The sequence below is a fragment of the Bradyrhizobium sp. Ken51 genome (assembly GCF_055807435.1).
The window spans coordinates 461,170-690,322 of record NZ_JBVVPB010000001.1; the positions used below are offsets into that span (position 1 = coordinate 461,170).

The 229,153-nt window shown below is 64.2% G+C and carries 210 protein-coding genes and 1 pseudogene (1 of these 211 cut by a window edge); 82 read left to right on the plus strand and 129 right to left on the minus strand.

The features are described 5' to 3' along the window. Positions 1–284: the 3' portion of a 3-oxo-tetronate 4-phosphate decarboxylase gene (gene otnC / locus AC0L27_RS01990; protein WP_354207045.1), read on the plus strand. The gene continues 385 nt to the left of window position 1, outside the view; 284 of the gene's 669 nt are visible here — the last part of the coding sequence; its start codon lies off the left edge, out of view; the stop codon is at positions 282–284. A 159-nt stretch (positions 285–443) separates the two neighbouring features. Here the strand turns inward: otnC and AC0L27_RS01995 are convergent, their stop codons facing one another. The 6 genes from AC0L27_RS01995 to AC0L27_RS02020 form a co-directional block, all read right to left on the minus strand. Further along, positions 444–1,148: an ABC transporter ATP-binding protein gene (locus AC0L27_RS01995; RefSeq protein ID WP_007607963.1), complete on the minus strand. Its 705-nt coding sequence runs from the start codon at positions 1,146–1,148 to the stop codon at positions 444–446. After that, positions 1,132–1,863 carry an ABC transporter ATP-binding protein gene (locus AC0L27_RS02000; protein ID WP_007593737.1) on the minus strand — a complete coding sequence of 244 codons (732 nt, stop codon included), beginning with the start codon at positions 1,861–1,863 and terminating at the stop codon, positions 1,132–1,134. Before AC0L27_RS02000 ends, AC0L27_RS01995 begins: the two co-directional genes overlap by 17 nt. After that, positions 1,860–2,843, minus strand: a complete 984-nt coding sequence (locus tag AC0L27_RS02005) for a branched-chain amino acid ABC transporter permease (RefSeq protein WP_275170537.1) — start codon at positions 2,841–2,843, stop codon at positions 1,860–1,862. The genes AC0L27_RS02000 and AC0L27_RS02005 overlap by 4 nt, the downstream gene beginning before the upstream one ends. Continuing rightward, the gene (locus AC0L27_RS02010; protein WP_026233279.1) at positions 2,843–3,721 is read right to left on the minus strand and encodes a branched-chain amino acid ABC transporter permease; all 879 of its coding nucleotides are present in this window, start codon (positions 3,719–3,721) and stop codon (positions 2,843–2,845) included. The genes AC0L27_RS02005 and AC0L27_RS02010 overlap by 1 nt, the downstream gene beginning before the upstream one ends. A 162-nt stretch (positions 3,722–3,883) precedes the next feature. Then, positions 3,884–5,128: an ABC transporter substrate-binding protein gene (locus tag AC0L27_RS02015; protein WP_354056439.1), complete on the minus strand. Its 1,245-nt coding sequence runs from the start codon at positions 5,126–5,128 to the stop codon at positions 3,884–3,886. An 89-nt stretch (positions 5,129–5,217) separates the two neighbouring features. Next, complete coding sequence (locus AC0L27_RS02020) at positions 5,218–6,033, minus strand: putative hydro-lyase (protein ID WP_354207049.1); 816 nt, start codon at positions 6,031–6,033, stop codon at positions 5,218–5,220. Positions 6,034–6,152: 119 nt separating this feature from the next. Here AC0L27_RS02020 and AC0L27_RS02025 point away from each other — a divergent pair, with 119 nt between their 5' ends. From AC0L27_RS02025 to AC0L27_RS02040, 4 genes are all read left to right on the plus strand, one after another. Then, entirely contained in the window at positions 6,153–7,070 is a 918-nt protein-coding gene (locus AC0L27_RS02025) for a LysR family transcriptional regulator (RefSeq protein ID WP_473317885.1), read from the plus strand. 79 nt (positions 7,071–7,149) lie between these two features. Then, entirely contained in the window at positions 7,150–8,400 is a 1,251-nt protein-coding gene (locus AC0L27_RS02030; RefSeq protein WP_354056442.1) for a Zn-dependent hydrolase, read from the plus strand. 12 nt (positions 8,401–8,412) lie between these two features. Beyond that, the gene (locus tag AC0L27_RS02035; RefSeq protein ID WP_354207052.1) at positions 8,413–9,324 is read left to right on the plus strand and encodes an NAD(P)-dependent oxidoreductase; all 912 of its coding nucleotides are present in this window, start codon (positions 8,413–8,415) and stop codon (positions 9,322–9,324) included. A gap of 11 nt (positions 9,325–9,335) precedes the next feature. Then, positions 9,336–10,409, plus strand: coding sequence for a malate/lactate/ureidoglycolate dehydrogenase (locus AC0L27_RS02040; RefSeq protein ID WP_354254053.1), 1,074 nt, complete (start codon positions 9,336–9,338; stop codon positions 10,407–10,409). Between the two features lie 186 nt (positions 10,410–10,595). On the opposite strand, the gene AC0L27_RS02045 is transcribed toward AC0L27_RS02040, so the two are convergent. After that, a complete protein-coding gene (locus AC0L27_RS02045) occupies positions 10,596–11,669 on the minus strand; it encodes a tartrate dehydrogenase (RefSeq protein WP_354207056.1) in 1,074 nt (357 codons plus the stop codon). A 158-nt stretch (positions 11,670–11,827) separates the two neighbouring features. Between AC0L27_RS02045 and AC0L27_RS02050 the strand changes: the two genes are divergently transcribed. Then, positions 11,828–12,604 carry an SDR family oxidoreductase gene (locus tag AC0L27_RS02050; RefSeq protein ID WP_354207058.1) on the plus strand — a complete coding sequence of 259 codons (777 nt, stop codon included), beginning with the start codon at positions 11,828–11,830 and terminating at the stop codon, positions 12,602–12,604. Positions 12,605–12,720: 116 nt separating this feature from the next. Further along, positions 12,721–14,139 (plus strand): amidase, encoded by a 1,419-nt coding sequence (locus tag AC0L27_RS02055; RefSeq protein ID WP_473317886.1) that lies wholly within the window; start codon positions 12,721–12,723, stop codon positions 14,137–14,139. Between the two features lie 175 nt (positions 14,140–14,314). Here the strand turns inward: AC0L27_RS02055 and AC0L27_RS02060 are convergent, their stop codons facing one another. Further along, the gene (locus AC0L27_RS02060) at positions 14,315–15,421 is read right to left on the minus strand and encodes an amino acid ABC transporter permease (RefSeq protein ID WP_354207062.1); all 1,107 of its coding nucleotides are present in this window, start codon (positions 15,419–15,421) and stop codon (positions 14,315–14,317) included. 2 nt (positions 15,422–15,423) lie between these two features. Continuing rightward, positions 15,424–16,611, minus strand: a complete 1,188-nt coding sequence (locus AC0L27_RS02065) for an amino acid ABC transporter permease (RefSeq protein WP_354207064.1) — start codon at positions 16,609–16,611, stop codon at positions 15,424–15,426. Between the two features lie 86 nt (positions 16,612–16,697). Here AC0L27_RS02065 and AC0L27_RS02070 point away from each other — a divergent pair, with 86 nt between their 5' ends. From AC0L27_RS02070 to AC0L27_RS02085, 4 genes are all read left to right on the plus strand, one after another. Next, positions 16,698–17,570 carry a MurR/RpiR family transcriptional regulator gene (locus AC0L27_RS02070; protein ID WP_354207066.1) on the plus strand — a complete coding sequence of 291 codons (873 nt, stop codon included), beginning with the start codon at positions 16,698–16,700 and terminating at the stop codon, positions 17,568–17,570. A gap of 3 nt (positions 17,571–17,573) precedes the next feature. Beyond that, positions 17,574–18,923: an aspartate aminotransferase family protein gene (locus AC0L27_RS02075; RefSeq protein ID WP_354207068.1), complete on the plus strand. Its 1,350-nt coding sequence runs from the start codon at positions 17,574–17,576 to the stop codon at positions 18,921–18,923. A gap of 12 nt (positions 18,924–18,935) precedes the next feature. Beyond that, entirely contained in the window at positions 18,936–19,949 is a 1,014-nt protein-coding gene (locus AC0L27_RS02080; protein ID WP_354056461.1) for an amino acid ABC transporter substrate-binding protein, read from the plus strand. 63 nt (positions 19,950–20,012) lie between these two features. Beyond that, entirely contained in the window at positions 20,013–20,663 is a 651-nt protein-coding gene (locus tag AC0L27_RS02085) for an aspartate/glutamate racemase family protein (protein ID WP_354207070.1), read from the plus strand. Here the strand turns inward: AC0L27_RS02085 and AC0L27_RS02090 are convergent. After that, positions 20,660–21,307, minus strand: coding sequence for a TetR/AcrR family transcriptional regulator (locus AC0L27_RS02090; RefSeq protein WP_354056465.1), 648 nt, complete (start codon positions 21,305–21,307; stop codon positions 20,660–20,662). The genes AC0L27_RS02085 and AC0L27_RS02090 overlap by 4 nt on opposite strands. 135 nt (positions 21,308–21,442) lie before the next feature. On the opposite strand from AC0L27_RS02090, the gene AC0L27_RS02095 reads away from it, so the two are divergent. The 5 genes from AC0L27_RS02095 to AC0L27_RS02115 are packed head-to-tail and all read left to right on the plus strand — an operon-like array spanning position 21,443 to position 26,203. Beyond that, on the plus strand, positions 21,443–21,652 hold the full coding sequence (locus tag AC0L27_RS02095; RefSeq protein WP_007607931.1) for a ferredoxin: 210 nt from the start codon (positions 21,443–21,445) through the stop codon (positions 21,650–21,652). A gap of 56 nt (positions 21,653–21,708) precedes the next feature. Next, the gene (locus tag AC0L27_RS02100) at positions 21,709–22,932 is read left to right on the plus strand and encodes a cytochrome P450 (protein WP_354207073.1); all 1,224 of its coding nucleotides are present in this window, start codon (positions 21,709–21,711) and stop codon (positions 22,930–22,932) included. A 33-nt stretch (positions 22,933–22,965) separates the two neighbouring features. Further along, on the plus strand, positions 22,966–24,288 hold the full coding sequence (locus AC0L27_RS02105; RefSeq protein ID WP_354207075.1) for an MFS transporter: 1,323 nt from the start codon (positions 22,966–22,968) through the stop codon (positions 24,286–24,288). Positions 24,289–24,291: 3 nt separating this feature from the next. Beyond that, positions 24,292–24,954: a sulfite oxidase-like oxidoreductase gene (locus AC0L27_RS02110; protein WP_275170519.1), complete on the plus strand. Its 663-nt coding sequence runs from the start codon at positions 24,292–24,294 to the stop codon at positions 24,952–24,954. Positions 24,955–24,979: 25 nt separating this feature from the next. Beyond that, positions 24,980–26,203 (plus strand): bifunctional alpha/beta hydrolase/OsmC family protein, encoded by a 1,224-nt coding sequence (locus tag AC0L27_RS02115; RefSeq protein WP_275170518.1) that lies wholly within the window; start codon positions 24,980–24,982, stop codon positions 26,201–26,203. 10 nt (positions 26,204–26,213) lie between these two features. Here AC0L27_RS02115 and pdxR read toward each other — a convergent pair whose 3' ends face one another. Continuing rightward, on the minus strand, positions 26,214–27,662 hold the full coding sequence (gene pdxR, locus AC0L27_RS02120; RefSeq protein ID WP_354207078.1) for a MocR-like pyridoxine biosynthesis transcription factor PdxR: 1,449 nt from the start codon (positions 27,660–27,662) through the stop codon (positions 26,214–26,216). 82 nt (positions 27,663–27,744) lie between these two features. Here pdxR and AC0L27_RS02125 point away from each other — a divergent pair, with 82 nt between their 5' ends. After that, positions 27,745–28,659, plus strand: coding sequence for a DMT family transporter (locus tag AC0L27_RS02125; protein WP_275170516.1), 915 nt, complete (start codon positions 27,745–27,747; stop codon positions 28,657–28,659). Here the strand turns inward: AC0L27_RS02125 and AC0L27_RS02130 are convergent. The 16 genes from AC0L27_RS02130 to AC0L27_RS02205 form a co-directional block, all read right to left on the minus strand. Beyond that, positions 28,638–29,699 (minus strand): YeeE/YedE family protein, encoded by a 1,062-nt coding sequence (locus AC0L27_RS02130; RefSeq protein ID WP_354207080.1) that lies wholly within the window; start codon positions 29,697–29,699, stop codon positions 28,638–28,640. The genes AC0L27_RS02125 and AC0L27_RS02130 overlap by 22 nt on opposite strands. Further along, entirely contained in the window at positions 29,699–30,703 is a 1,005-nt protein-coding gene (locus AC0L27_RS02135) for a quinone oxidoreductase family protein (RefSeq protein ID WP_354207082.1), read from the minus strand. The genes AC0L27_RS02130 and AC0L27_RS02135 overlap by 1 nt, the downstream gene beginning before the upstream one ends. Positions 30,704–30,767: 64 nt before the next feature. Further along, the gene (gene paaK, locus AC0L27_RS02140; RefSeq protein WP_354207084.1) at positions 30,768–32,099 is read right to left on the minus strand and encodes a phenylacetate--CoA ligase PaaK; all 1,332 of its coding nucleotides are present in this window, start codon (positions 32,097–32,099) and stop codon (positions 30,768–30,770) included. 28 nt (positions 32,100–32,127) lie between these two features. Next, positions 32,128–32,577: a hydroxyphenylacetyl-CoA thioesterase PaaI gene (gene paaI, locus AC0L27_RS02145; RefSeq protein WP_354207086.1), complete on the minus strand. Its 450-nt coding sequence runs from the start codon at positions 32,575–32,577 to the stop codon at positions 32,128–32,130. A gap of 55 nt (positions 32,578–32,632) precedes the next feature. Next, the gene (gene paaE / locus AC0L27_RS02150) at positions 32,633–33,715 is read right to left on the minus strand and encodes a 1,2-phenylacetyl-CoA epoxidase subunit PaaE (protein ID WP_354207088.1); all 1,083 of its coding nucleotides are present in this window, start codon (positions 33,713–33,715) and stop codon (positions 32,633–32,635) included. 2 nt (positions 33,716–33,717) lie between these two features. Further along, entirely contained in the window at positions 33,718–34,221 is a 504-nt protein-coding gene (gene paaD, locus AC0L27_RS02155; RefSeq protein ID WP_354056486.1) for a 1,2-phenylacetyl-CoA epoxidase subunit PaaD, read from the minus strand. After that, positions 34,215–34,991, minus strand: a complete 777-nt coding sequence (gene paaC / locus AC0L27_RS02160) for a 1,2-phenylacetyl-CoA epoxidase subunit PaaC (protein WP_354207091.1) — start codon at positions 34,989–34,991, stop codon at positions 34,215–34,217. The genes paaD and paaC overlap by 7 nt, the downstream gene beginning before the upstream one ends. Continuing rightward, the gene (gene paaB / locus AC0L27_RS02165; protein WP_473317887.1) at positions 34,991–35,278 is read right to left on the minus strand and encodes a 1,2-phenylacetyl-CoA epoxidase subunit PaaB; all 288 of its coding nucleotides are present in this window, start codon (positions 35,276–35,278) and stop codon (positions 34,991–34,993) included. Before paaB ends, paaC begins: the two co-directional genes overlap by 1 nt. Before the next feature lie 10 nt (positions 35,279–35,288). Next, positions 35,289–36,281, minus strand: a complete 993-nt coding sequence (gene paaA / locus AC0L27_RS02170; RefSeq protein ID WP_354207095.1) for a 1,2-phenylacetyl-CoA epoxidase subunit PaaA — start codon at positions 36,279–36,281, stop codon at positions 35,289–35,291. A gap of 76 nt (positions 36,282–36,357) precedes the next feature. Next, the gene (paaX, locus tag AC0L27_RS02175; RefSeq protein ID WP_354207097.1) at positions 36,358–37,224 is read right to left on the minus strand and encodes a phenylacetic acid degradation operon negative regulatory protein PaaX; all 867 of its coding nucleotides are present in this window, start codon (positions 37,222–37,224) and stop codon (positions 36,358–36,360) included. A gap of 104 nt (positions 37,225–37,328) precedes the next feature. After that, a complete protein-coding gene (locus tag AC0L27_RS02180; RefSeq protein WP_354207099.1) occupies positions 37,329–38,099 on the minus strand; it encodes an alpha/beta fold hydrolase in 771 nt (256 codons plus the stop codon). 201 nt (positions 38,100–38,300) lie between these two features. Then, positions 38,301–39,587 (minus strand): DUF445 domain-containing protein, encoded by a 1,287-nt coding sequence (locus tag AC0L27_RS02185; RefSeq protein WP_354207101.1) that lies wholly within the window; start codon positions 39,585–39,587, stop codon positions 38,301–38,303. Positions 39,588–39,755: 168 nt separating this feature from the next. Next, complete coding sequence (locus AC0L27_RS02190) at positions 39,756–40,211, minus strand: phasin (protein ID WP_354207103.1); 456 nt, start codon at positions 40,209–40,211, stop codon at positions 39,756–39,758. A 203-nt stretch (positions 40,212–40,414) separates the two neighbouring features. Then, a complete protein-coding gene (locus AC0L27_RS02195) occupies positions 40,415–41,008 on the minus strand; it encodes a GNAT family N-acetyltransferase (RefSeq protein ID WP_007593821.1) in 594 nt (197 codons plus the stop codon). Continuing rightward, entirely contained in the window at positions 41,005–42,087 is a 1,083-nt protein-coding gene (locus AC0L27_RS02200; protein ID WP_354207105.1) for a PHA/PHB synthase family protein, read from the minus strand. Before AC0L27_RS02200 ends, AC0L27_RS02195 begins: the two co-directional genes overlap by 4 nt. After that, positions 42,084–42,467, minus strand: coding sequence for a hypothetical protein (locus AC0L27_RS02205; RefSeq protein ID WP_275170503.1), 384 nt, complete (start codon positions 42,465–42,467; stop codon positions 42,084–42,086). The genes AC0L27_RS02200 and AC0L27_RS02205 overlap by 4 nt, the downstream gene beginning before the upstream one ends. 171 nt (positions 42,468–42,638) lie before the next feature. Here AC0L27_RS02205 and AC0L27_RS02210 point away from each other — a divergent pair, with 171 nt between their 5' ends. Continuing rightward, positions 42,639–43,553 carry an alpha/beta fold hydrolase gene (locus tag AC0L27_RS02210; RefSeq protein ID WP_354207107.1) on the plus strand — a complete coding sequence of 305 codons (915 nt, stop codon included), beginning with the start codon at positions 42,639–42,641 and terminating at the stop codon, positions 43,551–43,553. A gap of 129 nt (positions 43,554–43,682) precedes the next feature. Beyond that, positions 43,683–44,147, plus strand: coding sequence for a nuclear transport factor 2 family protein (locus AC0L27_RS02215; protein ID WP_354207109.1), 465 nt, complete (start codon positions 43,683–43,685; stop codon positions 44,145–44,147). Positions 44,148–44,176: 29 nt separating this feature from the next. On the opposite strand, the gene AC0L27_RS02220 is transcribed toward AC0L27_RS02215, so the two are convergent. The 6 genes from AC0L27_RS02220 to AC0L27_RS02245 all read right to left on the minus strand — a co-directional run bounded on the left by AC0L27_RS02220 (position 44,177) and on the right by AC0L27_RS02245 (position 51,907). Continuing rightward, complete coding sequence (locus AC0L27_RS02220; RefSeq protein WP_354207111.1) at positions 44,177–44,851, minus strand: spermidine synthase; 675 nt, start codon at positions 44,849–44,851, stop codon at positions 44,177–44,179. 31 nt (positions 44,852–44,882) lie between these two features. Beyond that, positions 44,883–48,116, minus strand: a complete 3,234-nt coding sequence (locus AC0L27_RS02225; RefSeq protein WP_473317888.1) for a bifunctional cytochrome P450/NADPH--P450 reductase — start codon at positions 48,114–48,116, stop codon at positions 44,883–44,885. A gap of 130 nt (positions 48,117–48,246) precedes the next feature. Next, positions 48,247–49,242, minus strand: coding sequence for an alpha/beta fold hydrolase (locus AC0L27_RS02230; protein WP_354207115.1), 996 nt, complete (start codon positions 49,240–49,242; stop codon positions 48,247–48,249). A gap of 10 nt (positions 49,243–49,252) precedes the next feature. After that, positions 49,253–50,803, minus strand: a complete 1,551-nt coding sequence (locus AC0L27_RS02235; RefSeq protein WP_354056511.1) for a WS/DGAT/MGAT family O-acyltransferase — start codon at positions 50,801–50,803, stop codon at positions 49,253–49,255. Positions 50,804–50,849: 46 nt separating this feature from the next. Continuing rightward, positions 50,850–51,650, minus strand: a complete 801-nt coding sequence (locus AC0L27_RS02240) for a lipase family alpha/beta hydrolase (RefSeq protein WP_354207118.1) — start codon at positions 51,648–51,650, stop codon at positions 50,850–50,852. Next, the gene (locus AC0L27_RS02245) at positions 51,650–51,907 is read right to left on the minus strand and encodes a DUF6489 family protein (RefSeq protein ID WP_354207120.1); all 258 of its coding nucleotides are present in this window, start codon (positions 51,905–51,907) and stop codon (positions 51,650–51,652) included. Before AC0L27_RS02245 ends, AC0L27_RS02240 begins: the two co-directional genes overlap by 1 nt. Positions 51,908–52,209: 302 nt before the next feature. On the opposite strand from AC0L27_RS02245, the gene AC0L27_RS02250 reads away from it, so the two are divergent. From AC0L27_RS02250 to AC0L27_RS02305, 12 genes are all read left to right on the plus strand, one after another. Continuing rightward, complete coding sequence (locus tag AC0L27_RS02250; protein ID WP_275170496.1) at positions 52,210–53,805, plus strand: ABC transporter substrate-binding protein; 1,596 nt, start codon at positions 52,210–52,212, stop codon at positions 53,803–53,805. A 104-nt stretch (positions 53,806–53,909) separates the two neighbouring features. Then, a complete protein-coding gene (locus AC0L27_RS02255; protein WP_007607877.1) occupies positions 53,910–54,890 on the plus strand; it encodes an ABC transporter permease in 981 nt (326 codons plus the stop codon). A gap of 10 nt (positions 54,891–54,900) precedes the next feature. After that, positions 54,901–55,872 carry an ABC transporter permease gene (locus tag AC0L27_RS02260; RefSeq protein ID WP_354207123.1) on the plus strand — a complete coding sequence of 324 codons (972 nt, stop codon included), beginning with the start codon at positions 54,901–54,903 and terminating at the stop codon, positions 55,870–55,872. 43 nt (positions 55,873–55,915) lie between these two features. Next, entirely contained in the window at positions 55,916–56,902 is a 987-nt protein-coding gene (locus AC0L27_RS02265) for an ABC transporter ATP-binding protein (RefSeq protein WP_275170494.1), read from the plus strand. Further along, a complete protein-coding gene (locus AC0L27_RS02270) occupies positions 56,899–57,888 on the plus strand; it encodes an ABC transporter ATP-binding protein (RefSeq protein ID WP_354207125.1) in 990 nt (329 codons plus the stop codon). The genes AC0L27_RS02265 and AC0L27_RS02270 overlap by 4 nt, the downstream gene beginning before the upstream one ends. An 81-nt stretch (positions 57,889–57,969) precedes the next feature. Next, positions 57,970–59,775 (plus strand): gamma-glutamyltransferase family protein, encoded by a 1,806-nt coding sequence (locus tag AC0L27_RS02275; protein WP_354207127.1) that lies wholly within the window; start codon positions 57,970–57,972, stop codon positions 59,773–59,775. A gap of 9 nt (positions 59,776–59,784) precedes the next feature. Continuing rightward, positions 59,785–60,495, plus strand: coding sequence for a DUF1028 domain-containing protein (locus AC0L27_RS02280; RefSeq protein WP_275170491.1), 711 nt, complete (start codon positions 59,785–59,787; stop codon positions 60,493–60,495). After that, the gene (locus AC0L27_RS02285; protein WP_275170490.1) at positions 60,492–61,481 is read left to right on the plus strand and encodes an ABC transporter ATP-binding protein; all 990 of its coding nucleotides are present in this window, start codon (positions 60,492–60,494) and stop codon (positions 61,479–61,481) included. Before AC0L27_RS02280 ends, AC0L27_RS02285 begins: the two co-directional genes overlap by 4 nt. After that, a complete protein-coding gene (locus AC0L27_RS02290) occupies positions 61,481–62,581 on the plus strand; it encodes an ABC transporter ATP-binding protein (protein WP_275170489.1) in 1,101 nt (366 codons plus the stop codon). Before AC0L27_RS02285 ends, AC0L27_RS02290 begins: the two co-directional genes overlap by 1 nt. 23 nt (positions 62,582–62,604) lie before the next feature. Then, positions 62,605–64,128, plus strand: a complete 1,524-nt coding sequence (locus AC0L27_RS02295; protein ID WP_473317889.1) for an ABC transporter substrate-binding protein — start codon at positions 62,605–62,607, stop codon at positions 64,126–64,128. Positions 64,129–64,159: 31 nt separating this feature from the next. Next, positions 64,160–65,101, plus strand: a complete 942-nt coding sequence (locus AC0L27_RS02300; RefSeq protein WP_275170487.1) for an ABC transporter permease — start codon at positions 64,160–64,162, stop codon at positions 65,099–65,101. Positions 65,102–65,105: 4 nt separating this feature from the next. Next, positions 65,106–65,993: an ABC transporter permease gene (locus AC0L27_RS02305; RefSeq protein WP_354207133.1), complete on the plus strand. Its 888-nt coding sequence runs from the start codon at positions 65,106–65,108 to the stop codon at positions 65,991–65,993. On the opposite strand, the gene cnbZ is transcribed toward AC0L27_RS02305, so the two are convergent. The 9 genes from cnbZ to AC0L27_RS02350 form a co-directional block, all read right to left on the minus strand. Beyond that, positions 65,990–66,736, minus strand: a complete 747-nt coding sequence (gene cnbZ / locus AC0L27_RS02310) for a 2-amino-5-chloromuconate deaminase CnbZ (RefSeq protein ID WP_275170485.1) — start codon at positions 66,734–66,736, stop codon at positions 65,990–65,992. The genes AC0L27_RS02305 and cnbZ overlap by 4 nt on opposite strands. A gap of 9 nt (positions 66,737–66,745) precedes the next feature. Next, positions 66,746–67,996: an adenylate/guanylate cyclase domain-containing protein gene (locus AC0L27_RS02315; RefSeq protein WP_275170484.1), complete on the minus strand. Its 1,251-nt coding sequence runs from the start codon at positions 67,994–67,996 to the stop codon at positions 66,746–66,748. Continuing rightward, on the minus strand, positions 67,993–68,382 hold the full coding sequence (locus AC0L27_RS02320) for a response regulator (protein ID WP_275170483.1): 390 nt from the start codon (positions 68,380–68,382) through the stop codon (positions 67,993–67,995). Before AC0L27_RS02320 ends, AC0L27_RS02315 begins: the two co-directional genes overlap by 4 nt. Beyond that, positions 68,379–70,427, minus strand: coding sequence for a sensor histidine kinase (locus tag AC0L27_RS02325; RefSeq protein ID WP_354207136.1), 2,049 nt, complete (start codon positions 70,425–70,427; stop codon positions 68,379–68,381). Before AC0L27_RS02325 ends, AC0L27_RS02320 begins: the two co-directional genes overlap by 4 nt. Before the next feature lie 134 nt (positions 70,428–70,561). Beyond that, positions 70,562–73,657 (minus strand): MexW/MexI family multidrug efflux RND transporter permease subunit, encoded by a 3,096-nt coding sequence (locus AC0L27_RS02330; RefSeq protein WP_354207346.1) that lies wholly within the window; start codon positions 73,655–73,657, stop codon positions 70,562–70,564. Positions 73,658–73,733: 76 nt separating this feature from the next. After that, the gene (locus AC0L27_RS02335) at positions 73,734–74,927 is read right to left on the minus strand and encodes an efflux RND transporter periplasmic adaptor subunit (RefSeq protein ID WP_275170481.1); all 1,194 of its coding nucleotides are present in this window, start codon (positions 74,925–74,927) and stop codon (positions 73,734–73,736) included. 1 nt (position 74,928) lies between these two features. Further along, positions 74,929–75,630: a TetR/AcrR family transcriptional regulator gene (locus AC0L27_RS02340; RefSeq protein ID WP_354207348.1), complete on the minus strand. Its 702-nt coding sequence runs from the start codon at positions 75,628–75,630 to the stop codon at positions 74,929–74,931. Between the two features lie 134 nt (positions 75,631–75,764). Beyond that, positions 75,765–76,355: a thiamine pyrophosphate-dependent enzyme gene (locus AC0L27_RS02345; protein ID WP_354207139.1), complete on the minus strand. Its 591-nt coding sequence runs from the start codon at positions 76,353–76,355 to the stop codon at positions 75,765–75,767. Next, positions 76,352–76,906 (minus strand): phosphonopyruvate decarboxylase, encoded by a 555-nt coding sequence (locus AC0L27_RS02350; protein WP_354207141.1) that lies wholly within the window; start codon positions 76,904–76,906, stop codon positions 76,352–76,354. The genes AC0L27_RS02345 and AC0L27_RS02350 overlap by 4 nt, the downstream gene beginning before the upstream one ends. A gap of 107 nt (positions 76,907–77,013) precedes the next feature. Here AC0L27_RS02350 and AC0L27_RS02355 point away from each other — a divergent pair, with 107 nt between their 5' ends. Continuing rightward, positions 77,014–78,234, plus strand: a complete 1,221-nt coding sequence (locus AC0L27_RS02355) for a cytochrome P450 (RefSeq protein ID WP_275170477.1) — start codon at positions 77,014–77,016, stop codon at positions 78,232–78,234. 137 nt (positions 78,235–78,371) lie between these two features. Here the strand turns inward: AC0L27_RS02355 and AC0L27_RS02360 are convergent, their stop codons facing one another. The 9 genes from AC0L27_RS02360 to AC0L27_RS02400 form a co-directional block, all read right to left on the minus strand. Then, on the minus strand, positions 78,372–79,235 hold the full coding sequence (locus tag AC0L27_RS02360) for a sugar phosphate isomerase/epimerase family protein (protein WP_275170476.1): 864 nt from the start codon (positions 79,233–79,235) through the stop codon (positions 78,372–78,374). Then, the gene (locus AC0L27_RS02365; protein ID WP_275170475.1) at positions 79,235–80,440 is read right to left on the minus strand and encodes a dihydrodipicolinate synthase family protein; all 1,206 of its coding nucleotides are present in this window, start codon (positions 80,438–80,440) and stop codon (positions 79,235–79,237) included. The genes AC0L27_RS02360 and AC0L27_RS02365 overlap by 1 nt, the downstream gene beginning before the upstream one ends. Positions 80,441–80,575: 135 nt before the next feature. After that, entirely contained in the window at positions 80,576–81,727 is a 1,152-nt protein-coding gene (locus tag AC0L27_RS02370; protein WP_275170474.1) for a Gfo/Idh/MocA family protein, read from the minus strand. Beyond that, complete coding sequence (locus tag AC0L27_RS02375; RefSeq protein ID WP_275170689.1) at positions 81,724–83,121, minus strand: enolase-like domain-containing protein; 1,398 nt, start codon at positions 83,119–83,121, stop codon at positions 81,724–81,726. The genes AC0L27_RS02370 and AC0L27_RS02375 overlap by 4 nt, the downstream gene beginning before the upstream one ends. Before the next feature lie 130 nt (positions 83,122–83,251). Continuing rightward, positions 83,252–84,097, minus strand: a complete 846-nt coding sequence (locus tag AC0L27_RS02380) for an ABC transporter ATP-binding protein (protein WP_354207145.1) — start codon at positions 84,095–84,097, stop codon at positions 83,252–83,254. A gap of 124 nt (positions 84,098–84,221) precedes the next feature. Then, positions 84,222–85,214, minus strand: coding sequence for an ABC transporter substrate-binding protein (locus AC0L27_RS02385; RefSeq protein WP_354207147.1), 993 nt, complete (start codon positions 85,212–85,214; stop codon positions 84,222–84,224). A gap of 63 nt (positions 85,215–85,277) precedes the next feature. After that, positions 85,278–86,087 (minus strand): ABC transporter permease, encoded by an 810-nt coding sequence (locus tag AC0L27_RS02390; RefSeq protein WP_007593901.1) that lies wholly within the window; start codon positions 86,085–86,087, stop codon positions 85,278–85,280. 239 nt (positions 86,088–86,326) lie between these two features. After that, complete coding sequence (locus tag AC0L27_RS02395) at positions 86,327–87,034, minus strand: TetR/AcrR family transcriptional regulator (RefSeq protein ID WP_354207149.1); 708 nt, start codon at positions 87,032–87,034, stop codon at positions 86,327–86,329. Positions 87,035–87,238: 204 nt separating this feature from the next. After that, complete coding sequence (locus AC0L27_RS02400) at positions 87,239–88,087, minus strand: VOC family protein (protein WP_354207151.1); 849 nt, start codon at positions 88,085–88,087, stop codon at positions 87,239–87,241. A 209-nt stretch (positions 88,088–88,296) separates the two neighbouring features. Here AC0L27_RS02400 and AC0L27_RS02405 point away from each other — a divergent pair, with 209 nt between their 5' ends. Further along, positions 88,297–89,190, plus strand: coding sequence for a sugar kinase (locus AC0L27_RS02405; protein ID WP_007593904.1), 894 nt, complete (start codon positions 88,297–88,299; stop codon positions 89,188–89,190). A gap of 17 nt (positions 89,191–89,207) precedes the next feature. Then, the gene (locus tag AC0L27_RS02410) at positions 89,208–90,125 is read left to right on the plus strand and encodes a ribokinase (protein WP_354207153.1); all 918 of its coding nucleotides are present in this window, start codon (positions 89,208–89,210) and stop codon (positions 90,123–90,125) included. Here AC0L27_RS02410 and AC0L27_RS02415 read toward each other — a convergent pair whose 3' ends face one another. Further along, on the minus strand, positions 90,126–91,346 hold the full coding sequence (locus AC0L27_RS02415; RefSeq protein ID WP_354207155.1) for an NAD(P)/FAD-dependent oxidoreductase: 1,221 nt from the start codon (positions 91,344–91,346) through the stop codon (positions 90,126–90,128). 227 nt (positions 91,347–91,573) lie between these two features. On the opposite strand from AC0L27_RS02415, the gene AC0L27_RS02420 reads away from it, so the two are divergent. Next, positions 91,574–92,368, plus strand: coding sequence for an enoyl-CoA hydratase/isomerase family protein (locus tag AC0L27_RS02420; RefSeq protein WP_354207157.1), 795 nt, complete (start codon positions 91,574–91,576; stop codon positions 92,366–92,368). 17 nt (positions 92,369–92,385) lie between these two features. On the opposite strand, the gene AC0L27_RS02425 is transcribed toward AC0L27_RS02420, so the two are convergent. The 4 genes from AC0L27_RS02425 to AC0L27_RS02440 all read right to left on the minus strand — a co-directional run bounded on the left by AC0L27_RS02425 (position 92,386) and on the right by AC0L27_RS02440 (position 97,244). Continuing rightward, on the minus strand, positions 92,386–93,726 hold the full coding sequence (locus AC0L27_RS02425; RefSeq protein ID WP_354207159.1) for a TRAP transporter large permease: 1,341 nt from the start codon (positions 93,724–93,726) through the stop codon (positions 92,386–92,388). After that, entirely contained in the window at positions 93,723–94,304 is a 582-nt protein-coding gene (locus AC0L27_RS02430; RefSeq protein WP_354207161.1) for a TRAP transporter small permease, read from the minus strand. The genes AC0L27_RS02425 and AC0L27_RS02430 overlap by 4 nt, the downstream gene beginning before the upstream one ends. Before the next feature lie 151 nt (positions 94,305–94,455). Further along, entirely contained in the window at positions 94,456–95,451 is a 996-nt protein-coding gene (locus tag AC0L27_RS02435; protein ID WP_354207163.1) for a TRAP transporter substrate-binding protein, read from the minus strand. A 62-nt stretch (positions 95,452–95,513) separates the two neighbouring features. Beyond that, positions 95,514–97,244 carry an IlvD/Edd family dehydratase gene (locus tag AC0L27_RS02440; protein WP_354207165.1) on the minus strand — a complete coding sequence of 577 codons (1,731 nt, stop codon included), beginning with the start codon at positions 97,242–97,244 and terminating at the stop codon, positions 95,514–95,516. A gap of 175 nt (positions 97,245–97,419) precedes the next feature. Between AC0L27_RS02440 and AC0L27_RS02445 the strand changes: the two genes are divergently transcribed. Further along, on the plus strand, positions 97,420–98,103 hold the full coding sequence (locus AC0L27_RS02445) for a GntR family transcriptional regulator (RefSeq protein WP_354207167.1): 684 nt from the start codon (positions 97,420–97,422) through the stop codon (positions 98,101–98,103). A gap of 40 nt (positions 98,104–98,143) precedes the next feature. Here AC0L27_RS02445 and AC0L27_RS02450 read toward each other — a convergent pair whose 3' ends face one another. Together AC0L27_RS02450 and AC0L27_RS02455 are read right to left on the minus strand one after the other, a co-directional pair. Next, entirely contained in the window at positions 98,144–98,557 is a 414-nt protein-coding gene (locus AC0L27_RS02450; RefSeq protein WP_354207169.1) for a hypothetical protein, read from the minus strand. Beyond that, positions 98,554–98,859 carry a hypothetical protein gene (locus AC0L27_RS02455; RefSeq protein WP_354254038.1) on the minus strand — a complete coding sequence of 102 codons (306 nt, stop codon included), beginning with the start codon at positions 98,857–98,859 and terminating at the stop codon, positions 98,554–98,556. The genes AC0L27_RS02450 and AC0L27_RS02455 overlap by 4 nt, the downstream gene beginning before the upstream one ends. On the opposite strand from AC0L27_RS02455, the gene AC0L27_RS02460 reads away from it, so the two are divergent. Beyond that, positions 98,858–100,129, plus strand: coding sequence for an MFS transporter (locus tag AC0L27_RS02460; protein ID WP_354254036.1), 1,272 nt, complete (start codon positions 98,858–98,860; stop codon positions 100,127–100,129). The two genes, AC0L27_RS02455 and AC0L27_RS02460, sit on opposite strands and share 2 nt — an antisense overlap. A 37-nt stretch (positions 100,130–100,166) precedes the next feature. Here AC0L27_RS02460 and AC0L27_RS02465 read toward each other — a convergent pair whose 3' ends face one another. Beyond that, on the minus strand, positions 100,167–100,991 hold the full coding sequence (locus tag AC0L27_RS02465) for an NAD-dependent epimerase/dehydratase family protein (RefSeq protein WP_473317890.1): 825 nt from the start codon (positions 100,989–100,991) through the stop codon (positions 100,167–100,169). Between the two features lie 91 nt (positions 100,992–101,082). On the opposite strand from AC0L27_RS02465, the gene AC0L27_RS02470 reads away from it, so the two are divergent. Continuing rightward, a complete protein-coding gene (locus AC0L27_RS02470; protein ID WP_354207177.1) occupies positions 101,083–102,063 on the plus strand; it encodes an SMP-30/gluconolactonase/LRE family protein in 981 nt (326 codons plus the stop codon). A gap of 173 nt (positions 102,064–102,236) precedes the next feature. Here the strand turns inward: AC0L27_RS02470 and AC0L27_RS02475 are convergent, their stop codons facing one another. Beyond that, complete coding sequence (locus AC0L27_RS02475) at positions 102,237–103,667, minus strand: aldehyde dehydrogenase family protein (protein WP_018457078.1); 1,431 nt, start codon at positions 103,665–103,667, stop codon at positions 102,237–102,239. 293 nt (positions 103,668–103,960) lie between these two features. Further along, positions 103,961–106,324: a transketolase gene (locus AC0L27_RS02480; protein WP_354207180.1), complete on the minus strand. Its 2,364-nt coding sequence runs from the start codon at positions 106,322–106,324 to the stop codon at positions 103,961–103,963. A gap of 133 nt (positions 106,325–106,457) precedes the next feature. On the opposite strand from AC0L27_RS02480, the gene AC0L27_RS02485 reads away from it, so the two are divergent. Further along, positions 106,458–106,919: an Lrp/AsnC family transcriptional regulator gene (locus AC0L27_RS02485; protein ID WP_354056585.1), complete on the plus strand. Its 462-nt coding sequence runs from the start codon at positions 106,458–106,460 to the stop codon at positions 106,917–106,919. Positions 106,920–106,923: 4 nt separating this feature from the next. Here the strand turns inward: AC0L27_RS02485 and AC0L27_RS02490 are convergent, their stop codons facing one another. The 11 genes from AC0L27_RS02490 to AC0L27_RS02540 form a co-directional block, all read right to left on the minus strand. Beyond that, positions 106,924–108,003 carry a zinc-binding dehydrogenase gene (locus tag AC0L27_RS02490; protein WP_354207182.1) on the minus strand — a complete coding sequence of 360 codons (1,080 nt, stop codon included), beginning with the start codon at positions 108,001–108,003 and terminating at the stop codon, positions 106,924–106,926. 59 nt (positions 108,004–108,062) lie between these two features. Beyond that, positions 108,063–109,004, minus strand: a complete 942-nt coding sequence (locus tag AC0L27_RS02495) for a DMT family transporter (protein WP_354207184.1) — start codon at positions 109,002–109,004, stop codon at positions 108,063–108,065. 185 nt (positions 109,005–109,189) lie between these two features. Further along, entirely contained in the window at positions 109,190–110,029 is an 840-nt protein-coding gene (locus AC0L27_RS02500) for an aldo/keto reductase (protein ID WP_354207186.1), read from the minus strand. A 45-nt stretch (positions 110,030–110,074) separates the two neighbouring features. After that, a complete protein-coding gene (locus tag AC0L27_RS02505; protein WP_354207350.1) occupies positions 110,075–110,977 on the minus strand; it encodes an SMP-30/gluconolactonase/LRE family protein in 903 nt (300 codons plus the stop codon). Positions 110,978–111,274: 297 nt separating this feature from the next. Next, positions 111,275–113,980 (minus strand): nitrate reductase, encoded by a 2,706-nt coding sequence (locus AC0L27_RS02510; protein WP_354207188.1) that lies wholly within the window; start codon positions 113,978–113,980, stop codon positions 111,275–111,277. 15 nt (positions 113,981–113,995) lie between these two features. Then, positions 113,996–115,213 carry an NAD(P)/FAD-dependent oxidoreductase gene (locus tag AC0L27_RS02515; RefSeq protein WP_354207190.1) on the minus strand — a complete coding sequence of 406 codons (1,218 nt, stop codon included), beginning with the start codon at positions 115,211–115,213 and terminating at the stop codon, positions 113,996–113,998. 10 nt (positions 115,214–115,223) lie between these two features. Beyond that, complete coding sequence (locus AC0L27_RS02520; RefSeq protein ID WP_354207192.1) at positions 115,224–115,652, minus strand: globin family protein; 429 nt, start codon at positions 115,650–115,652, stop codon at positions 115,224–115,226. Between the two features lie 177 nt (positions 115,653–115,829). Continuing rightward, positions 115,830–117,209 carry an MFS transporter gene (locus AC0L27_RS02525; protein WP_354207194.1) on the minus strand — a complete coding sequence of 460 codons (1,380 nt, stop codon included), beginning with the start codon at positions 117,207–117,209 and terminating at the stop codon, positions 115,830–115,832. 339 nt (positions 117,210–117,548) lie between these two features. Beyond that, the gene (locus AC0L27_RS02530; RefSeq protein WP_007593952.1) at positions 117,549–118,343 is read right to left on the minus strand and encodes an ABC transporter ATP-binding protein; all 795 of its coding nucleotides are present in this window, start codon (positions 118,341–118,343) and stop codon (positions 117,549–117,551) included. Between the two features lie 11 nt (positions 118,344–118,354). Continuing rightward, positions 118,355–119,251 (minus strand): nitrate ABC transporter permease, encoded by an 897-nt coding sequence (gene ntrB / locus AC0L27_RS02535; RefSeq protein WP_275170447.1) that lies wholly within the window; start codon positions 119,249–119,251, stop codon positions 118,355–118,357. Positions 119,252–119,311: 60 nt separating this feature from the next. Then, on the minus strand, positions 119,312–120,631 hold the full coding sequence (locus AC0L27_RS02540; RefSeq protein WP_275170446.1) for a CmpA/NrtA family ABC transporter substrate-binding protein: 1,320 nt from the start codon (positions 120,629–120,631) through the stop codon (positions 119,312–119,314). A gap of 669 nt (positions 120,632–121,300) precedes the next feature. Here AC0L27_RS02540 and AC0L27_RS02545 point away from each other — a divergent pair. Next, the gene (locus AC0L27_RS02545; RefSeq protein ID WP_275170445.1) at positions 121,301–122,140 is read left to right on the plus strand and encodes a formate/nitrite transporter family protein; all 840 of its coding nucleotides are present in this window, start codon (positions 121,301–121,303) and stop codon (positions 122,138–122,140) included. A 55-nt stretch (positions 122,141–122,195) separates the two neighbouring features. After that, entirely contained in the window at positions 122,196–123,932 is a 1,737-nt protein-coding gene (locus AC0L27_RS02550; RefSeq protein ID WP_473317891.1) for a bifunctional protein-serine/threonine kinase/phosphatase, read from the plus strand. A 17-nt stretch (positions 123,933–123,949) separates the two neighbouring features. Here AC0L27_RS02550 and AC0L27_RS02555 read toward each other — a convergent pair whose 3' ends face one another. Both AC0L27_RS02555 and AC0L27_RS02560 read right to left on the minus strand, forming a co-directional pair. Further along, positions 123,950–124,624, minus strand: coding sequence for an NAD(P)-dependent oxidoreductase (locus tag AC0L27_RS02555; RefSeq protein WP_354207202.1), 675 nt, complete (start codon positions 124,622–124,624; stop codon positions 123,950–123,952). 41 nt (positions 124,625–124,665) lie between these two features. Continuing rightward, positions 124,666–125,535, minus strand: a complete 870-nt coding sequence (locus AC0L27_RS02560; protein ID WP_354207204.1) for an SDR family oxidoreductase — start codon at positions 125,533–125,535, stop codon at positions 124,666–124,668. A 102-nt stretch (positions 125,536–125,637) separates the two neighbouring features. On the opposite strand from AC0L27_RS02560, the gene AC0L27_RS02565 reads away from it, so the two are divergent. After that, complete coding sequence (locus AC0L27_RS02565; protein WP_473317892.1) at positions 125,638–126,531, plus strand: LysR family transcriptional regulator; 894 nt, start codon at positions 125,638–125,640, stop codon at positions 126,529–126,531. A 21-nt stretch (positions 126,532–126,552) separates the two neighbouring features. Here the strand turns inward: AC0L27_RS02565 and AC0L27_RS02570 are convergent, their stop codons facing one another. Further along, on the minus strand, positions 126,553–127,470 hold the full coding sequence (locus AC0L27_RS02570) for an intradiol ring-cleavage dioxygenase (RefSeq protein ID WP_354207352.1): 918 nt from the start codon (positions 127,468–127,470) through the stop codon (positions 126,553–126,555). A gap of 169 nt (positions 127,471–127,639) precedes the next feature. Here AC0L27_RS02570 and AC0L27_RS02575 point away from each other — a divergent pair, with 169 nt between their 5' ends. Continuing rightward, positions 127,640–128,914, plus strand: coding sequence for a serine hydrolase domain-containing protein (locus AC0L27_RS02575; protein WP_354207208.1), 1,275 nt, complete (start codon positions 127,640–127,642; stop codon positions 128,912–128,914). A 48-nt stretch (positions 128,915–128,962) separates the two neighbouring features. Here the strand turns inward: AC0L27_RS02575 and AC0L27_RS02580 are convergent, their stop codons facing one another. From AC0L27_RS02580 to AC0L27_RS02595, 4 genes are all read right to left on the minus strand, one after another. Further along, complete coding sequence (locus tag AC0L27_RS02580) at positions 128,963–130,282, minus strand: TRAP transporter large permease (protein ID WP_354207210.1); 1,320 nt, start codon at positions 130,280–130,282, stop codon at positions 128,963–128,965. Next, positions 130,279–130,794: a TRAP transporter small permease gene (locus AC0L27_RS02585; RefSeq protein WP_354056619.1), complete on the minus strand. Its 516-nt coding sequence runs from the start codon at positions 130,792–130,794 to the stop codon at positions 130,279–130,281. The genes AC0L27_RS02580 and AC0L27_RS02585 overlap by 4 nt, the downstream gene beginning before the upstream one ends. A gap of 84 nt (positions 130,795–130,878) precedes the next feature. Next, entirely contained in the window at positions 130,879–131,877 is a 999-nt protein-coding gene (locus tag AC0L27_RS02590) for a TRAP transporter substrate-binding protein (RefSeq protein WP_275170438.1), read from the minus strand. 382 nt (positions 131,878–132,259) lie between these two features. Further along, positions 132,260–132,493, minus strand: coding sequence for a hypothetical protein (locus tag AC0L27_RS02595; RefSeq protein ID WP_354207215.1), 234 nt, complete (start codon positions 132,491–132,493; stop codon positions 132,260–132,262). Positions 132,494–132,631: 138 nt separating this feature from the next. Here AC0L27_RS02595 and AC0L27_RS02600 point away from each other — a divergent pair, with 138 nt between their 5' ends. The 3 genes from AC0L27_RS02600 to AC0L27_RS02610 all read left to right on the plus strand — a co-directional run bounded on the left by AC0L27_RS02600 (position 132,632) and on the right by AC0L27_RS02610 (position 135,934). Next, complete coding sequence (locus tag AC0L27_RS02600) at positions 132,632–132,976, plus strand: DUF1236 domain-containing protein (RefSeq protein ID WP_275170436.1); 345 nt, start codon at positions 132,632–132,634, stop codon at positions 132,974–132,976. Positions 132,977–133,327: 351 nt separating this feature from the next. Next, entirely contained in the window at positions 133,328–134,785 is a 1,458-nt protein-coding gene (locus AC0L27_RS02605; RefSeq protein WP_354207354.1) for a sensor histidine kinase, read from the plus strand. 15 nt (positions 134,786–134,800) lie between these two features. Then, positions 134,801–135,934: a mandelate racemase/muconate lactonizing enzyme family protein gene (locus tag AC0L27_RS02610; RefSeq protein WP_354207217.1), complete on the plus strand. Its 1,134-nt coding sequence runs from the start codon at positions 134,801–134,803 to the stop codon at positions 135,932–135,934. A 77-nt stretch (positions 135,935–136,011) separates the two neighbouring features. On the opposite strand, the gene AC0L27_RS02615 is transcribed toward AC0L27_RS02610, so the two are convergent. The 5 genes from AC0L27_RS02615 to AC0L27_RS02635 all read right to left on the minus strand — a co-directional run bounded on the left by AC0L27_RS02615 (position 136,012) and on the right by AC0L27_RS02635 (position 139,729). Then, positions 136,012–137,562, minus strand: coding sequence for a peroxidase family protein (locus AC0L27_RS02615; protein ID WP_354056623.1), 1,551 nt, complete (start codon positions 137,560–137,562; stop codon positions 136,012–136,014). Between the two features lie 197 nt (positions 137,563–137,759). Further along, a complete protein-coding gene (locus AC0L27_RS02620) occupies positions 137,760–138,032 on the minus strand; it encodes a hypothetical protein (protein WP_354207220.1) in 273 nt (90 codons plus the stop codon). Positions 138,033–138,192: 160 nt separating this feature from the next. Then, a complete protein-coding gene (locus AC0L27_RS02625; RefSeq protein ID WP_354056625.1) occupies positions 138,193–138,924 on the minus strand; it encodes a cytochrome c biogenesis CcdA family protein in 732 nt (243 codons plus the stop codon). A gap of 206 nt (positions 138,925–139,130) precedes the next feature. Further along, positions 139,131–139,397: a hypothetical protein gene (locus AC0L27_RS02630; protein ID WP_106942703.1), complete on the minus strand. Its 267-nt coding sequence runs from the start codon at positions 139,395–139,397 to the stop codon at positions 139,131–139,133. 14 nt (positions 139,398–139,411) lie between these two features. Further along, complete coding sequence (locus AC0L27_RS02635; protein ID WP_354207223.1) at positions 139,412–139,729, minus strand: hypothetical protein; 318 nt, start codon at positions 139,727–139,729, stop codon at positions 139,412–139,414. A 203-nt stretch (positions 139,730–139,932) separates the two neighbouring features. On the opposite strand from AC0L27_RS02635, the gene AC0L27_RS02640 reads away from it, so the two are divergent. The 5 genes from AC0L27_RS02640 to AC0L27_RS02660 all read left to right on the plus strand — a co-directional run bounded on the left by AC0L27_RS02640 (position 139,933) and on the right by AC0L27_RS02660 (position 144,506). Next, positions 139,933–140,979, plus strand: coding sequence for a LysR family transcriptional regulator (locus tag AC0L27_RS02640; RefSeq protein ID WP_275170430.1), 1,047 nt, complete (start codon positions 139,933–139,935; stop codon positions 140,977–140,979). 29 nt (positions 140,980–141,008) lie between these two features. Beyond that, the gene (locus tag AC0L27_RS02645; RefSeq protein ID WP_026233304.1) at positions 141,009–141,380 is read left to right on the plus strand and encodes a helix-turn-helix domain-containing protein; all 372 of its coding nucleotides are present in this window, start codon (positions 141,009–141,011) and stop codon (positions 141,378–141,380) included. Between the two features lie 374 nt (positions 141,381–141,754). Further along, the gene (locus AC0L27_RS02650) at positions 141,755–143,104 is read left to right on the plus strand and encodes a L,D-transpeptidase family protein (protein ID WP_473317893.1); all 1,350 of its coding nucleotides are present in this window, start codon (positions 141,755–141,757) and stop codon (positions 143,102–143,104) included. A gap of 111 nt (positions 143,105–143,215) precedes the next feature. Then, a complete protein-coding gene (locus AC0L27_RS02655) occupies positions 143,216–144,037 on the plus strand; it encodes an enoyl-CoA hydratase (RefSeq protein ID WP_354056632.1) in 822 nt (273 codons plus the stop codon). 184 nt (positions 144,038–144,221) lie between these two features. Beyond that, on the plus strand, positions 144,222–144,506 hold the full coding sequence (locus tag AC0L27_RS02660) for a hypothetical protein (protein ID WP_354056634.1): 285 nt from the start codon (positions 144,222–144,224) through the stop codon (positions 144,504–144,506). A gap of 33 nt (positions 144,507–144,539) precedes the next feature. On the opposite strand, the gene AC0L27_RS02665 is transcribed toward AC0L27_RS02660, so the two are convergent. The 3 genes from AC0L27_RS02665 to AC0L27_RS02675 form a co-directional block, all read right to left on the minus strand. Further along, positions 144,540–145,619, minus strand: a complete 1,080-nt coding sequence (locus AC0L27_RS02665; protein WP_354056636.1) for an isocitrate/isopropylmalate dehydrogenase family protein — start codon at positions 145,617–145,619, stop codon at positions 144,540–144,542. 131 nt (positions 145,620–145,750) lie between these two features. Continuing rightward, positions 145,751–146,818 (minus strand): alcohol dehydrogenase, encoded by a 1,068-nt coding sequence (locus AC0L27_RS02670; protein ID WP_354056638.1) that lies wholly within the window; start codon positions 146,816–146,818, stop codon positions 145,751–145,753. 148 nt (positions 146,819–146,966) lie between these two features. Further along, positions 146,967–148,163: a CaiB/BaiF CoA transferase family protein gene (locus AC0L27_RS02675; RefSeq protein ID WP_275170424.1), complete on the minus strand. Its 1,197-nt coding sequence runs from the start codon at positions 148,161–148,163 to the stop codon at positions 146,967–146,969. Positions 148,164–148,357: 194 nt separating this feature from the next. Here AC0L27_RS02675 and glgA point away from each other — a divergent pair, with 194 nt between their 5' ends. Continuing rightward, complete coding sequence (gene glgA / locus AC0L27_RS02680) at positions 148,358–149,773, plus strand: glycogen synthase GlgA (RefSeq protein ID WP_275170423.1); 1,416 nt, start codon at positions 148,358–148,360, stop codon at positions 149,771–149,773. Positions 149,774–149,903: 130 nt separating this feature from the next. On the opposite strand, the gene AC0L27_RS02685 is transcribed toward glgA, so the two are convergent. The 3 genes from AC0L27_RS02685 to AC0L27_RS02695 form a co-directional block, all read right to left on the minus strand. Then, positions 149,904–150,854 (minus strand): oxygenase MpaB family protein, encoded by a 951-nt coding sequence (locus AC0L27_RS02685; protein ID WP_275170422.1) that lies wholly within the window; start codon positions 150,852–150,854, stop codon positions 149,904–149,906. 85 nt (positions 150,855–150,939) lie between these two features. Next, positions 150,940–152,082, minus strand: a complete 1,143-nt coding sequence (locus AC0L27_RS02690; protein WP_275170421.1) for a patatin-like phospholipase family protein — start codon at positions 152,080–152,082, stop codon at positions 150,940–150,942. Positions 152,083–152,152: 70 nt separating this feature from the next. Continuing rightward, positions 152,153–152,968: a 3-hydroxybutyrate dehydrogenase gene (locus AC0L27_RS02695; protein WP_275170680.1), complete on the minus strand. Its 816-nt coding sequence runs from the start codon at positions 152,966–152,968 to the stop codon at positions 152,153–152,155. Between the two features lie 178 nt (positions 152,969–153,146). Here AC0L27_RS02695 and AC0L27_RS02700 point away from each other — a divergent pair, with 178 nt between their 5' ends. Then, entirely contained in the window at positions 153,147–154,034 is an 888-nt protein-coding gene (locus AC0L27_RS02700; RefSeq protein ID WP_354207230.1) for a LysR family transcriptional regulator, read from the plus strand. Positions 154,035–154,057: 23 nt separating this feature from the next. On the opposite strand, the gene AC0L27_RS02705 is transcribed toward AC0L27_RS02700, so the two are convergent. Together AC0L27_RS02705 and AC0L27_RS02710 are read right to left on the minus strand one after the other, a co-directional pair. Next, on the minus strand, positions 154,058–154,774 hold the full coding sequence (locus AC0L27_RS02705; RefSeq protein ID WP_354207232.1) for a peroxiredoxin-like family protein: 717 nt from the start codon (positions 154,772–154,774) through the stop codon (positions 154,058–154,060). An 80-nt stretch (positions 154,775–154,854) separates the two neighbouring features. After that, a complete protein-coding gene (locus AC0L27_RS02710; protein ID WP_211397066.1) occupies positions 154,855–155,139 on the minus strand; it encodes a hypothetical protein in 285 nt (94 codons plus the stop codon). Between the two features lie 242 nt (positions 155,140–155,381). Between AC0L27_RS02710 and AC0L27_RS02715 the strand changes: the two genes are divergently transcribed. After that, positions 155,382–155,864, plus strand: coding sequence for a cupin domain-containing protein (locus tag AC0L27_RS02715; protein ID WP_354207234.1), 483 nt, complete (start codon positions 155,382–155,384; stop codon positions 155,862–155,864). A gap of 113 nt (positions 155,865–155,977) precedes the next feature. Further along, positions 155,978–157,180 (plus strand): MFS transporter, encoded by a 1,203-nt coding sequence (locus AC0L27_RS02720; RefSeq protein ID WP_354207236.1) that lies wholly within the window; start codon positions 155,978–155,980, stop codon positions 157,178–157,180. On the opposite strand, the gene ccoS is transcribed toward AC0L27_RS02720, so the two are convergent. The 10 genes from ccoS to AC0L27_RS02770 all read right to left on the minus strand — a co-directional run bounded on the left by ccoS (position 157,177) and on the right by AC0L27_RS02770 (position 166,670). Beyond that, positions 157,177–157,344: a cbb3-type cytochrome oxidase assembly protein CcoS gene (gene ccoS / locus AC0L27_RS02725; protein ID WP_473317894.1), complete on the minus strand. Its 168-nt coding sequence runs from the start codon at positions 157,342–157,344 to the stop codon at positions 157,177–157,179. The two genes, AC0L27_RS02720 and ccoS, sit on opposite strands and share 4 nt — an antisense overlap. Next, positions 157,344–159,536: a cation-translocating P-type ATPase gene (locus AC0L27_RS02730; RefSeq protein WP_354207238.1), complete on the minus strand. Its 2,193-nt coding sequence runs from the start codon at positions 159,534–159,536 to the stop codon at positions 157,344–157,346. The genes ccoS and AC0L27_RS02730 overlap by 1 nt, the downstream gene beginning before the upstream one ends. Positions 159,537–159,547: 11 nt before the next feature. Continuing rightward, positions 159,548–160,033: a FixH family protein gene (locus tag AC0L27_RS02735; protein WP_354207240.1), complete on the minus strand. Its 486-nt coding sequence runs from the start codon at positions 160,031–160,033 to the stop codon at positions 159,548–159,550. Between the two features lie 15 nt (positions 160,034–160,048). After that, positions 160,049–161,515, minus strand: coding sequence for a cytochrome c oxidase accessory protein CcoG (gene ccoG, locus AC0L27_RS02740; protein ID WP_354207243.1), 1,467 nt, complete (start codon positions 161,513–161,515; stop codon positions 160,049–160,051). 110 nt (positions 161,516–161,625) lie between these two features. Next, complete coding sequence (gene ccoP / locus AC0L27_RS02745) at positions 161,626–162,501, minus strand: cytochrome-c oxidase, cbb3-type subunit III (RefSeq protein WP_354207245.1); 876 nt, start codon at positions 162,499–162,501, stop codon at positions 161,626–161,628. Positions 162,502–162,507: 6 nt separating this feature from the next. Beyond that, the gene (locus AC0L27_RS02750) at positions 162,508–162,672 is read right to left on the minus strand and encodes a CcoQ/FixQ family Cbb3-type cytochrome c oxidase assembly chaperone (RefSeq protein WP_015687703.1); all 165 of its coding nucleotides are present in this window, start codon (positions 162,670–162,672) and stop codon (positions 162,508–162,510) included. Between the two features lie 13 nt (positions 162,673–162,685). After that, positions 162,686–163,420: a cytochrome-c oxidase, cbb3-type subunit II gene (gene ccoO, locus AC0L27_RS02755; protein ID WP_275170411.1), complete on the minus strand. Its 735-nt coding sequence runs from the start codon at positions 163,418–163,420 to the stop codon at positions 162,686–162,688. 10 nt (positions 163,421–163,430) lie between these two features. Further along, positions 163,431–165,080, minus strand: a complete 1,650-nt coding sequence (gene ccoN, locus AC0L27_RS02760) for a cytochrome-c oxidase, cbb3-type subunit I (protein ID WP_275170410.1) — start codon at positions 165,078–165,080, stop codon at positions 163,431–163,433. Positions 165,081–165,381: 301 nt separating this feature from the next. Next, positions 165,382–165,807, minus strand: a complete 426-nt coding sequence (locus AC0L27_RS02765; protein WP_275170409.1) for a CBS domain-containing protein — start codon at positions 165,805–165,807, stop codon at positions 165,382–165,384. Positions 165,808–165,836: 29 nt separating this feature from the next. Beyond that, entirely contained in the window at positions 165,837–166,670 is an 834-nt protein-coding gene (locus AC0L27_RS02770) for a universal stress protein (RefSeq protein ID WP_354207249.1), read from the minus strand. A 206-nt stretch (positions 166,671–166,876) separates the two neighbouring features. On the opposite strand from AC0L27_RS02770, the gene fixL reads away from it, so the two are divergent. From fixL to AC0L27_RS02790, 4 genes are all read left to right on the plus strand, one after another. Next, entirely contained in the window at positions 166,877–168,394 is a 1,518-nt protein-coding gene (gene fixL / locus AC0L27_RS02775) for a sensor protein FixL (protein ID WP_354207251.1), read from the plus strand. Between the two features lie 3 nt (positions 168,395–168,397). After that, positions 168,398–169,015, plus strand: a complete 618-nt coding sequence (gene fixJ / locus AC0L27_RS02780) for a response regulator FixJ (protein ID WP_275170406.1) — start codon at positions 168,398–168,400, stop codon at positions 169,013–169,015. Positions 169,016–169,073: 58 nt separating this feature from the next. Beyond that, positions 169,074–169,496 (plus strand): response regulator, encoded by a 423-nt coding sequence (locus AC0L27_RS02785; RefSeq protein WP_275170405.1) that lies wholly within the window; start codon positions 169,074–169,076, stop codon positions 169,494–169,496. Between the two features lie 103 nt (positions 169,497–169,599). Continuing rightward, complete coding sequence (locus AC0L27_RS02790; protein WP_275170404.1) at positions 169,600–170,298, plus strand: helix-turn-helix domain-containing protein; 699 nt, start codon at positions 169,600–169,602, stop codon at positions 170,296–170,298. A gap of 34 nt (positions 170,299–170,332) precedes the next feature. Here AC0L27_RS02790 and AC0L27_RS02795 read toward each other — a convergent pair whose 3' ends face one another. From AC0L27_RS02795 to AC0L27_RS02810, 4 genes are read right to left on the minus strand one after another with little or no spacing between them, the layout of a single operon-like run. Beyond that, the gene (locus AC0L27_RS02795; RefSeq protein WP_275170403.1) at positions 170,333–171,646 is read right to left on the minus strand and encodes an MFS transporter; all 1,314 of its coding nucleotides are present in this window, start codon (positions 171,644–171,646) and stop codon (positions 170,333–170,335) included. A 23-nt stretch (positions 171,647–171,669) separates the two neighbouring features. Further along, a complete protein-coding gene (locus AC0L27_RS02800) occupies positions 171,670–172,191 on the minus strand; it encodes a PRC-barrel domain-containing protein (protein ID WP_275170402.1) in 522 nt (173 codons plus the stop codon). A gap of 22 nt (positions 172,192–172,213) precedes the next feature. Continuing rightward, positions 172,214–174,418 carry an amylo-alpha-1,6-glucosidase gene (locus AC0L27_RS02805; protein WP_275170401.1) on the minus strand — a complete coding sequence of 735 codons (2,205 nt, stop codon included), beginning with the start codon at positions 174,416–174,418 and terminating at the stop codon, positions 172,214–172,216. A gap of 56 nt (positions 174,419–174,474) precedes the next feature. Next, positions 174,475–176,238 (minus strand): ABC transporter ATP-binding protein, encoded by a 1,764-nt coding sequence (locus AC0L27_RS02810; protein WP_354207256.1) that lies wholly within the window; start codon positions 176,236–176,238, stop codon positions 174,475–174,477. Between the two features lie 277 nt (positions 176,239–176,515). Here AC0L27_RS02810 and AC0L27_RS02815 point away from each other — a divergent pair, with 277 nt between their 5' ends. Next, positions 176,516–177,586, plus strand: a complete 1,071-nt coding sequence (locus AC0L27_RS02815) for a glycosyltransferase family 4 protein (protein WP_275170399.1) — start codon at positions 176,516–176,518, stop codon at positions 177,584–177,586. A gap of 184 nt (positions 177,587–177,770) precedes the next feature. Here the strand turns inward: AC0L27_RS02815 and AC0L27_RS02820 are convergent, their stop codons facing one another. From AC0L27_RS02820 to AC0L27_RS02840, 5 genes and pseudogenes are all read right to left on the minus strand, one after another. Beyond that, positions 177,771–179,702 (minus strand): alkyl/aryl-sulfatase, encoded by a 1,932-nt coding sequence (locus tag AC0L27_RS02820; RefSeq protein ID WP_473317895.1) that lies wholly within the window; start codon positions 179,700–179,702, stop codon positions 177,771–177,773. 123 nt (positions 179,703–179,825) lie between these two features. Continuing rightward, a complete protein-coding gene (locus AC0L27_RS02825) occupies positions 179,826–181,106 on the minus strand; it encodes a TRAP transporter large permease (RefSeq protein ID WP_342761046.1) in 1,281 nt (426 codons plus the stop codon). A gap of 222 nt (positions 181,107–181,328) precedes the next feature. Continuing rightward, a pseudogene (locus AC0L27_RS02830) lies at positions 181,329–181,886 on the minus strand (TRAP transporter small permease); the annotation flags it as partial. A gap of 67 nt (positions 181,887–181,953) precedes the next feature. After that, entirely contained in the window at positions 181,954–182,979 is a 1,026-nt protein-coding gene (locus AC0L27_RS02835) for a DctP family TRAP transporter solute-binding subunit (RefSeq protein ID WP_354207261.1), read from the minus strand. A gap of 185 nt (positions 182,980–183,164) precedes the next feature. Beyond that, entirely contained in the window at positions 183,165–183,935 is a 771-nt protein-coding gene (locus AC0L27_RS02840) for a methyltransferase domain-containing protein (protein WP_473317896.1), read from the minus strand. A 144-nt stretch (positions 183,936–184,079) separates the two neighbouring features. Between AC0L27_RS02840 and AC0L27_RS02845 the strand changes: the two genes are divergently transcribed. Beyond that, positions 184,080–184,823, plus strand: coding sequence for an SDR family NAD(P)-dependent oxidoreductase (locus AC0L27_RS02845; RefSeq protein ID WP_354207357.1), 744 nt, complete (start codon positions 184,080–184,082; stop codon positions 184,821–184,823). A gap of 111 nt (positions 184,824–184,934) precedes the next feature. Here the strand turns inward: AC0L27_RS02845 and AC0L27_RS02850 are convergent, their stop codons facing one another. From AC0L27_RS02850 to AC0L27_RS02860, 3 genes are all read right to left on the minus strand, one after another. Beyond that, positions 184,935–185,288 (minus strand): UBP-type zinc finger domain-containing protein, encoded by a 354-nt coding sequence (locus AC0L27_RS02850; protein WP_354207265.1) that lies wholly within the window; start codon positions 185,286–185,288, stop codon positions 184,935–184,937. Further along, positions 185,278–185,445, minus strand: a complete 168-nt coding sequence (locus AC0L27_RS02855) for a hypothetical protein (RefSeq protein ID WP_473317897.1) — start codon at positions 185,443–185,445, stop codon at positions 185,278–185,280. The genes AC0L27_RS02850 and AC0L27_RS02855 overlap by 11 nt, the downstream gene beginning before the upstream one ends. A 76-nt stretch (positions 185,446–185,521) precedes the next feature. Then, complete coding sequence (locus AC0L27_RS02860) at positions 185,522–186,583, minus strand: isocitrate/isopropylmalate dehydrogenase family protein (protein WP_354207267.1); 1,062 nt, start codon at positions 186,581–186,583, stop codon at positions 185,522–185,524. 169 nt (positions 186,584–186,752) lie between these two features. Here AC0L27_RS02860 and AC0L27_RS02865 point away from each other — a divergent pair, with 169 nt between their 5' ends. Continuing rightward, positions 186,753–188,141: an MFS transporter gene (locus AC0L27_RS02865; RefSeq protein ID WP_473317898.1), complete on the plus strand. Its 1,389-nt coding sequence runs from the start codon at positions 186,753–186,755 to the stop codon at positions 188,139–188,141. Between the two features lie 4 nt (positions 188,142–188,145). Here the strand turns inward: AC0L27_RS02865 and AC0L27_RS02870 are convergent, their stop codons facing one another. Then, complete coding sequence (locus tag AC0L27_RS02870; protein WP_354207271.1) at positions 188,146–189,765, minus strand: B12-binding domain-containing radical SAM protein; 1,620 nt, start codon at positions 189,763–189,765, stop codon at positions 188,146–188,148. A gap of 260 nt (positions 189,766–190,025) precedes the next feature. On the opposite strand from AC0L27_RS02870, the gene AC0L27_RS02875 reads away from it, so the two are divergent. The 10 genes from AC0L27_RS02875 to AC0L27_RS02920 all read left to right on the plus strand — a co-directional run bounded on the left by AC0L27_RS02875 (position 190,026) and on the right by AC0L27_RS02920 (position 199,176). After that, positions 190,026–190,475, plus strand: coding sequence for a (2Fe-2S)-binding protein (locus tag AC0L27_RS02875; protein WP_354207273.1), 450 nt, complete (start codon positions 190,026–190,028; stop codon positions 190,473–190,475). A gap of 11 nt (positions 190,476–190,486) precedes the next feature. Beyond that, positions 190,487–192,673 (plus strand): xanthine dehydrogenase family protein molybdopterin-binding subunit, encoded by a 2,187-nt coding sequence (locus AC0L27_RS02880; RefSeq protein ID WP_354207275.1) that lies wholly within the window; start codon positions 190,487–190,489, stop codon positions 192,671–192,673. A gap of 54 nt (positions 192,674–192,727) precedes the next feature. Further along, the gene (locus AC0L27_RS02885) at positions 192,728–193,999 is read left to right on the plus strand and encodes an FCSD flavin-binding domain-containing protein (RefSeq protein WP_473317899.1); all 1,272 of its coding nucleotides are present in this window, start codon (positions 192,728–192,730) and stop codon (positions 193,997–193,999) included. Further along, positions 193,992–194,444: a sulfur oxidation c-type cytochrome SoxX gene (gene soxX / locus AC0L27_RS02890; protein ID WP_275170387.1), complete on the plus strand. Its 453-nt coding sequence runs from the start codon at positions 193,992–193,994 to the stop codon at positions 194,442–194,444. The genes AC0L27_RS02885 and soxX overlap by 8 nt, the downstream gene beginning before the upstream one ends. Positions 194,445–194,452: 8 nt before the next feature. After that, the gene (locus AC0L27_RS02895; RefSeq protein ID WP_354207279.1) at positions 194,453–194,920 is read left to right on the plus strand and encodes a SoxY-related AACIE arm protein; all 468 of its coding nucleotides are present in this window, start codon (positions 194,453–194,455) and stop codon (positions 194,918–194,920) included. Further along, positions 194,920–195,237: a thiosulfate oxidation carrier complex protein SoxZ gene (soxZ, locus tag AC0L27_RS02900; protein ID WP_354207281.1), complete on the plus strand. Its 318-nt coding sequence runs from the start codon at positions 194,920–194,922 to the stop codon at positions 195,235–195,237. Before AC0L27_RS02895 ends, soxZ begins: the two co-directional genes overlap by 1 nt. After that, positions 195,234–196,013 carry a sulfur oxidation c-type cytochrome SoxA gene (gene soxA / locus AC0L27_RS02905; protein WP_473317900.1) on the plus strand — a complete coding sequence of 260 codons (780 nt, stop codon included), beginning with the start codon at positions 195,234–195,236 and terminating at the stop codon, positions 196,011–196,013. Before soxZ ends, soxA begins: the two co-directional genes overlap by 4 nt. A gap of 81 nt (positions 196,014–196,094) precedes the next feature. Further along, positions 196,095–197,420 (plus strand): ABC transporter substrate-binding protein, encoded by a 1,326-nt coding sequence (locus AC0L27_RS02910; protein WP_354056709.1) that lies wholly within the window; start codon positions 196,095–196,097, stop codon positions 197,418–197,420. A 5-nt stretch (positions 197,421–197,425) separates the two neighbouring features. After that, positions 197,426–198,355, plus strand: coding sequence for a carbohydrate ABC transporter permease (locus AC0L27_RS02915; protein WP_473317951.1), 930 nt, complete (start codon positions 197,426–197,428; stop codon positions 198,353–198,355). Beyond that, positions 198,352–199,176, plus strand: coding sequence for a carbohydrate ABC transporter permease (locus tag AC0L27_RS02920; RefSeq protein WP_018457162.1), 825 nt, complete (start codon positions 198,352–198,354; stop codon positions 199,174–199,176). The genes AC0L27_RS02915 and AC0L27_RS02920 overlap by 4 nt, the downstream gene beginning before the upstream one ends. Here AC0L27_RS02920 and AC0L27_RS02925 read toward each other — a convergent pair whose 3' ends face one another. From AC0L27_RS02925 to AC0L27_RS02935, 3 genes are all read right to left on the minus strand, one after another. Beyond that, complete coding sequence (locus tag AC0L27_RS02925) at positions 199,177–200,832, minus strand: regulator (RefSeq protein WP_275170381.1); 1,656 nt, start codon at positions 200,830–200,832, stop codon at positions 199,177–199,179. Positions 200,833–200,842: 10 nt separating this feature from the next. Then, a complete protein-coding gene (locus tag AC0L27_RS02930) occupies positions 200,843–201,544 on the minus strand; it encodes a cysteine hydrolase family protein (RefSeq protein ID WP_354207289.1) in 702 nt (233 codons plus the stop codon). A 393-nt stretch (positions 201,545–201,937) separates the two neighbouring features. Continuing rightward, positions 201,938–202,132 carry a hypothetical protein gene (locus tag AC0L27_RS02935; RefSeq protein ID WP_354207291.1) on the minus strand — a complete coding sequence of 65 codons (195 nt, stop codon included), beginning with the start codon at positions 202,130–202,132 and terminating at the stop codon, positions 201,938–201,940. Between the two features lie 177 nt (positions 202,133–202,309). On the opposite strand from AC0L27_RS02935, the gene AC0L27_RS02940 reads away from it, so the two are divergent. Then, positions 202,310–205,786 carry an indolepyruvate ferredoxin oxidoreductase family protein gene (locus AC0L27_RS02940; RefSeq protein WP_354254017.1) on the plus strand — a complete coding sequence of 1,159 codons (3,477 nt, stop codon included), beginning with the start codon at positions 202,310–202,312 and terminating at the stop codon, positions 205,784–205,786. Positions 205,787–205,911: 125 nt separating this feature from the next. Here the strand turns inward: AC0L27_RS02940 and AC0L27_RS02945 are convergent, their stop codons facing one another. The 4 genes from AC0L27_RS02945 to AC0L27_RS02960 form a co-directional block, all read right to left on the minus strand. Next, positions 205,912–207,636, minus strand: coding sequence for an FAD-dependent oxidoreductase (locus AC0L27_RS02945; RefSeq protein ID WP_354207295.1), 1,725 nt, complete (start codon positions 207,634–207,636; stop codon positions 205,912–205,914). A 59-nt stretch (positions 207,637–207,695) separates the two neighbouring features. Next, entirely contained in the window at positions 207,696–208,715 is a 1,020-nt protein-coding gene (locus tag AC0L27_RS02950; RefSeq protein WP_354207297.1) for a S1C family serine protease, read from the minus strand. 91 nt (positions 208,716–208,806) lie between these two features. Then, a complete protein-coding gene (locus AC0L27_RS02955; protein WP_354207299.1) occupies positions 208,807–209,256 on the minus strand; it encodes a gluconate 2-dehydrogenase subunit 3 family protein in 450 nt (149 codons plus the stop codon). Between the two features lie 7 nt (positions 209,257–209,263). After that, on the minus strand, positions 209,264–210,862 hold the full coding sequence (locus tag AC0L27_RS02960; protein ID WP_354207301.1) for a GMC family oxidoreductase: 1,599 nt from the start codon (positions 210,860–210,862) through the stop codon (positions 209,264–209,266). A gap of 196 nt (positions 210,863–211,058) precedes the next feature. Between AC0L27_RS02960 and AC0L27_RS02965 the strand changes: the two genes are divergently transcribed. Further along, entirely contained in the window at positions 211,059–211,847 is a 789-nt protein-coding gene (locus tag AC0L27_RS02965; protein WP_354056721.1) for a thermonuclease family protein, read from the plus strand. A 217-nt stretch (positions 211,848–212,064) separates the two neighbouring features. On the opposite strand, the gene cyoD is transcribed toward AC0L27_RS02965, so the two are convergent. Genes cyoD through AC0L27_RS02985 form a run of 4 tightly spaced genes read right to left on the minus strand, consistent with a single transcriptional unit; the run spans position 212,065 to position 215,915 of the window. Beyond that, the gene (cyoD, locus tag AC0L27_RS02970) at positions 212,065–212,454 is read right to left on the minus strand and encodes a cytochrome o ubiquinol oxidase subunit IV (RefSeq protein ID WP_007594086.1); all 390 of its coding nucleotides are present in this window, start codon (positions 212,452–212,454) and stop codon (positions 212,065–212,067) included. Next, complete coding sequence (locus tag AC0L27_RS02975; RefSeq protein ID WP_275170372.1) at positions 212,451–213,092, minus strand: cytochrome (ubi)quinol oxidase subunit III; 642 nt, start codon at positions 213,090–213,092, stop codon at positions 212,451–212,453. The genes cyoD and AC0L27_RS02975 overlap by 4 nt, the downstream gene beginning before the upstream one ends. Then, on the minus strand, positions 213,092–215,092 hold the full coding sequence (cyoB, locus tag AC0L27_RS02980; protein WP_473301801.1) for a cytochrome o ubiquinol oxidase subunit I: 2,001 nt from the start codon (positions 215,090–215,092) through the stop codon (positions 213,092–213,094). The genes AC0L27_RS02975 and cyoB overlap by 1 nt, the downstream gene beginning before the upstream one ends. After that, entirely contained in the window at positions 215,082–215,915 is an 834-nt protein-coding gene (locus tag AC0L27_RS02985; protein WP_354056725.1) for a cytochrome ubiquinol oxidase subunit II family protein, read from the minus strand. Before AC0L27_RS02985 ends, cyoB begins: the two co-directional genes overlap by 11 nt. 254 nt (positions 215,916–216,169) lie before the next feature. On the opposite strand from AC0L27_RS02985, the gene AC0L27_RS02990 reads away from it, so the two are divergent. Further along, positions 216,170–216,970, plus strand: a complete 801-nt coding sequence (locus AC0L27_RS02990; RefSeq protein WP_354207308.1) for an SDR family NAD(P)-dependent oxidoreductase — start codon at positions 216,170–216,172, stop codon at positions 216,968–216,970. Between the two features lie 186 nt (positions 216,971–217,156). Here AC0L27_RS02990 and AC0L27_RS02995 read toward each other — a convergent pair whose 3' ends face one another. After that, positions 217,157–218,494 carry a PQQ-dependent sugar dehydrogenase gene (locus AC0L27_RS02995; RefSeq protein ID WP_354207310.1) on the minus strand — a complete coding sequence of 446 codons (1,338 nt, stop codon included), beginning with the start codon at positions 218,492–218,494 and terminating at the stop codon, positions 217,157–217,159. Positions 218,495–218,728: 234 nt separating this feature from the next. Here AC0L27_RS02995 and AC0L27_RS03000 point away from each other — a divergent pair, with 234 nt between their 5' ends. The 3 genes from AC0L27_RS03000 (at position 218,729) to AC0L27_RS03010 (ending at position 221,277) form a co-directional block, all read left to right on the plus strand. Beyond that, entirely contained in the window at positions 218,729–219,919 is a 1,191-nt protein-coding gene (locus tag AC0L27_RS03000; protein WP_354207312.1) for a urate hydroxylase PuuD, read from the plus strand. A gap of 146 nt (positions 219,920–220,065) precedes the next feature. Continuing rightward, entirely contained in the window at positions 220,066–220,923 is an 858-nt protein-coding gene (locus tag AC0L27_RS03005) for a VOC family protein (RefSeq protein ID WP_275170367.1), read from the plus strand. Between the two features lie 78 nt (positions 220,924–221,001). Beyond that, positions 221,002–221,277 carry a hypothetical protein gene (locus AC0L27_RS03010; protein ID WP_027516602.1) on the plus strand — a complete coding sequence of 92 codons (276 nt, stop codon included), beginning with the start codon at positions 221,002–221,004 and terminating at the stop codon, positions 221,275–221,277. Here AC0L27_RS03010 and AC0L27_RS03015 read toward each other — a convergent pair. Further along, positions 221,274–222,308, minus strand: a complete 1,035-nt coding sequence (locus AC0L27_RS03015; RefSeq protein WP_354254015.1) for a L,D-transpeptidase family protein — start codon at positions 222,306–222,308, stop codon at positions 221,274–221,276. The genes AC0L27_RS03010 and AC0L27_RS03015 overlap by 4 nt on opposite strands. A 180-nt stretch (positions 222,309–222,488) precedes the next feature. Here AC0L27_RS03015 and AC0L27_RS03020 point away from each other — a divergent pair, with 180 nt between their 5' ends. After that, the gene (locus AC0L27_RS03020) at positions 222,489–223,445 is read left to right on the plus strand and encodes a lytic transglycosylase domain-containing protein (RefSeq protein ID WP_354207317.1); all 957 of its coding nucleotides are present in this window, start codon (positions 222,489–222,491) and stop codon (positions 223,443–223,445) included. Between the two features lie 95 nt (positions 223,446–223,540). On the opposite strand, the gene AC0L27_RS03025 is transcribed toward AC0L27_RS03020, so the two are convergent. Next, positions 223,541–224,785, minus strand: a complete 1,245-nt coding sequence (locus tag AC0L27_RS03025) for an MFS transporter (RefSeq protein ID WP_354207319.1) — start codon at positions 224,783–224,785, stop codon at positions 223,541–223,543. Between the two features lie 110 nt (positions 224,786–224,895). On the opposite strand from AC0L27_RS03025, the gene xylB reads away from it, so the two are divergent. The 3 genes from xylB (at position 224,896) to AC0L27_RS03040 (ending at position 229,120) form a co-directional block, all read left to right on the plus strand. Continuing rightward, positions 224,896–226,341 carry a xylulokinase gene (gene xylB / locus AC0L27_RS03030; RefSeq protein WP_354207359.1) on the plus strand — a complete coding sequence of 482 codons (1,446 nt, stop codon included), beginning with the start codon at positions 224,896–224,898 and terminating at the stop codon, positions 226,339–226,341. A gap of 210 nt (positions 226,342–226,551) precedes the next feature. Next, entirely contained in the window at positions 226,552–228,087 is a 1,536-nt protein-coding gene (locus AC0L27_RS03035; protein ID WP_354254013.1) for a sugar ABC transporter ATP-binding protein, read from the plus strand. After that, complete coding sequence (locus tag AC0L27_RS03040) at positions 228,080–229,120, plus strand: ABC transporter permease subunit (RefSeq protein ID WP_354207323.1); 1,041 nt, start codon at positions 228,080–228,082, stop codon at positions 229,118–229,120. The genes AC0L27_RS03035 and AC0L27_RS03040 overlap by 8 nt, the downstream gene beginning before the upstream one ends. Positions 229,121–229,153: the final 33 nt, after the last annotated feature.

The window sequence follows — 229,153 nt, forward strand, 5'->3', positions numbered from 1 at the left end:
GCGGCGCCACCGCGCTCGTGCCTTATTACCGTCCCGGCGATCCCGCGGTCGCCGATGCGATCAGGGGGCTGGCGGGAAAATACTCATCCGTGCTGCTCGCCAATCACGGCCCGGTCGTCGCGGGCGACACGTTGGAAGCCGCCGTGTTCGCCACCGAGGAGCTGGAGGAGACGGCGAAGCTGTATCTGTTGCTGCGCGGGACGAATCCGCGGTATTTGTCTCCGGAGCAGGTGACGGATCTGGTGAAGGTGTTCGGGGTATCGCTGCCGGAGCATGGGCACTAACCACACGTACCGCCGTCATCCTGAGGTGCGAGTGGCGCGATGCGAAGCATCGTGCCGGGAGCCTCGAAGGATGGGCTACAGGCGCTTGCGGCTCATCCTTCGAGGCGCGCGAAGGGCGCGCACCTCAGGATGACGGTAAAGATTGCTGCGGCAGTCTAGTTACAGCCCCAGATACGCCTTGCGCACGTCCGGATTGCCCTTGATCTCGCTTGCTGCGCCCTGCATCAGCACGCGGCCGGTTTGCAGGATGTAGGCGCGGTCGGCTATCTCCAGACATTCCGCCATGCGCTGCTCGACGATCAGCACGGTCATACCGGCATCGCGGATGCGCTTGACGGCCTGGAAGATTTCGTCGACCAGCTTCGGCATGATGCCCTGCGAGGGCTCGTCCAGCATCAATAGCCGCGGGCGCGTCATCAGTGCGCGGCCGATCGCGAGCATCTGCTGCTCGCCGCCGGAGAGCGTCTCGGCGCGCTGCTCAAGGCGTTCCGAGAGACGCGGAAACAGCTGGAACACGAGATCGAGCGGACTCTCGCGGTCGGCCTCGCCGCGATAGAGATAGCTGCCGAGGCGCAGATTGTCGCGCACGGAGAGGCGCGGAAACAGGCGGCGATTCTCCGGCACATAGGCGATGCCCGTGGCGGTGATATGATGCTGCGCCATGCCGTCGAGGCGCTTGCCGTCGAACGTTACCGTGCCCGAACGCGGTCGCTCGGCGCCGGCGATGGATTTCAGTAGCGTCGACTTGCCCGCGCCGTTGGCGCCGGCGACGCAGACGATCTCGCCCTTGGCGACCTCGATGCTGACCGCGGAGATCGCGACCAGGCCCTGATAGGCGGTCGTGACTTCACGCACCGACAGCATGACGATCTCCCAGATATGCGCTGATCACCTTGGGATCGCGGACGATTTCAGTGGGCTTGCCCTCGACCAGCACCTTGCCGAGGTCGAGCACGATGGCGCGATCGACCAGCGGCATCACGATCTCCATGACATGCTCGACCATCAGCACGGTGATGCCGGCATCACGCACCTTGCGCACCAGCGCCACACCGGTCTGCGCCTCCGTCGGCGTAAGACCAGTGAGGACTTCGTCGAGCAGCAGCAGCTTTGGTTCGGTCGCAAGCGCGCGCGCGACTTCGAGGCGGCGCTTTTCGGCCGGCACGAGGTCGCTCGCGAGCACGTTGGCGCGCGCGGCAAGGCCGGTGAACTCCAGCACCTCATGCGCCTTGCGGCGGGCCTCGCGCATCACGGTGTTGCGCACGAGCGCACCGACGATGACGTTGTCGATGACAGTCATGGTCTCGAAGCTCTTGACGACCTGGAAGGTGCGACCGACGCCGCGCTGGCAGCGCTCGGCGGCCGGCATGCTGGTGACATCCTCGCCGTCGAACCAGATCGAGCCTTGCGTCGGCGGCAGCACGCCGGCGATGAGATTGAACAGCGTCGACTTGCCGGCGCCGTTCGGGCCGATCAGGCCGACGATCTCGCCGCGGCCGACTGAGATCGAGACGTCGCTGTTGGCGACGAGGCCGCCGAACCGCTGCCAGACGCCGCGGGTTTCAAGCAGCGGGGTCATCGCGTCGCTCCCTTCCGCTTCGCACGAGAGAACAGACTCACCAGACCCTGCGGCAGAGCGAGCGAAATCAGCACGATCAGCGTGCCGTAGACGATCAGGTCGACGCCGCGGCCGGAGCCGCCGATATAGGAGCGCGTCAGCTCCGTCATCGGGATCAGGATGGCCGCCCCCAACACGGGCCCCCAGAGAGTGCCGATGCCGCCGAGCACGGCCGGCAACGCCATCAGCAGCGAGAACTGGAAGCCCATGACGCTTTCAGGATCGATATAGGCAAGAAACTGCGCATAGAAGGCGCCGCCGATGGCAACGAGGAAAGCGGAGACGGCAGCCGCGCCCATCTTGGAGTTGAACACGACGACGCCGAGGCTCTCGGCCGCTTCCGGATTGTCCTTCACCGCGCGCCACCAGAAGCCCCATTTGGAGTCCTCCAGCCACCAGGTGACGAACCAGGCGAGGCTGCACAGCACCAGCGCGAAATAGAAGTATGGCAGCTTGCTGCGCATGAACTGGAATTTCAGCCAGCTGTCGCCGCGCACCGGAATGGTGATTCCCATCGCGGCCCCCGCCCATTCCCAGTTCTGGAACAGCAGCAGCCCGATCTCGGCGATCACGATGGTCGCGATCACGAAGTAATGGCCGCGCAAGCGGAAGAAGGGATAGCCGAGCCCCATCGCGATCGCGGCCGCGACTGCGCCGCCGGCGAGCATGCCGAACCATGGCAGCACGCCGAACTTGGTGAACAGGAGCTCGGTGGTGTAGGCGCCGATGCCGAAATAGAGCGCATGTCCCAGCGAGATCTGCCCGCAATAGCCGGAGAGAATATTCCAGCTCTGCGACAGCGCCGCATACATCAAGGTCAGGATCAGGATATTCTGGACGTAGACGTCCTTGATGAACAGGGGAGCGAGCGCCGCCAGGGCGGTCAGCACCGCGGCGATGATGAGGTCGCGGCGGCGCCGCGTGGCGAAATCCTTGTCCATCACATCGATCCGAACAGGCCGCGCGGCCGGATGAAGACGACCAGCAGGTAGACAGCGTAAATGCCGACCGATTTCAGCGACGGCGGCAGCACCAGCGCGGTGGTGGCCTCGACGAGGCCGACGATGATCCCGCCGGCGAAAGCGCCGAACACGCTGCCGAAGCCGCCGAGCGCGACTGTGACGTAGGCGATCAGCGCAAAGGACGCGCCGACGTCGGGATAGATATAGAAGAAGCTTGCCATGATCGCTCCGGCGAGGCCGACCAGCGCGGCACCAAGCCCCCAGCCGAGCGCGAACACGCGGTTCTTGTCGATGCCGACGAGGGCCACCGCGCCGGGATCTTCACGTGTGGCCTCCAGCGCGCGACCGAAATCGGTGCGATGGATGAAGAAGTAGAGGCCGGCAAAGGCCAGGATCGAAACCAGCGCACCCATGAGCTGCGGCTCGGGCAGGAAGACGCCGGCGATCGAGATCGTCTTGCCGCCGAGCCAGGACTGCGGAACGCTGCGATAGTCGGGCGTGAAGAAGAACTGGGCGAGGCCGCGCATCACGATGGCGAGGCCGAAGGTGGAGAAGATCTGCACCATGCCGGCATTGGCCTTGGCCCGCATGGCGAAGCGTACGATCAACAAATAGACCACCGCTCCGAACACGAACAGCGCGGCGGCCACCAGCGGCGCCGACAGCAAGGGGTCGATGGCGAAGAACGTGAACAGGAAGAAGCTCACATACATCGCGATCATCAGGAACTCGCCATGGGCGAAGTTCACGACGTCCATCAGGCCGAAGATCAGCGCGAGGCCGACGGCGATCAGTCCGTAGAGCAGGCCCATGAGAAGGCCGCTCGCGAGACTTTGGATAATAGTTTGGGCTGTCACCGGTGGTCCCCTGCTCGAAATATCATCGTCTGCTCCGTCATTGCGAACGAAGCGAAGCAATCCAGAATCTCGTCGCGGAGACAGTCTGGATTGCTTCGTCGCTTCGCTCCTCGCAATGACGAGGCTCTTGCGACGATCTCGATTGCTCGCCTGCTTCGCCGCTTACTTCATCGGCCAGATCGCCTCGGCGATCGCGGCCTGCGGCGGGAAGATGGTGACGAACTTGCCGCCGACATATTGCAGGAGCACCGGGTCAGCGTCGTTGTTCTGGCCCATCTCATCGAACTTGACGCGTTTCCAGGGCATGATGGTCTGCTCGCCCGGGATGTCGGTGGCGGCCAGCGCGTCGCGGATCTTCTCGCCGTCGGTCGACTTGGCGCGGCTGATGGCGTCGGCGAGGATGATCAGGCCCATGAACTGACGCGAGGTGAGATCGTTGAAATCCTTGCCCGACCGCGTCTTGAACATATCGTTGATCTTGCCGACCATCGGGCGCTTCTGCGCGAGATCGAGCGAGAAGGTGCCGCGCGAGATCACGCCTTCGAGCTTGTCGCCGACGGCGTCGTAGAGCGCCTTCTCGGAGAAGCCGGCGTCCTGCGCCACGATCGCGTTCGGCTTGTAACCGAGCTCGCCCATGGTCTTCACCAGCAGGATGCCATCGGTGGTGTAGCTCGAGGGCATCAGCACGTCGGCGTTCGCGCTCTTGAGCTGCTGCACCTCGGCCGAGAGCGAGGGCGAGTTGGCGCGATACTTGATGTCGGAAACGATCTTGTAACCGCGCTCGCCGGCGATCTTGGCCTGGGCGTTGCCGGAATCGGTGCCGAAGATGGTGTCCTCGTGGAACAGCGACAGCGTCTCGATCTTGGTGCCCTTCTTCTTCAAGGCATCGAAGAAGTCGAACATCGCGGCCGAGTACATCTCGTCGTGCGGCGAGGCGCGGAAGTAATATTTCAGGCCGCGGCGATGCAGGCTTGGCGAGGAGTTGTCGGCGGAGACGAACGGGATCTGATAACGCTCGCAGATCTGGCTGACCGTGACGGCGACCGCGCTCTGATAGGTGCCGATGATGGCGCAGACCTTCTCCTGCGTGATCAGGCGCTCGGCTTCGGCACGGCCCTTCTGCGGATCGGCCTGATGGTCGGCGAACACGAGGCGCACTTTTGCGCCGCCGAGGCCCGGCAGGCCCTCGCCCTTGGCCAGCGGCAGGTCGAAATCCGTGGCCTTGTTGATGACCTCGAGCGCGGTCTCATACGCCTTCTGCGCGTCGACGCCCTGCTGCGCGCTGCCGCCGGAGAACGGATAGATCACGCCGATCACGACTTCCGAAGTCTGTGCGCGCGCTGCCAGCGGCACCAGCGCGGCCGTAGCGGTGGCTCCCAACAATACGTCGCGGCGAGTGATCGTCATGGCAAGGTCCTCTGTTACTGAATTTCGGCTGATCGAATGAAGCGATTGATGGATGCGGTAAAGCTCGAAGAAGCAGCAAATGCTGCCCACTAAATCACGGCCATGGTCCTGTTCTTGAGATCCGTCACCAGCATCAGGCCCGGCGAATGCGTGATCGCGAACGGCAGCTTTGCGGCGTTGATGACCGATTGCGGCGTCACGCCGCACGCCCAGAACACCGGAATCTCGTCGTCGGCGACCGGCACCGGATCGCCATAATCGGGCTTGGCGATGTCCTTGATGCCGATCAGATGCGGATGGCCGAGATGCACGGGCGCGCCATGGACAGCCGGATAGCGCGAGGTGATCTGCACCGCGCGGATCGCATCCGCCGGCTTGAACGGACGCATCGACACCACCATGGGACCGGCGAAGGGACCGGACTCGCCGCAGGCGATGTTGGTGCGATACATCGACACACGCACATTGTGCTCGATGTGGCGGATCGGCATGCCCTCGTCGAGCAGCGCCTCTTCAAACGAGAAGGAGCAGCCGAGCACGAAGGTCACGAGATCGTCGCGCCAGTATTGGGTGACGTCGGTCGGCTCGTCCACCACCTCGCCGTCGCGCCAGACGCGATAACGCGGCACGTCGGTGCGGATGTCGAGATCGGCGCCCAGCGCCGGGATGTGCGGACTGCCGACGTCGGACATGCCGATGATCGGGCACGGCTTCGGATTGAGCTGGCAGAAGCGGTGAAAGGCACCGGCATATTCGGCCGGCAGGATCGCCAGATTGCCCTGGACGAAGCCGGGGGCAACGCCGGCGGTGGAGGCGACCAGCCCCTCGCGGTAGGCGAGCCGCGCCTTGCGGCTCGGGAGCGTGTCGGGCGTTTCAGTTTGCTGCACTGCCACCAAAACAGTCATGGGATCGACCTGCCTATAAACTCGACAAAGACAAGCCAACACCACGCGTGCTATAAAGTCTAATCTTCCTTTCTAATCAATATCGATAAATTTCATTTATCGGACGGGAAATCCTTCCAATGCTGGACTTCAGATCGATCGAGACGTTTCTTTGGGTTGTGAAGCTCGGCAGCTTTCGCGGCGCCGCAGCACGCCTCAACACGACCCAGCCGGCGATCTCCCAGCGCATCGCCCAGCTCGAGCGCGAGATGGGTGTGAAGCTCCTGAATCGCGACCATCGCGTGGCCTCGCCGACACCGAGCGGCCGGCAGATGATGATCTACGCGGAGAAGCTGATCGGCCTGCGGGCCGCGATGATCGCTGAGATCGGCGATCGCTCGGCGATGCGCGGCGTGATGCGGCTCGGCGTCGCCGAAACCATCGTGCACACCTGGCTGCCGCGGCTGGTGAAGAGCATGAACGAGGTCTACCCGAACCTGTCGCTGGAGATCGAGGTCGACATCACGCCGAACCTGACCGCGCGCCTGCTCGCGCAGGAGATCGAGCTGGCGTTCGTGGTCGGGCCGCTGTCGGCCTCCGGCGTCCACAACCGCGTGCTCGCCGATTATCCGATCGGCTTTCTGGCAAGTCCTTCGCTCGGGCTCGGCAAGGGTCCAGTGACGCCGGCGGATCTCGCGCGCTTTCCGATCATCACCTTCCCGCGCAAGACCAAGCCTTACGAGGTCGTGCGCGAAGTGTTCGATCGGCCGGAGCTGCCGCCGATCCGGCTGCACGCCTCCGCCTCGCTTGCGACCGTCATCCACATGGCGGTGGAGGGCCTCGGCATCGCCGTGATCCCCGACGCCATCGTCGAGAGCGAGCTCGCAGACGGGCGGTTGCAACTGCTCGACACCGATCTCAAAATCGCGCCGCTGACATTCACCGCGAGCTGGCTCGCCTCGCCGGATGTCGTGGCGGTGGAACGGGTCGCCGAGCTTGCATGTCAGATCGCGCAGAGCAGCCTCGCAGTTGACGCGCCCGCGCCGGCGCGTCATTGAAACAGGCGCCGGATTTTCTTTCGTCATTCGGGGCGCTCGAAGAGCGAACCCGGAATGACAGCTAAGATGGACTGACCGCATGAGCCGAGCCGCCACCAATTTGCAAATCGATTCCGCCCGCCTCTGGGGCTCCATCCACGAGACCGCGCAGTTCGGCGCGACGGCCAAGGGCGGCGTGCGGCGGCTGACGCTGAGCGCAGAGGACAAGCTGGTGCGCGACTGGTTCCGCAAGGCCTGCGAGGACGCCGGCTTAGAGGTGCACACCGACGCGCTCGGCTCGCAGTTCGGCCTGCGCAAAGGACGCGACATGTCGAAGCTGCCCGTCGGTATCGGCTCGCATCTCGATACGCAGCCCACCGGCGGCAAGTATGACGGCATCCTGGGAACGCTCGGTGCGCTCGAAGTGATCCGCACGCTGAACGACGCCGGCATCGAGACCGAGGCGCCGATCTGCGTCGTCAACTGGACCAACGAAGAGGGCTCGCGCTTCGCTCCTGCGATGATGGCCTCCGCCGCTTATGTCGGCGACTTCACCACCGACGACATCCTGTCGCGCAAGGACGTCGAAGGCGTCACCGTCGGCCAGGCGCTCGATGGCATCGGCTATCGCGGCGACAAGCCGGTCGGCTTCCAGAAGCTCGGCTGTTTCGTCGAGTTGCACATCGAGCAGGGTCCGATCCTGGAAGCCGAAGGCAAGACCATCGGCGTGGTCGATTCCGGCCAGGGCGTGCTCTGGTACGACGGCAAGATTTCCGGCTTCGAGAGCCATGCCGGATCGACCCCGATGCCGCTGCGGCGCGATGCGTTGGCGACGCTGTCCGAGATCGTGCTGGCGATGGAGGCCATTGCGAAGAGGCACGGGCCGAAGGCCGTCGGCACCATCGGCGAGGCCGTGATCGCAAACCCCTCCCGCAACGTCATTCCCGGCGAGATCGCCTTCACGATGGATTGCCGCAGTGCGGATGGCGCGATCATGGATGCGCTCGATCGCGATTTGCGCACCGCTATTGGCGAGATCGCCGCGCGCCGCAAGGTCGAGGTGAAGATCGACCTGGTCTGGCGCAAGCCGCCAACGCATTTCGATCCCAAGCTGATTGCTGCCGTCGAGAACGCGGCGAAGACGCTCGGCTACTCCTCTCGCCGCATCACCTCCGGCGCCGGCCACGACGCCTGCAATCTCAACACAATCATGCCCGCCGCAATGGTGTTCGTGCCCTGCAAGGACGGCATCAGCCATAACGAGCTGGAGGACGCCACGCAGCCCGATTGCGCCGCGGGCACCAACGTCCTCATGCACACTGTGCTGGCGATCGCCGGCGTCGCATCCTGACCGGAGAGAGCCATGCGCGGAGTTTTCGTCGACGCCAATGAAGCCTTGGCCGTAATCATGGAGCGGCTGGAGCAGCCCGGCGATCCCAAAGTGCGGATCCACAGGGATCCCGACATCAAGCCCGAGCAATATCCTGAAATCCTCGACGGCGCCGAAATCGCAATCGTCGACCACACCGCGCTGCCGACCGATGTCGCGAAGAAGTGCACAGGGCTGAAGCACGTCGTGTTCCTCGGCACCGGCGCGCGCAGCTACATGAACCCGGAAGAGCTCGCCGAGCTCGGCATCTCCGTGCACCTGATCAAGGGCTATGGCGACACGGCGGTGGCGGAATGCGCGATCGCGCTGATGTGGGCTTCGGCCCGCGTCATCGCGATGATGGACCGCGAGATGCGCGGCGGAAACTGGTTGCGCGAAGACGGCATGCAGCTCACCGGCAAGACGCTCGGCCTGATCGGCTTCGGCGGCATTGCCGGGGAAGTCGCGCGCATTGCCTCGGGCAGCGGCATGAAGGTGATCGCCTGGAACCGCTCGCCGAAGAGCTATCCGGGCGTGGAATTCGTCGATCTCGATTCGGTGTTGGCGAGAGCAGACGTCGTATCGCTGCATCTCCTGCTCAACGATGGGACGCGCGGCATGATCACCCGCGAGATGATCGCGAAGATGAAGCCGGGCGTCATCCTCATCAACACCGCCCGCGCCGCCGTCATCGACGAGGCCGCCATGATCGACGGGCTGAAGTCGGGCCACATCCGCCATGCCGGCCTCGACGTCTTCAATATCGAGCCATTGCCCGGCGATCATCCGCTGACAAAACTGCCGAACGTGACGTTGTCTGCGCATTCGGCGTTCCGGACCCCGGAGGCGAGCGAAAACCTGATTGGCGCGGCGTGGGAGCACTGCCGCCGGATCGTAAAGGGATAAGAGCAACAACAATGGCCGATTATCGCACCATCAAGGCACAGCCGCTCATCGAAGCCATCAGTGCCATCGTCAAGGCCGGCGGCTCCACGGACCGCGAGGCCGAGCTCGTGTCCACCAACCTGGTCGAGGCCAACCTCAAGGGACACGACTCCCACGGCGTCGGCATGATCCCGCGCTATGTCCAGAGCGTCACCACGGGCGGCCTCGCCGTGAACCAGCACGTCAAGATCGTGCTCGATACCGGTCCGCTTCTCACGCTCGACGGCCTCACCGGCTATGGGCAGGTCATCGGCCATGAAGCGATGGAGCTGGCGGCCGAGCGCGCCAAGCGCAACGGCGTGTGTCTCGTCGGCCTCTCCAACTCGCACCACATCGGGCGCATCGGCCACTGGGCCGAGCAGTGCATCGACCACGGGCTGGTCTCGATCCACTTCGTCAACGTGATCTCGCGTCCGATCGTGGCGCCGTGGGGCGGCAGCGATGGGCGCCACGGCACCAACCCGTTCTGCGTCGGCATCCCGCGCGCGGGCAAGGACCCCATCGTGCTCGACTTCGCCACCAGCAGGATCGCGCAGGGTAAGACCCGCGTCGCCCACAACAAGGGCGTCGAGCTCGAGCCCGGCACCATCATCGACAACGAGGGCAAGCCGACCACCAACCCGCGCTACACCGTGATCCCGCCGCACGGCGCCATCCTGCCGTTCGGCGAGCACAAGGGTTCGGGGCTCGCGCTGGTGTGCGAAATCCTCGGCGGCGCGCTCTCCGGCGGACAAGTGGTCAAGGGCCCATCCGATGGCAAGTACAACGTCCTCAACGGCATGCTCTCGATCATCATCGACCCCGGCAAGCTCGGCACCGCGGAGAATCTCGCACGCGAAGTCGAGAGCTTCGTCGCATGGCACACCGGCTCACCTCCGGCCCCCGGCGTCGACAAGGTGAAGATCGCGGGTGAGCCCGAACGCGAGACGAAGAAGAAGCGGCTCGCGGAAGGCATCCCGGTCGATCCGACCACGTGGCGGGAGATCCTGGAGGCCGGGAAGAAGTTTGGGTTGGATCAGGCGGCGATCGAAAAGATCGCGGGGTAGGCCATCACAACTGCTGTCGTCCCGGACAAGCGAAGCGAAGATCCGGGACCCATAACCCCAGGGAGATGTTTTGCGAAGACTCGCGGTTACCAGCGAGTACCGCAACTCCTCCCTGGGGTAATGGGTCCCGGCTCCCGTGCGCAATTGCGCACAAGGCCGGGACGACACCGTGGTTGATCGCTTGCTCTAATCCACCATCTCCGCAACCGCCTTGCCGCATACGGTCGTGTCGGCGTTGCCGCCGAGGTCCTTGGTGCGGAGCGTGCGCTCGGCCAGCGTGCGTTCGATCGCATCGACGATCGACTTGCCGGCTTCTTTCTCGCCGAGATGCTCGAGCATCATCGCGCCGGACCAGATTGCGCCGATCGGATTGGCGATGCCCTGTCCCGCGATATCGGGCGCCGAGCCGTGCACCGGCTCGAACACCGACGGGAAATTGCCCTCGGGGTTGATGTTGCCTGACGGCGCGATGCCGATGGTGCCGGTGCAGGCCGGGCCGAGATCGGACAGGATGTCACCAAACAGATTGGAGCCGACCACGACGTCGAACCAGTCCGGATGCAGCACGAAGTTCGCGGTCAGGATGTCGATGTGGTACTTGTCCCACTTCACGCCCGGAAACTTTTTCGCCATCGCCTCCACCCGCTCGTCCCAATAGGGCATGGTGATGGAGATGCCGTTCGACTTGGTCGCCGACGTCAGGTGCTTCTTCGGCCGCGACTGCGCGAGTTCGAATGCGAACTTCAGGATGCGGTCGACGCCAATGCGGGTCATCACGGTCTGCTGCGTCACGAACTCACGGTCGGTGTCCGGGAACATGCGGCCGCCGACGGAGGAATATTCGCCTTCGGTGTTCTCGCGCACCACCCAGAAATCAATGTCGCCGGGCTTGCGGTTGGCCAGTGGCGACGGCACGCCCGGCATCAGCCGCACGGGGCGCAAATTCACATACTGATCGAACTCGCGGCGGAACTTGATCAACGAGCCCCAGAGCGAGACGTGATCCGGAATCTTGGCCGGCCAACCGACCGCACCGAAGTAGATGGCATCGTGCTTGCCGATCTTTTCCTTCCAATCGTCCGGCATCATCTGGCCGTGCTTCTCGTAATAGTCCCAGGACGAGAAGTCGAAATGATCGAAATGAAGCGACACCCCGTGCTTCTTCGCCGCGGTCTCCAGAACGCGCAGACCCTCCGGCATCACTTCCTTGCCGATGCCGTCGCCGGGAATGACCGCGATCCGGTATTGTTTCTTGCTCATCGAGAACGTCCTTGATTGGTCCGGCAGCCGCCGCCTTTTTTGACCGCACTGCAATGGACCAAACGCGGCGGTAGTGCAACGCTGCACTGCAATGTTGACCATGGCGCGGCCGACCGCCTACTGATTTCATTCCTGTTCCTCTCCTGCGAGTAACTCCCATGGATCTGCATCTGCGTGGCAAGCGCGTCCTGATCACGGGCGCGTCCAAGGGCATCGGCGCAGCCGCCGCCGAGGCCTTTGCCGAGGAAGGCTGCCATCTCCTGCTCGCCGCCCGCAACGGCGATCAGCTCAAGGCTCTGGCCGAGCGCTTGCGCTCGGCGCAGCAGATCGATGCCGCCACCAGCATCGTGGATTTGCGCAAGAGCGAGGATTTGACGCGGCTCGCCAGGGAAGCCGCCGACATCGACGTGCTCGTCAACAATGCCGGCGACATTCCCGGCGGCTCCATCGACAAGATCGACGAGGCGACCTGGCGCCACGCCTGGGAATTGAAAGTGTTCGGCTACATCAACCTCACGCGCATGATCTATGCGCAGATGAAGGCGAAGGGCGGCGGCGTTATCGTCAACGACATCGGTGCCGCCGGCGAAAAATTCGACGCCAATTACATTTGCGGCAGCGCCGGCAATGCCGCGCTGATGGCCTTCACCCGCGCGCTCGGCGGCAAGAGCCTCGCCGACAACATCCGCGTGGTCGGCATCAATCCCGGCCCCGTCGGCACCGACCGTCACGTCACCCTGCTGAAGACGCGGGCAAAGCACCAGTTCGGCGACGAGAGCCGCTACAAGGAATTCCAGAAAAGCCTGCCGCTCGGCAGGCCTGCACATGCGCGCGAGATCGGCGATCTCATGGCGTTCCTCGCGTCGGATCGCGCAGGCTATACGTCCGGCGTGATTTACACGGTGGACGGCGGCATCAGCGCAGGATGGGGTTAACTCTATCCACGTCGTTGCGAGCGCAGCGACTTGTCCGCCGAAGCTTTAGCGAAGGCGGACAAGTCGCTTCACTCCTCGCAATGACGGAGCCCAGAACAAGCACAGGAGTAAGATAGTTGTCTCAAGAGTTGATCCGAGAAACCGCTTGCGCCGTCGTCGACAAGCTGCGGTCCGGCGACGTCTCGCCGCTGGAACTGTTGGATGCGCTGGAGAAGCGCATCGGCGAAGTCGATGGCAAGGTCAACGCGCTGCCGACGCTGTGCTTCGACCGCGCGCGGGAGAGCGCAAAGGCGCTGATGCGGAAGCCGGCCGGTGCGCGCGGCTTGCTCGCGGGTCTGCCAGTGCCGATCAAGGACCTGACCGATGTTGCAGGTGTGCTGAACACGCAGGGCTCGCCGATCTTCAAGGACAATGTGCCCAAGCAGTCCGACCTCATGGTGGAGAACCTCGAAGGTAACGGCGCGGTCGTCTACGCCAAATCCAACACGCCGGAGTTCGGCGCGGGCGCTAACACGTTCAACGAGGTGTTCGGCGCGACCCTCAATCCCTGGGATACATCCAAATCCGCAGCCGGCTCCTCGGGCGGCGCGGCCGTTGCGCTCGCGACCGGCATGGCTTGGCTCGCGCAGGGCTCCGACATGGGCGGCTCATTGCGCAGTCCCGCGGCGTTCTGCGGCGTCGTCGGCATGCGGCCGAGCATCGGCCGCGTCGCGCACACGCCGAAAGCGGCCATCGACCGCAATCTCGGCGTCGTTGGCCCGATGGCCCGCAACGTCGAGGATCTCGCGCTGCTGCTGGATGCCATGAGCGGCGATTATGCCGCCGACCCGCTGTCGCTGCCGGCGCCCTTGACGTCGTTTCTCTCGGCGGCGCAATCAGGCAACAAACCGAAGCGCATCGCCTACTCGCCGGACCTCGGTATCACGCCGGTCGATCCCGAAGTCAAAGCGATCACGCGAAAGGCGGCGGAACGCTTTGCCGAAGCCGGCGCCATCGTCGAGGAGGCGCATCCGGACTGGCGCGAGGCGCATGAGTGCTTCCACGTGCTGCGCGCGTTCGACTTCGCGATCAGCAAGGCGCAGCTGCTGCGCACCAAGCGCGACCTGCTCAAGCCCGAAGTGATCTGGAACATCGAGGAAGGCCTCAAGCTCACGATCGAGCAGCTCGAACGCGCCGAGTCACAGCGGGTCGGCATGACTGCGCGTGCGGTCGAGTTCTTCAAGAGCTACGATCTGCTGCTGGTACCGACCACTATCGTGCCGCCCTTCCCGATCGAGCACCGCTATGTCGCCGAATGCGCCGGCAAGAAGTTCGAGAATTACGTCGAATGGCTCGGCATCGTCTACGCCATCACGCTCGCCTGCTGTCCCGCGTTGTCGCTGCCGTGCAGCTTCACGGCGTCGGGCCTGCCGGTCGGCCTGCAGATCGTCGGGGCTCCGCGTGCGGACGCGCAGGTGATCGCCGGCGCGAAGGTGCTGGAGGATATTCTGGGTGTGCGCGGCACGACGCCGATTGAGCCGCGGGTGAAGAATTAGGACGAGGAAGGCTCAGCGGGCTCGGTAAACTCCCTCGCCCCGCTCTTGCGGGGAGAGGGTTGGGGTGAGGGGCTGCTTCCGCGAAGACGGTGGCAATTCAACTCGCGGAGATTCCCCCTCACCCGATCGCTTCGCGATCGACCTCTCCCCGCAAGCGGGGCGAGGTGAAGAAGCATCACCTTCCGCTCGTCGCCTCCAGGCTGCGGCTGTACCGCGACATCGCGAAGCAGAAGACAAAATAAATGGCGGCGACGAAGATGTAGACTTCGACGGAGAATTGCTGCCACGCCGGATCGATGATCGCGGTCTTGGCCGTCGTCAGCAGGTCGAAGATCCCGATGATCAGGACGAGGCTGGTGTCCTTGAAGAAGGCGATGAAAGTGTTGACCAGCGGCGGGATGACGTGGCGGATCGCCTGCGGCAGGACGATCAGCCGGTTCTTGCGCCAGTAGGATAGGCCGAGCGCGTCGGCGGCCTCGTATTGGCCGCGGGGGACGGCCTGGAGGCCGCCGCGAATGACTTCGGCAAGATAAGCACCCGCGAACAGGATGATCGCGACCTGCGCGCGCAGGAGTTTGTCGATGTTGAATCCGTTCGGCATGAACAGCGGAAACATCACGCTCGCCATGAACAGCAGACTGACCAGCGGCACGCCGCGGATCAGCTCGACATAGAGCACGCTGAGCGAGCGGATCGCCGGCAGTTTTGAACGCCGGCCGAGTGCGACCAGGATGCCGAGCGGGAATCCGAACGCCAGACCAAAGGTCGCCAGGATCAGCGTCACCGGCAAGCCGCCCCAACGGTCCTGCGAGACGAACGATAAGCCGAATATGCCGCCCCACATCAGCATGCTGATCAGCGCGAGCGCTCCAATCCAGAGATAGGCCAGTTCGCGCCGCCATAGGGCGCGGCGGCTGGAGAGATAGAACAGGGCAATGAAGAGCAGCACCGCCAGCGCCGGCCGCCACTGCTCGTCGAACGGATAGGTGCCAAACAGGATGAAGCGGTATTTCTCGGGGATGATCGCCCAGCATGCACCGACGCCGCGTACCGCGCGGCAGGCGCTGGAATCATTCGCCGGAGTGAGCCAGACCGCATTGGCGATGCCCCACTGCATGAAGCTGAAGATGCCCTTTGCGAGCACTGCCAGCAATACGACCGAAAGGATGCCGTTCGGGATCGACGAGAACAGATTCGTGCGCAGCCAACGCAGCACCGGGTTGCCGATCTGCGGGCGGCGGGCCGCGCGCGGTGCTTCCGGAATGTCGGCGATCGCCGTCATGGTCAGCGCTCCACCAGCGCGATGCGCGAATTGTACCAGTTCATGAAAAAGCTGATGCCGAGGCTGATGGTGAGAAACACCGCCATGATCAAAGCAATGGCCTCGATCGCCTGCCCGGTCTGGTTCAATGTCGTGTTGGCGATCGAGACCACGTCCTGATAGCCGATCGCCACCGCGAGCGAAGAGTTCTTGGTCAGGTTGAGGTACTGGCTCGTCATCGGCGGCACGATCACGCGCAGCGCCTGCGGCAGGATGATCTGCCGCAGCATGAAGCTGCGGCGCAGTCCGAGCGCGTTGGCGGCATCCCACTGCCCACGCGGCACCGACTGGATGCCGCTGCGCACGATCTCGGCGATGAAGGCCGAGGTGTAGGTGACGAGCGCGATCAGTAACGCAAAATATTCCGGCGCGAGCGTCAGCCCACCGACGAAGTTGAAGCCGCGCAACCCAGGCCATTCGATCGTCCAGGACACGCCGAGCAACACGGACACCGCCGCAGGCAGCACAACGAGCAGCCCGAGTACAAAAGGCCAGGCCGGCCGCGGCTTGCCGTCGCGCATTTGCTGCGCGATGAGCCTCCGCCGGATGACATAGACCGCGACAAACCCGAGCACTGGCGTGCCGAGCACCCAAAGCTGCGGCGTCCCGATCGGAATCGCCGGCAAAATCAACCCGCGATTGGACAGAAACACGCCCTCGATCGGCCGCCATGCCGCGCGCGCGGCCGGCAGCGCCTGCATCAGCACGTACCAGAACAGGAGCTGGAGCAGCAGCGGGATGTCGCGGAGCGTTTCGACATACACTGCGGCGAGCCGCGACAGCAGCCAGTTGGCCGACAGCCGCGAGATGCCGATCACCGTGCCCAGGATGGTTGCAAGCACGATTCCGATCACGGCGACGCGCAGGGTGTTGGCGATGCCGACGACGAAGGCCCAGAGATATGAGTCTCTCGGATTGTAGGCGAGCAGACTGTCGGCGATGGGCATGCCGGCCTCACGGCCGAGGAAGGCAAATCCGGTCGTGATGCGGCGCGCGGAGAGATTGGTCACCGTGTTGGACCAGAGGAAGACGATGACCGCGACTGCGATCCCGACCACCACGGCCTGCCAAAACAGGCCTTTCAGCTCGCGCCGTCCGAAAGCGCCGAAGAAGCGGCGGCGCGGCGGCGGTCTCGGAGCGTCTGACGTCACAGCACAAAAATCCTTCTCGAAACGGCGATTTCCGGCGGCGTACGTCAACTGTTGCACCAAACTCTACTTCGTGCAACAAATGTTTCATGGCCGAGCCCGCGAAATCCTCGCCCCTGAGCGAACTGCGCATTGCATTGCCATCGCTTCCGATGCGGTTGCAGGAGGTTGGGCGGTTCGTCGCGGCGAACGATTACGACGCCACTACGCGTTCGATGCGCGATCTCGCAGCGGTGGCCGGCGCCGATCCCGCCGCGTTCACGCGGCTTGCCAAGGCGATCGGCTATTCGGGCTGGGATGAATTGCGCGCCGCACTGACGGAGGCGCGGCGGCCCTCGCAGATAGCGCCTTTCTCCGGCCGCGCCAGGAGCCGCCGCCACGGCCCGAACGCCGATGTCGCGCTCGTCACCGAAAAACTCGAGGCCGAGGCCGCCGGCCTTCCGCGCATCCCGGCCCAGCCAATTGCGGAGGCGGCGCGCGCGCTCCACGACGCAAAACGGATCTGGATCACCGGCTATCGGAGCTGCCGCAGCGTCGCGGAACTGCTGAACTACGAGCTCCGGCTGTTTCGTCCCGAACAGGTGCAACTCGTCGGCGCCTCCGGCCCCGACGATCTCGACCTCGGCGCGTTCCGGCCCGGCGAGGCCGTCATCGTCATCGGCTTCATGCCCTACACCCATGCGAGCGTCCGGGTTGCGCAGGCCGCTTATCGTGCCGGCGCGGCCCTGATCGCGATCGCCGATAGCCTTTCGGCCCCCATGGCTGAAGGCGCCGACCACGTGCTGCTGTTCGAGGCGGCCTCCTCGCCCGGCTTTTTCCCGAGCCTCACCGGCGCCATTGCGATCGCGCAATCGCTGGCCGCCGTGACGTTTTCGCTCGGCGGCACGGCCGCGAAGAAGCGCCTGGAGAATACCGAGGCGCGGCTGGCCGCGGCTTCAACTTACGTTTCAGAGAAAGGTTGACCCATGGCCGCTCGCACCAGCCGCGTGCTGCATCGTTCGCTGCGCGAAACGCCGCCCAAGGCGATCGGTGGCGAAGGCGTCTACCTCTTCGCCGAGGACGGGCGGCGCATCATCGACGCATCCGGCGGAGCTGCGGTCTCCTGTCTCGGCCACCAGCATCCGCGCGTGATCGCAGCGATCACGAAGCAGGCTTCGACCCTCGCTTATGCCCACACAGCCTTCTTCTCGTCCGAGCCGGCGGAGGCGCTGGCCGAGAGGCTGGTCGGCCATGAGCCCGGTGGCCTCGCCTACGCCTATTTCGTCAGCGGCGGATCAGAAGCGATTGAGGCCAGCATCAAGCTCGCGCGGCAGTTTTTCATCGAGCGCGGCGAGCCGCAGCGGCAGCACTTCATCGCGCGGCGGCAGAGCTATCACGGCAATACGCTCGGCGCGCTCGCGGCGGGCGGCAATGCCTGGCGCCGCGCGCCCTATGCGCCGCTGCTCTCCGATGCCTTCAGCCACGTGACTCCCGCCTTTGCCTATCACGAGAAGCACGAGGGCGAATCCGATGCGCAATTCGTCGCCCGGCTTGCAGCCGAGCTCGAAGCCGAGTTTCAGCGCCTCGGTCCGAGTACGGTCGCCGCGTTCCTCGCAGAGCCCGTCGTCGGCGCCACCGCAGGTGCCGTGACGGCACCGGACGGCTATTTCAGGGCGATGCGCGAGATCTGCGACCGACACGGCGCCCTGCTCATCCTCGACGAGGTCATGTGCGGCATGGGCCGCACCGGCACCACGCACGCCTGGGAGCAGGAAGGCGTGGCGCCCGACATCCAGGCGATTGCCAAGGGCCTCGGCGGCGGCTACCAGCCGATCGGCGCGATGCTCGCAAGCGGCAGGATCATCAACACAATCCGCGCAGGTTCGGGCGCCTTCCTGCACGGCCACACCTATCTGGCGCACCCTCTCGCTTGCGCTGCTGCGCTCGCGGTGCAGGACGTGATCCGCGAGGACGGCCTGCTCGACCGGGTCAAGGAGCGCGGCAAGCAGCTCGAGCAGCGGCTCACAGAGCGCTTCGGCAATCACCGCCATGTCGGCGACATCAGGGGCCGCGGCCTGTTCTGGGCGATCGAGCTCGTCGCCGATCGCGCCAGCCGGACCTCGTTCGATCCCGCGCTGAAGCTGAACCAGAAGATCAAGGCGGAGGCCTTCGCCAACGGTCTCGGCTGCTATCCCGGCGGCGGCACCGTGGACGGCATCCGCGGCGACCACGTGCTGCTGGCGCCGCCCTATATCGCTTCGCCGGACGAGATCGACCTGATCGTCGACAAGCTGGGCACCGCCGTCGACAACGTATTGCGTAGTGTCAATCACTGAGGGGAGAATAGCATGATGAGGAAAGTGGTTATCGTAGCCGGCGTGCTCGCGGCATCGACGGTGGTCGCATCGGCGGCAACGCTCGACACTGTGAAGAGTCGCGGCACGCTGATATGCGGCGTCAGCGCCGGTTTTGCCGGCTTCTCCGCGCCGGATTCGCAAGGCAACTACAAGGGTCTCGACGTCGATTATTGCCGCGCGCTCGCCGCCGGCGTGCTCGGCGATGCCAGCAAGGTGCGTTACGTCTCGCTGACCGCGCAGAACCGCTTCACCGCGCTCCAGTCCGGCGAGATCGACGTGCTCTACCGCAACTCGACGCAGACCTATCTGCGCGGTGTCACGCTGGGCCTGCGGCAGGGACCGGTCAACTTCTACGACGGCCAGGGCTTTGTCGTGAAGAAGGACCTCGGCGTGAAGGAGATTAGGGATCTCAAGGGCGCCACCGTCTGCGTCGCCCAGGGCACCACGCATGAGGTCACGCTCGGCGATTACGGCCGCGCCAACGGCATCGACTGGAAGCCGCTGGTGTTCGACCGCGTCGACACCATGTACCAGACCTTCTTCGGCGGCCGTTGCGATGCCATGACCCAGGACGCTTCCGCGCTTGCTGGCGCCGTCACGACCGCGGCGCCGAACGCGGCCGACTACGTCGTACTGCCGCAGACCATCAGCAAGGAGCCGCTCGGCCCCTTCACCCGCAATGGCGACGAGGTCTGGAGCGACATCATCACCTGGCTGCATTACGGCTTGATCGAGGCCGAAGAGCTTGGCGTCACACAGGGCAATGTCGACGAGATGGCGAAGTCGCAGACGCCCGCGATCCAGCGCCTGCTCGGTGCCTCCGGCGATCTCGGCTCGCGGCTCGGGCTCGACAATAAATGGCTGGTCACGGCCCTCAAGGCCACCGGCAATTACGGCGAGATCTACGAGCGCAATGTCGGCAAGGCGAGCCCGCTGAAGCTCGAGCGCGGCCTCAACGGCCTCTGGAGCAAGGGCGGCTTGATGTACGCCGTGCCCTTCAAGTAAACGCTTTGGGTGTCCCGGACGCGCTGCGTCCGGGACACCCGACCTTGTATCAGGTAACGTTCAATGACGACGTCTCCTCGCATCGCGCTGATCCACGCCCTCAAGCATTCCATCGCTCCGATCGAGGCTGCGTTCGCAAAGGCGTGGCCGGAAGCGCGGTTGATGAACCTGCTCGATGACAGCCTGTCGGCGGACCTGGCGCGTGACGGCAAGCTCAATGATGCCATGACCGAGCGCTTTCTTGCGCTCGGTCGCTACGCCGCGGCGACAGGCGCGAATGCGATCCTGTTCACCTGCTCGGCCTTCGGTCCCTGCATCGAGGCGGTTGCGCGCGCGCATGCGCCGATGCCGGTGCTCAAGCCGAACGAAGCCATGATTGAACGGGCGGTGACGATGGGCCGGCGCGTCGGCCTGCTCTCGACCTTCGCGCCGACGCTGGCCTCGATGCCGCCGGAGTTTCCTTCCTCTGTCCAGGTCGTGCCGAAACTTGCTGAAGGAGCGCTGGCGGCGCTCGACCGCGGCGACCGCGCTACGCATGACCGGCTGATCGTGGAAGCCTCACGCGATTTGCGCGATTGCGACGTCATCGCGCTCGCGCAGTTCAGCATCGCGGCAACTGCGCCTCTCGTGGCAGAAGCTACCGGCCGCCCTGTGGTGACCACGCCTGACAGCGCCGTCGAGAAGCTGATGAAGTTGCTGAAAGCGAAGACCTAAGCGCCGGCCTTGTTCCGGCGCCGCGCGCCCTTGATCGCCGCCGCAAGCGCTGCCTTCGTTTCGCTGACAAAATCCTCGACCAGGTCCTCGCGCGTGGCATGGGCCGCCTCGCCGGTGAATAGGCCCTGCTCGGCCAGCATCACCACGCCGTGCAGCGCCGCCCAGATCTTGAGCGCCTGCCGCTCGCGCAGGTAATCGACTGCCGGAGCTTCCAGGGCCTCGATCACGAGCGCAAACGTTTCGCGGGTCGCTTCGTGCAGCTCGCTGCCTTTCGCCGCGCACGACACCGTGCGCGAGGCGAACATCAGGCGATAGATGCCATTCCGGCGTAGTCCGAAATCCAGCGTCGCCTGCGCCAGCAGCGACAGCTTCGACCGCTTCGATGGCTTTGCCATCGCCGCACGCAGAAGCGCGCTGAGTTGCCGGAACGCCTCCGCCGTCACCGCCGCAAGCAACGCCTCGCGATCGGCGAAATGCCGGTAGGGCGCCGGCTGCGAGACGCCCAGCTGCTTCGCAAGCGCCTTGATGCTGATCGCCTCCGTCCCGCCCTGCTCGGCTTCGCGCAGCGCGGCCTTGATCAAGGCGTCGCGGAGATCGCCATGGTGGTAGGTATTCTCGGGCTTGCGGGCAAGTTGTGAACGCATGTTGCGCAGAGCCTATAAGTTTGCGCTTGACAGGGGAAGCCTGCCGCGAATGTAATAGCCTATAACTTGAACAAAAGCTCAGATGGGAGCGCGCGCCGCCTTCGGGTCGGAGCGCACACGACCGAGGGAGCCGCCATGACAGAGCGACTGAGGGTTCACGTCGATCCCGACAAATGCCAGGGACACGCGCGCTGCAAGGCGCTGGCGCCGGAGCTGTTCGAGCTCGACGAATACGGCAACGCCCACGAAGCCGGCGACGGCACGGTCCCACCCGGCCTCGAAGACAAGGCCTGGCTTGCCAAATCCAATTGTCCGGAAATCGCAATCGACGTGATCGAGGAGTAGCGCAGCCGCTGCCGCCCCGCGAGCCTTCCGCGAACAGAGCCCCAAGGGATTTCGAGATGTCCGACGTCAGCCAGCCCGCCGCCCATCCGCCCGTGACCGACTGGGTCCATGATTTCGACCACACCGATCCGCAATGGACGGAAGATCCCTTCCCGATCTGGGACGATCTGCGCGCCGCAAGCCCGGTCGTGCACACCGAGCGCTTCCTCGGTTGTTACATGCCGACGACCTATGAGGCCGTGCGCGAGATCGCCAACGACAGCGAGCATTTCTCCTCGCGTCGCATCATCGTCCGAGACGTTCGGCCGGAGATCACCAGCAGAAACTCCGCCCCGCCGATCACGTCCGATCCGCCCGTGCACAAGCCGGCCAAGCAATTGCTGCTGCCGCCGTTTACGCCGGACGCGATGAAGAAGCTGGAGCCGCGGGTGCGCGCGATCTGCAACGAGTTGATCGACGGCTTCATCACTGAAGTCCGACTGGACGCGGCAGAGCGCTACACCAAGCACATTCCGGTTCGCGCGATCGCACACATGCTCGGCATCCCCGAGACAGACAGCGATCTCTTTATCCGCTGGATCCACATGATCCTGGAACTAGGCATCAAGGACGAAAACACGCTGCTTCAGGCGGTGCAGGAGATGACCGTCTATTTCAGCGCCCATATCGAGGCGCGCAAGAACAAGCCAACCGACGACCTCATTTCCTATCTGATGAATGCCCGGGACAAGGACGGCAATCCGCTCGAGGATTCGCATGTGCTGGGCTCGCTGCGCCTGCTCCTGATTGCCGGCATCGACACCACCTGGAGCGCGATCGGCTCCTCGCTCTGGCACCTTGCCCGGACGCCCACCGACCGCGAGCGCCTGATTGCCGAGCCCGAGCTGATCCCGACCGCGGTGGAGGAACTGCTGCGCGCCTATTCGCCGGTGACGATGGCGCGCGAAGTGGTCAAGGAGACCACGGTCTCAGGCTGCCCGGTCAAGACGGGCAACATGGTGCTGCTGTCCTTCCCGGCCGCCAACCGTGACCCGAAAATGTTTCCGGATGCTGACAAGGTCGTGATTGACCGCCGCGAGAACCGCCACGCCGCCTTCGGCCTCGGCATCCACCGCTGCGTCGGCTCGAACCTTGCGCGCATGGAGATGCAGGTTGCGCTGGAGGAATGGCTGAAGCGAATTCCGGACTTCGCCCTCGATCCGGCAGGCACGGTGACCTGGTCACAGGGAACCGTCAGAGGCCCCCGCCAGTTGCCATTTTTGCTCGGAAAGGCGATGTAGACCTCTCCAAAGAGCGATACGGAGAGGCCGGACGTGACTGAGCAAATAATCCGACCGGCCTCCGACCACATTGACGTTGCCGACGCCAAGCGCCGGATCAAGGCGATCTTCATTGGCTCGATCGGCAATCTCGTCGAGTGGTACGACTTTTACGCCTACACCGCCTTTGCGCTCTATTTCGCACCCGCCTTCTTTCCCGGCAACGACCCTGTCGTCCAGCAGTTGAATGTCGCCGTCGTATTCGCGGCGACCTTCCTGATGCGGCCCCTGGGCGGCTGGCTGTTCGGCTATATCGCCGATCATTACGGGCGGCGCATCTCGCTGACGCTGTCGGTCGTCTTCATGTGCTTCGGCTCGCTGATCATCGCGTTGACGCCGACCTACGCCACGATCGGCTTCGCCGCGCCGGTGATCCTGGCGCTCGCCCGCGTCATCGAAGGCTTGAGTCTCGGCGGCGAATACGGCGCCAGCGCCACCTACCTCAGCGAGGTCGCCGACCCCAAGCACCGCGGCTTCTATTCGAGCTTCCAATACGTCACCCTGATCGGCGGCCAGCTCACCGCGATCATCGTCCTTCTGCTTCTGCAAAAGATCTTCCTCACGCCGGAGGAACTGAGAGCCTGGGGCTGGCGCATCCCGTTTGCGATCGGTGCGGCGCTCGCGATCTTTGCCGCCGTGATGCGGCGCGGCTTGCACGAGACCGAGGCCTTCGAAGAAGCCAGGAAGGTGGTGAAGCCGACCGGCTCGCTCACCAATTTGCTGCGCTATCCCCGCGAGCTGCTCCTGGTGGTCGGCCTGACCGCGGGCGGCACCGCGGCGTTCTACACCTTCACCACCTACATGCAGACCTTCGTCAAGCTTTCGGTGGGGTTGACCGAAGACCAGACCACTTTCGTGATCTTCGGCACGCTGATCTTCGCGACCATCCTGCAGCCGATCTATGGCGCCATCTCCGACAGGATCGGCCGCAAGCCGTTGCTGATCTTCTTCGGCGTCGCCGGCACGCTCGCAACCGTGCCGCTGCTGATGACGCTGAAGGAGACCAAGTCGCCTTTCATCGCGTTCATCCTGATCTGCGCCGCCTGGCTGTTCGTCGCCGGTTACACTTCGATCAACGCCGTGGTGAAGGCCGAGCTGTTCCCGACCAATGTCCGCGCCCTCGGCGTCGGCCTGCCCTATGCTATCACCGTCTCGCTGTTCGGCGGCACGGCGCCGGCGATCGCGCTCTATTTCAAGAGCATCGGGCATGAGGAGTGGTTCTACTACTATCTCGCCGGCATCATCTGCCTGTCACTGATCATCTATTCCACCATGCGCGACACCAAGCACGCCTCCGCGATGCACCGACACGAGTAGCCGATGGCCGAGGACAACGAGCCCCCCGACAGCAAGCTGACGCGCACTAAGGAAAAATGGGCGCGCGAAGGCCGCTTTTTGACCGGCAAGATCACGCGCCCGGAAGATCAGCGCCTGCCGCCCGGCCAGCATCTGACAAAAGATTGGCCGGTGCTCGATCTCGGGGTCGTGCCGCCGGTTACGCGCGAGCGCTGGCGGCTCGACGTCTACGGCGCGATCGAGAACCCCGTGTTCTGGACCTTTGCCGAGTTCGCCGCCCAGAAACAGGCGCAGTTCACCTCCGACATCCACTGCGTCACCACCTGGTCGCGTTACGACAATGAGTGGGAGGGGCTCGCGACCCGCGAGCTGCTCGCGGCCTGCCAGCCGCGCGAGGACGCGCGCTTCATCGTGCTGCACTCCCATGACGGCTACACCACCAACCTCACGCTGGACGATTTCGCCGCCGAGGATGCATTGCTCGCCCATAGCTGGTCGGGTGAGCCACTATCGGCCGAACATGGCGGCCCGGTGCGGCTGGTCGTGCCGCATCTGTATTTCTGGAAGAGCGCCAAATGGCTCCAGGCCATCGAATTCCTGACCGAGGACGCGCCGGGCTTCTGGGAAGTCCGTGGCTATCATAACCGTGGCGATCCCTGGACAGAGCAACGCTATTCGGACGACTAGGTTCAAGCAAGGACGGGGGAAGCTCATGCCGACAGAGCGCTTTCAATTCACTGGCGGAGGCGGCCATCAACTTTCGGCCGCGCTGGAGCTACCCGACGGCGAGCCCGCGGCCTTCGCACTGTTCGCGCATTGCTTCACCTGCGGCAAGGACACGCTGGCCGCCAAACGCATCTCGGTCGCGCTCGCCGCCAAGGGCATCGCAGTGCTGCGCTTCGACTTCACCGGGCTCGGCTCCAGCGAGGGGGATTTCGCCAATTCGACGTTTTCCTCCAACGTGGCCGATCTCGTGCGCGCCGCCGATCATCTGCGCAGCGTCCTCAAGGCGCCGTCGATCCTGATCGGTCACAGCCTCGGCGGCGCCGCGATCCTTGCGGCAGCAGGACAAATCCCGGAAGCCAAGGCGGTTGTGACCATTGCCGCACCATCCGATCCCGCCCACGTCACCGGCCTGTTCAAAGAGCATCTCGACGACATTCGCACGCAGGGTGAGGTCGAAGTCTCGCTTGCGGGGCGCCCGTTCCGGATCAAGCGCGAATTCCTCGACGATATCGCCGAGCAGGAGCTGATGAAGGACATCACCGCCCTGCACAAGGCGCTGTTGGTCATGCATTCGCCGGTCGACGATACCGTCGGCATCGACAATGCGACGAAGCTCTTCGTCTCCGCCCGGCATCCCAAGAGCTTCGTCTCGCTCGATCATGCCGATCATCTCCTCACCAAGCCGGCCGACGCACTCTACGCAGCCGACGTCATCGTGGCCTGGGCAAGCCGGTACATCGACACGGCAAAACCTGCGAAGGCGATGGATCTCCCCGAGGCACCGCGCCGGGTCGTGGTGCAGGAGACCCGCAAGAGCAAGTTCAACCAGGTCGTCAGCGTCGGACCGCACCGTCTGGTCGCGGACGAGCCGGTCGCCGCCGGCGGCGAGGATGCCGGCCCTGGTCCCTACGATCTCCTGCTCGCTGGCCTCGGGGCCTGTACCTCCATGACCATGCGCCTCTATGCCGACCGCAAGTCGCTGCCGCTCGATCGTGTCATCGTCTCGCTGAAACATTCGAAGATCTACGCAAAAGACTGCGCGGAGTGCGAGACGCGCGATGGCATGCTCGACCAGATCGAGCGCGACATCGCGATGGACGGCGCGCTCGATGCCGAGCAGCGCAAGAAATTGATGGAGATCGCCGACAAGTGCCCCGTGCACCGCACGCTGACGTCGGAAATCCGCATCGTGACCAAGGCCGTGGAATAGCGCGCTGGCGCTAGAAGCAGGACGCCATCGTCCGCACCGCCGCGGTGATCTCGCTCTCGCGCCAAGCCGCGAAGCCGAGCAGCAGGCCGTGATCGCGCGGCCTGCCCAGTGCCAAGCCGGACAGGGCACGCGTTTCAACGCCCGCTTCGACCAACCGCTTGACCGCCGCCTGATCGGCGCGGCCGCGCTTGAGGCGGGCGACGAGCTGGAGGCCGCCCGGGGGCACTTCGGCAGCGAGAACGTCGCCCAAATGGCGCTCCAATCCCTCCACGAGGTGATCGCGGCGGGCGTGATAGATCCGGCGCATCCGGCGCAGATGCGCCAGGAAATGCCCGTCAGCGATGAACTCGGCCAGTGCTTCCTGGATGTGGCTCGCGGCGATCAGTCCGATGTGCCGCTGTACGATCTCGAGGATGTTGACCAGTGCCGGCGGAACGACGAGATAGCCGAGGCGGATGTCCGAGGTCATGGCCTTGGAGAACGTGCCGACATAGAATACGCGGCCATGGGCATCGAGTCCCTGCAAGGCCGGCACCGGCCGGCTGTCATAGTGGAATTCGCCGTCGTAATCGTCCTCCACGATCCAGGTCTTGCCGGGCCTGCTCAGGCCAAGAAACTCCGTGCGGCGCGAGAGCGACATCAGGCGGCCGGTCGGGTGCTGGTGCGACGGCGTCATGAAGATCAATGTCGGGGCCGCCAGTCCCGGAATCCGCTGCATGCCCTGCTCGTCCAACCTCATCCCGATCACGCGCGCACCGGACGCACGGAAGGCGGCCGCGGCGCCAGGATAGCCGGGATCCTCGACCCAAACGTCGTCGCCGGGGGTGATGACGGCTGCCGCAATCAAGGTCAACGCAGCCTGCGCGCTCGGCAGAATGAGGATCTGATCCGCCGTCGCGCGCACGCCCCTGCTGGTCGCGAGATAATGCGCCAATGCCTCGCGCAGGCGCGTCCGGTTGACCGGTCCGAACTCGCGCTTGGCCGCGCGCACAGCGCTGCGGCGCAGGCAGCGCGCCCAGACCTCGTTTGGAAACTCCCTGAAATCGCCGGGCCCGGGACGCAAGGGTCTTAGTCGCGCCTGATAGGACATCGGCCAGTCGGTCTGCGTGAGGCTCGAAGCCCAGGGCGAAAGCCGCGGCTTGCCAAGGCGCATGCGAGATGCGACGGCGCCCCCCTCTGCGACGCGCTCGCCGCCGTCGACCGTGACTATCGGACGGCGGCCGTGCGACGTTTCGAGATATCCCTCGGCGGCGAGCTGCTCGAACGCATAGGTCACGGTGTTGCGCGAGACGCCGAGATCGCTCGCAAGCCGGCGGCTCGAGGGCAGCGTGCGGCCTTTGACGAGACGGCCGCTCGCGATCAAGCTGCGGAGCTGGCTCGTCAGTTGAGCCACCAGCCCCTCCTCGTCGGCTCGGTTCAGGTCGATCTGGGCGGAGATCAGGCTTTCCGGAACTGGCACCTTAATCCTTTCCGATCTGGCACTTCTTAAGGTGCCAGATAGAAGCTATCCGCAGGACCGGATTGCTTCAAGGACCTCCGAGATGAACTCTCTTTCCCCCCGCGCGGCCGTTGGCCTGTTCCTCATCGTCGTGCTGGCTTGGGGCGTGAACTGGTCGGTGACGAAGCAACTGGTGCAGTTCGTGCCGCCGCTGTGGAGCGCGACGATCCGGAGCTGGATCGCGCTGGCTGGATTGTTCGTGATCCTCGGGCTCAGCAACAATCTAGTGATCCCGGACCGGCGTGACATTCCGGTCGTCCTAAGCGTTGCACTGCTGCACATGACGCTGTTTTCGGTTCTGGTTGCTTCGGGTCTGCGCTTCCTGCCCGCAAGCAAGGGCGTCGTGCTCGGCTACACCACACCGCTCTGGGTCGCGATCGCCGCGCCCCTGCTCGGGAAGGACACTTTGACGCCGCCGAAGCTCACCGGCGCACTGCTGGGGCTGATCGGCCTGATCGTCATCCTGAACCCGGCCTCGATCGACTGGGCCAATACCAATGTCGTGCTCGGCGCCGGCATGGTTATCCTGGCCGCAATCTCCTGGGCCGGGAACATCATCTATATTCGCGCGCATCGCTGGATCGCCTCGCCGCTCCAGCTTCTGATCTGGCAGGTGCTGGTGGCGACTATCGTGCTGTCAGTGAGCGCGACCATCGCGGAGGGCCTGCCGCGGGTGGAGTGGTCGTGGAGGCTCGTCCTGCTGTTCCTGTATTCCGGGCTGATCGGGACGGTGCTGGCCTATTGGGCGATGTCGATGGTGAACAAGAGTATCTCGGCCCTGACGACCTCGCTCGGCACCACCGCAACACCGCTCGTCGGCATCGCCAGCGCCGCGATCCTGCTGGGCGAGCCGATCAACATGAGTCTTGTCGTCGCGGCGGCGCTGATCGTCACCGGGATCGGTCTCGCAACGCTCGGCGATCGCCTACTGCGTGGTCAGGCTATCGCGAAGGGCTGAACGCGCAGCATCCCGCGCAAGCCCGCCGTCGTGCCGAGCAGGATGCCGGCAAGTGCGACGAACGAGCCGAGCGCGAGCGTCGATACGCCAGTGAGCCCCTGCCCGATCGAACAGCCGAAGGCCATCACGCCGCCGATGCCCATCAGCGCGGCACCAGCCGCCGATCGCAGCATGTGGCGTGGCGATGAATAGCCTTCGAGATGGAAACGACCGGTCGCAAGCGCGGTGACCAGACTGCCAACGAAGACGCCGCCAACTGTCGCGATGCCGAAATTCAGCGTCAGGCCGGTCGAGAGCATGGCATATTGCAGGCTGTCTGCGATCGGCGCGATGAAGGTGAGCGAGGTCACTGGGACGGGGTTGAAGTCATCCGCGCCGAGATAGCCAGTGACGAGCCAGCCGCCGGCGACCAGGAGACCGACGATGACACCGGCCGCAATCTGGCCGGGCGAGCGCCGGAACGCCGGGTGCGCGAAAGCAAACAGGATCAGCACGACGACGATGACGGCAGCAGCCAGCGCGCGCGAAACCGCTTCAGCCGGCCCGAACGTCGCCAACAGCGACGGCAGCGAATTTATGTTGACCGTGGTTTGCGAGGCCTGGACCAGCGCGATGCGCGCCGGCGCGATCAGGCCTTTGAGCGTCATCTGCGCGGCGATGGCGAGCACGACCACCACGACGAAGGAGCGCAGATTGCCGCGACCGAGCAGCACCAGCGCGCGCGAACCGCAGCCGTTCGACAGCACCATGCCGTATCCGAACAGAAGCCCGCCGAGAAACAGCACCGGCACCGAAAAGGATTGTTGAAGGTAGATCGACTTGCCGAGATCGACCATGCCGTAGCCGGCGAGGAATTGGCTCGCTGCGACCGCAACCGCGATCGCCAACGCATAGGTGCGTACCAGCCGCCCGTCCCCCTTCGACAGCCAGCCGCGCATGCTGCTCATCAGGCAGAAGCCGCTGAGCAGGCCGACGGCGCCGTAAACCAGGCCAATGACGAGGCCGGCCAGGATGACGAGTTGGGTGGACGATTCCGTCATCAAGGCTTCAGGATCACGCGATCCCGCGACGAGCCGGCAACGGCGACATAGGCCTCCTTCGCGCGTTCGAGCGGATAGACGGCGTTCGCCTTGATCGGGAACGGTTTCAGGTGCCCGCTCGCGAAGCCCGGGCCGAGGTCACGCAGCACTGCGCCTGTCGCGATCGACGAGAGGCCTAGCGTGTCGATGCCGACATAGGTATGTTGCCCGCGATAGAATTCGAGGATGTTGAACTGCACGATGCGGTCGATCGCGGCGATCAGGATCTGGCGGCCGCGAAGCGCGAGCGACTTGTGCGCCGCCTGGAAATAGGGATCGCCGACCGTGTTGAAGACGATGTCGGCGCCTTTACCATCGGTCAACTCGCGCACGCGCGTGGCGACATCGGTCGCGGAAGCGTCGATCACCTCGATGGACGCGTTGGCATGGCCCTCATAAGGTTCCGCCTTGCGCACCACGCCGATGACGCGCGCGCCCTGCCAGGTCGCGATCTGCACCGCAGCTTGACCGACCTTGCCATTGACGCCGAACACGAGAACGCTCTCGCCGCTCTTCGGCACACCGGCGCGGCGAAACCCCTCCATCGCGGTGACAAAGGGCACGCCGATGCCGGCGGCCTCCTCCCAGGACACGGTCTTCGGCTTATCGACCACCGCGTCGGATTCAACGACGAGATGGCTGGCGTGAGTGCCGTCGCGACGGATGCCGAGATCGCCGGAGGAGCCGAACACCTCGCGTCCGATGGTACCGGCCGGCCCGTCGATCACGACGCCGGCGTAATCGCGACCCGGCGTGCGCGGAAACACGGCGTAGGGCATCAGCCCGGTTGCGGCCTTGACGTCGGAGGGATTGACGGCAGCGGCCCTGACCTCGATCAGAAGATCGCTAGGGCCGCGAGCGAGCGTCTGACGCTCAACCACCGGTGCAATCGCAGCCGCATTCTCGGCCTTGACATTGAGGCGCACGCAGCGCGCGTCGACGGCTTTGGGAACGGCTGTTGACATGGAAAGACCCGCGATTTCTCGCGGGCCTTGTCGCCTTTGGGGACGGTCGAGTCAATCCGTCAACTCAATCCTTCGGCCGCTTGTCGAAGAGCCGCTTGGCCTTGCCGAGCGAGCGTTCCAGCGTGGCCGGCGCAACCACGCTCACCCTGGAGCTGATGCCGATGGTGTTCTTGATGTGAGTCGATATCCGGCTCGCATGGTCGAGAAGGCCCCGGCCATCCCAACTCTCCGGCCGCGCCTCAGCAATGATGGTCAACTCGTCCATGCGTCCTTCGCGGGTCAGTTCCAGAATGAAATGGCCCCCGCACCAGTCGGTGGCGAGCAGAACCTCCTCGATCTGGGTCGGGAACAGGTTGACGCCGCGCAGGATGATCATGTCGTCTGAGCGCCCCGTCACCTTCTCCATCCGCCGCATGCCCGGCCGCGCCGTGCCCGGCAACAGGCGCGTGAGATCGCGGGTGCGATAGCGGATCACGGGAAAGGCTTCCTTGGTGAGCGAGGTAAAGACCAGTTCGCCCTTTTCCCTGTCGGGCAGCACCGCACCTGTATCGGGGTCGATCACTTCAGGATAGAAATGGTCTTCCCAGATGTGCAGTCCGTCCTTGCTCTCGATGCATTCCTGGGCGACGCCGGGGCCGATCACTTCGGAGAGGCCATAGATGTCGGTCGCGTCCATGTCGAAGGCGTCCTCGATCTCGCCGCGCATCGCATTGGTCCAGGGCTCGGCGCCGAAAATGCCGACCTTGAGCGAGCACTGGCGCGGATCGAGCTTCTGGCGCTTGAACTCGTCGAGGATCGCCAGCATGTAGCTCGGCGTCACGGTGATGATGTCGGGCTGGAAATCGTTGATGAGCTGCACCTGCCGCTCGGTCATGCCTCCTGAGATCGGCACCACCGTGCAGCCGAGCTTTTCGGCGCCATAGTGCACCCCTAACCCGCCCGTGAAGAGACCGTAGCCATAGGCATTGTGGATAATCATTCCGGTCCGTCCGCCGGCGGCGCGGATCGAGCGCGCCATCACGTCCGACCATGTGTCGATGTCGCGTTGCGTATAACCCACCACGATCGGCTTGCCCGTCGTGCCGGAGGACGCATGCACGCGCACCAGTTTTTCACGGGGCACGGCAAACATGTTGAAGGGATAGTTGTCGCGCAAATCCGTCTTCACGGTGAACGGAAATTTTGCAAGATCCGAGAGCTCTCGAAAGTCCGACGGGTGCACACCGGCCCCGTCAAAGGCCTTGCGATAATGAGCGACGTTGTCGTAGGCGTGCTTCAGCGACCAGGCCAGCCGCTGCACCTGCAGCGCTATGATCTCGTCGCGCGATGCGCGCTCGTGCGCATCCAGCTCGGCCTTATAGGTGTCGCCACCTTCCTTGAGCCTCGTCAGAGCCATCCTCGTTTCCCCGTATCATTGCTTTTCTTTATTGGTCCTGCGCCGGCAGCCAATTGCCGGAAATAACCCGCGAATGCCCGCGGAATTCGGCGATGACTGTATCGCCGGCAGTGACGCGCACGTCATAGATGCCGGAGCGGCCGCCACGCGTAACCTCCCGCGCCTTTGCGACGAGTCGATCGCCGAGCTTGCCGGGCTTGATGAAGGTGATCTGGCCCTGCGCCGCCACGACGCGGTCGTTATGCGAGTTGCACGCGAAAGCGAAGGCGGAATCGGCGAGCGTGAAGATGAAGCCGCCGTGAGCGATGCGCTGGCCGTTGACCATGTCCGGCCGTACGATCATAGCGAGCGTCGCATAGCCAGGGCCGATCTCGGCGATCTCCATGCCTAGTGCTTTGGAGGCATCGTCCTCCGCCCACATCGCATCGGCGCAGGCGCGGGCAACACCCTCGGGCGACAAGGCGGCCTTGACGTTCACGCGCTTCTCCCGTCCGATTGTTTGCACACGATGTTGTGCTGCCTGGCTCAAGCTGTCAAACGTGGTCGTAGTCGACCACGACCCGCTCCGACGATGGTTTCGCCTGACAGGTCAGGACAAAGCCGGCCTTCAGCTCCCAGGGTTCCAGCGAGTAGTTGATGTCCATCGGCGCCTCACCTTCCACCAGTTTGGCGCGGCAGGTCGAGCACATGCCGCCCTTGCAGGCGAACGGCAGATCGATTCCGGCGCGCAGTGCGGCATCGAGGATCGCCTCGTCCTCGGCGACCGGCACGTCGCGGCGCTTGCCGTCGATGATCAGCGACGCGATCGCTTTCGGCGGCGCGTCCGGCGCAACGATCTTCTTCGGCCGCGGCTTGCCACCGAATTCGGAGACAAACCGTTCGACGTGGATACGTTCTTCCGCGATGCCGAGATCTCGGCAGGTCGCCTCGATGTCCTCGCTCATGCCAGACGGACCGCAGATGAAGACGTGATCGACGCTTTCCGCCGGTACCAGCGAGCGCAGCAGCACCCTCACCTTGTCGCCGTCGAGCCGGCCGTGCAGGATCGGAATGTCCTGTTCCTCGCCGGAGATGACGTGGAAGATCGAGAGGCGGTCGATGAAACGGTCCTTGAGCTCTTCAAGCGCCTCGAGGAACATGATGTTGTCGGTCGTGCGATTGCCGTAGAACAGGAAGAAGTGGCTATCCGGTTCGCGCGCAAGCGTACCCTTGACGATCGACAGGATCGGCGTGATGCCGGAGCCCGCGGCAAAGCCGACATGGATGCGGCCGGCGCCGGCCGGCGGGATCACGCCGAAGCGTCCCGTGGGCGTCATCACGTCCAGCGCGTCGCCGCACTTCAGATCGTCCGCCGCCCAGCTCGAAAACGCGCCACCATCAACCTTCTTGACGGCGATGCGTATCTCGCCGTCGTCGGGGCCGGAGCAGATCGAATAGGAGCGGCGCACTTCCTCGCCATCGAGCATGGTGCGGAGTGTGAGGTATTGGCCGGGCGTGAAGGCGTAGTCGGTCGCTAGCTCGGTCGGGATGGCAAATGTCAGCGATATGGCGTCCGACGCCTCGCGGCGGAGGTCGTTGACGGCCAGGCGATGGAAGCGTGGTGCGGCTGCTGACATGATCAATGACACTTAAAATAATCGAAGGGTTCGCGGCAGGTCCTGCAGCGCCAGAGAGCCTTGCACGAGGTGGAGCCGAATTCGGACAACAACTCGGTATTCGCCGAGCCGCATTGCGGGCACGTAACAGCCTGCTCGCCGAACAGCGCGCGGCGTGAATTCGAAGCCTGCGGCGGCGCAATGCCGTAGGCGTGAAGCTTGCGGCGGCCCTCTTCGCTCATCCAGTCGGTGGTCCAGGCCGGCGACAGCACGGTGCGGACCTTTGGCGTGCGGAAACCTGCGCGCTCCAGCGCGACCTCGATTTCCAACGCGATCATGTTCATGGCCGGGCAGCCCGAATAGGTCGGGGTGATCGCGACCTCGACGTGATCGCCGTCGAGCACGACATCACGGAGCACGCCGAGATCGGCGATGGTCAAAACCGGGATTTCGGGATCGACCACGCTCGCCGCGGCATCCCAGGCCCGTTGGCGCAGTTCGCTATGGGGCTCCAGCACCGTCACCATGTCTGCCCCGGGAAAGTGCGCTGCATCGACTGCAGCTCGGACAGAAGATGGCCAAGATGCTCGCTGTGCCGCCCGGAACGACCGCCTTGCTGCATCCAGCCGGTCTGCGGCAACTCGAGCGTGGCTTCACTGACGACACCCGAGAGCGTCGTCAGCCAGCGACCGCGCAAGCTTCCGGGATCGACGGCGATATCGGCATGGATCAGGGGGCGCTCGCCTCCATCGACGGCAAACATCTCACCGGTGAAGGCCCAGAGATGATCGATCGCGGCCTGCGCGCGGGCGTGGCTCTCATCCGTACCATCGCCGAGCCGGATGATCCACTCCGAGGCATGGCGAAGGTGATAGGCGCTCTCCTTCTCCGACTTGGCGGCAATCGCAGCGAGCGTCGTATCGCGCGAGATCATCATGGCGCGCCAGTAGAGATCGGCGAAGGCGGAATAGAAGAACTGCCGCACCAGCGTCTGGGCAAAGTCGCCATTGGGCTGCTCGACCAGCAGCAGATTGCGGTACTGCCTGACGTCGCGCAGGTACGCGAACCTGTCCTCGTTGTTGTCCTTGCCTTCGGCTTTGGCTGCGTAGGTGTAGAGTTCGCGGGCTTGGCCGATGAGGTCGAGCGCGATGTTGGAGAGCGCCATGTCCTCTTCCAGCATTGGCGCATGTCCGCACCATTCCGACAGCCTGTGTCCAAGGATCAGTGCGTCGTCGGCGCGGCGCAATGCGTAGAGCACCAGCGGCGTCTCTGAGACCTGGATGTTCGCGGCGGGCATCACATGTGCCCCACTTCGTCTGGCACTTCGTAAAACGTCGGATGCCGGTAGATCTTCGATTCCGCCGGCTCGAACATCATGCCCTTGTCCGCGGGATCGCTTGCGGTGATCGCCGTCGACTGCACGACCCAGATCGAAAGACCCTCGCCGCGACGGGTGTAGATATCGCGGGCGGCCTGCAAGGCCATCGTGGCGTCGCTCGCATGCAGCGAGCCGACATGCTTGTGCGCGAGCCCGTTGCGGCTGCGAATGAAGACTTCCCACAGCGGCGTGTTCGGCGTGACCATCGCGATCTCCCTACTCTGCCGCTTGTGCAGTTCGACGCTGCGCGCGCTTTGCGGCATAGGCCTCGGCCGCCTCGCGTACCCAGGCGCCTTCGTCATGCGCTTTGCGGCGCGCAGCCATCCGGTCACGGTTGCACGGGCCGTTGCCGGCGAGCACCTGCTTGAACTCGGTCCAGTCGATCTCGCTGTAACGCCAGTGCCCGTCCGCATCCTGAATCATGCCGGGATCGGGAATGGTGAGGCCGAGATATTGCGCCTGCGGCACGGTGGCATCGACGAATTTCTGGCGCAGCTCGTCATTGGAGAAGCGCTTGATCTTCCATTTCGTCGAGGTGTCGCTGTGCTGGCTGGTGGCATCGGGCGGTCCGAACATCATCAGCACCGGCCACCACCACCTGTCCAAGGCATCCTGCGCCATCGCCTTCTGCTCGTCCGAGCCGCGGCACAGCGTCAGCATGATCTCATAGCCCTGGCGCTGGTGGAACGACTCCTCCTTGCAGACGCGGATCATCGCGCGCGCGTAGGGACCGTAGGAGCAGCGACACAGCGGGATCTGGTTCATGATCGCGGCGCCGTCGACCAGCCAGCCAACGGTGCCGATGTCGGCCCAGGTCAGCGTCGGGTAGTTGAAGATCGAGGAATATTTTGCCTTGCCCGCGAGCATGGCGTCGACCAGCTCTTCGCGCGAAGTGCCGAGCGTCTCGGCCGCGGCATAGAGATAAAGGCCGTGGCCGCACTCGTCCTGCACCTTGGCGAGCAGCGCGGCCTTGCGACGCAAGGACGGCGCACGCGTGATCCAGTTGCCTTCGGGCAGCATGCCGACGATTTCGGAATGAGCGTGCTGGGAAATCTGGCGGGTCAGCGTCTTGCGATAGGCCGCCGGCATCCAGTCGTTCGGCTCGATGCGCTCTTCGGCATCGATGCGCGCCTGGAAATGCGCAGCTTTGGCCGCGTCCTCAAGACCGCGATCATCGGTCTCGGTCGTGTTCAGCGCCTGGATATACATGCGCGTCCTCCCATTTTATTGAGAGAGAATATATAACAAGAATTATCTCATGCAAGATATTTCTGTAACATAATGATCAAGCCGCGAATCGCCTTTCCAGCAGCTTCCGCGCCGGCAGCAATGGCCCCTTCTCATTCGTTCCATGGCCATCAAGCCATTGTTCCGATGGAGCAAGCAGGGCGCGATAGATGTCGCCGCACAGCGCGCGGGCGGCCTTACCCGGCCAGTTCGCCGGAAGCAGGCTTTCGGGCAGCAGCGGATCGCGCAGCACCACGCGGCGGTAATGGTGGATCAGGAGGATGCGCGCCGTGAAGGCGTCGGCCTCGGACAGCTCCGTGCCGCGCGCGATCGCGGTGCGCAGCGGCTCGAAGGTCTTCATGAACTTGAGGTAGGCGTCGGCGGTGCGATCCAGCGGCCAGCTCGCACTGAGTAGCCGGCGACCGCTGTCATCCTCGGCCGAGACTTCCAGGCGGATGGCCCCCGCGGCCTCGTCCGGCACTGGCACGCCTGACGGGGCGACCCACACGCCCGGCAGCGGGCTGCCGAAGCCGGCATTGCGCAGCGCCTCGCGCGAGGCGTCGCGATCCTCGCCATTGCCGATCAGCAGCAGCTCGAAGCGGCCGGTCCAGTCGGACGGCGGCGGATCGTAGATATGGCGCGTCGCGGCCTCGAAGATCTGGCGGCCCTTGTCGGCTAAGCGGTAGAAACTATTGCGGCCGACCTTTTCGCGCGTCAGCCAGCCATCGGCGGCAAGCCGCGACATCGCGGTACGTACCACGCCGCTGTCGATGTCCAGGCTCTCGAAGAATTTCAGCAGCGTGCCGAGCCATACCGAACCGCCACGCGGCACGATGGCATCGCCGAACACGGTGATGACGATAGAGCCGGTGCGCGACGGCTCGCGCTTGAGCTGCTCGATGATGCGGGACAACGGATGCGCCATGCGCGAGGCATAGCGCGTTTGGTGCGGGCGCGACAATGGACGGGTGCGACGGTCTTCTCCCTCGCCCCGTTCTTACGAGGAGAGGGTCGGGGTGAAGAAAAGCCCTACCGATGAGGATCGGGATAGACCACGCTGCGCCAGCCGCTGCGGTCGAAGGGCCGCCACTGGCCTTCCTTCTGCGCGAGGCGGTCGGCGACGGCATAGACCGCAGCCGGGTGATGGCCCATGCCGCAATGGCTGCTCTCGATCTCGATGCTCTCGGTCTGCGCGCCCGACTTCTCCATGCAGCCCTGCCAGGCGCAGACACCGTCGGTGCGGCTGAAGATCGCCGTGGTCGGCACCGGCGGCGGGAAGGCGAGGTCGCCGCCGAACTGCGGATCGACCTCGTCGGACTTCCGCCCGCTCGCCCATTCATAGACGCGCCAGGCATTGGTCGAATGCGGATTGCCGGCGAAGGGGCTGCCGAGCGTGATCACCTGGCGCACGCGGTCGGGCATCATCTTGGCGAGCTGGCGCGCGTAGAGACCGCCGAGGCTCCAGCCGACCAGGCTGACCTTGCGGCCGTGCCCGTCGCTGAGCTCCTGAACCAGATCCACCATCGCGTTCTGCACACCCTCGCGCAGGCCATAGTTGCGGCCCTGGCGCCAGCCGCTCACCGCATAGCCCTTGCCGGACAGAAAGGTGCGCAGTGCACGCGTGGACCCGTCGGAGGCCACGAGGCCCGGCAGAACCAGCACCGGATGCCCATCGCCGCGCCGCGCAAGGCTGAGCAGCGGCAGCGCGCCGAGGAATGCGCCGAACTCGTGGATCGCGCGCCCTTCCAGGAACATCAGGGTGCGGGACGGCGAGCTCAGCGTCTGGGCAGTAGCGGTCATCAATGGTCCCCTTGGGAGATTGCTGAAAAGGCCACCGGGTTGTGTGCCGGCAAATGGGTATGGGATTCCAACACGCCGGCTTCTTGATCGTTCCGCAACGCAACATGAATCAGCTAGGCAGCGGGTTCCCGACATTCAAGCGGGTGAAACCCGAGGCCACAATAGGCCGGCGCGTTAATGCTGGCGTCCGTGACGCAAAAGTCACAACAATCGAAGCAGGAATTCTACGGAGTAAAGCGCAAGACCCGCGAGCCCGCCGATCAGCGAGCCGTTGAAGCGGATGTACTGCAGGTCGCGGCCAATGTTGATTTCGATCAGCGAAATCAGCTGCGCCATATCCCACGATTTGACCTGGTCGGAGATGAAGGTCGAAACGCCGCTCTTCTGATCCGCGACGAAACTGCGCAGCACCGCGACCAGACCCTTGTTGATCTCGCCGCGCAGCTCGGCATCGCCGGCAAGCGCTTCGCCCGCCGCAACACACATGCCGGCGAGATGATGCTGCAGCACCTGCGTCTCGCCGCTTGCACTACGTTCGATGAAGGACCGCGTGTTGGCCCAGACGGTGCGGGCGAGATCGGCAAGCTCGGGACGCGCGAGCAGATCGCGCTTCAAGCCGTCGATGCGGTCAATATAGGCCTGGTCGGTGCCGAGCCGGTCGACGAAGCTCAGCACCATGCGATCGAACTCGCCGCGGAAAGGATGTTTGGGATCGCTGCGCACTTCATTGAAGAAAGCGGTGGCGGAGGCCACGATCTTGTTCACCAGGAACTTGTCGGCGCGATAGAGCCTGAGCAAGGTCGGCAATTCCGCGCGCACCTTCTCGCGGATCATCGCCATCGTCTCGGTCTGGTTTAGCGTCTCGTGCATCACGCGCAGGAGATCGTCGAACAGGATCTGGTGCCGCCCTTCCGCGACGAAACCGCGCAACGTGCCGGCCGCGAGCGGCGCGAGGTCGATGGCCTGGAGCTGCGAGGACATGCGGCGGACGATAAAGGTCATCAGACCGGAGCTCTCGGTGGCGGAGACAGCCTCCGGCAGCAGGCGCAGCGCAAAGCGCGCGAGGTCATCGCTGCGCTTGCGATCGCGCAGCCAGTCGGCGACGAAGGAGCCGAAATCGATCTCCTTCAGCTTGGCCTCGACGGGAGCAGCCTCGAGGAAATGCACCTGGATGAATTCGCCGAGCTTGTCGGCGATACGGGCCTGGTTGCTCTGGATGATCGCGGTGTGCGGGATCGGCAGGCCGAGTGGACGCTTGAACAGCGCCACCACCGCATACCAGTCAGCGAGACCGCCGATGGTCGCGGCTTCCGCGAAGGCCGCGATGAATCCGAACACGGGATGCACGGGCAGCAGCCATTTCGCGACGACGAACAGAACAAGCGTCGAGCCCAGCACCAGCGTCGCCAGCGCTTTCACGCGGCGAAGCTCGGCTGCACGTTCGGCGTCGCCTGGGGTGTCGAAGGAGAAAGTTGCGGGTGGAGTCATGATTCACCAAGGTTACGTCATTCCGGGACGGTCCGCAGGACCGGACCCGGAATCTCGAGATTCCGGGTTCGCCCTTTGGGCGCCCCGGAATGACGACCGATGATGACGCGGCGCAAAAACAAGGCCCGCCGAAGCGGGCCTCAAATTCAGTTTCTCGTCTCAGGCAGATCAGGCGGTCTTGTTGTAGACCTTGGCGAAATTGTCCTGAGCGGACTTCGCACTGTTGGCGGCGAGCTTGCCGAAATAGTCGGTGGTCGCCTTGGCGCGCGAGACGAACGCTTCGCCGCGGGCGCGGAGCAGGCCGGACTGGATCTCGACGGCTTCGCTGAACGACTTGGCGGACGCGAGCTTGTCGATGCCCGCGAAGAACGCCTCGGCGTCCTCGTAGATCGCCTGCTGGATGTTGCGGCTGATCTTGCCGGCTTCGGTAACCGACTCGGTCACCGCGTTTTCGACGGCGGCGGTCACGCGCTCGGAGCCAGCGAACACCTCGGCAGTACGATCCTTGGCGGTGTTGGCGGACTTCTTGACGAACTCGCGGGCGGCCTCGGGAACTTCCAGGTTCTGGATGTTCTTGAACGCGTCCTTGAAGCCTTCGAAAGCGGTATTGGTTTCGGTGGTCATTGGGGTCTCTCCATCCTCATTGAGTTGAGCTATGGCTCACCCCGTCCGGTTTTGGCCCGGGGCACGGCTTATATGGCATAGTTAATTGTGCGATGCAATATTCATATTGCAGTGCGATATCACGAAACCGTGAATAGCCTTAATGAGAGGCAATCTGGCGCCTCCCTGACCATCCGGGTTCCCGGACACCCGTCCGGCGGTTCTCAGTGCTGGACGGCACCCGGCAGCCCATAGGCCTCCATCTGGGCCTGGACCTGCGCGATGTTATGACCGAGCACGACGATGTCGTGGGTCTTGCCATCGACGTCCCGGACGTGGTCGCGCAGCAGCGCCTCGGCCTTGAAGCCGAGGCTCTCGAACAGCGTGATCGCCGCCTGCTGATCGACCGTCATCTGGACCGAGAGCTTCTCGAGGCCGGCGCCGAGCGCGAGTGCGAAGGTCTCCTGTGAAAGCGTCCGTCCCACCCCCTTTCCGCGCACGTCGAGCGAAACCACCATCCGGATCTCGCCGACATGGGGCGACCAGGAGTGCGGATCGCGCACCAGCGTGCCGCAGCCGACGACCGTGCCGCCCCTGACCGCGAGCAGGCTCGTGATCGCGCCGCGCTCGATCTCCTTGACCCATGCGGAGAGCACCTTCGGCTCACTGATATTGCGCGGCAGGAATAACAGGTCGTGGGTCGGCAGGCCCTTGCCGAAGGCGAGCACCGCGGCTTCGTCCGCCGGCGACATCAGGCGGATCTCGATATCGCCCGCGTCCGTCTTGACGTGACGCGGATAGGAACGCTGCTCACTCATGTCGATCTCTTCCCCAGCCAGGAATCCAGTTTCGGCCATAGCCGCTTCACCGCATTGGCGCCGGCGACGAGCGAGACGTGACCGCCCTTCAGCATCACCTCCTCCTTTTCCTGCGATCCGATCTTGGCGATCAGGTGCTTTGCCGCCTCATACGGCACGATGTGGTCGTGTTCGGCGACCGCATGCAGGAACGGCACCTTGATGTCCTCGAGCTTCGCAGCACGGCCGCCGACCGACATGGTGTCGTTGAACAGCTTGTTGTCCCACATCAGGTCCTTGGTGATGGTGCGGAAATATTCGCCGGCCAGCGGCAGCGTGTCGGTCGCCCAGCGGTCGAACATCCGGTAGGATTTGACGAACTCGTCGTTCCAGATGTTTTCCCAGAGCTGAATCTGGCTGACGGTGCGCGAGGCCGGGCGCAGCATCTCGAACGACGACAGGATCATCTCGGGCGGCACGTTGCCGACGCTGTCGACGAGGCGATCGACGTCGAAATAGCGACGGTCGGAGAAGTTCGAGAACAGCTTCATCTCGCGAAAGTCGATCGGCGTGGTGAAGCAGATCAGATTCTTCATGGGCCCGTCTCTGTGGATCGAGCCGTAGAGCAGCGACAGCACGCCGCCGAAGCAATAGCCGATGACGGAGACGTCCTGTTCGCCGGAATCCTGCTGCACGCGGCGGATGCAGTCCGGGATGAAGTCGAGGACATAGTCCTCCATGCGGAGGCTCTTCTCCTCCGGCCGTGGCGCGCTCCAGTCGAGCATGTAGACGTCGTAGCCGCGCTTCAAGAGGAACTCGATGAAGCTCTGGCCGGGCACGAGGTCGAGAATGTAACCGCGATTGGTGGTCGCCATCACGATCAAGATCGGAATTCGATAGATCTCGTCGGACATCGGCCGATAATGGTAGAGGCTCATCGTGCCGCGCGAATGCAGCACGTCCTTAGGCGTCGAGCCCAGCGTGGGACCGGACGTCGAGAAATATTCGACGCCCTTGATGCTGCGCTGGATGGCGCGCTGCACCTCGGACTGGATGCGCTCCGGGATCCCTGCGAAATCTAATCCGGCGGGTGCATTCATGCCTGCTCTCCGCCTTCAGATGGCGGCCGCTTGGTGCGCGGCGGGCGCAATGCGGTGTCGGGGCCCTGAGAAATGCCGGAACTTGCCGCCATCTGGCTCAGCATCGATTTGATCTCACCGATCTGTCCTTCGATGGATTGTAACCGTTCCGCAAGGCCGGTGACCTGGTCCCGACTCGGCAGATTCATGGAGACCAGATATTTCTCCATGAGCTCGCCGAGCTGCTTCTGAGCACCTGCAGCAACGCCGCCGGCCCGGTTCACGGCTTGCGAAAACTCGGGCGACGACATGGCCTGGTTGGCGAAGGAGTTGAACCCCTTTTCCATCTCGCCAACCATCTTTTGCCACACGGCAATGGGGTCGTTGCTCTTGTCGGTCATCGGCGTCCTCCTGAAATCGAGAGCTTCGATGCCCTTCCCTTTTTCGCCATACCACACCGTTGCGCGGTGCCGGTCAACCGGCAAGCAGCGGGTTCGGTGTCGCGAACGCGGCTTCATTGCGAGGGGAAACCGTGCGATACAGCATCAATCAAAAGCCGAGGGAACGCACCCGTGAATGCCTATCAGCCGCCGCAAACCGTCCGCGCCAACGGCATCGACATCTGTTATGAGATTTTCGGCAACGACAATGCCGAGCCGCTGCTGCTGATCATGGGGTTGGGCGCCCAGATGATCCACTGGGATGATGCGTTCTGCGAGCAGCTCGCCGCGCACGGCTTTCGCGTCATCCGGTTCGACAATCGCGACATCGGCAAGTCGAGCCATCTCACAGGCGGCAAGCGTCTGACGCCGCTCGAGCTGTTGAAGCTCCGCTTCCTCAGGATTCCCGTGGCCGCAACCTACAAGCTGATCGACATGGCGAAAGACACTGTCGGGCTGATGGATGCGCTCGGCATCAAGTCGGCGCATCTGGTCGGGGCGTCCATGGGCGGCATGATCGCGCAGGAAGTGACGCTGTCGTTTCCCGAGCGCGTGCGCTCGCTGACCTCGATCATGTCGACGACGGGCAATCCGCGCATACCGCCGCCGACACGTGAGGCCGCCGCGATATTGATGGCGCCGCCGCCGCGCAGCAAGGAGGAGTTCATCGTCCGCTACGGCCAGACCTGGAACGTGTTGCGGGCCGGGTCCTTTCCGGAGGAAGAGGCGCTCGATCCCGGTCGGGCCGAGCGCGTGTTCGCGCGCGGGCTCAATCCGGCCGGCGTCGGCCGGCAGCTCCGCGCGGTGCTCGCCTCAGGCAGCCGCAAGGAGCGACTGCATGGCGTCAAGACGCCGACACTCGTCATCCATGGCACCGTCGATCCGCTGGTCCGTCCCGAGGGCGGCAGGGATACGGCAGAGTCAATTCCGGGCGCCAAGCTGCTGATGATCGACGGCATGGGCCATGCGCTGCCGATGCGCTTCTGGCCGGAGATCATCGGCGCCATCGCCAAGCATGCAAATGGAGCGGCAGCGCAGGCGGCCTAGACCGGCGCACAAGGTCTCCTCGCGGTGACCATGTGAGCTGCCGGTTACTCTCTTAACGCGAGCCGGTGCGAAAGCTATACAGGTCTTCCTTCAACGGGCAGGAAGAGGCTGCAGCCTCTCGGAGTTCACATGCATCACATCGTCCGGTCAGCCGCGACCGTCGCTGCTTCAGTCATCACGCTGTCCCTCGCCAGCGGCGCCGCGATGGCGGGTAGCGCGCAAGAAGAAGCCAACCGCAAAACTGTCCTTGCCTTCTACGAAAAGGGGCTCAACCAAAAGGATGCCGATGCAGCCCTCGCCTATGTCGGCGACCGTTATGTCCAGCACAATCCAAACGCGGCCGATGGTCCGGACGGTTTCCGAAAGTTCATCGGCTTCCTCCGCGAGAAATTCCCGAACTCACACAGCGAGATCAAGCGCAGCTTCGTGGATGGCGACTACGTCATCCTGCACGTTCACGCGGTTCGCGAGCCCGGCAGCAGGGGCAACGCGATCCTCGACATCTTCAAGCTGGAGAACGGCAAAGTCGTCGAACACTGGGACGTCGTTCAGGCCATCCCCGAAACTCCCGCGAACAACAACACGATGTTCTGACGGATTGAACCGGCTGCTGCACGGACGGCCTAGCTCTTCCTGGCCATCCAGATCACGTGACGCGCGCCACCGCCTCTTCCGGTGGCGCGAATGTTGACTTCGTTGACGTCGAAGCCAGCACTCCCGAGCCGCTTGGTGAAGGCCGGGTTGGGTCCCGAGGACCAGACCGCGAGCACGCCTCCCGGCCGCAGCGCCGTCTTCGCAGCCTTCAATCCGCTCGCATTGTAGAGCGCATCATTGCCCTTCCGGGTCAGCCCTTCCGGTCCGTTGTCGACGTCGAGGAGAATGGCGTCGAAGGCCGACCGCTGCGTGCGGATGATTTCGCCGACGTCGGTTTCCTGGATGCTCACCCTGACATCATCAAGGCTGTCGCCGAACACCTGCGCCATCGGGCCCCGCGCCCAGGCGACCACCGCCGGCACGAGCTCGCAGACCACGATCTTCGCCTTGCTTCCGAGCACGGTCAGCGCCGCACGCAGCGTAAAACCCATGCCCAGGCCGCCGATGAGGACGACAGGTTTTGCGACCGCCTCGATCTGCTTCGCTGCGAGCGTGGCGAGCGCAGCCTCCGAGCCCGACAGGCGGTTGTTCATCAGCTCGTTGGTGCCGAGCTTGATGGAAAACTCCTTGCCTCGCCGCATCAGGCGAAGCTCTTCATCGGAGCCGGGGATTTTGGCGGTATCGATCTTTTCCCAGGGAATCATGCAAGAGCTTTAGCATGTCCCGGCCGCCGGCCTACCCTCCCGCCCACACGTCCAGCACATACCGGTTCTTCGCGCCCATCTCCTCGATCCAGCGGGCAGCCGTGGCGGCATCGCTGCCGCTCTTCTCGCGATGGATCGCGACCAGCGCCGCCTTCACGTCGGGCTCCATCTTGCTGCCGTCGCCACAGACATAGACGATCGCGCCCCGCTCGATCAGCGGCCAGACCTTGTCCTTGTGCGCGGTGAGGACGTGCTGCACATAGGTCTTCGGGCCCTCCGCGCGCGAGAATGCCGTGAACAGCTCGGTGATGCCGCTCGCCGCCAGCGCCTTCAGCTCGTCCACGTAGAGAAAATCCTGGTCGGGATGCCGGCAGCCGAAAAACAGCATGGCCGGACCGAGCGCGGCGCCCTTCGCCTTGCGCGCGGCGCGCTCCTGGAGGAAGCCGCGGAACGGCGCCACTCCCGTGCCCGGGCCGATCATGACGATCGGCACGGATGGATCGTCCGGGAGCCGGAAGCCGGCCTTGGTCTCACGCACGGTTGCGTGGATCACGTCCCCCGCGCGCCGATTGGCGAGATAGTTCGAGCAGATACCCTTGTAGGTGCCGCGGCCGGAGGCGGCCGGTCCTTCAACCACGCTGACCGTCACGCTGCAACGAACCGGCTCGACCGACGGCGAAGACGAGATCGAATAATAACGCGGCGCCAGCAGCGAGAGCATTTCCAGATAGACGTGGAACGGCAATTCGCAGGCCGGATATTCGAGCAGCAGATCGAACACCGATTTCCGCCTGGCCAGAATCTCGCTGCGATAGCGCTCGAGTGTTTCAGGCTCCTCGCCAAGGAAGGCCAGCAGCTTCGGCTTGGTCACCGGGCAGCGGGTGTGCTCGGCCATGATCTGGATCTGCTTCCGCGTCGCCACTTGCTGGAGCTCGACGAACTCGCTGAGCAGGCGGCCGACCGATACGGCATCGCCCACGGGCAATTGCGCGCGGCGGCCTTCGGCGACCTGAAGCCTAATCTGGTCGGCCGGCAGGAAGCCGAAGCGACGGGCAACCGAATCCACCAGCGTCGGATCGTTGCGCGGAACCACGCTCAGATGATCACCGACGCGATAAGTGACATCGGACGGCAGCTGCACCTCGATGTGGCGTGTCGAACGCTCGGACGGATTGGAACCGGCCTTGTTCTGAAGCTCGTCATTGACCAGCACCTTCATTGCCACCGCCCCGCCCTGGGCAACGATGGTGTTGACGGCGGTTACCGCGACCGGCTCGATCGCGTAAAGCGGATCGTCCTCCGCGGTACGGGTGAAATTCCAGTCGATTCCGAATTCCTTGGTCGCGACCTGGGCGGCCGCCGGGAACCATTTCTGAAACTGGCCGTCGAGATCGCTGCGCGCATCGCCCTCGCCGCGCGGATAGACCGCGCGCGCACCGTGCGCCGATAACAGTTCATCGATGAAGCGCGGCACCGATTGATACGTCGCGGCCCAGTCGCTGTTGCCGCAACCGAACACAGCGTAGCGCACGTTGGCGAACGTATCCTTCGGCAGCTCGTCGCCGAGCCATTTGACAAATTGCGTCGCGTTGTCAGGCGGCGCGCCGTTATAGGAGGCGCAGATGATCAGCACGCCGCCCTCCCGCGGCAGCTTGCCGACGTAATCGTCGAGCGGCCCCAGATGCACGGCAAAGCCGTTGATTTCGGCAAGATCGGCCATCCGCGTCGCCAGCTCCTCGGCGGTGCCGAGATTGGAACCGTAAAGCACCAGCAATGGCGTATTGTGGCCGGGACGCGCGGCGGGCTGGCGCGGCGCCTTCGGCGCCGACGACACCGCTACAGGTCCGCCATAGGCACCGCGCTCGCGATCGGCGCGCGGACGGACCTTGATCTTGAAGCCTTCCGGCTTCATCGTCAGCGTTTCCTTCAGATGCATCTGGTAACGCTGGTGGTCGATCAGCTTGAAGCGCTGGAGGATCATGCCGAGTGCGAGCGCAGCCTCGTGCATGGCGAAGCCGCGGCCGATGCAGGCGCGCTGGCCGTTGCCGAACGGCTTCCAGGCATTGATCGGCCGTTTGGCTTCCGCCTCCCGGCTGAAATTCTCCGGATCGAACGCGTCCGGGTTCGGACCCCAGACCGAGGGATCGCGATGCAGCGCGGTCACCAGGATGGTGGTGAACGTGCCCTTCCTGAGTTTGTACTTGCCGCCGCCGATGGTCTCATCGTTCAGCGGCGAGATGCCATAGGCCGGCGCCGGCGGCCATAGCCGCAGCGCCTCCTTCAAGATCTGCGTGATGTAGGTGAGCTGCGTGACCTGTTGATAGGTCGGACGCACGTCGACATTGGGACCGAGGACGCGATCGACCTCGTCATAGGCTTTCTTGAGAATGTCGGGGTGCTTGAGCAGCGCATAGAGCGTGCAGGACAACAGGCCGCTGGTGGTCTCGTGGCCGGCGATCAGGAACGTATTGATCTGATAGCGGATGTTGACGTCGTCGAGCTGCTCGCCGGTCGAGCGATCGACGCCCGTCATCATCGCCGCAAGCATATCCTTCTTGTCGTCGGTCGCGTCGCCTCCCTTGCGGCGCTCCGCAATGATCTCGTCGACCATCTTGTTCATGAAGTCGACGTCTTCAGCCATGGTCTTGCGCCGCTTCTGCATCCAGAGCTGCTCGAACGGCAAGCCGCGCGTCATCATGATGGTTTCGAGCGAGCGCACCAGCGACTCGACGAAAGGATGGTAGTCGCGCCGGTAGAACGAATTGAAGCGGTAGTCGAAGCCGCACAGTCCGATTGTATCCAGCGTCAGCGCCGTCATGTCGTGGACGACGTCGATCTCGTCGTCGGCGTTGAGCCGTTCCCATTTGCCGACGAGTTGCTCGGCGATGTCGACCATGCTCGGGTGATAGGACTGCATGGCGCGGTTGCCGAAGGGCTGGAGCAGGATGTTGTGCGCCTTGCTCCAGTTTGGCTCCCTGGTATCCGCCGTGAACAGGCCGTCGCCGCCGACCGCGCGCACCCGCCGCAGCGCGCCGCGCACCGTCTTGTCGAAACGCTTCTCGTCCGACAACTCGTCGACGAGGTCGTGGCCTGAGACGACCACGATCGGCGAACCCATCATGTCGAGCCAGAAGATCGGTCCCAGCTCCTTGGCGAGCCGGGTCAGATGCTGCACCGGTGCGGCCGAATCCAGCGACAGCATGTTGCCGACCACCGGCTTGGTCGGCGGCTGCGGGATCGGATCCAGTCGATTCTTGGATGACATCGAAATGTAGTCCCCCTGCTTCAATGCCGTCATTGCGAGCGAAGCGAAGCAATCCAGAAATATGTCCGCGGAGGCAGCCTGGATTGCTTCGTCGCTTCGCTCCTCGCAATGACGAGTTCGCAATGATCAGCTAGCCAAACCGCCTTCTACGCCATTCGATCAGCTTCGCGCTGACCTCCTCCGGCTTCTCCTGCTGCGTCCAATGGCCGCTGTCCTTCACCAGATATTTCTCCAGGTCAGATACCAGCGTCTCCATGCCGTCGGCCGCCGACGGCGGCAGCACGGCATCGTTCTCGGCCATGATCATCAATGACGGCACGCGCACGTGATGGTCCAAGCCTTTCGCGCGCTCCCAATTGCGGGTGAAGTTGCGATACCAGTTGATGCCGCCGGTGAAGCCGGTTTTCGTGAACGTATCGACGAACACCTTCTTCTCGTCAGCCGACAGGATCGGTGCACGCGGATCGTGCTTTGCATCATAGGCCGCGATCATCTGCGGGAACGCCAGATTGGTCTTTGACGAGGCGCCGACACCAGCGATCGGCGGCTCCTCCGGTTTCGCCGCCGGCCGCGCCAGCGGCTTGCGCATGAACGCGTCGAACGTCTGCTCGACGCGGCTGCCGAAGATCCTGTCCGGCTCACGCGCGGGATCCTGGAATTGGACGATATACATCTGATCGCCGAAGCGTTGGCGGAACAGCGCGATCGGATCGATCGGCGCGCGGTCCCAATGCGGCGTGTTGACGCCGACCACACCGGCGACGCGCGAAGGATGCCGTAGCGGCATCTGCCAGACGACGAATCCGCCCCAGTCGTGGCCGACGAAGATCGCCTTGTCGACCCCGAGATGATCGAGTAGCCCGACCAGATCGCCGGTCAAATGCTCCATGTCGTAGTCCTCGACCGGCTCGGGCCGGTCGCTCGCGCCATAGCCGCGCTGGTCCGGCGCGATCACGCGGATGCCGGCCTCGCTCAGCGCCTTGATCTGGTGGCGCCAGGAAAATGCGAGTTCAGGCCAGCCATGGCACAGCACGATCGGCGGCTTGTCATCGGCCGGGCCGGCCTCGTAGTAGCCCATGCGTATTCCGTTCGTCTGCGCGAACTTGAGCGGCGGCATTTCAATCATCGACACATTCCTACTCCGCGGCGCCCCTGATGTCGGCCGACGGCGGCGCATAGGCCGCCTCCAGCGCGGCGAATTCTTCCGGCAGCATGTCGCACATCACCTGTACGTGCGGAATGATGTTGGCGCCCACAATGAAGCCGAAATCGAGCTGGTCGCGATAGCTCTGCACGGTGATGTTGAGCGCCTGCCCGTGCGTCGAGATCGACACCGGGAAGATGTGCAACAGCTCCGCTCCCGCGGCGTAGAGCGTCTGCCGCGGCCCCGGCACGTTGGACACCGTGATGTTCGCAGCCGGCGGCAGCACATTCGACAAATCAGAGCGGCTGTAGAGCAGCGCCATGATCTGCACGACAATCGGCGTGCCCAGCATCGAGATATTGGATATCTGCGGCATCAGTGCCCGCAGCGGATGCGACATTTCCTTGGACTTGGTCGATTGCGCGATAATGGCTTCCAGGCGTGCCTTGGGATCGTCGATGTTGGTTGCGATCGAACAGATCATGCCGAACACCTGGTTGTTGGCCTCGGTGTTGCCCTCCTCGCGCAGCGAGATCGGCACGGCAGCGGTCAACGACTTCGCCGGCAGCGTTCCGTGTTGTTGGAGGTAGCGCCGGACCACGCCGGAGGCAAGCGCCAGCACGACGTCGTTGAGCTTGCCGCCGGCCTGCTTGGCCAGCGCCTTGGATCGCGACAGCGAGATCGAGACGCCGGCGAAGCTGCGCTCGGACGAGATCGATTTGTTGAGCATGGTCGGCGGCGACACCATGCTGGCGAGGCTCTCGCGCGATTTGGGATCGGATATCTTGCCGAGCACGTCCGAGACGCTCTTGACCATGGTGGGGATGTTGCCGGCAAAGCGTACCGCACTCTCGATCTGGTACATCGCATTGTCGAACAGGATCGAACCGATGTCGCTCTTGCCGGTGCGCGGCAGTTGCAGGTTCTTCGCGGCCGCCGATGCATCGAGCGGCTGGGTGAAGAGCTGCTGGTAGGAATCGACCAGGTTCGCTGCGATGTCGCGCGGCTCCTGCCCGGGCTTCGCTCCCGCGGTCGGCGGATCGACCTTCCGCGGGATCGGCGAGATATCGTAGATCATGTTGGTCAGCGCCGCACCGGCGCCGCCATCGATGGCGGCGTGATGCATCTTCGAATAGAGTCCGATCTCGTTGTCCTTCATGCCTTCGAACACGTAGAACTCCCAGAGCGGGCGGGCTCGGTTCAAGAGCTTGGCGTGCATCCAGCCTACGATGCGTTCGAGCGTGGCGCGGTCGCGCGGCTGCGGCAGGCTGGCGCGAAAGATGTGACGGTCGATGTCGAACTGATCGTCCTCGACCCAGGAGGGATGATCGATGTCGAGCGGCGCCTTCTCCAGCCGCGCCTTGAGGATCGGCGCGATGTGCAGGCGCGAGACGATCATCGCCTTGAAATCTTCGAAGAAGTCGCCCTTGTAGTCGTCCGGCAGGCGAAAGATCGCCATGCTCCCGACATGCATCGGCATTTCCGGCGTTTCCAGATAGAGAAACGACGCGTCCAGCGACGACAGCTTTTTACCGTCAGCCATAGTTCCCTCCCGAGTATTTGACGGGCGCCTTAGGCGGCGCTTCTCGTCAGGCCGATACTGCCTGTTCCGGCGGGGCATATGCAATGGCAAACGGCCCTGCCCGGTCAAATGGCCAGAACTCCCCCTCCGGTTGCGCAAGGCGGTCTGCCACGGCCCACAGCGCTGCGGGATTCACCCCAAGCCCGATATGGCTCGCCAGGTGCACCTCGATGTTCTCGGCACGGTCGGAGGGACGCAGCAGGCAGGTCCGCCAGTTCACGATGCCGTCCGCGCGCGAATAGATCGACGTCGCCGGCACCGGAAGATCGCCGGCGATCGCCGCGCGCAGCTCGGCAAAATCCTCGACACGCTCGCCGGACATCATCTCGTAGAGCCGCGTCGCATTGGTCGCCCGCACGTCATTTGCAAAAGGGCTGCCGAGCGTGATGACGGTGCGGACCATGTCGGGTGCCTGGAGCGCGAGATCGCGCGCATAGACGCCGCCGAGACTCCATCCGACCAGGCTGACTTTGCGTCCGCTCGCAGCATGGATTTCGGCGAGACGGGCGCGCAACGAATCCCGCATCCGTCCGAACCCGCCGAAATTACGGCCCATCCGCCAGGCATGTGCCTCATAGCCGAGCTCGCTGAGATAGCGCCGCATCGGCGCCATCGAGAGGTCGCTGGCGAGGAAGCCAGGCAGCGCCAGCACCGGATGGCCATCGCCTTTGGGCGCCCGCATCAGGACCGGCGACAGCAGCAGGCTGGCGTTGAGTTCGAGCAACCCACGGGATTCGGCAAGCAGCAAAGCAAGGCCCGGCGGACGAAGCCGGCCTGGGGTCTGCGGCCCGTCCGGACCGGGCGGCATTATCTCTTCTTGTCGCCGCTGCGGGTGCCGCCGAGCCCGGCCATGGTGACGAACATGTCCTGAAACCGCTCGGCAAGCTTTGGATCGAAGGTGAACCAGCTCTGGATCAGCGATTCCGGCGAGACCTTGTCGATGTTGCTCAAGACCTGCTGCTGCAGCTTGTCCATCACCGCTGTCTGCATCGGTGCCAGATCGGGCAATCCGATGAACTGACGGGCTTCGAGGGGGGTGCAGTCGATTTCGATATTAACTTTCATGTCCCCTCCAGATGAGATTCGAGCGGCCTGCCGCAGTATCGCCGCGAGACGGTGTGCAACGCAAGCGACCTGAGGCCGGCGGCAGCCTCCGGCTTCCTCGATCGGCGGATATGGTCAATCAAAATTGCCTGCCCGCGCCCATCCATCCCTCAATGCCGGTCACCATTGCTGCACAGCGGTGCAACTTGGCGCGTTCCTTGCTGGAATGGCGCTTGCACGGGTCGAGAAGTCTGGGCAACATGGATTGGGACGCCCGCCGAACAATCAAAAATCACGGCGCGGCAGAGTTGAGAGGGTCAAGAATGTCAGTCGGTCGAACTCTGTTTGCGGCGACGCTCGCCGGTATGCTTGCGTTGACGATGTCGCCGGCGTCGAGCCAGACGCTGCGCTATGCCAACCAGGGCGACCTGAAGTCGCTTGATCCCTACTCCCTGAACGAGTCCACCACCCACGCCCATCTCGGTCACGTCTATCAGGGCCTCACCGCCCGCGACAAGGACCTCAAGATCATTCCGGCGCTGGCGGAGAGCTGGGAAACTCCGGAACCGACCCGCTGGCGCTTCCATTTGCGCAAGGGCGTAAAATTCCACAACGGCGACCCCTTCACCGCCGACGACGTGCTGTTCTCCGCCGATCGCGTTCGAAACAAAAACTCGAACATGCAGACCCGCTTGGCGCCCAACGTCAAGGTCGTCAAGGTCGACGACTACACGGTCGATTTCGTGCTGCCTTCGCCCAATCCCATCCTGCATTCGGCATGGGACGTCTGGTACATCATGGACAAGAAGTGGGCTGAGGAGAACAAGGCGGTCGAACCGACCCCGGTGTCCGCGACCTCGCCGAGCTACGCCTCACTGCACGAGAACGGTACCGGTCCCTTCATCATCGAGAGCCATCAGCCCGGCGTGAAGACCGTGTTCAAGGCCAACCCCAATTATTGGGGCAAGATGGAAGGCAACCTGAAGGAGATCATCTTCACCCCGATCGCCTCCGACGCAACCCGAGTCGCTGCGCTGCTTTCGGGCGAGGTCGATGTCATCGAGCCGGTGCCGATCCAGGACATTTCCCGCGTCGATGCGAGCCCGAATGCCCAGGTGCTGAAGGCGCCGGAGCTTCGCACCATCTTCATCGGATTCGACACGGTTCGCGACGAGTTGCTCTATTCCAACATCAAGGGCAAGAACCCGTTCAAGGACGTCAAGGTGCGGGAGGCGTTCTACAAGGCGATCGATATCGAGCTGATCAAGACGCGCGTGATGCGGGGACTGTCGACACCGTCGGCACTGATGATCGCGCCGGAGCTGTTCGCACTGTCCAAGGAGTTCACGCGTCCCAAATTCGATCCTGACGGCGCCAAGAAGCTCCTGACCGAGGCCGGCTACCCCGACGGCTTCGAGGTCACCATGGATTGCCCGAACGACCGCTACGTCAATGACGCCGCGATTTGCCAGGCTGTGGTCGGCATGCTTGCGCGCATCGGCGTCAAGATCAACCTCCTGGCACAACCCAAGGCGCAGTACTTCGCCAAGGTTCTGAAGCAGGGTGGCTACCAGACCTCTTTCTTTATGCTGGGCTGGACGCCGAGCACGATGGACTCCCACAATGTGCTGAACGACATCATGGGGTGCCGTGACGACGCGAAATCCTCGCGGGGCGAAGCCAATCTTGGCGGCTATTGCAACAAGGAATTCGACGCCATCACCGACAAGGTGCTGGTCGAAACCGACACCGCCAAACGCAATCAGCTGATCAAGCAGGCGTATGAGATCAGCATCAAGGACTGGGCCTATATTCCGCTGCACCAGCAGGCGCTGGCCTGGGGCGTATCGAAAAAGGTCAACCTGCCGCAGCGCGCCGACAATCTGGTCATGTTCCACTGGGCGACCAAGAAGGAATAGCGTCAGTCGAATACGAGGTCCCGGCAGCGTCAGGCTTCCGGGACCTTTCCTTTTCCGGCTGACAAAGACGTCGGCCGGACGCACACTCAAGGAAAGTGGAAGGCATGCTCGCTTTCACTCTTCGCCGGGCCGTTCAGGCCATCGGCGTCATGTTCGCCGTCGGCATCATCGCGTTCTCGATGTTCCGCTTCGCCGGCGACCCCATCAATCAGATCGTCTCGCTCGATACGCCGGCGGCCGAACGCGCAGCCGTGCGCAAGTCGCTGGGCCTCGATGATCCCGTGCCGGTGCAGTTCGTGCGCTATTTCGCCGATGCAGCGCAATTCAAGTTCGGCGTCTCCTATCAGTTCCGGCAGCCGGTCTCGACGCTGTTGATGGAGCGTATGCCTGCGACGCTGGAACTCGCGATCTGCGCGACCGTCTTTGCAATGGTGTCGGGCATCCTGATGGGCGTCTATTCGGCGCTCAGGCGCGACACCCTGCTCGCCAAATTATTCCAGGCGGTTTCGCTGATCGGCATCTCGCTGCCGACTTTCCTGATCGGCATCCTTCTGATCTATCTGTTCGCGGTGACGTTGGGCTGGTTGCCGTCGTTCGGCCGCGGCGAGGTCGTCAAGCTCGGCTGGTGGACCACGGGCCTGCTCACATTGTCGGGCCTGAAGGCGCTGATCATGCCCTCGATCACGCTCGGGCTGTTCCAGATGACGCTGATCATGCGGCTGGTGCGCGCGGAGATGCTGGAAGTGCTTCGGACCGATTATATCCGCTTTGCCCGCGCCCGCGGGCTGACGACCCGTGCCATCCACTTCGGGCACGCGCTGAAGAACACGCTGATTCCCGTGATCACGGTGGCGGGCCTGCAGTTTGGCTCGGTTATTGCATTTTCGATCATCACCGAAACTGTGTTCCAATGGCCCGGCATGGGACTTCTGTTCGTGCAGGCCGTGCAAAACGTCGATATCCCGATTATGGCCGCCTACCTGCTGATGGTCTCGCTGATTTTCGTCACCATCAATCTGGTGGTGGACATTCTCTACACCGTCGTCGATCCGCGCCTGCGCGCGACCGTCGGCCGCGCCACATAAGGCAGCCTGCATGTCCGAAGTGGTCGCCTCCAATCCCGACAAGCCGAGCACGCTGCCGACGCATGCCGCCCGTAGCTGGTTCAGCCGCGCACTCGACAGCGACATCTTGTATTCGTTTCGCCGATCCAAGCTGACCATGGTGGCGGCAGCCATTACCGTGCTGTTCTTCCTGCTCGCGATCTTTGCCTCCGCGCTCGCGGTCCAGGACCCGTTCGATCCGGCTCAGCTCCAACTGATGAATTCCCGGATTTCACCGCTCTGGACCGCCGAGGGGCAGAGCCCGTTCCTGCTCGGCACCGACGAGCAGGGCCGCGACGTGTTCTCCGCCATTCTCTACGGGTTGCGGATCTCGCTCGCGGTCGGTGTGGCCGGCGTGATCTTCGCCGGCGCGCTCGGCATCGCGCTTGGCCTGATCGCCGGCTATTTCGGCGGCGCGGTGGACGGCGTGATCATGCGGATCGCCGACGTGCAACTCACTTTCCCCGCCATCCTGATCGCGCTGCTGGTCAACGGCATCGCGAAATCCATCCTCGGCAACCGGCTGGATGCAACCAGCATGCTGGTCGTGCTGGTGATCTCGATCGGCCTGAGTTTCTGGGTGGGGTATGCGCGGACGGTACGCGGCTCCGTGATGGTCGAGAAGAACAAGGATTACGTGGCTGCCGCGCAACTGATCGGCCTTCCCGCCCCAAAGATCATGTTCCGCCATGTGCTGCCAAACACGATGGGCCCGATCCTGGTCATCGCCACGATCAACCTCGCGCTCGCCATCATCACCGAGGCGACGCTGTCCTTCCTCGGCGTCGGCCTGCCCGACACAATGCCCTCGCTCGGCACGTTGATCCGCATCGGCAACAACTACCTGTTCGCGGGCGAATGGTGGATCGTGGCCTTCCCTGGTATCGCGCTCGCCAGTTTGATCCTGTCGATCAACCTGCTCGGCGACTGGCTGCGCGACGCGCTCAACCCGAAGCTCCGATGAGCAGAACTTCGATGACCAAAATTTCGACGAGAGCGTCTCGCTCATGACCGACCCCATTCTCTCCGTGCGTAATCTTCAGGTCGAATTCGCCTCCCGTCGCGGCACGCTGCGCGCAATCGACGGCGTCTCCTTCGACATCGCCAAGGGCGAGGTCCTCGGCGTGGTCGGCGAATCCGGCGCCGGCAAGTCGGTCACGGGTCTGGCCGTGATCGGCCTGATCGATCCGCCCGGCCGCATCGCCGGCGGCGAGATTCGTCTTGCGGGCCTTCGCATCGACAATTTACCGCCGGAGGAGATGCGTCGTATCCGGGGAAAACGGATCGGCATGATCTTCCAGGATCCGCTCACCTCGCTCAATCCGCTCTATCGCGTCGGCGACCAGCTCATCGAGACGATCAGAACCCATCTGAACCTGTCCGAGACCGCCGCCCGGCGCCGCGCCATCGATCTGCTCGCCGAGGTCGGCATTCCCGCGCCCGAAAAGCGCATCGACGGCTATCCGCACGAATTCTCCGGTGGCATGCGCCAGCGCGTGGTCATTGCGCTCGCGATTTGCGCCGAACCCGAGCTGATCATCGCGGACGAGCCGACCACCGCGCTCGACGTCTCCGTACAGGCGCAGATCATCTCGCTCATCAAGCGACTCGGACGCGACCACGGCACCGCCGTGATGCTGGTGACGCACGACATGGGCGTCATCGCGGAGGCGTCCGATCGTGTCGCGGTGATGTATGCCGGCCGCGTCGCCGAGATCGGTCCAGTGCAGGACGTCGTCAGGAACCCGCTGCACCCCTATGCCAAGGGCTTGATGGGCGCCATCCCGACCCTTGCCGGCGACGACAAGCGTCTGGTGCAGATCCCCGGCTCCATGCCGCGCCTGTCGGCGATCCCGCGTGGCTGTTCGTTCAATCCGCGCTGCGCGTTCGCATTCGATCGGTGCCGCGTGGAGAGACCGGAGCCGCTGCCGCGCGGCACGCAATCCGTCGCCTGCCACCTCTATGACAGCGTGCCGGCGGAGAGCGCGGCATGAGCGCTTCCTTCGTCCAGGCCACAAATCTGCGGCGCGTCTTCGACGTCTCGAAACCCTGGCTCAACCGCGTTCTCGAGGGCGGCCATCTCGAATACCTCAAAGCTGTCGACGGCGTCACCTTCGACATCAGGAAGGGCGAGACCTTCGCGCTGGTCGGCGAGTCCGGCTCGGGCAAGACCACGGTGGCGCGGATGGTCGTCGGCCTGCTGCCGCCGAGCTCCGGCGACGTGCTGATCGACGGCGTCTCGATGACCGACCCACGGCAGGCACCGGCACGCCGAAAGCTCCGCCGCCGCATCCAGATGATCTTTCAGGATCCCTATGCGAGCCTGAACCCACGCTTCCGGGTCGACGCCATCATCTCCGAGCCGATCCGTGCTTTCGACCTGATCGAGGGCGAGCGCGACATCCAGGCGCGCGTCGGAGAGCTTCTCACCCTGGTCGGCCTGCATCCCGACGACAGGTTGAAATTTCCGCACGAATTCTCGGGCGGCCAGCGTCAGCGCATCGCGATCGCGCGCGCGCTCGCCTCCGACGCAGAGTTCATCGTTTGCGACGAGCCAACCTCCGCGCTCGACGTCTCCGTGCAGGCGCAGATCCTGAACCTGATGCGCGACCTCCAGGACAAGTTCGGCCTGACCTACATGTTCATCAGCCACAACCTTGCCGTGGTCCGCCACATGGCGAGCCGCGTCGGCGTGATGTATCTCGGCCGCATCGTCGAGATCGCGGAAGGACGCGAGCTGTTTGCCCGGCCGCGCATGCCCTACACCAAGATGCTGCTCGGCGCCGTGCCCGATCTTGCCATGAGCGGCCGCCAGCGCATTCCGGTCAAGGGCGAGATCCCGAACCCGATCAATCCGCCGCCCGGGTGCGCCTTCAATCCGCGCTGCCCGCTGGCATTCGATCTCTGCCGCAAGGAAGCACCTGAATTGATCGACGGCGTCGCCTGCCACGCAGTCAACACCGCGCCGGTACCGGCGTGACGCGCGCGTGCCATGCAGCCTGCGCATTTGGCGGCGGCCTGGCCCTGTGATCAATTGCGCGCGCCGCAAATGAGGTAGTCCATGGCCAGCATCGTCAATCCCGATCCCTTCACGACACGCCCCGAGATCGAGGGCACCTTCGGGGTCGTCGCGACCACGCACTGGATCGCGACCGCTATCGGCATGGCTATCCTGGAAAAGGGCGGCAACGCTTTTGACGCCGGCGTCGCCACCGCTTTCACGCTCCAGGTGGTCGAGCCGCATCTGAACGGCCCCGGCGGCGACGTTCCGATCATCGTGCACGACGTGAAGCGCGGCCGCACCGAGGTGATCTGCGGCCAAGGTCCCGCCCCGGCCCGCGCCACCATCGCGCATTACAAGAACGAAGGCCTCGACATGGTGCCTGGCACCGGCCTGCTCGCGGCCTGCGTCCCCGGCACCTTCGAGTCCTGGATGATGCTGCTGCGTGACTACGGCACGATGCGCGTGCGCGACGTGCTGGAGCCCGCGATCTCCTATGCGCGCGACGGCTATCCGCTGGTCGAGCGCGCCTGCGCCACGATCCAAACCGTCGAGCAATTATTCCGCAAGCACTGGCCGACGTCAGCCGCCGTCTATCTCCCGAACGGCGAAGTGCCAAAACCCGGCACGCTCTTCACCAACAAGACACTTGCAGCGACCTACGCACGAATCCTGGGCGAGGCCGAAAGCGGCGGCGGCGGTCGCGACGCCGAGATCGAGCGCGCACGCAAGGCCTGGTCGCAGGGCTTCGTTGCGGAAGCCATCGACAAATTCTGCCGGACGCAGGAGGTGATGGACGTCAGCGGTTCGCCGCATCGCGGTGTGCTGTCGGCCGATGACATGGCGCGCTGGCAGCCGACGGTCGAGGCCCCGCTCACCTACGATTATGGCCGCTACACTGTCTGCAAGGCAGGGGTCTGGAGCCAGGGACCGGTGACGCTGCAGCAGCTCGCGCTGCTGAAGGGTTTTGCGCTCGATGGGCTCGACCCGACCGGGCCGGAATTCATCCATCTCCAGATCGAATGCGCCAAGCTCGCCTTCGCCGACCGCGAAAAATTCTACGGCGACCCTGAGTTCAGCGAGATCCCGATCGGAACGCTGCTGTCGGATGCCTACAACAACGAGCGCCGCAAGCTCGTCACCGACAAGGCTTCGCTCGATCTCCGGCCTGGTGCGGTCGAGGGCTTCGGCGGCGTCGTCAAGTTGCGCCGCGCCGAAGGCCAACGCGAGGCCGTCGGCGCGCTCGGCGCCGGCGAACCAACCGTGGGGCGCTTCGGCGAGGTGCGCGGCGACACCGTGCATTTCGACATCATCGACAAGGCTGGCAACATGGTGTCGTCGACGCCGTCGGGAGGCTGGCTGCAATCCTCACCTGTCATTCCCGAGCTGGGTTTCTGCCTCGGCAGCCGCGCACAAATGTTCGATTTGGAGGAGAATCAACCGAGCTCGCTCGCGCCGGGCAAGCGGCCGCGCACCACGCTGTCCCCAACCATGGCATTGCGCGACGGCGAGCCTTATCTCGCCTGGGGCTCGCCCGGCGGCGACCAGCAGGATCAATGGATCACGCAGTTTTTCCTGCGGCACGTCCATTGCAACCTCAATCTCCAGGAGGCGATTGACGCCCCGGCCTGGCACTCCGAGCATTTCCCGATCTCGTTCTGGCCTCGAACCGCGCGCCCCGGCGTGCTCGTGGTCGAGAACCGTGTGCCGAAAGCGACGATCGACAATCTTCGCGAACGCGGACATATCGTCGAGGTCGGACCGGACTGGTCGGAAGGCCGCCTCACCGCGGCCTCGCGCGTCGGACCGCGCCGCCGCGCCGCCGCCAATCCGCGCGGCATGCAGGGCTACGCCGCAGGGCGCTAAAGGCAACACATGACCTGGTCGATCATCGCGCGCGATTCCGCTACCGGCCAGTTCGGCATCGCTGTTGCCACGCGCTTCTTCGCCGTCGGCGCGCGTGTCCCCTACATTGCGGCGGGCCTTGGTGCTATTGCGACGCAGGCCTTCGTCAACCCCTATTACGGCATCGACGGCCTCAAGCTGCTGCGTGAGGGTCTCAACGCCCACGACGTGCTTGCCGCCCTGCTCGCGACCGACGATGGCCGCGAGAGCCGCCAGATCCACATCATGGACGCCAGCGGCGCGATTGCCGCGCATACCGGGCGCGACTGCGTCGATTGGTGCGGGCACATTGCGGGCAGCGGCTTCTCGATCGCGGGCAACATGCTCGCGGGCGCCGATGTGCTCGACGAGACCACAAAAACCTATATCGCCAATGACAGCCTGCCCTTCCCACGCCGCCTGCTCGTCGCGATGCGCGGGGGCGAAGCCGCCGGCGGCGACAAGCGCGGCAAGCAGTCCGCCGCGCTCCTGATCCACGGCGAGGAGGAATGGCCGGCGCTGGACATCCGCGCCGACGATCATCCCGATCCGCTCGGCGAGCTCGAGCGGCTCGAACGCGTCAGCCAGGAGCTCTGGGTCCACTTCCGCGCCTCCATGCCGACGCGGCAGAACCCGGCCGGCAACACCGATCGCAGCGTCATCGACGCCAGCATTGCCGCAGCGCGCGCAAAACGATCATGAACCCGAGCCCCCTCATCGAGATCAGCGAACTGCGTATTCGTTTTCACGGCGACGACGGCCGCATCACCCACGCGGTCGACGGCGTCGATCTCAGCGTCGCCAATGGCGCGACGCTCGGCCTCGTCGGCGAATCCGGCTGCGGCAAGAGCGTGACGTCGCTGGCGATCATGGGCCTGCTGCCGAAACAGAGCGCGGAAATCTCCGGCGCGATCCGCTTCGACGGTTTCGACCTGCTCAAGACGTCGGACCAGACGCTGCGCGACCTCCGCGGCAACCGGCTCGCGATGATCTTTCAGGAGCCGATGACCTCGCTCAATCCGAGCTTCACCATCGGCGATCAGATCGTCGAGACGATTCTGCGCCACCGCGGCGGCTCGCGCAGGAGTGCGCGCGAGCGGACGATCGATCTGCTGCGTCGCGTCCACATCCCCTCGCCCGAGCGGCGGATCGACGAATATCCGCACAAGCTCTCCGGCGGCATGCGCCAGCGCGTCATGATCGCGATGGCGCTCGCCTGCGACCCGCGGCTGCTGATCGCGGACGAGCCGACCACCGCGCTCGATGTCACCCTTCAGGCCCAGATCCTGGAGCTGATGCGCGAGTTGAAGGCGGCGAGCGGCGCGGCCATCATCCTGATCACCCACGATCTCGGTGTCGTCGCCGAAGTCTGCGACGAGGTCGCGGTGATGTATGCTGGCGAGATCGTCGAGCGCGCGGCGGTGGACGAGCTGTTCTCGGCGCCGCAGCATCCCTACACCGTCGGCCTGCTCGGCTCGATCCCGCGGCTCGACCATCGCGCCGAACAGCTTGCCACGATCGAGGGCATGGTCCCGAACATGGCGCAGCCGCCCGCGGGATGCCGCTTCGCCGCACGCTGCCCTTTCGTGCTGGACGCCTGCACCAAGGCGCCGCCGCCGCTGGTCGAAGTCAGTCCCGGCCACCTCTCGCGCTGCATCCGCGCGCCGCTCGAACGTCTGGTGTCGTGATGGCGCTCCTCGAGGTCGATGGCCTGGTCAAGCATTTCGTCGCCGAGCGTTCGCTGTTCGGCCGGGCGCTGGCGCATGTCAAAGCCGTCGATGGCGTTTCCTTCTCGCTCGATGCCGGCAAGACGCTGGCGCTGGTCGGCGAATCCGGTTGCGGCAAATCCACCGTCAGCCGCCTCGTGCTGCGGCTGATCGAGCCGGATGCAGGCACGATCCGTTTCGAAGGCCGCGATCTGCTCGCCTTCGACGCCGGCGCGCTGCGCGCCTTTCGCCGCGAGGCCCAGATCATCTTTCAGGATCCCTACGCCTCGCTCAATCCGCGCATGACCGTCGGCCAGATCCTGACCGAGCCGCTGGCGCTGCACAATCTGGTGCCGCCCGCCCGACGGCGCGAACGCGTCGAGGAGATTCTGCGGCTGGTCGGGCTGGAGCCGCGGCTGGCGCGGCGTTACCCGCACGAGTTCTCCGGCGGCCAGCGTCAGCGCATCGCCATCGCCCGCGCCCTCGCGGTCGAGCCGAAACTGATCATCTGCGATGAGCCGGTCTCGGCGCTCGACGTCTCGATCCGCTCGCAGATCCTCAATCTGCTGCGCGAGCTCCAGCACCGGCTTGGGCTGGCCTACATTTTCGTCTCGCACGACCTCGCGGTGGTCAAGCACATCGCCGACCACGTGGCGGTGATGAATCTCGGCCAGATCGTCGAAACGGCGGCCGCGGACGCACTGTTCGCCGCGCCCCGCCATCCCTATAGCCGGGCGCTGTTGTCGGCGATCCCCGTGCCTAAACCGCGGGCAAAGCGCAGCCGGATTGTGCTGCAGGGAGAGATTCCCAGCGCGCTCAATCCGCCGCCGGGATGCCGCTTCCACACCCGCTGCCCCTACGTCGTCGACCGTTGCCGCAGCGAAATGCCTCAGCTCGTGCGGGATGGCATCGGACATGCAACGGCATGCCACCGAACGTCGGAACTGCCGTCGTCCGAGGCAATCGTCCCGACGGACGGCGGCTTCTCCCCGGTTCTCGAAAAATTGGTCGCCGCCTTCAGCGGCGGCCCGGAAGCAGTCCGCGGCAGCGGGGTTAGTTCATTGGGAACGAACCCGGCATAGCCGTAAAACAGAGGTTGAGAGCGATGAGTCCTATGCGTTTGGCACTCCTGGCGTCGGCATTGCTGACGTCGCTCATAGGCGCGGCCCAAGCCCAGGCCCAGGCCCAGACCACGCTTCGCATCGGCATCGCCGAGGATCCTGACATCCTCGATCCCAGCATCGGCCGCACCTATGTCGGCCGCATCGTGTTCTCCGCCTTCTGCGACAAGCTGTTCGACATCGACGAGAAGCTCAACATCGTGCCGCAGCTCGCGCTGTCTCATGAGACCTCGGCCGACGGCAAGGAGATGACGGTCAAGCTGCGGCCCAACGTGAAATTCCACGATGGCGAGCCGCTCGACGCGGAAGCGGCAAAGTTCTCGATCGAGCGTCACATGACGCTGCCGGGTTCGTTCCGCAAGTCCGAGCTTGCCAGCGTCGACCACGTCGAGGTCGTCGATCCCCTGACCATCAAGCTGGTACTCAAGACGCCTTACTCCCCGCTGATCGCCCAGCTGACCGACCGTTCCGGCATGATGGTGTCGCCGAAGGCCGCCAAGGAGGCCGGCGACAAGTTCGGCCTGCATCCGGTCTGCGCCGGTCCCTACAAATTCGTCGAGCGCGTGCAGCAGGACCGCATGGTGTTCGAGAGATTCGCCGACTACTGGAACAAGGACAACATCCATATCGACCGCGTCGTGTTCCTGCCGATCGTGGACGCCACGGTGCGCCTCGCCAACCTGAAGTCCGGTGGGCTCGATCTGATCGAGCGCGTGCTCGCCACCGACATCAAGGACGTGCGCGCGGATTCGCGGCTCGTGCTGTCGACGGCACCGGAGCTCGGCTATCTCGGCCTCACGGTCAATATTGGCAACGACAAGAGCAAGGGGCCGCTGAGCCAATCGGCGAAGGTCCGCCAGGCGCTCGATCTGTCGATCGATCGCGAGGCCCTCAACCAGGTCGTCTTCAACGGCGAGTTCACGCCGGGCAATCAATGGGTCAGCCCCACCCATCCCTACTACCAGAAAGCGTTTCCGGTTCGTGGCCGCGACATCGCGAAGGCCAAGGCGCTTCTGAAGGAAGCCGGCGTCACTTCGCCAGTGACAGTCGACTACATGATTCCCAAAGGCGCGGAGAATGAAGCCGTTGCCCAAGTCGTCCAGTCGATGGCCGCGGAAGCGGGCTTCGATATCAAGATCCGCGCGGTCGAATTCGCGACCACCTTCAAGCAGGCCCAGGCCGGCGAGTTCCAGATCTTCCAGATTAACTGGAGCGGCCGCATCGACCCAGACGGCAACTCCTATATCTTCATGCGCAGCAAGGCACCGCAGAACGATGGCGTCTATTCGAATCCGGAGACCGATAAGCTGCTGGAAGAAGGAAGGCTGACCGCCAATGTCGCGGAGCGCAAAGCGATCTACGAAAAGATGGCCAAGATCCTGCTCGACGATTTGCCGATCATCTACGTCTACCACCGCACGCTTCTGATTGCGCACACGACCAAGCTCCAGGGTTATAGGCAGATGCCCGACGGGCTGGTGCGCGTGGTCGGGCTGAAGTTCAAGTGAGCACGGCGTCGCCTGACATGCGGCCGGCGCCATGCTGAATTTCCTCGCCCGCCGCATTGCGCAGATCGTGCCGACACTTTTCTTCGTGTCGGTGCTGATCTTCTCGCTGCAGCAATTGTTGCCGGGCGATCCGGCCCTGGTGATGGCCGGCGAGGAGCGCGATCCCGCCGTGATCGAGCAGATCCGCCAGCAATACCGGCTCGATCAGCCGATCCCCGTGCAGTACGTCTACTGGCTCAAGGGAGTCCTGACCGGCAATTTCGGAGAGTCGCTGCGCAACAAGATGCCGGTGCGCGAGCTGATCGCGCAGAAGCTGCCGGTGACGCTCCAGCTCGGCTCGATGGCAATGTTGATCGCGCTCCTGATTGGCATTCCCGCCGGCATCGTCTCCGCCGTGAAAAAGGGCACCGTCTGGGACTATGGCGCCAATTTATTCGCGCTGTGGGGCATCTCGACGCCGAATTTCTGGCTCGGCATCATGCTCATCTTCCTGTTCTCGATCGAACTCGGCTGGCTGCCGGCGTCCGGTTACGTACCGCTGACCGAGAACTGGCGTGCGAGCCTCGCCGCCACCATCATGCCGGCCTTCGTGCTCGGCAACGCGATTTCCGCGGTCCTGATGCGGCACACCCGGAGCGCCATGCTCCAGGTGCTGGAAAGCGACTACGTCCGCACCGCACGCGCCAAGGGATTGTCCGAACGCTCGGTCATCCTCAAGCACGCCATGCGCAACGCACTCACGCCGATCATCACGCTCGGCGCGCTCGAGCTCGGCACGCTGTTGTCGGGGGCGGTTCTGACCGAGCAGATCTTCTCCATTCCCGGCTTCGGCAAACTGATCGTGGATGCCGTGTTCAACCGCGACTACGCGGTGGTACAGGGCGTCGTGCTGGTGACGGCGACGGTCTACATCGCGCTGAACCTGGTTGCCGATGTCGCCTACATCCTCGTCAATCCGCGGCTGCGGGGCTAGACTCATGACCGATGCCGCCCTGCCCGCCGCTCCCATCGCGCAAGCTGACGAGCTGGACAGCCCGGCGCGGCGCGCCCGGCGGCGCCTGTTCAAACGCAAGGCCGCAGTGTTCGGACTTGTCATGATCACGTTGTTCGTCGGCCTTGCGCTGCTCGCGCCCCTCGTCGTGCCCTACGATCCCGTCGCGACGAGCTGGAGCCTGGTTCGGAAGCCGCCCACTGCGGCGCACTGGTTCGGCACCGACGAGCTCGGTCGCGACATTCTGAGCCGCGTCGTCTACGGCGCGCGTGCGTCGCTATTCGCGGGCCTCATCTCGGTCGCGATTGCGCTAGGCGTCGGTGTTCCGCTTGGCCTGCTTGCCGGCTATCGCGGCGGCTTCGTCGATGCGCTGATCAGCCGGATGACCGACGCGATGCTGGCCTGCCCATTCCTGATCCTGGCGATCGCGCTCGCCGCATTCCTCGGTCCGAGCCTCGGCAACGCCATGATCGCGATCGGCATCTCGGCAACCCCGATCTTCATCCGCCTGACCCGCGGCCAGGTGTTGAACGTCAAGGCCGAGGACTATGTCGAGGCGGCGCGCGCACTCGGCAATCCGCCGTGGCGGATCGCGTTCTCACACATCCTGCCGAACATCCTGCCGGCGCTGCTGGTGCAGGCGACGCTGTCGATTGCGGCCGCCATCATCGCCGAAGCTGCGCTGTCCTTCCTTGGCCTGGGCCAGCAGCCGCCGGCGCCATCCTGGGGCAGCATGCTCAACGCAGCGCAGCGCTTCCTGACCCAGGCGCCCTGGATGGCGCTCTGGCCGGGCCTTGCGATCTTCCTCGTGGTGCTGTCGCTGAACCTGCTCGGCGACGGCCTGCGCGACGCGCTCGATCCGCGCCAGCGCTAGATCACGAACTCGCGCATCACGCGGCGGCAATCCATCTCGTATTCGAGATCGACCACCGGCGGCCGGGCATAGTGCCAGGTCAGGCCGGACCGTAACGCCCCGCGGCGGACCAGCTCGTCGACCAGTGCGTGGTGGAAGTCGTGCACGGAATACGCCTGCACGCCGGTCGTGTCCTTCCAGCCGAAGCCGAAGGCCGTCATCCTGTTTTCCATCTGCGATGTCGTCGTATAGCGCACCTTCTCGCGAAGGCCTTCCGGGCTGAGGTCGCGGTAGCGCACGGTGCGCTCGACATAGGTCCCACTGCCCTCGCGCGCCTCGGCGCCGCCGGCGATCACGAAGCTCGGCATCTTCGAGCCTGTCGGCCGCGTGAAGGAGAACGCATAGAACGACGGCTCGGCCGGCGGGTCGATCTCTGGACAGACATTGCTGCGCGCCACCGGATTGGTAGTGCCATCGAAGATGTCCCATTCGGACAGCGTCTTCACATAGTGCAGGTTGAACGCGCGAAAGCCTTCCTCGCTGAAGGCCGCGGGCGAGCGCAGCTCGCAGGCGCAGAACGCCGTCAGCGGCCGTCCCGCCTCCTGAATATACTTCGCGGCAAGCGCAAACCCTTCCGCGAGCGGCACCAGGCGGTCGAAGCGGACGCGCTCGATCTCGTAGCCGTCATCCGCGGCCGCACCGGCCGAATACTGGAATACGGACGGAATGAAGCGGTAATTGCCGGCGGAGAATTCACCAATCATATCGGATTCCTATTCCAGTTGCATGCGAATGCCCTTGGCGCCATTGAGCAGGCGCTTCAGGTGAAAGCCGGCCAGCGTATCGTCGGCATGCATGCCGACCAGCGCGGCGAAGGCCGGCATGGCCGCGGCATCACCGGCCGCCATCTTGGCAAAAGCCTCGGAATACAGCGCCGTTTCCGGCGCAGCGAATTGGGCCGGCGTCAGCGGCTCGAACGCGCGCAACGGTTCGCTGCGTCCACGCAGCATCAGCTCCCCGACGGAACGACCCCGAAATTTCTCAGCCGCCTCGGCGATGCCGGCACTGACGCAAATCCGCGTGCCCAGATGCTTGTTCGCGGTTTCCAGTCGCGCCGCGATGTTGATGGAGTCGCCATACGCGGTGTAGTCGAAAAACCGGTTGCCGCCGAAATTTCCGACCAGCGCCGGCCCGGCGTGAATGCCGATGCGGGTGGTACCGAAATTCACGCCTCTCACCTTCCAGCGCGCGGAAAAATCCTCCGCCCAAGCGTCGAGATCGTGCGCACAGGCGACCGCGCGCGTCGCATAGTCCGGCTGATCCCCGGGCGCGTTGAAGAGCACCTGGATTGCATCGCCGATGATCTTGGCAACCGTCCCCTCATGCGCGAAGACGATCTCTGTCATCCCGCCGACATACTCGTTGAGAAGCGCGCCCAGCGTCTCCGGCGGCGCACTCTCGACCAGCGAGGTAAAGCCGGTAATATCAGTGAAAATGGTCGCGATATCGCGCCACTGTACTTCGATCCCCCTGCCTTCGCTCCCTGCCGCGAGACGCTTGGCGAGCTCGGGCGAGAAATGACGCGAGAGCGCGGCGTGAGCGCGCTCGGCTTCCGCCTGGCGGCCTCGCACCTCTCGCAGCATTTCGATGTGGCGGATAGTCTTCTGGATCGTCATCTCCAGGTCGGCGAAATCGATTGGTTTGGTCAGGAAGTCGAACGCACCGCGGTTCATTGCAGTGCGGATATTGCTCATGTCGCCATAGGCCGACACGATGATGGTGGACTTCTTGTCTTCGGCTTCCTGGAGCTTCGCCAGCAGCGACAACCCGTCCATCCTGGGCATGTTGATGTCGGAAACTACCATGTCGACATGCGGGTTCTGCTCGAGCGATTGCAGCGCTTCGAGGCCGTCGCGCGCGAACATGATCGTTACCGACCCATCGCGAATCTGCCTACGGAATTTTTGCAGGACCAACGCCTCGAGATCCGGCTCGTCGTCGACGAAGAGGATGGTCGCGGTCATGCGGCTTGCTCGAGCCTCGTGTCGATTTCCTGCCGCAGCAGCGCGAAATCGATCGGCTTGGTCAGAAGCCCGACTGCGCCACGCTCGATCGCCTTCCGACGCGTCTCGGCATCTCCATAGGCGGTGATCATGATGACGGGAACGTCAGGATGCGCATCACGTACCTTCGGCAGCATGTCGAGCCCGCTCATGCCGGGCATGTTGATGTCGGACAGAATCAGGATCAACGAGGGATCGCGAACCTCGGCGGCGAGCTTCAGCGCATCGGGCGCGGACGGCGCGAATTCCATCTGGAAGCGGCCGGTGCGCAAATCGCGCCGGAACTGCTGCCGGAACAGCGCCTCGACGTCGGGCTCGTCATCGACGACCAGAATGTAAACGTTCAAGTCTTGCCTCCGGAAGTGTCGCCCGCCGCCATCATGCGCGGCAGGGTGATGATGAATTCGGTGAACACACCGGGCTCGGTGTTCACGTCGATGGTGCCGCCGTGCTGATTCACCACGATGTCATGGCTCATGGAAAGGCCGAGCCCGGTGCCCTCGCCGGCCGGCTTGGTGGTGAAGAAGGGATTGAACATCTTCTCCCTCACCTCCGACGGGATCCCGGTGCCGTTGTCGCGAATACGGATCTCGAGCTTGTCGCCGAGAGTTTTGGTTGCCGCGCGCAACGTGGGCTCGAAGGCGTCTGCGGCGCTCTCCTTGCGCTTGACGGTGGCGTAGAAGCCGTTCGAGATCAGATTGAGGAAGACGCGCGTGATTTCCTGCGGATAAACATCGACCATGCCCGCCGCGGGGTCGAAGCCGCGCTCGATCGTGACGTTGAAGCCGGGCCTTTCGACACGTGCGCCGTGATAGGCGAGATTAAGGCTCTCCTCCAGGATCGCGTTGATATCGCTGAGGCGATGCTCGCCGGAGCCCTCGCGCGAATGCAGCAGCATGTTCCTGACGATGGAATCGGCGCGTTTGCCGTGCTGCACCACCTTTTCGAGGTTGCTCCTGAGCATGCCGGTCAGCTCGTCGACCTCTTCCTTTGTCTTGCCGTCGAGCGAGGCCCCTTGCAGGGCCTCGTTGAGCTCGTCGATCAGCTCCGTCGACACCGCCGAGAAATTGTTGACGAAATTGAGCGGGTTCTTGATCTCGTGCGCGATTCCCGCCGTGAGCTGGCCGAGGGACGCGAGCTTCTCGGTCTGGATCAGGCGGTCCTGCGCGGTGCGAAGATCGTCGAGGGATTGCCGGAGTTCTGCGGTCCGCTGCTCCACCTTGTTCTCGAGGTCTGCATACGATTCCTGCAGGCGCTCGCCCATGTGGTTGAACTGGTCTGCGAGACCCTCGAGCTCGTCACCGGTTCTGATCGAGATGCGCTGGGAGAAATCGCCGCTGCCGATGCGCTCGGCGCCGCTCCGCAGCGCCTGGATCGGCCCGACCATGCGGCGCGCGAGGAATATCCCGGCAAGCACCGCGAAGATCGACGCCGCGAGCAGCACGAATGCAAGCCGTTCCAACGCAGCATAGAGCGCCGCATAGGCCTCCTCGACCGGGAGCTCGACGAACATGGTCCAGTGCAGCGGCGCGATGGGGGCCGACGCGGTCAGCACCTTCTGTCCCTGGAGATTGCGCGCTTCGGAAAGCGCGTCGAGCGTGGCGCTGCCTCCGGCAAGCGCGGCGCGCACCTGGGTGAGACCAGACATGTCGGTGTTGCGCAGGACCAGGCTGATATCGGGGTGCGCGATCAGGCGTCCCTCCGGACCGACCACGTAGGCGTGTCCGTGCTCGCCGACCTTGATCTGGGATACCACGTCCCAGATCAGCTTGAGATTGACCTCCGCGATACTGACGCCGGCATCCTTGCGCGACCCCGCCTGCGCCAGGGTCATGTACGGCTCGGACTCCCTGCGGAAATAAACCGGCCCGTAAAAAACCTTGTGCGCGACCGCCTCGGTGAACTTCGGATCGTCCGACAGGTCGATGCCGCTGTCGATCGCGTCCATGGCGAGCCGCGAGACCCGCAGCCGCTCCCTGCCGGTCGCATCGACCTGGGCGAGCTCGGTGACCGCAGGGACTTGGCGCAGCAGCCGCAGCGCATCGAACCGGCGCTGCTCGATCGAGCCCGCCGACCACGGCAGCTGCGTGGTCCAGCCGAGCTGGCTCTCGATCTCCTTGACGAACTGACCGATCTTGGCCGCGGCCGCCTCCGCCTGTTCATGCTGAACCCGGATCAGAGCGGACTTGTGCTCCCGATAATAGAAGAAGACCTCGAACAGCCCGTTCGCCAGCAGCGCGATCGCGACGACAGCCACGAACAGCGCGACATATTTGGTGAAGAGCCGGCTCTTGATCCCCTGCCCTGGCGTCGTGCCGGACGCGACGACAACCGGCGCCGCGCTTGGCAGCGTCCTGGCTTGCGGGGTGTCGGGGTGGAGGGAAAGGCTCATCCCGCCGAACCTAGCAAGAAGACCGGACCTTGTCTCTCGCGAGCGGGGAAAGGCCTAGCCGACGCGCCGGAGGCAATAGAAAAGGGCGGCAGCGGATTGGCCGCTGCCGCCCTCGGGTTCCTTGATTTGCGGCCTCAGGTCGGCCGGAGCGCCTTGGAGCCGAGGTCCAGATCGTTGACCTGCTTGTTCCGCTCGGAATCGGCCGCCGCGCGATGGTCGGTCGCCAGCACCACATAGACCGCCGGCAGCACGAACAGCGTGAACAACGTGCCGATCGACATTCCGGCGACGACCACCAGACCGATCGAGAAGCGGCTGGCCGCGCCTGCGCCGGTCGCGGTCAGGAGCGGGATCAGGCCCGTCACCATCGCTGCCGTGGTCATCAGGATCGGTCTCAGACGAATGCGAGCCGACATTTCGATGGCGGAGCGGCGATCGAGCCGCTCGTTGATCTGGAGCTCGTTGGCGAACTCCACCATCAGGATGCCGTGCTTGGTGATCAGGCCCACCAAGGTCAGCAGACCGACCTGAGTGTAGATGTTCATGGTCGCCACGCCGAAGAATAGCGGGATCAGCGCGCCAACGATCGCCATTGGCACCGAGATCATGATCACCAGCGGATCGCGCAAGCTCTCGAACTGCGCCGCCAGCACCAGGAAGATGATGATCAACGCGAAGCCGAAGGTGATCGCGAGCTGGTTGCCTTCCTGCACATATTGCCTGCTGTCAGCCAGATAATCATGGCTGAAACCTTGCGGCAGGTTTTTGGCCTCGCTCTCGAGGAAGTCGACCGCCGCACCGACGGTCACGCCGGGCATCGGCACCGCCGAGAAGGTCGCCGAATTGAGCTGATTGTAATGTGTCAGCGAATTCGGCTCGGTCTTGGTCTCGATCGACACCACCGTCGAGAGCGGAAGCTGCTGGCCGGTGTTGGTGGTCACATAGTAGCCGGCAAGCGATTCCGGCGAGAGCCGCTGGCCGCGCGGCACCTGCGGGATGACCTGATAGGATCGGCCCTCGAGGTTGAAGCGGTTGATGTAGTTGCCGCCGAGCAGCACCGCCAGCGAGCTGCCGAGGTTCTGCATGCTAATGCCGAGATCCTGCGCCTTGGTGCGGTTGATCGTCACCTTCACGTTGGGCTGGTTGTAGGCGAGATCGCTGTCGGAAACGATGAACATTCCGCTCTTGCGGGCCGCAGCCTTCAGCTTCTCCATCTGCTCATAGACAGTCTGGAAACTGGCGGTGGAGTTGATCACCATCTGCACCGGGAGGCCGCCCGGGCCGCCCGGCAGCGGCGGCAGGTTGAACGCGAACGCCTGCACGCCCTCGATCTTGGAAAGCTCGGCCTGCACCAGCGACTTCAGCTGGATCGACGAGCGCTTGCGCTCCTCCCACGGCTTCAGCAGCATGCCGGCGATACCGCCCTGCGGGCCGTTGATGCCGTTCAGCACGAAGCGCAGATCGGTCTCGGGGAATTTCTGGAATTCCTTGTCGAGCTTCTCGCCGTAAAAGTCGACGTAGTCGATGTTGGCGTATTTCGGCGCCTTGGTCACCGCGAACACGATGCCCTGGTCTTCCTCAGGCGCCAGCTCCTTCGACGTGTGCATGTAGAGGAAGCCGACGAGCCCGAGGATGGTCACCGCAAACAGGCCGGTGATGGCCTTGTAGTCGAGCGAGCGGTCGAGCCTGCGCCCGTACCACCGCGTTAGCGCGCCAAACACCTTGTTGACCAGCTTGGCGAAGCGCCCTTCTTCTGTGTTCTTCAGCAGCACCGAGCACATCATCGGCGACAGCGTCAGCGCGATCACGCCGGACACGATCACCGAGCCCGCAAGCGTGAAGGCGAATTCGCGGAACAGCGAGCCGGTCAGGCCGCCGAGGAAACCGATCGGCGCGTACACGGCCGCGAGCGTGATGGTCATCGAGACGACGGGACCCACGATTTCGCGCGCGCCTTCCAGCGACGCCTGGACCGGCGTTTTCCCTTCCTCCAGATGACGATGGATGTTTTCCACCACGACGATGGCGTCGTCGACCACGAGGCCGATCGCGAGCACCATCGCGAGCAGGGTCAAGAGGTTGAAGCTGAAGCCCAGCGCCAGCATCAGCGTGCAGACGCCGATCATCGACAGCGGGATGGTGACGACGGGAACGATGACCGAACGGAACGACGCCAGGAACAGGAAGATCACCACGATCACGATGATCACGGCTTCACCCAGCGTCTTCTCGACCTCGTCGATCGAGGATTGGATGAACTTGGTCGAATCGTAGGCGACCTTCATCTTCATCGACGGCGGCAGATTGCGCTCCAACTCGGGGAACAGCGCCCGCACGCCCTTGACCAGCGTCAGCGGGTTGCCCTGCGGCGTTGCCTGCACACCGATGAAGATGGCGTGCTCTCCGTTGAAGGCGACGCTCGCGTCCGTGCTCTGGGCCGCAAGCTCGACGGTGGCGATGTCCTCCATGCGCACGAAGCCGCCGTCCTTGGCCTTGACGATCATCTTCTTGAACTGGTTGACGTCGGTCAGGCCGGTATTCGTCGAGACGTTCGAGACGATGAGATAGCCCTTGGTCTGCCCCGCCGCGGACTGGAAGTTGTTGGCGGTGATCGCGGTCGCGACATCCGCAGGCGACACGTTGCGGCCCGCCATCTTCAGGGGATCAAGCCACAGCCGCATCGCAAAGGTCTGGCCGCCGAGAATGTCGGCGGAGGCCACGCCATCGACGGTCGACAGCACCGGTTGCACAACGCGCGTCAGATAGTCTGAGATCGCCGAGCCCGACAGCTCTTCGGACGAGAATCCGAGATACATCACGGCCGTGGTCTGGCCCGTGGTCTTGGTGACGATCGGGTCGTTGGATTCCTTCGGGATCAAATATTTGACCGAGTTCGTCTTGGCCAGAACCTCGGTCAGCGCCTGGTTCGGATCGAAATTCAGCTTGATGTAGACCTGGATCGTCGAAGTGCCGAGCACCGAGGACGAGGTGATGTAATCGACGCCTTCGGCGGAAGCGACCGCCTGCTCGATCGGAGTAGTGATGAAGCCCTGGATCAGGTCCGCGGACGCGCCCGGATAGACGGTCGTGATGTTGATGACCGTGTTCGACAGCTTCGGATATTGCCGGATCGGCAGCGTCGTCGCCGCGCGCAGGCCGATCAGCAGGATCAGCAGGCTGACGACGACCGACAGGACCGGGCGTTTGATGAAAATATCAGTAAAGCGCATCGCGGCGATCTCGATTTCTTTGACTTGCAAAGCGCATGACCCGGCCGTGCCGGATCATGCTGCAACGTGTACGATGTCAGTAGCGCGGCGGCTGCGCCGGGATCTGCGGAGCCGGGTCGGTCGAAATCGACACCGCCGCGCCCGATTGCAGCTTGAGCTGGCCGACGGCGACGACCTTGTCGCCGGGCTTCACGCCCTTGACGATTTCGACGCGGCCTTCGACCCGGTTGCCGGTCTGCACGAAAGTGCGCACCGCGCTCAGGCTGGTCTTGCCGTCAGCTTCCTTCTTCTCGGTGATCACGAACACCGAGTCGCCGTACAGCGTGTAGTCGACCGCCGTCTCCGGCACGGTGACCACGGCCGGCTTGTCCGGCAGCACCACCGTAGTGGTCACGAACATGCCGGGCTTCAGGATCTTCTCCGGATTGGAGATGGTCGCCTGCACGCGGATGTTGCGAGTGTCGGCCGAGATCTGCGGCTCGATCGTGGTGATCTTGGCGTCGAAGGTGCGGCCGGGATAGGCGTCGACCTTCAGCCGGACTGGCTGACCGACCTTGAGATTGCCCGAGTCCTTTTCCGTCACCGTGAAGTTGGCCCACAGCTCCGACAGATCCGTCAGCGAGACGATGGCCGTGCCGGCGGTCAAATACTGGCCGACCTCGACCTTGCGGACGCCAAGATCGCCGGAGAACGGCGCGCGGACCAGCTTCTGCGAGATCAACGCTTCGGTCTTGGCGATACCCGCCAGCGCCTGATCGTACGCGGCCTGCGCGGTGTCGACGGTTGCCTGCGGGCCGAACTGGCGCGACGCCAGTTGCTTGGCGCGGTCGAGCGACAGCTGTGCGACGGTGGACTGCGCCTTGTAATTGGCAAGGTCGCCCTGCTCCGGTGCATCGAACATCTGCACCAGCGGCGTGCCGGCCTCGACATGCGTACCCGGCTCGAACTTGATCTCGGTGACGCGGCCGTTGACGTCGGCGCTGACGTCGACCTGGTGCACGGCGGACAGCCCGCCGACGGCGGTCAACAGATTCGGCACCACCTCGGACTTCGCCTCGGCGGCGCTGACCGCAACCGGCGGCGGTTTGTTGTTGGCGAAGAACTGCTTGATCATCTGGCCGCGGAAAAAATTGAACCAGACGAGGCCACCGACGAGCACGGCCAGAAGCGTGCCGACGATGATGAACCAGAGCACCGGCCGGACCGGACGCTTGGGAGCCTTGTTATCGATCGGTTCGCCCGAAATCTTGTGTTCGGTGACGATGTTCATGTCATGCACTCTCTGCAATCGCCGTCTTGTCCGCACACGCGGCCTGATCGCGGCCTAAATGCGAAGCAATTGCGGCGTCGTTAAGTCCGATACCCCTCAGGAGAAACTCACAGAGCTGCCGCTCGAGGTCGTTCGCCTTGCCGTAAGCGAGACACGGCGTGGCCGGCAGCCTGGTCAGCGCAGCCGTCATCACAGTGTGATGCGCAAACCAGAACAGGTTGAGCGGTTCGCCGCTGTATGGCCGCGCGTCCCTCGCGGCAACCGCACGCTCGAGCGAGGCGACGAACGCCGCCCCGATCAGCGTCTCGATCTTGGCATATAGCAAACGCGCGAATTCGCCATCGTCCAAATGGCTCGTGGCCATCAATCGCAGCCGCTGGGCCTCTTCCTGGTCGGGCCCGTCGGCGATGTGCATGAAATGCCCGACCATGCCGCGGATCACTTCGACCAACGTAGCAGTCGACGGCTCACGTTCGAGCAGCTCCATGAGCGCCGGGTCCGCCTCGCATTCGTCGCTGAGAATTTCGGCGTAAAGCGCGGCCTTGGACGGAAAATGCTTGAACAGCAGCGCTTCGGAAATGGCAGCGGCGGCCGCCACGCTCTTGGTCGTGGTGCCGGTATAGCCGTGTCGGGCAAAGCAACGCTTTGCGGCGCCGAGGATCAATTGACGCCTCAGGTCGCTCGTCATACGCAATGAGCTCATGCTAGTGAGTAAGCACTCACCCACGCAAAAGTCAAGCACTATGCTGCATCGCAACCTGAGTGCGTTGTAATTCCAGTGGAAATTGACCTCGCTCACACGGTCCCCGTGCAGGACGGGAGCGCCGGAAGGTCCGCCTAGATCGGCTGGAAGCCGAGGTCGCCGCGAAGCCGGTTGAGAATGTAAGTCCCATCCCGGCTCGGCAAAACCCGCTCCAGATTGGCGCTGTCGATCTTCACATTGGCAAAGCGCGGCCCGGCGGTGATGTCGTGGACGGCTTTGGCGAAGGCCTCGACCTCGGCCATGGTCGTCACAGACCGGCTGTCCCCGATGCCGCAGGCCTTGGCGACGCCGACGAGGTCGGCGGCCGCGGCCGTGTGGCTGGTCTGGCCGCCGGTCTCGCCATAGGCCTCGTTGTCGAGCACCGCGATCGAGAGGTTGGACGGCTTCTGGAGGCCGATGGTGGCAAGGCTGCCCAGGCCCATCAGCATCTCGCCGTCGCCGGTGATGACCAGCACCGGCAATTTCGGCTGCGCCAGGGCAAGCCCGAGGCCGATCATCGCCGCCCCGCCCATGCCGCCCCAGAGGTAGAAATTGCGCGCATGGTCGCCGGCCGCGCACATGTCGTTGGTGGAGGCGCCGAGGCCGCCGATCGCAACCAAATCCTTGCGGTCCGCGAGAAGCGTGGTCACCACCTGACGCCGGTCGAGGAGATTGGCTTTGCTCATTTGGTGAAAACCTTGGCGCCGATCAGGCGCTGCGACAGCAGGACGGCGGTGGGCGTGAGCGCGTTATAGGCCTGCGCGGCCGCCGCCTCGAGCACGGCCGGCACCTCGGCTGCGGTCGAAGCCCGCAGCACCTTGACGCCCGAGAGCTCGAATACGCCCTGCGTGGTCGACCCCATCGGCACCTGCCACGGATTGAACTCGCCCCACTCGCCACGCATCGTCACCAGCGTGAGGAAGGGAAAGCGCAGGATCGGGATCAGCGACAGCATGTTGATGCAATTGCCGACCCCGCTCGACTGCATCAACAGCGCGCCACGCTGGCCACCCGTCCAGGCGCCGGCGAGAAGCGCCACGCCCTCTTCCTCCGTCGTCAGCGGGATGCCGCGCATCATGGACGAGACCAGCACGCGCTGGATCAGCCTCGAATGGCCGGCGTCGGGCACGTAGGGCACCTGACGGACGTCGAAGCGTTGCAAGGTCGCGAAAATATCGTCGGGCCAATGAGTGCTGGACTCGGCGGCCGTGTCGGCAGCGTCAGCGCGGGCGTGCATTTTCCTGTCCGGTCGGCTTGCAAATCACGATTCGACTGTAGACGGTGAACCGAGCCGCTCAAAAGAGCGAATACAGCATATCGGACTCAACCGGCGAGTATGGCGGCATGAACGCAAGTGCGAACGAACTGGCGGCCAGTTTCGATCTGGAGAAGCTGACGCCGGAATTCTACGACGATCCCTACCCGACCTATCGTGCACTGCGGGAGAACGAGCCGCTCAAGCGCCTGCGCAACGGCACCGTGTTCCTGACCCGCTATGACGATCTCGTCACGACCTACAAGAACACAAAATCGTTCAGCTCGGACAAGAAGCGCGAGTTCGCGCCGAAATACGGCGACACCCCGCTCTACGAGCACCACACCACGAGCCTCGTCTTCAACGACCCGCCGGCCCATACGCGCGTGCGGCGCCTGATCATGGGCGCGCTGTCGCCGCGCGCGATCGCGGGGATGGAGCCTGATATCATCAAGCTCGTCGACGGCCTGCTCGACGCCATCGCCGCCAAAGGTGATTGCGAGCTGATCGAGGACTTCGCCGCATCGATCCCCATCGAGGTGATCGGCAATCTGCTCGACGTGCCCCATGACGAGCGCGCGCCGCTGCGCGACTGGTCGCTCGCAATCCTCGGTGCCCTCGAACCGGTGGTGTCGCCTGAAGTCGCCGCCCGCGGCAACAGGGCCGTGACGGATTTTCTCGCCTATCTCGAAACGCTGGTCGCACGCCGACGAGCGAAGCCCGGCAACCCCGAACGCGACGTGCTGACGCGCCTGATCCAGGGCGAGGACAACGGCGAGCGGCTGACCGAGAAGGAGCTGCTGCACAACTGCATCTTCCTGCTCAATGCCGGCCACGAGACCACCACCAACCTGATCGGCAACGGCCTCGTAGCGCTCGACCGGAATCCGGATCAGAAGCGGCGGCTGATCGACCACCCCGAGCTGATCAAGACTGCGGTCGAAGAGATGCTGCGCTACGAGAGCTCGAACCAGCTCGGCAACCGCATGACCACGGAGCGGGTCGAACTCGGCGGCGTCATGCTCGATGCCGGCACGTCGATCACGCTGTGCATCGGCGCTGCCAACCGCGATCCCGCGCAGTTTCCGGACCCCGAGAGATTCGACATCGCGCGCACGCCGAACCGGCATCTCGCCTTCGCCACCGGCGCGCATCAATGCGCCGGCATGGCGCTGGCGCGGCTGGAAGGCGCCATCGCGGTCTCACGCTTCTTGGCGCGCTTCCCGAACTATGCCGTAAGCGGACGCCCGGTGCGGGGCGGACGGGTGCGGTTCCGCGGCTTTCTGAGCGTGCCTTGCGCGATCGGCTGAGGCCTCACAACAAAAAAACGCGAAAACAACCCCATGCACAGTAGAAGGTTACCGGCGCGGCATGCCCCGGTGATCCCGCGTAACCATTTGACGTCTCAGGCCATCGGCGCCGCTGCGCGCAACAAATTCCGGAAGGCCTAAACCACCGTCTTGTGCCGCGCGATGCAGGTTTGCAGCACCTCATCCATCGGTTTGCTCCACCAGTCGTTGGAGAAGATTTCGATCTCCGAATAGCCGGCAAAGCCCTGCGCCTCGACCGCTGCACGCACGGATTTGATATCGATCACGCCATCGCCCATCATGCCGCGGTCGTTGAGAATGTCCTTGGTCGGCACCAGCCAGTCGCATACATGGAAGGCGAGCAGGCGATCCTGCCCGGCGCGCGCGATCTGCCCCATCAGCTCCGGATCCCACCAGATGTGATAGACGTCGAGCGCGACGCCGAGCATGCCGCTGCGATCACGATCGAGCCGGTCGCAGATGTCGAGCGCCTGCTTCGCCGTGTTGACGCAGGCACGGTCCGCCGCATAGGCCGGATGCAGCGGCTCGATCGCCAGCGGCAGCTTGGCCTGTTTGGCATAATCGAGCATATCAGCGAGCGCTTCCTCGACCTGCGTCCGCGCGCCCGCGATGTCCTTCGACGCTTCGCTGCCCGGCCGCGAATATTGCGGCAAGCCGCCGACGACGAGCACAATGCAGGGTGCCCCCAGCGCCTTGGCTTCGTCCACACAGCGCCGGTTGTCGTCACGCACCTCGCCCCGCCGCGATGCATCCGACGTGAACATGCCGCCGCGGCAGTAGCCCGATAGATCGAGGCCGGCCTCGCGCACCGCGCGGGCGGCGCGGTCGAGGCCGACGGCTGCGACCTGGTCGCGCCAGGGGTCGATGGCACGGATGCCGTGCCTGGCACAGGCGTCGATGATTTCGACGAGGTCACCCCGCTTGCGGATCGTCGCCGTGTTCAGCGACAGCCAGCGATGATCGGACGAGAAATCACGCATCAGGATTCGATTCCGTGCGTTGAGAGCACCGCCTTCATCCGCCGCGTCGCCAACTCCGGATTGGCGAGCAGCCCGGCCTTGTCGGCCAGCCGGAACAGCTCGGCCAGATGCAGCATCGAGCGCGTGCTCTCCTGCCCGCCGACCATGGTGAAATGGTCCTGGTGGCCGTTGAGATAGGCCATGAACACAACGCCGGTCTTATAGAACCGCGTGGGCGCCTTGAAGATGTGCCGCGACAGCGGCACCGTCGGCCCCAGTACGTCGTGGAAGCCGGCTTCGTCACCCGCTGCCAGCCGCGATAAGGCGTAGGACGCCGCCGGCGCGATCGCATCGAAGATGCCGAGCAGCGCGTGCGAAAAGCCCTGTTCGTCGCCGGCGATCAGCTCCGCATAATTAAAATCGTCGCCGGTGTACATCTTGATACGCTTGTCGAGCCGCCTGCGCATGTCGATCTCGCGTTGCTTGTCCAGCAGCGAAACCTTGACACCGTCGACCTTGGCGGCGTTGCCGTTGATGATGGCGACCGCAATATCCATCGCCTTGTCGAGATCGCTGGTGCCCCAATATCCCGTCAGCGCCGGATCGAACATGTCGCCAAGCCAGTGGATGATCACGGGCTCGCGAACCTGCGACAGCACGCGGTCATAGACCTTTGCGTAATCGTCGGCGTTGCGGCCCAGCTTCGCCAACGCGCGCGACGCCATCAAAATGATGCGGCCACCGACCTTCTCGACCGCCGATATCTGCTCCTCATAGGCGCGGATCACGTCGTCGAGATTCCTGGCGTCCTCGACCGCGAGATGGTCCGTGCCTGCTCCGGAAAACACCAGCGCGTTGCGTCGCTTGGCCGCGTCGACCGAGCGCGTGATCAGCTCCAGCGAGGTCGGCCAGTCCAGCCCCATGCCGCGCTGCGCGGTGTCCATGGCTTCGGCGACACCGAGGCCGAGATCCCAGACGTGCTCGCGGAAGGCGATGGTCTTGTCCCAGTCGACGGCAGCGGACAGCCACGGGTCGTTGTCGGCGAAGGGATCGGTCACGGTGTGAACGGCCGAGAACGCGATGCGGTTCAGCGGGCCCTCGAGCTTTGCAGGAAAGGTGCGCGATGCAGCAAGCCGGTAGGTCTCGATCGAACGATCGGCCTTCGGCAGCTTGAGCGACAGAGACGACGTTGATGGGACGGGCTTGGGCTGGACGGGCTTGTTCATGATTTCAGACCTCTTCCCGTCATTGCGAGGAGCGAAGCGACGAAGCAATCCAGACTCTCGCCGCGGAGGCATTCTGGATTGCTTCGCTTCGCTCGCAATGACGGCTCAATAACATCGACACTTATCCAATAGACCTCAGACCTTGATCGGGGCGACGTCGATCCAGCGCCGCTCCTTCCAGCTCTTCAGCGCGCATTCGGCGAGCTGCACGCCCTTGACGCCTTCGAGCAGCGTGAACTTGTAGGGCGCATCCTCGTAGACGTGGCGGATGAACATCTCCCACTGCTCTTTGAAGCCGTTGTCGTAGCTGACGTTGTCTGGCAGCTTCTGCCAGTCGCCGTAGAAATCGTGCAGCCGCTTCTCGTCGGGATTCCACACCGGCCGGGGCGTCGCCTGCCGCGCCTGGATCATGCAGTCGGAAAGGCCTGCGACGGCCGAGCCGAGCGTGCCGTCGACCTGGAAGGTGACGAGATCGTCGCGATAGACGCGCGTCACCCAGGACATGTTGATGTGGGCGATGGCGCCGCCCTTGAGCTGGAACGTCGCATAGGCGGAGTCGTCGGCGGTCGCCTTGTACTTCTTGCCCTGCTCGTCGAAACGCTCGGGAATGTCGGTGTTGCCGATGCAGCTCACGCTCTCGACCTCGCCAAAGAGATTGTCGAGCACGTAGCGCCAGTGGCAAACCATGTCGAGAATGATGCCGCCGCCGTCCTCGTCGCGGTAATTCCATGACGGCCGCTGCGCCTCCTGCCAGCCGCCCTCGAACACCCAATAGCCGAACTCGCCGCGCACCGAGAGAATGCGGCCGAAGAAGCCGGAGTCGCGCAGGAAGGCAATCTTCTTCAGGCCGGGCAGGAACAGCTTGTCCTGCACCGTGCCGTGCTTGACGCCCTTGGAATTGGCGAGCTTGACGACCTCGAGCGCCTCCTCGAAATTGGTCGCGATCGGCTTCTCGCAATAGACGTGCTTGCCGGCATTGATCGCCTGGGTCAGCAGCCCGGGGCGCGCCTGCGTCGTCGCTGCGTCGAAGAACATGGTGTCGTTCTTGTCGGCGAGCGCGGCGTCTAGATCGGTGGTCCAGCGCGTGATGTTGTAGCGCTTGGCGAGCCCCTCCACCTTCTCGGCGCTGCGGCCGACCAGGATCGGATCGGGCATCACGCGGTCGCCGTTCTTCAAGCGGACGCCGCCCTGCTCCCGGATCGCGACGATCGAGCGGATCAGATGCTGGTTGAGGCCCATGCGGCCGGTGACGCCGTTCATGATGAGGCCGAGGCGTTGGGTGGTCATGCCGATTGCTCCTGAAGTGATTTTGGCTGTTCGAGCGAGCGCAGCGCCGACCAGTCCGGATGGACCGACGTCGCAAAGCCCGTTGTGTGAAGCGATCCCGTCAGGAGATCGCCGTTGTGAATGTTGAGGCGGACGCCCTGCCCGGCATCGGCATAGAGATCGGGGTGCGCGGCCGCGAACGCCTGGGCCTCCGCGGCGGGCGTGTCACCGAAGCCATCGACATAATGGTGGCCGTTGCGCTCGGCATGAGTGATGCCGATGAAGGCGCCGAGCGCGAGATCCTGCTGCACGGCAAGCCCGGCCTGGCAGGTCAGGTCCTCGCCGGTGACGAAGAACTTCTCGCCGCCCGCGCTCCATTTCGCCGCGCGCGTCGCGTTGACGATGGATTTGTAAAGCCCTTTGCAGGATTTCGAGGAGATGCCGTGATAGCCGAGCGCGCGTGCCGCGGGAAACGCGTCGTAGGAATCGTCGGCTTCGTCGATTATGAAGCCGCGCGCCGCGAGCGAGCCGAGCGGCGACTGCCTCGTGACATCGCGCGGCATCGGCTGCTCGACATAGAGCAGCCTGGATGAAATCGACCGCAGCGCGGGGTCATGGTCGAGCCGGTCCATCAGTTCCTGCAACGCCGCGAGATCGGCATATTGCTCGTTGGCATCGAGCGTCACCTCGTAGTCATGCTCCAGCGCATCGAGTTCCTTGCCAATGCGCGCCAGCCGCGCTGCATCGGCGACGGGATCACCCGACAGCTTCAGCTTGAAATATCTTGCACCGGAGTTCTCGTGGGCATCTGCAACTCCGCCCTCGCCCTCAACGGTGTCGTGGAGGCCGACGGTATGCCTGACGGCAACACGCGACAGCGGCTTCCGGCCGGATAGAAAAATCGTGAGATCGGTTTCCTTCAGGTCGGGCGAAAGCCGCGCATCGATGCCGGCGATGTTGCCGGCCATGCCGTCGAAAAAATTGGTCTCGGCGGCGCGGAGCAGCGCGTCGAGGATCGCCTTGTCGATTTCCGCGGGGCCGTAAGTCGCGGCAAGCGCCGGAATGTTCTTTTTCGCACAAGTTGCGACCTGGGCGCCGATGCAGGAGGCATGCAGATCGAATGCCCTCAAAAATCCGGTTCGCGCAAGATAAAGCCCCCGTGCGATCTCCAGCGAGCGGCGCAAATCATCGACGGTCTGGACCGGCGAAAGCTCCGGCCGCTTGTCGAACCATTTTGGCACCAGCAGCTCGGCGCTGGCGCCGACCGCCGATCCCCTGCCCTCGACCTCGATCTCGACCCGCACGTAGAGCTGCGGCGTCGCGTTGATCGTGATCGCGCCGAAGCGGAACGGCCGCGCGAAATGCACGGGTCGTTCGAAGAAGGTGATGTCTCGCAACTTCAGGCGCACCGGCATGGTCCTAGGACGGTCGTCATGCCCGGGCTTGTCCCGGGCATGCACGTTCTCTCTCGCGCGGGGCAAGGCGTGGATGGCCGGGACAAGCCCGGCCATGACGCTCCGGAATTCAGAGCTGATCCCATCGTCCCTAATCCAGCGCCCCTTGGGAAAAGAAATGCTTGCGGATGCGCTGCACCAGCTCGGTGAAAACAGGATCGGCCATCACGTCGAGCGAACGGGGGCGCGGCAGCGGCACGTCGTAGATCGCGGCGACCGCGCCGGGCCGCTCGGTCATGACCAGCACGCGGTCGGCGAGGAACACGGCCTCGGGGATCGAATGCGTGATCAGCAGAACCGTCTTCCGGGTTTCGCGCTGGATCCGCATCAGCTCGACATTCATGCGCTCGCGCGTCAGCGCATCGAGCGCGCCGAACGGCTCGTCCATCAGCATGATCCGGGGATCATGCACCAGGGCGCGGCAGATCGAGGCGCGCTGCTGCATGCCGCCGGAGAGCTGCCAGGGCAGCTTCTTCTCGAATCCTTCGAGCCCGACCATCTTCAACAGCGCCTTGGCACGGTCGAGATATGTCTGGCGCGGCAGCCGCTTCATGTCGATCGGCAGCATCACGTTGGACAGGATGTTACGCCACGGCAGCAGCAGCGCGTTCTGGAACACGATGCCGACATTGCCGTGCGGCGCCGTCACCTTCTCGCCCTCGACCAGGATCTCGCCCGTCGTCGGCGGCAGCAGTCCCGAGATCAGCTTGAGCAGCGTGGACTTGCCGCAGCCGGATGGGCCGACCACGACGAAGAACTCGCCGTCGTTGATATGGAAGTCGAGCGGCCGCAATGACGGCACATCGCCGTCGCGCGTCCGATAGGTCTTCGACACGCCGGACAGTTTGATGCCCGACGCATCGCCGGCAGCCCGGTCGCTCACCAGTCTCAGATGCGCGGCCGGTTGGCCGGGAGGTATCGCTTCTGCTGCTTTCATTGTATCAAGTCCGCTCGACGATACGAACCGTCATTCCGGGGCGCTCGAAGGGCGAACCCGGAATCTCGAGATTCCGGGTCTGGTCCTTCGGACCATCCCGGAATGACGGCATTATGTGCTGCTTTCACGAACCGCTCTTCGGCAGATAGTCATTGGTATAGAACGCCTTCGGGTTCTCCTTGGCCTTGGCATCGAGCCCGCCATACTCGACCATCAGATTGACGGAGTCCGTCATGTTCTGGTCGGTGACCTGGAACGGCCGCTTGGTCTTGGTCTCCGCGGTGCGGTAGAGCGGAATGGTCAGCTCAAAACCCTGAGTCAGCGTATCGATCTTGCCGCCCTTCGGGTTGGCATCGAGGATCGATTGCGCCGCCGCCTTCGGCTCCTTCTCGGCGGCCTCGACCGCCTTGGTCGTCGCCGACATGAAGCGGCGGACGAGGTCGGCATTGGCTTTCACATAATCAGTGTTGGCGATGATGCCGGAGGAAACCATGTTGATGCCGTAGTCGGCGAACTTGATCGGGTAGACGTCCTTGCCGGTGGCGTCCTTGATCTTCATCGATTGGTCCATGACGTAGCCGAGCAAGAGATCGGCCTGGCCGTTGATGACCGCGTTGAGCTTGGTCTGGCCATCGCCGGCAACGGTCTGGAAGTCGCTCTCCTTGAGACCGGTCTTCTTCAGGAACAGCGGCCAGATCTGCGTCATGGAATCGGCCGGCGTGATCGCGACCGTCTTGCCCTTGATATCCTCGGGCTTCCTGATGTTCTTGTCGGCAAAACCCATCGCGGACATCGGGCTGGTCTGGAGCAGCACGCCGGTCGCAACCACCGGCGCGCCCTTGATCGCGGCGCGCATCATGGTGGGCACGTCGACATAGCCGAAATCGGCGGTCTTGGCGGCGACGGCCTGCGTGGTCGCGGCCGAACCGCGGCCTTCCTGGATCTCGAGGTCGATGCCTTCGGCGGCGTAGATGCCCTTGGCCTTGCCGTAATAGAACGGCGCGTGCTCGCCATAGACGTACCAGTTCAGCATCAGCACGACCTTATCGGCCGCTTGCGCCGGCATGGCCGCGAACACCATCAGCGCCGCCGAGACAGCTCCTATCCATCGCTTCATCATCACTCTCCCTTGTCGTTGTTGCGTCGGCCGTTTGGCGGCCGTTCGTTGCTTTGGTTGTTGTTAAGAGGCGAAAATCACGTCCTCGCGCTGGCTGACATGCCAGGGAATGACCAGCTTCTCGATGCGGTCCACAATCCAGAACAGGATGACGCCGAGCAGCGCGAGGATCACGAGCGCCGCGAACATCGTCGGCAGGTCGAAGGTTCCGATCGAGCGTTGCATCACATAACCGATGCCGGAATTGGAGCCGACGAACTCGCCGACGACGGCGCCGACCACGGCGAGCGTCACCGACACTTTGAGGCCCGAGAAGATCGCCGGCAGCGCATGCGGCAGGTTCACCGCGCAAAACACCTGGAAGCGGCTGCCCTGCATGGCGCGGGCGAGATCGACCATATCTGGATCGACCGACTTGAAGCCCTGCACCGCGGAGACCACCACCGGAAAGAAGCCGAGCAGAAACGCCGAGATCACCTTGGGAATGATGCCGAAGCCGAACCACACCACGAACAGCGGCGCGATCGCAATCTTCGGCACGGATTGCGAGAACACCAGCAGCGGATAGACGTAGCTCTCTACTGTCTTGGAGCCCGCGATCAGCATCGCGATGGGGATACCAAAAAGCGCCGAGAGCGCGAAGCCGCAGACGGTCGCATAGGTCGTCGGCCAGGACTGGCGCAGCAGTTCCGGCCAATCGGTACGCAGCACCGCAATGACATCGCCCGGCGACGGGATCTGGTAGGCGGGAATCTTGAACAGCCGGATCGCGAGATCCCAGGCCACGACGATGAACACCAGGAACAAAAACGGCCGGATCCAGGCCGCGTTCAGCATCTTGGACACCGCACTCTGCGGCTTCAGCTCAGCCACGTCTCACTCCCGGTCGACTTGTTCGTTCCCGAGAAATTAACCTGTTGGGTAAATACTGTCCAGCGGTTTTCCTGCGACGTTTTGTGCGGGGGTTCCGCAAAAAGTCGTGTCGTCCCGGCGAAGGCCGGGACCTATACCCGCAGCGCGAAATTGGCGAACGCTGGTTGGCGGGACTGGCACCGCGCACTATCGATAGATAACGCGGTATGGGTCCCGGCCTTCGCCGGGACGACGATGGACTACGCCGTCTGCGCCACCACGGCGCGCGACTTCGGCGCCTTTGTCGCATCTAGCAACGCTGCGGAGCGCCCCGTCAGCGCTGCCAGCACGAGGCCGACCATGTGGTCCAGCCGCTCGTCCTTGGCGTCCTTGGCCAGCAAATCGCGACCGAAGATCACGCTCAAGGTTGCCGAATTCGAGAGATAGAAGAAGCAGAGTCCCGCGATCGAGATGTAGAGCTGGACAGGGTCGACCGCGACCTTGAAGTCGCCGCCGGACACACCGCGCCGCACCACGGTGCCGATCATCTCGACGAAGGGCGAGTGCATCGACTTGACCTTGGTCGATTTCTTCAGGTGCTTTGCGCGCGCGAGGTTCTCGGTCTGGAGCAGCGACAGGAATTCGGGATTGCGCAGGAAATAATTCCAGGTGAACTCGATCAGGCGCCTGATCGCTTCGGGCGGCTCGAGATGCTCGAGATCAAGCCCGCGCTCCTCGCTGCGGATCTTGTCGTAGGCGCCTTCGAGCACCGCGAGATAGAGCTCATCCTTGTTGCCGACGTGATAATACAGCATCCGCTTGTTGGCGCCGGCGTTGGCCGCAATCCGGTCGACGCGCGCGCCGGCAAGCCCATGGGCAGAGAATTCCTGCTTGGCGGCTTCGAGAATGCGCAGCCGCATCCCCTCGGGATCGCGCTGCCATTTCAGAGTTCGCTTTGCCTTCGCCAAACCGGTTGCTCGCTGGGTGATGTCAGGACGGATGTAACACGCGCGCGGCCCGCCGCATAGTTTCGTCATTGCGAGCCAACGGGTCCGCGCAGAGCGCGGCCCGATGACAGGCTCCGCGAAGCAATCCAGACTGCCACCACGGAGACAGTCTGGATTGCTTTCGTCGCAAGAGCTCCTCGCAATGACGCTGGGAGAGACTGAACTTCACTCCACCGGCTTCGGCGAACGCTCCAGCAGGACCGTCTGGATGCCGCAGGTGCCGTTCCTGACCGTCATGATCCGCGTGCCCGGCTTGCGGCCGTTGCGGACTTCACTGACGTCGAGGCCGGCGGCGATCAGACGCGCACGCGTAGCGTCGATGTCGGTCACCCGCCAGCTCAGGCCCCAGAGGCGGTCATGCAGGGAATCGCCGCCCGCGACGGGGCGGCGCACCACCTCAACGACGAGATCGCCGCAGCGGAAGAACATCAGCTGGCCCCAATCCTGGTGCGAGCGGTCGAGCGCCAGATCGAGCCCAAGCCGCGCACCATAGAGCGCAGCGGCGCGATCGGAATCCTCGGTGGTGATCACGACGTGATCGAGTGCATCGATCGGCCCGATATCGGTCGCCGGCGAGAGCGGACGCTCATCAGCCAGTTCGAGGAAGAACATGCGCACGCCGCGCGTGAGCTCCGTCGCGGCGCGCGTCCGCTTCCAGTGCAGGATCGCGCCGCTCTCCGCGTCGCTGCTTTCGACCTCCGCAACCGGATCCGGCTTGAGCGCCACCCGCTCCAGCCGCCGGTGTATCCTGCTCATGTCCGCGACACGAAAGCACAGGCTGGCGAGCACGCCTTCCTGGTCGCCGAGCAGCGCGCGCATGCGGTCGGCGGTCACGCTGAAGCCGTTCGGCGCCATCAATTCGATCGTCATGTTCGCAAGAGTGAACAGCACCCGGTCGGCGCCCTCGCCCGAGTTCTGCCAGGCCGGCGCGCGCCCGAGCAGCGTCTGATAGGCCGCCCTGGCCGCACCGATATCCCTGACCAGTGCGACGACGTGATCGAGGCCGGTGATCATGTTTCCCCCTGTTGATGGCCCGGAACCGTGGACCGAGAGACGGCGTTTGTCCGGACTTGGCATTGCCCGGTGATGGTCGTATTCCGGCCGCATGCCGACCTCAAGCGCTTCGAGCGGCGGTTTTGCGAATAATTTCAGCGGTCCCTCGGCGGAACCGGTGTTACAGTAAGCGCGCCGGCCGGGACCACAAAGCGCATCACGGACAAGCAATGCAGGCTCTCTTCATCGGACAGACCTATATCGACGTCGTCTTCATCACCGACCACATGCCGACCGGCGACGAGAAGCACGTGGCCTCCGACTACGCGGTTTCCTTTGGCGGCAATGCGGTGACCGCGGCGTTCTGCTGCGCCAAGCTCGGCATCGTGCCCGATCTCATCGCCACCGCGGCCAATGACTGGCTCGGCCGCATGTTCATGGACATGTGCGCGAAATACGCGATCTCGCTGCATGGACGGAAGGTCAACCAGTCCTCGCTGTCCTTCATCATGCCGAAGGACGGCAAGCGCGCCATCGTCCGCTGCCGCGACGACGACCACATCCATCCGTTCCCGATGCTCAATCTCGGCGGCTGTCGCGCGCTGCATGTCGACGGCCATCAACCCGATGCCGCGATCCACTACGCGAAAGTCTGCCGCGAGGCCGGCATCCTGACCTCGCTCGACGGTGGCGGCCTTCGCACCAACACGCATGAGCTATTGGAATTCATCGACGTCGCCATCGTTGCCGAGCGCCTGTGCGAGCAGATGGATCTGACGCCGGAGAAGATGCTGGATTACCTCAAGAGCCGCGGCTGCAAGATCGGCGGCATCACCATGGGCGAGAAGGGCCTGCTCTGGTACGACGAGACCGGAACGGTGCAGGTGATGCCGGCGATGCCGATCCCACGCGAGCGCGTGATCGACACCAATGGCGCAGGCGACGTCTTCCACGGCGCCTATGTCTATTCCTATCTTGCCCATCCCGGCAAAAGCTGGCGCGAGCATTTCGATTTTGCTCGCGCGGCCTCGACCTTCAAGATCCAGCGTCTTGGCAACGAAGCCGGCCTGCCGACGCTTGTCGACATCGCCAAGGTCAGGCACGAGTTCGAGGTCAGGGTCTAGCGTTCGCAGGGGTTATGATGGGGCGCGTCTACGTCGCCGGCAGCATCAACATGGATGTGGTGGCGACAGCCGATCGCCATCCGAAGATCGGCGAGACCGTTGCCGGCAAGCAGGTGCTGTATTTCCCGGGCGGCAAGGGCGCCAACCAGGCGGTGGCGGCGTCGCGACTTGGCGCAAGGACCACGCTGATCGGCCGGCTCGGCAAGGATTCGTTCGGCGGTGAGTTGAGGACGTTCCTCGGCGCGCAAGGCATCGCGCTAGATTTTGTCGGTGAGACGGCCGAGGCGCACACCGGCACGGCCATCATCACGGTGGCGGAGGCCGACAACACCATCGTCGTCATTCCCGGCAGCAATGCGCTCGTCGGCGTCGACGATATCGCGGCCGTCCCGCTGGCAAAGGGCGATGTCGCGGTCAGCCAATTCGAGATCCCGCTGCCGACGATCGCCGCGTTCTTCCGGCGGGCTCGCGACACCGGCGCCACGACGCTGCTCAATCCGGCCCCGGCACAAAACATGTCGAGCGAATTGCTCGCGCTGGTCGACATCCTCGTGCTGAACGAGACCGAGCTCGGCGTCCTCGCCGGCGTGGAGTTGTCCGACAGTGACGCGGCTGCCCGGATCCTCGACGTCGCGCGAAACCTTCAGATGCGCGAGGACCAGACCATCTGCGTGACCATTGGCAAGCGCGGCGTGCTCGCGCTCGCTGGACGCGAGGAGATTGCGGTGTCCGGCCGCGTGGTGAAGGCGCTCGACACCACAGGCGCAGGCGATTGTTTTGTGGGAGCGCTCGCGGCGCAACTCGCCGACGGCGTCGACTTGCGCGCCGCACTCGCCTTCGCCAATGCCGCCGCCTCGATCTCCGTGCAGCGCATGGGCGCAGGGCCGTCGATGCCGATGGCCGCGGAAGTCGGCGCCGTCCTCAATGCCGGCTGATCACGCCAGCGCGCCCTTCAGGTCAAAACTTTCATCGGCGGCCTGCTCCGGAGTGATCGAGCGATCCACGCCGAACAGGCGGCGGCCGAACATGTGGTCGCCGGCACGGTTGACGGATTCGATGCCGAGCAGATTGTCGCCCTTGTAGCAGAACGCCGAGAACGCCTTCTTGGCGGGATCGCCGCGCAGCACGACACGGTCGTAGCCGGTGGTGAGGCCCGCGATCTGGAGCTTGTCGTCGCCCTGGTCGCTCCAGAACCAGGGATGGCTGTCATAGGCCTTACGGTCGCCGGTCAGCCGCGCCGCGAGGCAGCGCGCGTGATCGGTGGCATTCTGCACCGATTCCAGCCGCTGCGATCCGCCGAAGCGCGGGCTGTTGAACAGCGCGCAATCGCCGATCGCCGAGATATGGGGATCGGCCGTCGCGAGATATTCGTCGACGATGATACCGGCCGCGACCGGCAGCCCCGCCTCCGCCGCAAGCTCGATGTTCGGCAGCACGCCGACGCCGACCACGACGAGATCGGCCGGCAGATGCCTTCCGTCGCTCAGGGAGACGCCGGTGACCTTGCCGTCCTCCGCCTCGATGGACGTTGCCTGCACGCCGAGGTGAATGCGGATGCCGGCCTCGCGATGCCGCGCCTGAAAATACTCCGAGACCTCCGCCGTCACCGCGCGCGCCATCACGCGCGGGGCGAGTTCGAGCACGTCGACCTCGAGGCCCTTGATGCGCGCGGTGGACGCGAATTCGAGGCCGATGAAGCCGGCGCCGATCACCACCACCCGCGTCTTCGACGGGATGATCTTTCGCAGCGCCTCGCTCTCGTCGAGGATCCGCAAATACTTCACGTCGGAAAGGTTCGCGTTGGGCAGATCGAGCAGCCGGTTGCGCGCGCCGGTCGCCAGCACGAGGTGGCCGTAGGGCAGCGTCCTGCCCGAGGCGAGCAGCACCTTGCGCCCCGCGCGGTCGATCGACACGGCGCGGCCCGCGACCAGCTCGATGGTCTGGTCCTGGTAGAATTTCTCCGGCCGGAACATCAGGCTCTCCGGCCCGGACGAGCCCTTGATGTAGGCCTTGGACAGCGGCGGCCGCTGATAGGGCAGATGCGCCTCGTCATTGATCAGGCAGATGGGAGCGGAAAAGCCTGCCTGGCGCAGCGATGCCGCGACCTGGTAGCCGCCATGGCCGGCACCGACAATGACCACCGGACCATCCGTCATCGGACAGCCCATTTCCGCAAGACACGAGCGTCACCCATGTCGTCCCCTCTCGCGCTGATTTTGGCTTGCTTGCTCAGGAGGAGCCGGCGCTCGTGTCCGTCCCTTTGGCGAAGGCGGGCCCATTTGAGCCTATCGTTCCGGCTTGCGCAAGGGCGGCTGGCGGGGATTGTCACCCCTCACCTTCTGCGATTTAGTCGCACGAACGACCTCATGCCGGGGATTTTCCAATGACCGCTCCCGTCTCCCAGCCCGACGATCCCGCTTTGCTGCGGATCGACGGCCCGATCGCGACCATCACGCTGAACCGCCCCGCCGCGTTCAATTCGATCAATCTGGCGATTGCACAAAAGCTCGAACAGCTCGCGGCATACATCGAGGGTGCCGACGACGTCAGGGTCATGGTCCTCGAAGGCGAAGGCCGCGCCTTCTCAGCAGGCGGCGATCTGCAGACGATCGGTGCGGCGGCTGAGGCCAATACGGTGACGCCCGTCGTCAGCGAGCTGTTGAAGCACTATCATGCCTTCATCGAGATCATCCGGCGCATGCCGAAGATCTCGCTGTCCAGCGTGCACGGCTCGGCGGCCGGCGCCGGCATGGGCCTCGCCTTCGTCACTGACCTCTGCATCGCTGCGGAGGATGCCAAATTCACGCCGGCGTATGCCAAGATCGGGGTGTCCCCGGATGGCGGATCTACCGTCGGCATCGTCAACACGGTCGGCTCCCGCCGCGCGCTCCAGATTTTCCTGGCTGAGGACAATTTCACCGCGCAGCAGGCCCATGAATGGGGCTTGGTTGCGAAGATCGTTCCCGCGGCCGAGCTGAAGGCGGCAACGCGAACCCTCGCCGAGCGGCTGGCGCAGAACCCGCCCGCCGCGATCGCGGGCACCAAATCGCTGGTCTACCAGGCCGCCACGACGCCGGTGAAGCAGCAGCTTGACGCGGAGGAGCACAAGATCATCATGGCGATGAACACGGAGGAGTTTCGCACCGCCGTCAAGAAATTCACCAGCAAGGGCAAGTAGCGTTCCCTCCAGCAGGCTTACTGCGGACAGATGTACCCCGTGCCCGCGGGCGACTTGAAGCAGCCGACCGATTCGGGGAGCACTTGCCGCGGCAGCCACAGCACCACGCTCGGGAAGTAGATCGCAAACGCGATCGTCCCGAGGAACACCAGATAGATCGGCAACGCGGCGCGTAGCGCCTTTGCGAAACTGACGCCGACGAATTTCGAGGCCATCAGCAGCACCAGCCCGTAAGGCGGCGTGATCAGGCCGAAGGCCAGCGTTGCGATCAGCACCACGCCCATATGCACGGCGTTGATGTCACCGGCTTCCGTCAGCGTGTTGACCAGCGGCATGAAGATGATGATGGTCGGCACCGGCTCGATGAAATCGCCGACGATCGTGAACAGCAGCACCATCAACAGCATGATCAGATGCGGATCGTTGCCGGCGAGCGACGTGATGACTTCGGCGATGTAGCTCGCACCGCGCAAATAGGCGAGCATCCAGCCGAACGCATTGGCGGCGCCGATCGTGATCAACGGCAGCGAGAAGATCAGGCCCGCGAGGCAGAAATCGTATGGGATCTTGCTGATGTGCCCGCGGTTGAGCGCGGGAATCACGACGACGACGATCCAGACCACGGCCACGACACCGGCTTCCGTCGGCGTGAACCAGCCGGTCAGAATGCCTCCTAACAGGATCACAGGAATCATCAGCGGTAGCGCCGCATCGCCGGCCGCAAACACCACCTGCCGCAGCGGGGCGCGCGGCTTGCGCAGGCCGGACGGGCCGAAGAAATAGCAGTAGATCATCAATCCGAAGCCGATCATCAGGCCCGGCACGACGCCTGCCATGAACAGGCCGGCGATCGAGACGTTGCCGACGGCGCCATAGACCACAGCGGTGATGCTCGGCGGCACCAGCGCCGCAATCGTCGAGGCGGATGCGATGATGGCGGCGATGAAGGCGGGCTCGTAGCCCTCGCGCTTCATCGGGCCGCCCAGCGCGCGGCTCATCACCGCGACATCGGCAGTGGTCGAACCCGACATTTCCGAGAAGAACATGCTGAAGACGACCACGACCTGCGACAGGCCACCTCTGATGTGGCCAACGAGGGACACCGAGAGATTGGCTATTCGAACCACCACATTGGCCGAGCTCATGAGCTCGCCGACTAGCAGGAAGAACGGGATCGCCAGCAGTGCCTCGGAATCGACGCCGTCAAACACCTTCTGGATGATTGCGGCGAGCGAGACGTCCGACAGCAGCGCGCCGATGAAGACGCCGGCCAATAGCGAGAACGGCACGGGCACGCCGAGATAGCCGAAAGAGAGGAAGCAGACCGTCATCAAGGCCAGAACAATGGGTGCGCTCACGGCTGCGCCCTCATCTGTACGTCGGTGATGACAGGAGCCCCATCGTCCTCCTCCGGCGGCTCGGGATGGTCAAAGCCGTTGCGCAGACCGTTGACGAGCTGCTCGATGGTGAAAAGACCGACCAGCACGCCCGACAGCGGAATGATCGCGTAGAGCGAGGCGATCGGCGTGCCCGACGGCAGGCGAAAACTGCCGAAGCCGCGAAGATAGTTCTGATAGCCGTACCAGATCAGGCAGAAGGCGACGCCGAGCACCACGATCCGGATGATGATCTCGACGATCAGACGCGGCGTGCCGTGCATCGCCTCGGAGATCGCGGTGAGATAGAGATGGTCGTTGCGCCGGGTCGCAGCCGCCGTCCCGACGAAGATGGCGTAGACGAACAACGTCGAGGTCACTTCCTGGAGCCACAACCAGGGATGGCCGATGGTGCGGGTGACGATGTCGGCGGTCACCGACAGCGAGAAGCCGAAGCAGAGCACGCCGCAGAGGATCATCAGCGCAAGCTCGAGCCAGTCAAGCCCGCGCCATTTGAGGTGACGTTGGCGCTGCACCAGCAGTTTGTCGGCGATGGTCATTAATGTCGTCCCGGCGAAGGCCGGGACCCATAGCCCCAGCTGCGTGTGGTCAAAGCAAGCTGGCGGCTATCCTGCCCCAAGCTTCGCCGCGGCGTATGGGTCCCGGCTTTCGCCGGGACGACTCGTGGAGGCACGGACATTGCCGGGGGGCCTAATTAATCGAGCGGATCAAATCCTTGATCTTCTCGGCGTGCGGGCCGAGCTCCTTGGCGAGCTTGTCGAGATAGGGATCGGCGATCGCCGTGAAGGTCTTCTTGTCGACGTTGTCGACGATCTTCACGCCCATCTTCTTCAGCTTCTCTGCCGCGGTGCGTTCGAGGTCGAAGGCCTTCTGCGGCTCCTTGGAGCTGACTTCGTTCCCCGCCGCCTGCACCCAGCCTTTCTGCTCGGCCGACAGGCTCTGCCAGAGCTTGTCGGAGATGAACACCAGCGCGTTGTTGGCCTCGTGCTCGGTGATGTTCAGGACCGGCGCGACCTCGTAGTGCTTGTTGACGAGGTAGACGTTGATGCTGTTCTCGGCGACGTCGACGACGCCGGTCTGCAAGCTCGTGTAGACGCTGCCGAACGGCATGTGCACGGTCTGGGCGCCGTAGGCCGGGAACATGGTGTCCTCGGTCGCGGTCGCCTGCACCCTGATCTTCAGGCCCTTGATGTCGCCGACATTGTGGATCTCCTTCTTGGAGTACATGTGGCGCACGCCCTGCGAGCCGGTCGCGATCACATGCAGGCCCTGCGTGGTCTCGTCGATCATGGTCTTGAGCGCCTCGAACACTTTTGGATCGGCCAGACCCTTGACCACGTGGTTCTCGTCGCGGAACAGGAAGTGCAACGACATCACGCCTGCTTGCGGCGAAATCGTCGCGGTGTTCGCCGAGGAGATGATCGCAAATTCGACGTCGCCCGCTTTCACGAGCTGGAGCACCTGCGGCTCCTGCCCGAGCTGCGCGCCCGGATACTGGTCGATGATCATGGTGCCTTTGCTCAATTCCTTGAGCTTTTCGGCAAAGAGGTCGCCCGCGATGGAATAGCCGGTGTTGCGCGGCTGGTCGTAGGCGAAGCGATAATGCTTCACCTCCTGCGCCGATGCGCCCGTGACGAACAGGATCGCGGCCGTTGCCGCCAGCCCAAGCATGGATCGTGCAATCATCGGTTCCCCCTGTTTTAACGCCCGCCGCTTGTGCGGTCTGGGCTACGCTTCCGGGTGGTTGGTCACCCTCTCTCAGTTTTCTGCTCAGTCTTCTTCCCAGTCCGCTGCATGAAATCGAAATCGCAGCCCTCGTCGGCCTGCATGATGGTCTCGTTGAACAGCCAGGCGTAGCCGCGCCGCGCCTCGTCGGGAGCGGCTGCCGGCTTCAATGAGGTATGGCGCCGTTCCAGCTCGGCCGCATCGACGAGAAGCTCGATGCTGCGCTTGGCGACGTCGAGCCGGATCATGTCGCCGTTCTTCACCAGCGCCAGCGGCCCGCCGACGGCGGATTCCGGCGTAATGTGCAGCACGATGGTGCCGAACGCGGTGCCGCTCATGCGCGCATCGGAAATGCGCACCATGTCCTTGGTACCGCCACGTGCGAGCTTCTTCGGGATCGGCAGATAGCCCGCCTCGGGCATGCCCGGCGCGCCCTTGGGGCCGGCATTGCGCAGCACCAGCACATCGTCGGCGGTGACGTCGAGATCGGGATCGTCAACCCGGAGCGTCATGTCCTCGACGGATTCGAACACCACCGCACGGCCCGTGTGTTGCAGCAGCTTTGGGCTCGCGGCGGATTGCTTGATGACCGCGCCGCGCGGAGCGAGGTTACCGTGCAGGACGGCGAGGCCGCCTTCCTTCTTGATCGGATTGTCGCGCGGGCGGATCGCGTCCTGGCCGGGCACGTCTTCCGCATTCGCGACGACATCGCGCAGGCTCTCGCCCGTGATCGTCTTCGCATCGAGATCGATGAGATCGCCCAGCTGCGCCAGCAGTTTCGGCACGCCGCCAGCGTGATGGAAATGCTCCATGTAATGCTCGCCCGACGGTTTGAGATCGATCAGCACCGGCACCTCGCGGCCGATCTGGTCGAACACCCCGAGGTCGAGCCGGTGCGGCGAGCGATGTGCCATCGCGCTCAGATGGATCAGCCCGTTGGTCGAGCCGCCGATCGCCTGGAGCACGACCTGCGCGTTCTTGAAAGATGCAGGCGTCAGCAATTCGCTCGGCTTCGGACCCTTGGTCTTGGCCATCTCGGCGGCCACCCGGCCGCTCGCCTCGGCAAGCCGAAAGCGCTCCGCATGCGGCGCGGGAATCGTCGCGCTCATCGGCAGAGACAGGCCCATGGCCTCGATCATGCAGGCCATGGTCGAGGCCGTGCCCATCACCATGCAGGTGCCGACCGACGGCGCGAGACGGCCGTTGACCGCCTCGATCTCGGCATCGTCCATTTCGCCCGCGCGATACTTGCCCCAGAGACGGCGGCAATCGGTGCAGGCGCCCAGCACCTCGCCCTTGTGATGACCAACCACCATGGGGCCAACGGGAATGACCACCGTCGGCAGGTCGGCGCTGATCGCGGCCATCACCTGCGCCGGCAGTGTCTTGTCGCAGCCGCCGATCACGATCACCGAATCCATCGGCTGCGCGCGGATCATTTCCTCGGTATCCATCGCCATCAGATTGCGCAGATACATCGAGGTCGGATGCGCAAAGCTCTCCGCGATCGAGATCGTCGGGAACACGAACGGCATCGCGCCCGACAGCATCACGCCGCGCTTGGCGGCCTCGATGATCTGCGGGACGTTGCCGTGGCAAGGATTGTAGTCGCTGTAGGTGTTGGTGATGCCGACGATCGGGCGCTCCAGCGCGTCATCGGAATAGCCCATGGCCTTGATGAACGCCTTGCGCAGGAACAGCGAGAAGCCGGCATCGCCATAGCTCGTCAGCCCTTTGCGCAACCCACTCGTCATCACACCACTCCCATCACCGGGTCATTGTCGTACATCCTGCCCCTTGATTGTCAATAAGGCAGACGCCAAACCTGCCATTTTCCGGACCGCCATACTAGTAAATGACCAGATTATTGACAATCCGAGCCTTCCCTGCTCCACAGGATGGACCGGGCAAGCGCCGGGAGGCGAGGGCATGTCCGACACTCACATCGCAGACGCCATGACGGTCCGGCGCGACGATCCGGACGACATCGTCGCGCGGCTCGAGGAGGACATCATCTTCGGCCGCCTCGCGCCCGGCGCGCGCCTGACCGAGGACGCGCTGATGTCGGCTTACGGCACCTCGCGGCACTTCGTGCGCCAGGCGCTGGTGGATGCGGAGCGCCGCGGCATCGTCCGCCGCGAGAAGAATGTCGGCGCTACCGTGCGGTTCTATTCGGCCGAAGAGGTCCGGCAGATCTACGAGGTCCGGGAGATGCTGACCCGGCAGGCGGCGCTGATGATCCCCCTGCCCGCACAGCAAGGTCTGATCGACGAGCTCTCCGCATTGCAACGGCAATATTGCGCGAGAGCGGATTTGCAGGACCTGCGCGGCATTCACGAAGCCAACGACGCCTTCCACCTCGCGCTGTTCTCGGCGTGCGGCAATCCCTATCTGGTGCGCTCGCTCCAGGACTACATGAACCTCACGCTGCCGATGCGCGCCAAGAACCTCGCCGACCGAGACGGCCTCGCGCAATCACGGCGCCAGCACGAGTTGATGATCGAGCTGTTGAAGGGCCGCGACAGCTGGGCGCTGGCCCAGCTCTGCGTCGATCATATGCAGTTCAGCAAGAAGGATTATCTGGCAAGGATCGCCGGCGAGGCTGAGCGCTAGCGCTCTTGTCCATCCGCCCGTGGCAGGTCAAAACGGGCGCTCAATATCGTCTCAGCAGGCCGCGCTCCACGCTGGTATCGCCATAGGCAGCGCAGGCGCCTTTCGGGTCTCTGATCAGGTCCGCCCGGACACGCCTGAACGCTTTGACGGCCGCGTCGGACACCTCGAGGCGGAATTTGCCGGGATCGGAGGTCTCGCCATCGCGGGCCTTGATGGCCGCCGCATAGGCGTCGATCATCGCCATCGCGGCATCCGTGCTGCCGAGAAGTCGGGCGCCGAGCTGGACACTGCCCGCACCATTGACCTCGTAGCCGACGCATCGTTGTTCGAGCACCGCGGACGCGGTGACAAGCTGGTCGAGAAACGTCGCCTCGGCGTCGCTGAGCATCGCGGCTCGCGCCGGGGCCGACATGATCAACGCGAGCAGTACGACGGCTGGCAATTTGATTTTCATTGTCCTGACTCGCGCTGCCGCAATCGAACCGTAATCGAGGCACCGGTTGCTGAAATGCGATCGCGCAGATCGAGAACCAAATGCCGAAGGCAAGGTTGACCTAGATCAATGGGCAGGGCGGCCAAGCCAAAGCTCAGCCCTTGCATGCGCTCGTTCTCAGTGAACCGAGGCACCGCGTCGAGATTGCCATCAAAACCTTTTGTCAACCCATCGAAATAGCGCGCCGTCGGAAATAGATAGGACCGGCGCCCAGCGGCGAATCGCACGTTCTTCCCCGTATTCCCTCCCGACTGAAATGCCATGACCGAACAAACCCTGACCGAGCCGATCGTGGAGACGCAGGAGCTATCCCGCGGCTTCTCGCGCTACCAGGCGATCCTCGTTGCGTTGCTGGCGCTGGTCCAGTTCACGATCATCATCGATTTCATGATCATGTCGCCGCTCGGCGCCATCATGATGCCGGCGCTCGATATATCGGCCGCTCAGTTCGGCGTGGCAGTCTCGGCCTATGCGTTCAGCGCGGGAATTTCCGGCATCCTGGCGGCCGGCTTTGCTGACCGGTTCGATCGCAAGCGGCTGCTGTTGTTCTTCTATGCCGGCTTTATCCTTGGCACGGCGCTGTGCGCGATCGCGCCCAACTATCATCTGTTGCTGCTGGGGCGGATCGTGACCGGCCTGTTCGGCGGCGTGATCGGCTCGGTCGTGCTCGCCATCGTGACCGATCTGTTTACGCTGCAATTGCGCGGCCGCGTCATGGGTTTCGTGCAAACCGCCTTCGCCGCAAGCCAGGTGCTGGGCATCCCGGCCGGTCTTTTCCTCGCCAACCAGTGGAACTGGCACGTCGCGTTCGGCGCACTGGTCGGCCTGTCGGTGATCGGGATGGTCGCCGTGATGTTCCTGATGAAGCCGGTGAACGGCCATCTCGGGCTGAAGCAGGATAGAAATCCGTTCCGGCATCTGATCGCGACGGTCTCGCAGCCGCGCTATTGGATGGCGTTTTCGGTAACGACCCTGCTGGCGACCGGCGGCTACATGCTGATGCCGTTCGGCAGCGCCTACACCGTGCACAATCTCGGCATCGACATCGTGCATCTGCCGACGATCTATCTCGTCTCCGGCCTGTTCAGCATTGTCATCGGACCATTGGTGGGACGCGCGAGCGATGCCTTCGGCAAATACCCCACCTTCGTCTTCGGCAGCGCGATGTCCATCGTCACGGTGCTGATCTACACCCATCTCGGCGAGGTGAGCCTGACGGTCGCGATCCTGGTCAACGTCCTGATGTTCGTCGGCATCTTCTCCCGCATGATTCCGTCGCAGGCGCTGATTTCCGCAATCCCCGAGCCGGCGCAACGCGGCTCCTTCAGCGCGGTCGGCGCGTCGCTGCAACAGCTCTCCGGCGGGCTCGGCTCCGTACTCGCCGCCGCGCTCATTGCGCAAGAGGCCGACGGTACGCTCCGGCATTTCGACCGGCTGGGATACGTCGTCGTGACGACGGCGGTGATTTCCCTGATCCTGATGTATTTCGTGCAGCGGCCCATCGCGGCCCAGGCCGGCAAACGCGTGGTCTAGGGCGTCGACCCCGACGCCCTAGATTTGCGAATACGCCTTACCGCTTGGTCCAATCGATGATGCGACTTGTGTCGCCGTCGAACTCGTTGCTGCAGAACGCGCCGCCCTGATAGTAATCGCCGACCGGATCGGGCTTCAGCTTGGCCTGCTCCGCCATCGCATGCGCCACGTGGTCCTCGGAGCGCCCCGTCGGGCGGTAGCCGAACTCGTAGGCGCGGTGGTTGTCCCACCAGGCGCGCTCGTTCAGGGACACGCCGTAGAACACCTCGAAATGAATGTCGGGATGCTCGAGCCCGATCTGGCAGAGCTGCACCAGGTCTTCCGGCTTCAGCCAGATCGAGATGCGGCGAAGGTCCAGCGGCACGTCGCCGAAATTGCCAATACGAAGGCAAGTCACCTTCAGGCCATGCTTGTCGGCATAGACCGCGCCGACCGCTTCGCCGAACACCTTGCTGACGCCATAGCGGCCGTCGGGGCGCGGGGTCACGTCGGTGCCGATCTTGTGGTGGCGCGGATAGAATCCGACGGCATGGTTCGAGGAGGCGAACACCACGCGCTTGACGCCCTTGCGATACGCCGCCTCGAACAGATTGTAGCCGCCGATGATGTTGGCCTGGAGGATGTCGTCCCAGGGGCCTTCGACCGAATAGCCGCCGAAATGGATGATGCCGTCGACGCCCTCGCAGATCGCCTCGCACTGCGCCAAGTCAGAGAGGTCCGCCGCCTTGAATTGCTCGTTGGGGCCGAGATCGGCCGGCGGGCGGATGTCGCTGAGCAGCAGGTCCGGATAGATCGGCGGCAACAGTTGTCGCAAACGCGTTCCAATCCCGCCCGAAGCTCCCGTCATCAAAATGCGCGGCATGTCTGTCCTCGTATGTAGCGACCGATTTGCGGCCGTAGATATCTGATGCTAGCAGACTTGGACAGAGGGAACGCAACAACGAGAATTGCACATGAACGATGCATCGTCCCAGAACCAAGGATCGCAGCAAGGCTGGCGGCCGGCGACCTATTACCCCGATCCAGCGATCCGCGCCCTCGACCCCCGCTTCGAAAAATACTGGCTGAAACTCTCGGCGGTGGAGCGGCTGACGACCGGCCTGCGCTGGGCCGAGGGTCCAGTGTGGTTCGGCGATGGTCGTTACCTCTTGTGCAGCGACATCCCCAACCAGCGCATTGTCAAATGGGAAGAGGAGACCGGCGCCGTCAGTGTGTTCCGCAAACCCTCCAATTTCGCCAACGGCAACACCAGGGATCGCCAGGGCCGGCTCGTCACCTGCGAGCACGGCGGGCGCCGCGTGACCCGCACCGAATATGACGGCAGCATCACCGTGCTGATGGACTCGTTCGGCGGCAAGCAGCTCAACTCGCCGAACGACGTCGTGGTGAAGTCCGACGGCGCGGTCTGGTTCACCGATCCCACCTTCGGCCTGCTCGGCAATTACGAGGGCTACAAGGCCGAGCCCGAGATCGAGCCGAACGTCTTCAGGCTCGATCCCGCGACCGGCAAGGCGACCATCGTTGCCGAAGGCGTGCTCGGGCCGAACGGGCTGTGCTTCTCGCCGGACGAGAAAGTCCTCTACGTCGTGGAATCACGCGGCGTGCCGAACCGCAAGATCCTCGCCTATGACGTCTCGGCGGATGGCACCACGATCTCGAACAAGCGCGTCCACATCGACGCGGGTCCGGGCACGCCTGATGGCATGCGCTGCGACATCGACGGCAATCTCTGGTGCGGCTGGGGCATGGGCGATCCCGAGCTCGACGGCGTGGTGGTGTTCGCGCCCGACGGCGTCATGATCGGCCGCATCGCGCTGCCCGAGCGCTGCGCCAACCTCTGCTTCGGCGGCGTCAAGCGCAACCGCCTGTTCATGGCGGCGAGCCAGTCGATCTACGCGCTGTATGTGAACACGCAGGGCGCGGTGGGGGGATAGTTCTTCCTCCGTCACGTCTCTCGTCATTGCGAGCGAAGCGAAGCAATCCAGAATCTTTCCGCGGAGGCAGCCTGGATTGTTTCGTCGCTACGCTCCTCGCAATGACGAAAGATAGAACAAAAACGCCGGAGCGGTTTCCCGCTCCGGCGTCATGTTTACCAAGGCGCTAAAACCTACGCCGCGTTGAAGCCCGCAACCGCCTTCACTTCGAGGAAATCCTCGAGGCCGTACTTGCCCCACTCGCGGCCGTTGCCGGACTGCTTGTAGCCGCCGAACGGCGCAGAGCGGTCGTTGGGCACGCCCTGCAGATTGACGTTGCCGGCGCGGATCTGACGACCGACGCGCTTGGCGTCCTCGACGGACGCACCGGTGACGTAGCCGGCAAGCCCATAGGGCGTGTCGTTGGCGATGTGCACGGCCTCGGCTTCGTCCTTGGCGCCGATGATGGTCAGCACCGGTCCGAAGATCTCTTCACGCGCAATCGTCATGTCGGGGGTGACGTCGGCGAAGATGGTCGGGCGGACATAGAAGCCCTTGTTGACGCCCTCGGGCAGGCCCGGGCCGCCGGACACGAGCGTTGCGCCCTCGTCGATGCCCTTCTTGATCAGGCCCTGGATCTTGTCCCACTGACCGCGGTTGACGACCGGACCGATGGTGGTGCCTTCGGCACGCGGATCGCCCGCCTTGGTCTTGTCGGCGACGGCCTTCGCGATCGCGGCGACTTCCTTCATCTTCGAAGCCGGCACGATCATGCGCGAGGGCGCGTTGCAGGACTGGCCGGAGTTGTTGAACATGTGCATCACGCCGCCGGTCACCGCCTTCGTGAGGTCGGCGCCTTCGAGGATGACGTTCGGCGACTTGCCACCGAGCTCCTGGCTGACGCGCTTCACGGTCGGTGCCGCACGCTTGGCCACGTCGATACCGGCGCGGGTCGAGCCGGTGAACGAGATCATGTCGATGTCGGGATGCTCGCTCATGGCAGCGCCGACCTCGGGGCCGAGACCGTTGACGAGGTTGAACACGCCCTTCGGCACGCCGGCTTCATGGAGGATTTCCGCGAAGATCAGCGCCGAGGTCGGGGTGAACTCCGACGGCTTCAGGATCATGGTGCAGCCGGCGGCGAGCGCGGGCGCGACCTTGCAGGCGATCTGGTTGAGCGGCCAGTTCCAGGGCGTGATCATGCCGACCACGCCGACCGGCTCACGCAGCACCATGGCGGTGCCGACCGGTTCCTCGAAATGATAGTTCTTGAGTACGTCGAGCGTGGTCATGAGGTGGCCAAGGCCGGCGCCGGCCTGCAGCTTTTCGGCCATCGGCAGCGGCGCACCCATTTCGTCGGAGACGGCGGCACCGATCTCCTTGAGACGGCCCTTGTAGATCTCGATGACCTTCGTGAGCAGCGCGACGCGCTCGTCACGGCTGGTCTGGGAGAACGTCACGAACGCGCGCTTGGCAGCGGCAACGGCTTTGTCAACGTCGGCCTTGGAGCCCAGCGCAACCTCATACATCGCCTCTTCCGTCGCCGGATTGACCACGGCGGTGGACTTCTTGACGGCGGGATCGACCCAGGCGCCGTCGATGTAGAATTGCATGCGATTGACCATAGTGAACCTCTTCTTGGGGGCTTGGGGGGCGTTTCGGCAGGCATCCTTGCACGAAAGCGCCGGCAATTGAACCCGCCATATGCGGGGCCAGCGTTGCGGCGGACGGAGGTTATATGAGCCGATGGCGGGAGCGAGGCAAGGTGGCCATGGACGTCGTCCTGGCGAAAGCCAGGACCCATTACCACAGGGGCCAATTAGTTTGCTCTGGCGTCTGCCGCCTGCAACAACTGCCGCGGCGTATGGGTCCTGGCCCCCCGTGCGCAATTGCGCTAGGCCAGGACGACGACAGAGAACTACACCGCCATCTTCCGATGCAGCACCGGCGCGCCGGTGGTGAGGCTTTCGGCCGCATCGATGATGGCGTTGGCGTCGATGCCGTGGTGGCGGTAGAGGTCGGCGATCGTGCCGGTCTGGCCGAACTGCTCGACGCCGAGCGCCTCGACGCGATGGCCGCGGACGCTGCCGAGCCAGCCGAGCGCCGCCGGATGGCCGTCGATCACGGTCACGATGCCGCAGTCGCGCGGCAGCGGCGCGAGCAGTTTTTCGATGTGGCTGAGATGCTGCACGCCGCGCCGATCACGGCGCAATTTCCGTGCGGCGGTCCATCCCGCATGCAGACGATCTGCGGACGTGATCGCGAGCAGGCCGATGTCGCGCCGGCTCTCGCCGATGAAGCCGGTCGCCTCGATCGCTTCCGGCGCAACGGCGCCGGTATAGGCGATGACGGCTTCGGCATTGGGGCCCGGCTTGCGCAGCCAATAGGCGCCGTCGGTGATACCCTGTGCGAGCTCCGGCGTCATGATCCGCTGCGCCTGCTCGATGCTGCGCGTCGAGAGCCGCAGATAGACCGAGCCGCCCTCGCCCGGATCGCGCTGCATGTGGTTGAAGCCCCAACCCATGATCACGGCGAGTTCGTCGACGAAGGCCGGCTCGAACGAGGCGAGGCCGTCCTGCGCCATGCCGATCAAAGGCGTTGCGATCGACTGATGCGCGCCGCCTTCGGGCGCGAGCGTGATGCCCGATGGCGTCGCCGCCACCATGAAGCGGGCATCCTGGTAACAGGCGTAGTTCAGCGCATCGAGACCGCGTTCGATGAAGGGATCGTACAACGTGCCGACCGGCAGCAGCCGCTCGCCGTTGATCTGGTGCGACAGGCCCAGCGCCGAGAGCATGATGAAGAGGTTCATCTCGGCGATGCCGAGCTCGAGATGCTGGCCCTTGGGCGAGAAGTCCCAGTTGAAGGTGGACGGAATTTTCTCGCTGCGGAATAAGTCCGCCTTCTCGCCGCGCGCAAACAGGCCGCGCCGGTTCACCCACGGACCGAGATTGGTCGAGACGGTGACGTCAGGCGATGTTGTCACGATGCGTCTGGCGAGCTCGCTGTCACCGCGCGCGATCTCGTTCAGCACCAGCCCAAAACCCTGCTGGGTCGACATCTGCGGCGCCGGCTTGAAGGCGAGCTGCGACGGCACCTCGATCACAGGCGCGGTGAGCCGACGGCCGTCCTGGTTGAACGGCACGCTCGCGAGGAAGGCGTCGAGCTCGGCGGCACCTTGCGCAAGGCCCTCGTATCTGTCCCATTCGTGTCCGGGCCGGATGTTCTGGCTGTCGCGATATTTCTCCATCTGCGCGACCGTCATCAGGCCGGCGTGGTTGTCCTTGTGGCCCTGGAACGGCAGGCCGACGCCCTTGATGGTGTAGGCGATGAAGCAGACTGGGCGATCGTGATCGATGGATTCGAAGGCGTCCAGCATGCTCGCCATGTCATGGCCGCCGAGGTTCGACATCAGCGCGAGCAACTCCTCGTCGCTGCGCTTGTCGATCAGCTTGGTGATCGGTCCCTGATCGCCGATCTCATCATGGAGATGTTTTCGGAACGCCGCGCCGCCCTGGAAACACAATGCGGCGTAGAGCGCGTTCGGGCAATTGTCGATCCAGCGCTTCAACGCCTCGCCGCCAGCTTCCGCAAAGGCCTCGCGCATCAGGCGGCCGTACTTCACGATCACCACGTCCCAGCCGAAATTGCGGAACACGGTCTCGAACTTTTCCCAGAGACCTTCGCGGACGACGGCATCGAGCGACTGCCTGTTGTAGTCGACGACCCACCAGGTGTTGCGCAGGCCGTGCTTCCAGCCTTCCGCCAGCGCCTCGAAGATGTTGCCCTCGTCCATCTCGGCGTCGCCGACCAGCGCAATCATGCGCCCCTCGCGGCGTTCCTTCATCCAGCCATGCGCCTTGACGTAGTCCTGCACCAGCGAGGCGAACAGCGTCTGCGCGACGCCGAGGCCGACCGAGCCGGTGGAGAAATCGACGTCGTCGACGTCCTTGGTGCGCGAGGGATAGGACTGCGCGCCCTTGAAGCCACGAAAATTCTCCAGCTTCTCGCGGCTCTGCCGGCCGAACAGATACTGGATGGCGTGGAACACCGGGCTCGCATGCGGCTTCACCGCGACGCGATCTTCGGGTTTCAGGACGTGGAAATACAGCGCCGACATGATGGTGGCGAGCGAGGCCGACGAGGCCTGATGTCCGCCGACCTTGAGGCCGTCCGCATTCGCGCGGACGTGGTTGGCGTGATGGATGGTCCATGACGACAGCCACAGCGCCTTGCGGGCGAGCGCGGTCAATGTGTCGAGGCGGGCGGTATCGACGGGCATGGCAATGCTCCCGGAAAACAGGTGCCCGATGATACCCCTGCGGGAAGCGCCAAACTTCTCAATTTTTCGCGCAATACCGACCAATATTGGGATACCTTACCAATCAGCTGCCAAAAACGACAGGTTCATCCTAATGCCCGATCTCGACGCCATCGACCGAAAAATCCTCGCTCTGCTCCAGACCGACAGCCGGCTGACCATGCAGGAACTCGCCGACAAGGTCGGGCTGTCGGTGTCGCCGTGCCATCGCCGGGTCAAACTGCTCGAGGAACGCGGCGTCATCTCGCGCTACATCGCGACCGTCGATCAGAAGGCGCTGGGGCTGCATGTCAGCGTCTTCATCTCGATCAAGCTGGCGCGGCAGAAGGAGGAGGATCTCAACCGCTTCGCGCGCGCGATCTCGAAATGGGAGGAGGTGCTGGAATGCTATCTGATGACGGGCAACCGCGACTATCTCTTGCGCGTCGTCGCGGCCGACCTCGCTTCCTACGAGACTTTCTTGAAGACCAAGCTGACCCGGCTCGACGGCATCGCCTCGATCGAATCAAGCTTTGCGCTCAGCCAGGTGAAATATTCGATCGCGCTGCCGGTGTAAGGCATCACCGCCACGGCTGCACGATGATCTTGGTGTGGACTTCAGGATTGGCGAGATCGGCGAAAGCCTTTGCGACGCCGTCGATGCCGACTTCCGCCGTCACCATCGCCGCGGCATCCACCTGCCCTTCCGCGATCAGGCGCAATGAGGCTGCGAATTCGTCCGGCGTATAGCCGAGCACATACTGGACATTGAGCTCCTTCATGATGCCGAGCATGGGCTCGCTCTTGTCAGTCTCCATGCAGACGCCGACCACGACGATCCTGGCATCGCGCGGCGCGCCTTCGAACACCTGCTGCAAAAGACCAGGTACGCCGACGCATTCGAAGATGATCGCGGGCTTCAGCGCGGGCAGCATCGCCTGCAACGGCGGCCGCGCCGCCTTCTCCGCATCCGACATCTGCGCATGCTCGGCCCAGGTCGCATAGGGCTGCGACACCCTTGGATCCACGACGATATCGGCGCCGAGTTTTGCCGCAAGCGCGCGCCGCGCCGGTGAATAGTCGGCCGCGACGATCGGATGCAGGCCTTTGAGCTTCAGCGCCGCAATCACCGCGAGCCCGACCGGGCCGCAGCCGATCACGAGCGGCACCTCGCCGCCTCGGATGTTGGCCTTGGCGACCGCATGAACGCCGACCGCGAGCGGTTCGGTGAGCGCGGCATGCTCCGGCGCGAGACCGTTGGGCACCTCGAGCAGCAGCGCTTCGCTCAGCAGCATCGCCTCGGCATAGCCGCCGACATTGTCGTTGGAATAGCCGATGCCCTCGATGCCTTGCGGCGTCACCAGGGCCGGCAGCGAGCAGACGCGCGTGCCCGGCTTGAGCTTGCGCGCAGTCCCCGGGCCGAAGTCGACGATCTCGCAGCAGAACTCGTGGCCGAACACGACGTCGCGGGTCAGGTCCATCGGCTTGCGCCCGGTCTTCCGCGCCATCTCCACCATGCGATGGGCGTGCTGGCGCGCGTGCAGGTCAGAACCGCAGATGCCGCAGGCGAGCGTCTTGACCAGAACCTGGCCGGGGCCGGGCTTTGGCTCGGCCATCCGTTCGACGACAATCTCACCGTTCCTGAAAATCGCAGCGCGCATCCGGCTCCTCCCGTCTTGTTAGAGCCGTTGATAGCACGAAGCGGACGCGCGAACTTGCGTCAGGGGTTCGGGGAGCGCTCTTCCATGATCAGGAGCTGGGCGCGGCGGATGCGCTCGCGATGGGCGATGTAGAGGCCGCTTGCGACGATGAAGGCCGCGCCGGTGACGGTCCAGACATCAGGCACTTCGCCGAACAGGAAGAAGCCCAAAATGCTGACCCACAGCAATTGCGTATACGAGAACGGCGCCAGCACCGAGGCATCGCCGTAGCGATAGGCCAGCACGATGATCCACTGGCCGACGGTGGAGGCGACGCCGATCACGATGCCGAGCCCGATCGCGGTCCAGGTCGGCGTGACCCAGATGAACGGTACCATCAGAGAAAGGATCGCAACGCCTGTCAGCGCCGAATAGGCCATCGTGGTGAGGACAGCTTCACGCCCGCTCATCATGCGCGTCAGGATCAGTGCCGCAGCCCAGCAGAACGCCGAGACGATCGGGAAGAACGCGGCGGCGTGAAACGCGCTGGAGCCCGGGCGCAGGATGATCAGCACGCCCGTCAGGCCGATCGCGGTCGCGATCCAGCGGCGCATGCCGACCTTCTCGCTCAGGAAGACGATCGAGAGCGCGGTGACGAACAGCGGCGAGACGAAGCCGGTCGCGGACGCTTCCGCGATCGGCAGGAAACTCAGGCCGGTGATGAAGAACAGCGAAGAGCCGAGCAATGCCGCGCCGCGCATCAGCTGCAGGCCGAGACGCTCGGTGCGCATGGCATGAAGCGGCGAGCCTGGCAGCATCACCGGCGTGAACATCAGCGCGAACGTCACGAAGCGGATCCAGGTGATCTCGATCGACGGCAGGCTCGACGACAGATATTTCGCGGTGACATCGGAGCAACCGAGAAAGATCGTCGACAGCAGCACCAGCGCGATGCCCTTGAATGGATGATCGACGCGCGCCGGCGCGCGGCGCGCCTGCGGCTGCTTTTCGGGCATGGACATGGGAATACTGTCGAGCCTTGCGGCTGCGGCGGGCGGCGGGGTCACGGCTGGAACCTAGGAATGCGAATCGGGAATGATCGTAAAAAACGATAATTGCGCCGCTTTCACAACTTCCGAAAACAGGATGCCGATATGCGCTCACGTCCGCGCGCGTCAAGACTCCATTAATAATAGGCGTTTGTGCACTACAGCATGGGCAGTCCGCGCGGCTTCGGACCGCGCGGAAACGCCGCATCGAGCGCCGCGACCTCGTCTTTCGTCAGGACGAGATCGCCGGCCGCGGCATTTTCGCCGGCATGTTCCGCGGACGACGCCTTCGGAATCGTGAACACCGTAGTCGCACGGGTGAGGAAGCTCAGCGCGACCTGACGCGGCGTCGCGCGACGCGCCTCAGCGATGCGCGCCAGCACCGCGCCGCCCTTGCTGTTGCTCGCGGGGAAATCGTCGTGGCCGAACGGCGAATAGGCGACCACGGCGACACCATGCTGTTCGCACCACGGGATCACCGCGTGCTCGATCGCGCGTTCCTTCAGATGATAGAGCACCTGATTGCAGGCGATGCGGCCTTCGCCGGCGGCGTCGAGCATCTCGTCGAGATCGTCGGCGTCGAAATTGGAGACGCCCCAGGATTTGATCTTGCCGGCCTTCACCAGTTCCTCGAACGCGGCGACGGTGTCCTCCAGCGGATACGAGCCGCGCCAGTGAAGCAGATAGCAATCGAGCCGATCAGTCTTCAGCCGCTTCAGCGAGCGCTCACAGGCGGTGATGGTTCCGCGGCGCGAGGCGTTGCTCGGCAGCACCTTTGACACGAGGAACACCTCGTCGCGTCGGCCCGCGATCGCATCGGCGATGACGAGCTCGGCATCGCCATACATCTCGGCGGTGTCGATGTGGGTCATGCCGAGATCGAGCCCGCGCTGCAGCGCCGTGACCGCGCGCTTGCGGTCGCCATGGTCGAGATACCAGGTGCCCTGCCCGATGACGGAGACGCTATCGCCCGTTTTGCCGAAAGGTTTCGTGTTCATGTTTGCTCCGATACCGCTCGTTCGCTCAGGCAACCGCCATCGAGCTCAAGAGTTCAATACGCCGATGTCAGCGACCAATACGCTACCGGTTGCAGACTCCGTGATGTAGAGCCGATCTTTGTCCGCGCCTCCAATTGCGACATTGGTGCAATTCGGCCCTGCACACGACTTGACCCGCGCAACCAATTCGCCGTTGGGCGCGAACACGAAGACATGGCCGAGCGAGGCGTGACCGACGAACAGCCGGCCCTTGGCATCCATGGTCATGCCATCCGGGCCGCTGGTGCCGAACAGCGAGCAGAAGCGGCCGACCTTCGACACGCTGCCGTCCTTCATGAACGGCAACCGCCACACCGCGTTGTCGCGCGTCATCGCGACGAACAGCACGGTCTCGGTTGGATCGAGCACCAGACCATTCGGGCTGATACCGGTGTTAACAAGGCAATCGAGCCGGCCGCTTTGCGTCAGGCGATAGACGCGGCCGCTGGGGTCATGCAGCCCGGTCTGCCCCTGGTCGGTGAAATAGATGTCGCCGTTGGAAGCGAGATGCAAATCGTTGCAGCCGCGGAATGATTCCGAATTGCGCGCCGTCAGCACCGGCGCCATGCGCCCTGCCTTGGCGTCGAACTCCATGATGCCGTGCCTGTAGTCGGCGACCAGGATACGGCCGTCGGCCGCGATCTTCAGTCCGTTCGGCCAGCCCTCATATTCAATCGCCAGCGACCACTCGCCATCAGGCGCGATGCGGAAGATGCGGCCGAAGGGAATGTCGACGATGTAGAGATTGCCATCCCTGTCAAACGACGGCCCCTCGATGAAGGAGTCCGTCGGCACACCCGGCCGGTTGGCATCGGCCCAATCCGTCCGCTCGCCCTTGCGGCGGAATTTGTCGGGCATGACGGAGAAGAGCCTGGTTTCGATCAGGCGCGGCGGCGTTTCCAGGTACATCATTGTTGTTTTTGTCGTTGTTGATGGGAGAGCGCGGCACCATAGGGCACAATGGGACGTGCGTCGATTGGGCCGAGGCATAGCGCCCCGGCCTCGCTGTCATTCCCCGCGACCCGGCTACGCCAAGGCTTCGCCGGGTTGAGGTCCAGGGGCGCCGAAGCTTTAGCGTAGGCGTCAAGCGGGGAATCCAGTACGCCGTGGCCTCTCCGCTGGATCACAGGCGTCTCGGCGTACTGGATCGCCCGGTCAAGCCGGGCGATGACGCGGAGTATGCGGCGACGACCGAGAAAGTCGCGCCTACCCCGCCGCGCCAGCGAGCTTGGCCTGCTTTGCCGGTGCCACCTCCGTCGTCGCGATCAGGCGCTTCAGCTCGGGGATGCAGGAGCCGCAATTGGTGCCGGCCTTAAGCTTTGCGCCGATCTCGGCGGCTGTGCGCGCGCCTGCGGCGATGGTGTCGCAGATGGTGCCGCGGCCGACGCCGAAGCAGGCGCAGACGACAGGCCCGGTCGAGGCGGCGCCTTCGCTCGATTTGCCGGACAACAGCATGCGCCGCTGCTCGTCGGTGACATGGTCGGCCACGAACAGGCTCTTCACCACCTCCCAGTCGCCGGCATCATGCGCGGGGCCGACGAACAGACAGGTCTCGATGCGATCGCCATCAAACGATGCCGCGCGGTAGACGCCGCCGCCGAAGTCGCGATAGTCGGCGACGTCCTCGCCCGCAATGCCACCGAGCCAAGCCGGCCAGCGCGACAGGTCCGCATTGTCGGCGAAGAGATAGCCGAAGCCGCCGGCAACAGTGACGCGGGTCCACATCAGGTTCGGCGGCAGCTCCAGCTGCTTGCGCGACAACGCAAAGCCGCGGAAGACGTATTCATAAGGCGAAATCGCCGCCGGTGTCGCCTTGGACTCCGGCTGCCCCGAGAACGGATCGGTGAACGGTGCGACCAGCGCCCCGACGCGACCGTGCGAGGCGTTCATCGCACTCCAGTGGATCGGCGCGAACAGCGTGCCGCGCTGCTGGCGCTCACTGACGACGACCTTGAGGGTGCACTGGCCGTAGTCGGTGGTGATGCGGGCATAGCCGTCATGGACGATGTTGTATTTGTTGGCGTCATCGGGATGAATCTCGACGAACGGCTCAGGCAGATGTGCGCCGAGCCGCTGGCTGAGGCCCGTGCGCGTCATGGTGTGCCACTGGTCGCGGATCCGCCCGGTGTTGAGCCGCAGCGGCCGCGATGGTCCGATCTCGCCACGCAGCGCCGGCACTTCCGGCGCGACGAAGCGGCCCTTGCCGTCGTTGGTGAAGAAGCCGCCGGCCGCGAAGAAGCGCTCCCCGGGCGCCCCGCCTTCACGTGCGGGCCACTGCACGGGCTTCAGGGCGTCGAAGGCGTCGTCGGAGAGCGAGGTCAGCGCGCCGATATCGAAGTCGCGGCTACCATCGTTCTCGAACGCCGAGAGCGCGGCGTGCTCGCGGAAGATGTCGGCGGCGGATTTGTAGCCAAAACTGTCGCCGAAGCCGAGGCGGTTTGCGGTTTCGCTCAGGATCCACCAGTCCGGCCGCGCCTCGCCGGGCGCCGGCAGGAACGAGCGCTGGCGCGAGATGCGGCGCTCGGAATTGGTCACGGTGCCCGACTTCTCGCCCCAGGCGAGCGCGGGCAGCAGCACGTGCGGACCGGCATCGACGGTGTCGTTGGAGAGCACGTTCTCGGAGACCACGAACAGCTCGAGCTTCTTCAGCGCCTCGCGCACGAAATCCGCGTCGGGCAGCGACACTGCGGGGTTGGTGCCCATCACCCACAGCGCCTTGACCTCGCCGCGGTTGATGGCTTCGAACAGCTGCACCGCCTTCAACCCTTCATGGGTGGCGATGCGCGGCGCCTTCCAGAACCGCCGCACGCGATCGATGTCCGGCGGCGTGAAGTTCATGTGTGCGGCGAGCTGGTTGGCGAGGCCGCCGACCTCGCGGCCGCCCATCGCGTTGGGCTGGCCGGTGAGCGAGAACGGCGAGGCGCCGGGCTTGCCGATGCGGCCCGTGGCGAGATGGCAGTTCAGGATCGCATTGACCTTGTCGGTGCCCTGCGCCGACTGATTGACACCTTGCGAGTACAGCGTGACGACGCGGGGCGTGTCACGGAACATCTTGAAGAAGGTGGCAACGTCCTGCTCGGAAAGGCCCGTGGCGAGTGCGGTCGCGGTGACGCCGCCGGCGATGCTGCGTGCGCGCGCCAGCGCGTCGTCAAAGCCCGACGTGTTTTGCGCGATGTAGTCCTGATCCAAAGCACCATTGTCGGCAAGGTAAACGAACAGGCCGGAGAACAGCGCCGTGTCGGTGCCGGGCTTGAGGCCCAGGAACAGATCGACGTCGGTCGCGGTGTCGGTGCGGCGCGGATCGATCACGATCATGCGGGCGCCGCGCTCCCCACGGTTCTTCAACATGCGCTGGAACAGCACGGGATGGCACCAGGCGGCATTCGAGCCGACGAACACCAGAAGATCGGCCTGGTCGAGATCCTCGTAGCAACCGGGCACGGTGTCGGCGCCGAAGGCGCGGCGGTGACCGGCGACCGAGGACGACATGCAAAGCCGCGAATTGGTGTCGACGTTCGCCGTCCCGACAAAGCCCTTCATCAGCTTGTTGGCGACGTAGTAGTCCTCGGTCAGGAGCTGGCCGGAGAGATAGAATGCGACCGCGTCGGCGCCGTCGCGCGCGACGATGTGCTGCATGCGGTGGGCGACGTGATCGAGCGCATCGCTCCAGGCGACTCGTTCGAGCACGCCCTTGCAGCGGATCATCGGATAGAGCAGCCGGCTTTCCAGCCCGACGGTCTCGCCCAGCGCCGAGCCCTTGGAGCACAGCCGGCCGAAATTGGCTGGATGATCGGGATCGCCCGCGATCGCCGCGCCGCCCTTGCCGTCTGGCGTCGCCAGCACGCCGCAGCCGACGCCGCAATACGGACAGGTCGTCTTGGTGGCGCGGAGCGTGGGATCGATCGCCGTCATATCAAGCCGCCTCTATCAAGCCGCTTTGGAGGGACGCGCGAGTGCGCGGCCGAACATCATGTCGGCGCGGATGGCCGCCACCTTTTCGCGGTTGCGGATCAGCTCGAGATACCAGAGCGCATCGACGGTATCGCCAATCAGCAGGGCGCCTGTGAGCCGGCCCTCGGCGATGACGAGTTTCTTGTAGGTGCCGCACCTGCGGTCTGACAGCACGAGGCTCTCGCTGCCCTCCCCGCCCATGAAGTCGCCGGCGGAGAATACGCTGACTCCCGACACCTTCAGATTGGTCGAGACCACGCTGCCCTGATAGGCCGCGGGACGGCCGGAGAGATGCCGCGCCAGCACGCGCGCCTGTTCGTAGGCAGGCTCGACGAGGCCGTAGCAGGTGCCGCGATGCTCGGCGCATTCGCCGAGCGCGTAGATATCGGGTGACGCCGTCTGCATCTCGTCGTTGACGACGATGCCGCGGTTGACTGCGATGCCGGCGTCCTTTGCGAGCGCGATGTTGGGCCTGATGCCGGCGGCGAAGATCACCGCATCGGCCTCGATGCGGCTGCCATCGGCAAGCTCGACCGCTTCGACATGGTCCTCGCCGAGGATGCGGGCTGTGGATGCATTGAGCAGGATGCGAATGCCCTTGCGCTCGACCAGCGTCTTGAGCAGGTCGGCGGCCGGCGCATCGAGCTGGCGCTCCATCAGCCGGTCCATCAGGTGCAGCAGCGTCACGGGCGCTCCGGCCTTGGCGAGGCCGTACGCCGCTTCGAGACCAAGCAGACCACCGCCGACCACGACGACGCGCTTCCTGGCGGCCGCAAGCGTCAGCAGCAGATCGACGTCGCGGGTGTCGCGGAAGGTGTGCACGCCGACGAGATCGGCGCCCGGTACGTTGAGCCGCAGCGGCGTCGAGCCGACGGCGAGCACGAGCTTGGAATATTCCATGCTCTCTTCGCCTTCGATCTTGAGCTCGCGTCGGCCGGTGTCGATCTCGCTGACGCGATAGCCGTAGCGCACAGTGACGCCGCGATGGCGCCACCAGTCCGCGGGCCGGAGCTCGATCTCGTGCGAGCCGGTCTCGCCGGCCAGCACCGAGGAGAGCAGAACGCGGTTGTAAGCGAGCCGCGGCTCTTCGCCGATCACAGCGACCGCGTAGCGGCCGAGCGCGGTCTTGGCGAGCTCGTCGACCAGACGCGCGGCCGCCATACCGTTTCCGACGATGACCAGCGGTTCACTCACAACGCATCTCCTATTCGGCAGCCTGCGGCTGTGCGCCGTAGGCCTCGGAAATCATGTAGCCGGACAACACGCCGTAGGCGTCGGTCCAGGCGGTCGCGAGTTCGGGCGTCCAGGCCTCGCCGAGCCCCTTCTCCAGGGTCCACAGCAAGGTCGCGCCGACCACGGGGTAGTGCTCGGCCTTGGCGCCGTAGCCGACGTGACGCTTCGCAAGCGCCGAGGCCGCGGGAAGAATCGAGTCCAGGTTCGATAGGCCGCCGACGACGGCGGCGAGCATGCCCATCAGCTTCTTGCGCTGCTCGGTCATGTCCTCGGGAAACATCGCGCGCACGGATGGCGCCACCTCGAACAGGCGATCGTAGAACAGCACCGCGGCCTGCGCGGAAATCGGCGCGATCTTGGCAAAGCTCTGCTGGACGAGGGTGATCTGTTCTGGCGTCATGATGTTCTCCTGCCTGTTGGGTTTGCCTTGGTGCGCGCCATTGCGAACCAGGTTCATTGTCAAACTGTCGGGCAATGCTTCTCCCCGCGTACGGGGAGAAGCGAGATTCGTACCAAGTCTCTATCCTTTGAGCATGATCTTGCCGGAAAACCGCTGCACACTTTTCCGGATCATGCTCTACACCCTTGCTCCGGCGAGGCTTGACGCGCCTTCGCCCTGCGGGCTGCGACGCAGATAGAACCACCAGGTCAGCGCGAGGCAGGAGGCGTAGAAGCCGAGATAGATCGCGAGCGCGAGCTGCGGCCCGCCGGTCAGCGCGATCGACTTGCCAAAGCCGGTCGGGATCAGATAGCCGCCGACGGCGCCGACCGCGCCGATGAAGCCAACCGCAGCACCGCTCTCGATGCTCGCCGTCTTCAAGGCGACCGCGCGCTCCGCATCGCCCTTGCCGCGCACCCTGAAGAGGTTCTGCTCGCGGAAGATCGAGGGAATCATGCGGTAGGTCGAGCCGTTGCCGATGCCCGTCGTCACGAACAGGACCAGGAACATCGACAGGAAGCCGATGAAATCCTTGTGCCCGACGAAGTAGAGCACGCCGACCGTCGCCCCTGCCATCACGATGAAATTCCAGAACGTGATGACCGAGCCGCCGATCCTGTCGGCAAGCCAGCCACCGAGCGGCCGCGACAGCGAACCGACCAGCGGTCCCAGGAACGCGATCGCAATCGTGACTTGCGGGAACTGGGTCTTGATCAACAGCGGAAATGCAGCCGAGTAGCCGATGAAGGAGCCGAACGTGCCGATATAGAGATACGCCATGATCCACGTGTGCTTGCGCTTGACCACGGCGAGCTGGTTCTTGATCGACGACTTGGCCGTGGTCAGGTTGTTCATGAAGAACACTGCGCCGAACACCGCGATCGCGATCGGCAGCACCCACATCAGGCCGGCGTTTTGCAGGAAAACATCGTCAACAGGAGTTGCCTGGAACAGGTTGATGACGGCGAGCGTCATCAGGATCGGGGTCAACAGCTGCACGCTGGAGACGCCGATATTGCCGCCGGCCGCATTCAGTCCGAGCGCCCACCCCTTCATCCGGTCGGGGAAGAAGAACGAAATATTGGTCATGCTGGAAGCAAAATTTCCACCGCCGAGACCGGCGGTCGAGGCAATCAGCAGCATCAGCCAGAACGGCGTGTCCGGCTGGCCGACGAAATAGGCGAGCGAGAGCGTCGGAATGAACAGGATCGCCGCACTGAAGATGGTCCAGTTGCGACCGCCGAAGGTCGTCACCGCGAAGGTATAGGGAAAGCGCATCAACGCGCCGATCAGCCCGGGCACCGCGACGAGCTGGAACAGCTGGTCGGTGGTGTAGTGGAAGCCCGCCTGCGGCAGCTTGGTGGTAACGATGCTCCAGATCAGCCAGACCGAGAAGCCGATATGTTCGGCCACGATCGACCAGATCAGGTTGCGTCGCGCGATAGTCTTGCCAGTCGCATTCCAGAACGCCTCATCTTCGGGGCGCCAGTCTGAAATCCAAGTCCGACTCTTGGTCATTGCAGAATCCCTTCCAGGCTCACCGCTGCGTCGTTGCAGGCTCAGCCTCCGGCCACGGAGGCGCGCTCCGAGGCTTCACCCCCGGTGGCGAGTTACGATGCTGATTGATGATGTTGAGGGACGTCGTCGTTGGCGTCGCGATTGGTGTTTCAATTTCCGTGCCAACTGCGCGCATTCCGGAAACGCAGGAAATTCAGAAGCTTGTTCGAAGTGCTCCGAATCTTCGCAGGACTATTTCGCACGCAAATTTTGCGATTCGCTCAATCCCTGTGCGCCGCACAAGGATTGAGCTTGATGATTCAAAATTAGGCGTTGCGTTAGCGCCTGTCGGTGACGCGTTTACGCGGCTTCGACGAAGCGATGACGCTCGTAGAGGAATTCGAGCACGCGCTGCCGGCACTTCAGATAAGTGGTGTTGGTCGCGAGCTCGAGCCGCTTGCGAGGACGCGCCAGCGGCACCTCCAGCACCTCGCCGATGCGCGCGCTCGGTCCGTTCGTCATCATGACGATGCGGTCGGACAACAGCACCGCCTCGTCGACGTCATGGGTGATCATCAAAATGGTGTTGCCGAGCTTCTGATGCAGCGCCATCACCGAATCCTGCAAATGCGCGCGGGTCAGTGCGTCGAGCGCGCCGAACGGCTCGTCGAGCAGCAACACTTTCGGCTCCATGGCAAGCGCGCGGGCAATGCCGACGCGCTGCTTCATGCCGCCGGAGATTTCCGAAGGCCGCTTGTCCTTGGCATGGGCCATCTGCACGAGGTTGAGATTGTGCATGACCCAGGCGTCGCGTTCGGCGCGCTTCTTGGTTTTGGCAAAGACCTTGTCGACGCCGAGCCGGACGTTCTCGTACACGGTCAGCCACGGCAGCAGACTGTGGTTCTGGAACACCACCGCGCGGTCGGGTCCCGGCGAGTTCACCTCGCGGTTCTCCAGCAGCACGCCGCCGGTGGTGGCGTTGGTCAGGCCTGCGATGATGTTGAGCAGGGTCGACTTGCCGCAACCAGAATGGCCGATGATCGAGACGTATTCGCCCTTCTCGATGGTGAGATTGATATCCTTCAGCACCTCCGTGGAGGCTGCGCCGCGGGTAAAGATCTTGTCGATGTGGTCGAGCTTCAGATAAGCGGTCATGTGCTTCCCCTTCAGTTCAGCGCGGTGCCGCGGGTGACGATCTTGCCGGCGCCCGCGATCAGGCGGTCGAGCACGAAGCCGATGATGCCGACATAAAACAGTGCCAGGATGATCTCGCTGATATGCGAGGAATTCCAGGCGTCCCAGATGAAGAATCCGATGCCGACCCCGCCGATCAGCATTTCCGCGGCGACGATCGCGAGCCAGGACAGGCCGATGCCGATGCGAAGCCCCGTGAAGATGTAGGGCGCGGCGGCCGGGATCATGATCTTGGCGAAGAATTCGAGCGGGTTGAGCTGCACCACCGCGGCGACGTTGCGATAGTCCTGCGGGATGTTGCGGACGCCGACCGCGGTGTTGATGATGATCGGCCAGATCGAAGTGATGAAGATGACGAAGATCGCCGAGGGCTGGCCGTCGCGGAACGCGGCGAGCGACAGCGGCAGCCAGGCCAGCGGCGGGATCGTGCGCAAGACCTGGAACAGCGGATCGAGCCCGCGCATCGCCCAGACCGATTGTCCGACCAGGACGCCAAGCGCGATGCCGGCAATCGCCGAGAGCGAATAGCCGAAGGCGACGCGCTGGAGGCTGGCGGAGAGGTGCCAGAACAGCCCCTTGTCGATGCCGCCATGATCGAAGAACGGATCGAGGATCAGCTCCTTGGTATCTTTGAACACCTTCGACGGCGGCGGCAGTGCCGAGCCGGCGCGGCGGCAGACCAGCTCCCAGACCAGAAGCAAGAGCGCGATCACGACCAGCGGCGGGATGACGCGCACGGCGGTCTCCCGCGCCATCCGCGCGTAAGTCTCCGAACGCGGCGGCCGCTTCGGTGTCATCGCGACGACCGGCGCGGCAGCGCTCGCGGGCTTCGCGGTCTCAACCTCGATCTTCGTGGCGGGCATGTTCATCGCAATATCTCTCCGGCTGCAAAAGGCGATGCGGCCGCCCGGAGGCGGCCGCTAGCTCCATCAGACTTCGACGCGCTTGATCGCGAGCGACTTCAGATAGGCAGCCGGATTTTCCGGATCGAACACCTTGCCGTCGAAGAACGTCTCCTTGCCGCGCGAGGTGGAGGTCGGGATCTCCGCGCTTGCGATGCCGAGCGTCTTGGCCGCGTCGCGCCACATGTCTTCGCGGTTGACCTTGGCAATCAGCGCCTTGGTGTCGAAATTCGCCTCGTACTTGCCCCAGCGAATGTCTTCGGTGAGGAACCAGAGGTCGTGGCTCTGGAAGGGATAAGAGGCGAAGTCGCGCCAGTACTTCATGATGTGCGGCGAATTCTCGACCACCTTGCCGGGAAGGCCGTAGTCGAACTTGCCGGCGGTGCGGTCGAGCACGTCTTCGACAGGGCAGTTCATCCACTGCCGCTTGCCCATGATGGCGGCAAGCTCGGCCTTGTTCTCGGCCTTGTCGGACCACTGCTGCGCTTCCATCACCGCCATCAGCAGCGCCTTCGCGGCCTTCGGATATTTATCGACGAAGGCGGCGCGCATGCCGAAGGATTTTTCCGGGTGCTTGTTCCAGAGCTCGCCGGTCGTGATCGCGGTGTAGCCGATGTTCTGGTGGATCAGCTGCAGGTTCCAGGGCTCGCCGACGCAGAAGCAGTCCATCGTGCCGACCTTCATGTTGGCCACCATCTGCGCCGGCGGCACCACGATGGTCTCGATGTCCTTGTCCGGATCGATGCCGCCGGCGGCAAGCCAATAGCGGATCCAGAGGTCATGCGTGCCGCCGGGGAAGGTCATCGCGGCCTTCACGGCCTTGCCCGAGGCCTTCTTCTTCTCCAGCGCCGCCTTGAAGGGCGTCGCGTCCACACCGAGCTTCAGGTCGGCATATTCACTGGCAACGGAGATGCACTGGCTGTCGAGATTGAGCCGCGCCAGGATGTACATCGGCGTCGGCTGGTTGTTCTGCGTCACCTTGCCGGCCGAGATCAGATACGGCATCGGGGTCAGGATATGCGCGCCGTCGATGCCGTTGCCTTCGGAGCCGAGCACGAGATTGTCGCGCGTGGTGCCCCAGGAGGCCTGCTTCTGCACGTCGGTGTCAGGCATGCCGTATTTGGCGAACAGGCCCTTGTCCTTGGCGACGAACAAGGGGCCGGCATCGCTTAGCGCGATGAAGCCGAGCTTGGCGCCCTTGACCTCGGGGCCTGCGTCCTGCGCGAAGGCGCCGGCGGGGAAATTCAGTTTTACGGCGGCCAGGAGTGCGGCGGTCGAGCCAGCGGCCTTCAACAATTGACGGCGGCTAAGGCCAGTGTCCGACGGCCGGCGGGTGCGCTTGGTCATAGGCGGTATCGTCCTTTGCGTCGTTGCAGAATGATTGTGTCAGTGCACACGAGCAGCCCGTCCGTCCGGCGACGCCTGAAGCAGCGCATGCGAACGCGCGACGGGGAGACCCCCGTCTGGTGGCGTCGGCAATTCGGATGAGAAGTCTCGCGGGACGGCTTCAATGGCGTCGACCTGGAACTATTCAAGCTTCGTGCCAAGCGCCGCAGCGCAGAAAACAACCCAACATCAGTGTGTTAGTAGCGATGCGCCAGTCTGTCGCAGGCCTATTCCGCTCGCGAAATTTGCGGCTTGCCCAACAATTGTGCGACGCACAATAGTTGGGCAGCAGCTCAAGGAAAAGGCCGCACCACGCGCAAAAGCCGGGTCAGCCAAAGCTCTATCAGGTTGATATTGCTTGCATTTCACGAGTCCAACACGCGGCACGCAACTTGCATTCCGGTTTGGGTCAACGAAGACTGCGGCTTGCCGCACTTATGCAGGCGCTGGCGGCTGCATCCCGGAAGCTCAACTGCTTCGCGGCCCTCCTCGACTCGGTCGTCGTGACGCAATCCCAAGGCTTCCAAATCTTCCCCGGCCCACGCGCGGCACACAGCCCGCACGGCCAATAACTTTCAGCGGCGCACTCAGGGCGTCTCGATCTCTCTTACGGAGCAAAAGGAATCATCGATGTCGTATCTCGCGCCTTCGGAATTCGTCACCAAGATGGTGGATGCGGGCGAGTCCAAAGTCTTCATGTCCACCCGGGATACCATCATCCGGGCCTATATGGCCGGCGCTATCCTGGCGCTGGCGGCATGGTTCGCCGTCACGATCAACGTGAACACGGGGCAGCCGCTGGTCGGCGCGCTGCTGTTCCCGGTCGGCTTCGTCATGCTGTATCTGCTGGGCTTCGACCTCCTGACCGGCGTGTTCGTGCTCTCCCCGCTCGCCCTGATCGACAAGCGCCCCGGCGTCACCTTCGGCGGCGTGCTGCGCAACTGGGGCCTCGTATTCGTCGGCAACTTTGCCGGCGCCTTCACCGTGGCCTTCATGATGGCCTTCGTCACGACCTTCGGCTTCACGCAAGATCCCGACAAGGTCGGTGCAGCCATCGGCAATATCGGCGAAGGCCGAACGCTGGGCTACGCCGCGCATGGCGCCGCCGGCATGGCGACGCTGTTCCTGCGCGGAATGCTCTGCAACTGGATGGTTTCGACCGGCGTCGTCGGCGCCATGATCTCGACCTCGGTCCCCGGCAAGGTCATCGCGATGTGGATGCCGATCCTGGTGTTCTTCTACATGGTGTTCGAGCATTCCGTCGTGAACATGTTCCTGTTCCCCTCCGGCCTGATGCTGCACGCGAAGTTCTCGATCATGGACTATTTGATCTGGAACGAGATCCCGACCGTGCTCGGCAACCTCGTCGGCGGCCTCGCCTTCACCGGCATGACCCTCTACGCCACGCACGTCATGACCAAGCCGAAGCGCCAGGCCGGCAAGGCCACGTCGCCCCGCGTCGCGGCCTGATACGTCTCGACAGGAGAGCCTCGCCCGATCAGGGTGAGGCTCCCCTTTGCCGGTGATGACGATGACCCGCGGACTTCAGATCTCGGTCGGCCAGCATTCCGACAAGGGTCGCAAGCCCATCAACCAGGATTTTCACGGCGTCCTCGTTCCGGACGAGCCGATGCTCAGCCTGAAGGGCATAGCGGCGGTCCTCGCGGACGGCATCTCCAGCAGCACGGTGAGCCAGATCGCCAGCGAGTCGGCGGTCAAGAGCTTCCTGATGGACTATTACTGCACCTCGGAATCCTGGACAGTGAAGACCTCCGCCCGCCGCGTGCTGGATGCGACCAATTCCTGGCTGCACGCGCAGACGCGCAAGAGCCAATATGCCTACGACCGCGACAAGGGTTATGTCTGCACGCTGAGCGCCATGGTCATCAAGGCGACCACCGCGCACATCTTCCACGTCGGCGACTGTCGCGTCTATCGCGTGGCGGGCAAGGCGCTCGAGCAGCTGACCGACGATCACCGGATCATCGTGTCCTCGGAGCAGACCTATCTCGGCCGTGCGCTCGGCATCAATCCGCAGCTCGAGATCGACTACCAGAGTTTCGAGATCGAGACTGGCGACACTTTCCTGCTGGCGACCGACGGCGCCTATGAATTCGTCGATCCGCGCTTCATCACGAACGCGCTCAGCGAGCATGCAGCCGAGCTCGACGGGGCGGCGAAGGCGATCGTCGAGGAAGCCTACCAGCGCGGCAGCGACGACAACATCACGGTCCAGATTCTCCGCATCGATGCGGTGCCGCAGCGCGAGCCGGCCGGCATCTTCAACCAGACCTCCCAGCTGCCGCTTCCCCAACTGCCGGAGCCGCGGGCCATCTTCGACGGCTACAGGATCGTCCGCGAAATCCACGCCAGCAGCCGCAGTCACATCTATCTTGCCGTCGACGCGGTGACCGAGGAGCCGGTCGCGCTGAAGCTGCCGTCGATCGATTTGCGCGACAATGCCGCCTATCTGAAGCGCTTCCTGATGGAAGAGTGGATCGCGCGCCGGATCGACAGCCCGCATGTGCTCAAACCGCTGTCACAGTCGAAACGGCGCAGCTACGTCTACGTCGCGACCGAATTCGTTGAAGGTCAGACCTTGCGGCAGTGGATGACGGACAATCCGCGCCCCGATCTCGAAACCGTCCGCGGACTGGTCGAGCAGATTGCCGCCGGCCTGCGCGCCTTCCACCGCATGGAAATGCTGCATCAGGACCTCAGGCCCGACAACATCCTGATCGACAAGACCGGCACCGCAAAGATCATCGACTTCGGATCGGTCAAGGTGGCGGGCGTCGCGGAGGCCGCCCCGCAGGACGAGACCGGCGAAATTCTGGGAACGGTCCAGTACACGGCGCCGGAATATTTTCTTGGGCAAGGCGGCACGCCGCGCTCCGACATGTTTTCACTGGCCGTGATCTGCTACCAGATGCTGACGGGAAAGCTTCCCTATGGCACCCAAATCGCCAGGATCCGGCGCAACGCAGACGTGCGGAGGCTCAAATATCGCCCGGCCGACGACGACAGCAACGTGCCTGCCTGGGTCGACGGCGCGCTCAGACGTGCGCTCCATCCGGATCCCTACAAGCGGCACGAGGATCTGTCTGAATTCGTCTTCGAGCTTCGCACGCCCAATCCGGCCTATCTCGACACGCGGATCACGCCGCTCTTGGAGCGCAGCCCGCTGATGTTCTGGAAATTGACCACGGCGGCGCTCGCCTGCGTCGTCGTGGTCCTGCTTGCGATGTTGCACGCGCGCTGATCAAGGCCACGCAAGGGTCACCACGTGATGAGCGGAGACTGACGCAGCCAGGTATCGGCGCGCACCTGATCGAGCACGAATGTCGCAACGTCTCCGCGCGCAATGCTGCCGCCATGGAAGCCCGAAAGATCTGTCAGCGCCCGGACCGAGCCGCGGCCGGGCTTGTTGTTCAGGATCGAGGGGCGAACCAGGACCCAGTCCAGCCCGCTGTCTCTGACGATCGCTTCCTGCCGGCTCTTGTCGGCGTACACCTTCTTCAGGAGAAGCGGAAAGATCACATTGTCGGCGACAAAGCCGCCATGCCCGGCACTGTCGCCGGCGCCCATTCCCGTGATGCAAACCAGCCGCGAGACCTGCTCGGCCTTCATCGCGCTCACGAGCGCGCGCGTCGCGGTCGAGAGAAGCGTCACCTCGCGGAACGGGCTTACCGGCGTACCCAGCGCACTGACCACGGCATCACGGCCTTTGAGGGCTTCGCGCAGGGCTCTTTCATCGCGGGCGTCTCCGACGATGAGCTTCGCCCCCGTGATGTCACTCGCCTTGCCGGCGGACCGGACCAGCACGGTGACGTCGTAGCCTCGCGCCACCGCCTGGTTGACGATCAGGCGACCGGTGGCACCGGTCGCTCCAAGCACCAATATCTTCGTTGCGCCTTCCGGATCCGCCGGAGAAGTGGCGGTTGAAGAGATCATGATAGCATTCCTCGTTGTCGTGATGGGGACGTGCCGTGCCGTCAGGCAGAGGCCGCGATCTCGGAGACGAAGTCGCGATAGGAGCGCAGCGGGCGGCCCAGCAGCGCGGTCAGCCGCTCGACGTCGCCGGCCTCGGGGACCATTCCCTCGGTGAGGAAGCGCTCGCTCATCAGCCGCATGTCGTAAGCCATCCAGCTTGGCATGAACTGCCTGAGGTTCTTCTCGAAGCCGGCGGTATCGTCACCGGGATAGGCGATCGTACGGCCCAGCACCTCCGACCAGACGGCGGCGGCTTTCGCACCGGTCAGCATATCAGGACCGACGAGATTGATGCGCGTGAGCGGAAGCGGTGTTGCGGCGTGCTCACGACGGATGAGCTCGAGGGCCGCGAACTCGCCGATGTCGCGCGCATCGATCATGGCGAGCCCCTTGCTCCCGATCGGCATCGGATAGATGCCGTATCCGGTCACCACGTCCTTGATCGTAACATCGTTGTTCATGAAGTACGCCGGGCGCAGGATGGTGGCGTTGAAGCCCATCTGCTCGATCATCCTCTCGACGCCGAACTTGCCGGCAAAGTGCGGGACGTTGACGTAACGATCGCTGTGAATCACCGAGAGGTAGACGACCCGCCCGACGCCGGCGTCGCGGGCCAGGTTGAGCGCGATCAGCGCTTGCGTGAATTCATCCGGCACCACCGCGTTGAGCAGGAACAGGGTCGAGACGCCCTTGAACGCGCTGCGGAGCGAGTCGACGTCGAGCAGGTCGCCCTGCACGACGGTGACGCCTGCCGGGAGGTTTGCCTTGGCAGGATCGCGGGCGAGAGCGCGGACATCGGCACCGCGCTTGACGAGCTGTTCGACGACTTGGCGGCCGATGGTGCCGGTTGCGCCGGTAACGAGGATGGTCATGGGGATCACTCCGGGTTGGGTCAGAAGACATCGGGGAAATTAGTGATCCACAAACGAACCGATAGTCGCTATATCTGGACAGACCGTCTCAGTGGTGGAACGATGGACCTGCTCGCACTCACCGACTTCAATCTCGTCGCCCGGCACGGCGGGTTCGGACGGGCCGCACGGGCCGCCGGACGGCCGAAAGCCACCCTGTCCCGGCGGGTCGCGGAGCTGGAAGCTGCCCTCGACCTGCGCCTGTTCGAACGGGGCGCGCGCACCCTGAAACTCACGCAGGAAGGACGCGCCCTTTATGAGCGGACGGGGGCCTTGCTCACCGAACTCGACGAGACGGCAACAGCGATCGCGTCGGGTGGGGACAGGCCGCGGGGGCGCTTGCGGATCAGCGCGCCTTTGCTGTTCTCGCAGACTGCAATGGGAAACCTCGCGGCGGGGTTCGCGCTGAGATATCCGGAGATCCGTCTTGAGGTCACGACGGAAGATCGCTCCGTCGACATGGTGGAGGAAGGGTATGATCTGGTGATCCGGGTCAATCCCGATCCGGATGACAGCCTGGTCGGACGAATCTTTCTGCGCGATCGGCTGGTGGTCGTGGCGAGCCCGGACCTGAAACGACCGCGGGGCAATCTCGCTGTGCCGACAGTCATGCGCGGACCGGGCGACCGGAAAACAAGCTGGGACGTGACGGTGCCAGGCGGACAATCGCGCATCGCGATTGATCCGGTCCTTCGCCTGGCATCGCTCATCATGGTGCGCGACGCTGTCCGGGCCGGCGTCGGCGCCGCGCGCCTTCCGGTGTCACTGGTCAGTCACGACCTCGCTGCCGGCACGCTGGTGCTTTGGGGCGACATCGAGGGACCGGAGATCGCGTTGTGGACACTCTATCCTTCACGCCGGCTCCTAAGCGCGCGTGTATCCGCCTTCCTCGACTTCATGAAGGAAGCCTTTCCAACGGGGGCACCTGACGAACTGGCGGCCTTTATCGGGCGCTGAAGTACACCCGTCCGCGATCTTTCAGGCCGGCTCCGCCGCCTTCACTCCGAGCGGTTTCGGCGCCATGCCGCCGCCGGGCTTGAGGTGGAATTCGTAGGTCATCAGGTGCCACTGCCCGTTCGCCTTGGTGCCGTCGGGCATCTCCGGGTCGCTGCGCGGTTCGACCTTGGCGACGAGGTCGTCCTTGACGCCGAACACGACGTCGGAATCCAGATATTTGTCCCCGTCCATGAAGACGTGGGTGATCAGCGGCTCGTAGCCCTTGGCATTGACCAGGAAGTGCACATGCGCCGGGCGCATCGGGTGGCGGTTGGTCTGCACGATCATCTCGCCGACTGGACCGTCGGTCGGGATCGGGTAGCTGCACGGCAAGATGGTGCGGAAGAAGAAGCGGCCATCGCTATCGGTGATGAAGCGCGCCCGTGCCGAGGCGCCGACCTCGTCATAGTTCGGCTTCTGCGAGTCGTAGAAGCCGTCATCGTCGGCATGCCAGACGTCGACGGGGACATTCGCGAGCGGCTTGCCCTTGAGATCGGTGACACGGCTCTGCACGAACATCCGTTCGCCGGTTTGATTGTTCGGTGAGATGTCGGTGCCATGCGCCGTCACCTTGTGCTCGCCGACATAGAACGGCCCGAGCACGGTGGTCTGGGTGGCGCCCTCGCGCTCGCGATGGTTGACCGCGTCGACCAGCATGGAAACGCCGAGCACGTCGGAGAGGAGGATGAATTCCTGGCGGGTGTCCGTGCATTTCTGGCCGGTGCGGGTCAGGAAATCGACGGCGTATTCCCACTCCTCGAAGGTGAGGCCGGTCTTGCTCACGTAATCGTGCAGCGATTTCACCAATTCCTGGAGCAGGAATTTCGCGCGCGGGTCGGGTGTCCGGTCAAAGCTCCGAACGACGGCTTCGGTGAGTTCGGTCTCGTTGAACTGGGTCATGGTGCATTTGCCTGCGTTTTTCATTCGCCCGTCGGGGATCTTTTGGGCTGCTTGGAGGCGTTCCAAGGTGAAGCCTACACCAAACAGCCGGCCGGCGTTAAGCGCGACCGGCTTGGAATGAGACCGCCATTTCGGCTATCAACGTCGGACAAAACGCCCGGAGGAACTGATGCTCGCCCCCACCCCCGCCTCGCCCGAATCCCTCGGCATGTCCAAGGCCGCGCTCGACCGCGTCGATGCGCATCTGAAGAGCCGGTACATCGATGCCGGTCGCTTCCCGGGCACGCATCTCCTGGTCTATCGCCGTGGCAAGATCGCCCACAGCTCGGTGCAGGGTTTTGCCGACGTTGAGCGCAAGCTGCCCGTCAAGGACGACACGATCTATCGCATCTATTCCATGACCAAGCCGCTCACCAGCGTCGCCTTCATGATGCTGGTCGAGCAAGGCCTCGTCGCGATCGATGAGCCGGTCGCCAAGTACATTCCGGAATGGAAGGATCTCGGCGTGTTCGTCGCCGGCACCGCGCCGGCCTTCCTGACCCGTCCGCCCTCGCGGCCGATGCTGATCGTCGACCTCCTGCGCCACACCTCCGGCCTCACCTATGGCTTCCAGCAACGCTCGAACGTCGATGCCGCCTACCGCGCTGAAAAGATCGGCGAGGTCGAGAAATCAGGCACGCTGCAGACCATGATCGAGAGCCTCGCGAAAATCCCGCTGGAGTTCTCGCCGGGCGAGGCCTGGAACTACTCGGTTTCGACCGACGTGCTCGGCTACCTCATTGGCAAGATCTCCGGCATCCCCTTCGAGCAGTTCCTGAAGCAACGCATCCTCGATCCACTCGGCATGTCCGACACTGATTTCCACGTTCCGGCTTCCAAGGCCCACCGCTTCGCCGCCTGTTACTCGGCCGACCCGGGTGGCGGCATGACCTTCCATGCCGGCCAGCGGCGCGAGGGACTGACATTGCAGGACGACCCCACGACGAGCTCGTTCCTGTCGCCGCCGTCCTTGATCTCGGGAGGCGGCGGGCTGTGCTCGACGATGGCCGACTATCTCACCTTCTGCCGTGCGCTTCTCAACGGCGGCGAGCTCGGCGGCGTCAGGTTGATCGGGCCGAAGACGCTGGCGCTGATGACGACCAACCACATTCCGGGCGGCCGCTCTCTCCCCGAGGTGTCGCGCTCGCTGTTCTCCGAAGCGACCTATAACGGCATCGGCTTCGGCCTCGGCTTCGCCGTGACCATGCGCCCGGCCGAAACACTGGTCGCCGGCAGCCCCGGTGAATACAACTGGGGCGGCGCGGCCACGACGTCGTTCTGGATCGATCCGGCCGAGGAGTTGGTCACCATCTTCATGACGCAGGTGCTGCCATCCAGCGCCTACCCGCTTCGGCGCGAGCTGCGCAGCATGGTCTACGCCGCGATCACCGAGAGCAATCTCTAGGCAAATGCACTGATCCCGCGGCGTCAGAGCCGCGGGATCACCCCCCGCTCATTTCAACATCTCCGGCACGATCAGACGCGGCAGGAACAGCGACACGCTTGGCCAGACGATGACGGCCGCCAGCACAAGCAGCATCGGAATCAGCATGATTACCGTGTCCTTCAGGGCATAGCGCAGCCGTACCCCGGCGATCGAACAGGCGATCATCAGACATAAGCCATAGGGTGGGGTCACCAGCCCGAAGGCGAGCGATATGATGGAAATGATCGCGAACTGGACGGGATGGAGGTCTACGGACCTGGCGAGCGGCTCCAGCACAGTGCCGACGATGATGATCGCCGGAATGGCGTCGAGGAAGCAGCCCACCACCAGAAAGCAGAGCGCGATGAAGAAGCCCGCCCCGATCGCGCCCATGCCCCAGGTCGAGACGTTGGCCAGCAGTTCCTGCGGAATCTTGTAGTAGGCCAGCAGCCAGCCGAACGCGCTTGCGGTGCCCACGCAGAACAGCGCGACCCCGGCCAGACGCCCGGTGTCGAGCAACGCCTTGTAGAGTTCGCGCGCGCCGGTTTCACGGTAGAAGAACGTCGACAGCGCCACGGAATAAAGCACCGCAACGCAGGCGGATTCGGTCGCCGTGAACCATCCGAGCAGAATGCCGCCGACGATGATGAACGGCGTCATCAGCGCCGGTATCGACCGCCAGATGGCGCAGCGCATCTCGGCCCAGCTTGCTTTCGGATAGGTCGGATAACCGCGACGCGTCGCGTAGACATGCACGGTCGCCATCTGTGCGCCCGCGATCAGCAGACCCGGCACGATGCCGGCCAGGTACATCGCGGCGATCGAGGTCGAGATCAGCCCGCCCCAGACGATCATCAGGATCGAGGGCGGGATGATGACGGCGAGCACGGCCGAGACGGCGGTGATGGCGATCGAGAACGAGAGGTCGTAGCCCTCCTTGGTCTGGGCATCGATGAAGATCTTGGACTGGCTCGCCGCGTCCGCGGTGGAGGAGCCGGAGATGCCGGCAAAGAACACCGACAGCACGACGTTGATCTGCGCCAGCGACCCCGGCCAGTGCCCGACCATCGAGCGGGACAGCGCGACCAGCCGGTCGGTGATGCCGCCGATGCTCATCAAATTGGCGGTGAGCAGGAAGAACGGCACCGCCAGCAGGATGAATGAATTATAGGCGTTGAAGGTTTCCTGCGCGAGCGTCATCAGTGACAGATGCGGCTCGATCAGCAGGATCGGCACGCAGGCAAGGCCGAGCGCGAAGGCGACCGGCACGCGTATGATGAGCAGGCCAACGAAAGTACCGAACAGGACCATCGCGGCCTGTCCGGCAGAAAGTATATTGCCGCTCATTGATTTGCCCCAACCAGAATCCGCATCTCGTCGATAATCTGTTCACCGGCGAACACGATCCAGGTCACGCCGGCAACCGGCCAGGCGACGTGGATCATCCAAAGCGGCAGATCGGCCAGCTCCGACGTTCTGTTCCAGGCAAAGCGGGTGAACTCGAGTCCGGCGGATACGAACACCAGCGCCAGCGCCAGCACGCCGAGTCGCGCAAGAATCCGCACCATGGCCTCGCTTCGGCGTGACAGGTTAGGCCAGACGTCGACTTCAAAATGCTGCGACTCTCTGATGCCGACCATGGCACCGATCATGATTGTCCAGATGAACATGAACCGCGCCATCTCCTCGGTCCAGATGTAGGACGGAATCAATGGCGTGTAGCGCGAGATGATCTGCAACGTGACCGGAATGACCAGAATGCCGACAGAGGCGGCGAGCAGAATTTCCAGCAGTTTTGCATAGGCCGCCGTTGCTCGGCGCCATGGCGACGGGTTCGGTGGCATCGATATTTCGGTCATTACGACTCCGGGGGATCACGATCACGCAATGGGGCAAGCCGTCCGGCTTGCCCCGACGTCCTGTCACGTGGGCGGCGACAGTTCTCAGACGACGTTGATCTTCTCGAAAATGCCTTCCGCGCCGATTTCCTTGGCGTAGGTGGCCATCACGGGATCGGCGAGCTTCTTCATGGCGTCCCGCTCTTCGAAAGGAACGCGCTTGAGCTTGCCGGCCTTCTCGAGCGTGTCGAGCTTGACGACCTCTTCGCTCGACTCCAGTTGCCGGCCGTAGTCGCCGGCCTCCTTGCCGGCCTTCATGATCGCGTCCTGCAACTCCTTCGGCAGGGTCTTCAATGTTTTCACCGAGAAGCAGATCGGCCGGATCGACACGGCGTGCTGGGTCAGGTTGAGATGCGGGGCCACTTCGTAGAACTTCATCGCCTCGACGCCTGCCGCCTCGTTCTCGCCGGCCGATATCACGCCGTTCTGGATCGCGTTGTAGATCTCGTTATAAGCGATCACCGTCGGGCTCATGCCCACGGCGGCAAAGGTCTTCGACCAGATCGGCGCGCCTTGTACGCGCACCTTGAGGCTCTTGAGGTCGGCGAGGTTCTTGAGCGGCTTGTTGGCGAAAATGTTGCGGATGCCACCGCCGGAATAGCCGATCAGAACGACCTCGGCCTTGGCCGCGACTTCGTCGGCGATCGGCGCCAGGATATTGGCTTCGACGACCTTGTTCATGTGTTCGATGCCCTTGAACACGAAGGGCGCATCGATGAACGGGGCCGCCTTGGCGAAGGTTGACATGTGAGCCGGCGAGACGATGCCGTAATCGACGGCTTTGCCCTGCGACATGTACTCGAAATACTGCTTTTCGAGGCCCAGCGAGGAATTCCTGTGCAGCGTGAAGTTGACGGGCTTGCCGTAGTACTTCTTGACCAGCTCTTCGAACCGGAGCAGTGCCCGGTTGAAGGCGTGGTCGTCGTTGAACTGGACCGCGCCGTTCAGCGTGATCGGCGACTGCGCCCGGATGATCGACGGCATGCCAATCGCAGCCGCCGCAGTGGTCGCGCCAATCCCAGCGAGAAATGATCTTCGCTTCATCGTCTCCCCTCCTTTTGATGCTCCGGCCCTGTCGCCGGGCCGTGAGCGCAGCCGGTATGCAGCTTGCGAGTGGGAAGCGTATGAAAAACGTCGGCGCGACGGAAGTCATTTCGTGTGCGCGGGAGGTCCTCTTCGTCGCAGGGCCACCACTTTCGCGAACTGTTGCACTGCAACTTGCGTCCAGCCGATGCCTTGGCAGGCTGAGGGGCGGCCTCCTGCACTCGTAGCAGGCAGACGGCTTGCGGACCTGTGCGCTGCACGCGCAGACCCGCTCGCCTTCCAGTGCGCTTTAATGCAAATGGCCAATCAGATAGATGCCGCCGCCGATCACCAGAACGGCCGGCACGGCCCAGAGAATCAGAACTGGCATTTGTCATCCTCCTCAGTTGGACGTGCAGACCTTGACGGTCTTCATGCCGCTTTCAGCTTCGGTGCGCGACTTGTAGATCGTGCCTGACGGGCTGACGACGGTCATGGACGTGTCCGTCGGCTTCTTGTCGACGATCGTGCACTTCTTGGTCTTGACGTCCTGCACGACGTAGAACTCGTCGGCCGCGAACGCCGGCAGGGATATAGCAGCAAGCATCAGTGCTGCAGTGGCAATTTTTAGCTTCATCTGTAGTCCTCCTCCAGAGCCCGAGCCGTTTCGCCCGGTCATCTACAAACGGGAAAAGCCGGCAATTAGTTCCAGGGGCCGGGAACGCCGTCCGCGATGAGGGGTTGTTGCGGCGCATCTTCAAACGAGGAGAACGAGATGAAGAAGTTGTTCCTGCTTTCCGCCGCGGCGGCTCTGATTTCGACCGGTGCCTTCGCGCAATCCACCGTCGTGACGACGACCGGGACCGGCCATGCGGCGGCCGTTCAGATCGAGCCGCAGTACCGAACCAAGATCAAATCCTACGTCACCGAGCACCGTATCCGTCCGGTGACGACGAAGGAAAAGATCGTTGTCGGTGCGGCGGTGCCGAGCGACGTCGAGCTCGAGGCCGTTCCGGCCGACTGGGGCCCGTCCCTCACGAAATATCGCTACGTCTACTCCGGCGAACGCGTGATGCTCGTCGATCCCGGCTCGCGCACCGTCGTTCAGGAAATTGATTGATCCAGGTGTTGGGGCGGCTGCCGTGGAGGCGGCCGCCCTCTCTGGGAGTTGAAGTTATGAAATCGCATCGCGAGGCCCGGATCGCCGGGCTCAGCCTGGCGGCCGTCTACGCCATGTGTCTACTACTGACCGCAGTCAGCATGAGCTGAGGCGCAGGCATCCCAACTGCGCTGTAAGTGTCGCCTCTAGACGGTTCGTCCAGCTGCGCAAAAAAATATGGCGCAGCGCAAATCCCGCCCCTATGGTCTCCCAAAATCATAAATCCGGCGCTCGCCTGCGCTGGAACCGGGACGCCTGCGTTTGTCAAAGCTCACTTTGCCGGTCCGGCTCGCTCTTCTGGTCACGGGAACGATGTTGCCGCTGATCGTCTTCGCGGTCGGTATTGCCGTCTACAATTACAAGCAGGACCGCAACGACGCGACCCGCCGCGTGCTGGAGAACGTGCGCAGCATGCGCCTCGTGCTGGACTCCGAGGTGCAGCGGATGACCGGCGGCCTGCAGGTGCTTGCGCTGACGAATTCGCTGCGCAATGACGACTTCCAGAATTTCCGCCGCATCGCGCTCGGCTTCGTCGATCAGTACGGCAAGGGCGGCCTCGTGTTGATTTCCGATCGCAAGGGCCGGCTGTTGTTTTCCTCCGCGACCGAGGACACCGCGAGCCTGCCGCCACGCGGTCATCTCGAGGTCATCGAGAAGGTGTTTGCGACCAGATCGCCGCAATATTCCGACCTGTTCACCGGCGCGATCAACGGCCGGCAGGTTCTTACGGTCGAGGTTCCGGTGCTCCGCGACGGCGAAGTGATCTACGACCTCTGCTTCAGCCCGCCCGTCAGCATCTTTCAGGACCTGGTCGAGAAGCAACGGCCCGACCGGGATTGGACGGTTTCCCTGCTCGACACCAAGGCCTTCGTATTCGCGCGCACGCCAAATCCGACGGAGACGTTCGGCAAACGGGCTACGGGCACACTGTATGAGAGTATGTTGCGCACGCCGGAAGCCGCACTCTCGACGGTTTCGCTCGACGGTGTTGCGTTGTCCACCGTCTATACGAGGTCACGGCTGACCGGCTGGACCATCGTGGCCGGCGTCGCCGAGAGCTCGCTGATCGCGCCGCTCTGGCGCAACATCGCGATCACCAGCCTGATCGGCGGCATCCTGCTGCTGACCGGCCTGACCTTCGCGGTCAGGATGGCAACCACGATCGCGCGCGGCGAGATGCTGCACAATCTCCTGATCGACGAGCTCAACCATCGCGTCAAGAACACGCTCGCCTTGATGCAGGCGATCGCAGTGCAGACTTTCCGCAGTGCCAGCCGGGACGAGCGGACGAAATTCGAGGGTCGGCTGGGCGCGCTGGCCGAAGCGCACAATTTGCTGAGCCAGGAGAAATGGGCGGGCTCCGAGCTGCGGGAGGTGATCACCCGCGCGCTACAGCCGTTCCTGCTAAACAATCCAGAGCGCATCCGCATGGCAGGCCCCGCGGTGCCGCTGTCGCCGCGGCTCGCCGTGGTGCTGTCGATGATCGTGCACGAGATCGCCACCAATGCCGCGAAATACGGTGCGCTGTCCAACGAGACCGGCCGGGTGACGCTGGAGTGGGAGGTCCTTGCTGAGGCGCCAAAGCCGCGGCTGCGCCTGATCTGGACCGAGATCGGCGGACCGCCGGTGACGGCGCCGGTGCAGCGCGGCTTCGGCTCACGCCTGATCGAGCGCAGCGCTCGCGACCAGCTCGGCGGCGAGGCAACGGTCGACTTTCTGCCCCGCGGCGTGGTCTGCACGGTGATTTGCACGCTGGACGAGGCGCGGTGAACGGAGACATCGGCGATGAAGATTGCAAGCATTCGCACGCACATCCTCGAAGCAAAGCTGTCGCAGCCCTTTGCCTATTCGCGCGCCTGGTACGACACACGCACCGCGATGCTCGTCGAGATCGAGACCGATAACGGCCTTGTCGGCTGGGGCGAATGCTATGGGCCTGCCCGCATCACGGCGGCGGTGGTGCAAAGTGTCGCGCCGTGGCTGATCGGCGAGGATCCGTTGCGCACGGACGTACTGTGGCAGATGGTCTACGCGCGCTTGCGCGATCACGGCCAGAAGGGCGTCGTGATCCAGGGGATGAGCGGTATCGACATCGCGCTCTGGGACATCAAGGGCAAGCATTTTGGCGTACCCGTGCATCAGCTTCTTGGCGGCGCCGCGCGCAAGCAGGTTGCGGCCTATGCAACCGGTCTCTACCGGCGCAGGTCAGGCGATCCGCTCGAATATCTGCCGGAAGAAGCGGCGGGTTATGCCGCCGAGGGATTCCGCGCCGTGAAGCTGAAAGTCGGCTTCGGAATCGTCGAGGATGCCGCAGTCACCCGCGCGGTGCGCGAAGCGATCGGCCCCGATGTCGCGCTGATGGTCGATGCGAACCACGCCTATGACGCGGTCGCGGCGATCCGGCTCGGCCGCCTGATCGAGCGCCATGACATCGGATGGTTCGAGGAGCCGGTGCCGCCTGAGGACATAGCGGGCTATCGCGCGGTGAAATCCGCTCTCACGATTCCGGTCGCTGGCGGCGAATGCGAATTCACGCGCTTCGGCTTCCGCGAGCTGTTCGTCTCGCACGCGCTTGACATCGCCCAGCCCGACACCTGCGCGGCAGGTGGTTTGAGCGAATGCAAGAAGATTGCCGACATGAGCGAGGCGTTCGGCATCCGCTACAATCCGCACGTCTGGGGCACCGGCATCGCGATCGCCGCCTCGCTCCAGCTTCTCGCCGTGCTGCCCTCGCACACGCCGACTTCGCTGTCACCGCTCGAGCCGATGCTGGAATTCGACCGCACCGAACATCCGATCCGGCAGGCGATTTTAAAGGAGCCGATCGAGCACGCGAAGGGCATCGTGCGAGTCCCGGACGGCCCGGGACTTGGCATCGAGATCGATCGCGGGGCGTTTGCGCGATTTGCGGCGAATTAACGCATGGACTTGCCTCGCCGGCGCCGAACTGGGCCGCCTCGCGGCCCAGTTCGTGTGTCCGCCGGATCGCCAAACCTCTAGACGGTCGAGATGCCGTCGATCGGGCTGATATCCCCGACAAAGCGCAGCAGGTCGGCCATCGTGAATTCGCCCGGCACTTTTGATGGAAGTGTTGGCTTCCAGCTCTTGCCCTTGAGCCAAAGGTACGATTGACGATCGCCATGGACGAGGCCGACAAAAACCTCGGCAAGAAGCGTCGCTCCAACCGGTCCGAGCCTTTCGCCGCCGCCCCGCTGCTCCGCCTCCTTGAGGATGTAGTACCAGAGCGGGGTGTGTTCGTGCAGACCATGCGTCTTCGCTACCGCACCGTCGGTCCCCTTCGAGATTTCGGCCGGCGTCAGAGGATTTTTGATTTTCATGGCCTTGGCGATGTCCTGCCCGGACGGCAATCCCAACAGCACCCCGCGCTTGAGATTTCGGAACGGCAGGCTGCTGCCGTCACCAGGCAAGGTGTGGAGTTGCGGCACGACAAAGGGGTCGATCTTGCGAGACGGATTGAATGCAACACCTGGCGGATTGGACGGCAGAATCTCGTGGAAGCGGCGCCAGTCAATAATCCAGTTGCTTGAGAGCACCGGAAGCGGGAGCGGCGGTTGAATCGGATTGGGCGCGAGATCTCCGATGATTCCTCCCGAAAGCCCTGTAAACTTGAACAGCAGATCGAGCGTCGCAGGAACGACGCCGCCAGGCGTGAAGATTCTGTTGTGGCTATAGACCTCGCGGACCATGCTGTGGCCGAGACGGTAGACCGCGGCGGAAAACTCAACAGGCATGTAGGGTGTCTTCTTGAAGCGGTAGAAGCGCCGTCCCTGCTCGAGGATCTTCGCCACCATGCCTTTTTCGGTGATCCGCTCCACAAAATCGTGCAAGACCATCCATTGATAGTGCCAGGTGACCATCCGGCGCGCTTCTTCGAAGATCTCGCCCTGCGGCTTGCCTGACGCAGCGAGCTGATCGCAGACCTTGTTGTGAAACTTCAGCATCGCAAGGTGAGTTTGCGCAACCAGCAGATTCTCGTCATTGCGATGGTCGCCGATCAGGGCAAACCCTTCGGGACTGCGCGGAAGGTCGTTACGATGATCTCCCGTGATGTTACCGGCACCGACGTTGACGGTTTTGCCGATCAGCAGCTTGGGACCCGGGCTCTTGCCATTGTCGCTCGCCGAATTGCGCGCGTACAAATGGCGACTTCCGTCCGGTCCCAGACCGTAGACGCTGTCGAGATCGAGCGCCGGTGTACGAAAATTCTCGACGGCCGTTGGATCGGCCTCCTTGTCGCCAAAGGAGGTCAGATCCAGTGTGATGTCATGATCGATGAATTGCCCGAGATAGGTAAAGCCGGCAGGTACGTTGGCACTGTTTCCCGTGGGATCGCCTGGGGTGGGATCCTTCATCGCATCGGCGAGTGCATGGAGCGGACCGTCGTCGACGGCCAGCGGTTCGAGAGTCGGAAACATCCGACCAAACATGCCCGGATCTTCGTGTCCGGAAAGCGTATCCAGAAATTGCCGCGTCGGGTGACGTCCGGCTTTGCCATGACCGGGTTGAACGTTGACTTCGGTTCCCATCGATTGCTCCTGCGCAAAATGCTGTGAGGAAGAGGGGCGCCGGGATTGTCGATTGGTCAAAAATTCTCGTTTCAGTATACGCTTTTGAAATTTGCCCCTCTGGGTGCAGTAGAATGAAATATTACCTCAGATTGCATCCGAAGTGTGTCCTTGCGGGCGAGGCGTTTTGCCCCACCCGGACCCGCTCAGTTGATCGCCTAGCGCTTCGCGGCGAACCGCGCCCAGATCTCGGCGTCGGTGTAAAAGTCGACGCCGCCATCCAGATCTCTCACGAGCCACTCGCCGAGATAGACAATTTGAGCGCCGCTGCGCCGCTCGTGCCGGAGCTCGAACTTTCCTTCGTCATCCCTTTGGAGCGAGCAGGTTGACTGGACCCAATTCGGCCACTCCGGCAACGGTTGACCTACAAATTGCCAGGCAACCAAAGCGACGTTGTTCGACAAGGATTCTAAGAGCAGTGTCTTGGTCACGAGATCTCCACGATGCGGTTTCCGCTCCTCCAACGTCTCGGGATGGAAAAGGTTTGATTTCGTTGGGCTCCGCAGTGCGAGCATGGCCGGAGGTCCTCAACGGTTCCTTTCAGGTTTCATCCGTGAAAACCCGGTCTCCCGCTGGTGCGTCCGCTGCGCCCTAACCGAACGTCTGCAACGCCGGAAACGTCTCCAGCAGCCAGATGCTCACATTCGAGACCGCGCCGGTGAGAAATCCAATGCCGGTGATCACCATCAGGACGCCCATGGCGCGCTCGACATTGACGAGATGGCCCTTCATGCGCGCGAACAGGGTGGAAAACTGCTCGATCATCAGGGCGGCGATCAGGAAGGGAATGCCGAGGCCGGCCGAATAGACCGCGAGCAGGCCGGCGCCCTTGGCCACCGTCGCTTCGGCCGCGGCGACCGAGAGGATCGCGGCGAGGATCGGGCCGATGCAGGGCGTCCAGCCGAAGGCGAAGGCGAGCCCCATCACATAAGCGCCCCAGAGGCCGACGGGCTTGGGCGCGGTCAAGCGTCCCTCGCGCATCAACAGACCGATTCGCGTCAGGCCCAGGAAGTGCAGGCCCATGACGATGATGACGATGCCGGCGAGGATCGAGAGTTCGGCCGACCAGGCGCGGATCAGCCCGCCGATCAGCGAGGCGCTGGCGCCGAGCGCCACGAACACCGTGGAGAAGCCGAGCACGAACAGGAGCGCCGACATCATGATCGCGCGTTTGGAGACTGATGCGGGCTCGTCGCTTTCGACATGCTCGATCGTCGCGCCCGTCAAATAGATCAGGTAGGGCGGGACCAGCGGCAGGACGCAAGGGGAGAGGAAGCTGACGAGGCCGGCAATCAGCGCCGCCGGGATCGAAACATTTTGCATGATGCAGTCGGAGCCATCTCAGGCGCCGATGCGGCGCGCGGGGAATGCGCGCGGCCCGGAGCCGAACCGGCTCTGGTGTAGCCGATGCGAGCGAATGCGCAACTGAGGCGCTCAAAACCAGGGCTCCTCCCGATGCCGTCTGTGATCACAGATGCGGCATCGGGACACGCACAAATCTCGCCAAAAAGCGAGGCTCGGCGGCGCGGCTACTTCACCACGCGGAGCAGCGGACGCCGGGGCTGGTCCTGCGTCTGCTTGGAGGGGGGCTGCGGTTCGCTGGTCGCGCTCCGCAACATTTCGTCGCACAGTGCCTTGAGATCGGCACTGTCAATTCCTTTGAGTTTCATCCGCACGTCCAGGATGACAATGGACAGCAGCTCGGCCGACTCGCGGCTGTTGCTCTCGTTGAGCACCCGGCGGCACTCTTCGAGCGTTTCCAGCACCGACTGCAATTGTTCGTCTGAATGCGACACGGGCGTTCTTTCCGCTAATTCGGCCTGTGAGACGTGGTTGTGACGACCTCTTTGGCCCCCATGGAGCGTCGAGGATAACACGAGGCCACTGCGCCCCCGAACATGATTTCAGTGTGTTTCTGCCTTGAAACCGCGGTTCCGGCGCGTGCCGCTTCGCCCCGCCGGCCGTCGTCGAAGCGCTCAGTCGTCGAACGCTCGATCGTAAAACACTCGGTGGTAAAACGCTCGGTGGTAAAACGCTTGGCGTACTGCAATTGATCCATCTCGGAAGGCGGCACCGGCTCGCGCGCAAGGACGTTCATTGCGGACAGCGCCGACGATCCCGCAGCCATGTCACGGCTCACAACGGAACTCACGCCACACCCCTCATGCGGGCGATGGTTTGCCCGATTTCCAACCCTTGTTCCCAGTCCTGGCAGCACCAGAATACCACTGCGGCGCAGTAAGGATGACGTTCAAAACTCGTCGTTCCCCAACCCGCCGTGGTTGTGGTTTGCCCAAGATTCTGCCAGTTTAGCGACCCGAAGGGACTTGTATGCACTCCTTGGCGGAAAGGGGCGTTCCACTGGAGGAACGCCCAAAGACAAACATCAGCGGCCTGTCGGACTGGGATGCGGCGCGCATTTTCCTGGAAGTCGTCCGATGCGGAAGTTTCCGCTCGGCGGCCGAGCGCCTGTCGCTGTCGATCAACGCCGTCCGCCGCCGGATCGATGATTTCGAACGCCAGACCGGCACCACCCTGTTCACCCGCGACGTCCACGGCACCCGTCTGACCGACGAAGGCGCGCTGGTGGTCTCCGCCGTCGAGAAAATGGAGGCGGCTGCCTTCGACGTGCTGCGCACCAGCGATTCGACAGCGAACGCCCTGTCCGGCGAAGTCCGCGTCGCAGTCACCGAGGGACTTGGCACATTCTGGCTCGCCCCGCGACTGGTCGAATTCCAGCAGGCCTATCCGAAGATCCTGGTCGACCTGCACTGCGCGATGCGCTCGGCCGACGTCTCCCGCCACGAGGCCGACGTCGCCATTCACCTGTCGCGGCCTTCCGCGCTCGACGTCAAGCTGGTGCGGCTCGGCCGCATGCATCTGATGTTCTGGGCCTCTGAGAAATACATTTCAAAACATGGCGCGCCGCGCTCGGCGATGGAGTTGATCAAGCACCGCCTGGTGCTGCAGTTCGCCGACCAGCTCGACGCCAAGCAAACTTTCGAGAGCTTCTTCCCCGGCGTTCCGGAGCGTGACCTTCTGGTCATGAAGACCAACGTCTCGAGCGCCAATTACTGGGCGGTCGCGAATGGCGCCGGAATCGGCGTATTCCCGAGCTACGCCGTTGCGCTTGGCGGGAAGTTGATTCCACTGGAGATCGAGCTGAACAGATCGCTGGATATCTGGTTGTCCTACCACCCTGGTAGCGGCCGGATTCCGCGCGTGCGGCACATGATTGACTGGCTGATCGAAGCCTTCAATCCGGCGCGTTTCCCGTGGTTTAAGGAAGAGTTCGTGCACCCGCATGAATTCAAGGACGAGTATATGGGCGAACCCCTGACCCAGCTCTTCGGGGGGTTTTCAACCGAAGACCGATGAGAAAAAAGATGAAGACAGCGGCGAAGAGAATGAAGCAGCGCAGTGCCGGCAAGCCGGACATTGAGCTGGGCAAGCGGATCCGTCTGCGGCGCGTCGAGATGAAGGTCTCGCAGGCCGAGCTCGGCGAGAAGCTCGGCGTCAGCTTCCAGCAGGTCCAGAAGTACGAGAAGGGCGTCAATCGCGTCGGCGCAGCCCGGCTTCAGCAGATCGCCACCGCCCTCGATGTGCCCGTGACCTTCTTCTATGACGGCGACAACAAGGCGCGCGAAGTCGAGAGCCTGCTCTTCCTGGACTCGGCCTTCAGCCTCCGCCTGCTGCGCGCCTATAGCAAGATCAAGGACCAGACGGTGCAGCGTCAGCTCGTCTCGCTGATGGAATCGATCGCAGCGAACGAAGCCTGAGCCGATCGGCGCCCGCGCCTTTCCGCCCGATGTTCAATCCGCCGCGTCACGGGGCGCGGCTGGATTGGACGAGACCCGGACGAGATCTATCCGGCCCGCGTGCTTGCGCGGACTTCTCGGGGCGGCATGACCGCCCCTTTTTGTTGACCATTTTTCCCGCCGTCGCCCGCAGTTTGCGCGAACCCATTCCGGCCCTGTCGCGACCCAATCCAGAGACCGCCGCCCGGCGTCCGGAGCTCGCGATGCGCCGTGCTTAAGGGAGCCGCAACCGGGAGGCGCTAGCCTCCCGCCGATTTCTCGAATCAGCGCGACGACCGGGAATTGCCGATGCGAGCCCCCGTCCGGGCCTCGTTCTCATGGGAAAGATGGGACACATGTCGAAACGCCATGCGATGATCATTGCCGTCGGCATGCTTGCGAGCGCCTCCGCGCTTGCTCAGACCGAGACCATTGGACAGGCCGGGCCCAAGCCGGCGACTGCGGCTGGCACGGTGCCGGCCACCGCCAATCCGGCCCACGCAGCCGCACCGAAAACTGCAGCGCCGGCGTCCGCTTCGACGGCAGAGAGCCGCTCGGCCGCCGCGCTCGCGCTGACGCACGAGCCGACCTATGACGAGGGCTCCGCCCAGCGCATCAAGGATACGGCGCTGAGCTATTCTGATCTCGCCGTGCGCGGCGGCTGGCCGGCGATCCCGGCAGACGCCAAATTCGCGCCCGGCGCCCAGGGCACCAATGACGATCTCCTGCGCAAGCGGCTGATCGTCTCCGGCGATCTTGCCGCCGACAAGGCGAGCGGCGCCTTCGACCAGGATCTCGCCGACGCCGTGAAACGCTTCCAGGCCCGCCACGGCCTCGCGCCGACCGGAACGATGACGCCCCGCACGATCGCGGCGATGAACGTGCCGGTGCAGAAGCGCATCCGACAGCTGGAGGCTTCGCTGCAGCGGCTCGAGAACATGAATTTCGGCTTCGGCCAGCGCTATGTCGTCGTCAACATCCCCGCCGCCTTCGCCGAAGCGATCGAGAACGACGTCGTGGTGAGGCGCTATCGCGTGATCGTCGGCAAGACCGAAAAGCCCTCGCCGACGCTGACGACCCAGATCAGCAGCGTCGTTCTCAATCCGACCTGGACGGTGCCCGCCTCGATCGCCAAGACCGAGATCTCCGCGCATATGCGTAAGGACCCCACCTATCTGTCGCGCATGCACATGGAGGTGCTCGACGCCCACGACAATCCGATCGACCCAAATTCGGTCGACTGGTCGGGCACGCATACGCCGAATTTCACCGTGCGCCAGCACAACGGCACGTTCAACGCGCTCGGCGCGGTCAAGATCGACATGCCGAATTCCTATTCGGTCTACATGCACGACACCAACCAGCGCAATCTGTTCAGCGACGATTACCGCTTCGATTCTCATGGCTGCTCGCGCGTCGATAATGTGCGCGATCTCGCCGCCTGGCTCTTGAAGGACCAGCCGAAATGGAGCCGCGCCGCGATCGACGCGGGCATCGCCAGCGGCCAGCATCTCGAGGTCGCTATGGCGAAGAAAGTGCCGGTGGCCTGGATCTACCTCACGGCGTGGATGACCAAAGACCAGACCGTCCAGTTCCGCAACGACGTCTATCACCAGGACGAGCAGCTGCTGGAGGACACCGCCGAAGAGGCGGCATTCTTCAGCAGTGCCGGCAGCCATCCGTTAACGGCGCACATGACGAGATAGACCGCGCCATGCAATCGCGGCACAGGCGGCTGCAAAGCCACCTCCGTTGCCGCGGTTGACCCTGGCCTCGCCCCGGCCGAACATTGCGCCTCGCCAACGAAAGCGAGCGCGATGTCCGACATATCAAGCACGACCGAAATTCCCTACGCCGACGGCAAGATCCTCAAGCACACAGCCGGTGGCGTCGGCGTGATCACCTTTAACAATCCCGACAAGCGCAATGCGATGTCGCTGGAGATGTGGGAGGGATTTGGCGAGGCGTTGACAGCCTTGCGCGACGACGCTGCCGTGCGGGTCGTGATCCTGCGCGGCGCCGGCGGCAAGGCCTTCGTGTCGGGCGCCGACATCAGCCAGTTCGAGAAGACGCGCCACAACGCAGCTGCCTCCGAGGAATACGCAAAACGCAGCGCCGCCCAGCGCGCGCTGCTTGCCGATTATCCCAAGCCGACGATCGCCTGTATCCAGGGTTTCTGTCTCGGCGGCGGCATGCAGGTGGCAATGCTCGCCGACATCCGCATCGCCTCCCATGGAAGCCAGTTCGGCATTCCCGCGGCGAAACTCGGCATCGCCTACGGTTATGATGGATTGAAGCACCTGGTGTCGCTGGTCGGACCGTCCTGGGCCCGGCTCCTGATGTACACGGGCATGCGCATCGATTCCACCGAAGCGCTGCGCATCGGGCTGGTCGAGCGGGTGGTTCCGGAGGATCAGCTCTGGGGTGAGACCATGGCGATCGCCGAGACGATCTCGCAAAATGCGCCGCTCGCGATCAAGGCCGCCAAGCTCACCATCGCGCAGGTGCTGAAGGACGAAAGCGCGCGCGACATGGAGGCGATCAGGGCGGTCGGCAACGCCTGCATGGACAGTGGCGATTTTCGCGAGGGCCGGCAGGCCTTCATGCAGAAGCGCAAGCCGCAGTTCCAGGGACGGTGACTCCGTCGCGAGCAAAATGAAACAATCCAGAGTGCCTTTGCCTGCTTCGTCGCTTGGCTCGTCGCGATGACGGCAGGCAACGTGAACATGCATTCAGGAAGATTAAATTCCCACGCCCCTGCAACACCATAGCAACCAGCTGATTTGCTGGAAGTTCTCTCGCCATCAAACGAGGGAGATTGCGATGAAACTGAAATTTGCTGTTCTCGGGCTGGCTGCCCTGGGCGGCGCAGCGCTCGCGTCAGGACAGGCACTCGCGGCGATGCCGAACGGCATTCCGCAGGCCGACCGTATCGCGAGCGGCCCGGCAGCCGAAGTCGATCAGGTTCGTTGGGTGTGTAACCCGTGGGGCCGCTGCTTCTGGCGTCCGAACTATTATGGGGCCTACGGCTATTACGGCGGCCCGCGACGCTTCTACGGTCCACGTCCGTGGGGCTGGGGCGGTCACCGCCACTGGCGTCGCTGGTGAATTGCGAGGGGCCGGGAGGCCCCTCTTCCTTGACTATAGCGCCTCGAGCACCGCCTTCGTGATGTCGGCGGTGCCGTTGCTGCCGCCGAACTCCATCGGCTTGAGGCCGCCGGCGTAGACCTTGTCCACGGCGCGCTCAATTTGCTCGCCGGCCTCAGCGGCGCCTTCGACGCCGTGCTTGTCGGCGAGCCAGTCCAGCATCATTGCAGCCGACAGGATCATCCCGGTGGGATTGGCCTTGCCCTGCCCCATGATGTCGGGCGCGGTGCCGTGGCACGGCTGGAACACGGCATATTTGTCCCCGATGTCGGCCGACGGCGCCATGCCGAGGCCGCCGATCAGGCTCGCGGTGATGTCGGAGACGATGTCGCCGAACATGTTCTCCATCACCATCACGTCGAAGTCCCAGGGGCGCTTCACCAGCATCGCCGAGCAGGCATCGACATAGAGCCGGTCGGTCTTCACCTCCGGATGACGCTTGGCGATCTCGTCGAAAATACCGCGGAAGAACGCAAAGGCCTTGAACACGTTCGCCTTGTCGACGCAAGCCAGCATCCCCGGCTTGCCGCGCGCCTTGCGCCGCTCGGCGAGGCGAAACGAGAACTCGAACAGGCGCTCGGACGTCTTGCGCGTGATCACCATGGTTTCGCGCGCGTCCTCGTGGGTGACGACGCCCTTGCCCATCGAGGCGAACAGGCCCTCGGTGGACTCCCTGATCACGACGAGATCGATTCCACGCTGGTCGGCGCCGACGATCGGGCTCGGCACGCCCGGAATGAGCCGCGCCGGGCGCACACCGGCATAGAGATCGAAGATGAAGCGCAGCTCGATCTGCGGCGCGATCTCAGTGTTATCAGGATAGCGCACCGACGGCAGGCCGCATGCGCCGAGCAGGATCGCGTCCGCCTCCTCGCACAGCTTGATCGTGGTATCGGGCATCGATTTGCCGGTGGCGAGATAGTTGGTGGCGCCCGCCGGCGCCTCGGTGAGGCGGAAGCTCAGGCCGGATTTCGTCTCGATCTTGCGCAAGACTTCGATGGCCGGCGCCATGACTTCGGGACCGATGCCGTCACCGGCGAGCACGGCAATGTGGAAGGCGTTATTTGCGGACATGGAAAGCCTCAGGAGGAGCGAGCTAAGTCGTCATTGCGAGCGAAGCGAAGCAATCCAGAACTGCATCTGCGGAGACAATCTGGATTGCTTCGTCGCTTCGCTCCTCGCAATGACGGAGGATGGAGCGTTGGTTACGGCGTCAGCACCGTGCGGCCAACCACCGCGCCCTGCTGCAACTGCACCAGCGCGTCGTTGGCCTTGGCGAGCGGCTGCCGCGTCACGGGGATCGGCGCTATGTTCTTCGCTCGCACGAGGTCGAGCAGTTCCTGCGTCTCGCGTAGATTGCCGACGTAGCTGCCCTGGATCGTCACCGCCTTGATCGGAATCAGCGGCAGCGCCCAGGTCGCTCCGCCGCCGAACAGGCCGACGATGACGAGCTTGCCGCCCTTGGTCAGACAGTCGAAGCCGAGTTGCGTGGTGGCGGCGTTGCCGACGAGATCAAGCACGGCGCGGATGGGACCACCGGCTTTCTTGGCAAGCTGCTCCAGCGCGTCGGGCGCCTTGGGATCGACGGTCGCGAGCGCGCCGGCTTGCTCCGCAGCTTCGCGTTTCTTCGTGTCGATATCGATCATGATCGCGCCCTTGCCACCCATCGCCTTCAGCAGCGACAGTGCCATCAGGCCGAGTCCGCCGGCGCCGAACATCACGATCGGCGTGTCGAAGTGCTGCTCGAGCTTCTTCAGCGCGCTGTAGGTCGTGACGCCCGAGCAGGCGTAGGGCGCAGCCGACGCGGGATCGAGGCCTCTAAGATTGAGCAGATAGCGCGGATGCGGCACCAGCATGTGGTCGGAATAGCCACCGTCGCAATAGACACCGAGCGAGCGTGGCGTCAGGCACATATTCTCATCGCCGGCGAGGCAGGTCGCGCATTTGCCGCAACCGATCCAGGGATAGACCAGCCCGACATCGCCGATCTTCACATCGCCCTGGTCCGACGACTTCACGTCCGGGCCGAAGGCAAGGACCTCGCCGACGGTCTCGTGCCCCATGGTCAGCGGCAGGTTGATGCCGCGGTCCTTCAGCGACAGCGGCTTGCGACCGTGGCCGAGATCGTAGCCGCCTTCCCAGATGTGGAGGTCGCTGTGGCAGACGCCGGCGGCCTTGACCTTGATGAGCACCTGCGTGCCGGACGGCTGCGGCGTCGCTTCGTCGAACTCCTGCAGCGGTGCCTTGAAATCGGCGACCTTGAAACTTTTCATCGGTGTCCTCCCGGATACTTTTCTTATCGCCGCCACCATCGCATGGGCGGCAGAACGAGACAAACTCGGACCTGTCTAGTTTAGGCCGACGGATGATGGCAAGCCGACCACACGCAAAGCCGCATTGCTTGCTGCACGAAGCTGTCCGTCAGCTTTGCGCGGCTGTTTTGCCTGACGGAATTGGTCCATCGTCGGGGAGCCCGATCTCCGCGCGCAGCCGGTCCGTGTGCTCGCCAAGCACGGCCATCGTCTTGCCCGGTGCCGTGTCGGCACCGGTCATCCGGAACGGCAGATTGAGGACCTGGAACGAGCCGCCTCCGTCTTCTACAGACGAGAGCGCCTCACGATGCGCGAGTTGCGGATCGGCCAGCGCCTCGGACACGGTGCGGTAGGCCGAAGCCGGCACGCCCGCCGCACCTAGCGCGACAAGACAGGCCTCGGTCGAGAGCTGCCGCGACCAGGCCTCGACACCGTCCATCAAGTCGGCCCAATGGTCGCGACGCGCGGCGTAGGTGGCGAAGCGCGGATCGGAGATCCATTCGGGGCGGCCGATCACCCCCATCAGTCCCTGAAACGTCTTCTCGCTGGCAACCGTGATCATGACATAACCGCTCGCGGTCTCAGTCGGCCCAAACATCGGGCGCGGCGGCGGCTTCACGGTGAACTGCGAGTTCTGCAACTCGATCACCGTCAGCGTCAGCATCGATTCGAGCATGGAAACGTCGATGTGCTGGCCGAGCCCGGTGACCGTTCGCTGGTAGAGCGCCGACGCGATCGCGCCGAACCCGTAGGTGCCGGTGACGACGTCGGCATGGTAGATGCCGCAATAATCCGGGCGGCTGCGGCCGGGCTGGTAGGCGAGATGCGCCATGTCGTAGCCGGAGGCTGCATGGATCACCGGCGCATAGGCCGGCAGTTCGGCCGACGGGCCGCTCTGGCCGTAGCCGGAGATCGAGCAGTAGATCAGCTTCGGGTTGATGGCGCGCATTCTGTCGTAGTCGAGCCGCAGCCGGTGCATCACGCCGGGGCGGAAGTTCTCGACCAGGATGTCGGCGGTCGCGGCCAGCCGGCGGACCGCCTCCTTGCCGTCCTCGGACTTGAGGTCGAGCACGACGCTCTTCTTGCCGACATTGAGCTGGCCGAACACGGTGCTGCAGCCCTTGCGCAGCGGCGGCCGGGTCCGCATCGTCTCGCCGCCGTCGGTCTCGATCTTGATGACCTCGGCGCCCATGTCGGCGAGCATGCGCGCACAGTGGGGGCCGGCGATGGTGGTCGAAAAATCCAGGACCCTGAGGCCGGCAAAGGCCTTTGTCGTCGTCCCCTCATGCTTATCTGATAGCTGCATGCCTGCTTGCGCCCTCGGGTCACTAGGAACTTATCGAAGTTCTCTGTTGTTGGTGCGCCGACCCTAGAGCGCGGCGCCTGAGTAGGAAAGTCTTTACCGAAGAGACACGTCTCACGGGCGGGCTTGGGAAATCCGGGGCAACTGGACCCGTTCTTGCATAGCAGCAATCGGGCTCCGGCAGAGGGCAGCAGTTCTTGAGGGTCTTGTTCGTTACAACGGAGATGGACGACTTTGTCCGCGTTGGCGGACTCGGAGCCGTTTCCGCTGCACTCCCCCGAGCCCTTCGTCCCTTCGCCGACATCCGGGTCATGCTGCCCGGCTATCGCGACATCATCGAACAACTCACGCATATTCAGATCGTTGGCCGCTGTCCGGCGTTCGCGGAGATGCCGGCCTGCTCGCTCGGCCGCGCCGCGACCAAGGACGGCCTGCCGGTCTATGTGCTGCTGTGCTCGCAACTTTACGACCGGCCCGGCAACCCCTATGGCGACGAGTCCGGGCGCGACTGGCCCGACAACGACATCCGTTTCGCGCGCTTTGCCTCGGCCGCCGCTGAGCTCGCGATGGGCACGCTGGACAAGGATTGGGCAGCAGACCTGATCCATGCCAATGACTGGCAGGCTTCGCTCGTGCCGGCCTACCTCGCCTGGCGCGGCTCCAAGCTGCCGTCGATCCTGACCATTCACAACCTCGCCTATCAGGGCCTCTTCCCGAAGGACTCGCTGCGGCGGATCGGCGCACCGGAGAGCTCCTTCCACATCGACGGCGTCGAGTTCTACGACCAGCTCTCCTTTCTCAAGGCCGGACTGGTCTACGCCTCGCATCTCACCACAGTCAGCGGCACCTATGCGCGGGAGATCACCACGGATGAATTCGGCTGCGGGCTCGAAGGCCTGCTTCGAGTCCGCTCCGACGCGGCCGAGCTCACCGGCATCCTCAACGGCATCGACGAGAGCTGGGACCCCCGCTCCTGCGCTCAGCTTGCCCAGCAGTTCGGCGCCGGCGACTGGATCGGCAAGAAGGCCAACGCGGACTATGTTCGCAAGCAGTTCGGGCTTGCGGTGTCGCGCGGCCCGATGTTCGGCATCGTCGCCCGGCTGGTGCACCAGAAGGGTATCGACCTCGTGCTGGCGGCAGCCGACGAGATCGTCGATGCCGGCGGGCAGATCGTGGTCACCGGCTCCGGCGAGCCGGCGCTCGAACAGGCGCTGATCGACGCGCATCGCCGACGCCCTGACGCGATCGGGGTCGTGATCGGCTTCAACGACGCCCAGGCGCGCCGCATCTTCGCCGGCAGCGACTTCACATTGATGCCGTCGCGCTTCGAGCCCTGCGGGCTCAGCCAGATGTACGCCCAGCGCTTCGGCTCGCTGCCGATCGGCCATCAGACCGGCGGCCTCGCCGAGACCATTACCGACGGCGAAACCGGCTTCCTGTTCTCAAAACCTTCGCACGAATCCTTCCTCGGGGGCGTCCGCCGCGCGTTCTCCGCCTTCATGGCGCAGGACCAGCTCGACACCATGCGTCGCAGTGCGATGGGACGCTCGTTCTCCTGGAGCATCCCGGCCGGCAGCTACAACGCACTGTACCGGAAGTTGGCGGCGGTGTGAGAAGCGGGGTGTTTCCTCGTCATTGCGAGCGTAGCGAAGCAATCCAGACTGTTTCCATGGCAGCAGCCTGGATTGCTTCGTCGCAAGGGCTCCTCGCAATGACAGTGGTTTGTGGCAGCCGCGGAGGACTTCACCCCTTCCCGCGCTGATCCATTTGCGACCGTCCGATCCAGACTCTGTTGAGGCACCGTGTCATCCAGTCCGGCTGCGGCTCGCCGCGCAACCGCGCTTGCGCTTCCTGGTAGGGACCGACATAGCGCAACCGGTCTGGCAATTTGGGGTAGACGCGCCGTATCCATCGGAGCGCATTTTCGGCTGCCCTCTCATCGCGCTCATCAAGTTCGAACCGAAACCCAACACGCAGGCGTTCCGGCAGCAGGCTTGCCGTGAGCGCGCGATACCAGCGCGGCGGACGCAACCACGGGCGCGCGCCACCAAAGATCTGCGCGGCGATCTCGCGCGCGGCCGGGCTGGCGGTCAGCGTGTCTGACTGCGCCATCGCCGCCGTATAGGCCGCAAAGTCAGCCCAGTCCGCCGCCAGATCATCGCCGGTCAATCCGAACAACGCGCCGAACGTCCGACTCTCGGTCCAATAGCGTTCGCGATTCTCCGCCGAGAGCGGCGGCAAAACCAGATCATGCGCCATCAGCGCGGTCTCGACCAGCGTGGCATGAACCCAGCGCAGCGACGGGATGTCGTTGGCACAGTAGCGCGAGCCTGCCGCGAACGGACCGACAGTCTCCGGCATCTCGCCGACGATCATGCTGTGGCGCCGGTGCAATTGCCGCGACGACAACAGCGCGCGGTCAAGCGAGCCGAACACCATGGCAAAGACAATATCGAAGGTGCGATGGAAGCGGCCAATCGGATCAGCCAAGGTTTTCGAATGCTCGGCGATGGCGGCGGCGACCCAGGGATGCGCGAGTTGAAGGAGCAGCGCCCGCCCCGCGCCGAGGAAGATCACGGCCTCGCGGTCGATCTGCCAGGTCACCGTATCAGGACCGAACACGCCGGCAACCGGTCCCGCCATATCAGCACGGACGTGATCAAGCGCCAGTTCCAGATCGCTTCCCGACACCACTTACATGGCCTTTCAGCTGCGGACGAAGATCGACGATCCGCAAGGCCTGTGGCATTTCGATGATGGCGGACGATCGCTTGCGGCCCTACTCCGCCGCCATCGGCATCTCGTCCATATGCTCGTGCAGCACCACGCCGGCAAGCGGATCGAATTCGCCGATCCACGGTTTTCGCGCGAGCACCGACCTCGTGTGGGCATAGCCGGCATGCCAGCGCCGCGTGATCCCCGACGGGCTGAAGTCGATATCCTTGGTGTGGGTCTCGCGATCGAGTTGCGGCGCCAGCAGCCGCACGACATGCATACGGGTCGGACAGCCGTAGCTCATCAGCTCCCTCACCGCGGCATCGCCGCGCTCGCTCTCAGGCAGGCGTTCCGCAAGCTGGTTGATGACATGGCGCAGGCGATGGGCCTGCTGCTGGCGTTCGATCTGGCTCGCGATCCGACTCGAATACATCACATCCTTGTGCCGGTTCAGCACCTCCGCCATCGTGGTCGGCTCGGCGCCGACGGGATTCCACAGATGCACGGAGAAGATCAGCGAATTCTTGCGCGGATTGTCGTCGAACACCGCTTCCGTCGGCGTATTCGAGAGGATGCCTCCGTCCCAATAGAGTTCGCCATCGATCCGCACTGCCGGGAATGCCGGGGGCAATGCGCCCGAAGCCATGACATGCTTCACCGTCAGCTCACCGTCGCGGCTGTCGAAATAGCGCATCTGGCTGGTGCCGACATGCGCCGCACCCACCGTCAGCCGCGGCGCGCAGCGATTGGCCAGATCGAAATCGACCAGCTCGCGCAGCGTCTCCTCTAGAGGCCCAGTGGAATAGAATCCGGCGTGATCGGCGCCGAGCGGATAGGAATCGCCGGCATGCGCCAGCGGATTGGGCCGGAAGAACCCTGGAATGCCGTGGGTCACGGCCGACCAATAGGCAAGCTTCTCGTTGAAGCCGGGAAATGAGGTGGGCCACTCCCAGACCGGCTTCTGTTCCATCCGCTTCCAGAACTCCCTCAAGCGCGCGAGCCGGTGCTCCGGCGCATTACCCGCAATAAGACTGGCATTGATGGCACCGATCGAGGTGCCGATGATCCAGTCCGGCTCGATGCCGGCCTCGTGCAGCGCCTGGTAGACGCCCGCCTGGTAGGAGCCTAACGCACCGCCGCCTTGAAGCACGAGGACGACCTGCCCGGGCAGGTCCTTGCGCTGAATGTTATTCTGCGTGCCGTTCATGGTTCGCTCCTGATCAGCCTGCACTGCTCCGAGATTCGCTGCCGGCCGCGACTTGTTACGCCGGCTCATGTTAATGCGCGGTCCAGCCGCCGTCGACCGGCAGCGCGACGCCGGTGATCGAAACCGCCGCGTCAGTCGAGAGGAATACCGCGAGCGCGCCGAGCTCCTCGACCGTGGCAAAGCGCTTGTTGGGCTGTTGGGCCAGCAGCACGTCGCGGATCACCTGGTCGCGCGAGATTCCGTGCGCCTTGGCCTGCCCATCGATCTGCGCCTCGACCAGGGGCGTATAGACGTAGCCGGGACAGATCGCGTTGCAGGTAATGCCCTCTTCTGCCGTCTCCAGCGCGGTCACCTTGGTGAGCCCGACGATGCCGTGCTTGGCGGCGACGTAGGCCGCCTTGAACGGCGAGCCGACGAGACCATGAGCGGAAGCAATGTTGATAATCCGGCCGAACCCGTTCTGTCGCATTGCGGGCAGCGCGAGCCGCGTGGTGTGGAAGGCCGACGACAGATTGATCGCGAGGATCTGGTCCCATTTCTCGACCGGAAACTGCTCCAGCGGCGCAACGTGCTGGATACCGGCATTATTGATCAAGATATCCAGGCGGCCGGCCTGCGCAACCGTCGCCGCGATCATCTCGGCGATCGAATTCGGCCTGGTCATGTCGGCCGGCGAAAATCTTGCTTTGACGCCGAACTCCGCCGCGATCTGCTCGGGCGTCCTGTCGAGCTCGGCCGCCACACCAAGGCCGTTCAGCACGATGTCGGCGCCGGCCGCGGCAAGTGCCCGCGCGATACCGAGGCCGATGCCACTGGTTGAGCCCGTGACCAGCGCAACCTTGCCCGCGAGCGCCCGGGCGGCGGACGTCTGCGGCTTGACGGACATATTCACTGGCAAAATCCTCCGACATGACGACTGGTGTTGAGCCGACTGTGAAGCATCGCCCGGTTTGACGGAAATGCCCGTTGGCTTCCGAAACCATGCCCGTGCGCTATTGCGGCCGGGATGTCATTCTCCGCCCCGATCGGCTAGCCTCCGACCGGTCTTGCTGGAGAGCCGATCCATGGAAATGCATCAGGTCCGCTATTTCCTCGCGGTGGCGCAACTCTTGAACTTCACGCGTGCCGCCGAGGACTGCAACGTGACCCAGCCTTCGCTGACGCGCGCGATCAAGCAGCTCGAGGCCGAGCTCGGCGGCGATCTGTTTCGCCGCGAACGACCCGCAGCGCAATTGACCGAGCTTGGCCAGCGCATGCATCCGCTGCTGAAGCAGTGTTTTGATGCGGCCACCGGCGCACGCTCGCTGGCCTCCTCTTTCCGCAGCGGCGAGATCGGCGCGCTTCGCGTCGCGCTGACGCATTCGATTGATCTTTCGCTCCTCATCCCGCATCTCAACCAGATCAAACGGCAGTTCAACCGGCTCGAATTCCGCTTCCTGCGCGGCTCGAGTCGTGAAGTGGCCGACTTGCTGAAGAAGGGCGAGGCCGAGCTCGGGATTGCCGCCGACATCGACGAGGCCTGGGAGCGGCTCGATGTCTGGCCGCTGTTCACCGAGAACTTCGAGCTCGTGGTCAGCGACGGACACCGCCTCGCCGGCCGCAGCAGCATCGAACTGGACGATTTGCGCGCAGAGCAGCTGTTGAGCCGGACGTTTTGCGAGCATTCCCGCCGCATCTCCGCGAGCCTGCGCGAGCACGGCATCGCCGTCGAACAGGGTCACGAAATTTCGAACGAGCGCGACCTGATAGAGCTGGTCGAGGCCGACATCGGCGTCGCCATGGTGCCGCACACCTCGCCCGTTCCGGAGACGCTGACGCGCGCTGCGGTCGCCGGGCTGGACGCCCGTCGCACCGTCAGCCTCTACGGGGTGGCCGGCCGACAGCGCACGGCAGTGGCCAATGCCGTGATGCGCATGCTGCGCGGTGCGGATTGGCGGGAGATTGCAGGCTAGCAGCGACGCTCGCTGCCAGCCCTTTAGGCCTCCCTGCTCGCGCCTTCCAATGCTTCAAGCAGATCATCGATCTCCATTCGCTTGCGGAAGTCCGGATCGACGAAGCGGGCTTTCACGAGACCGTCGCGACCAACGACGAACACGGCCGGGATCGGCAGCATCCAGCCATCATTGCCGTGGAATTTCGCCATGTCCTGGTAGGACAACAGGCTCTGGATCTCGGCACCGAGCCAGATCGCGAGATTGAGCGACAGCGCATAGCCGTTGTCGAGGTCGGTCAGGATCGGAAATGGCGCATCAGCTTCCGCTTTGAGCTGCTGGGTGTATTCCTGCGTCTCCGGCATGACCGCGACGATGCGCGCGCCCATGGACTCGATGCGATCCAGCGCTTGGACCACCGCACGGACATTGAGCCGACAATAAGGGCACCAATGGCCGCGGAAAAACATCACGGCGACCGGCCCGCTCTCGATCAGTGAGGACAGCGCAACGAGACGCCCGCTCTCGTCCGGCAACATGAACGGCGGCATCGCCTCGCCCGGACGCGGCGCGGTCTCGCCGCCGCCGCTTCCATTCAATCTCGTCACCAGATGATCGACGGCCTCGCCATAGGCCGGGAACACGTCGCGGCTGGCGTCGGCATAGGCGCGGAGCTGCTCGTTCAGCGTGCCATCCATGTCACGGCAGCGCTGGAAGGCGAGTTTGAGCCGCTCGGCATCGGCCGGCGAGAGAGAGGTCATCTTGCGCTCCAGCGTTCAGAGGACGAATATTAGGTGCCCGATCCGGCCGCCCGCAAGGGGCGGCCGTCATGCGCGCGCGATCAGTTCACGTAGAAATTGCCGGTCGGATCCAGCCGCCCCGAGGTGGAATAAAGCGATCCGTTGTCCATGAAGAAGACGGTGTTGTCGGGGACCTTCTTGGCGCTCTTCATCATGGCCTCGTGGTTCTTCTCGGCCGGGGCCATGGCCATTGCCGACATCTTGCCGGGTCCGCCATACATGTAGGCCATACCGGCCTTGAAGTCCCATGTCGCCTCCGAGAAAGCCGATGTGGCGATGACCGCGAACGCGGCCGTGGCAATCAAGGTCTTGGACAATTTCGTCATGAGATGCTCCTCCGGATTGACGTGAACGCCCGCCAATTGGGCGCCCTGCCATCGAACGCCAATCGCGCGGGAAGCGGAAATGCCGATCCCCAATCGGTTCGATAGCGAGCGCGTATCGGGGCCGATAGCGCCGGTCTATCGCAGCGAGAGCGAAAGAGCATTTCAGAACGAGCGCCCTCTCGACGAAAGTCCCGACATAGCCGGCGACCGTTGCGGTTGCGGCCAACACAGGAGACGTCCCGATGTTCAAGCATCACACATTGTCGCGCGCGGTCTGGCCCGGCCTTGCCATCCTCGGCGTATTGACATTCTCGGCACAGCCAGTCTTCGCCGGCGAATGCCCGGCCGACAAGGTCAAGCCAAACGCGCACCAGATGGTCGATTACAAGCCGGTCGGCGTCACCGACGTCACGCTCGGCGCCATCGACCTCGGCAAGCAGCCGGCACACATTGAAGGCCGCGAGCTGCGCTTCCGCAAGCTCACCATCGAGCCCGGCGGCGTCGTGCCCTGGCACAGCCATGACGACCGCCCTGCTTTGATCTTCGTGCAGCAAGGCGAGATCGTCGAACACGCTTCCAACTGTGTCGATCCGATCGTGCACAAGGCCGGCGACATCCGCCCGGAAGTATCCGGCACCTCGCATTGGTGGAAGAACCTCGGCAAGGAAACGGTCATCCTCTACGTCGGCGACGTCCGCAAGGATCCGCACGACCACAACATGTGACCACAACATGTAACGGGCGCCCCGGCCTCAGCCTGATCGTTGCCGATGTGGCACCCGGATCTTCATGCCGCCGGCATGCCGGGTGCCACATCTTTCACAGGAGACGCGACGCCATGACCGATCTTTCCGCGCCCATCAAGCCGAGCGCGATGGCAACGGATGAGCATTCCGCGCGACCCATACTCCGCACGCTCGTCATTGGATTGATCGCATTCCTGACCGTCGTCGATCTCTTCGCGACACAGGCAATCCTGCCCTCGCTGACCCGCCACTACGGCGTCACCCCGGCCGCGATGAGCCTGGCCGTCAACGCCAGCACGTTCGGTATGGCGGTCGCAGGCCTCGTTGTCGGCTTTCTCAGCCCGCACATCGACAGGCGAACCGGCATCCTGCTCAGCCTGACCCTGCTCGCGATTCCGACGAGCCTGCTGGCGACTGCGCCCAATCTTGCCGTCTTCACCGGCCTGCGGGTAGCACAGGGCCTCTGCATGGCATCCGCCTTCGCGTTGACATTGGCTCATCTCGGCGAACAATGCAGCGCAATGGATTCCGGCGGCGCCTTTGCCGCCTACATCACGGGAAACGTCGCCAGCAATCTCGTCGGCCGGCTGATCTCGGCCGCGATCGCCGATAGCCTTGGCCTGGCATGGAATTTCTACTTCTTCGCGGCGCTCAATCTGGCCGGCGCCGCACTGGTCTATTTCACCATTGCGCGCGTACAGCCGATGCGGGCAACGACGCCGACGGCATCGGCGTTTGCCGCGACGATCGCGCAGTGGCGGGATCCACGGCTGCGAGCCGCCTATGGCATCGGCTTCTGCATCCTGTTCGCATTCATCGGTACCTTCACATTCGTCAATTTCGTTCTGGTTCGACCACCGCTGTCGCTGGGCATGATGGACCTCGGCCTCGTTTACTTCGTCTTCCTGCCGTCGGTGGTCACGACGCTGCTGGCGGGCAGAGTGGCATCACGCCTCGGAACGCGTCCGACGATCTGGGGCTCGCTCGCCATCGCCGGGATCGGCCTGCCGTTGATGCTGGTCGCACACCTGGGCGCGGTCCTCGCCGGGATGGTTCTGGTCGGCATCGGCACCTTTTGCGCGCAAGCCGCTGCGACAGGATTCGTAGGACAGGCTGCGGCTGAAAACCGCGGCATCGCCAGCGGCACCTATCTCGCCTGCTATTTCTGTGGCGGGCTCATCGGCACGGCCGTCCTCGGCCGACTGTTCGACGCGTTTGGCTGGGATGCCTGCGTGGCCGGGGTAGGCGTGGCGCTTGCGGTCGCGGCCCTGCTGACGCTCGCCTTGAGGCGCTAGCGCTTGGCCGGCGCCTCCTGCGGCGGCTCGTCTTCGGCGATGGCGCGCCAGGCGGCGCCGTCGAGATCGTCGTACTGGCCGCTTCGAAGCGACCAGAGGAAGGCGGCGAGACCGGCGAGACCGAGCATCAGCGCCAGCGGCACCAGGATGACCAGGATTTCCATCACACGATCTCCCGCGAGGCGCCGCGCGCACGCAGCGAGTTCAGCATCACCAGGATCGACGATCCGCTCATGGCGGCAGCCGCGATCAGGGGTGTCACGACGCCGCTGATCGCGACCGGCACCGCGAGGACATTGTAGCCGATCGCGAGCCAGAGATTTTGCCGCATCAAGCGCAGCGCCTTGCGTGAAGCGTCGATGGCGGCGACGACCGGGGCCAGCGGCCGGCCGAGGAAGACGAGATCGGCGGTCGCCTGGCTCAGATGCGCGGCCGAGATCGGCGACATCGAGACGTGGGCCGCCGCCAGCGACGGCGCATCGTTCATGCCGTCGCCGACCATCAGGACCTTCATGCCCCGCTGCTTCAAGACCTCGATTCGCGCGATCTTGTCGGCCGGCGTCACCCCGGCCCGCCATTCGGAGATGCTCAGCGCATGGGCCGCGGCGATCACCGCCGGTTCACGGTCGCCGGAGAGAATCTCGATGCCGATATTGCGCGCCTTGAGCGCCGCGATCACAGCCTGCGCATCGGGACGGAGGCCCTGGCGCACAGATAGGATGAATCTTTCGCTGCCCTTGCTGAAAGCCACGACGGAAGCTTCGGGATCGAGATTTGTCACGTCGGAAACCAGCGTCTCGGCGCCGCAGAAGGACGGACGGCCGAGGCGAATCTCGATGCCATCGACCACAGCGCGCACCCCCTGGCCGGACTCCTCGATCGCGCCGACGATCGGCGATCTGGCGTCGGAGGCCTGCGCGACCGCGGCGGCGACCGGATGATGGCTCGACAGCGCGAGCCGCCCGGCAAGCTCGAAGACATCAGCGGGGATATCGGCCGCATTCATCACTTCGAGATCGGGCAGCGTCAGCGTGCCGGTCTTGTCGAAGATCACGTGGTCGGCTTCTGCGAGACGCTCTATGGCATCGCCGGAGTTCAGCAGGACACCCGCCTTGAACATCGCGCCCGAGGCCACCGTCTGCACCGTCGGGATGGCGAGTCCGAGCGCGCAGGGACAGGTGATGATCAGCACCGCGACGCCGGTCACGATCGCATCATGCCAGCCGGCGCCCGCAATGACCCAGCCGAGGATAGTGATGAGCGCGGTGGCATGCACCACGGGCGCATAGAGTCGCGAGGCGCGGTCTGCGAGCCGCATGTAGCGCGAGCGCGCTTGCAGCGCATTGTCGAGCAGCCGCGTGATCTCGGCGAGCAGCGTCGCCTCGGAGGCCGCCGAGACCCGCACCCGCAGGCTGCCTGAGATGTTCATCGATCCCGCATAGACCGGCGTGCCCTGCTCGGCCGTGACATAGAGCGTCTCGCCGGTGATCAGGCTCTGGTCGATTTCGGAACGGCCCTCGATCACGGTGCCGTCGACCGCGCAGCGCTCGCCGGGTCGCAGCAGCACGATGTCGCCGGGATAGATCGCGGCCACCGGCACTTGAGATATCTCGCCAGGCCCGACGAACTTGGCCGCGGTCTCCGCCTTGAGCGCGGCGAGATTGCCCGCGACCGCGCGGGTCCGCCGCCGCATGTTCTGGTCGAGAAAGCGGCCGACCAGGAGGAAAGTGAGCAGCATGATCGCCGCGTCGAAATAGGCGTGCTCGGCGTGGTTGATGGTCTCGACCACGGACATGCCCAGCGCCAGCGTCACGCCGATCGAGATCGGCACGTCCATATTGGTGGTCCTGGCCGACAGCGCGCGCCAGGCCGAGCGGAAGAACGGCTGGCCGGCATAGGCCGCCGCCGGCAGCGCGATCAGCGCCGACAGCCAGTGGAAGAAATCGCGCTGCTCCGGCAGCATGTCCGAGACGTTGCCGGACCACACCGGGATCGACAGCATCATCACGTTCATGGTGGCGAATGCGGCGATGCCGAGGCAGCGCAGCAGGAAGCGCGATTCGGCGACCTCGGTCGCTTCCGCGCTCTCGGTCTCGTAAGGATAGGCCCTGTAGCCGAGCTCTTCGAGGCGATCGATGAAGCGGGCCGGATCGAGCGTGCCCGCCTTCCATTCCAGCGCAACGCGCCGGTCGGTGAGGTTCACGCGGGCCAGCGTGACGTCGGGAATCGCGGATAGCCCGCGCTCGATCTTGGCCATGCAGCCGGCACAGTGAACGCCCTCGACCGCGAGATCGATGTGCTGGACGCCCTCGCCCGCAGTCCGGACGTAATGCGAAAAGTCCCGCGAGACGTGCATGGCAAAATCCTTCAGTTCAGGATCACGCGGTTGCGCGACATGAACACGCGCGTTCCCCGCGCCTCGCCCTCGATCACCAGATCCCACTGGCCCGGCGCGACCGATGCGGCATTGCCGCGATAGAGGCCGATGCCGGCTTCCGAGAGCTCGACGGCGAGATCGGCGCGCTTGTCGGTCGGCCGCTCCAGGCGGCCGCCGAATTTCAGCCCGGCGATCGGCTGTCCGCTCGCGTCGCGCGCCTCGACCTGAAGCACGGCGGCGCCATCGGCGCGGCGCTCGACATGGGCGTTGACCTTCCATTTTCGCGCGGTCTGGTCCTGGGCCGCCGATATCTCGCGGTCATAGGTGAGGCCCGCGGCATAGGGGCTGTCGACGTCCGTGCCCGGCAGCGTCGCGATCGCGAGCTTCATCATGGTCACGTTGACGCCGATCACGACGCCGAAGAAGGCGACCAGCATCAGAAACACTTTGGTTCCGGTCAGCGGCTTGGTTGCCATGGCGAACTCCTGATCCTAGGGCGCGACGAAATTGTCGATGGCGCTGGCGACTTCGCCGAGGCCGATATCGGTGACGTGAAAGCGAACCGGGATCGACTTTTCCGGATTGCCCTCCACCGGCGCGGTCACGAGCACCCGCAGCTCGCTGGTGGAGTCGCGCGGAACCACGATCATCGGCCGGTCCTGCGTCACTGAATCGATCCCAATGACATGGATCGTAGCATTGACCGGACCGTTAGCGTCGATCGCAATGACGCGGTCGTAACCGCTCTTGTTGAGCAGCCGCACCGTGTAGGCGTTGCGGATCGAGCCGTCGCTGAGCCTGACCGCGACCGGGTTGCGGTCGTGCAGCACGTTGACGTCGAGCAGGCTGCGGGTCGCGAGCGTATAGATCATGATGCCGCCGACCGCCGCGATGATCGCGCTGTAGGCGACGGTGCGGGCCCGGACGATGCGGTAGATCGGCGCCTTGCCTTCCTGGCGGCGCTGGATGTTGACGTCGTTGTCATAGCCGATCAGCCGCTTCGGCCGGCCGATCTTCGTCATCACGTTGTCGCAAGCGTCGATGCAGAGCCCGCACTGGATGCATTCGAGCTGCGGTCCATTGCGGATGTCGATGCCGGTCGGACACACGGCGACGCATTGATAGCAGTCGACGCAATCGCCGACTTGCTCGCCGAGCGCGCGCAGCTCGGCCGCCTTCTTCACCGACGTACGCTTCTCGCCGCGATCGTAACGATAGGTGACGTTGAGCGCCCATTCGTCGGTGAGCGCGGCCTGGATCCGCGGCCACGGGCACATATAGGTGCAGACCTGCTCGCGCATGAAGCCCGCGAGCACGTAAGTCGTCGCGGTGAGGATGCCGATCCAAATATAGGCGATCATCGGCGCCTGGAAGGTGACGAGTTCCCTAACCAGCGTCGGTGCGTCGTTGAAATAGAGCACCCAGGCGCCGCCGGTCCACCATCCGATCAGGAGCCAGATCGAATGCTTGAGCACGATCTCGGAGATGCGCTCCAGCTTCATCGGGTCGGACGATTTGTCCTTCTTCATCCGCTCGCGCCGGTCGCCCTCGATCAGACGCTCGACCGCATAGAACAGGTCGGTCCACACTGTCTGCGGACAGAGATAGCCGCACCAGATGCGGCCGCCGACCGAGTTCATCAGGAATAGCGCCACCGCGGCGACGATCAGCAGGCCGGTGAAGTAGTAGACCTCCTGCGGCCACAGCTCGATGAAGAAGAAATAGAAGCGGCTGTTGGGAAGATCGATCAGCACCGCCTGGTTGGGGGCACCGAGGCCGCGGTTCCAGCGCACGAACGGCAGGAAGTAGTAAACGCCGAGGCAGAACGCCATCAGGCCCCATTTGATCCGGCGGAAGGTGCCGGAGATGCTCTGGGGATAGACTTTCTTCTGGGCCACATAGAGCGGCCCGTTGTCATCGTCTAATGGGATGGCTTTTGGGTTCACGGGCCTGTTCATCGCCTGCAGCTTTTCAAGAGGTGCGATTGAACCTAAACCCGACGCCGCCGCGTCAGTTGATCCAGCGCAAGCGGGGGCACTTTTGTTCGCCCCCGTTTGCTGCCGGTTGGCTATTTTCCGCCGCCCAGCGAGTGGACGTAAACTGCCATCGCCTTGATGGTGGCGGGATCGAGCCGTCCCTCCCAGGCCGGCATCACGCCAGCGCGGCCCTGGCTGATGGTCTCGATCAGCGACGCCTCGTCCGAACCATAGAGCCAGATCTTGTCGGTCAGGTTGGGGGCGCCCATCTCCGGGTTGCCCTTGCCGCCGTCGCCATGGCAGGCGACGCAATTCTCCGCGAAGATCTTCTCGCCCTTGGCCGCGTCATAGCCCTTGCGGGTCGGAAGGCCCGACAATGCACGCACATAGTTGGCGGCCGTGACGATCTCGTCCGGCTTCAGCACGCCGTCCTTGCCGAATGCGAGCATCTGGCCTTCATGCGTCTTGGCGTGCCCGGAACGTGCGCCGAACTGGATGGTCTGCATGATCTGATCGAGCGATCCGCCCCACAGCCAGTCGTCGTCGTTCAGGTTCGGATAGCCCTTGGCACCGGCGCCGCCTGAGCCGTGACATGGCGCGCAATTGTCGCCGAACACGGTCTTGCCCTTGGCGCGCGCGAGCGCGAGCAGCGCCGGATCCTTCTCGATGTCGGCGAGCGAGGCCGCGCCCAGCGCAACCATCTTGGCTCCGCGGATCTTCTCGAGGTTGGCGAGCTCGACCGCGACGTCGGCGCGCGTCGAGTAGCCGAACAGGCCCGTTGTATTGCTGGAGACCAGCGGCCAGGCCGGATACACGATCCAGTAGCCGATCGCCCAGACGATGGTGAGGTAGAAGGTGATTACCCACCAGCGCGGCAGCGGCGTGTTGAGCTCCTTGATGCCGTCCCACTCGTGTCCGGTCGTGGTCCTCCCGGAGACGGGATCGATGTCGCTATGATGATCGGTCATGATCTCTTACTCCTCCCGCAACGGCAGGTGTGCCGCTTCGTCGAAAGCTGCCTTGTTACGGGGCCAGAATGCGTAGGCGATGATCGCGAGAAAGATCGCGACGAACACCGGCGTCCAGATCGTGGTCACGAGACCGGACGCGAGATTGTCGAGTGTCAGGATGGCTTTCATCGTTGGTGCCTTCTCAGCGAAGATTGGCTTTCTCGTTGTAGATCTTGAAGTCGACCAGCGTGCCGAGCATCTGGAGATAGGCGATCAGCGCGTCCATCTCGGTCGGCGTGCCGGTCTTGCCGTCGAAGTTGCGCACCACGGCCTTGGCGTAGCGCTTGGTGAAAGCGTCGGAGCCGGCATTGTCAGGATCGGCCTGGGCCTTCATGTCATCGCCCGCGTTGGCGATCTGGTCGTCGGTGTAGGGCGTGCCGACGGTCCGCAGCGTGCGCATGTGGTCGGCGATCGTGTCCGGATCGACCTCGGTCTTGCTGAGGAACGGATAGCCGGGCATCACCGACTGCGGCACGATTGCGCGCGGGTTGGTCAGATGGGTGACGTGCCAGTCGTCGGAATATTTGGCGCCGACGCGGGCAAGATCGGGGCCGGTGCGCTTCGAGCCCCACTGGAACGGATGGTCGTACATGCTCTCGGCGGCCAGCGAGAAATGACCGTAGCGCTCGACCTCGTCGCGCAACGGGCGGATCATCTGCGAATGGCAGAGATAGCAACCCTCGCGGATGTAGACGTTGCGCCCGGCGAGCTCCAGCGGCGTATACGGCCTGATCCCGTCGACCGCCTCAATCGTGCTCTTGAGGTAGAACAGCGGGGTGATCTCGACGAGACCGCCGATGGCGATCACCAGCAGGATGCCGACGATCAGGATGATCGAGTTCTTTTCGAAGATTTGGTGGCGTGTCCAGAACGACATGGAAAACTCCTCATTCCGCCGGCTGAAGAGCGACGGGCATCTGGACTTCCTGTTCGCCGACGCGAACCGTCATCCAGAGATTATAGGCCATGATCAGCGCGCCGATCAGGAACAGCCCGCCGCCGGCAGCGCGGATGATGTAGAAGGGATGCATCGCCTCGACGGTCTCGATGAAGGAATATTCGAGGAAGCCGAGCGAGGTGTAGGCGCGCCACATCAGGCCCTGGAGGATGCCGGACACCCACATCGCCGAGATGTAGAGGACGATGCCGAGCGTCGCGATCCAGAAGTGCCAGTTGACGAGCTTGAGGCTGTAGAGGCCCTTGCGATTCCAGATCCAGGGTACCAGGCAGTAGAGCGCGCCAAAGGAGACGAAACCGACCCAGCCGAGCGCGCCGGAGTGCACGTGGCCGATGGTCCAGTCGGTGTAGTGGCTAAGCGAGTTGACCACCTTGATCGACATCATCGGGCCTTCGAAGGTCGACATGCCGTAGAATGCGACGGAGACGACGAGCATGCGCAGCACGGGATCGGTGCGCAGCTTGTCCCAGGCGCCCGACAGCGTCATCAGGCCGTTGATCATGCCGCCCCAGGACGGCATCCACAGCATGATCGAGAAGGTCATGCCGAGCGTCTGGGTCCAGTCCGGCAGCGCCGTGTAGTGCAGATGGTGCGGGCCGGCCCAGATGTAGAGGAAGATCAGCGCCCAGAAGTGGATGATCGAGAGACGGTAGGAATAGATCGGCCGCTCGGCGCGCTTCGGGATGAAGTAGTACATGATGGCGAGGAAGCCGGCGGTCAGGAAGAAGCCGACCGCGTTGTGGCCATACCACCACTGGAACATGGCGTCCTGGATGCCGCCCCAGGCGATGTAGGACTTCGAGCCGAACACCGAGACCGGCAGCGCCGGGTTGTTGCCGAGATGCAGAACCGCAATCGTCACGATGAAGGCGAGATAGAACCAGTTCGCGACGAAGATGTGCGGCTCCTTGCGCTTGATGATCGTGGCAAGGAAGACCAGCAGATAGGTGACCCAGACAATGGTCAGCCACAGGTCGGAGTACCATTCCGGCTCGGCATATTCCTTCGACTGGGTGACGCCGAGCAGATAGCCGGTACCGGCGATCAGGATGAAGAAGTTGTAGCCGACGACGACGAACCAGGGCGCGAGATCGCCGGCAAGGCGAACGCGGCAGCTCTTCTGGACGACATAGAAGGAAGTCGCGATCAGGACGTTGCCGCCGAAGGCGAAGATCACCGCGGACGTGTGCAGCGGACGCAGGCGGCCGAAGCTGGTCCAGGGCAGATCGAAGTTCAGCGCCGGCCACGCCAGTTGCGAGGCGATGATGAGGCCGACGAGAAAGCCGGCAATGCCCCAGAACATCGCCATGACGGAGGAGAACTTGATGGGCCCCATGTTGTAATTGGGCCGGCCGTTGATCTCCGCAGGCGGCAGCGCCGCCGGCCGGTCGAGGTAGCGGTTGATGATGCAGAAGACCGCGGCCAGGCTCGCCGCCGCGCTCAGCGCGGCGTGGAAGGCGAAGGGCGCATCGAGCGCCTTGGCCGAGGCAATCACGCAGAGGAAGGCGGTGACCGCGAACACGACAGCCAGGCCGCTTTCACCTGATGTCATGGACTTGGAGATGGAGGGCTGGCTCATGCGGATTCTCTCTGAAAGAACACAGGGCCAGAAACCACATTCACCCTCGCGGGGAATTGATTGAAATCAAGGGAGATGGATTTCTGTTAATGTGGGCGATGCGGCGCCAGTTGCAGTGCCCTCTCCCCTTGCGGGAGAGGGCAGCGAGGACGGCGCGGCAATCTCATTTGGGTGAGGGGTTGGCGCCGCATCAAAAGTTTTTCCGCGGATAGAACCCCTCATCCGGCGCTTCGCGCCACCTTCTCCCGCAAGGGGAGAAGGGAAGAAAAAGAATCCTCCGTAGGATCACGCAGCCGCCTTCTCACTCCCGTGCCGTCGCCTTGAGCGCTGCGATGACGTCCTCGCGGGCGACGATTCCGACCAGCTTCTGCGCGCCATTGAGCACGATGATGCTCCGGATGCGGTGCTCGACCATGATCTGGAGCACGCGCGTCAGCCGCGTGTCGGGGCTGACATAGATAAAGTCGGGCGTCATGACGTCGCCGATTTTACGGCTCATCAGGTCGTGATAGCGCGGCAGCATCTGGCTCGGCGTGAAGGCGAAGCACTTCAGGATGTCGAACTTGGTGACGATGCCGACGACCTGCCCGTCGTCCTCGACGGGATAGGAATTGAAATCGTCGCGTTCGAACATCTCGCTGAGCGCGAGCAGGTCGAGGTCGCGCCTCACCGTCTTGACGTCGTGCGTCATGTGGCCGTCGACGGTCTGTTCAAGGAATCTGTACACGGCGCGTCCTCTTTGATTCGTCTCCAGCGTCAGTGCGACAGCAGCACGCAGCGGGCAGATTGAGTGACCAGATATTGGGTGACGCCGCCGAGGATCAGTTCGCGGAAGCGCGAATGGCCGTAGGCACCGGCGACGATCAGGCTGGCGCCGACATCGCCGGCAATTTTCTCCAGTTGCCCGGCGACGGTTTCGTTCCGGGCCGCTTCGGAAACGCGCGCGATCGCGGTCACGCCATGACGGGCAAGCCACGCCGTCACGTCGGTCACGCCAGCGACCGCGGCAGGGCGGTCGTCGTCGCCTTCGGGAATTGCGAGGACGGTGACATCCCTGGCCTTGCGCAGTATCGGCAGCGCATCGGCCAGCGCCCGCCGGGCTTCCGGCGTATCCTTCCACGCCACCAGGACGCTGCGCAGATCGAGCCAGTTGACCCCGTCAGGCACGACCAGGATCGGCCGGCCGGCTTGCATCACCAGATCCTTTGGGCTCGCGAGCGCGAAGGCGTCGGAAAAGGCCGGGCTCTGCCCGCCGGTGACGACGATGTCGGCGCAACGCGCCTGGGCGAACGTAAAGCGCGCCGGGAAATCCATGGCGCTGCGCCATTCCACATGCCCGCCGCGATTCCTGATCGCGGCGCGGAATTGCGCCTCGAGCTCGCCCAGACGTCGCTTGACCGAGGCTTCTCCCTCATCGATCAGTCCCTGCGCTGCGGCGCCATCGCTGAAATAGAGCGGCGGAGCGAACTGCGCCGCAGCAACGCCGATGATCGACGCTTCAAATCGTTCGGCAAGCTCGCCCACGACCTGAAGACGCGCCTCGTTGGGCTGATCGAGCGCCAGGCTGACCATCACGGTCGCGTATGTCATCGGGATTCTCCGGCGCAATGAGCTGCTATCAGATCGTAAGCCCGCCGCCGCCTGGCAGGATGAGATAGATCAAAACCTTGGATCACCGCGCCGAGAGGGAAATCTGCCAATGGTATAAGACATCGGAACTTGCCTCCGGCCCCTCCTTGGGTACATTGCCGACGGTAACGCTGTGCGGTTCCCCGCATCAGAATGGGAGTGATCGTTTGGCGCCGACCCGTGTGATTCATCCGCAAGATGACGGCCGGGGCGAACATTTCCGCGTTCGAATCGAAGGATTTGGCGTCGGGACCTGGGATCTCGATCTCAACACACTGGAATTGGAGTGGTCGGAGACGGCCAGAATCCTGTTCGGGATCGAACCTGACCAAACGGTGAGTTACACGCTGTTCCTGTCCCGACTGGAGCCGAACGACCGCGGGCGGATCGAGAGTGCGATCCGACACGTCTCCGAACGGGGCGGCAGCTTCGACGTGTCGTTCAAGGTCGCGGGCGCGTCGGGCAGAGCGCAGTGGATCCGCGCCCGCGCGGGGCTGATTCGGGACGAAGCCGGCGCCGCCCGGCATCTCAGCGGCATCTTTCTCGATGTCGACGAGGAGAAGCAGGTCGAGGAGGCCCTTCGCACCCGCGAGAATCACCTCCGCTCGATCCTGCAGACGATTCCCGACGCCATGATCGTCATCGACGGCCACGGCATCATCCAGCTGTTCAGCTCGGCGGCCGAGCGCCTGTTCGGCTGGGCCGAGCCGGAGGTGATCGGCCAGAACGTGCGCATCCTGATGCCGGAGCCCGACAGCTCCCGTCACGACGGCTACATCGCGCGCTACCGCACCACCAGCGACCCGCACATCATCGGCATCGGCCGCATCGTGACCGGAAAGCGTCGCGACAGCACGACCTTCCCGATGCACCTGTCGATCGGCGAGATGCAGTCGGGCGGCGAGCCCTATTTCACCGGTTTCGTCCGCGATCTTACCGAGCATCAGAAAACCCAGGCGCGGCTCCAGGAATTGCAGTCCGAGCTCGTCCACGTCTCTCGGTTGAGCGCGATGGGCGAAATGGCGTCCGCGCTCGCTCACGAACTCAACCAGCCGCTGGCAGCGATCAGCAACTACATGAAGGGGTCGCGGCGGCTGCTCGCCGGAAGCCAGGATCCGAATACGCCGAAGATCGAGAGCGCGCTGGACCGCGCCGCCGAGCAGGCGCTGCGCGCCGGCCAGATCATCCGCCGCTTGCGCGACTTTGTCTCCCGCGGCGAATCCGAGAAAAGGGTCGAGAGCCTGTCCAAGCTGATCGAGGAGGCTGGCGCGCTCGGGCTCGCCGGCGCGCGCGAGCAGAACGTACAGCTCCGTTTCGGCCTCAATCCAAATGCCGATCTCGTGCTCGCCGACCGGGTGCAAATCCAGCAGGTGCTGGTCAACCTCTTCCGCAACGCGCTGGAAGCGATGGCGCAGTCGCCACGGCGCGAGCTCGTCGTCACCAACACCCGCGTCGCCGACGACATGATCGAGATCGAGGTCTCCGATACCGGCTCCGGCTTCCAGGACGACGTCATGCCAAACCTGTTTCAGACTTTTTTCACCACCAAGGACACCGGCATGGGCGTGGGACTGTCCATCAGCCGCTCGATCGTCGAGGCTCACGGCGGCCGGATGTGGGCCGAGAGCAACGCATCGGGTGGGGCGACATTCCGCTTCACGTTGCCGGCAGCCGACGAGAACTGATCCATGACGACCAAGGGAATCATCTACGTCATTGACGACGACGAGGCGATGCGGGATTCGCTGAATTTCCTGCTGGATTCAGCTGGCTTCGGCGTCACACTGTTCGACAACGCGCAGAGTTTTCTCGACGCCCTGCCTGGCCTCGCCTTCGGCTGCGTCGTCTCCGATGTGCGGATGCCCGGCATCGATGGGATCGAGCTTCTCAAGCGCCTGAAGGCGCAGCGCAGCCGGTTTCCAATCCTGATCATGACCGGCCATGGCGACGTGCCGCTCGCGGTCGAGGCGATGAAACTCGGTGCCATGGATTTCCTGGAAAAGCCGTTCGAAGATGACCGCCTCATCGCCATGATCGAATCCGCGATCCGCGAGGGCGAGCCGGCGGCCAGGAACGAGGCCATGGCCCAGGACGTCGCCGCTCGCGTCGCTTCCCTGAGCCCCAGGGAACGCCAGGTCATGGAAGGGCTGATCGCGGGCCTATCCAACAAGCTGATCGCCCGCGAGTACGACATCAGCCCGCGCACCATCGAGGTCTACCGGGCCAATGTGATGACCAAGATGCAGGCCAACAGCCTGTCGGAACTGGTGCGGCTGGCCATGCGGGCCGGAATGCTCAACGATTGAAGTCACCAGGATTGAGGCAAGTCAAAACCGGTCGCTCGCGCTGTGCTACCAGATCGGAATGATTGCGATCAGCTCCCATCCTGAGCGGCTCCCGATGTCGTCACCCGCAAAGCCAAGCATCTATGTGGTCGACGACGATGCCGCTGTGCTCGGCTCGCTGAGGTTTTTGCTGGAAACCGACGGTTTTGCCGTGCGGACCTTCAGGAACGCCACGGCGCTGCTCAATGCGGCGAGCCCGTCCGGTGCAGACTGTTACGTGATCGACTACAAAATGCCCGACATCAACGGCATCGAGCTGGCCGGGCGACTGCGCCAGTCCGAGGGCGATACCCCGGTGATCCTGATCACCGGCTATCCCGACCCGAATATCTCGGCCCGGGCGGCGGCCGCAGGCGTAAATGAAGTGATTCTGAAGCCGCTTCTGGACGAAAACCTGGTCAAGCGCATTCGCCACGCCATCCAGAACCGGGTCCATAGCTGACCTACGGGATTCTACGTAAGGCAACCTCCTTAAGATATCTCGCGAAATTTTCGAGGCACCCGATACCGCGTACCAAAGCGTCATCACAACGGAGATGGCGCAGATGCTGACCCAGACCTTCAACACCCCGGCGATTACCACCCAGATCGGTGGCAAGATCGCACCCGCCCATCCCGTCTCAGACCAGTTCGGCGCGATTGCCGGCCATGTCGGCCTCGTTGCCACTGAGTTCTCCTACCGCAAGGAAGAGGAGATCTATGGTGAGGACGAGCCGGCCGAGTATGTCTATCAGGTCGTCACCGGCGCGGTGCGCAGCTACAAGCTTCTCTCCGACGGCCGCCGCCAGATCGGCTCCTTCCACCTTCCCGGCGACGTATTCGGCCTCGAATCCGGCACCACCCACCGCCTTGCTGCTGAAGCTATCATCGACACCACGGTGCGCCTCGTGAAGCGCGCGAGCCTCGAGAAGGCCGCAGCCACCGACGTCCAGGTCGCCCGCAAGCTCTGGGCCATGACAGCTGGCGAGCTTCGCCACGCCGAAGACCACATGCTGCTGCTGGGCCGCAAGACCGCGATGGAGCGCGTCGCAACCTTCCTGCTCGAAATGGACCGCCGCCTCGCGGTTGCCGGCATGATGGCGCTGCCGATGTGCCGCCGCGACATCGGCGACTATCTCGGTCTCACGCTCGAGACCGTCTCGCGCGCGCTGTCGCAGCTTCATGCCCAGGGCATTCTCGGCTTCTCGGGCGCCCGCCAGATCGTGCTGCGCAACCGGGCACGCCTGCACAATCTCGACGCCTGATCTCCCCTCTTCCACCCGCTCATGGCCGGCTGAATTAGCCGGCCATTTCTTTTGCTGCGATCATGCCCTTGCGCCGCGTCTCCGGCATCACAAGCAGAATAAGCAGAAGTCCCGTCGCGGCGACGCCAGATAGCCCCATGAACGCCGTGGCATTGCCGAACTTGTCGCTGACATAGCCGCCAAGCGCGGTGCTCAGCGACGCGCCGATGCCCATTGCCGTGCCGACGATGCCCTGCGCGAGGTTGAAATGGCCGCTGCCGAAGGCGACGTCGGCCACGATCAGCGGGATCATCACCGCGAACACCGCCGCGGTGAGACCGTCGAACACCTGCACCAGCACCAGCAGATACGGATCGCGCACGGTCGCGAACAGCAGACCGCGAATCGTCAGCGCCGCGAATCCGATCAGCAGCAGCGGCCTGCGGCCCCACGCTTGCGCCTTGCGCCCGACGCTCGGCGACAGCAGCGCCACGATCGCCTGCGGCACGACGATGCAAAAAGCGACGAGCACCGTCGCCCACTCGCTCGATCGCGCCGTCACCGCGCTTGCCATCAGCGGCATCATCGAGGCGTTCGCGAGCTGCAACAAGAGCACGCTGAGCGCAAAGACAATGAGCGGCCGCTGCCGGATCAGATGCCAGATATTGGTGTCGCCGCGTTCCTTCGCCTCGCGCGGCATCTCGCCGTGACAGCGGGCGATGTCGACCTCATGCTCCCGGATGCGAGAGAGTGCGATCAAAGTCGGAATCGCGAGCAGAAAGGTGACCAGGAATACCGAGCGGCTCGACAGCAGATAGCCGGCCGTTCCCATCACCGCAGCCGCAACGCCGTTGCCAAGCGAAGCGAAGCGCGCGTTCCGGCCGAGACGCTCGCCTATCGCGAGCGGGCCGACCAGACCGAGGCTGATCGCCGCGATCGCCGGTCCGAGCACGCAGCTTGCTGCCGCGTGCAAGGTGGCCGCAGCCACCACCACGGGGAAGATCGGCATTGCCGCATAGGCAAGCGCGCAGCAGCCGATGGTGGCGATCGCGAGGCCTGCGACCAGCCGCTCGGATTTCGCGGCATCGATGATGGCGCCGCCCGGCATCTGGCCGATCAGGGCAACGATGCCGCCGATCGACAGCACGAGGCCGATCTCGACCTGGGTCCATTTCTGGGTCGTCAGATAAACTGCGATGAACGGCCCGAATCCGGTCTGCACGTCGGCGAGGAAGAAGATGAACCAGTCGAGGCCGCGCAGGCTCTGGCGCGACGGCGCCGGGATGCCGGCAGGCGACGGCACCGAGAATTTGTCCTGCTCAACGCGGCCCTCGCGATCCGCATGATTCGGCTTTCTCGACAACAGCACCGGCGGCCATTCCTCCCCGCGCCTCACTGAACAGCTTGCAGTGGCTGCAGGCTGCCGGACGCGCCGAGCACCACCATCGGCGTGTCCTCCTTGTATTCCGGCGCGGCGGCGACCTGTGCCTTGGTCAATTCCAGCGTGATGCTGTCCTTCTTGTTGACGATCTTGCCGAACCGCATCGCGTTCCAGTCCACCACGATCTTGCGGCTGCCGACGCCGAGGAAGCCGCCGAAATCGATCACGGCAGCGCGCACGTGCCCACTCCGATCGACGATGACGTCGACGATGCGGCCCATGTCCTCGTTCGCCGCGCTGAGCACGTCACGTCCAAGCACACCGTGCGCGTCGCTCGCGCCGATGATCGTGACCGACGGCGGTGGCGCGGCATTCTTTGGCGTGACGGGGACGGATGACGCCGGCGGCTGCACCGTCGGCGGTGCATTCGCTTCAGTCGCGGGTGCGGGCGCCTGCTCCGCGGCGCGTGACACGGCGAGCGTCATCCCGACGACCATAACGACGCCCAGGGCCAACCATCCGGCGGTACGCATGCACCCTCCTCCTGGCGCGCCGCTAGCGCGCCAGCACGATCGAGACTTGAATCTGGCCACGCGTGCGCAGCACCTCCAGCGCCACGTCGTCGCCATGGCGGCTGACGCGCAGGTCCACGCTGGACTCGCCCAGACGCAGATCGCGCAAGATCACCTCGTGCAGAAACGCCGGCAGATGCGGATTGCGCAGCCGGATCTCACCGCGCGCCACGTCGAACTCAATGCCCAGCGCCGCCTCCAGCAGCGTGAACGCCGTGGCGCTGGCCCAGGCCTGCGGCGCGCAGGCGACCGGATAGAGCGTCGGTCCGCGCCGCTTCTCGCGCCGGAAACCGCAGAACAATTCGGGCAACCGGCGCAGGTCCATGTAGGTCGCGGCGTCGAACAGTCCCTTGAAGACATGCGCGACCGAATGCTTGAGCCCGTAGCGCGCGAGCCCGAGCGCGATCAGCGCATTGTCGTGCGGCCAGATCGACCCGTCATGATAGGACATCGGGTTGTAACGCACCTCGCCGACAGCGACGGTGCGGATGCCCCACCCCGAAAAGAAATGCGGCCGCATCAAATCGGCGGCGACGAGCCGCGCGCGATCCTCGCGGATCATGCCGCTGAACAGGATCTGGCCGGCGTTCGAGGTCCGCACCTTGCACGGCCGCTTCTTGCCGTCGAGCGCAAGCGCATAGGTGCCGAGCTCCTCGCACCAGAACGCGGCCTCGAAACGCTCGGCCAGCGTCTTGGCCTCGGCCTCGAGCTTCCTGGCGAGATCAGGCTTGCCGAGCCGAAGCGCGCAACGCGCGGCGAGCCGCTTGGCGGCAAAGACGTAACCTTGCACCTCGGCGAGCGCGAGATTGCCTTCCGCAAGCTGGCCATCGGCATGGAAGATCGCGTCGTAGGAATCCTTCCAGCCCTGGTTGGCGAGGCCCTTTTCCGTGGCGCGCTGATATTCGACGAAGCCGTCCTTGTCGGGATCACCGGGGCCGTCGATCCAGGCCAACCCCGCTTCGATGGCCGGCCACAGCTCTGTCAAGGTCTTCTCGTCGCCGGTGCGCTCGAAATAGCTTCCTGCCAGCAGGACGAACAAGGCCGTGGAATCGACGCTGCCGTAATATTGCGCGAACGGCACCTCGCGCAGCGCCGCCATCTCGCCGCCGCGCATCTCATGCAGGATCTTGCCGGGCGCGGCATCGGCGAGCGGATCGACCGCTTTGGCCTGGAAATGGGCGAGCCGCCGCAGCACGCCCTTGGCGATCCGCGGATCGACCCACAGCATCTGCAGCGCGGTGATCAGCCCGTCGCGGCCGAACGTCGTCGAGTACCAGGGAATCCCCGCATAGGGATAGCGGCCCTGCGGCGTCTCCGTCATCAGCATGTTGAGGTCGGCCATGGCCTGGCACAGCACCTCGTTGAAGATGTTGTTGGAGGTCTCGATGCTGGCGGCCCCCATCGTCGATCGGCGCATCTCGCGGCGGTGGGCGAGCAGGCTTCTGAAAAAGCGCGCCGGCTTCTCCGCGATCGGCCGATTGCAGGACACGGCCACGAACAGGGATTTCGACTCATGCGGGTCGAGTTCGAGCTGCCAGGTCGCGGCATTCACCGACAACTTCGTCGGGCGCGGATCGAAATGCAGGCTGGTGGAGCGCTCGGCGTCATCGAGACCGCGGTAGTCGAACAGCACGTCGGTCGGTCCCAACAGCCGGCTCGAGCCGATTCCGCGGCGCGGGCGCCGCTCGCCGCGGACTTCGAACAGATCGGCGAAGTCGTTGTCGAACAGCAGTGTCAGCGCGAAGCTGGCCGGGCGGTCGCCGTGGTTCTGCACGCCGATGCGCTGATAGGCGGTGCCGCGCCACAGGAAGATCGTGCGCACGATGTGCAGCAGGTCCTTTTGCAGCACGAGGCTGCCCTGCCGGTAGATGTCCGGATTGGTGAGATCGACGGTCAGGGCCGAATTGTCGTCGCGCAGGTTCGAGCCCAGCAGCAGCGGCTGGAGATCGTCGAGCACGAGCTCGAGCCTGGCAAGATAGCGCGTGTCGTGATGGAACAGGCCATCGGGCCCGCCGGCCGACGCGCCGATGTCGCCATGGCTGTCGAGCACGATAAAGGTGTCGTCGTGCTTGAGCGAACGCCGCGGCCGCGCCGACGGTCCCGTCATCGGAATATAGAAAGGCTGTTCCGCGACCTGGTCCACGGTCCGCGTCACGGAGACGAATTGGGTAACGGCTTCAGCCGACATCAGCAGCTCCCCTGCGCTTGTTTCGACACGCAACCGACTCGAACGCGACTGTTGGTTTACGCGGCGGCTTGGGCGAGCCGGCTCATTTCCTGCGTGACCAGCTCACGATAGGGCCCGTGGCCCTGCATCAGACGCTCGGGCGACCCGTCCTCGATGATCTTACCACCCCTCAACACGACCACGCGATCGAAATTGCGCAGGGTCGCGAGACGATGGGCGATCGCGATGACCGTGCGGCCGCGCATCAGCCGCGACAACGCCTCGCGGATCGCCTCTTCGGATTCGCTGTCGAGCGCGGCGGTCGCCTCGTCCAGCAGCAGGATCGGCGCGTCCTTCAGGAAGGCGCGCGCGATCGCGATGCGCTGGCGCTGACCGCCGGACATCTTGACGCCGCGGTCGCCGACCATGGTGTCGAGACCACCAGGCAGGCTTTCGACGAAATCGCAGCGCGCCGCAATCGCCGCACGCAGCACCTCGTCGTCGGTCGCGTTCGGGCGACCATAGCGGATGTTTTCGCGAATCGAGCGGTGGAACAGCGAGATGTCCTGCGGCACGACAGAGATCGCCTCGCGCAGGCTCAGCTGCGTCACCTTGGAAATGTCCTGACCGTCGATGGTGATGCTGCCCTCGTCGGTATCGTAGAAGCGCTGGAGCAGCGTGAACAGCGTCGACTTGCCGCCGCCGGACTGGCCGACCAAGCCGACGCGCTGGCCGGGTTGCAGGCGCAGGCTGAAGCGCTCGAAGATCTTCGCAGCCCCGGGATAGCCGAAAGTGACATTGTTGAACGCGATCGCGGCGCCGCTCTTCACCAGTGGCTCGGCCTCGGGGTGGTCGCGCAATTCATGCGGCACCAGCAGCGTGGCGATCGCCTCGGTCAGCCGCGCAACGTGCTGGGTGACGTCGACCAGCGCCACCGCGAGATCGCGCGTCGCGTTCAGAATGGAGAGACCGAGGGTGCAGACCAGCACGACGTCGCCCGTGGTCGCCCGGCCCTCCTGCCAGAGCATGATCGCCCAGGCCATCAGGGCGATCGTGAGCACGACAGTGACGCCGGCATGGATAAGCCGCAGCTTCTCCAGATAGCGCAGGCTGCGGCCGCGCGCGGTGAGCTCCCGGTTCACAGTCGCGTCGAAGCGCTCATGCTCGTGCCCGATGCCGCAGAAGGCGCGCACCAGCGGCATGTTGCTGATGACGTCGATCATCTCGCCGTCGACGACGGCGGCCTTGTCGGCGAAATCGTCATGCAGCGGTTTCCCCGCGGCAGCGAGGCGGAACATCGCAAGCACCATGCCGCCGGCAATCACCATGAGGCCGAGTGCCATGTAAGGGCTGACGGTTCCAATCAGCGCGATTGCCGCAACCGTTGCGATGCACGGCGGCAACACATTCCAGACGAACATGTTCTCGACGGTGAACACCGCATTCGACGTCGCCGTGATGCGGCTGGTCAGCATGCCCGGCATGCGATCGGAGAAGTAGCTCGGCGCGTGGCCGGTCAGATGACGAAATATGTCACGGCGTAAATCCCCCGTGACACGGACGAAGGTGAAGCTGGCCGTCCAGCTCGCGACCCGCCAAAGGAAATTGTCGGCGGCGATCAGCGTCATGAGGAAAATGAATGCCAGCCATACGTTCCCACCATGCGAAGCGCCGGCCGACAAGCTGTCGACGAGGGACTTGACGCCATACTGCGTGCCTACGGAGCAGGCAACTGCCGCCACCACAGCGGTCAGGATCACGAGATGCGACGCAAGGCGACGCCGAAGATAGCGCAAAACAAAGGCAAACGGCCGGTGCGCGTATCCAGAAAGATGATCCATGTGACTATCGACCCCGTCGTGATGATTCAAACTTTTGTTGTTAGCCGACTGAACATCGGCCACTTGCCTCGGTTCCCGGGCACACTCATCACGACATGCGGATGCGGGCGTTCTGCGAAGATGTGATGGCAGCATCGCGACGAGCATCCGACGTGTCGAATAAGTAACGTTCTGGAGAAGGAACTTCGCAAGTGCGGGAACGTTCCCTTGACTGGCGTGCCGGTGCTGAACAGGCGGGGGCTTTCTACAATCATGATCGCACAGAGGAGATGGTGAGATGCGCATCGCGCAGGTAGCTCCGTTGACGGAGGCTGTTCCACCCAAGCTGTATGGCGGCACCGAGCGGGTGGTGCATTGGTTGACGGAAGAGCTGGTGGCCCTTGGGCACGATGTGACGCTGTTCGCGAGCGGCGACTCGCAAACCTCGGCAAAGCTGGATGCGCTGTGGCCGCGGGCACTCCGTCTCGACGGTTCCGTGCGCGATCCCAATGCGCTGCATATGGTGATGCTGGAGCGGGTGCGGCAGAAATGTGACGACGAGGAGTTCGACTTCCTCCACTTCCACCTCGATTATTATCCGTGGTCGCTGTTCTACCGGCAGCCGACACCGTTCCTGACCACGCTGCACGGCCGGCTCGACCTGCCGGAGCATCAACCGGTCTTCAACACCTTCTCGAAGGTCCCCGTCATCTCGATCTCGAACGCGCAGCGCCGGCCGGTGCCGCAGGCAAACTGGGTGAGGACGATTCACCACGGCCTGCCGGAGAACCTGCTGACGCCGAAGCCGGCGAAACAGGAATATCTCGCCGTGCTCGGCCGCATCGCGCCGGAAAAGGGCGTCGACCGCGCCATCAAGATCGCGACGCATTGCGGCATTCCGCTCAAGATCGCCGCCAAGGTCGATCGGGCCGACCAGGATTACTATGACGAGCTGATCCGGCCGATGATCGAGAACAATCCGCTGGTGGAATTCATCGGCGAGATCAGCGATCACGAGAAGTCGGACTTCCTGAGCGGCGCACTTGGCCTCTTGTTGCCGATCGACTGGCCCGAGCCGTTTGGCCTGGTGATGATCGAAGCCATGGCCTGCGGCACGCCGGTCATCGCCTTCAACCGCGGCTCGGTGCCCGAGATCATCGACGATGGCCTCACTGGCTTCGTCGTCGAGGACGTCCTCAGCGCAGCCGGCGTCGTCGGTCGCCTGCCGCAACTCGATCGCTCCCTCATCCGCAAGCAGTTCGAGACGCGCTTCACGGCGCGGCGGATGGCGCTGGATTATCTCGCGGCCTATCGCAGCCTCGGCGAGGAACAGGCGCCGCGGATCAAGCTGGTAAGCAGCGCGGAGTAGCAGGAGCACGCGCCCATCCCATCGCGACCGTCATGGCCGGGCATGTCCCGGCCATCGACATTTGCGTGGGGCGCGCTCCTCTCTATCAACCTCATTGCGAGCGCAGCGAAGCAATCCAGGCCGTCCCGGCGGAGAGATTCTGGATTGCTTCGCTGCGCTCGCAATGACGGAAGAATGCGGTAGCCTATCTCACCACCGCCCGCTTCGGCTCGACGATCTCGAACATGCGCGGGAATTCGTCTATCAGGCCCATCAGCTCGGCGAGGCGCATCGGATTGCCGGCGAATTTGACCTTGCCGGCGGCCACCGCCTCCGGGAAGCTGGTGAGTTTTGCGATCACCTCATCGAGCGTCGACCGCGCGAGCGTGAAGCTGGCATCTGCATTGTCCGCCTGCATGCCCGCTGTGTAGGTGAGCGCGCAGTTCTCCAGATTGAGCACGAACGTCTCGCCGGTGTCGGAAAAGCTCCAGTTCAGCACGATGTGCTTTCCTTCCGCCTTCGGTCCATTGAGGCGGATGCCGAGCACGTCCCAGAGCTGTGAGGTGCGCAGCGCCGCCAGCGTCTCGCGCGGCATCGGCGGGCGTGCCGGCACCTTCGGCATGCCCTGGCGCAATTCCTGCGCGCCGAACAGATAGGCATTGCGCCAGGTCGCGCTTTCGGCGGCGTAGCCGAGCTGCTCCAGCGTATCCGCCAGCAACGCACGCGCCGCCTGATTGTCCGGCTCGGCAAAGACGAGATGGCCGAGCGCCTGCGCCACGAAGCGGAATTCGCCCTTATCGAAATCGACACGCGCCCGCGCGAGGATCGCGCCGGCGCCGCCCATGTACTCGACGAATTTCTTGCCCGACTCAACCGGGGGCAACGGATCGAGATTGACCGGATTGGCGTCGTACCAGCCCAGATATTTTTGATAGATCGCCTTCACATTGTGCCGGATGTGGCCGTAATAGCCGCGGCCGTGCCAGGCGCCCTCCAGGCTCTTGGGCAGCTGGATCGTTTCGGCGATCTCGGCCGCGGTGAGACCGTGGTTCATCAGGCGGATGGTCTGGTCATGCGCGAATTTATAGAGATCGCGCTGCTGGCGGATCATGGTGCGGATGCGTTCGCGTCCCCACACCGGCCAGTGATGCTGGCCGCACATCGCCTCCGCCTTGCCGTCCCAGAGCTGGAGGGCCTCGCCCAGATATTTCGACCAGGCCAGCGCGTCGCGCACGTCGGCGCCGCGGAACGGCAGCAGATTGTGGAAATTGTGGGTGCAGTTCTCGGCGAGGTTCAACAGCTTGTAGCGCGGGATGAAGAAATGCATCTCGGCCGGCGCTTCGCTGTTCGGCGCCATCTGGAATTCGAACTCGACGCCGTCGATCACGCGCCGATCGCCGGTCGCCATGATCAAATCGGTCGGCCGCAGCAGCGCCACCGAACCTGCCGCCATCGACTTGCCAAGGCCGCAATCGACCTGCCCGCGCGCACCCTTGGCGAGGAGAGGTCCGAACTGGTACTGCGCCCGGCGCAGCATCGCAGGTCCCGCGATGATGTTCTCGGAGACGGCATGCTCCATGAACAAGTTCGGCGCGATGATCGGGACGCGGCCGCTCGCGAGCGCGTCCTCCTCCAGCACGCCGCGCGCGCCGCCCCAATGGTCGGTGTGGGTATGGGTGAAGATCACGGCCGCGACCGGTCGCTGGCCGCGATGCCTGTAGTAGAGATCGAGCGCGGCGCGCGCGCCCTCGATCGAGGTCAGTGTGTCGACGACGATGACGCCACCGTCGCCTTCGATCAGCGTCATGTTGGCGATGTCGAGCCCACGCACCTGGTAGACGCCGGGCACGACCTCGAACAGGCCGTGCTGCATGTTGAGCCGCGACTGGCGCCACAGGCTCGGATTGACCGTGGCCGGCGCCTGCTCGGCGGAGAGAAAGCCGTAAGGCTCGAGGCTCCAGACCGTCCGCCCTTGCGGATTGGTGATCTCCGCGTTCTCGATGGTGCCGAGAAAGCCGCGCGCGGCGTCGTCGAAATCCCGCGTGTCGGAAAACGGCAACGCGTTCAGCATCGCCGTCTGCTGCGCGATGACGGACGGCGTTGCGCCCTTCGGCTCGTTGCTGGACGTGTCCGTCATCTCGATCTCCTCCCCGCCTGTTGCGCGGCATCTAACCGCATCTCGCGGCCGATTGCCATGGCGGGAGGACGCAGCAATGCGTAGCCCCGCGCCCACAGGTGGAGAGAAGCAGCGTGTTCGTAGCTACATGCCCAGCAATCGCGGCAGCCACAGCGACAGACCCGGCCAATATGTCACGACCACGAGGAATGCCAGCATCGTCAGCAGCCATGGCCACACCGCGACCGTGAGCTCGGTGATGCCCATCTTGGCGATGCCTGAGGCGACGTAGAGATTGAGGCCGACCGGGGGATGGCAGAGCCCGACCTCCATGTTGACCGTCATCAGGATGCCGAAATGGATCGGATCGATGCCGAGCTTGATCGCAACCGGAAACAGGATTGGCGCCATGATCAGGATGATCGAGGACGGCTCCATCACGTTGCCCGCCACCAGCAGCAGGAGATTGACGAGGAGCAAGAATCCAATCCAGCCGAGGCCCTGGTCGATCATCCATTGCGCCAGCGCTTGCGGCACGTTCTCGTAGGTCATCAGGAACGAGAACAAGACTGCGTTGGTGATGATGTAGAGCAGCATCGCCGAAAGATTTGCCGACGACAGCAGCACGCGCGGCACGTCTCGCAGCTTCAGATCCTTGTAGATGAACACTGCGACGATGAAGGCGTACACCGCACTGACGGCGGCAGCTTCGGTCGGTGTGAACAGGCCACTGTAGATGCCGCCGATCACGATCACGATCAGCAGGATACCCCAGATCGACTTGCGGAACGCGTCGAAGCGTTCGTAGAAGGTTGCTTTCGGCATCCTCGGATAGTCGTTACGCCAGGCCCGATAGAACGTCGTGGCGCCGAGCAGCATGGCGAGCACGAGCCCCGGCACGATGCCGGCGATGAACAGCTTGCCGACGGAGGTGTTGGTAGAGACGGCAAAAAGCACCATCGGAATCGAGGGTGGAATGAGAATTCCCAGCGAGCCCGAGGTCGTGATCACGCCCGCCCCGAACCTCTTCGGGAATCCCTGCGCGACCATCGCGGGCAGGATCACCGATCCGATCGCTACCACGGTGGCCGGCGACGAGCCGGAAATCGCGGCGAACAGCGCGCAGGCGACCACGCCCGAGAGCGCGAGGCCGCCGTACCAATGCCCGACCAGCGAAGTCGCGAACGCGATCATCCGGCGCGCCACGCCGCCATGGGTCAGGAAGTTGCCGGCAAGGATGAAGAACGGGATCGCCATGATCTCGAAGCTTTCGATGCCGGTGAACAGCTTCAGCGCCACCGATTCCGTTCGCACGTCGGTCAGCGTGAACATGAAGCTGAGCACGGTGAGGCCGAGCGCGATCGAGATCGGCATGCCCGTGAGCATCAACGACAGCAGAAGGCCGAAAACCACGGCGACACGCAGGCCCTGCGGCAGCGTGATCACGTGCGCGGAATGGGCGAAGCACACGGCCACGATCAGGACCGGCAACAACATCAGGACCCAGCCGAGCGGGCTGCGTTCATCGCGGATGACCTGACTGCGCGTGACCGGGGCCGGATGGACCGGGTCTAATTCCACGCCCTCGACGCCGGCCACGTCGTGATGCGGCAGCTCGCCGGTGTGATAGAACGACCAGGCAACCTGCAGGAAGCGGAAGCACATCAGCCCGGAGCCGAGCGGGATGGTGAGATACACCAGCCACATCGGCGCTTCGAGATCGTTGGATTGCTGGCCGGTCTGCCACATCTGGCCGACGAACGCGGCCCCGAAATAGCAAACGATGGCAGTGAAAAGAGCGCCGCACATCAGGCCGAACGTGATGACGCGGCGGCGCGATCCGCCGGGGAGGACATTGACCAGGACGTCGACGCCGACATGGATGCCGGTGCGCACCCCGTAGGCCGCACCGAACTTCGCCATCCAGATGAACATGTAGATGCAGAGTTCCTGCGCCCAGGACAGGTCGAGAGCGGCAAGCCAGACGAACGCGGCTCGCGCGGGGACGGACAGGAAGGCCAGATTGCGCGCCTCTGCCCATTTGGCGATGTCGATCGACAGCCCGGCGCCATATCGGTGCAGCACGGCAACGAAGATGAGCGATGTCGCGGCCGCGATCATCGTCGCGATCAGCCATTCCTCGAGATGATTGAGCACACGATTCAATGCACGCAGCAATTTGGTCCCCTCAGCTTGGCTCATCATTCAAGAGCAACGGCCGGGAGTGCGATCACTCCCGACCGTTCATGGTTGTTCTTAAAGCGCGCCGGCGTCAGTTCATCTTGACGTCGAGTTCCTTGGCGACGAGATCGAGCACTTCCTGCCCGACCCGCCCCTTCGCCCATTTGTAGGTCGGCTGCATCGCTTCCTGCCACGCCTTGCGGTCGGCGTCAGTCAGATAATGCAGCGTGGTCTTGCCCGTCTTCTTGATCTCGGCCAGCGCATCCTCATTTTCCTGGTGCGCGATCTGGTTGGTATAGTCGGTCGCCTCGTTCATCGCCTTCTCGAGCTGGGCGCGGATATCGGGTGGCAGGCCGGACCAGAATTTCGAATTGACGATGACGGCATATTGCAGGTGCGCGTGATAGGACACGGTGATGTCCTTCTGCACCTCGTAAAACTTCTGCGTCAGGTAGTTGGACGCGGTGTTCTCGCAGCCGTCGACCACGCCCGTCTGCAAGGCCTGATAGACTTCGGAAAACGCCATGATCTGGGGGATCGAGCCCATGATCCGCAGATATTGGTCGGCGACCTTCGATCCGGAGATGCGGAATTTGAGCCCCTGGAAATCGGCCGGCTTCATCAGGGCACGGTTGGCGGACAGCATGTGGAAGCCGTTGTCCCAATAAGCGAGCCCGGTGATGCCCTTGGTCTCGAGCTTCTCGAACAGCCACTTGCCAATCTTGCCCTTCATCGCGTTCGAATAGGTCTGGTCGTCCTTGAACAACCAGGGCAGGTCGAGCGCCTCGAATTCCTTGATACCGAGCGGTGCGAACTTGGCGGTCGAGGGCGCGAGCATCTGCACCGAGCCGAGCTGCAGCGCCTCGATCTCCTCCTTGTCCTTGTACAGCGTGGAGTTCGGGTAGATTTCAATCTTGACCTTGCCGTCGGTGTACTTCTCCGCGAGCTCCTTGAACTTCAGCGCGCCCTTGCCCTTGGGAGTGTCGTTGGCGACGACGTGGCTGAATTTGATGACGATCGGGCTCTGGGCCTGGGCCAAGACGGGTGACAAGACAGGAGACAAGGCAGGCGCCACGAGAAGTGCTGCGGCGGCGACCGCAAGAAGCAGTTTGCGCATGAAGGTACCTCCCAACAACCTCTAAAACCGGGTGTTTTTTGTTTTCCGGTTTCAGTAGTGGCAGCAATCCGCCACCCGAACAACTAGACCTAAGCCCAATTTGCCGCAGCCAAGCTATCTTGCGCAACCCGGCACCCGCTGCCGTTCCCGGAAGCGAGCGCTTATGTCGCATTGCGGCAGTGCGATCAGCCGCTGCGCTGGGCGACCATGAACAGACGCCGGAACGGAAACAGCGTCTGTCCCGCGGCGTTCTTCGGATAGGCTTTCGCGACCCGCATCCCATAGGCGGCTTCGAACGCGGCCTTCTCGTCGCCCTGCAAGATGTCGAGATAGCGCGTCAGCCAGGTGCCCTTGGTCCACTCCTTCACGGGATTCTTGCCTTCCAGCACCTGCAGATATTCCGTCTCCCAGATGTCGATATTGGCAGACATCGGAGCAAGAAGACCGTGATAATAGGCCGGCCCCTCGACCGGCGGCGGCGTGACGAGATGCTCCACCTTGGACCGCCAGGGACCGTCCAGCACGGTCTCGCCGATCAGCACATGCGAGGGCGCCAGAAAGTTGCGCGGCATCTGCACAGCAAGCATTCCGCCGGGCGTTACCTTCTCCATGATAGATGGAAACAGTGCCGCATGATCGGGCAGCCAGTGCAGCGCGGCATTGGAATAGACCACGTCATATTGTTTCGTCGGGCGCCAGTGGCCGAGGTCCTCGTGGGACCATTCCACGTCCGGCGCCGCCTTGCGGCCGGCGGCAACCATCTCGGCCGAGCCCTCGACACCGGTCACCGTCGCGTCCGGCCAACGCTCCTTGATCAGCTTGGTGACGTTGCCGGCGCCGGCGCCGAGATCGGCGACCGCACGCGGGGCGAAATCCGGAATCCGCATCAACAGATCGATGGCGGGCCGAAGCCGGTGACCGGAGAACTTTAGATATTGCTGCGGGTCCCAGACCATTGCCGACGCCTTTTCTTTTTCGTGTTTCCTTCACCGTTGCTCTTGGTTACCACTGCTCGTCCCGCTCAGGCAATTCGCAAGCCGGGCGGACGGGGCAGGAAACGAACAGCAAGAAGCGAAAAGCTAACAAGAGAGCGTGTGACCATGGACCTCGGGCTCAAATCGAAAACCGCCGTCGTCACCGGAGCGAGCGTCGGCATTGGCCGCGCCATCGCCAAGGGCTTGGCTGCCGAAGGCGTGCGCGTCGTCGGCGTGGCACGGCGCACCGACCTGCTCGCCGAGCTGGTGACGGAAGTCGGCTCCGGCCTGATCACCCCGTTCGAGCAGGACGTGATGGCCAAGGACGCGGCGGAGAACATTTCGGCCTTCGCCGTGAGCGAGCTCGGCCATGTCGACATTCTCATCAACAATGCCGGCGGCAGTCGCCCGCTGCCGGTCGATGCGCCCGACAGCCAATGGGACGAGGCGATCGCGCTGAATTTCACCAGCTACCGCCGCATCGCGCATGCGCTGCTGCCGCAGATGATCGAACGCAAATGGGGCCGCATCGTCAACATCACCGGCAAGTCCGAGCCGGAAGGCCTCAACGCCGCGTTCGCCGCCAAAGCCGCCGTGCACGCCTGGGCCAAGGGCCTGTCGCGCGAGATCGGCGAGCATGGCATCACCATCAACTGCATCCCGCCCGGACGCATCATGAGCGAACAGATCCGCCGCAACTACGCGCCTGATTATCGCGAGCGCTTTGCGGAGGAAGAGATTCCCGTCGGCTATTGGGGCGAGCCGGAAGATCTCGCCGCGCTCGCGGTGTTTCTGGCATCACCCGTGGCGCGCTACATCACGGGCACGGTGATCCCGGTGGATGGGGGGTTGAGGAGGTATCAGTTCTAGAACCGATTGGCCTTCGTAGGATGGGTAGAGCGCAGCGAAACCCATCGACAGCATACGACGTGAAACCTGATGGGTTTCGCAAGTGCTCTACCCATCCTACGGCCTACCGCCTTACTCATGCAGCAGCGTTTGCCAGTCTGGAGGCACCGCGCCGTCCGGTCCGGGCACCGGCTGATCCAACGGATGCGCGTGAGGACCTTGAAGCGTCGGGCCGGCGAAAGCCTCTCCGGTGCGATAGTCGTAAAACCATCGTTCGCCCGGCTCGAAGCTCGTGATGATCGGATGACCTGTCGCCGCGCTGTGTTTCGTTGCGTGCTGATTTGGTGACGCATCACAGCAGCCGATGTGACCGCATTCGACACATCTGCGAAGGTGAAACCACCACCCGCCCGCAGCCGAGCATTCCACGCACCCCGTTCCGCTTGGCTTGGCCGCGAGATTGATGCCATCCCTCTCAGACTTCATAGGTCAGCTCACTGAAATTGCCCGCGTCCACCACCAATGCATACACGCCGCGATCTCCGCCACGATCGCATTTTGCCAATGTTTTGCCCGACGCGTCAACGTCAGGGCCGCCGCGAATGTCATCGCTGCACGTTTCGGAAATCCCCTTATTAATCAAGGGGCCTTCTACTGTGCATGGGGTTGTTTTCGCGTTTTTTGTTTTGAGCCCTTGAAAAAAACATGCACATGACCACTCACCCGGCCTGCAAGATCTCCGCGATCGCCGCCCCCGCCGCGATCGTGCCGAGCTCGCCGCCGACATCGCGCGTTGCCCTGCCCTCGCCGATCGCTTTCGCCACCGCCGCCTCGATCGCACGTGCGGCTTCCTCGTACCGCACCGCGCCGCTGTTCTCGCCGTGCCATCCGAGCAGCAGGGCCGTCGACAGGATCAGGGAGACCGGATTGGCAACGTCCTGGCCTGCGATGTCGGGCGCCGAGCCGTGCGCGGCCTGCGCCATGGCGTGGCTGTGACCGACATTGAGCGAGCCGCCGAGGCCGAGGCTGCCGGAGAGCTCGGCCGTGAGATCGGACAGGATGTCGCCGAACATGTTGGTGGCGACGATGACGTCGAAGCGGTCGGGGTTGCGCACCACATGCGCCATCATGGCGTCGACGAGGATGTCGTCGACGGCGAGGTTGGGATAGGCGTTCGCCGCCTCGCGGCAGATCTCGAGGAACATGCCGTCGCCGAGCTTGAGCACATTGGCCTTGTGCACGATGGTGAGATGCTTGCGCCGCTTCATCGCCAGCCGGCACGCCGCATGCGCGATGCGCTCGCAGCAATGGCGCGTGATCCGACGCAGCGAGATCACGACATCCGATGTGACCAGCATCTCGCCATTACCCTGCTCCATGTTGCGGTCGGCGTAAAACCCTTCCGTGTTCTCGCGCACCACGACGAGATCGAAATCGCCTCCCCGGCCGGACAGCCCCGCATAGGTGCGTGCGGGCCTGACATTGGCGTAGAGGTCGAGGTTCTTGCGAAAGTGCCGCGACGGGTTGATCTCGCCATGGGCCTCGTCCTTGAAGTCGAAGGTCGCGGTCGGCCCGAGGATCAGCCCGTCGGCGGCGCGGACGATGTCGAGCAGCTCGGGGCGTACCGTCGTGCCAAATTGTTTGAGGCTCGCATGGCCGACTGCGTGCTCCTCCAGTCGCAGATTGAGCTGGAAGCGTTCGGAGGCCGCGCGCAGCACGCCTGATGTCGCAGTCGTGATCTCGGGCCCGATGCCGTCACCGGGCAAAACGACGATGTGCATGGCGATCCCCCGAAATTGCAGCAGCTCGCGCGATCATACGCCGGCGCGCAGGTTCATCGCCCAGCCTTCGCGCATACACTGCATGCAAGCATATGCCTGTGGAAGGCGGCCGCGCCGTAGTACATGCCAAGTCCCCTGTAGCCGGCCGCCGGAGCAACGCGCTAACGCAATGACAATCACGTTACCCGCCGGCGCGCGCGAGGCCGACCACACCATTTCCGACGGCCTTCCAGCCGCACAGCGGCGCTGGGCCATTGCCGCGATCTTCACCGCGCTGGCGATGGCCTCGCTCGACACCGCGATCGCAAACATCGCGCTGCCCGCCATTGCCGGCGACTTGCATGTCAGCCCGGAGCAATCGGTCTGGGTGGTCAACGTCTACCAGATCGCGCTGGTAGCGACGTTGCTGCCGTTGGGAGCACTCGGCGAGATCGTCGGGCACCAGCGCATCTATCTCGGCGGCCTGATCCTGTTCACCATCGCCTCGCTGTTCTGCGCGGTGGCCTGGTCGCTGGACAGCCTGCTGGTTGCGCGCACGCTGCAAGGGCTGGGTGCGAGCGGCATCATGAGCGTCAACACGGCGCTGGTGCGCTTCGTCTATCCCGGCCGGATGCTCGGCCGCGGCTTCGGCCACAACGCGCTGGTGGTCGCGACCGCCTTCACCTTCGGTCCCTCGATCGCATCCGCCATCCTCGCGGTCGGCCCGTGGCCATGGCTGTTCGCCGTCAATATCCCGTTCGGCCTCGTCGCGATCGGCATCGGATTTGCGATGCTGCCGAAGACGCCGCGCGCCGATCACGGCTTTGACTTTCTCGGCGCGGCCCTCGCGTCGGCCTGTCTCGGCTTGTTCATCACGGGCATCGGCAGTGCCGCGCATAATCTCTCACCGGTGGTCGTTGGCATCGAGCTGGTCACGGCGTTGGTGCTCGGCTTCATCCTGACGCGCCGCCATGCCGACCATCCGGCGCCGATGCTGCCGATCGACCTGTTCAGTCGGCCGATGTTCGCGCTGTCGGCGGCGACCGCGGTGTGCTCGTTCGCGGTGCAGGGCCTCGCCTTCGTCTCGCTGCCGTTCTATTTCGAGGACGTGCTGGGGCGTTCGCAGGTCGAGACCGGCTTCTTCATGACGCCGTGGCCGCTGGTGGTCGGCATCATGGCGCCGATCGCGGGGCGTCTCTCCGACCGGCACGCGGTCGGATTGCTCGGCGGCATCGGCCTCGTGCTGCTCGGTCTCGGCATGGCGCTGCTCGCGATGCTGCCGGCCAATCCTGCGATCCCCGATATCATCTGGCGGATGGTGATCTGCGGTATGGGGTTCGGCTTCTTCCAGGCGCCGAACATGAAGGCGGTGATGTCGAGCGCGCCGCCGCATCGCAGCGGCAGCGCCTCGGACATCGTCGCCACCGCGCGCCTGACGGGGCAGACGATGGGGGCGGCGCTCGCCGCCCTCTGCTTCTCGCTGGCCGGTCACGATGGCGCAGTCGCGGCATTGGCGCTTGGCGCGGGCTTTGCCGCGCTCGGCAGCGTGATGAGCTTTTTGCGGCTGGCGGTGGAGTAGACCGTCAAGCCAGATGTCGGGCCGCCGTTACCTCGACAGTCGCGACCGGAATTACAGTCTCCTCGTCGAGCGCAGCTAGGCGCTCATCGATGGCAGCGATGACCTTGCGCGAGAACGGCCCGAGATGGGCATAGGCCGCGATCATTTGCACAGCGATCCGCGCCGATGTGGTGTCGCGCTTGGCGCAGTTCATGAAGGTCTGCCACAGCGGACCGCGCGCCTCGGGAAGGGCTGTGACCACCTTGTGCACCGTTTCCATCGCGCCGATCCGGGCGCGGATATCGCCTTCCGCGAGCTCCTGGCGCTGGCGAGAGCGGTCGAGCAGCGTCATCAGACGGTCGATGCGCCTTGCATAGGCCTCCGGGCTGTAGATGTGCTCCAGCACGCGCTTGTAGTCCGTCAGGATGTCGCGCAACGGGCGCACCGGATCGAAGTTGATCCCGGCGGTGCACTGATCGGCGCCGATGGTCGGCGCCAAATCGTGGCCCGGATGCAACCGGCCTTCGCGCTCGAGGCGGCGCGTCAGCTGCGTGTTCGGCAAGGCATAGAGCAGGCCGACCATGCTGACCGGGATCGCCGCCTCTTCGATGAAGTCGATCATGGCATCCGCCATCGAGAGCTTCTCATTGTCGAAGCCGACGATGAAACCCGCGGTGACGAGCATGCCCGCGGCGTAGATCTTGTGGATGCTCTCGGCGATGTTGCGCCGCGTGTTCTGCTTCTTCCGCATCGCGACAAGCGTCGCCGGATCCGGACTTTCAATGCCGACGAAGATGGCGAAGAAATTCGCCTGGCCCATCAGGTCCAATAGCTCGGGATCGTCGGCCAGATTGACCGAGGCTTCCGTCGACAATTCGAAGGGATAGCCGTGAGCACGCTGCCATTCGGCGAGCTGCGGCAGGAACAACCGCAGCGACTTCTTGTTGCCGATGAAGTTGTCGTCGACGAAGTCGAGATGGCCGCGGTAGCCCATGGCGTAGAGCCTGTCGAGCTCGACCAGCATTTGCTCATTCGTCTTGGTTCGCGGCACCCGGCCATAGAGCTCGATGATGTCGCAGAACTCGCAGGTGAACGGGCAACCGCGGGAATACTGCACACCGAGATAAAGGTAGTCCTCGAATTTGAGCAGGTCGAAGCGCGGCACCGGCGTCTTGGTGACGTCAGCCTGGAATTTCGGCGCGATGAAGACGCCGGATCGTGCGCCACTGTCCCAGGCCGCGACGAATTCGTGGAGAACGCTTTCGGCCTCGCCGAGCACCTTGAAGTCGGCCCTCTCATAGATGTGGGGGCTCGAGGTGGGATCGGGACCGCCGACGACCACCGGCTTGCCCGCGGCACGGCAAATTTCGATCAGGTGCAGCGTGTCGGCCTGCTGCGGCATCATTCCGCCGGTGAAGACGACGTCGGCCCAGGAAAGATCCTCTTCGCTGAAGGATTCCGTGTTGCAATCGATCAGCCGGACCGTCCAGCTCTCGGGCAACATCGCGGCAACCGTGATCAGCCCCAAAGGGGCCGCGGGCCGCTTCACGCCCAACACTTTGCAGGATTCGCCAAAGCTCCAGAAGGACTCTGCCGAGAACAGCGGATAGAGCATCAGGACTTTGCAAGGCTGCGGTACGTTCATGGAACCTCTTTTTGGCTGATTCCACTGTAGCAGAGCATCGTCGACTTGCACCCCGGCAAAAGGGACAAACTGTCGCTCTCGGTTCCAGGGGCGCGACGGCGCGGGAGCCGGTAGACGTCGCCCCAAGCCGTGCCGCGAGCCGCCCGGGGGGGGAATCTCCGGCGGTTACCCCTCGGACTATTGATTTGAACCTTTCCAATTTGCCGGACACATTGCGCCCCTGCGTCCAATCGGTGGATTGGGCCAATCAGGGGACTGCGATGGCAAACCTAACAATCAACGGAAAAACTTTGACGCTCGACGTCGAGCCGGATACGCCGCTGCTGTGGGCAATCCGCGAGAATGCCGGCCTGACCGGCACGAAATACGGCTGCGGCATTGCACAATGCGGCGCCTGCACCGTTCACATCGACGGCGTCGCCACCCGCTCCTGCGGCGTTTCGGTCAGCGAGGCCGTAGGCAAGAAGATCACGACCATCGAAGGGCTCGCCTCCGGCAACGCACTGCACAAGGTGCAGGAAGCCTGGATTGCCCAGGATGTTCCGCAATGCGGCTATTGCCAGAGCGGCATGATCATGGCGGTCGCGGCGCTGCTGAGCGAGAAGCCGAAGCCGACCGACGCCGACATCGACGAAGCCATCACCAATATCTGCCGCTGCGGCACCTTCCAGCAGGTGCGCGAAGCGATCCACACGATCGCAAGCGCGTAAGGAGCCGCCACATGAACAAGCATGTCTCTCCCAGGATGAACCGCCGTGCCTTCGTCGTCGGCACCGCCGCGGTCGGCGCGGGTCTCGCAATCGGCCTCGATATCCCCTTCGGCGGCCCCGCCGTGGTCCGCGCGGCCGACGGCTCCCCCGAGATCGGCGCCTGGGTCGTGGTCAGGCCCGACGACACCGTCGTCATCCGCGTCGCCCGCTCCGAGATGGGCCAGGGCTCGCTGACCGGCCTCGCCCAGCTCGTTGCCGAGGAACTCGAATGCGACTGGTCGAAGGTCTCGACCGAATATCCGACACCGGGCCAGAGCGTCGCCCGCAAGCGCGTCTGGGGCGATTTCTCGACCGGCGGCAGCCGCGGCATCCGCTCTTCGCAAGACTATGTCCGCAAGGGCGGTGCCACCGCACGCGTGATGCTGATCCAGGCCGCCGCCGAGGCGTGGAAAGTGCCGGCGCCCGAATGCACCGCCGCCAACAGCGTCATCACCCACACGCCGTCCGGCAAGACCACGACCTACGGCAAGGTCGCCGAGGCCGCGGCCAAGCTTGCGCCGCCGGCCGACGTCAAGCTGAAGGATCCCAAGGACTGGAAGCTGATCGGCAAGGGCGTGAAGCGGCTGGACACCGCCGAGAAGACCACCGGCGCCATGATCTACGGCATCGACGTCAAGCTGCCGGGCATGCTGAACGCCGCGATCAAGGATTGCCCGGTGTTCGGCGGCAAGCTGAAGAGCTATGACGAAGCCAAGATCACCGGCATGAAGGGCGTCAAGAAGGTCGTCAAGGTCGGCGATACCGCGGTCGCGGTCGTTGCCGACACCTGGTGGCAGGCCAAGACCGCGCTGGAGGCGCTGCCGATCGTCTGGGACGAGGGCGACAACGCCAAGGTCTCCAGCGAGTCGATCGCGAAATGGCTGACGGAGGGTCTCGACAACGCGCAGCCGGCCTATGTCGGCAACAAGAACGGCGACGCGAAGGCGGCGATTGCCGGTGCCGCCAAGAAGATCGAGGCGGTCTACAGCTATCCCTACCAGAACCACGCCACCATGGAGCCGATGAACGCCACGGCGGTCTACACGGCGGAGACGTGCGAGGTCTGGTGCGGCACGCAGAATGGCGAGGCGGCCTTCGCGGCCACCTTGGAAGCGTCGGGCCTGCCGGCGGAGAAGTGCGACGTGCACAAGGTGATGCCGGGCGGCGGCTTCGGCCGGCGCGGCCAGACCGACTATGTCCGTCAGGCCGTCCTGATCGCCAAGCAGATGCCGGGCACGCCGATCAAGCTGTTATGGTCGCGCGAAGAGGACATGGCGCACGGCAGATATCACCCGATCACCCAGTGCAAGATGACCGGCGCATTCGATGCCGACAACAATCTGGTCGCGCTGCACTACCGCCTGTCCGGGCAATCGATCCTGTTCTCGCTCCGCCCGGAAGCGCTGCAGAACGGCATGGATCCGGCCGCATTCCAGGGCGTCGCCCAGTCCGGCGAAGCCGCGTTCGGTTACTCCGTGCCAAACCTCCTGGTCGAGCATGCGATGCGCAACCCGCATGTTCCGCCGGGCTTCTGGCGCGGCGTCAACGTCAATCACAACGCGATCTACATGGAATGCTTCATGGACGAGCTGGCCCAGGCCGCAGGCCAGGACCCGCTCGAATTCCGCCGCAAGCTGATGGGCAATCACCCCAAGCATCTGGCGGTGCTCAATGCCGTGGCCGAGAAGATCGGCTGGAGCACCCCGGCGCCGAAGGGCATCTATCGCGGCATCGCGCAGGTGATGGGCTACGGCAGCTATGTCGCCGGAGCCGCCGAAATCTCGGTAACCGACGGCAACAAGATCAAGGTGCATCGTATCGTCGCGTCCACCGATCCCGGCTACGTCGTCAATCCGGCCCAGGTGGAGCGGCAGATCGCGGGCTCCTTCGTCTATGGCCTCTCCGCGCTGTTCTACGGGGGCTGCACCGTCAAGGACGGCAAGATCGAGCAGACCAACTTCGACACCTACAATTCGATGCGCATCAACGAGATGCCGAAGGTGGAGTCGGTGATGGTGCCGAGCGGCGGGTTCTGGGGCGGCGTCGGCGAGCCAACCATCGGCGTCGCGGCGCCGGCGGTGCTCAATGCGTACTTCGCGGCGACGGGCAAGCGCATCCGTTCGGTGCCGTTGCGCGACCAGAACATCACCTTCGCCTGAGAAACGCCGCGGCGGCCGAAACGGCCGTCGCGGCACACTTTCCGGACAAGACTCATGAATGCGCCGGTGACACGGCGGGATGCCCTCCTTGGCATCGCCGCCGCGGCCACATCATTCGCCGTCCCTTCGATCCTGCGCGCGCAATCGGCGGGCCGCGTCGTCGTGGTCGGCGGCGGCTTTGGCGGCGCGGCGTGCGCCCGCGCGCTGAAGCGCGCGCAGGTAAACTTGCAAGTCATCCTGATCGAACCCAATGCGGTCTTCACCTCCTGCCCCTTCAGCAACGAGGTGATTGCCGGCCTGCGCGATATCGAAGGCCAGCAATTTGGCTATGACAGGCTCGGTGCCGAGGGCATCACGGTGATCAGCCAAGCCGTAACCACAATCGAGCCGAAGCTGCGCAGCGTCGTGACGGCCGATGGCGTTGCGCTGCCCTATGATCGTCTCGTCCTCTCTCCCGGCATCGACTTCCATTTCGACCCCCTGCCTGGCTATGACGACGCGGCATCAGAAAAGATGCCGCATGCCTGGAAGGCCGGTGCGCAGACGCTGCTGCTGCGTCGGCAATTGGAGGCCATGCCGGACGGCGGCACCGTCGCGATTGCGATCCCCGCCAATCCCTCGCGCTGTCCGCCGGCGCCTTACGAGCGCGCCAGCCTGATCGCGCATTACCTGAAAACGAAGAAGCCGCGCTCAAAGGTCTTGATCCTCGACGCCAAGGACAATTTCTCCCAGCAGCGACTGTTCGAGAGGGCGTGGAAGGAGCTGTACGGCGACATGGTCGAACGCATCGGGTTGTCGCAAGGCGGCCGCGTGACCTCGGTCGATCCTGCGACAAGGACCATCGTCACCGAATTCGGCAACTACACGCCTGATGTCGCCAACGTCATCCCGCCGCAGCGTGCCGGACACATCGCTGAGGTCGCGGGCGCTGCGGATGCGACCGGCTGGTGCCCAATCGATCCCGTCACCTTCGAATCGAAACTTGTCCAGAACATCCACGTCATCGGCGACGCCTGCCTCGGCGGGGGCATTCCCAAATCGGCATCCGCGGCAAGCGCACAGGGCAAGGCCTGTGCTGCCGCGATCGTGAACCTCCTTGCCGGCCGCGCACCAGAAACGCAGCGACTGACAGGCGTCTGCTACAACATCGTCGCACCCGGCTACGGCTTTTCACTCGCGGGCAATTACCAGCCCAAGGGCGACATCTTCGCCGAGGTCGAGGGCGGCGCGACCAGCCCGGTCGATGCGCCGCGCGAATTGCGCGCCCGCGAGGCGGCTGAAGCCGAGCGCTGGTTTCAAACCATCACGGCGGACACCTTTGGCTAGAACATCGGTCCATATCGCAGCGCTGATCGCCGCCAGTGTCGCCTTCGCCTGCCATGCGGGAGCCGAGGAGCTCCTGCCCTACAACATCGCCGGCGACGGCATTGCGGAATCGCTCACCGGCGCGCCCGGCGATGCCGCGCGCGGACGCGCGCTCGTGCTCGCGCGCACCACCACCTGCATCCTCTGCCATTCCGGTCCCTTCCCGGAGACCCGGTTCCAGGGCGACCTCGCGCCTGACCTCTCGGGTGCAGGGAACCGCTGGACGGTGAGCCAGTTGCGGCTTCGACTGATCGATGCAGCGCGCTTCAACCCTGAAACCATCATGCCATCCTATTATCGCAACGGCCACCTCGTGCGGGTCGGGCGCAATTTCGCCGGCAAACCGATCTTGTCCGCCGCCGAGATCGAGGACATCGTGGCTTTTCTTGCAACGCTTCGGGACTAGGACTGTTCATGCCGACCACGCGACGACAATTCCTAAATCTCGCCGGAAGCGCGACGGTCGCCGGGACGATCCCGATCGTCACGCTGCGGCCGATCGAGGCGACACCGGCGATGCTCAGCGCCGCGATCCGCAACGTCGTCGGCGAAGCACCTGTCCGCACCGGCAAGGTGAAGCTCGACATTCCGCCGCTGGTCGAGAACGGCAACACGGTGCCGATGACCGTGAGCGTCGCGAGCCCGATGACGGCGGACGACTACGTCAAGAGCATCCACGTCTTCAACGAAAAGAATCCCCAGCCGAACATCGGCAACTTCCATCTCGGCCCCTCCTCCGGCCGCGCCCAGGTCTCGACCCGGATTCGGCTCGCCGACACCCAGAAGGTGGTGGCGATCGCGCGCCTTTCCGACGACACGTTCTGGCAGGTCACGACCGAAATCGTCGTGACGCTGGCCGCCTGCACCGAGGAGATGAATTGATGGCCGCGCTCATCAACGTTCCGGCAAAAGCCAGGCGCGGCGATGTCATCGAGATCCGCACGTTGACCTCGCACATCATGGAGACCGGATTCCGCCATACCGCGGACGGCGCGCTGGTGCCGCGCGACATCATCACGAGCTTTACGTGCCGCTACAACGGCACCGAGATTTTTCGCGCCGATCTCTTTCCGGCGATCGCGGCCAATCCCTATCTGTCGTTCTTCACGGTCGCGAAGGAGAGCGGCAAGTTCGAGTTCGAATGGATCGGCGACAACGGCTATTCGTCCAGCGCATCGGCGTCGATCACGGTCGAATGAGTTTCTGGCGCGCGATAGCGGTCGCGGCGCTTCTCGCCACCGCCCCTGCCCTGCTCGCCGGCGAGATTCCGCCGGACGCGCGCCGCTCCGGCTATTCGTTCATGGGACCCGACACGCGCGCGATGCAGGATGACGACACCTCAAATCCCGGCATGCTGTTCGTGCTCGACGGTGAGGCGTTGTGGACGAAGAGGACGGGCAGCGCCGACAAGGCCTGTGCGGATTGCCATGGCGATGCACGCGGCAGCATGAAAGGCGTCGCGGCGCGCTATCCGGCCTTCGACAAGGCGCTGGCGCGCCCCGTCACGCTCGACCAGCGCATCAATCTCTGCCGCAGCAATCATCAGCAGGCACCGGTGTTACCCTACGAGAGCCGCGACCTGCTCGCCCTGTCCGCCTTCGTCGCGCATCAATCGCGCGGCATCGCGATCACGGCCGGGGACGATCCGCAGCTGAAACCATTCGTCCAACAGGGCCGCGACATCTTCATGCAGCGCGAGGGCCAGCTCAACCTTGCCTGCACCAATTGCCACGACGACAATTTCAACAAGCGACTTGCCGGCGCGCCGATCACGCAGGGACAGCCGACCGGCTATCCGCTTTATCGCCTGGAATGGCAGACGCTGGGATCGCTGGAGCGCCGGCTACGCAGTTGCATGACGGGTGTCCGCGCCCAGGCCTATGATTTCGGCGCGCCCGAGCTGGTCGCGCTCGAACTCTATCTGATGTCGCGAGCGCATGGCCTGCCGATGGAGACGCCGGCCGTGCGGCCGTGATCCGTCAGATTAGGGCTAGGCACGCGCGGCACGGCCGCTAGTATCCCTCCCAAACAAAACGAGTCATCCGGGAGGGATATAGTGGCTGACCATCAGATTTCGCGTCGTACGCTCTTGACGGGCACTGCCGCAGCTGGCGCGCTCAGCCTGACGGGACTGCCAGCCCGCGCGGAGGTGAACTGGAAGAAATACGCCGGGACCAAGCTAGAGGTGATCCTCGCCAAGGGCCCGCGCGGCGACAACCTGCAAAAATACGTCAAGGAGTTTACCGAGCTCACCGGCATCCAGGTCGAGGCGGAGCAGATTCCCGAGCAACAGCAGCGCCAGAAGGTCGTGATCGAGCTCACCTCGGGCCGGCCGAGCTTCGACGTCGTCCATCTCAGCTATCACGTGCAGAAACGGCAATTCGAGAAAGGCGGCTGGCTCGCCGACCTCACGCCTTACATGAAAGACCCGACGCTGACCGCGCCCGATCTCGTGGAAAGCGATTTCTCGGCCGCCGGCCTGCAATACGCCAGGAACGACAAGGGCCAGATGCTGTCGTTGCCGTGGTCGGTCGATTATTTCATCCTGTATTACAACAAGGAGCTGTTCCAGAAGAAGGGCGTCGCCGTCCCCAAGACCCTCGACGAGATGGTCGCGGCCGCCGAGAAGCTCACCGATGCCAAGGAAGGCACCTACGGCTTTGTCGGACGCGGCCTGCGCAACGCCAACATGACGTTGTGGACCAACTTCTTTCTCGACTATGGCGGCGAATTCCTCGATGCGAAGGGCAACATCCTGACCGACGGTCCGGAAGCCATTGCTGCAACCAAGCTCTATCAGACATTGTTGACTAAAGTCGCTCCGCCCGGCGTCGCCGGCTTCAACTGGATGGAGTCGATGGCCTCGTTCACGCAAGGACGTTCGGCGATGTGGATCGACGGCGTCGGCTGGGCGCCGCCGCTGGAAGACCCGGCGGCCTCGCGCGTGGTCGGCAAGGTCGGCTACACCGTCGTGCCGGCCGGTCCGAAGGGACAATATTCAGCGACCTATGGCGACGGCATCGGCATCGCCGCGGCGAGCAAGAACAAGGAAGCCGCCTATCTGCTTTGCCAATGGGTTGTGTCGAAAACGCAAGGCGCCCGGCTGTTGCAAGCCGGCGGCGGCGTGCCGTTCCGCAACTCGATCCTGAACGATGCCGAGGTCCAGAACGGCGTGAAGATGCCCAAGGAGTGGCTGCAGTCGGTGATCGATTCCGCCAAGGTCAGCAAGCTGGGCCTGCCCGTCGTGATTCCGGTCGCCGAATTCCGCGATCTCGTTGGCGCGGCGATCACCGCGACCCTTGCCGGCGCCGATCCCGCGACAGAGTTGAAAAAGGCCCACGAGCAGTACCGGCCAATCCTGGAGCGCAGCGAAAAGGCGTGAGTGCGATCATACAGGCTAATCCGGCAGCGGCACCGTCAGATGCCGCGCCGGAGAAGGAGTTGCGGCCGCCGTCGTACCGGCCGTTCGTGGTGCCGGCGCTCATCGTCGTGCTCGCCATCATCATCTTCCCGTGGGTCTTCACGATCTGGATGAGCCTGAACGAGTGGAAGGTCGGCTCGGCGACCACCTTCGTTGGACTGTCCAACTATCTGCGGTTGACGAGCGATCCCCGCTTCATTGAGGCGATCGGACATACAGTGGTCTACACCGCACTCTCCGTGCTGCTGCCGCTCGTGCTCGGCACGTTTGCGGCCGTGGTGTTTCACCAGAAATTCCCCGGCCGCGGCTTTCTGCGCGGCGTTTTCATCATGCCCATGATGGCGACGCCGGTGGCGATCGCGCTGGTCTGGACCATGATGTTCCACCCGCAACTCGGCGTGCTGAACTATCTGCTGTCACTGGTCGGAATCCCAGCGCAGCTCTGGGTGTTTCATCCCGCGACCGTCATTCCCTCGCTGGTGCTGGTCGAGACCTGGCAATGGACGCCGCTGGTCATGCTGATCGTGCTCGGCGGCCTCGCTGCGATCCCGACCGAGCCTTACGAAAGTGCACAGATCGACGGCGCCAGCATCTGGCAGGTGTTCCGCTTCATCACCCTGCCGCTGATCATGCCGTTCCTGTTCATCGCCGGCATGATCCGCATGATCGACGCCGTGAAGAGCTTCGACATCATTTTCGCAATCACCCAGGGCGGACCGGGATCGGCGTCGGAGACGATCAACATCTATCTCTACAGCGTCGCCTTCTCCTATTACGACCTCGGCTACGGCTCGGCGATTGCGGTCGTGTTCTTCCTGCTGATCGTTCTGCTTGCCGCGGTGATGCTCTACGCCCGCCAGCGCATGCTGTGGACCGAGATCGCGAGCGGCACATGACCCCACGTCAGATCATCGGCAAGATCGGCCTGTGGTTCTCGGTGTTCGTCATCGTGTCCCCGGCAATCCTGTTCTTCCTCTGGATGCTGTCGCTGTCGCTCAAATTCGAGATCGACAACGCCGCCTACCCGCCCGTGTTCTTCCCCGAGCATGTCGCCTGGAAGAACTATGCCGACGTGCTCGCCTCCAATCGCTTCCTGACCTATTTCATCAACAGCCTGATCGTGACCGGCAGTGCGACGTTGCTTGCGCTGCTTGTCGGTGTCCCCGCCGGCTACGGCATCGCGCGGATGGCCGCGCACAAATCCGCGATCGTGATCCTAATCGCCCGCATCACGCCGGGCCTATCCTATCTGATCCCGCTGTTTCTCATGTTCCAGTGGCTGGGACTGCTCGGCACGCTGGTGCCGCAGATCATCATCCACCTGGTGGTCACGGTGCCGATCGTGATCTGGATCATGATCGGCTATTTCGAGACGACGCCGATGGAGCTGGAAGAAGCAGCCCTCATCGACGGCGCCACGCGCTGGCAGGTCTTCCGCCATGTCGCGCTGCCGATCGCCAAGCCCGGCATCGCGGTCGCCTTCATCCTGGCCGTGATCTTCTCCTGGAACAACTTTGTCTTCGGCATCGTGCTGGCCGGACGCGAGACACGGACCCTGCCGGTCGCTGTCTACAACATGATCTCGTTCGACCAGTTGAGCTGGGGGCCGCTCGCCGCCGCCGCGCTGATCGTCACCCTCCCGGTGCTGCTGCTCACGGTGTTCGCCCAGCGACAGATCGTCGCCGGGCTCACCGCTGGTGCCGTCAAGGGCGGGTAGCTACTCCGCCGGTGCCGCATGCATGTCCGCATGCGGCATGTAGGGCTCGCTCGCACCGAGCTTGCTGGCTGCAAACAGCCCTGCCGCCATCACGGCATAGGCGAACGCGACCGCGGGCGTGACGCCAAAGCCGCCACCGATGCCGACGGCTTCGCCGTGCATGAAGCCGAAGTAGGTCAGGACCGCACCAACCAGCGCGAATGCCGAGGCTTTCTCGAAGTCGCGCTCGATGATGAAGACGCCGATCGCACCCAGGATCAGGCCGCCGAGGATGGAGCCGCCGCCCATCACTTCGAGTCCGTGATAGAACACGCCCTGCTGCGGCAACGCGGCGATCGCGGCAGCCTTGACAGCGTCGGCCTTGTCGGCGGCCATTCCGCCGACGCTCGCAGCCGCGTTCATGGTCGAGCCCAGCATCGTGTCGATCTGGAGCTTGGCCCACGCCGCCAGATGCGGGGTCAGCGCCAGCACGATCGCGGGCGCGTGCTTGACCGGCGTGGTCTGGAACGCCTGCGCGCCAATGAGCATGCCGATATAGAGCAGGATCGGCGAGATCGCGACCACCGGCACCAGCGCCAGCAGCACCGAGATGATGCCGAACCAGGCCAGCACCACCACCATGATGCCGGTCGCGGCCGAGTAACCGATGCGCCCGCCCATCGCCTTCCAGCCGGGATGGCCGATATAGACGGCGTTGATGAAGGGATTGCCCATCAGGCAGCCGATCAGACTGACGACGCCATCGGCGGTGAGCACGCGCGTGGTCGGATATTCGTCGCCGGCCGCTTCCGCGCTCTCGACATTGTCCATGGCCTCGACGAGATCATAGATGCCGAACGGAATGGCGGTGACCAGGATGATTCCGAGGAATTCGAAGCCGGAGAAGACATAGCCTACCGCCGGGATCGGCACCGAGAAGCCGAAGTTTGCGAAGGCATCGCCGACGCCCTTGACGCTGAGACCGCCGAGACCGAGGCCGAACAGGTTCGAGCCCCAGGCGATGACCATGCCCACCGCGATCGCAACGAGACCGGCGGGAATGCCGCGCCAATATTTCACGCCTCCGAACCAGCTCACCAGGATGATGGCGAAGCAGACCAGGCCAATCTGTGGCGTCATGTACATTTCGAGCGCCGGCCGCATCGAGATGAAAGTGACGGAGACGCCGGCGAGCGTGCCAAGCAGCGCCGCGCGCGGCGTGATCTTTCGAATGAAGGGCGCGATGAAGCCGCCGATCATCAGGATGAAGCTCTGGAAGAACACCCAGACCAGGCCCGCCGACCAGCCCTTGAGCGGATCACCGGTCTTGATCGTGATCGGCAGCATGATCACGAAGGTGACAATGAACATGTGCGGCACGCTGACGCCCGAAGGCAGCGCGCAGACGTCGTTGCGGCCGGTCTTCTGCGCCAGACGATAGGCGAGGTATGCGTAGTAGAAGGTGGAGAGACACATCATCAACCCGAGCGCGGGCAGGATACGGCCGAACACGAGACTGTCAGGCATCTTCAGCACGAAGCGCAACAGGCCCGTGAGCACCAGCATGTTGACGAGGATGTTGGTGCCGAAGCCGAAAAACGCGTTCCAGTCGCCCGGTGTCCATAGTGCCGGCTTGAACTCGGAGGTGCCGGCCGTCCCCGTCGTGCCTGTGCTCATCGTGATGCCCCTACGCTGATGTGGAAATCTTCATCGCCTCCAGAACCGCGGCTGAGCTTGCGACCCAGCCGAAGATGCCGCCCTGGGCCTTGATCATCTTCAGGCCCATCTCGTGAAACTCAGGAAAGTAGGACGCGCAGCCGTCGGAGATGACGACGCAGCGATAGCCGCGGTCGTTGGCCTCGCGCACGGTGGTGTTGACGCACACTTCGGTGGTAACGCCGCACACCAGCAGATTCTCGATGCCGTATTTCTCCAGCACGTCGGTGAGCTCGGTGGCGTAGAACGCGCCCTTGCCGGGCTTGTCGATCACGATCTCGCTGTCGAGCGGATAGAGCTCCGGGATGATGTCGTGGCCGGCCTCGCCGCGAATGAGAATGCGTCCCATCGGACCGGGGTCGCCGATGCGCAAGGATGGCGCGCCGCGCTCGACTTTCGCCGGCGGCGCGTCGGAGAGATCGGGCAGATGGCCCTCGCGCGTGTGGATCACCAGCATGCCGGTATCCCGCGCAGCCTTCAGCACCGCACCGATCGGCTTCACCGCGCGCGCGAGCTGGCTGACGTCGTTGCCCAGCGTCTCGCCGAAGCCACCGGGCTCCATGAAGTCGCGCTGCATGTCGATGATGAGGAGCGCGGTGGCGGGCCAGTCGAGCTTGACCGGCTCCGGCTCGGCGCTGATGACACCCAGTGTCGGCTTGGTTGAGCTCAACATGACTCAAGGCCCCCGCGAGAACTCTCTCTTCAGGAGTTCTGCAAGCGCCATGCCATTGTGTACAATTGGAGTTGAGCCGACGGCGCAGGAAAATTCACTGCACTGTCAGAACGTTATTGGAAAAGCCGGGGTCTGCTTATTCGCTGTGCGGCGGCTTTGCGACGTGCATTTGCCCAAAGGATGAGCGCTCTCCGTCGTCATTCCGGGGCGACGCGTAAGCGTCGAACCTGGAAGCCATCGGGCGGCTAAACACGCGGTGAAATGGATTTCCGGGCTCGCGCTACATGCGCCCCGGAGTGACGAACGTGGCGTTAGCGACCCGCTTCACAGCTGCCGATTCTGCTCCCCATAAGGCGCGCAAGAGGCCTTCAGCGTCGCCATGTAAAGCGACCTTCAGGTCTTGAGGATCACGGGGTCGACCAGCGGCTTGAGTTCGCGAAGATGTCTGTCGAGGGCTGTCGGCGCACCAACGATATCGGCCATGCCGCGCAATACATCTGCGTGGAGCATCAGTCGCGGGTGGTGCCATGGCCCGATCAGCGCCTCAGCCGTCTCCGTGATTTCGGTATTGAACGCGCTTGCAGCCATCGTGTTCTCCGTGAGCAAGCCATGACCAGCAGGAGCGCCACGGATGCGGTGAGCGATATTGACTTCGTCTGCGCATGCCTTTGACTGTCACAATTCGCGTCGCGCAGCCGCTCCTCCCTCCCGCAGCGCAAACCCCAAGTCGAATAAGAGCCGAAACAAAAGACGAGGACTTCTGAAATGACGCTGATGCAGGTCGAGCTGGACGACAAATACCGGCTCGAATCGAAGCGGATCTTCCTGTCCGGCACGCAGGCCCTGGTCCGGTTGCCCATGTTGCAGCGCGAACGCGACCGACTTCAGGGCCTCAACACCGGCGGTTTCATTTCGGGCTATCGCGGTTCCCCGCTCGGCATGTACGACCACGCACTGTGGCGCGCGAAGTCACACCTCCAGCAGCACGACATCGCCTTCGTCCCCGGTCTGAACGAGGACCTGGCGGCGACCGCCGTCTGGGGTAGCCAGCAGGTCGGCCTGTTTCCCGGCGCCAAGGTCGATGGCGTGTTCGGCATCTGGTACGGTAAGGGGCCCGGCGTCGATCGCTCGGTCGACGCGCTCAAGCATGCGAATGCCGCCGGCACCTCGCTCAATGGCGGCGTGCTCGCGCTTGCCGGCGACGACCACGGCTGCCAATCCTCAACACTGGCGCACCAGAGCGAACAGGTGTTCGCGGCGGCGCTGATCCCTGTCATCAATCCGGCGACGCTCCAGGACTATCTCGATCTCGGCCTCTACGGCTTTGCGCTGTCGCGCTTCTCCGGCTGCTGGGTCGGCTTCAAGGCGATCAGCGAGACGGTGGAGAGTTCGGCCTCGATCTACAGCGATCCCGAACGCATTCGGATCAGGCTCCCCGACGATTTCGAGATGCCGCCCGGCGGCCTCAACATCCGCTGGCCCGATCCGCCGCTCGACGCGGAGAGGCGCCTGTTCGGCCCGAAGATGGCGGCGGTGCAGGCCTTTGCGCGCGCCAACCAGCTCGACCGCATCGTGCTCGACTCCAGACCGGCACGCCTCGGCATCGTCGCGACCGGCAAGGCTTATCTCGATCTGCGGCAGGCGCTGGCCGATCTGGGCATTACCGACAAGGACGCGCAGGATTTGGGCTTGCGCATCTACAAGGTCGCACTGACCTGGCCACTTGAGGAAAGCGGGGCCAAGCGCTTCGCCGAAGGACTTCAGGACGTGCTGGTCGTCGAGGAGAAGCGCGGCTTCATCGAAGACCAGCTGATGCGCATCCTCTATAATATCGATGCGTCCAAGCGCCCGACCGTGACGGGAAAACGCGACGAGCGCGGCGCACCGCTATTGCCGAGCGAGGGCGAGCTGACGCCGACCCTCGTTGCATCCGCGCTGGTGGCGCGGCTGCGCAAGCTCGGCCACCACAGCCCGGTGCTGGAGCAGCGCCTCGCCCGGCTCGAAGCGTTCGACACTCCTGTTCCGGCCTCCGCGCAAATCAAGCTCGCGCGCACGCCGTTCTTCTGCTCGGGTTGCCCGCACAACACCTCGACGCGCGTGCCCGAGGGAAGCCGCGCCATGGCAGGCATCGGCTGCCACGGCATGGCTTTGAGCATGCCGACCCGCCGCACCGATCTGATCTCGCATATGGGCGCCGAGGGCGTGAACTGGATCGGACAAGCGCCCTTCACCACCGAGCAGCACATCTTCCAGAATCTCGGCGACGGCACCTACACCCATTCCGGACTACTTGCCCTTCGCGCGGCATCGGCCGCCGGCATCAGCATCACCTACAAGATCCTCTACAACGACGCCGTCGCGATGACCGGCGGCCAGCCGGCCGAGGGCGCCTTCAACGTCGCCCAGATCGCGCACCAGGTCTGGGCCGAGGGCGTCAAGCGCCTCGCGATCGTCTCAGACGATCCCACCAAATACCCTGAAGCCAACTACTTCCCGCAAGGCGCGACCGTCCATCACCGCCGCGAGCTCGACGCCGTGCAGCGCGAGCTGCGAGACATCAAGGGCCTTACGGTCATCGTCTACGACCAGACCTGCGCCGCGGAAAAGCGCCGCCGCCGCAAGCGTGGGCTGTATCCGGATCCCGCCAAGCGCGCCTTCATCAACGAGCTCGTCTGCGAAGGCTGCGGCGACTGCTCGCAAGCGTCCAACTGCGTCTCGGTGCAGCCGCTGGAGACCGAGTTCGGCCGCAAGCGCCAGATCGACCAGTCGAACTGCAACAAGGACTTTTCCTGCGTCGAGGGGTTTTGCCCGAGTTTTGTCACCGTGCACGGCGGCACGCTCAAGCGGATCAAGACCTCGGCGGTGGACTCAGGCCAGTTGTTTGCCGACCTGCCGCTGCCACCCGCGCGTGAGCTGGATGCGCCCTACAACATCCTCGTCACCGGCATCGGCGGCACCGGTGTCATCACCATCGGCGCGCTGCTCGGCATGGCCGCCCATGTCGACGGCCGCGGCTGCTCGGCGCTGGACTTCACCGGCCTGTCGCAGAAGAACGGCGCCGTGATGAGCCATGTACGCATCGCCGCGAAGCCGGAGGACATCTCCGCGGTCCGGATCACCACCGGCGGTGCCGACGTCATCCTCGGCTGCGACATGATCGTCTCGGCCGGTCCCTCCGCACTCAGCCGCGCCGAGCGCGGCGTGACCAAGGCCTATGTCAACGCCGACCTGCAGCCGACTGCGAGCTTCGTGCAAAACCCCGATCTCGATTTCGAGATGGGCGCGATGCAGACGGTGCTGCGCGATGCCGTCGGCGATAAGAACCTCGACATCATCGATGCCACCGGCATTGCCTCCGCGCTAATGGGCGATTCGATTGCGACAAATCCTTTCATGCTCGGCTTCGCCTTCCAGAAGGGCGCGATCCCGCTATCGCTGGACGCGTTGCTCCGCGCCATCGAGATCAACGGCGCCGCGATTGAAATGAACAAGCTCGCCTTCACCTGGGGACGCCTCGCCGCCCACGACATGTCGCGGGTGCGCAGCGTGCTGCAATTCAGGAGCCGGGCATCCGCGCCGACGAAGTCGCTCGACGACATCATCGCGACGCGCGCGGAGTTTCTGACCGGCTATCAGGACAAGGACTACGCCGACCGTTACCTCGCCGCCGTCGCCAAGGTGCGCAAGGCGGAAGCAGCTGCCTCGCCCGCGTCCACGGAGCTGGCCGAGGCCGTCGCGAAAAACCTGTTCAAGCTGATGTCCTACAAGGACGAGTACGAGGTCGCGCGGCTCTATACCGATGGCAGCTTCTCCAAGAAGGTCTCGGAGAAATTCGACGGCGACTTCAAGCTGAAGTTCTATCTGGCCCCGCCGATCTTCGCACAGCGCGACAAGACCACCGGACATCTCCAGAAGAAGGAATTCGGCGGCTGGATTATCCATGCCTTCCGCGTCCTCGCCAGGCTGAAATTCCTGCGCGGCGGCGCGTTCGATCCGTTCGGCCGTACCGAGGAGCGTCGGACCGAGCGGAAGCTGGTCGCGGATTATCTCGGCATGATCGATCAGCGGATCTCCGGGCTGAAGGCGGAGCAGATCCCGCTGCTGACGAGGCTCGCGCGGCTGCCGGAGACGATCCGCGGCTTCGGTCATGTCAAGGAAGCCAACATCAAGCTGGCGGCGGCGGAGAAGGCGCGGCTGGAAGCGGAACTGGAGAACAGCCGGTTTGCAGCGGCAGCGGAGTAGCTGTCGGAGGTGCAAGCTCTCTCCGCGTCATTGCGAGGAGCCCTTGCGACGAAGCAATCCAGACCGCCACCGCGGAAAAAATCTGGATTGCTTCGCTGCGCTCGCAATGACGGCAGTGGTGACGGCTAGACCAACGCTGTGGCCGTACTCGCCCCGGCCACACTCCCCTCCGCCAGATGCCGCCCCGCGATGTACCCGAACGTCAGTGCCGGACCGAGCGTGATGCCCGGCCCGGGACAATTGCCGTTCATGATCGAGCCCATGTCGTTGCCGCAGGCGTAAAGCCCCGCAACCGGCGTGCCGTCCTCGCGCAACACGCGCGCCTGGGCATCCACCTTCATGCCGATCGCCGTGCCGAGATCCGCCGGATAAATCCGCATCGCAAAGAACGGCGCGCAGAGGATGGGCGCGACGCAGGGGTTCGGCTTGTGGCTGATATCACCGAGATGTCGCTGATAGATGGTGCTGCCGCGACCGAATTCCGGATCACGGCCCTCCTTCGCATCGGAATTGTAGCTCGCGATCGTCGCCGCGAGTGTAGACGGCTTGATGCCGATCTTCGCTGCGAGCTGCGCGATATCAGCGGCCTCGACCAACTCCCCACTCGCCACATAACGCCGGACACTGCGCGTGAACGGCTTGATGCGGCCAAGTCCGTAGCTCCACAGGAACGGGCGGTCGCAGACCAGATAGAACGGCCGGTCCGGTTCGCCGTCCCCATCGCGCAGCATCGCGAGCACAAACTCATGGTAGGACAGCGCCTCGTTGACGAAGCGCCGGCCGGCCGCATTGACCGCGATCACGCCGGGCTTGGCGCGGTCGGTCACGGTGTGCGGGAAAACGCCTCGGCTTCCATCGGCGCGCCGGAACAGCGAGGCCGGCACCCAATAGGCCGGGCTCGTCGCATCCGTATTGAGCGCTGCGCCGGTTGCAGTCGCAAGGCGGAGCCCGTCGCCCGTAGCGGACGTGTGGGTCGCCGAGATGAAGCCGGCCGCGGGTGGGAAGAAGCGTTTGCGCAAGGTGGCGTCGTGCGAAAAGCCTCCGGTCGCGAGCACCACACCGCGTCGCGCGGCAATCAGCCGATCGCGCGCGCCGTGACGGATGACCACGCCGCCGACGCGCTCGCCCTGCATCGACAAATCCTCGACGTCCGCGCTGAAGAGGATCTCGACCTGGCGGGCCAGCAGCGAGGCATACAGCCGCGCGGCGAGCGCATTGCCGAGATGCAGCGTCGTGCCGCGCGGGCTCCGCAGCCGCTGCCACGCATACTCCGAAACCAGCCGCGCCGCGCGAACAGTCGAGCCCAGTGATTTTCCAACCCGGTGCAGATGCGGGATGTCGCGGCGGTTGACCATCATCCCGCCGAACCGCGTGAACTCCGGCAGCGGCGCGCGCAGCCGCGCGAAATGCGCGCCCAGCCGCGTGCCGTCGAAGACGACCGGCTCGAGCACGCGCCCGCCCGGCGTCGCGCCCAATCGCTCCGGATAATAGTCCGGACAGGCCTTCACCGGCTGGAGGCGCACTTGCGTGTTGGCTTCGAGATAGGCGACCGCCTCCGGTCCGCGCGCGAGGAAGGCGGCGCGAAGGCCCGCATTGGCGGGCTCGGGCACCGTGTTCGACAAATATTGCACGGCGTCCGTGACGCTGTCGGAGAGCCCCGCCTCTTTCATCTTGGCATTGGCGGGAATCCAGACCATGCCGACGGACCATGCGGTGGTGCCGCCGACGAAAGCGGTCTTCTCGATCACCAGCACGCGCAGGCCTTCAGCGGCGGCGACGGCCGCGGCCGTCATGCCACCGGCGCCGGCGCCGACGACGATGACATCGTAGGTCTCATGCGCCGGCATCATGCGGCGGGGTTCCCGAGGCGAGGCATGACACCGTCATACTCCGCTTGGGCGGCCACACGCTAGCGCGCCGGCTTGCGCTCGACCGGGTCGATATCGATCGCCCGCAGGCGGCCGAGCCGCAGCACGTCCATGGCCAGCCGCCGGCCGATCCGGTCGCGGTCGAGCACGCGGATCAGATCGTCCACGCCGTTGATCTCGACGCCGTCGAGGCCGATCACGACATCACCGGACAACAGGCCCGCCTTCGCCGCCGGTCCGTCCGGCTCGATTTGCGCCAGCAGCGCGCCCATCTTGTTCTCGACGCCGGCCAGCACCGCGTGCCGCCGCGGGATCGGCGCCGTCTGGCCGGCCACGCCGATATAGGCGCGACGGACATAGCCGTGGCGGATGATCTCCGACAGCACGAATTGCGCGGTGTTGCTGGCGACCGCAAAGCAGATCCCTTGCGCGCCATTGATGATCGCCGTGTTGATGCCGATCACCTCGGCATTCGACGATACCAGCGGGCCGCCGGAATTGCCGGGGTTGAGCGCAGCATCGGTCTGGATCACGTCCTCGATGGTACGGCCGCTGACCGAGCGGATCGAGCGCCCGAGCGCCGAGACCACGCCGGCGGTGACGGTCGATTCAAAGCCGAGCGGATTGCCGATCGCGATCACGAGCTGGCCGCGCCGCAAGGTCTTGGAATTGCCGAGCGCCGCATAGGGCAAGTCCCGCACACCGTTGGCGCGCAGCAGCGCAAGGTCAGTATCGGGATCGACGCCGAGCACCCGGGCGTCGCCGACATGGCCCTCGACGTCGCGCAGCCGGATCTCCTTTGAGGAGCCGACCACGTGGCTGTTGGTGAGCACGAGCCCGTCCGGCGAGATCACGATGCCCGAGCCGAGCCCGCCGCGCTCGCGGCCGTTCGGCACCTTCGGTCCGGTCTCGACGCGCACGACGGCAGGACCGACGCGGTCGGTCACGTCGATCACGGCATTGGAATAGGCGTCCAGCAGGGCCCGGTCATCGACCGGAGCGGCCGTTTCCGTTCGCGATGACGCGGCGTCATCGACGGTATCTGAGGTGAAATCCAGCATGATAGGAGTCCTTGAGGCTCACACAGATGGTGGCCTGCTCCGCGAGGCGCAAGGGACCCGCCCGGGGCGCAAGGCTGGACTGCCCAGGTGGCTAGGGCGCCCGTCGCAGCGTGCCTGCCCTTGCCTTGACCGGATCGAGCAGCGACCAGTCTCCCTCCGGGAGCACATAGCCCTTGGGAAATGGCGCGCGTAGTTCGAGCCCGAGCGAGCGCAGCACCCGATCGTCGCGGTAATAGCATTGCAGCACCACGCGGACGAGCGTGGCCGCAGCCGCACCTCCGGAACTGCGAAACTCCCGCGCCACCGCATCGCGCCGGGCAGCATCGAGCTCGGCGAACGGTCGGCCCGCGAGCCGCGCCAGATGGTCCAGCGCCGCCGCCACCAGTTTGGCGTCACGCCCGAGCGTCGCCAGCATGTCGGCCTGGATCGCGGGGTCGTCGGCGCCGGGCACCTTGTACTCATCGCTGGCGGGAACGATCATCGCGGCGATAGCGCGGAGGTCGTCGCGCTGGTTGCGTGTCAGTTGATTGTCTGCGGACATGGCGGCCTCAATCGAACAAATTGGCGAGGCGCTGCTTCATCTGATCGGCGATGTAGAGCGCGAGGGCCTGAATGGTGGACGTCGGGTTCACCCCGCCCGACGTGACGAAGATGCTGCCGTCGACGATGAAGAGATTCTTCACGTCGTGCGAGCGGCCCCATTCGTTGACGACGGAGCGTTCCGGGTCGGTGCCCATGCGTGCCGTGCCGAGCAAGTGCCAGCCGCCCCACGGGATCGGCGAGTTGACGCAGATGTCGCTCGCCCCCGCGGTTTCGAGAATCTCCCGCCCGCGCGCCAGCGCATGCTCCATCATCTTGCGGCTGTTCTCGCTGATCGTGTAGTCGATCCTCGGCGCGGGAATGCCGTGGCCGTCCTTCAAGACCGGATCGAGCGTGACCCGGTTATGCTCCTCTGGCAGGTCCTCGCAGATCGCGGAAAACCCGAGCCGGTGGCCGTTGAGCTTGCGGAAGACGCGGTGATGATCGGCGCCCCACGGCAGGATCCCCTTCTGCTCGCTGACGACAGCCTCGAACACCGGCCCAGCGCCGCGCACGAACTGAACGCCGTAGCCGCGGACGAAGCCGCGCGACAGGTCCGTGTCGTACCATTCCTTGCTCCACAGGCAGGTCGGCGGCGCGCGGTTGCTATCGGTCGGCTCCTTCACATAGCCGTAGATCTGCGCATAGGGATGGAACATCAGGTTCTTGCCGACGAGGCCGGACGAATTGGCAAGCCCGTTCGGAAAGCGGTTCGACGCTGAGTTCAGCAGCAGCCGCGGCGTGCCGACGCCATTGCAGGCGATGATGACGACATGCGCCGGCTGGAACTGCTCGACGCCGTCCTTGTCGTAATAGACCACGCCCGTGGCCATGCCGTTCTCGTCGGTGGTGATCTCGCGCACCCGGCAGTGCGTACGCAGTTCGACGCCGGCGCGGACCGCATGCGGCCAATAGGTGATGTCGGTCGAGGACTTCGCACCCTGCGCGCAGGCCGGCGTGCAATGGCCGAGATTGATGCAGCGCGCGCGGCCCTCGTAGTCCATGGTCGCGACCGTCGTATCCGACGGCCACCAGTGCCAGCCGAGCTTGTTCATGGTCTTGCCGATGATCGCGCCCGACAATCCCATCGGCTGTGGCGGCATCGGCGGATGCGTCAGCGGTGAGAGCGGGTCACCCGAGAGGCCAGACGTGCCCATCATCCGGTCGTTCTCTTCGAAGAACGGGGTCAGCGCGTCGTAGTCGATGGGCCAGTCTTCGGCGACGCCGTCGAGCGTCCTCACCTTGAAATCGGAGGGATGCAGCCGCGGCCAGTGCGCGGTGTACATCACCGTCGAGCCGCCGACCGCATTGTAGTTGACGACCTTGATCGGCGAATTGTCGTCGTTGATCGGATAGTCCTCGGGCCGGCCGCGGACGTTGGGGCTGGACGACCACTCGCCGTAGAACTTGGCCTCCCAGTCCCGGCCCGTGCTGGGATATTCCGCCGGGTTCATCCAGCCGCCCTGCTCCAGGCAGAGAATATGCATTTTGGTCTCTGCCAACGACCACGCCACCGCCGCGCCTGAAGCGCCGGCGCCGATGATCAGGACGTCCACGGGGTCTTTCATCGCGAAATTTTCCTCCCTTCGCCGCTTCCCGGGCGATTCGGCCTCCGCTCCGCAAGGCCGGCGAACGATAGGATCAGAGCTACGGCCGAGTAAAGCCACGAGGCCGGAATGTCGCACTTCCCGGGGCGCAGACCATTGGTATCGCCACATCCGGATGCTAGGAACAAGGCGCACGAGCCATCGATAGCGAGACCTTATGTCCTTCCGAAAATCCTTTGCCAGCGCCCGCGCTTTTGCGCTCGTCTCCTTTCTTGCCCTGTCCGGATTTCTGGGCACCTCCGGCCCCGCCTCCGCGCTGACCGCCGCCGCGACGGTCCGCGACGGCAACGCCATCCAGCTCGGCGACGTCACCTACCGCCTCGACGGCGTCGACGCACCCGAGCTGGACCAGGTCTGCATCGACGATCACGCCGATCCCTGGACCTGCGGCATCGAGGCCCGCGACCAGCTCGCCAAGCTGATTGGCAAGCGATCCGTGCGCTGCGACGATGTCGGACCGGAAAAGAGCTTTGGCAAGCGGCACCGCGCGATCTGCACGGCCGAGGGCGATAAGACCAGCTTGAACGAGCAGCTGGTCAAGCTCGGCTATGCCATTGCCCGCGAGCCGGTCAAGGCGAACGTCAAGTCGGCCGCGGCCGACGCGAAATCAACCTCGGCCGGAATCTGGAAGGGCTGCTTTGTTGCACCGCAGGAATTCCGCACCGGCAAGAAGGACGGCGCGCTCCTGGGCGCCGCCTGCCGCGCCGACCGCGACAAGGAGATTCGCGCGGTGTTGTTTCCCGAGGATCTGACGATGCCGCCGAGCTGTGGCATCAAGGGCAAGCTTGCGGTGCGCGCGCGCGTCACCGGCAATATCGGCATCTACCATTTGCGGGGCTGCCCGAGCTACCCCGCGACCACCAAGCCGGACCGTTGGTTCTGCTCGGAGGATGACGCCCAGGCTGCGGGCTTCCGCAAGGCCTACAATTGCCGGCGGCCGAAATAACGAAGCCCATCACGCAGCCGTGAGCGGCAGCCGGAGACAGTATTCATCCGGAATTGAACTCTATCGGGAGTTGCTGCATTTGTAAGCGTACGCAAGCGCTTTGCGCGAGCGTTTCCTTGGCGGCAATCCGGCTTCGGTCCGATTGCTTTGCCTGGGCGTTTCCTCCCTAGACTTGGGCCGCTTGTCACAACAAGCGGCTCTTCTTTTTTGTGCGCTCCTAGCGGCGCATCGGCATGATCTGATCCATCGCCGGCATGTTCGCATTCAGATGCGCCATGATCCAGACGGTGCCGCCGACCACCAGGAACACGACCAGCAGCCCGAACGCCAGCGCCAGCACGTTATTGGTGTTGTCGGGGCCGGTGGTGATGTGCAGGAAGAACACGAGGTGCACGCCCATCTGCGCGATGGCCAGCACGATCAGCGCGACGGGAATGGAAGGCTGCCAGACCAGATCGGTGCCGGCGATGAAGAACGAGGTCGCCGTGAGCAGCAGCGCAAGCACGAGGCCGACCACATAGCCGAGGATCCTGGTGCCGACACTGTGTTGTTCTTCCTCGCCCGGCGCGAGGTCGTGTTCGGTCCGCATATGTGCCTGATCGCTCATACGCCACTCCCAAGCAAATAGACGACGGAGAAGACCCCGACCCAGACGATGTCTAGCGCATGCCAGAACAACGCAAAGCACATCATCCGGCGCAGCACGTCGGCACGAAAACCCTTTGCGAAGACCTGGGCCATCATGGTGAGGAGCCACAAGATGCCGGCCGAGACGTGGAGGCCGTGGCAGCCGACCAGCGAGAAGAACGCTGTGAGGAAGGCGCTGCGCGACGGGCCATAGCCTCGCGCGACGAGATCGGCGAACTCGCGAAACTCAATGACCAGGAAGATGAGGCCGAGCAAACACGTCACCGCCATCCCGAGATAGAACCAGAACCGGTTGCGCACATCGGCCGCGATACTCGCCATGCCACAGGTGAAGCTCGACAGCAGCAGACAGACCGTCTCGATCGCGACGTTTCGCTGCTCGAATATCTCCGAACCCTTCGGGCCGCCGGCGGTCTGGTCGGCCAGCACCGCGTAGGCCGCAAAGAAGCAGGAGAACATCACGATGTCTGAGAGCAGAAATATCCAGAAGCCATAGGCGGTCACGATGCGCTTCGGCGCCGGGCCGGGATGCTCGATGACGAGCCCGATGTGATGGGGATCGGCGTGCGCACGGCCGGCGGTCGCGGTCATTGACATCAGACTGTCCCCGCCATGCTGACAAGATTGCGCCGCTCCTCGAGATTGACGCGGTCTATCGCCGCGACTTCGTCGGCCGGAATGACGTATTCGTCATGGTCGCGCCAGGCGAACACGACGAAGGTCGCGAACGCTCCGATGCCGCCCAAAATCACCATCCACCAGATGTGCCAGATCAGCGCAAACCCCATGACGGTGGCGAAGAACGCGCAGACGAATCCGGTCGGCGAGTTCCTGGGCATCTCGATGTCCTGATACTCGGGCGCATCATGATCGAGCGATTGCTGCTTGGCATGAGCCTTCATGTCCCAATAGGCATCCTCGCCGCGCACATCGGGATTGAAAGCGAAGTTGAAAACCGGCGGCGGCGACGACGTCGCCCATTCCAGTGAGCGGCCGTCCCAGGGATCGCCGGTGCGATCCCGCAGGGCCTCGCGGTTGCGGATGCTGACCACGATCTGCACGATCTGGCAGATCACGCCAATCGTCAGCACGGCCATGCCGACGGCTGCGACCAGCATCCAGGGCCGCCACGCCGCGACGTCATAGTGCTGCATGCGCCGTGTCATGCCGAGCATGCCAGCGACGTAGAGCGGGATGAAGGTGACGTAGAAGCCGAGGAAAGTGAACCAGAACGCGAGCTTGCCCCAGCGGTCGTTGAGGCGAAAGCCGAACGCCTTCGGGAACCAGTACTCGAATCCGGCGAAGGCGCCGAAAAGCACGCCGCCGATGATGACGTTGTGGAAATGCGCGACCAGAAACATGCTGTTGTGGAGGATGAAATCGGCCGGCGGCACCGCGACCAGCACGCCCGTCAATCCGCCGATGATGAAGGTGACCATGAAGCCTATCGACCACAGCATCGGCGTCTCGAAGCGGATGCGTCCGCCGTACATCGTGAACAGCCAGTTGTAGATCTTCACCCCGGTCGGTATCGCGATGATCATGCTGGCGATGCCGAAGATGGCGTTGACGTCGGGGCCCGCGCCCATCGTGAAGAAGTGATGCAGCCAGACCATGAAGGAGATGACGCAGATCGCCATGGTCGCCAGCACCATCGAGCGATAGCCGAATAGCGCCTTGCCCGAGAAGGTGGAGACCACCTCGGAGAAGATGCCGAAGGCCGGCAGCACAAGGATGTAGACCTCGGGATGCCCCCAGGCCCAGATCAGGTTCATGAACATCATGACATTGCCGCCGGCCTCGTTGGTGAAGAAGTGGAAGCCGAGATAGCGGTCGAGCAGCAACATCGCGAGGGTGGCGGTCAGAATCGGGAAGGCCGCGACGATGAGGAGGTTCGAGGCCAGCGTGGTCCAGCAGAACATCGGCATGCGCAGATAGTTCATGCCTTTGGTGCGCAGCTTCAGCACCGTCGTCACGAGATTGATGCCGGCCACCAGCGTGCCGACGCCGGAGATCTGCAGCGACCACGCGTAATAGTCGACACCGACACCCGGCGAGTAGGACAGCTCCGACAGCGGCGGAAACGCGAGCCAGCCGGTGCGGGCGAACTCGCCGATCACGAGCGAGAGATTGACCAGCAGCGCACCGGTCGCGGTCAGCCAGAAGCCGACCGAATTGAGCGTCGGGAAAGCCACATCCCGTACGCCAAGCTGAAGCGGCACGATGAGATTCATCAGCCCGATGACGAACGGCATCGCCACGAAGAAGATCATGATGGTGCCGTGCGCGGAGAATATCTGGTTGTAGTGCTCCGGCGGCAGATAGCCCTGGGACTGATAGGCGACCGCCTGCTGGATCCGCATCATGATGGCGTCGCTGCCGCCACGCAGCAGCATCACCGACGCCAGCAGGATGTACATCACGCCGATCCGCTTGTGGTCGACGCTTGTGATCCATTCGTGCCAGAGATAGGGCAGATGCCCCTTCACCACGACCCAGGCCAGCACGGCGAGAATGCCGACCAACACCACGCCGCCTGCGATCAGCGGTATCGGCTGGTCGAACGGAATGGCCGACCAATCGAGCTTACCGAGCATCATGGCCTCCACTGTGCGACCGGCCTGCTTCGGATGCGAGCTCCGGACCCGGTCCTGGCGGAATGTGCTGGGTCGCGATCAGGTCGAACAGCCGGGGATCGTCGAGCCGGTAGGTCGGCCTGCCCTTTTCGATGCCCTGCTGCATCAACTTCTTGTAGCTATCCTCATTGAGGACAGCATCGCTCTTCGCCGTGGTCGCGACCCATTCCGGAAAGGCGAGCGGCGAGACCACGTTGACGTCGAACATCATGTCCGGAAAGCCGTCGCCGGAGAAATGCGCCGACAGGCCCTGCAGCTTGCCTTCGTTGTCGGCGCGCAGGTTCAGCTTCGTCACCATGCCGTTCATGGTGTAGATCATGCTGCCGAGCTGCGGGATAAAGAAGGTGTTCATCACGCTCGACGACGTCAGCTGGAAATTCAGTTCGGCGCCAGCCGGCACCGTCAGCGTGTTGATGGTGGCAATGCGCTGGTCCGGATAGATGAACAGCCATTTCCAGTCGAGCGAGACGGCCTGAATGCGGACCGGGCTGCCGGTGCCGGGCACCGGCGCTGCGGGATCGAGCTGGTGCGAGCCGATCCAGGCGACGCCACCGAGCAGGATCACGGTGAGCGCGGGGATCGCCCACACCACCATCTCCACCCGCCCGGAATAAACGAAGTCGGGCTGAAATTTTGCTTTGGGATTGGAGGCGCGAAACCAGAACGCGAAGGCCAGGATGGCGATGATGGTCGGCACCACGATCGCGAGCATGATGAAGACGGAATCGACCAGGATAGTGCTGTTGGCCGCAGCCACAGGCCCTTGTGGATCGAGCAGATTCATCGGCAAGCCACTGGCGGTTGGGAAGCCCCGGGACAGAGCCTAGCGCGGGAAAGGCTCCGCAACAAACGCGATCGTGCGAGGTCGGTTCCTGCGCAGCAGCAAGCCATTGGCGTGCATGTGCTTTCGCGCTGACGACGCAGCCATGCATGTTCGGCGGGACAGCGTGCATCCGATGCGACCATCAGGCGGCATGATCGGCCTTTGACCGCTGACAGCCCGTGCTATCGTAATGGAAAAGCAGGGAGAAAAACGTCATGCGTCTGAACGACAAGGTCGCCATCGTGGTCGGGGCCGGGCAAAGCCCCGGCGAAGGCATGGGCAACGGCCGCGCCACTGCGCTGACCTTCGCGCGCGAGGGCGCCAAGGTGTTGTGCGTCGATCATCATCTGGAATCGGCGCAGGAAACCGTCAGCCTGATCGCCGAGAAAAACGGCACCGCCGCGGCGTTCAAGGCCGACGTGACCAAGTCCGCCGACATCAAGGCGATGGTCGCGGAGGCACAGGCGCGCTGGGGCCGGATCGACGTGCTGCACAACAATGTCGGCGTCAGCCTGTCCGGCGGCGACGCCGAGCTGCTGCAAATCACCGAGGAGGCGTTCGACCGCGTCGTCGCCATCAATCTGAAGAGCTGCATTTGGGCGGCGAAAGAGGTGATCCCGATCATGCGTGCGCAAGGAAGCGGCGCGATCATCAACATCTCCTCGATGGCGGCGATCACCACCTACCCTTATGTCGCCTACAAGGCGACGAAGTCGGCGATGATCGCCTTCACCGAACAGCTCGCCTACCAGAACGCCGAATACGGCATCCGCGCCAACGTCATCCTGCCGGGCCTGATGAACACGCCGATGGCCGTCGACACCCGCGCCCGCGAATGGCACAAGACCCGCGCCGAAGTCGAAGCCGAACGCGACAGCAAGGTGCCGCTGCGCAAGAAGATGGGCACGGGTTGGGACGTCGCGAATGCCGCGCTGTTCCTGGCATCGGACGAGGCCAATTTCATCACCGGTGTGACGTTGCCGGTGGATGGCGGAGCGAGTGTGCGGAGGGGGTAGACATCCCAAGCACGCTGCTCTTCCTTCTCCCCTTGCGGGAGAAGGTGGCGCGAAGCGCCAGATGAGGGGTTGCATCCATGAACTCAACTGGCAAAGGGACTCGCGGATAGAACCCCTCACCCGTCTCGCCGCTGCGCGGCGAGCCACCCTCTCCCGCAAGGGGCGAGGGTGCACCTGCGCCGCGGCTCAGCGCACGCCTGTCACCCGCCAGATCGTCCCGTTGCCATCCTCCGACACCAGCAGCGATCCATCTTTCGCCACCGCAACTCCGACCGGCCGCCCCCACACCTCGGTGTCGCTCACCACGAATCCCGTGACGAAATCCTCGTACTCGCCGGTCGGCTTGCCGTGCTTCATCCGGATGCGGATCACCTTGTAGCCGGTGCGCTTCGACCTGTTCCAGGAGCCGTGCTCAGCGGCAAAGGCATCGCCCTGGTATTCGGATGGAAACTGCGTGCCCTGATAAAAAGTCATGCCGAGCGAGGCCGAGTGCGGCTGCACCAGCACGTCGGGCACTGTCACCTTGTCCTTGAGGTCCGGCCGCGCGCCGGCGTGGCGGGGGTCTTCATTGCCGCCGATATAGAACCACGGCCAGCCGTAGAACGCGCCTTCCTTCACGCTGGTCACATAGTCAGGCACGAGATCGTCGCCGAGGCCGTCGCGCTCGTTGGTCGAGCACCAGGGCAGCCCGGTCTGCGGCTGGATCGCAAGACCGACGCAGTTGCGGATCCCGGTGGCGTAGATCTTCCGCTCCTTGCCCTCGGGGGTAAAGGCGAGCACGGTGGCGCGTTCGGTCTCGCTCGCCCAGGCCGCACCGAGCGGCTGCGCTTTCGACCAGGCTTCCACGCCACCCGGCGGCGAGCCCATGCCCTCGGCAACATTGCTGAGCGAGCCGACCGATACCAGCATGCGCTTGTTGTCCGGCGTGAACACGATGTCGCGGGTAGAGTGGCCGCCGTCGTGCGGCAGGCTCGCCACGATCGCCTCCGCCTTGCCGCGCGCCTTTAGATCGCCGGCCTGATAGGGAAAGCGGACGACGCTGTCGGTGTTGGCGACGTAGACCCACTGCGGATTGTCGCCGTTCGGGAAAAAGGCGATGCCGAACGGCTGCCTCAGTCCGGCAGCGAACACCTCGTTGGTCGCGACCTTGCCTCCTTCGCCGGCGCGCAACACGCGGATGTTGCCCGCGCGCGTCTCGGCGACGAAGACATCGCCGTTCGGCGCCACGCGCACGATGCGCGGGGCGCGCAGACCCTCGGCGAACAGCTCGATCTTGAAGCCGGCCGGCACCTGAAGCGCCCCCTCCGCCGGGCGCGGCACCACGCGCGATGAACTCGCAACCGACCGCGTGGCCCCGGGTCTGACCAGATCCCGCGGCCGGATCAACCTGACCGTGCCGGGCTTGTCGGCCTGCCAATCGCCGTAGGCGTCCTTGCCTTGCAGCACCGGCTCCGCCTGTGCGCAGGTCGCGACAGCGACCAGCCATCCCGCGGACATCGCCACGAACGAAATCCTGTTCTTCACGTCGTTCCCTCCCGGCCGTTACGTCTGGCGTATCAACGCCGATCAACACGCAAACGTTCTGCGACAGGTCAAATGCCTGCCGAATCCCACGTCAGCTCATGCCCGCACGATGTGCATCAGCCGCAGCCCATCGTACTGGAAAATGCGGCTGATCGGTGCGACACATTGTAAGGGCGGGACCGCCGGTCGCGGTCATCAAGCTGCGGCATTGGTGTCGCATCTGTTGGGGTGATCATGTGGGGATCCATCATATCGGAATGGGCGAGCCTGCTGCTCCGCTGGCTGCACGTGGTCGCCGCGATCGCCTGGATCGGCAGTTCCTTCTATTTCATCGCCCTCGATCTCAGCCTTAAGCCCAGGAGCGATCTACCGGACGGCGTGCAGGGCGAGGCCTGGCAGGTCCATGGCGGCGGGTTCTACCGGATCATGAAATATCTGGTCGCGCCCGCCCAGATGCCGGATGAGCTGACCTGGTTCAAATGGGAGGCCTACACCACCTGGCTGTCCGGCTTCGCGCTGATGGTGGTGGTGTATTATCTCGAGGCCGATCTGTTCCTGGTCGACAAGTCGATCCTCGACCTCACGCCATTCCAGGCCGGCTTGTTCAGCCTCTGCAGCCTCGCGCTGGCATGGCTGCTCTATGAAGGCGCCTGCCGCACCGGGCTGGCGCAGCGCGAACTGCCCTTCGCCATCGGCGGCTATCTGTTCCTGGTCGCATTGACCTATGCTTTCACCCACGTGCTGAGCGGCCGCGGCGCCTTCAACCAGATCGGGGCGATCATCGGCACCATCATGGTCGCCAACGTCTTCACGCTGATCATCCCGAACCAGAAGAAGATCGTAACCGCCCTTCTCGCAGGACAGGCGCCCGATCCGAAGCTCGGCAAGACCAGCAAGGAGCGCTCGGTCCACAACAACTATCTGACGCTGCCTGTCGTCGTGCTGATGATCAGCAACCACTATCCCCTGCTCTACGCCACCCGCTTCAACTGGATCATCGTCGCGATCATCCTGGCGCTCGGCCCCGTGATCCGCCACTTCTTCAACGAGCGGCATGCCGGGCGCAAATCGCCGTGGTGGGTGTGGGGCATCGCAGCGGCGGGCGTGATCGCAATTCTCTTCCTCTCCGCGGCCGGCCCGCGCGAAGTCAAGACAAGCGCGCTGTCGGCGCAGCCGACGCTTGCCAATGTCGAGGAGATCGTGATGTCCCGCTGCAGCATGTGCCACGCGGCCGAGCCGGTCTGGGCCGGCATCGTCACCGCGCCGAAGGGCATATTGCTCGACGCGCCCGAGCACATCCATCGCAACATCCGCCTGATCGGCCGCGTCGCCGCCTGGTCCAATGCGATGCCGCCGGGCAACATCACCGAAATGACCAGCGAGGAGCGCGCCATCCTCGCCGCCTATATCGAGCAGGCGCGCTGACGCCATCGCGCGTCGATATCGCGTTTCGCGGAATGAAATTTCCGCATGTCCCGCCGATTTGAAAATGACTTGGCCGCCTATCCGGCGTAGACAGGATTTGCGGCCGCCGACGGCGGCCCAGTCAGTTTGCATTCGGGGAAAGAACAGTGGCCCTCAAGAACGTTATCGGTATCGACCACGCCGTGGTCATGGTTCAGGACCTCGACAAAGCCGCCGAAAATTACCGGCAGCTCGGCTTCACCATCTCGCCGCGCGGCACTCACAGCGCACATATGGGCACCGGCAACTACACCATCATGTTCGACCCGGATTATATGGAGCTGCTCGGCGTGCTCGCGGCGACCGAGCACAACGCGCCGGCGCGTGCCTTCCTCGACAAGCGCGGCGAAGGCATCGAGCGCATCGCCTTCACCGCGGTCGACTCCACCGCCGGCGCGGAGGAAATCCGCGCACGTGGCCTGGAGCCGATCGGCCCGACCGATTTCGAAAGGCCCGTGACGCTGCCTGATGGCACGATCTCGGCGGCGAAATTCCGCACCTTCATGTGGCCGACCGCGGAAGCGCCCGGCGGCGTGCGCATTTTCGCCTGCCAGCACAAGACGCGCGAGACGGTGTGGATTCCCGAGCTGATGAAGCACGCCAATGCGGCCAAGCGCATCAAGCAGACATTGATCGCGACCCCCGAGCCCGCGAAGGAAGCCGGGCATCTGGGACGGCTGATCGACCGCGAGCCAAAGGCTGATGCCGACGGCGCAGTGACCGTGGCGTCCGGTGGCAATCGTGCCGATTTCGTTTACTTGACGCTGGAGCAGCTCGGCAAACGCTATCCCGGGGTGCCGCTCGCGGGTCTTTCCGAACGCGGTGGCGCTGCCCTGGTGCTCGTGAGTGGCGATCTTGCGGCCACCGAGAAGGCGCTTGGTTCGGCAGCGGTGCGCAGCGGGTCTGCGATCTGCGTGCCGCCGGCCAAGGCGAACGGTACCCTGCTCGCCTTTGTTGCCGGCTGATTTGAACTAATTCTTTAACAAGCGTTTACCGGGCCGCCCTAGGCTTCTGGGTTACCCGCGCCTTCAGGGGCCAAGCGCATGTTCAAAGAGAAATCGCCGATCGCCTATGACGCGCCGGCCGAACTGAAGAAGTGGCCGTCGCTCAAAGGCGAGAGGCAGAAGGATCGAGGTCCGCCCTATCTCGTCTACAACGGCACGCTCGCCGACTGCGTCCGCGAGCTCATGGGCAAGCCGATCAAGGGCATCTCGCTCTACGATATCATGACGAGGCCGCAAGCAGCGTTCGATCAGACCGTGCTGTCGCCCGGCGATGCCGCCGAGATCGCGATGCGCAAGGACTTTCCCAAAGACTAATTCGAGGCGCGCCTGCCGCCGGACTTCCCCTGCTGCCTGGACGAGGAGTCCGTCGGCGCATCCAGGAAGACCACCGGCGTGCCGCGCTTGACGTGTTCGCCCAGCGCGCGCACATCCCAATTGGTCAGCCTGACGCAGCCATGCGACGCGGACTTGCTGACCCTGTCGGGCTCCGCCGTTCCGTGGATGCCGTAACCCTGCGCGGACAAGCCGATCCAGTATGCTCCCACCGGATTGTTCGGGCCCGGCTGAACATCGAACGGCTGTTTCGATTTGACGCTTTTGAACTTGTAGTCAGGGTTGTAGTGATAGACTGGATTCTCGTGGGTGCTGGTGACCTTGAGCGTACCGCTCGGCGTCGGACGATCCGGACTTCCGATCGACGCGGGAAAGAATGCAATCAGGGTGCCGCCCCCATCGAATGCTTTCAACGTGCCGTTCTTCTTGTCGACGTCGAGCCGCGCGATCTGCGACAACTCACGCCTCGCCGGAACGTTTGCAACGACGATGGTCTCTCCGACCTGGTCGAAGGCCTTGTCCGGGTTGAGCGTCCTGAGCAGATCGGCGCTCATGTGGAATTTCTCGGCAAGGCCTTCGAGCGGACTGGTGTAGCTCAGCGCCTTCAGCGGCTTCATGTCGTCGAGCTTGCCGGGCAGCTCCTTCAGAAACGGGCCCTTCACATCCGCGTCCGTGATCTTGTATTCGACGAGGACAGGGCCTTCGCTCGCGGCATTCAACTTGTCCCAAAGCTCCGGTACGATCGTTTTGTCGGATGCAACGCCGTTCTGCTCGGCGAATGCCTTGAGCGCCTTCTGCGCATTCTCGCCGAGCTTGCCGTCGATCTCCCCGGGCGAGAACCGCGCACGGTCGAGCAGAATTTGAAGCTTCACGATCGCGGCGTTGAGCTTGTCGCTGGCAATTTTCTTTGCGGGACGCGAAGCATCGTTCACCGCTGCTGCATCGAGATTGCCCGCAAGCACCGGAGAAATCACCGACAGCGAAATCACCGCGCCAAGCATCCACCGCATCATCTCGCTCGTCCAATTCGCAATGCCCGCAAAATCGCGGAGAGAAGTGTTTCCCGGCGGGAACACCGTAGTAACACCTGCGGAACCTGCGAGACCGCAGCTTTGCCGCAATCGCAGGGTTAAGAACTCCTTATCGCCGGCGCACCGCTGGCCGTTCACCCACAGTTCGAGGTTGCTCCAGCAATGCGATTTGTCGTCGCGGCTTGCGCCGCGTTCATGATTCTGATGTGCGACTTCGATCCGTCGGCGTCCCGCCAAACATCAGCTTTCGACCGTGCCGTTCTTCAAAACACTCAGGCCTCGCCACTTGTTCCCGTGGTCGAGCTGTTCCTTGCAAGCGTGCAGGCCCTCGAGCTCGCCAATGCACGCGCGTCCCATGAGGAGACACCCGAGCCGCCGCGCGCGGTCGAACCCGTCGCGCAGGCGCCGGCTTCGCCGACGGAGCGCTTCTGCCACGCGCTCCGTGGAGCCGCCGAAGCCAGCGGCATTCCGGTGCCGTTCTTCGCGCGCCTGATCTGGCAGGAGAGCCGCTTCAAGTCGAACGAAGTGAGCCAGGCCGGCGCGCAAGGCGTCGCACAGTTCATGCCGGAAACGGCAGCGGAGGTCGGGCTGGATGATCCGTTCGATGCGATGAAGGCGCTGCCGGCGTCGGCCAAATTCCTGCGCAAGCTGCGCGACGATTTCGGCAATCTCGGACTTGCCGCAGCCGCCTACAACGCAGGCCCCGGCCGGATCCAGAAATGGCTCGCCAAAGAGAGCGAACTGCCGCGTGAGACACGCGACTATGTCCGCATCATCACCGGCACCAAGGCCGAGGACTGGACCGAGCGCGCGGAAGCCCTCGCGATCCGGATCGACCTGCCGCGCGAGGCGCCCTGCGAGGGCATCGGCAGCCTGTCCAAGACGAAAGATGTCGCCTGGGTTCCGGTGAACCTGACGCCCTCTGTCACGACCATCATTCGCAAGGCCGAGCAATTGGCAGCCCGGCTGACGACCAGCCGCGCACGCAAGCGGCTTGCGTCCCTGATCCGGAAGAGCACCCACGGCAAGGCACGCAGCATGATCGCCGCGCGCGCGGCGGGAAAGAGCGCGAAGGCCCGCGCCATTCGTTTTGCGGCGCGCGAACGATCTTCGGGCTGATGCGAAATCCGGAAGCCGTTCGATGGGGCGGCTTCCGGTGGTCCGCGACCTGGTCGATACGATGGCTTTCCCTTCCGCTCGACCCACCCGACGAACTACGAACGCGACGATGCATAAGTCAAAAAGATCAGCGAGCCGATGCCAAGCATGGCTGCCATGAACAGCAGCACCGCCGGCAGTCCCGCGAACGCCGCCACCGCGCCGGTGATCGACTGCATCAGCGCCGCGCCGAGGAAGAAGGCGAGGTTGATCGCCGCGAGCGCCTTGCCTGCCACTTGCGCGTCGACCAACTGCCGCGACATGCCGAACAGCAGCGGCTGCGCCGAGGTCGCCAGGCCAATGAGCACGAACAGCACGAGGTCGTATTGCGGCGGCATCACGGGAAGGCCGAGCAGCATCGAGACGGCATAGTGCGGCGCCCCTAACGCCATCAGCGCCAGCAGCAATGCGCCGGCCAGGTGCGTTCCCGCCACCAGCGCGCGGCGGCGGCCGATCCTGCGGTCGATCATGCCGATGACAAGCGGACCCGCAATCATCGCCAGCGTGAACGCGCCGAGCTGGTTGCCGGCCTCGACCCGCGACAATCCCTTGACCTGCATCAGCCATGGCCCGCCCCACAGGCCGCGCAGCACCAGCGAGGTCGCAAGCGACACCAGCGCCAGCGCGATCAGGCCGCGCAAGGGCCGCGACAATCCGAGCCTGAGCACCTCGATCATCTGCGACAGCGGCGAGGATTCGTCCTTGTGCTCGGCCGGCTGGTTCGGCACCAGCAGGAACACCGCGAACGCCACGGCGACGCCGCCGAGCGCCGAGATCCAGAACCCGGCGCGCCAGCCGTAGGTGTCGACCACGAAGGCGAGCGGGCTCGACGACAACAGCATGCCGATATTGCCGATCGAGAGGATCGCGCCCGACCACAGCCCGAAGCGCGCGACCGACAATTGCTTGGCCGCCAAGGTCATCGGGCACATCAGCATGCCGGAGGTGGCGACGCCCAGCAGCACCTGGCCGACCGCGAAGCTTTCGGGCCCCGTCGCGAACGCGGACGCGATGGCGCCGACCACGGTTCCCGCGAGCAGGCTCAGCGACACCGGCCGGACGCCAAAGCGGTCCATCGCCGCACCGACCGGGATCTGCGCGGCCGCAAACGCGAATGGGTAGACCGAGGTGAGGCTCGCCAGCGCCTGTGGCTCGATGCCGAAGTCCGCCGCCATCAAATCGAGGCTGACCGCCGGAATGGTGCGCAGCAAGGTCGAGAGCATGTGCCCGCAGGCGAGCGCAAGCAGCGCAAGGATCAGCGCGCGGGTGGCTCCCGCGCCGTTGGTGGCGGCGGTGGTCATGGGCGTTGCGTCCCGGGAAGGTTTCGGGTGGGGTTACATGATTGGCGGGTGCATGCCAACATCGGAACGCCATGCCCGCAAAGTCATGGATGCACAAGGCAAGTGACATCATGTATCTCGGCATCGACCTCGGCACCTCTGCCGTCAAAATCGTTCTGGTCGACGACGCGCAGCGCGTGGTGGCGAGCCGGAGCCGGTCGCTGACGGTCTCTTCGCCGCGTCCCGGCCATTGCGAGCAGGACCCGGCGCAATGGATCGAAGCTACGTTCGCGACGCTGGACGCCTTGAAGGCGGATCACGCGCGCGAACTGGCCGAGGTCGAGGGCATCGGCCTGTCCGGCCAGATGCACGGCGCGACGCTGCTCGATGCCGGTCACACGCCGTTGCGGCCCTGCATTCTCTGGAATGACGGACGGTCCTTTGCGGAATGCGCCGAACTTGAGCGGCGCTGGCCCGCCTTGCGGACGACGACAGGCAACAAGGCGATGCCGGGATTCACCGCGCCAAAACTGCTGTGGGTCGCCAGGCACGAACCGGAGATCTTCGCGGCGACAAAACTCGTGCTGCAACCAAAGGCCTATCTGCGCCTGGTGCTGACGGGCGAGGCGATCGAGGATGTCTCGGACGCCTCGGGTTCGCTGTGGCTCGATGTTGCCAGCCGCGATTGGTCTGACGAGGGGCTCGCCGCGACTTCTCTCTCGCGCCGACAGATGCCGCTTCTAGTCGAGGGCTGCGCGCCGGCGGCACGGCTGCGGAGCGAGTTGGCGCAGCGGTGGGGCATGACCGGGCGACCGATGCTCGCCGGCGGGGCTGGCGACAATCCGGCGGGAGCCGTCGGCATCGGCGCGATCAATCCCGGCGCAGCCTTCATTTCGCTCGGAACCTCCGGCGCATTACTGGTGCCGACCGAGACGATCGCGGCTAACCCGGAGCGGGTCGTGCACACGTTCTGTCATGCCGTCCCGGGCAGGTGGATTCAAGCCGGCGCGATCCTCTCGGCGGCATCGTGCCTGGCCTGGATCGCGCGGCTGTTGGGGACATCCGAGGCCGACCTGCTGGCGCCGCTGGGCTTGCGCCCGATGGCGCCGTCGCCGGTCAGCTTCCTGCCGTACCTCTCCGGCGAACGCACCCCGCACGATGATCCGGATGTGCGCGGCATGCTCGATGGCCTCAGTCACGCCACCAATCGCGACGCGATCGTGCAAGCCGTGCTCGAAGGCGTCGCCTTCGCGCTTGCGGATTGCCGGGACGTTCTCGCCGAGACCGGACTGGCGATCGCGGAGGCGGATGTCATCGGCGGCGGCTCGCGGTCGCGGTTCTGGCTTGCGGTGCTGGCCAATGTCCTGAACGTGCCGGTGCATCGCTTTGCCGACGGCGAGACCGGCGCGGCGTTTGGCGCCGCGCGGCTCGGCCGCCTCGCCGTCACCGGTGAGGCAATCGAGACCGTCTGCACCGCGCCACGGCGCGTCGAGACGTTCGAGCCTGAGCCGGCGCTCGCGCACGCCTATGCCGAGCGGCTTGTGGAATGGCGCCGCCTGTACCGGCCGCGGGGCTGATCGCGATACGCGATGATGTGGCGAAGAAAAGGCATCGCACGCGAGATCGGTTCCGTCTGCAAAAGATAAAAGCAGCGCCGGAGCGTTCGTCCGCATGCGGGAGGTATTGCCCTGCGCCACAACCTTTTGTTTAATGCGCGCACCCGCGCCAGGGACCAACGAGACGCGGGTGAGATTGCGATGCCGCTATCGGCGCGTCGGAGAGGTGTGATGAGCGAGCCCATCCTCGAGATGCGCCGGGTCTCCAAATCATTCTTCAGCATCAAGGCGCTGCGCGACGTCGACCTCACCGTCTACGCGGGCGAGATCCACGCCTTGATGGGCGAGAACGGCGCCGGCAAATCCACCCTGATGAAGATCTTGTCGGGCGCCTACCGGCCGGACCCAGGCAGCGAAATCCGCATCGACGGTCAACCCGTGCAGATCAGCGGGCCGCTCGGCGGCCGCGCGGCCGGCATCGCGATCATCTATCAGGAACTCTCGCTCGCCCCCAATCTGAGCGTTGCGGAGAACATCTATCTCGGTCGCGAGCTCTCCCGCGGCGGCTTGCTGGCGCGCGAGGCGATGCAGGCCGGCGTCGGTCCGATCCTGGCGCGGCTCGGCGCGGATTTCACGCCGCAGACGCAGGTCGCCAATCTCTCGATGGGCCAGCGCCAACTGGTCGAGATCGCGCGCGCGCTGCACGCCCGCTCCAGGATCCTCATCATGGACGAGCCGACCACCGCGCTGTCGGCCGGTGAAAGTGAAAGGCTGTTCGCGCTGATCCGCCAGCTGCGCGCCGAAGGTCTCGCCATCATCTACATCTCGCATCGCATGGACGAGGTCTACGCGCTCGGTGACCGCGTCACGGTGCTGCGCGACGGCACGCTGGTCGGTTCGCTCGACAAGGGCGACATCCGCGCCGACACCATCGTCCGGATGATGGTGGGACGCGACGTCTCGTCCTTTTACAAGAAGGAGCATGATCCCAGAAACGATCCCAACGCACAGTCGGGCGCTCCCGTGCTTGCGGCCATCGACATTGCCGACGGCAGGCGCGTCAAGGGATGTTCGCTGACGGTGCATGCGGGCGAGGTCGTCGGCCTTGCCGGCCTGGTCGGCGCCGGCCGCACCGAGCTTGCGCATCTCATCATCGGCGCCGCGCCGATGGCCGCGGGCCATGTCGAGATCGAGGGCCGCGCGGTCTCCATCCGCACGCCCGGTGAGGCGCTGGACGCCGGCATTGCCTATCTCACCGAGGACAGGAAGGCGCTCGGCCTGTTTCTCGACATGTCCTGCCTCGACAACATCAATCTCGCGGTGCTCGGCCGGGATGCGAAATTCGGCGGCATCCTCGACCGCAACAAGGCCCGCGACCGCGCCAAGCGCGCGTTTGCGGGGCTCGGCATCCGCGCTGCCAATATCGGTGTTCCCGCCGGCGGGCTCTCCGGCGGCAACCAGCAGAAAGTGCTGCTGTCGCGGCTGCTCGCGATCGGCCCGAAAATCCTGATCCTCGACGAGCCGACGCGCGGCGTCGACGTCGGCGCCAAGTCCGAGATCTATTCGATCATCGACAATCTCGCGAAGTCGGGCACCGCGGTTCTCGTCATTTCGTCCGACCTGCCCGAGATCATCGGCATCTGCGACCGCGTCATCGTGATGCGCGCAGGACATATCGCGGGCCAGATCCGGCGCAACGCGACATCGCCGCTCAGTCAGGAGGAGATCATGGCCCTCGCCACCGGAACGGAGCAGCTCGATGCCTGAGAACGGCGCCTCGTCCAGCACCGCCCCCGTCGCGCCCGGTCTAGCCGCCGCGCAGGAGACGAAGCGGCAGCGGACGCGGATGATCATTCGCGCGGTCGGCATGCTGCCGGTGCTGCTGTTGCTGTGCATCGGCTTTCATGTGCTGTCGGACGGGCGCTTCTTCACCGGCCAGAACATCGGCATCGTGGTGCAGCAGTCCGCGGTCAATACCGTGCTGGCCGCGGGCATGACCTTCGTCATCCTCACCGGCGGCATTGACCTCTCGGTCGGCTCGATCCTGGCGGCGTCGGCGATGGCCGGGCTGATCATCTCCAAATTCCCTGATCTCGGGGTGCTGTGGTTGCCGGCCGCGGTGCTCACCGGCGCGGTCTTCGGCATTCTCAACGGCGGCTTGATTGCGCTGTTGCGCCTGCCGCCCTTCATCGTCACGCTGGGGTCGTTGACCGCCGTGCGCGGCGCGGCGCGGCTGCTCGGCGCCGACACCACGGTGTTCAATCCGTCGATCCCCTATGCCTTCATCGGCAACGGCGCCTTGACCCTCATTCCCGGCGTCCTGTCGATTCCCTGGCTCTGGGTGATCGCGTTGCTGGTCATCCTGGTATCGTGGCTGGTGCTCAAGCGCACCGTGCTCGGGGTGCACATCTACGCGGTTGGCGGCAACGAGAGCGCGGCGCGGCTCGCCGGCATCAAGGTCTGGGCCGTGCTGATTTTCGTCTATGGCGTGTCCGGCCTGCTGGCGGGCCTCGGCGGCGCGATGCAGGCGGCGCGCCTCTACGCCGCCAACGGCCTGCAGCTCGGCCAGTCCTACGAGCTCGACGCCATCACCGCCGTGATCCTGGGCGGCACCTCCTTTGTCGGCGGCATCGGCTCGATCTGGGGAACGCTGGTCGGCGCGCTGATCATTGCGGTGCTGTCGAACGGCCTGATCCTGATCGGCGTGTCCGACGTCTGGCAATATGTGATCAAGGGCCTGGTGATCATCGGCGCGGTGGCACTCGACCGTTATCGGCTGCAGGGCTCGGCGCGGACCTGAGCAAGATAGAAATGCAGCGGGCGCCGCGCCGTC

Coding starts and splice junctions, on each gene's coding strand:
- AC0L27_RS01995 (WP_007607963.1), bottom strand. CDS start 1,148: ATGCTGTCGGTGCGTGAAGTCACGACCGCCTATCAGGGCCTGGTCGCG.
- AC0L27_RS02000 (WP_007593737.1), bottom strand. CDS start 1,863: ATGACCCCGCTGCTTGAAACCCGCGGCGTCTGGCAGCGGTTCGGCGGC.
- AC0L27_RS02005 (WP_275170537.1), bottom strand. CDS start 2,843: ATGGACAAGGATTTCGCCACGCGGCGCCGCCGCGACCTCATCATCGCC.
- AC0L27_RS02015 (WP_354056439.1), bottom strand. CDS start 5,128: ATGACGATCACTCGCCGCGACGTATTGTTGGGAGCCACCGCTACGGCC.
- AC0L27_RS02020 (WP_354207049.1), bottom strand. CDS start 6,033: ATGACTGTTTTGGTGGCAGTGCAGCAAACTGAAACGCCCGACACGCTC.
- AC0L27_RS02025 (WP_473317885.1), top strand. CDS start 6,153: ATGCTGGACTTCAGATCGATCGAGACGTTTCTTTGGGTTGTGAAGCTC.
- AC0L27_RS02030 (WP_354056442.1), top strand. CDS start 7,150: ATGAGCCGAGCCGCCACCAATTTGCAAATCGATTCCGCCCGCCTCTGG.
- AC0L27_RS02035 (WP_354207052.1), top strand. CDS start 8,413: ATGCGCGGAGTTTTCGTCGACGCCAATGAAGCCTTGGCCGTAATCATG.
- AC0L27_RS02040 (WP_354254053.1), top strand. CDS start 9,336: ATGGCCGATTATCGCACCATCAAGGCACAGCCGCTCATCGAAGCCATC.
- AC0L27_RS02045 (WP_354207056.1), bottom strand. CDS start 11,669: ATGAGCAAGAAACAATACCGGATCGCGGTCATTCCCGGCGACGGCATC.
- AC0L27_RS02050 (WP_354207058.1), top strand. CDS start 11,828: ATGGATCTGCATCTGCGTGGCAAGCGCGTCCTGATCACGGGCGCGTCC.
- AC0L27_RS02060 (WP_354207062.1), bottom strand. CDS start 15,421: ATGACGGCGATCGCCGACATTCCGGAAGCACCGCGCGCGGCCCGCCGC.
- AC0L27_RS02070 (WP_354207066.1), top strand. CDS start 16,698: ATGGCCGAGCCCGCGAAATCCTCGCCCCTGAGCGAACTGCGCATTGCA.
- AC0L27_RS02075 (WP_354207068.1), top strand. CDS start 17,574: ATGGCCGCTCGCACCAGCCGCGTGCTGCATCGTTCGCTGCGCGAAACG.
- AC0L27_RS02080 (WP_354056461.1), top strand. CDS start 18,936: ATGATGAGGAAAGTGGTTATCGTAGCCGGCGTGCTCGCGGCATCGACG.
- AC0L27_RS02085 (WP_354207070.1), top strand. CDS start 20,013: ATGACGACGTCTCCTCGCATCGCGCTGATCCACGCCCTCAAGCATTCC.
- AC0L27_RS02090 (WP_354056465.1), bottom strand. CDS start 21,307: ATGCGTTCACAACTTGCCCGCAAGCCCGAGAATACCTACCACCATGGC.
- AC0L27_RS02095 (WP_007607931.1), top strand. CDS start 21,443: ATGACAGAGCGACTGAGGGTTCACGTCGATCCCGACAAATGCCAGGGA.
- AC0L27_RS02100 (WP_354207073.1), top strand. CDS start 21,709: ATGTCCGACGTCAGCCAGCCCGCCGCCCATCCGCCCGTGACCGACTGG.
- AC0L27_RS02110 (WP_275170519.1), top strand. CDS start 24,292: ATGGCCGAGGACAACGAGCCCCCCGACAGCAAGCTGACGCGCACTAAG.
- AC0L27_RS02115 (WP_275170518.1), top strand. CDS start 24,980: ATGCCGACAGAGCGCTTTCAATTCACTGGCGGAGGCGGCCATCAACTT.
- AC0L27_RS02125 (WP_275170516.1), top strand. CDS start 27,745: ATGAACTCTCTTTCCCCCCGCGCGGCCGTTGGCCTGTTCCTCATCGTC.
- AC0L27_RS02130 (WP_354207080.1), bottom strand. CDS start 29,699: ATGACGGAATCGTCCACCCAACTCGTCATCCTGGCCGGCCTCGTCATT.
- AC0L27_RS02135 (WP_354207082.1), bottom strand. CDS start 30,703: ATGTCAACAGCCGTTCCCAAAGCCGTCGACGCGCGCTGCGTGCGCCTC.
- paaK (WP_354207084.1), bottom strand. CDS start 32,099: ATGGCTCTGACGAGGCTCAAGGAAGGTGGCGACACCTATAAGGCCGAG.
- paaE (WP_354207088.1), bottom strand. CDS start 33,715: ATGTCAGCAGCCGCACCACGCTTCCATCGCCTGGCCGTCAACGACCTC.
- paaD (WP_354056486.1), bottom strand. CDS start 34,221: ATGGTGACGGTGCTGGAGCCCCATAGCGAACTGCGCCAACGGGCCTGG.
- paaC (WP_354207091.1), bottom strand. CDS start 34,991: ATGCCCGCCGCGAACATCCAGGTCTCAGAGACGCCGCTGGTGCTCTAC.
- paaB (WP_473317887.1), bottom strand. CDS start 35,278: ATGGTCACGCCGAACACGCCGCTGTGGGAAGTCTTCATTCGCAGCCGC.
- paaA (WP_354207095.1), bottom strand. CDS start 36,281: ATGTATATCCAGGCGCTGAACACGACCGAGACCGATGATCGCGGTCTT.
- paaX (WP_354207097.1), bottom strand. CDS start 37,224: ATGGCGCATCCGTTGTCCCGCATCATCGAGCAGCTCAAGCGCGAGCCG.
- AC0L27_RS02180 (WP_354207099.1), bottom strand. CDS start 38,099: ATGACCGCTACTGCCCAGACGCTGAGCTCGCCGTCCCGCACCCTGATG.
- AC0L27_RS02185 (WP_354207101.1), bottom strand. CDS start 39,587: ATGACTCCACCCGCAACTTTCTCCTTCGACACCCCAGGCGACGCCGAA.
- AC0L27_RS02190 (WP_354207103.1), bottom strand. CDS start 40,211: ATGACCACCGAAACCAATACCGCTTTCGAAGGCTTCAAGGACGCGTTC.
- AC0L27_RS02195 (WP_007593821.1), bottom strand. CDS start 41,008: ATGAGTGAGCAGCGTTCCTATCCGCGTCACGTCAAGACGGACGCGGGC.
- AC0L27_RS02200 (WP_354207105.1), bottom strand. CDS start 42,087: ATGAATGCACCCGCCGGATTAGATTTCGCAGGGATCCCGGAGCGCATC.
- AC0L27_RS02205 (WP_275170503.1), bottom strand. CDS start 42,467: ATGACCGACAAGAGCAACGACCCCATTGCCGTGTGGCAAAAGATGGTT.
- AC0L27_RS02215 (WP_354207109.1), top strand. CDS start 43,683: ATGCATCACATCGTCCGGTCAGCCGCGACCGTCGCTGCTTCAGTCATC.
- AC0L27_RS02220 (WP_354207111.1), bottom strand. CDS start 44,851: ATGATTCCCTGGGAAAAGATCGATACCGCCAAAATCCCCGGCTCCGAT.
- AC0L27_RS02225 (WP_473317888.1), bottom strand. CDS start 48,116: ATGTCATCCAAGAATCGACTGGATCCGATCCCGCAGCCGCCGACCAAG.
- AC0L27_RS02230 (WP_354207115.1), bottom strand. CDS start 49,242: ATGATTGAAATGCCGCCGCTCAAGTTCGCGCAGACGAACGGAATACGC.
- AC0L27_RS02235 (WP_354056511.1), bottom strand. CDS start 50,803: ATGGCTGACGGTAAAAAGCTGTCGTCGCTGGACGCGTCGTTTCTCTAT.
- AC0L27_RS02240 (WP_354207118.1), bottom strand. CDS start 51,650: ATGCCGCCCGGTCCGGACGGGCCGCAGACCCCAGGCCGGCTTCGTCCG.
- AC0L27_RS02245 (WP_354207120.1), bottom strand. CDS start 51,907: ATGAAAGTTAATATCGAAATCGACTGCACCCCCCTCGAAGCCCGTCAG.
- AC0L27_RS02250 (WP_275170496.1), top strand. CDS start 52,210: ATGTCAGTCGGTCGAACTCTGTTTGCGGCGACGCTCGCCGGTATGCTT.
- AC0L27_RS02255 (WP_007607877.1), top strand. CDS start 53,910: ATGCTCGCTTTCACTCTTCGCCGGGCCGTTCAGGCCATCGGCGTCATG.
- AC0L27_RS02260 (WP_354207123.1), top strand. CDS start 54,901: ATGTCCGAAGTGGTCGCCTCCAATCCCGACAAGCCGAGCACGCTGCCG.
- AC0L27_RS02265 (WP_275170494.1), top strand. CDS start 55,916: ATGACCGACCCCATTCTCTCCGTGCGTAATCTTCAGGTCGAATTCGCC.
- AC0L27_RS02270 (WP_354207125.1), top strand. CDS start 56,899: ATGAGCGCTTCCTTCGTCCAGGCCACAAATCTGCGGCGCGTCTTCGAC.
- AC0L27_RS02275 (WP_354207127.1), top strand. CDS start 57,970: ATGGCCAGCATCGTCAATCCCGATCCCTTCACGACACGCCCCGAGATC.
- AC0L27_RS02280 (WP_275170491.1), top strand. CDS start 59,785: ATGACCTGGTCGATCATCGCGCGCGATTCCGCTACCGGCCAGTTCGGC.
- AC0L27_RS02285 (WP_275170490.1), top strand. CDS start 60,492: ATGAACCCGAGCCCCCTCATCGAGATCAGCGAACTGCGTATTCGTTTT.
- AC0L27_RS02290 (WP_275170489.1), top strand. CDS start 61,481: ATGGCGCTCCTCGAGGTCGATGGCCTGGTCAAGCATTTCGTCGCCGAG.
- AC0L27_RS02295 (WP_473317889.1), top strand. CDS start 62,605: ATGAGTCCTATGCGTTTGGCACTCCTGGCGTCGGCATTGCTGACGTCG.
- AC0L27_RS02300 (WP_275170487.1), top strand. CDS start 64,160: ATGCTGAATTTCCTCGCCCGCCGCATTGCGCAGATCGTGCCGACACTT.
- AC0L27_RS02305 (WP_354207133.1), top strand. CDS start 65,106: ATGACCGATGCCGCCCTGCCCGCCGCTCCCATCGCGCAAGCTGACGAG.
- cnbZ (WP_275170485.1), bottom strand. CDS start 66,736: ATGATTGGTGAATTCTCCGCCGGCAATTACCGCTTCATTCCGTCCGTA.
- AC0L27_RS02315 (WP_275170484.1), bottom strand. CDS start 67,996: ATGACCGCGACCATCCTCTTCGTCGACGACGAGCCGGATCTCGAGGCG.
- AC0L27_RS02325 (WP_354207136.1), bottom strand. CDS start 70,427: ATGAGCCTTTCCCTCCACCCCGACACCCCGCAAGCCAGGACGCTGCCA.
- AC0L27_RS02330 (WP_354207346.1), bottom strand. CDS start 73,657: ATGCGCTTTACTGATATTTTCATCAAACGCCCGGTCCTGTCGGTCGTC.
- AC0L27_RS02335 (WP_275170481.1), bottom strand. CDS start 74,927: ATGAACATCGTCACCGAACACAAGATTTCGGGCGAACCGATCGATAAC.
- AC0L27_RS02340 (WP_354207348.1), bottom strand. CDS start 75,630: ATGAGCTCATTGCGTATGACGAGCGACCTGAGGCGTCAATTGATCCTC.
- AC0L27_RS02345 (WP_354207139.1), bottom strand. CDS start 76,355: ATGAGCAAAGCCAATCTCCTCGACCGGCGTCAGGTGGTGACCACGCTT.
- AC0L27_RS02350 (WP_354207141.1), bottom strand. CDS start 76,906: ATGCACGCCCGCGCTGACGCTGCCGACACGGCCGCCGAGTCCAGCACT.
- AC0L27_RS02355 (WP_275170477.1), top strand. CDS start 77,014: ATGAACGCAAGTGCGAACGAACTGGCGGCCAGTTTCGATCTGGAGAAG.
- AC0L27_RS02360 (WP_275170476.1), bottom strand. CDS start 79,235: ATGCGTGATTTCTCGTCCGATCATCGCTGGCTGTCGCTGAACACGGCG.
- AC0L27_RS02365 (WP_275170475.1), bottom strand. CDS start 80,440: ATGAACAAGCCCGTCCAGCCCAAGCCCGTCCCATCAACGTCGTCTCTG.
- AC0L27_RS02370 (WP_275170474.1), bottom strand. CDS start 81,727: ATGACCACCCAACGCCTCGGCCTCATCATGAACGGCGTCACCGGCCGC.
- AC0L27_RS02375 (WP_275170689.1), bottom strand. CDS start 83,121: ATGCCGGTGCGCCTGAAGTTGCGAGACATCACCTTCTTCGAACGACCC.
- AC0L27_RS02380 (WP_354207145.1), bottom strand. CDS start 84,097: ATGAAAGCAGCAGAAGCGATACCTCCCGGCCAACCGGCCGCGCATCTG.
- AC0L27_RS02385 (WP_354207147.1), bottom strand. CDS start 85,214: ATGAAGCGATGGATAGGAGCTGTCTCGGCGGCGCTGATGGTGTTCGCG.
- AC0L27_RS02400 (WP_354207151.1), bottom strand. CDS start 88,087: ATGATCACCGGCCTCGATCACGTCGTCGCACTGGTCAGGGATATCGGT.
- AC0L27_RS02405 (WP_007593904.1), top strand. CDS start 88,297: ATGCAGGCTCTCTTCATCGGACAGACCTATATCGACGTCGTCTTCATC.
- AC0L27_RS02410 (WP_354207153.1), top strand. CDS start 89,208: ATGGGGCGCGTCTACGTCGCCGGCAGCATCAACATGGATGTGGTGGCG.
- AC0L27_RS02415 (WP_354207155.1), bottom strand. CDS start 91,346: ATGACGGATGGTCCGGTGGTCATTGTCGGTGCCGGCCATGGCGGCTAC.
- AC0L27_RS02420 (WP_354207157.1), top strand. CDS start 91,574: ATGACCGCTCCCGTCTCCCAGCCCGACGATCCCGCTTTGCTGCGGATC.
- AC0L27_RS02430 (WP_354207161.1), bottom strand. CDS start 94,304: ATGACCATCGCCGACAAACTGCTGGTGCAGCGCCAACGTCACCTCAAA.
- AC0L27_RS02435 (WP_354207163.1), bottom strand. CDS start 95,451: ATGATTGCACGATCCATGCTTGGGCTGGCGGCAACGGCCGCGATCCTG.
- AC0L27_RS02440 (WP_354207165.1), bottom strand. CDS start 97,244: ATGACGAGTGGGTTGCGCAAAGGGCTGACGAGCTATGGCGATGCCGGC.
- AC0L27_RS02445 (WP_354207167.1), top strand. CDS start 97,420: ATGTCCGACACTCACATCGCAGACGCCATGACGGTCCGGCGCGACGAT.
- AC0L27_RS02450 (WP_354207169.1), bottom strand. CDS start 98,557: ATGAAAATCAAATTGCCAGCCGTCGTACTGCTCGCGTTGATCATGTCG.
- AC0L27_RS02460 (WP_354254036.1), top strand. CDS start 98,858: ATGACCGAACAAACCCTGACCGAGCCGATCGTGGAGACGCAGGAGCTA.
- AC0L27_RS02455 (WP_354254038.1), bottom strand. CDS start 98,859: ATGGCATTTCAGTCGGGAGGGAATACGGGGAAGAACGTGCGATTCGCC.
- AC0L27_RS02465 (WP_473317890.1), bottom strand. CDS start 100,991: ATGCCGCGCATTTTGATGACGGGAGCTTCGGGCGGGATTGGAACGCGT.
- AC0L27_RS02470 (WP_354207177.1), top strand. CDS start 101,083: ATGAACGATGCATCGTCCCAGAACCAAGGATCGCAGCAAGGCTGGCGG.
- AC0L27_RS02475 (WP_018457078.1), bottom strand. CDS start 103,667: ATGGTCAATCGCATGCAATTCTACATCGACGGCGCCTGGGTCGATCCC.
- AC0L27_RS02480 (WP_354207180.1), bottom strand. CDS start 106,324: ATGCCCGTCGATACCGCCCGCCTCGACACATTGACCGCGCTCGCCCGC.
- AC0L27_RS02485 (WP_354056585.1), top strand. CDS start 106,458: ATGCCCGATCTCGACGCCATCGACCGAAAAATCCTCGCTCTGCTCCAG.
- AC0L27_RS02490 (WP_354207182.1), bottom strand. CDS start 108,003: ATGCGCGCTGCGATTTTCAGGAACGGTGAGATTGTCGTCGAACGGATG.
- AC0L27_RS02495 (WP_354207184.1), bottom strand. CDS start 109,004: ATGTCCATGCCCGAAAAGCAGCCGCAGGCGCGCCGCGCGCCGGCGCGC.
- AC0L27_RS02500 (WP_354207186.1), bottom strand. CDS start 110,029: ATGAACACGAAACCTTTCGGCAAAACGGGCGATAGCGTCTCCGTCATC.
- AC0L27_RS02505 (WP_354207350.1), bottom strand. CDS start 110,977: ATGTACCTGGAAACGCCGCCGCGCCTGATCGAAACCAGGCTCTTCTCC.
- AC0L27_RS02510 (WP_354207188.1), bottom strand. CDS start 113,980: ATGACGGCGATCGATCCCACGCTCCGCGCCACCAAGACGACCTGTCCG.
- AC0L27_RS02520 (WP_354207192.1), bottom strand. CDS start 115,652: ATGACGCCAGAACAGATCACCCTCGTCCAGCAGAGCTTTGCCAAGATC.
- AC0L27_RS02525 (WP_354207194.1), bottom strand. CDS start 117,209: ATGACCAAGAGTCGGACTTGGATTTCAGACTGGCGCCCCGAAGATGAG.
- AC0L27_RS02530 (WP_007593952.1), bottom strand. CDS start 118,343: ATGACCGCTTATCTGAAGCTCGACCACATCGACAAGATCTTTACCCGC.
- ntrB (WP_275170447.1), bottom strand. CDS start 119,251: ATGAACATGCCCGCCACGAAGATCGAGGTTGAGACCGCGAAGCCCGCG.
- AC0L27_RS02540 (WP_275170446.1), bottom strand. CDS start 120,631: ATGACCAAGCGCACCCGCCGGCCGTCGGACACTGGCCTTAGCCGCCGT.
- AC0L27_RS02545 (WP_275170445.1), top strand. CDS start 121,301: ATGTCGTATCTCGCGCCTTCGGAATTCGTCACCAAGATGGTGGATGCG.
- AC0L27_RS02550 (WP_473317891.1), top strand. CDS start 122,196: ATGACGATGACCCGCGGACTTCAGATCTCGGTCGGCCAGCATTCCGAC.
- AC0L27_RS02555 (WP_354207202.1), bottom strand. CDS start 124,624: ATGATCTCTTCAACCGCCACTTCTCCGGCGGATCCGGAAGGCGCAACG.
- AC0L27_RS02560 (WP_354207204.1), bottom strand. CDS start 125,535: ATGACCATCCTCGTTACCGGCGCAACCGGCACCATCGGCCGCCAAGTC.
- AC0L27_RS02565 (WP_473317892.1), top strand. CDS start 125,638: ATGGACCTGCTCGCACTCACCGACTTCAATCTCGTCGCCCGGCACGGC.
- AC0L27_RS02570 (WP_354207352.1), bottom strand. CDS start 127,470: ATGACCCAGTTCAACGAGACCGAACTCACCGAAGCCGTCGTTCGGAGC.
- AC0L27_RS02575 (WP_354207208.1), top strand. CDS start 127,640: ATGCTCGCCCCCACCCCCGCCTCGCCCGAATCCCTCGGCATGTCCAAG.
- AC0L27_RS02580 (WP_354207210.1), bottom strand. CDS start 130,282: ATGAGCGGCAATATACTTTCTGCCGGACAGGCCGCGATGGTCCTGTTC.
- AC0L27_RS02585 (WP_354056619.1), bottom strand. CDS start 130,794: ATGACCGAAATATCGATGCCACCGAACCCGTCGCCATGGCGCCGAGCA.
- AC0L27_RS02590 (WP_275170438.1), bottom strand. CDS start 131,877: ATGAAGCGAAGATCATTTCTCGCTGGGATTGGCGCGACCACTGCGGCG.
- AC0L27_RS02595 (WP_354207215.1), bottom strand. CDS start 132,493: ATGAAGCTAAAAATTGCCACTGCAGCACTGATGCTTGCTGCTATATCC.
- AC0L27_RS02600 (WP_275170436.1), top strand. CDS start 132,632: ATGAAGAAGTTGTTCCTGCTTTCCGCCGCGGCGGCTCTGATTTCGACC.
- AC0L27_RS02605 (WP_354207354.1), top strand. CDS start 133,328: ATGTTGCCGCTGATCGTCTTCGCGGTCGGTATTGCCGTCTACAATTAC.
- AC0L27_RS02610 (WP_354207217.1), top strand. CDS start 134,801: ATGAAGATTGCAAGCATTCGCACGCACATCCTCGAAGCAAAGCTGTCG.
- AC0L27_RS02615 (WP_354056623.1), bottom strand. CDS start 137,562: ATGGGAACCGAAGTCAACGTTCAACCCGGTCATGGCAAAGCCGGACGT.
- AC0L27_RS02625 (WP_354056625.1), bottom strand. CDS start 138,924: ATGCAAAATGTTTCGATCCCGGCGGCGCTGATTGCCGGCCTCGTCAGC.
- AC0L27_RS02635 (WP_354207223.1), bottom strand. CDS start 139,729: ATGGCTGCGGGATCGTCGGCGCTGTCCGCAATGAACGTCCTTGCGCGC.
- AC0L27_RS02640 (WP_275170430.1), top strand. CDS start 139,933: ATGCACTCCTTGGCGGAAAGGGGCGTTCCACTGGAGGAACGCCCAAAG.
- AC0L27_RS02645 (WP_026233304.1), top strand. CDS start 141,009: ATGAAGCAGCGCAGTGCCGGCAAGCCGGACATTGAGCTGGGCAAGCGG.
- AC0L27_RS02650 (WP_473317893.1), top strand. CDS start 141,755: ATGTCGAAACGCCATGCGATGATCATTGCCGTCGGCATGCTTGCGAGC.
- AC0L27_RS02655 (WP_354056632.1), top strand. CDS start 143,216: ATGTCCGACATATCAAGCACGACCGAAATTCCCTACGCCGACGGCAAG.
- AC0L27_RS02660 (WP_354056634.1), top strand. CDS start 144,222: ATGAAACTGAAATTTGCTGTTCTCGGGCTGGCTGCCCTGGGCGGCGCA.
- AC0L27_RS02665 (WP_354056636.1), bottom strand. CDS start 145,619: ATGTCCGCAAATAACGCCTTCCACATTGCCGTGCTCGCCGGTGACGGC.
- AC0L27_RS02670 (WP_354056638.1), bottom strand. CDS start 146,818: ATGAAAAGTTTCAAGGTCGCCGATTTCAAGGCACCGCTGCAGGAGTTC.
- AC0L27_RS02675 (WP_275170424.1), bottom strand. CDS start 148,163: ATGCAGCTATCAGATAAGCATGAGGGGACGACGACAAAGGCCTTTGCC.
- AC0L27_RS02690 (WP_275170421.1), bottom strand. CDS start 152,082: ATGAACGGCACGCAGAATAACATTCAGCGCAAGGACCTGCCCGGGCAG.
- AC0L27_RS02695 (WP_275170680.1), bottom strand. CDS start 152,968: ATGTCCGTCAAGCCGCAGACGTCCGCCGCCCGGGCGCTCGCGGGCAAG.
- AC0L27_RS02700 (WP_354207230.1), top strand. CDS start 153,147: ATGGAAATGCATCAGGTCCGCTATTTCCTCGCGGTGGCGCAACTCTTG.
- AC0L27_RS02705 (WP_354207232.1), bottom strand. CDS start 154,774: ATGACCTCTCTCTCGCCGGCCGATGCCGAGCGGCTCAAACTCGCCTTC.
- AC0L27_RS02710 (WP_211397066.1), bottom strand. CDS start 155,139: ATGACGAAATTGTCCAAGACCTTGATTGCCACGGCCGCGTTCGCGGTC.
- AC0L27_RS02715 (WP_354207234.1), top strand. CDS start 155,382: ATGTTCAAGCATCACACATTGTCGCGCGCGGTCTGGCCCGGCCTTGCC.
- AC0L27_RS02720 (WP_354207236.1), top strand. CDS start 155,978: ATGACCGATCTTTCCGCGCCCATCAAGCCGAGCGCGATGGCAACGGAT.
- ccoS (WP_473317894.1), bottom strand. CDS start 157,344: ATGGAAATCCTGGTCATCCTGGTGCCGCTGGCGCTGATGCTCGGTCTC.
- AC0L27_RS02730 (WP_354207238.1), bottom strand. CDS start 159,536: ATGCACGTCTCGCGGGACTTTTCGCATTACGTCCGGACTGCGGGCGAG.
- AC0L27_RS02735 (WP_354207240.1), bottom strand. CDS start 160,033: ATGGCAACCAAGCCGCTGACCGGAACCAAAGTGTTTCTGATGCTGGTC.
- ccoG (WP_354207243.1), bottom strand. CDS start 161,515: ATGAACAGGCCCGTGAACCCAAAAGCCATCCCATTAGACGATGACAAC.
- ccoP (WP_354207245.1), bottom strand. CDS start 162,501: ATGACCGATCATCATAGCGACATCGATCCCGTCTCCGGGAGGACCACG.
- AC0L27_RS02750 (WP_015687703.1), bottom strand. CDS start 162,672: ATGAAAGCCATCCTGACACTCGACAATCTCGCGTCCGGTCTCGTGACC.
- ccoO (WP_275170411.1), bottom strand. CDS start 163,420: ATGTCGTTCTGGACACGCCACCAAATCTTCGAAAAGAACTCGATCATC.
- ccoN (WP_275170410.1), bottom strand. CDS start 165,080: ATGAGCCAGCCCTCCATCTCCAAGTCCATGACATCAGGTGAAAGCGGC.
- AC0L27_RS02770 (WP_354207249.1), bottom strand. CDS start 166,670: ATGACATACGCGACCGTGATGGTCAGCCTGGCGCTCGATCAGCCCAAC.
- fixJ (WP_275170406.1), top strand. CDS start 168,398: ATGACGACCAAGGGAATCATCTACGTCATTGACGACGACGAGGCGATG.
- AC0L27_RS02785 (WP_275170405.1), top strand. CDS start 169,074: ATGATTGCGATCAGCTCCCATCCTGAGCGGCTCCCGATGTCGTCACCC.
- AC0L27_RS02790 (WP_275170404.1), top strand. CDS start 169,600: ATGCTGACCCAGACCTTCAACACCCCGGCGATTACCACCCAGATCGGT.
- AC0L27_RS02800 (WP_275170402.1), bottom strand. CDS start 172,191: ATGCGTACCGCCGGATGGTTGGCCCTGGGCGTCGTTATGGTCGTCGGG.
- AC0L27_RS02805 (WP_275170401.1), bottom strand. CDS start 174,418: ATGTCGGCTGAAGCCGTTACCCAATTCGTCTCCGTGACGCGGACCGTG.
- AC0L27_RS02810 (WP_354207256.1), bottom strand. CDS start 176,238: ATGGATCATCTTTCTGGATACGCGCACCGGCCGTTTGCCTTTGTTTTG.
- AC0L27_RS02815 (WP_275170399.1), top strand. CDS start 176,516: ATGCGCATCGCGCAGGTAGCTCCGTTGACGGAGGCTGTTCCACCCAAG.
- AC0L27_RS02820 (WP_473317895.1), bottom strand. CDS start 179,702: ATGACGGACACGTCCAGCAACGAGCCGAAGGGCGCAACGCCGTCCGTC.
- AC0L27_RS02835 (WP_354207261.1), bottom strand. CDS start 182,979: ATGCGCAAACTGCTTCTTGCGGTCGCCGCCGCAGCACTTCTCGTGGCG.
- AC0L27_RS02840 (WP_473317896.1), bottom strand. CDS start 183,935: ATGGTCTGGGACCCGCAGCAATATCTAAAGTTCTCCGGTCACCGGCTT.
- AC0L27_RS02845 (WP_354207357.1), top strand. CDS start 184,080: ATGGACCTCGGGCTCAAATCGAAAACCGCCGTCGTCACCGGAGCGAGC.
- AC0L27_RS02850 (WP_354207265.1), bottom strand. CDS start 185,288: ATGAAGTCTGAGAGGGATGGCATCAATCTCGCGGCCAAGCCAAGCGGA.
- AC0L27_RS02860 (WP_354207267.1), bottom strand. CDS start 186,583: ATGCACATCGTCGTTTTGCCCGGTGACGGCATCGGGCCCGAGATCACG.
- AC0L27_RS02865 (WP_473317898.1), top strand. CDS start 186,753: ATGACAATCACGTTACCCGCCGGCGCGCGCGAGGCCGACCACACCATT.
- AC0L27_RS02870 (WP_354207271.1), bottom strand. CDS start 189,765: ATGAACGTACCGCAGCCTTGCAAAGTCCTGATGCTCTATCCGCTGTTC.
- AC0L27_RS02875 (WP_354207273.1), top strand. CDS start 190,026: ATGGCAAACCTAACAATCAACGGAAAAACTTTGACGCTCGACGTCGAG.
- AC0L27_RS02880 (WP_354207275.1), top strand. CDS start 190,487: ATGAACAAGCATGTCTCTCCCAGGATGAACCGCCGTGCCTTCGTCGTC.
- AC0L27_RS02885 (WP_473317899.1), top strand. CDS start 192,728: ATGAATGCGCCGGTGACACGGCGGGATGCCCTCCTTGGCATCGCCGCC.
- AC0L27_RS02895 (WP_354207279.1), top strand. CDS start 194,453: ATGCCGACCACGCGACGACAATTCCTAAATCTCGCCGGAAGCGCGACG.
- soxZ (WP_354207281.1), top strand. CDS start 194,920: ATGGCCGCGCTCATCAACGTTCCGGCAAAAGCCAGGCGCGGCGATGTC.
- soxA (WP_473317900.1), top strand. CDS start 195,234: ATGAGTTTCTGGCGCGCGATAGCGGTCGCGGCGCTTCTCGCCACCGCC.
- AC0L27_RS02920 (WP_018457162.1), top strand. CDS start 198,352: ATGACCCCACGTCAGATCATCGGCAAGATCGGCCTGTGGTTCTCGGTG.
- AC0L27_RS02925 (WP_275170381.1), bottom strand. CDS start 200,832: ATGAGCACAGGCACGACGGGGACGGCCGGCACCTCCGAGTTCAAGCCG.
- AC0L27_RS02930 (WP_354207289.1), bottom strand. CDS start 201,544: ATGTTGAGCTCAACCAAGCCGACACTGGGTGTCATCAGCGCCGAGCCG.
- AC0L27_RS02935 (WP_354207291.1), bottom strand. CDS start 202,132: ATGGCTGCAAGCGCGTTCAATACCGAAATCACGGAGACGGCTGAGGCG.
- AC0L27_RS02940 (WP_354254017.1), top strand. CDS start 202,310: ATGACGCTGATGCAGGTCGAGCTGGACGACAAATACCGGCTCGAATCG.
- AC0L27_RS02945 (WP_354207295.1), bottom strand. CDS start 207,636: ATGATGCCGGCGCATGAGACCTACGATGTCATCGTCGTCGGCGCCGGC.
- AC0L27_RS02950 (WP_354207297.1), bottom strand. CDS start 208,715: ATGCTGGATTTCACCTCAGATACCGTCGATGACGCCGCGTCATCGCGA.
- AC0L27_RS02955 (WP_354207299.1), bottom strand. CDS start 209,256: ATGTCCGCAGACAATCAACTGACACGCAACCAGCGCGACGACCTCCGC.
- AC0L27_RS02960 (WP_354207301.1), bottom strand. CDS start 210,862: ATGAAAGACCCCGTGGACGTCCTGATCATCGGCGCCGGCGCTTCAGGC.
- AC0L27_RS02965 (WP_354056721.1), top strand. CDS start 211,059: ATGTCCTTCCGAAAATCCTTTGCCAGCGCCCGCGCTTTTGCGCTCGTC.
- cyoD (WP_007594086.1), bottom strand. CDS start 212,454: ATGAGCGATCAGGCACATATGCGGACCGAACACGACCTCGCGCCGGGC.
- AC0L27_RS02975 (WP_275170372.1), bottom strand. CDS start 213,092: ATGTCAATGACCGCGACCGCCGGCCGTGCGCACGCCGATCCCCATCAC.
- cyoB (WP_473301801.1), bottom strand. CDS start 215,092: ATGCTCGGTAAGCTCGATTGGTCGGCCATTCCGTTCGACCAGCCGATA.
- AC0L27_RS02985 (WP_354056725.1), bottom strand. CDS start 215,915: ATGAATCTGCTCGATCCACAAGGGCCTGTGGCTGCGGCCAACAGCACT.
- AC0L27_RS02990 (WP_354207308.1), top strand. CDS start 216,170: ATGCGTCTGAACGACAAGGTCGCCATCGTGGTCGGGGCCGGGCAAAGC.
- AC0L27_RS03000 (WP_354207312.1), top strand. CDS start 218,729: ATGTGGGGATCCATCATATCGGAATGGGCGAGCCTGCTGCTCCGCTGG.
- AC0L27_RS03010 (WP_027516602.1), top strand. CDS start 221,002: ATGTTCAAAGAGAAATCGCCGATCGCCTATGACGCGCCGGCCGAACTG.
- AC0L27_RS03015 (WP_354254015.1), bottom strand. CDS start 222,308: ATGATGCGGTGGATGCTTGGCGCGGTGATTTCGCTGTCGGTGATTTCT.
- AC0L27_RS03020 (WP_354207317.1), top strand. CDS start 222,489: ATGCGATTTGTCGTCGCGGCTTGCGCCGCGTTCATGATTCTGATGTGC.
- AC0L27_RS03025 (WP_354207319.1), bottom strand. CDS start 224,785: ATGACCACCGCCGCCACCAACGGCGCGGGAGCCACCCGCGCGCTGATC.
- xylB (WP_354207359.1), top strand. CDS start 224,896: ATGTATCTCGGCATCGACCTCGGCACCTCTGCCGTCAAAATCGTTCTG.
- AC0L27_RS03035 (WP_354254013.1), top strand. CDS start 226,552: ATGAGCGAGCCCATCCTCGAGATGCGCCGGGTCTCCAAATCATTCTTC.
- AC0L27_RS03040 (WP_354207323.1), top strand. CDS start 228,080: ATGCCTGAGAACGGCGCCTCGTCCAGCACCGCCCCCGTCGCGCCCGGT.